Source organism: Fusobacterium necrogenes (genome assembly GCF_900450765.1).
Lineage (GTDB): Bacteria > Fusobacteriota > Fusobacteriia > Fusobacteriales > Fusobacteriaceae > Fusobacterium_A > Fusobacterium_A necrogenes.
The window spans coordinates 461373-692058 of the sequence record NZ_UGGU01000003.1 but is presented as its reverse complement, the minus strand read 5'-3'; the positions used below and the strand labels follow the sequence as shown (position 1 = coordinate 692058).

Sequence of the window (230686 nt, the reverse complement as noted above, 5' to 3'; positions counted from 1 at the left end):
ATAAAACTCTATATTCCTTAAAGAAAGTATAGCTTTTGCTAATTCTTTAGAACTATTTATATCTACTAAGATACCTGCTCCTCCTACTATTTGATTAAGTCCAGATACATCACTAGCTATTACTGGCTTTCCGCTTGCCATAGCTTCAACAGCTGTTATTCCAAATCCTTCAAAAAAAGAGTACTGTACAACTATATCAGCAGTTTTCAAAAGGCGAGAAATATCCTTTCTCATTCCTAAAAATTTCACTCTATTCATAAGATTATTTTTTTGACAATATTTTTTTACACTTTCTTCTAAAACGCCATCTCCTACAAATAACAATTTGTATTTCACTGGCAACCACATTAAAGCTTCAGCAACTCCTAATTGATTTTTAGATTGGTGAAACCTAGAAATCATCATTATCAAATAATCATCTTCTTTTACACCTAACTTAGTTTTATTGTAAGGTTTAGAATCTTGAAATTCCTTTATATCTATTCCATTATAAATTAATTTAAAAGTATCATCATCTCTTTCTAACCATTCCTTCAAACTTTTTTGTGTAGCCTCTGAAATACTAACTATTTTATCAAAACCTGCAAATACAAACTTATCTATAATTCTCATTAATTTTGATTCTCTTCTTCTATTTGATGTGCTATGTTCAGTAGTAATATATCTTCTTTTTTTTCTATCTAATATCTTAGCCAATCTTGTCCAATACTGTGCATGTACTAAGTGAGCATGTACTATATCATAATTTTCTTTTTTTACTTCATTTAAGATAGAAAAAATATTAAAAAAAGATTTTATAGAATTACTTTTACATACTAAAACTTCTACTCCTCTTTCTTCTAATTCCTTTTTAAATACAGCTTTTTTATCACTAAGTATCATCACTCTTACAAAATGCCCTTTTGATTTCTGTACTGGAGCTAGCTCTGTAATTAGCTTTTCCGCTCCACCTAACTCAAGTGATGTTATTATATGAAGTATCTTCAATATTTCCTCCTCTCAGCCATATAAATATAGAATTTAGCTTGTATATATCTCAGTAAAAATTTAATTTTATTTTTTAAAGGTAATGGATATGAAAGCATACTCATATAATAATCTCCAAAACCTCTAGGATTATTTTTTAATAATTTTTTAAAATTTTTAGTATAGCCATCTTCTAAATATTCAAAATAGTAGATCCCCTCATCTATGTACCTCATCTTGTACTTCTCACCAATTTTTATCCATATAATAGCTTCAGGAATAAACTTTTCTCCTTCATAGACAAAAAATGGATTTTCTTTTAATAACTTAGTTTTAAATACTTCTGCTTTATCTCCAACTATTCCATAATTATAGACAATTTCAATAGGAGAAGAATCAATAATATTTTTTGGATAAGGCTTCCCTGTAATTTTTTTATTTTTTATATCTATTTTCCTAAATACTAATCCTCCCATAGATTCAGGTAAGGTTTCAGCAAAAAATAAAATTTTTTCTACACATTCATTGCTTACATAGTCGTCACTATCTACTATTAGAAAAAACTCTCCATTAGCTAAGGTTACTCCCTCATTAATGGCTCTCATTTTTCCACCATTTTGCATATATTTATAAATAATTTCAAAAGGAGAACTTTTTTGAAAATTTTGAACTAACTCTCCACTTCCATCAGTAGACCCATCATCTACTACTATCCACTGAAACTCTTTAGAAGTTTGTCTAAGTAAACTTTCATATAATCTTTTCAAAGTATCTACTCTATTATATACTGGAGTAAAAATTGTCAACATAGTTATCTTCCTTTTCCAAATATTACAGTTTTAAAAGTCATGAACATTATCACCATATCCAAATATAAACTATGGTGCTTAATATAATATAAATCATACTCTAATTTCCTTTTAGCATCTTCTACACTGGCTCCATATGGATACATTACTTGAGCCCAACCAGTAAGGCCTGGTTTCACCATATGTCTCAAATTATAATATGGAATCTCCTTCTCTAGCTCTTTTATAAACACCATTCTTTCTGGTCTAGGCCCTATAAAACTCATTTCTCCCTTTAAAACATTTACAAGTTGAGGTAATTCATCTATTCTAGTTTTTCTCATAAAGTTACCAAATTTAGTAACTCTAGGATCATTTAACTGAGCCCATTTAGCTCCATCTTTTTCAGCATCATTTCTCATACTTCTAAATTTATGTACTTTAAATTCTTTTCCATTTTCTCCAACTCTATTTTGGCTATATATTACTGGTCCTGGGCTTTCAACTCTTACAATTATAGCTGCAATAAATATAACAGGAAGAGCTAATACCCCTATTAATATAGACATTACTACATCAAAAAATCTTTTAATATTATTTTGAATTTGACTAGATAAAATTTTAAATCCATAAGCCTGCAGTAACCATTCTTCTGTTATAAATTCAACTTCTATCTTCCCTTCGTTTTCTATCATATAGTCAAAATAGCTCTTAACTTCTATTCCACTGAGCTTCATAGATAATATTTCTCTTATTTCATTACTTACCAATTTTTCTTTACACAAAATTATCAAAGATACATTATTATCTTTGATAAATTTTGAAAACTCCTCTTTTTCAGAAGAAAAATCTATATATTTATAATCTTGAAATCTTTGTATGCTCTCTAGTACTCTATTTTTCATCTCTCCACTACCATATATAGTTACATATCTCAATTTAAATACCAATATGCTAATAAGAACTGTCAGCAACATTTGAGCTGCAACAAATATTAACATAAATATAATTAGAGATAAGTCCCAACTATAAAAAAACCACACCATAAAACAAATGAAATCTATTAGTATAACAAAGATATAACTTCTAATTTTATATTTATATCTTTGAAACTTCATATTATCGGTTACATAAGCTCCTAACATCATTATAAAAAAGCCTATCATCGATTGAAAAGAGAATAGGTTTTCATTTGAAATGAAGATATATTTTTCCAAATAAAATATGGCTCCTAATATTAAAATATATATTGTATTTAAAATTATTCCTTTTTCTTGCTCCATCTTACTCTCCTACTAAAAAAGCTCAATCCTTCTACCTGATAATATGTTATTTTCTTCGAAGCTATTTTTATCAAAATAAAGCCTCGCTTTAAATAACTCCTGTTTACTATCTATTCCTAATTCTGAAAAAACTCCACTTGGATATGCTAACTTATCACTAAATCCATAGACAGCTAATTGATTATTTTTTTTAGGAAGATACTGTATCTCTCTAAACAAAACACCATTTTTCCAATTCTCATTTTCTGCATAATATTCAGGTTCTCTTATGCTTAAAATCTTTCCCAGCATATCAAATGTAAATACAGCTTCATCATTAGCTACTATCCAATTTTTTTCTTCTTTTCCTACATATGCTTTATTCATAGTAGATGATATATCCAATACATATCTTACATTACCGTTTATATCAAATATAAATGGCATAGCTTTCTCTTTGGTATTAAATGATACCAAATTCATTCCTGGCTCCATCCTATTAGCAATTTTTTTTTCTATAACTATACTTGGCAAAATGTCATCTAATGTATTAGTAGTTATTATAAGATCTTTTTCTCTTCCATCTTCTAATTTGACTTTTATTTTATTTTTAGACTTTGAAAACAAACCAGCTACAATAAATTCCCCTAATGAATTTATCTCTGTCATATATGAATAGTCTTCACTACCAAACTCTCCTTTTATTAAAACTTTTACTTTTTTCCCTGCTAGATCATTATCTACTTTTACTAGAGCAGTTAATGGAGTTCTTCCATAAGGATTTAATTTTATAAAAGGTTCTTCAAAAGTATAATTTTTTTTCCTATACTCCTTTTCAAGATCTATATCATTATTTTTATCTGCCAAATAAAATTCACCATAAAGATATATTTTTTTAAATTCTATTTTATCCATATTTTCAGTTATAAATTTATCAAACCTCTCATCTAAATTTGATAATTCATCTACTCTTTTACTAAATGAGACAAGTTTCTCTAAGGTTTCAAGAGGTAAACCAGACGTCAAAAGTTTATTAACGTTTAACTTCACTTGCTCTATAAATTTTTTATTAAAATTTAATAATTCTATCATATCAGTATCATTTCCAATTATAGTATTAAGCTCATCTAACTGATTCTTGTCTAAGTGACTTATTATATCTTTTAATTCCTTATTGGATGTAAGCTTTAGAAACTTATTCTTCGCTGCTATTAATTCTGGAACTTTTCCATCATTATCTATAACTTTACTATAATTAAAATTAGGGTAACTATTCATTAAATAGTTTTTTATGTCTTCAGAAAGTAAGGCTAATTCTCTAAATCCTTTACTTGCATTATATAAGGTTATAGCTTCATCATAGTTAATATCCTCTAAAAGATAACGTTCTGAGCTATATTTCTCTTTATCTTTTTCATTTAGTAATTTTAATGTATCATCATTACTTAATATAGTACTTACAACTTCTAGCTTTTCAGTACTAAGTTCCTTTATCTTTTCTTTTAATATATAACTATTTAGTTTTCTCTCTATCTCTTTTTCAAGTTTTTTATCCCTACTTTTTCGATATGATTTAGATAAAAATTGACTATTTGCAAGTCTTTCAATTAAAATATCTCTCTTACTAAAAGTATACAAACTAAAACAAATAACAGTAAGTGAACACACAATTAAAATTTTTTCTTTTTTTGTTAGTTTCATTGTATCTCCTTTTCATATTCTAGATATCATCTACTTCAATTATTAGATATTCTATCATATTTTTCGAAATATTGCTCTATTTTTTTAAATTATTCTTTTATGAAAAAAAATTATCTTTTTTTGAATTTTATCAAATGCTTTTTACATCTATTTTACAATTATGTATAATTTCAATAAAAAAAGAGGATATATTATCCCCCTTAATAGCTTATGGTGCATGAGAAGAGACTTGAACTCTCACAGGAAAATACCTATAAGGACCTCAACCTTACGCGTCTACCATTCCGCCACCCATGCATATCTATCAATACCATAAATTATATGATACTCTTTTTTTCTTCTGATTTTTTTTAAAAATATTATCATAAAATCTTAATAAAAGTCCCACTATTAATAATGGAAATAAAAATAACTTCACAAGAGTATTTATAAAATATTGAAATTTTAACTCACTATTTTTTTTCATGAGTACCTCCAAAAGAGATATAAAAAAGGGGTACTTCACAGTACCCAAAAGTTGTTCTAAAAAACTAAGCTACTGTTACGTTAGAAGCTACTGGACCTTTTGCTCCTTCAGTTACATCAAAAGATACAGCTTGTCCTTCCTCTAAACTTCTAAATCCTTTTGCATTAATATTAGAGTAATGTACGAAATAATCACTTCCATCTTCTCCAGAAATAAATCCAAATCCTTTGTCTTTATTAAACCATTTTACTGTTCCTTTTAGCATTAAAATGCACCTCCAAAAATTTTAGATGAAACCAAATAGAAAAAACAAACCCTAAAATTTTTGAAACGTGATTTTTTTGTTTTTTAAACGTAAAAAAAGTTAGTGTTTTATTTATCAAATTGTTTTCTTCTCTGTTAGTATTATAGCATTAAATCATTATTTATACAAGTTATTTTTTATCTGTACTTTTTATTCAAGGCCTTTAAAATAGCAAAAGTTTCTAAATCCATATCTCCACTCAAACTCTTAGGGTTAAAATGAGCTTGGAAATTATACACTACTCTTTTACTTTCTTCATCCCACTCATCAGTATTATTTATTTTGTATCCATATTTTTTTAACTCTTCTTTTATTTTAAATATTGGTGTTACCTTATATAATTGTTCGTTCATAAAAAACTCTTTATCTTTTTCATCATACCATGCCCCTATACCATACTCTTTATACAATCTCTCCCAAGGAAATTTAGGTCCTGGATCTATTTTTCTAGTCGGAGCTATATCAGAATGCCCTAATATATCCTTAGGTTTTATATTATATTTTTTAATTATAGTCTCTAGTAGATAACCTAACTTTTTTATCTGTCCTTCTGAAAATTCTATATACTCTACTTCTGGAATAAAAAAACCATAGTTTTTTTCATTTTCGTTATAATCTTTTACACCTTTATTAACTATTTCTATTCCAATAGAAGAATCATTTAAATTTTTTCTATCTCCAAACTCGCTAACCCCAGCATGCCAAGCTCTTTTTTCTAAGGGCACTAAGTTATAAATTGCTTCGTCATCTCTTGTAGTTATTAAATAGTGTGAACTTACTTGTCCTTTTGTTAAAGCTCTCATTCCAACTTCATCATTAGTAGCTGTATAATGTAATATTATATATTTTATTCTCTCATTTTGTCCAACAGAAGAAAATGTATCACTATCAATAGTATAGTTAATTGATGAACAAGAAACCAATATAATTTCCAATACTAATATAATCAGGTATTTTTTCATAAATATCCCCCCTCTTTACTATATTATTTTACACTATTTTAAAAAATTTAGCAAAATTTTATAAAAAGTATTGAAATTATTTAAAATATATGATATAAAATAAAAACTTATGTGTTTTATATAGATTTTAGGAGGGTTCACAAAATGACGAAAAAAGATTTTACAAGAGTACTATTCGAAAAAGGAGTATTTTCATCTAAAGCTGAAGCAGAAAGAAAATTTGAAGCTATCTTAAATAGTATTGAGGAAATTTTAAAAACTGATAAAGACTTAAATATCATTGGTTGGGGAAAATTTGAAGTTGTAGAAAAAGCTGAAAGAGTAGGGAGAAATCCAAAAACTGGTGAAGAAATTATAATACCTGCTAAAAAAACTGTTAAGTTCAAAGCTGGAAAAACTTTAGTAGAAAAAATGAACTAATCTATAAATGATTATCTTAAATAGATAAATTATAAGAGGAAAATTACAGTTTTTTACTATATTTTTTCCTCTTTTTATGTTTATTTATAAAATAATTTGATCTAAAAAGAGCAGATTACTCTGCTCTTAAAAAATTATTTACTTCCTTTTTTATAAGCTCCTTCAGAACCAAATACATCAGTTATTTTAGTTTTATAATAAGCTTTCATTTCTTCTTTAGCAGCTCCTAAATATTTTCTAGGATCAAATTCTTTTGGAGTAGTTCCCAATACTCTTCTAATTGCTGCTGTAAAAGCTAGTCTTCCATCAGTATCTACATTTATCTTAGCTACTGCTGATTTAGCCGCTTTTCTTAATTCAGAATTTGGTATACCTATAGCATCCTTAACTTCTCCTCCAAACTCCTTTATCATAGCAGTATATTGTTGAGGTACAGCTGATGATCCATGTAATACAATAGGAAACCCTGGTATTCTTCTTTCAATCTCTTCTAATATATCTAGTCTTAATTTAGGATCTTCCCCTGGCTTAAATTTATGTGCTCCATGAGAAGTTCCAATAGCTATTGCTAATGAATCTACTCCTGTCTTTGTTACAAATTCCTCAACTTCATCAGGATTTGTATATGTATGAGTTTCAGCTTTTACATCATCTTCAATTCCTGCTAAAACTCCTAATTCAGCTTCTACAGTTACATTTTTAGAATGTGCAAATTCAACAACTTCTCTAGAAACTTCTATATTTTTAGCAAAATCATAGTGAGATCCATCTATCATTACAGATGAAAATCCTGCTTCAATACAAGTTTTTACAGTTTCTAAATCTGGTCCATGGTCAAGATGTAAAGCTACTGGAATATCAGACCCCATGCTTCTTGCTCTATCTACAGCTGCTTTAGCTAGTAATGGAGTTACCTCTGGTCCCATATAAGATAAAGCTCCTTTAGAGCATTGTAATATTACTGGTGATCCCATTTCAGCACAAGCTTCTATGATAGCTAAAGCCATCTCCATATTATTGAAATTAAAAGCAGGTACTGCATATCCATTGGCATTTGCTTTTGCAAACATCTCTTTTGTGTTTGAAAGACCTAAATCTTTGTAATTATATCCCATTTTTTTCCTCCTAAAAAATTATATATAATAATTCTAACAAATATTTTAAATAAAATCAATTAAAAGAATAATATATTCATGTTTAGGTTAGTTTTTTACTTTTATTTGTTTCAAAATATATCTAAAGAACCATTTTATCCTCATTCTTTTTCTTATAAGTAAAATAGCTTGAGGTACTAATTCTATCACTAATTCTATTATTTTTTGATATTTACTAAACTTATTTCCTATAAATTTTTGTTCAACAACTATCCAAGACAATAATAAAAGATTAAAAATTCTTAAAAAATTTAATAAGAAATTATATATTCCTTCTTTAGTTATATAAAATTTTAAAAATTTAAAAAGTACCTCTCCTTCTTGAGTATAGAATATTTGTAAGAGACAAGTTAGAAAGTAGAAAAAAAACAAAAATCTTACTCTTTGAATATTTTCCTTTAAATTTCTATTATATATTAGATTTAATATAAATAATATCAAAGTAGTTGTTCCTATATAGAGTAAATTATTTATGAAAATATTAAGTAATAGTAGTATAAGCAAACTACTTCTTAACAACTTCTATTCCTCCCATATATGGTATTAAAGCTTTGGGTATTAAAAATGAACCATCTTCTTGTTGATAATTCTCCATAATAGCAACTAATGTTCTTCCTACTGCTAATCCAGAACCATTTAATGTATGACAATATTCACTTTTAGAACTTCCATTCGGTCTATATTTAAGTCCCATTCTTCTAGCTTGGAATCCTTCACAGTTAGAGCATGAAGATATCTCTCTATATTTCCCTTGAGATGGTAACCATACTTCAATATCGTAAGTTTTAGCAGCTCCAAATCCTAAATCTCCAGTACATAACTGTATTACTCTATATGGTAATTCTAATCTTTTTAATACTTCTTCAGCATTGTTTACCATTTTTTCTAGTTCATCATAAGATGACTCCTGATTAGTTATTTTTACCATTTCCACTTTATTAAATTGATGAAGTCTTATAATCCCTTTTACATCCTTACCATATGATCCAGCTTCTCTTCTAAAGCATGGAGAGTAAGCAGTATAGTACTTAGGTAATTCCTTTTCATCTAAAATTTCTTTTCTATGAATATTTGTCATAGTTATTTCAGAAGTTGAAATTAAAAACATATCATCTGTTGTTCTATACATATCATCTTCAAACTTTGGAAGTTGTCCTGTTCCCTCACATACCTCTCTTTTTACCATAAATGGAGTAATATGTTCAGTATAGCCATGCTCTAAAGTATGTAAGTCTAACATAAAATTAATAAGTGCTCTCTCTACTCTAGCACCTAATCCTCTATATAATACAAATCTTGATCCCCCAAGTTTTGCTCCTCTTTCAAAATCTAATATTCCTAAATCTTCTCCTATATCCCAATGAGCTTTTGGTGCAAAGGAAAATTCTCTAGGAGTTCCCCATCTTCTAATTTCTACATTTGAATTTTCATCTTCTCCTACTGGAGTTCCTTCTTGATACATATTTGGAATAATCATTTGTATATAAGTTAATTTTTCTTCTATCTCAGCTAATTTATTATCTAGTTCCTTTATTTGAGTTGAAACCTTTCCCATTTCTTCAATAAGAAGGCTAGCATCTTGATTTTCTTTTTTTAATTTTGCTATTTCTGCTGATTCTTGATTTCTTTTTTGTTTTAAAGTCTCTACTTCTCCTAAGATCTCTCTTCTTTGATCATCTAGTTGAAAAAACTCATCAAGAGTTAAATTGCTATTTCTATTTTTTAGCATCTCCTCAACTTTCTCTTTGTTTTCACGTATGAATTTTAATTCTAACATACTAATTTCTCCTCTCGCAATATATTTTAATTGTTAACTTTGTAGCCTAATCTATTTATTTGAACATCTTGCTGCTCAATTCCTATCATCTCTAAATATGAATTTGGAGAAGTATTAATGATCTCCATCAAAATTTTATTTCCTTCTCTTGAAAAAAACTTTAATCTTTCCTTTAAATTTCTAGTGACAATTTTTCCTTTTTTTTCCTTTATTTCTAAAATATTTTCAGAATTTAATAATTTTTCAAGTTTATCCATATCTTCTTGACTTCCTTCAACTGTATAAAGCATATTTGTAAACTCTTCCATTATTGAAGACTTTTTAGCTACCTCTTCAACCTTATTGACTTTAAAGCCTAATACAGCGCTATCATTAAGTCTCTTTTTTACCTCTTCATTAGAAATCTCTGCATCAGTTTCAAAATCCATAATTTCATTGTAAGCCTCTGTGCCTAAAGATATAGGACTTCCAAAGGACATCTTAGGTCTAGGATGGAATCCCTGACTATACTTTACAGGAATTTCTGCCTTATTGAAAATTCTTTCAAAAAATCTTAATAAGTCAAGATGGGATATAAACTTCATCTCTCCATACTTATCAAAATAAACTCTCTTCTTCATTTCTACCTCATCTTATTTTCTTACTTGATTTTTATATTTTAACACTTTCTAATAAAATTTCAAACATCTTTTTATTTTTCTTGAATTTTTTTCTCTAATTCTCTCACTTTTCTGATTAACTCTGGAAGTTTTTTCATAGATATTTTTATTTTTAAGTCTTCTTTATGATCAATAAGTGGATATCCAGAAAGAATTTGATTATCTGCTACATTACCTGCTACTCCAGATTTAGCACCTATTACAACATTATTTCCTATCTTTAGATGTCCAGCTACCCCAACTTGACCAGCTAAAGTAGTATTATTTCCTACCTCTACACTTCCAGCTATACCTACTTGAGAAATTATCAAGCAATTTTCACCTATAATATCATTATGGGCTATCTGTACTAAATTATCAATTTTCGTATATTTTTTAATAATTGTATCTCCTATTGCTCCTCTATCAATTGTTGTATTAGCACCAATTTCAATATTATCCTCTACAATAACACTTCCTATTTGCTCTATTTTAGTATTATTTCCATTTATTTTTATAAACCCAAAGCCATCTGAACCAATTACTGCTCCAGGTTGTATGACACAATTCCTTCCTATTTTACAAAACTCTCTTATTGTGACATTAGAATAAATTATAGTTCCAGATCCTATCTCTACTCCCTCTTCTATTGTTACATTTGGATGTATAATTACATTATCTCCTATAACTACATCATGACCAACATAGACATTAGGACCTAACTTTACATTTCTCCCTATTTTGCTAGATTCTTCTATCATCTTTTCAAAAGGTTTTATTTCTCTTTTAAAAAAGTTTAAAAGTTTTGGCATAAGTGTTCTTGGATTTTCTTTTACAACCAAATACATTTTACCAATGTTTGGTAATGGAATATCTGGTACTAAAATCACTTTTGCTTTAGTTTCATTCAATTTTTTTAAAAATTTTTCATCTGAAGCGAATGTTATACTATCCTCTTGGGCTTGAAAAAAGGGAGCAAGTCCAGAAATATATTCTAGACTTAAATCTCCCTTTATTTCACATCCAAGGAGGTTTATTAAATCATTTATATGATATCTCATCATTTCCTCCTTAATTGATTATTTTTTAGCTTTCTCCATAGCTTTTAGCACATCTTCTGTAACATCAATTCCTCCAAATTTTATTGCTCCAGCTTCTAATATATAATCATATTTTCCTGCCTTAGCTACTGCTTGGATAGCTGTTGTCATTGCCTTATCTATTTCTTGCATTCTTGTATATTCTTCTTTACTTAATTTAGTTTGTGAATCTCTTACAAATTTTTGAAAAGCTTCAACTTGCTTTTGGAAATCTTGCTTTTCTTTTTCACTTATCTTATCTCCTTTTGACTGTAATTCTAATTGAGCTTTTTGAAGAACAACCTCTTTTTGCTTTATTTCATTTTCTAATCTACTCTTTTCTTTATTTAAATTTTCCTGAATAATTTTTGTTTGTGAATACTTTGTAAAAGCCTCTTGCGAATTTACAAACCCTATTTTTTCAGCTAATGCTGATATTGACATTGTCACTGCCATTAATGTTATTGCTACTTTTCTCATTTCATCAACCTCCATAAACACTTTTATATTTTATTAAAATGATTGCCCTATGTTGAAATAAAATTCCATTCCACTTGCATCATCATTTTTAATTGGCCAACCAAAATCAAATCTCAATGGTCCAATAGGGGTATTAACTCTTAATCCAACTCCTGCTGCCATAGCTATATCATTAGAAAACTTTTCATCACGTTGATATGATAAATCTCTTCCTCTATAATCCCAAGCTCTACCAGCATCAAAAAATACTACAAATCCCAACACATCATTTAATTGAGTTCTATTTTCTATAGTTCCTACTAATTTTTTAGTTCCTTTATAGAATCCACCATCATATCCTCTAAGTGTATTTCCACCACCTACCCAGAATCTTTGCCCTTCTTTTGTAGATTCACTCATTACTCCACCTACAATTCTGTAAGCAAATATATTCTTTTTAAATAATCCAGCATGGTATTTTCTTAATTCGAGAGTTACATTTCCAAATGCATCTCCAGCATATCCGCCAGCATAACCACCTTCTAACTGAAGTTTTGCATATTCCCCGGCTGTTGGATTCCAAAAATGATTTCTTGTATCATAAGTAATAGATGGGAATAAACTCCAAATGTAATATTTATCATCTAACCCTTTAGCCTCTTCTCCAGGTCTATAATTTATCCATTTACCATTTCTAAATTTAGAGTGATCCGCACTCTCTTCTACATATTCTAATTTTGTTCCAAGACTAAGTCTTATATTTTTAGTTATTCCCTTACCTACATTAAATTTAGCTCCAATAGTATCTATTTGATTAAAAATTGCACTTTCATCATCTTCATAACTATTTTTATAGATACTCCAACCCCAAGATATTCTATCAGTATCTTTTATCCATGGATCATAAAAGTTGATCGAAAAACTCGAGTAATCTCTATCTGATTTTTCAAAAGTAAATCCTAATTCTTGTCCTTTTCCTTTCCAGTTAGTATCTTTTATAGAAATAGTTCCTAAAAGACCAATCTCAGAACCATAAGAAATTGCTCCTTGTAATATCGCTGTTCTTTCTTCATCAAGTAATAAGATAATATTCTTTCCATCTGGATCTCCAGGTATATCTCTCACTTCATACTTTACATTTCTAAAATGTCCTAATCTCATAAGATTTTGTACTGTTTCATCATAAGATTTTGAATTAAAAATCTCATTTTCTTTGAGTTCTACCTCTCTAGCGATAACATAATCCGCTGTCTTTAATACATCATCAGTCGCTCTTCTTCTAGCTCCTTTTTGTTTAGTTACCATCTTTTTAAACTCTACATTTCTTACTACACCTTCACTTAGATAAATTTCTAATTCAAGATTTGCATTAAGTCCTATATCTACAACTTCAGCTAGGACATATCCTCCATCTTGATATTTTTGAATTATCCTATCTCTATCTCCTCTAATGGTATTAATATTAAATATTTTTCCCGGTTCTGTCTGTATAACTTGCATTAATTCATCAGTTGTATAAACAGTATTCCCTATAATATTTATTCCATTAATAATAGGATTTTCTAAAACACTATATACAATTTTTACCCCTTTACCTGTCTTAATAACATCAGGAATTACATCTCTAAAATATCCACTTTCTATAAGATTTTTATGTCCTTCTATGACTCTATTTCTAGAAAAATATCCACCAGTTTGAATAGGTATCATATCTCTTATTTCTTTGGTAGTTACATGAGTATTCCCTATAATTTCAATACTTGATACCACAATAGTTGTATCTACTTTTTCTCTCTCTGTAAGTGGAATTATTCCCTTTTCTTCAAGCAAAGCTTTTGCATCTTTTTTCTCAGTAATATCCACAGTCAATTTTATTCCATTATCATAGACAGTAGGATATATAGATACATCTGAAACATAATCTAAATCCTTTATAGCCTTATAATCAGCTATCATATTTTCAGTTGCATATTTTTGTCCCTCTTTTGATTTCATACTGTTAAGTATGACTTCATAAGGAACTTCTCTATTATTTATTATCTCTATTTTTCTAATATCATAACTAGAAATATTAGCTAATGAGATAACACTTAATAGAAAAACAAGTAAAACGGTTATCTGTTTTCTCATCTCTACCTCCACTATTTATTTATAAAGATATCTATTAAACTATCATATCTTTTCTCAAATTTAAAATCAATATGATAATTTAAATTTTCTTTAGATTCTTTATCTGATGATTTTTTTCTGTCCTCTGGGAGCTTACCTACACCTATTCCAATAGATTTTGTTGCATCAAATCTATACTCAAGAGAGAAATCATACTCTCTTAATGCTCCACTTTCATTATTCTTCTTTTCGTATTCTGTACTATCATCCTCCAACAGTGTCCCTTTTGCCACCCACCATATTTTATCTTTGTATATATTATCTTCTGCTTCCAAAACAGCTCCAAATCTCAATCTACTTTGAGCTTCTTCATTGGTATTAGCATTTTTGCTTTGATCATTCAGAAGATTTGAACTAATCCTAAACTTTGAAATATTCAAAGTGTTTTTTATTAAATTTGAAACTGGTTTTAATACTTGTGTCAACTGCCCTCCTATAACATTAGTTATAAGTGTTGTAGTAGCTTCATTATTTCCTTCATTCATATCTCCATCTACTAATAGTGAATTTAAATTACCACTACTACTTCCACTTTTAGAGCTTATATTAAATTTTAAATTATTTAAATTTCCATTCAAACTTAAACCTATTTCATCATCTTGTACATTTACTCTCGCATCTATTAATAAATTTGGATTAAGTTTCGGCAAATAAGTTTTTTCATCATTAAATATAACTACTGCTCTATCTAAAGTGAAAATATTATCGTTAACATTCAAGCTTCCTTTCATTACTTCTACATTTCCTAGAAAAGTATATTTGCCATCTTTTCCACTCAAAGTTCCATTTCCAACCACATTTCCAACTACATCACCTACAAAAGAGTTAAGATCTTTTATATCTAATTTTATTCCTTTAACAATCTTTATTCCAACATTGATTTCTGGAGAATTTTCAAATACTGTCTCAATTTTAAAATCAGACCCTAAATCTTCACTTTCATTAACTGTTTGTGAAGAAGATCTAAAAATAAATTCCTTTATCTTATCAAATATACTCTTAGAAGTATTTGGTATCTCTTCTACTGTTCCATCTATTATTTCAATATTCCCTAATACCTTATTATTGTCTACAACAATATCACTATTAAAATTAACCCCAAACATCTCTCCATATCTGTACTTTATCCCATTTAATTTTAAATTGAAATTGTATTTTAAATCCTCTTTAAAATATGGATTTTTTTCAATTTCTTCAATCACAGGAACAACAAAATTTCCTACTAAATTAATGTTTCCATCATTTAGTTTTCCTTGAAATTCTTCTACAGATAAATCTTTACCTTTTAATTTTATTGTACTGTTAAATTGCTCTAATTTCAAGAATAAATCTTTATTCTCTAGATTAAAGTTCTTTATCTTCAAAAAACCAGTATTTTCATTCTCTCTCAACTTAAAACTAAATGTAGAAGATCCCTTAATACCAGTTATCCCATAAGGTTCTAAAAAAATATTTAAGAAATCTAAATTAATATCTTTAGCATCTCCCTTATACATATATTTCTTTGATAAAATATCATAGTTTCCTTGTGAGTAAAAAAGATTATTTAAATATTTAAATGACAGTTCATCTAAATTAACATTTTTAAGATCACCACTTAAAATTAATTTAAAAGAATTCAAATATACATTTTTCATTCCTAATTCATTACTTTTTATACCTAAATTATAAGCCAACTTATCTAATTCTCCCTTAATTCTTCCTTCTACTATTAATTCTCCAGTTAAATCTTCAAGTCTAGTATATTCCTTTAGCTTAGTCAGAGGAAGAGATTGCTTGCTTATTTTAGTATCTAGATATTTTTTAGATACGTCATAAGCCCCATTAATTTTCAAAAGTGTTTCTAAATTTTGATTACTCAAAGTTAACTCATTCAATTTTAGTATTCCATCTGTTAAATTTTGAGCTCTATATTCAGCTTCTATATATGCATTTGGTAGTCTATTTCCTGATATATATATTTTATCAATTGTAGATTTTAAATCTACTGCTACAGTTTTATCTTTACCTTTTATTAAAGCCTTACCTATAATTCTATATTTAAAAGATTCATTTCCATAGTACCTTCCTATATTTTCTTCTAGTAAAAATATTGTAGAATTATACTCTCTATTTCTTAACGAGTATTCTCCTTCAAACAAATTATTATTTATTTTCAAATCTTTAGCTCGAATTTTATTGTTTTTATAATCTAATCCTCCTTTTATAACTATGCTTTCTTTGTTTTCAAGTATTATCTTTACATCATCTAAACTCAAATTACCAACTAAATTATCCAGCTTTCCATTTATTTTTGCATTCACTTCATCTAATCTAATCTCTGGATTTTCTATCCCAAATTTTTTTAATGAAAGTTTCCTTATATTCCCTGAAATATCTATATTTTTAGTATCCAAGTTTAAATTTCCAAAAATATCCAAAAATTGGTTGTTTAGACTTTTTATTTCAAATATATTATTTTTAAGTCTAGCAACTAAATACAATCCATTTAAATTATAATCATTATAACCTATTGAACCTATTTCTCCATCAAACTCCAAAGATAATACCTCATTTTTAGAAAAAAATAGTTTACCTTTTAAATCTTCTAATTTAGCACGATATTTCACTGATAAAGAATCAATTTTTATTTCACCATCAAATTTATCCCTTACACCTTGAATATATCCACTCATTTTAGCATTTAACTCCCCATCTTTAAGACCTAATAAATTCTTAAAATATAAACTCTCAGCTTCTAGTCTTAAATTATAAGAAAATGAATCTATATCTATATCTCCAAAAATTTCCAACTCTTTAGTTCCATTTACCATAAGTGCAAAACTTTTTAAATTTAACTTATTATTATAGACTGAATAATCTATCAAAAAGTTATTATCAAATAAAGAAAATTTTATTTTCCCTTTTCCATCTATAATTTTTTTCTGACTTAAGTCATAATTTAAAAAATACTCCTCGCTTTTTTCTAATAAAATCTTTTTCTCATCATTAAGATATTTTCCTTGAATGTCAACAATATTAGAGTTTAAATTAAAGTTCACACTTTTTTCAAAAATTTCAAAATTAAACTCTCCATTAAAATTTGGAATATATTCTTTTTTATCAAGATTTTTTAAACTGAACTTAAACTTTCCTTTTTCATTAAAATAATCAAAAACTCCATTTACCTCTTCTGATATTATACTAGTACCTTCTTCATTCAAAAGATTAAAAGTTGTTAAAATTTTGGGAAGATGTATTCCCTTACTATCATAACGAAATTTAATTTCAGTATTTCTTAATTCTGAACCTGCCATTTTAACTTCTTTTATAAATGTATTTATATTTATACTTAATTCTTCTTTAAGGTTTAAATTAAACTTTACATTATCCACTTTCAATTTTTCAAATGGTAAGTCTATATCTTTTAAATAAGATAATTTCTCTAAATTACTTTTTTGTACATCAACCAAGTCAAAGTCAACATTTAATTCTTCATCTTTATAACTAAGAGAAAATTTTTCTACTTTATCAAAAAGTATTCCAGTAGCATTTAAAAATATTCCTTCTTTTTTAAAATCAACTCTACCTTCTACATTCTTAATATCATCATTTAAATCAATATATCTTACATTTATATTTTTAAAATCTATCCATCCTAAAAGTCCACTAGACGCTATTATTAAATCCATATTTAATTTCCCATTCGAATATGAAAGTTCTTCCCCATCATACCCATATTGAACTAATTCATTTTTTACATCTATATCAGAAAGTTTTATTCTCATAGAATAAGGTTCTTTTTCAGTAGAGAAACTGAAATCGTAAATTTCATACTTATTATTAGCTATAAAATGTAGATTTATTCCCTTTATTTTACTAAAAGTTAGGTAACCTTTTGTATTATAAACTGTCTGTTCTATCGGTAATCTATATCCTAAGTCTCTATAAGTAGTAGTCATATTTTCAATTGTAATTTTATCTATAGGAATAGATACTCCAGGATCATAAGGTTGTTTTTGTTCAACTTTTTCCTCAACTTCTTCATTTTTTTCACTATTTCCAGTAAATGCTGCTACTATGTTGATATCACCATTTTTCCTTCTAGTAATATTAGCTATTCCATCTGCAACTATAATCTCTTCTATTCTAAAGTTCTTAAGTGATTCCTTTGAATAAAGTATCTCTACCTTTGGTACATCTATTATAACTTCATTATCATCAGCCAAAATAAAATCCTTTATTATAATTTTATTTTTTTGAAAATCTATACTACTACTTTTAAAAGTAGGACCTAAAAATAATCTTACTGCTACTTCCACTGTTTTTGGCAAATTGTATCTTATATTCCACCAACCACCAAAAAACAAGAAAAAGAGGAAAGTAACTAATATGATTTTTTTCCTATTTTTCTTATAAAAATCTGTCATTTCCTCTCTCCTTTTCTCCTATAGAGGTCTTTTTAAAGGTATCCCTGCTCTTCTTGGATACTTCCTATCTGTTACTAATTTTTTCTCTATCTTTATTATAACTCTAGGGTCTTTTGAAAAAGGTAACTCAAAATTAAATATACTAACAATCTCCGATTTTAAAATTTTCAAAGCATTTTCAGCCTCAACTTCCTCTCCAGTTCCTTCCATTTTTTGCGAAAGAAAAACGCCTCCTACTTTTAAAAATGGCACTATATATTCTAAAATTGTATTAAGTTTTGAAACGCCTCTACAAAACCCTATGTCATAACTTTCCCTTTTTTTGTCAGATATATAATCTTCAGCTCTTGAAGTAACTATTTCAACATTCTCAAGATTTAGTTCTTCTTTCACCATCTGTAAAAATTTTGTTTTTTTTCCTATTGAATCCATTAATGTAAAATTTATATCTTTATTAAAAATAGCCAAAACTATACCAGGAAATCCAGCTCCAGTTCCTATATCAATAGCGGTTTTTATATCTTGCTTTAAGAGATTTTGAAGAAGTAATGAGTCTATAAAGTGTTTCTCTATTATTGATTCTTTATCCCTCATAGCAGTCAAATTCGTATGTGTATTATACTCTAATAACATTGAAAGATATTTTAAAAGATCATCTAATTTCTTATCTGTATATTCTACACCTATAACATTTAAACCTGATGTTAAAAGCTCTCTCACTTTACTTCCCCCTTGCTCTTAAATATATTAATAATACTTGTATATCAGCAGGTGAAACCCCAGATATTCTTGAAGCTTGTCCTATATTAAGTGGCTTTGCAGCCTTTAACTTGTCTTTGGCTTCTTTAGGTATATTTTCCAGACTATCATAATCTAAATCAACTGGAATCTTTTTACTTTCTAAATTTTTATGCTTTTCTATCATTTTCATAGATCTTTCAATATATCCAGAATATTTTACCTGTACCTCTACCTGATATTCAGTATCCCTAGGATAATCTCTCAACTTCATCTCCCCAAGCTCAGAAATATATTTTATATCTTGAAAAGTAACTGTAGGTCTTCTAAGTAACTCAAAATATGTTACTCCATCTTTTAGTAAAGCTTCTCCTCTTTTTACTAACACTTCATTCACTCTAGAATTACTTGGTCCCACATAATAAGTTGCTAATTTAACTTTTATCTCTTCTACATCTTTTTCTTTTTGTTGTACCCTTTTATACTCATCTTCTGATAATAAGCCTATCTCATAGCCTATCTTAGAAAGTCTTAAATCTGCATTATCTTCTCTTAATAATAGCCTATACTCACTTCTAGCTGTAAACATTCTATAAGGTTCATTCGTTCCCTTTGTTACTAAATCATCTATTAAAGTTCCTATATATGAGTCTGCTCTATCTAATATTAAAGGATCCTTTCCTTGTAATTTCCTTACAGCATTAATTCCTGCTATAAGCCCCTGAGCTGCCGCTTCTTCATATCCAGAAGTTCCATTTATTTGTCCAGCTAAAAAAAGATTTTCTACTGTTCTACTCTCTAAAGAATATTTTATTTCTTGAGGTGGAATATAATCATATTCAATTGCATAAGCATATCTCATTATATGAGCATCTTCTAGTCCAGAAATATTTTTTAAGAGACCTTCTTGTACATCAGTAGGTAAAGACGAAGATAAGCCTCCTAAATATATCTCATTAGTTTCTTTTCCTTCTCTTTCTAAAAATAGATGATGCTGATTTTTATCCTCATATCTAAAAACTTTATCTTCTATTGATGGGCAATATCTAGGGCCTGTTCCTTGTATTATTCCATTAAACATAGGGGATCTATGCTTATTATTTTTTATAATATTATGAACAGCTTCATTAGTATATGCTATATAGCAAGAAATCTGTTCTCTATTCTTTATTTCTTCATCCTTTGTCCTATTAGAGAATTTTAGTAATTCTTTATCTCCAGGCTGTTCTTCTACTTTTGTAAAGTCTATACTTCTACCATCAACTCTAGCTGGAGTACCTGTTTTAAATCTTCCCAATTTAATTCCTGCTCTTTCTAAAGATAGTGGTAAATCATCAGAAGAGAGCTCCCCCATTCTTCCTCCACTAAAATGATTTTCTCCTATATGAATAAGTCCTCTCATAAAAGTACCTGTAGCTAGTATAACTATCTTTGATCTATACTCTACTCCCTCTCTAATTTTGATTCCATTCACTTTACCATTTTCTATTACAAGATCTGTTACCATTCCTTGGATGACATTTAAATTAGGACAATTTTCTAAAGTTTTTTTCATTTCTTTAGCATATTTTACTTTATCTGCTTGTGCTCTTAAAGCTCTTACAGCTGGTCCTTTTTTAGTATTTAAAACTCTAATTTGTACAAAAGTTTTATCTATATTTCTTCCCATCTCTCCGCCAAGTGCATCTATTTCTTTTACTAGATGGGACTTTGCAGGACCGCCTATAGATGGATTACAAGACATTACTCCTATATTATCTAAAGTAATAGTAAAAATAGCTGTTTTAGCTCCCATTCTAGCTGAACTGAGTGCTGCTTCACAGCCAGCATGGCCAGCTCCAACTACAATGACATCAAAATTATGCATTTTATCCTCCTAAAGTTATTTTAAATTTTCAAAAAAATCAGCCGTTTTACTATCTGTAATTACTAAAAGTACATCTCCTTTTTCTATCACAGTAGTTGGTAATGGATTAGGATTAAAACTCTGATCTTCTTTTTTTATCCCTACTACATTTGAATTATAGTTTTTTCTAATATCTAATTCAATTATACTTTTATTCCAAAAAACAGATGGTGCTTTTACCTCTAGTAATAAAAAATCTGCAGAAAATCTTAAGTGTTCTACTAGATTTGGCTCCATAGCTAATTGTGCTACTCTTCGTCCCATATATTCCTCAGGATAAATCACTTTATTTGCACCTATTTTTGCTAAAACTTTTCCGTGACTTTTACTTACTGCCTTAGCTATTATTTTTTTCACTCCTAATTCCTTTAAATTAAGAGTTATTAGTATACTAGGCTCTATATCCCCAACGCACACAAAGGCTATATCATAATTTCCTATACCCAATTCTTTTAAGCTTTTTAAATCAGTTGAGTCTAATCTTATAGCATTATCTACTATATTTTCATTGATACAATCTTGTACCTTTTCCTCATCTATATCAATAGCTAGTATTTCTTCATTTGATTCATAAAGGGTTTGAGCTACACTAGTTCCAAATCTTCCTAAACCTACAACCAAATATTGTTTCATTTTTTCTCTCCTCATTTTACACTTTATCCTACTAATATATTCTCCTTTGGATACTTTGAAATAACTTTTTTCTTAGTTTCACCAATCGCTAGTGCAAATGTCAATGGTCCTAATCTTCCTATAAACATAGTTATAATTATGAGAAGTTTCGATATTACACTCAATTGTGGAGTAATACCTAGGGTAAGTCCCACTGTACCAAATGCAGATATGACTTCGAAAACTACCTGCTCCATAGAAAAATCATCCAATACTAATATACACATAATTATAAAAGCTACATATGTAATTGCTATTACTAGAATAGCTAATGCTCTATTTAATATCTCCCAATCTATTCTTCTTTTAAATACCTCAATATTTTCTTTTTTCTTAGCAATTCCTATAACATAGAACATAATTACACCAAATGTGGTTGTCTTAATTCCACCACCTGTAGAACCTGGTGAAGCTCCAATAAACATCAAAATACAACTAATAAATATAGTAGCTTCTCTTAGATTTCCTAGAGGAACCGTATTAAATCCTGCTGTACGTAAAGTTACACTTTGAAAGTATGAAGCTAAAATCTTTTGAAAAAAATTCATGTTTCCTATTGTAGTAGGATTAGAAAATTCTAATATAAAAAATAGTAACATTCCAATAAATGTCAAAATTATAGATACTAAAATTGCCATTTTAGAAGTTAAATTAAATCTATCTATTCCATTTCTTACTACTACAATAAAAGAGGTAATTACAGCAAAGCCTATTCCACCTAAAGTTATCAAATAACCTATAGTCAAATTCACCACAATATTTGAAGCAAAATTTTCTAAATTATTAGAAAAAAGTGCAAATCCGGCATTACAAAAAGCTGATATTGAATGAAAAATTCCAAAGTATATAGATTTTCCTAAAGGCATTTTCTGCATAAATTGTGTAGTCAATATAATAGCTCCTATTGTTTCTATTGAAAGTACTATAAGCAATAATTTTTTTATAAATTCTGCAATTTCTCCACTATTGTCAGCATTTCTTTCTTCTTTAAGTAATTCTCTTTCATAAAAAGTCATTTTTTTTCCAGTAGCTAAAAATATTATTGATGAAAATGTCATTACTCCTAATCCACCTAACTGTATGAAAAATATTATTATAGTAGTTCCAATAGATGAAAATACAGTAGCTGTATCTACAACTGTAAGTCCTGTTACACATATGGCTGAAACAATTGTAAATAATGAAGATAAAAAGCTCAATTTTTCTCCTTCATTGAGAGAAAATGGCATCATAAGTAGAAACGTTCCTATCAATATCGCAACTAAAAATCCTAAAATCAATTTTCTTGATGGGGAAAGTTTCTTTATATATTCTTTCATTATATTTGATCTCCCTTTTTCTTAATACTCACTTATCCTAAACATTATACATTATTATCTTAAATTTTACAACTTTTAGTTTAATCATAATTTTTTAATACTTTTGTAAAAAAGAAAAGAGATCATTGCAATTCAAATTCTTGCAATAATCTCTTTTTCTATAATCACTCCACATTAAAATAAAAATTTATTTAGATACATAATAGCTAACTCTCTACTTTTTCTTGCAACTTTTTTAAATGTTTTAATTCTATCTTAATAAATATGAACGTTAATACCGTAGCTATAAAATCTGACGTAGGACCAGCATACCATACTCCTTTTACTCCGAATAATTTAGACATTATTAAAATACAAGGAATAAGAACTATTATTTGCCTTGTAAGACTAACAAAAAAACTCATTTTTGGCTTTCCTATAGCTTGAAAATAAATAGAAGAAATTATTTGAAATCCAACTATTGGCAGCATAAAAGTTTGTATTTTCAGTCCTATTGTAGCTATTTTTACTAGTTCTTTTTCTTGAGTAAATATATTAATAAAATACTTCGATAAAAATTGAATAGCTAAGAAATCTACAATACATAAGGCTGTAGCTGCAAAAATAGCTTTAAACAAAGCTTCTCTTACTCTTAAGTAAAGCTTAGCTCCATAATTATATCCTAATATTGGTTGCAATCCTTGATTTATACCAAAAATCGGCATAGCTATAAATGTTATTACTGCTTGAACTATCGCCATAGCTCCTATCCCAGAATCTCCACCATAAATTTTTAATGTACTATTATATGTATAATTTACTACACTAGCTCCTATTTGAATTGCAAAAGGAGCACTCCCTAATGAGATTATACTCTTAATTTTATTTAGATTTAATTTGAAATTTTTTCTATATAATTTCATTCCACTAAATTTTGAATAAAAATAATAAATGGCCCAAATTCCAGAAATATATTGAGAAATAATAGTTGCCCATGCTGCTCCTCTTACTCCCATTTTAAAATAAAATATAAATATTGGATCTAGTACTATATTTGTTATTGCTCCTATAAGTAAAGTAACCATGGCCATCTTAGGATTTCCATCTGAACGAATACAAGCATTAGCTACATACCCTACTACAGCAGCAGGAAATCCAAAAGCTAGGATTCTCAGATACTGAATAGCATATATACCTGTTCTTTCACTTCCACCTAGAATATTAACCAACCATTCAACCTTCCATAAAACTATTAACATCAATATTAAAGATATTATTAGCCCAAAAAAAATAGCTACACTCAAAAATTTCTCTGCTTCATCCTTTTTTTTCCTTCCTAAATTTAGAGAAACATTTGTTGCAGAACCAAGCCCTATTAATATAGAAAATCCAAATACAAAAATTACGATTGGAAAAGTTATCCCTACTCCAGCTATTGCTATATGACCTACTTTTTCAATATTTCCTATATAAATTCTATCTACGATGTTGTATAAAGCGTTTACTAACATTCCTATTATTGCTGGTAGTGAAAACTGTATCAATAGTTTAGTAATTTTTTCAGTTCCCATAAGTTGATGTTTTTGCTCCATTTGATCCTCTCCTTGAAAATACTAAAATATTCTAAAAATTCTTTACTAATTTTTCCATTATAAAAAATAAATTATCTATTTCTTCTTTCGTTAATATACTTTCTACCTTTCTTTGAAAAAGTCCAGCTACTTGAAAAACTGTTTCTATTATCTCTTCCGCTCTTTCTTCTAATTCAAGAAAAGTTATTCTTCTATCTTTTCTACAAACACTCTTTTTTACATATTTTAACTTTTCTAACTTTTTAACTAATGTAGTTACTGTAGACTTATCTTTACTTATCATTTCACTTATTTCTTTCATTGAAACCCTTTTATATACACTCAATATAATAATAATCCTTATATGTGAATGTCCTAAGTTTTTTATTCCTTTTTTCTTTAAAAGTATCTCTACATAAGCTCCTCCCATGTGATGAGCTCTACTAATATAACTTAAAAGTGTATTTCTTATTTTTATATCCTCCATTACATCACCCTATTTATAGTTTAGCACAAAAATAGTTTTATATCAAACTATTTTTGTGCTAGTTGAATTAACTTTATCTTCAAAAGTTAATTCATATATATTTTCAAAATCAAAATAAATGATAATAAAAGTATTTTATATTGATAATATATATTTTTATTTATTTTAAAATGATAGTATAATTGTTACAATTACAAATTCGAATAGAAAGGTGGGATTTTATGGAAAATTCAAAATCTAAAAAAGTTTTTATAGCAGAAAAAGGAACATCTAATTCTGACTGGTGGCCTAATTCATTAAACTTAAAAATATTAAGTCAACATTCAGAAAAAGTTTCTCCATTTGGAAAAGAATTCAATTATAAAAAAGAATTTCTTTCTCTAGACTTAGATGCTATAAAAGAAGATTTAAAAAAATTAATGACAGATTCTCAAGATTGGTGGCCTGCTGACTATGGACATTACGGACCTCTTTTTATCAGAATGGCTTGGCATAGTGCTGGAACTTATAGAATTGCTGATGGACGTGGTGGAGCAAACACAGGAAATCAAAGATTTGCTCCACTTAATAGCTGGCCAGATAACGCTAATTTAGATAAAGCTAGGAGATTGCTTTGGCCAATTAAACAAAAATATGGAAATAAAATTTCATGGGCTGACTTAATGATATTAGCTGGGAATTGTGCTCTTGAATCTATGGGCTTTGAAACTTACGGTTTTGCTGGTGGAAGAGAAGATATATGGGAGCCTGAAGAAGATACGTACTGGGGTAGTGAAAAAAAATGGCTTGATGAAAGTCGTTACGAAGATGGAAAACTTGAAAATCCTTTAGCTGCTGTACAAATGGGACTTATCTACGTTAACCCTGAAGGTCCAGCTGGGCAACCTTCTGCTGTTGGCTCTGGAAAAGATATAAGGGAAACCTTCAAAAATATGGGAATGGACGATGAAGAAACTGTAGCTTTAATAGCAGGTGGGCATACTTTTGGTAAATGTCATGGTGCTGGTCCAGCAACTGAAGTTGGTCCTGATCCAGAAGCAGCTCCTATAGAAGAAGTTGGACTTGGTTGGAAAAACTCATTTAAAAGTGGAAAGGCTGCAGATACAATTACTAGTGGAATAGAAGGAGCATGGACACCTACACCTACTAAATGGGATTACACTTACTTTGAAATGATGTTCAAATATGACTGGGATTTAACTAAAAGTCCTGCTGGTGCATGGCAATGGATACCTACAGATCCTGAAGCTCAAAACTTAGTTCCTTCTGCTTTTGATAAAGAGAAAAGATATGCACCTATAATGACTACTGCAGATTTAGCCCTTCGTATGGATTCAAAATTTGGAGTTATTTCTAAAAAATTTCATAACAATCCTACTTTATTTAAGGAAACTTTTGCTAAAGCATGGTTCAAACTTACTCATAGAGATATGGGACCAAAAAGCCGTTATTTAGGTAAAGAAGTGCCTAAAGAGGATTTTATATGGCAAGACCCTATTCCTAAAAGTAACTCTCCTATCATCAACGAAAAAGACATAGAACTTTTAAAAGAAATGATCTTAAAAGCAAATATTCCTGTAAGAGAACTTGTCAAAACAGCATGGGCTTCTGCCTCAACTTTCAGAAAAAGTGATTTTAGAGGGGGGGCTAATGGTGCAAGAATAAATCTTCTACCTCAAAAAAATTGGAATGTAAATGAGCCTTTAGTTCTTGCTAAAATTCTTAAAATTTATGAGAATATTAAAGAAGAATTCAATAAAACTTCTGAAAGAAAGGTTTCTCTTGCTGATTTAATAATTTTAGCTGGAAATCTTGGAGTAGAACAAGCTGCAAAAGCTAATGGTTTTGATATAAAAGTTGAATTCAAAGCTGGTAGAATGGATACAACTCAAGAGTTTACTGATATTTCTTCTTTTGAAGTTCTTGAACCTATATATGATCCTTTTAGAAATTATTTAAAACATAAATTTGATGTTCCAGCTGAAAAATTAATGCTAGATAAAGCTCAACTATTAGGACTAACAGCACCTGAAATGACTGTTTTAATAGGTGGATTAAGAAGTATCAATATTAATCATTCTAGTAGTCAAAATATTGGAATTTTGACAGATAAACCTGGAGTTTTATCTAATGATTTTTTTATAAATATCCTAGATATGAATACAGTATGGGAAAAAATTAATGATAATCTTTTTATAGGAAAAGATAGAAAAACGGGAATAGAAAAATGGACTTGTAGTAGAGTTGATTTAATTTATGCATCTAACTCACAACTTAGAGCTCTATCTGAAATTTACGCTTCATCAGATTCAAAAATTAAATTTATTACTGATTTTGTTTCTGCATGGAATAAGGTAATGAACTCTGACAGATTTGACTTAGATATTTAACTAAAAACTTTTGGCAATAAATATAGAGTATAACTTTCTATAGAACTACTAAGCTATCAAAACCATATCTCCTCTTTTTTAAGAAATTTGATAGCAAATCAATATTATAACTATAGATAGTTTATTTTTCTTAAATATTATAATAAAATCTGTTTAAGTTAAAATTTAGAAAATTTAAATAATTTAAGAGTAACTTTTATTCAAAGAACAAAAGCTACTCTTATTTTTTACTATATCAAAAATAAATTTATTGATTTAAAGTTAAGATAAAGTTGGATCAAATAAAAAATTTCCATTCTTCATGAGGATAATTTCCTTTCCATCAACATCTACCCCAATAATTTCCATATCACTTGTTCCTATCATAAAATCCTCATGAATAAGAGAATTATTAACTCCTCTAGCTTTTAACTCTTGTTCAGATTGCTCATTTGAGTTTTCTATACAAATTGGATAGGCAGATCCTAGTGCTAAATGGCAAGAAGCATTTTCATCAAAAAGAGTATTATAAAAAATCTTCTCTGATTTAGATATAGGAGAATCATATTCTACTAAAGCTACTTCCCCTAAATATCGAGCTCCTTCATCCATATCTAAGAGATTACCTAAGATCTCTTTTCCTATCTTAGCAGAATATTCCACTATCTTCCCATCTTTAAATATGAAAGAAAAATCATCAATTATATTTCCAGCATATATAAATGGTTTACTACTAACTACAGTTCCATTTACTTTTTCTCTATGTGGCATAGTAAAAATCTCTTCTGTTGGAATATTAGCTACAAAATCTATTCCAGCCTTAGATTTTTCTCCTCCACTTATCCATCTATGTCCCTCAGGTAAACCTATCTCAAGATTGGTTCCAAAAGAGTTTTTATAAATAAGTTTTTTAAATTTTTTATTATTTAAATAATCTATTCTTCTTTTTAACCTATTTAAATGTTTTTCCCATTCTAATATAGGGTTCTCTTTATCAGCTCTTACTATTTTTAAAATAAGTTTCCACATTTCTAAAATAGCAGCTTCTTCTTCTAACTCTGGAAAAATTTTTTTTGCCCAAGCCTTTGTTGGTACAGATATCACACACCACTGATTACTATTCCCCATCATTTCATTATAATGCTCTTTTAGTGCTAAACTTCTAACTTTTTGATATCTAGCAACTCTTTCTTTATCTACATCTTTTAATATATCTGGATCTGATGAATACACACTTATAAAAGCTGCTCCTTTCTTTCTATAATATTCAATAGATTCTCTTTGCCAATCTGGAAAAATATCAAATATCTCTTCTTTTCCATAAAGATATCTATATTTTGTACATACTTCATCACTCCAGTGAATTACCACTTCACTAGCTCCTAACTCGTATGCTTTTTCAGCTAATTTTCTACTAAAATCATAAGTTTCTACTGGAGAATTAATTATTAAAATCTGTCCTTTTTGAATATTAATTCCTTTTCTAATAGCAAGTTCTACATAATTTTCAATCTGTTTATCCATAGTTGTCCTCCTTACTCTATTCTAAATACACCTTTAGCAATAAAATTATTTATATATTTTGCTGTTCCCATTTTTTTATGAATCTCATTATGAACAAGTGGGATTTTAAGTATTTCTTTAGCTCCTTCATATATACATTCCCTAAAATTTACAACGCCATCACTCTCTTCTCCTAACCATCTAGAAAAAACTCCACATGGCTCTGTTCCTATTATTACTCCCACTTCAATGGATTCATCTAATTTAAAAGAGCTCTTTTTACTCAATATACGTAAAGGTTTAAAAATATTATCTAAAATAGGAAAAATTCTTTTTAATCTTCTATGAATCACTGAATCTTTGAGTGGAGCAGAAATAAGAATAATTTTATCTACTATTCCTTTTACCTCAACATCTCTTAAAGTTCTCTCTATAAGTTTTCCTCCTAATCCATATCCAATTAAAATTATCTCTTCCTTTTCATTGAGTCCACCATATTTTAAATCTAAAAGAAACTCTTTTAGCATATTTTCAGAAAACTTTATATCTGGAAAAGTCAAAGGAAAATTTAAATTTTCAACTCTATACCCAAGTAATTCAAGATTTTCCTGAAGAGGTTTCATATCTCTATAGCTTTTATTAAAACCATGTATTAAAACTATTCTAAAACTCATTTAATACCCCCTTCCTTTTTAATTTATCTATTTTTCTTGATTTAAATATCTTTTTAATGTACTAACTACCATGTCAATAGCTATCTTATTTTCTCCACCTCTAGGAATAATTATGTCAGCATAACGTTTACTAGATTCACAAAACTCTAAAAACATAGGTTTTACAGTAGTAAGATACTGATTTTTTATCGATGCAAAACTTCTCCCTCTTTCATTCATGTCTCTTTCTATTCTTCTAAGTATCATTTCATCAGCATCTGTATCAACAAATATTTTCATATCAAATAATTCTCTTATTTCTGGTACAGCAAAAATCAATATTCCTTCTACAATAACTATTTTAGATGGATTTATCTTTATTACTCCTTCTTTTCTTGAATGAGTTGTAAAATCGTATATAGGTCTATCAATAGCTCTTTTATTTTTCAAAGAAATTAAATGCTCTTTTAAAAGTTCAAACTCTATTGAATCAGGATGATCGAAATTGACCGTAGCTCTCTCCTCAAAGCTCATATTTACAAGTTCTCTATAATAAGCATCTTGTTCAACTAAAACAGCATCTTCAGCTCTAAATGTTTTTACTAAGTTGTTTGCAACAGTTGTCTTTCCACTTCCACTTCCACCTGCTACACCAACTAAAATACAATCTTTCATACTTTTATTTCCTCCCAATACCTATCTACTTTCTCTATTAAAATTATTATAACATATTATCTAAAAAAATAAAATAAACATGGTATTTTAGAAAAAAATATAGTAAAATAAACTAGATATTTTAAACTATACTAAAGGAGGTTAGAATGAAATTCCTAAAAAAAATGAAATTTTTGTTTTTACTTTTAATTTTCTCTGTTACCCTATTTGCTCAAAAATTACAAAATAGTGAAAATCTAATAAGTGGAAAATTACAAAATGGAATACACTACTATATCTATAAAAATAAAAAACCTGAAAACAAGGCTATACTCAATCTCGTAGTTAAAACTGGCTCTCTTATGGAAGATGATAAAGAGCAAGGAATAGCTCATTTTTTAGAACACATGGCTTTCAATGGAACCACTAAGTTTGAAAAAAATGAAATGATTAAATATCTTCAATCTATTGGTCTAAATTTTGGCGCAGATTTAAATGCCTATACATCTTTTGATAGAACTGTATATAAACTACTTGTACCTACTAGTCCAAAAGAGTTAGAAGATGGAATAGAAGTTTTAAGAGAATGGTCTACTGAAATCACACTAGATTCTGAAGAAATAGAAAGTGAGAAAAAAATTGTGATTGAAGAATGGAGACTTAGACAAGGTTTAACTCAAAGGCTTGGAGATGTTCAAAAAAAAGCTTTATTTGAAGGTTCAAGATACTATGATAGATTTCCTATAGGACTTCCAAAAATAATAAATGGAGCCGACCAAGACTTAGTAAAACGTTTTTATGAAAAATGGTATCAACCAGAAAATATATCTATTATAGCTGTTGGTGACTTTGATACTAATCAAGTAGAAGCTTATATCCATAAGTATTTTAACTATTCTACGACTAAAAAAGCTGAAGTACCAAAGGAATATGAGCTTAAAGATTTAAAAAATAAGTATATAACTTTTTCAGACGATGAAATAACATATAATATGTTTTCAATTACTAAAATTTTAGATAGAAATATTGTAAAAGATGAAAGTTCTATGAAAAAATATATAATAGATCAACTTCTTTTTAATATACTTAATACAAGACTTGCTAATCTACAAAAAAATGGAGATACTCCTTTTCTACAGTCACTTGTATATAAGTATGATATTAGTAATTCTAGAGATATTCTTACTTCTGCAACTATTATAAAACAAGATCGATTAGAAGAAGGAATAACTCTTTTTAACCAATTTTTTAATTCATCATTAAAAAATGGTATCAATAATTTTGAATTAGAACTTGAAAAAGAAAATTTAATCAATAGCTATAAGAACATGTTAGCAAATAAAGATAGTATCACTCATGATACTTATGCTGATTCTTTAGTAGAATATGTAATGTCTAAAGAAAGTTTTATGGATATTGAACAAGAATTCTCTATCTATTCAAAACTTATAAACAAAATCACTACAAAAGATTTAGAAAAAAGATTAAAAAAAATCTTTAAAAAAAATTCACTCTATTTTTTAACAACTAATACAAAACAGAATAAAATTAATGATGAAGAATTAGAAAAACTTATAAAAAATAGTAAAAAAATGGAAGAAAACTTTGATTTTTCTCTTAAACCTGTAGTGCTTCCACCACTTAAAGTAAATGAAGGAGAATTTATAAAAGAAAAAAATGATAATTATACTCTTTCTAATGGAATAAAAGTTTATACAAAAAAAACTGACTTTGATAATGATAAAATATACATTAAATTTTTTAAAAAAGAAGGAAATTCTAATGATGATTTTTCTTCATTCATAAACTCATCTGTAGCAACTTCAATAATTGAAGAATCTGGTGCTAGTATCTTAGAACCAAAAGATGTAGAAACTTTTATGAAAGGAAAGAACTTTTCTCTTTCTTCATATATCAATGACTATGAACAAGGATTTTTAATTACAACAGATAGAAAAAATTATGAAATAGCTCTAGAATATATGAATTATCTAATTTATGAACCAAAAGTTGACCCTACAATTCTTAATAATACTATTGCAGAGTTAAAAGAAAGTATAACTAATAGAAATAACTCTCCAAAAACTTTATACAATGATGAAATTAATAAAATTTATAGTGGAAATAATCCCAGAAGAGTTCCTCTTTCATTAAGAGATATCGAATTGATTACTTCTGAAAAAATCTTAACTGAATATAAAAATAAATTTAATAATTTTTCTAAATATAATTTAATAATAGTTGGATCTTTTGATCAAAATAACTTAGAAAAAAGCCTAAAAAAATACTTTGCATCTTTACCTGGGGCTGAGGATACAACAAAAGTAAAGTCATTAAATTTAAATATTCCAAAAGGAATTGTAAAAAAAGATGTAGTAAAAGGTATAGATAAAAAAGCTACAGTTACTCTTATTTTCCCTTATAACTCTCAATATGGATATGAAGAAAAAACTCTTTATAATGGTTTTTCTGAAATTTTAGATATTGCGCTTATAGAAGATATTAGAGAAAAGATTGGAGGTGTTTACTCTATCTCTTCTAGAATTTCACTTTCTCCTAATAATTATGGAGAGGATAAAATGGTAATTTACTATAGCTGTGATATCCCTAGAATTGATGAGATTAAAGAGGCTATCTTTCAAACATTAGAAAGATTACTTTATAAAAATATTGATATAGAAAAAATTAATAGTGTTATAAAAAATTATGAACTATCATATGAGACAGAGTTAAAGAAAAATAGCTTTTGGTTTAACTATTTATATCAAGATATAACTATTCCTAACTATAAATTAGCTACTCCTAGTGAATATAAAGAACTTATGACTGAAAAAAATCTACAAAAAGTAGCAAGAGATGCTATTAATCTTAAAAATTATATAGATGTTACACTAATACCTGAAAAAACAGAGTTATAATTAATTCATTTATAAAAAAACATAAGGAGGAATAATATGCCACATTTAAAAATTAGAGGAATACCTAAACAGCCAATTATTGAAAATAGTAAGGAACTTATAGATGGACTTACTGAAATCGTAAAATGTGACAGAACTTGGTTTACTATTGAGCATATTGATACTGAATATATTTTTGATGGAAGGATTGTAGAGGGGTATACTTTTGTTGAACTATTCTGGTTTGAAAGAACTCCAGAAGTTAAAAAACAAGTTGCTGACTTCATTACAAAATTTATTAAAAAAATCAATGGAAACAAAGATTGTTGTGTAATTTTCTTTCCACTTCAAGGAGAAAACTACTGCGACAATGGAAAGTTTTTCTAAGACTATACTTAAGGGGGAGCTTCTATAACTCCCCCTTTAATTATTTACTCTCTTCAATTTTCTCCTCTATCTTATCTAAGGTCGGAAGAGCAAAACCAATACGTCTAGCTGGTTTATCCTTATCTATCTTTTCTACTGAAGTAATTAAAAAATTAAGTTGGCTCATATGTTGGATAAGCTGAGCTGGTTGTCCATCTACAAAACCATAAAAATAAAGCATATCAGGATTTTGATATCCCATAGTAACTACATACATAATAACAGCTGATCCAAATGAAGCTAATTTTATAGCTACTTCATGATCATCATCTAAGTCTTCTTCAAAATCTTTGACCTGTTCTATTAACTTTTCAAATTTCCAATCCGCCATATTATAATCTCTTGGTAAATTTACTGGAAAATTTTCTATTTGCTCAAGTACTTCCTTTCTCAATTTTTTTCTTACTAACATTTTTGGTTTACCCATAACTATCACCTTACTTTGTATAATCCTAGTTTGTTAGTATGAGTATACCTCATAAAAAAGATTTTAGCAATTTTCTTAAAACATTTATTTTTTTCTAAATAACCCTATTCCATCTCCAAAAGGAAGAAGTACAAACTCTCCTCCATCTCTTGAATATAGATACTCAATAAACTCATTTAGCCTTCTTACTATTGTTTTAAATCTCTTCGGATACTCTTTATATAGATATCCTCTAAACATAATATTATCAATAAATATTATTCCATCTTTATTTAACAATTTATATGAATCTTCAAAAAATTCCATATAGTGTCCCTTAGAAGCATCAATAAAGACAAAATCAAATTTTTCATCTATTTTTTTAATCTCTTCTACTGCATCTCCTTTTATAGATACAATATTATTTAATCCAGACTTTTTAAAATTCTCTTGAGCTAAATTATATCTTGCTTCATCTATCTCTATTGTATAAAGCTTTCCATCATTTTTTTCTATCTCTTTAGCCATTAATATTCCTGAATAACCAATAGCTGTTCCTACTTCTAATATATTTTTTATCCCATTACTTTTTACTATAAATTTAAGATATTCAGCTACCTCTTTAGTAACTATTGGAACATTATACTCATTAGCATATTTTTCCATCTCAAGTATTAATTCATCATTCTCTTTTATCTTGCTTATTATATATTCATTTGCTTCTTTTAATTCTTCTAACATAACTATCCTTTCTCTTTATTTTTTTTAAGTTTTACTATATAAAATCCATCTAAAATATCCTCTTTATAATCCACAGTAAACCCACCTACATTATCATAGCTTCCATTTACATTTTCAGGAATATACAGCTCTACTGTTTTAAAGTTTGGATATTTTTCTAAAAACTTTTTAATATTTTCTCCATTCTCCTCTTTTAAAATAGTACAAGTACTATACACCAATTCTCCATTATCTTTTAAAACTTGAGAAGCTGATTCTAAAATTTCAAACTGAAGTTTAGCTAACTCCTCTACATTTTCAGAATTTTTATTGTAGATAGCCTCTGGTTTTTTTCTAAGTACACCATAACCACTACATGGAGCATCTACTAATATCTTATCAAATTTTTTTCCTTGCTCCTTTAATTTTCTAGCGTCCATCTTTACAGTTCTAACAATATCTACACCACATTTATGACAGTTTTCTTCTATTAATTTTAATTTATGTGGATATATGTCTAGAGCTAATAGTTCTCCTCTATTCTCCATAAGCTCTCCAAGTACAGCAGTCTTTCCACCTGGAGCACTACAAGTATCTAATACTGACTCATCAGGTTTTGGATTTAAATTTCTAGCTGATAGATATGATGAGGCATCTTGTACTATTATTTTTCCATCTCTAAATTCATCACTATACAATAATATTCCAGAATCTACATAGTATACACTATCCACTTTTTTTATTATGTCAATTTTTTTCTCCTGTAATAGTTTCTCAAACTCTTCACAGCTATATTTTAATTTATTAACTCTAAAACTGATATAGGGAGTTTTTTTTAGAGATTGTAAAAATAACTCTCCCTCCTCTTCCCCATACTCAGAAACAAGTTTATTATAAAACCATTCTGGATATGAAAGATATATATAATTTTTCCCACTTTCTTTTAGCTCTTTGACATCTTCTTGCCATTCTCTCTGATAGCTTCTTAATACTCCATTGATAAATTTCCCAACTGGAACACTAAATTTTTTCTTAGCAAGCTCTGTGGCTTCCCAGATAACTCCTTTATCATCACTATTCATAAAGCTTATTTGATACATAGATATTCTCAAAATATTTCTTATCCAATCTTTTTTTATAGTAGTAGTTCTTTTGTCTATCTCATAGTCAAGAAATATTTTATTTCTAATCACTCCATAAAAAAGCTCAGTTATAAAACCCCTTTCTTTTTTAGAGAGATTATTATCTCTAAAATATTCATTTAAGACTATATTAGAATATTTTCCATTTTCTACCTCTTTAATTAAGTTAATAACTCTAGCTTTTATATTCATCTTTAGCCTCCTAATCTTTCATACAAAAATATTATACAATATTTATCAAATCTTTTGTAGTAATATAGAATTTTTATTTGCCTTTTTCCAATTAAAATGGTAATCTATATAGAGAGAAATTTTATTATATGGAGGTTTTTTTTATATGGAGGTTCCATTGGAAGATATTTATCATTTATTAGAGAGCAATCAACTTAATAAGTTAAGAGAGATACTTGTTGATTTACAACCTGTTGATATAGCAGAATTATTTGAAGAGATGAGTAAAGAGCAAAGTCTAAAGCTTTTCAGAATTTTGCCTAAAAATTTATCAGCAGATGTCTTTTCCTATCTTTCCTCTGATAAACAGCAAGAGATCATTGAAAATATAACAGATGAAGAAATTCGTAATATTGTTAATGATATGTTTATTGATGATACTGTCGATTTTATTGAGGAGATGCCAGCAAATATCGTAGATAAAATCTTACAAAATACTCCTTCTGATATAAGAAACTTAATCAATCAATTTCTTAGATATCCAGAAAATAGCGCTGGTAGTGTTATGACTGTTGAATATCTTTCTTTAAAAAATGATATGAACATAGGACAGGCACTTCATTCTATCAAAAGATTCGGAATTGATAATGAAACTATAGATATTTGCTATATAATAGATAATCAAAGAAAACTTGTAGGATATATCTCTCTTAAAAAATTAATTTTTTTAGATGATGATGTGCCTCTCATAGAAGCTATGGAGACGAATTTTGTAAGTTCTCATACTACTGATGACCAAGAAAATATTGCTTCAAATTTTAGAAAATATGATTTAACATCCATGCCTGTTGTAGATAATGAAGACAGACTTGTTGGTATTATTACAATAGACGATGTAGTGGATGTAATCGACCAAGAAAATACTGAAGATATGCAAAAGATGGCTGCTATGGTTCCATCCGATGAAGAATATCTAAAAGAGTCTGTTTTTTCTTTAGTCAAACAAAGAATTACGTGGCTTCTAATTCTTATGATACTTGCTACCTTTACTGGTATAATAGTTAGGACTTACGAAGAAGTTTTAAGATCAACTATTGTTTTAATCTCTTTTATTCCTATGCTTATGTCAACTGGTGGAAATGCTGGCTCACAAGCGTCTATGTTAATAACTCGTGGAATAGCTTTAAAAGAAATAGAGTTATCAGATATTTGGGAAATTTTTTCAAAAGAATTAAGAGTTAGTATAATAATAGGGACAGTTCTTTCAATAGTTAATTTTTTAATTATTTACTATCTAAGTGATATTAATTTTTCTGTTTCATTTGCTATATCACTCAGTTTATTTATTACAATAATTATTGCTAAAGTTGTAGGTAGTACTCTTCCTATTATTGCTAAAGGACTTAAACTAGACCCTGCTATCATAGCAAGTCCATTTATTACTACTATAATTGATGCTTGTGCTCTAATAGTATTTTTCTTAGTATGTACTCACTATTTACATCTAGCATAAAATTATAATTTCAAATGAGATATTTACAAATAAAATATAAAAATTGAAAAGAATATTAGAGGCTGTTATAATTAATTAAAATAATTCAAGAATGACTTTCGTTCAAAGAATAAAGAGCAAGTATAGATTGGTTCACTAAAAACACAAAACTCGACTTCGTCTTAGACAGTTGTGTTTTTTAATGTTTACTTTCGCTAACTTGCTTTATTTATTCTTATCAATCTTTGCCGTTCTTGATTTTTATTGTATATCTATAAATTTCTTAAATTAAAATTATAATAAATAGAAATAGGAGATATTTATGGCAACACTTAAAGAGATAGCTGAGTTAAGCGATGTTTCAATAACAACTGTATCAAGAATTTTAAACAATGATACTACCTTAAATGTTTCTAATCAAACTAAAGAAAAAGTTATAGAGGTAGCTAATAAATTAAACTATAAAACAATAGGGCAGAGATACAAGGATAGAAAAGCTAAAAAATATAAAATTGGTATAGCTCAAATGTTTGAATTAGAAGAACAGAAAAAAGATATTTACTATATTATGATGAAAAATGTTCTAGAAGAAGTTTGTTTAGAAAAAGGAATAGAAGTTATCTCTCTTTTTAGAAATAAAGATAAAAACTTTATAAAAATCAACAAAAAGAAACTAGATGGAATATTTCCAATAGGAAGATTTACGTTAGAGGAGATAGCTGATTTTGAATCCTATACTAGAAATATTGTTTTTATAGACTCATCTCCTGATGAGTTGACTTATCATAGTATTATTCCTAACTATCAATTAGGGGTAAGAATTGCTTTAAAACATTTTTTAGATAAAGGTCATAAAGATATTGGATTTATTGGAAGTAAATACACCTTTGGAAATACAAAAGAATGGAAAATTGATTCTAGATATGTATATTTCAAAAGCTTTTTAGAAGAAATCAATCTATTTAATGAAAAATATGTTGTAGAGTGCGAGATGACTTCTAAATCTGGATACCATAATATTATGTATTTTTTAAAAAACTCTAAACTTCCAACAGCTTTTTTTATATCTTCAGATGCAATTGCTCCAGGTATATTAAAAGCTTTAGGAGAAAAAGAGATCAAAATTCCAGAAGATATCAGTATTATAACTTTTAACGATACTCCTCTTTCTGAATATACTACTCCTGCTCTTTCATCTATTAGAATTTTTATGCGAGAATATGCTAATGCTGCTTTAAATGTAATGGAAGAACTTTGGGAGGGAGAACATGGAGTAAAAAAAATTATTATGCCCTGTGATTTAATTGAAAGAGAGAGTGTAAAAGATTTAAGAATAGAAAAATAAAGTCAGCAAAAATAAATATTGGAAATACATTTTTTATTAAAAAACTGTATTTTTTAAAATTCTATTCCGCTGACTTTAATTAATTTCTCTTTATAAGTTATTAATTCTTTATATTTCCTTAATTTTAGATTTTCTTTCTAAGCATGTCTAACTCATCTAATCTTTCATTTAATTTTATTTTAACAAAAGAGTTAGGATTAGCAGCTTCTACCTCTCCTACTTCTCTATCTTTATTAATAAGTATCATTTTAGGTAAAACTATCTCTCTTACACTTATACCTGGACTAACTACTTCTAATTTCTCTCCTACTAATAATTTATTTCTAATAGCTAATATGTACTCATTATCTGATAATCTTTTCTCTACCTTAGCTACTAATTGATGTGTTTGGCTATAAGAATTTCTATCATTATAATTTTGTGATTCAACTCCTGCTTTTTCTAAATAAAAACCTTTTGTATAACCTCTATTAGAAGTTGATTCTAATTCCTCTAACCATTTAGGATTATATTTATAATTTCCTGAGTAATAACTATCAATAGCATCTCTATATACTTTTACAGCATTAGCTACATAATAAATTCCCTTCATTCTTCCTTCTATTTTAAGAGAATCTACACCTAAATCTAATATTTTATCTATAATTTCTATTGTACATAAATCTTTTGAATTAAAAATATATGTTCCATGTTCATCTTCATATACAGGCATGTACTCTCCAGGTCTTGTTTCTTCTACAAGATTGTATTTCCATCTACAAGCTTGAGAACAATCACCTCTGTTGGCATCTCTACTAGTCATATAATTACTTAATAAACATCTTCCAGATATAGCCATACACATAGCCCCATGTACAAATACTTCCAATTCTATGTCAGGAACCTTAGCTCTAATCTCTGCTATATTATCTAATGAAATCTCCCTAGCTAATACAACTCTTTTAGCTCCTAAATCTTTCCACATTTTTACAGAACGCCAGTTAGTATTGCTTGCCTGTGTACTTACACTAATAGGAATATTTGAGTTTTCTTTAATAATTTGAAAAACTCCAAGATCAGCTACTATTACTCCATCTATGCCTATTTTATCCAAAAATTTTATGTAATCAGGCAATAAATCTAATTCTTGATTATGAGGAATCACATTTAGTGTGAGGTAAACTTTTTTTCCTCTTTCATGTGCATAATTTACAGCATACTCTAGCTCTTCATCAGAAAGATTATTACTTCCAGCTCTTAAATTAAACATTTTTCCACCTAAAAATACTGCATCAGCCCCATAGTGAAGAGCCATTTTAAATTTCTCCATATTACCTACTGGAGCTAATAATTCAACTTTTTTCACTTATACCAATCCTTTCTACTCTATTCAACTCTCGACGTAAAATTTTCAAATTTTGTATATTCATGAAAAAATCTGAGTTTTATAGTTCCCACTGGTCCATTTCTTTGCTTTCCTATAATTACCTCGGTAAGACCTTTATCCTCAGAATCTTCATTATAATAGTCATCTCTATATAAAAACATTACCATATCAGCATCTTGTTCTATTGCTCCAGACTCTCTTAAATCTGATAACATAGGCCTTCTATCTGCTCTTTGTTCAGTTGCTCTTGATAATTGGGATAAAGCTATTATTGGAATATCTAACTCTCTTGCTATCCCTTTTAAAGCTCTTGATATCTCTGATATTTCCTGTTGTCTATTATCACTTTTTCCATTGTTCCCCTTTATTAATTGAAGATAATCTATAATGATCATATCCAATTTACCTGCAGCTTTTAACCTTCTAGCTATAGCTCTTATCTCTAATACATTTACATTAGGTAAATCTGCTATATTTATCTCAGAATTTGAAAGTTTCATACTAGCAAGTCCTAATTTTCCCCAATCGTCTGGATCTAAAAAACCATTTCTTATTTTTTGAAGCCCTATTCCTGCTTCTATTGAAAGAAGCCTTTGTAATAACTGTGAACTAGACATCTCTAAACTAAATAATAACACACCTTTTTTACTTTTCATAGCTGCATTTAAAGCCAAATTTAGGGCAAAAGCCGTCTTCCCCATAGCAGGTCTAGCTGCCAAAATAACTAAGTCAGATGGATGAAAGCCACTTGTCATTTGATCAAAATCTGAAAAGCCAGAAGATATTCCTGTAGCTACACCCTTATTTTGATAAACCTTTTCTAACCTCACAAATTCTTGTGCAATTACATCCTTTAAACTAACTAAATCTTTGGAGTCTACATTTTCTGATATTTTAAATATCATTCCTTCAGCTTTATCTAGAATATTATCTACCTCTTCGTATCCTTCATAGGCAAGTTCAACTATCTTTGTTCCTACTTCACCTAATCTTCTAAGTGTAGCTTTTTCTTTCACAATTTTGGCATATTCTATTATATTAGCTGCAGTTGGTACATCAGATATTATTTCAAAAAATAATTCTTCACCTACTAATTCATCAAATTTTTCACTTTTTTTTAACTTGTTTATTACAACAATAGGATCTATTGCCATCCCACTATTATATACATCTCTCATAGTCTCATATATAAGCTTATGCCCAGTTTTATAAAAGTCGCTAGAACTTAATATTTCAATTACATCTCCAAAAATATCAGGTTTTAAAAATATCCCTCCTAGTACTGATTTCTCTGCTTCTATACTGCTAGGAACCTTTCTTAAATTTTCTACATCTAACATTTTTTCTCCCTAAATAACTATTGAGCTTTAGCTATTATTTTTACCTCAGCTTTAACTTCGGTATGAAGTTTTATAATTGCTATATGCTCTCCTAAACTCTTTATATTACATTCTATTTTCTTTCTATCAATCTTTATTCCAAATGTTTGTTCTAAAGCTACCGCTACCTCTTTATTTGTAATAGTTCCAAATAATTTCCCATTTTCTCCTGTTTTTACTGAAATTTCAACTTTCTTAAGCTCCAATATTTTTTTTAACTCCTGAGCTTTAACTTTTTCTTCTTCATGCCTTTTCTCTTCTTTTTTCTTTTTATTTTCTATTTTTTTTAATTCTTCCGGAGTTGCAAGAATCCCTTTATTATTTTTTATTAAAAAATTATGAGCATATCCATCAGATACCGATACTATATCTCCTTTTCTTCCTTGTCCAGCCACATCTTGCGTAAGTATTACTTGTATTTTAGCCATTTCTTTATCCTCCAATTATTTTTTATCTATTTTAAATCCACCCAGAACTCCAACTAAAAAAGTTCCAAACGGAAACATAAATGCTACTATTATAGCTAATATATTCGAAATATTAATTTGCTTTATTAAACTCATAAAATATGAATATAAAGTCTTTATTCCAAAAAATAGAAAAATAGTTTCTCCTATCTGTAAGAAATTACTTATATAAAAATTATCTATCTTCAATAAATAAATGAAAAAGAAACTAATCACATATATAAGTAACCATTCAAATGATATTGTCCATTCATTATAGTCTTTAATATCTAATGAAACATATACTAAAAATACAGAAAGTATTGAATAGACAAAAATATAATAAAGAAAATTTTCCTTTATCATAGAAAATATCTCCATACTTTCTAATCTTGTAATTTGAAACTGTTGTTCATACACCTTCATCAAAAGTTCAATATTATTATTTATTTCTTCTCTTAATAAAAATAGTACAAAAGCCATAATAACAGTAGTAATAATTGATATAATTACTATTCTGTCAAACTTTTTTATATTATTTCTTATATTATTAAAATAATTATATAAAAATTCAATCACCATAAAAAAACCTACATAGAAAAAAAGTAACCATGGGTTTATAATAGCTATTAAAAAAATAATTATTATATTAATAATTACTTTTTCTTTTGTAGTAAATCTTTTCATTTTCTTTATCTTATAAATAGGAAGAGTGAAACTCAACACTGGTATAAGAAGCGAAAGGAAGAAAAGAAGAATGATTGATAAAACACTACTTATTAAAAACATCTACCCTCCATATTATACCATAATTTCTCCACCAAAGAAATCAACTATTTTTTTTGTAAAATCTCTACTATCTTTTTCTGTTTCTTTTTTCTTTCCAATAATGACATATTTTAATTTCAATTCAGAATCCAAAATTTTTTTCACAACATCTGTAAAGACATCATTATAAAGTTTATTCTCCATCTGTTCCTTACAAAAAACACTATCTGGATCAAAGCCTATATATAATGTATCTTCATCCAACTTATAAGGCTTAGCTGTAATTAAGAAAGCTCCTAATGTTATTTTTTCTCTTTTTGCCTCTTTTAATATATCACTCCATTTTCCAGATATATATTCTAAAGTAAGTGTCTTTATTTTTTCTTTCTTATTTTTAAAACTTTCAGATAAATCGAGAATAGTTTCATCTTTTGGATTTTTTTCTGTCATTATGAATTTTTCTTTCATAGTTCTTTTTAATAGAGTATCTACTATTACATACCCTACTAACCTTTTATCTTCTTCATATTTAAATTTTCCTAATGAATCAAATATACAACCTATAATTGTGAGGCCTAAATCTATTTCCAAATCCCCTTTACTTATAAGAGTTTTACAATATTTAGCAAAATCTTTAAAAAATAATTCTATTTCAGTAGAGTTATTCCAAAAATCATCTAAAATTTCTATAAGTTTACTGTAATTTCTTTTTTTTATTTCGTCAAGAAATAATTCCATTTTTGTAGCTGGAGTCATCCCCAATATTATTTCTATTTTCTCAAGAGTAATTTTTTCATTTAAATAAGTTATTGCTACTCTTTCTAAAATAGAAATAGCATCTCTTAAACTTCCACCAGAATTCTCATAAATTACTTCCAATGCATCATCAGATATTTCTATCTCCTCTTCTCTACTTATATAGTTCAATTGTTTTTTCATTTCATTTAGAGATAAAGCTTTAAAATCATATCTTTGACATCTTGAAATGATAGTAGGCAATATTTTATCTGCTTCTGTGGTTGCTAATATAAAAATAACATGTTCAGGTGGTTCTTCTAATGTTTTTAAAAGAGCATTAAAAGCTTCTTTTGTAAGCATATGAACTTCATCTATTATATATATTTTTTTTCTTCCTTTTGTAGGTTGGTAATTTATTTTTTCTTTTAATTGCCTAATTTCATCTATTCCTCTATTTGATGCAGCATCTATTTCCATCATGTCTAAAAATGTTCCATTATTTATAGCCATACAATTTTCGCATTTATTACAAGGTTCATCAGTAATCCCATTTTCTAAGCAATTCACTCCTTTGACCATTAATCTAGCCAAAGTAGTCTTTCCAACTCCTCTAGGTCCTGTAAAAAGATAAGCATGAGAAGTCCTTCCATTTCTCAAAGAATTTTTTAAAGTTTTTACTATCTCTTCTTGTCCAACCACATCTTTAAAATCTTTAGGTCTATATTTCCTATACAATGTTATATACATATTTTACTCCAAATTATAATTACTCATTTTAGTTCTTAAAGTATTTCTAGTTATTCCTAATATTTCTGCAGTTTCTACTTTTTTACCATTAGTCACTTCAAGAACTTGACGAATTAACTCTTTTTCCACTTTAGAAATTATATTTCCATAATAATCTCCTTGATTATTATTTTTATACTCAGCTATTTCAGCTTTTATCCATTCCTTTAAATCATAGCTTTGTCCTTCACCTTTTTTCTTAGTTATTTTTGTTCCTAAGACATTATTAGGTAGATCTTCTATTAGAATAGAGGTTCCTCTACACAAAGCTACAGCTGATTTTATAGCATTTTTTAGTTCATTTACATTTCCTGGCCAGTCATATCTTAGCATTTTTTTTAATGCTGGTTTACTTATACCTTTAACATTTTTATGAAGTTCGGTATTGCACTCTAAAAGATAGTGATCTACTATGAGTGGGATATCATCCTTTCTATCTCTAAGAGGTGGAATATTAACCTCTAAAACCCTTAATTTCCTATATAATTCATCTATAAATTTTCCTTGGTTAATAAGCTCCTCTAAATTTTCACAAGTAGTAGCAACAACTCTTACATCTATCTTTATAGGTTCTGCTCCTCCCATTCTGAAAAACTCTCCCTCTTCTAAGAAATACAATACTTTTGATTGTAAATCTAAACTTAAAGATTCAATATTTCCTAAATGCAATGTTCCCCCATTAGCTTTTTCTAGTTCTCCTATCTGTGGAAAAACAGCTCCTTTAAAAGCTCCTTTTTCATAACCAAACATTTTTCTTTCTAATAATTCATTTTGAAAAGAAGTACAATTAATGCTCAAAAGAGGCTTATTTGACCAATCACTAAATTGATGTATAGCTTTAGCAACACTTGTTTTTCCTGTTCCTTTCTCTCCAACGACTAAAACAGGAACTCTACTCGTTGCAACCTTCCCTATCATTTTATATAACTCAACTATCTCTTTAGTTTGACCAATTAATTTATCTCCTGAACTTTTATGTTTATCTATTCTTTCAGCTAAAAGCTTATAATCTTTTACAGATTTTTCAATAATTTTAATTATATTAGACATTTCTACTGGTTTTAAAATATAGTCATAAGCTCCAGCTTTTACACTTCCTGCCACAACTTTCAAATTAGAAGTTTCTCCTAAAACAATTATAACTCCTTTTTTTTGGTATTCTCCTACCTTTTTTATAAGATTAATTAGAGCTTCCTCTTGAAGATTTTTCTCTTCGATTATTATAGCCTCATATTTTTTATTTTTTAAGCAATCAATAAAATCAGTTATATTATCAGCAAAAGTCAACTCATTTTCATAGTTATTTTCTAACTCCTCTTTCAAACTTTTTTCTAGTCTAAATCCCAAAAGAACCAATTTTTTCACCTCTTTAATCAATTTACTTTTCCCTTCAATGTAAAATTATATTCCAATATTACACTTCCCCTTACACTCAATCCATTCTTGCTTAAATAAATTTTCCAAGTTCTAGCTACCTCTTCTATCGCATTATTTATCTCAGGGACACCACTTCCACGCTCTAATCTAACTTCTTTTATATTTCCATTTTCATCTACATTCATTCTTATTTTTACACTTCCATGTAACCCTTTTAATTGAGCTGTTTCAGGATATATTGGCTCTTTATTTGTATTATCCCATTTAGCTACTATATCTCCATCTTCTGTTCCTAATTTATAACCACTCGGTAAGCCTTCCACATCTCCAGAAATTTTTAAAATTCTATCAAACGAAGAATCATTTCCTATCTCAGAATTAAAAGTTATTCTTTCTTCATCCTTTAGATCCAAAACCTCATTTTCCCCTAATATAATTTCTTTAGTTAAAGATATATTTTCATTAATCTCTACATCAGAAAGCATTCCTGTTTTTATCTCTTTTTTAGGTACTTCTAAATTTTGTATCTGTCTGTATTCATTTTTAAAATATGGAGTTGTTAAAATTTCTGCTTGTGGTATAGATAGATTACTATTTATATTGTTTAAAGCTTCCATATCTATCTCATTTTTTATTTTTTTCCCAGTTAGTTTTTTCTCAATTAAATTTTTATTTTCAACAGGTTTCTCTTCTTTTTTCTCTTCCTTTGGTTTCTCTTGTTTAATTAGTTTTTTCTTCACTATTTCTTGAGTTGTTTTTTTCTGAAAAGTATTATTATTTTTCTCTCCATCTAATTTAGTTCTATTTTTATTTTCATAGGCTACTAATCCTACTTTTATTTTTTTATTTTCAACTACATTAGTTGAAAGAGCTGGTATTAAAAAAAGAATAATTACATTTATTACTATTGAAAGCAGTAAACTTATCCCATCATCTTTTTTCATAGGCTCCTCCTAGTTCTTGCTAGCTGTATCTATATCTAACGAAGTAGCTCCAGCCTCTTTAGATATACTCATTATTTCAACAATATAACCATAGTCCAGTTTTTTATCTGCACTTATGATTACATTTTTCTCTGGACTCTCTTTTAATCTCTTCTCTAATTCGTCTTTAAGATTTCCCTTATCCACAACTACTTGCTCATTTTTCCCTGCTACTTTATAATTAAGTAACATTTTTTTATCTTTATCCACTAATATTTGTATCTCTTTTACCTCAGATATCTCTCTTATAGCAGATTGAGGTAACTCTATTTTGATACCACCTTTTATATCTTCAAAAGTAGTAGCAACTAAAAAAAAGATCAATAAAAGAAATACTACGTCTACTAGTGGAGTAAGCTCTAGTAATCCCTCTCCTCTTTTTTTTCTTCTATCTAATTTCATAATTTTCTCCTACTTTCTAAATATATTGATAAGTTCTGTTGATGAAAATTCTATATCCGATATAATCATATCAATTTTTTTATTAAAATAATTATAAAATATCAGAGCTGGAATAGCAACAAATAGTCCTCCAGCTGTTGTAAATAAGGCCTCTGAAATACCTTTTGCTAAAACAGAAGCATCTCCTGTTCCATAAATAGCTACAGCTTGAAAAGCTTTTATCATTCCTGTAACTGTTCCTAAAAGTCCAATAAATGGAGTCAAATGAGCTACTAAGGAAATTAACCACATATTCTTTTCAAGTTGTGTTATCTCCAATAATGCTCTTTCTTTTCCTTTCTCTTCCAATTTTTCTACAGTTGAGTTAGGATTTTGGTAATAGTCAACAAGTATAGCAAATAATACTCTTGATACTGCTGATCTTTCCACCTTTAATTTTTTTAATACTTCTATTACCTCTCCACTTTCTATGACTTTTTTTAATTCTTTTCCTAAAGATTTTCTAGCTTCAACTTCTGTTTTTTTAAAAAAAATAAATCTCTCAATTACGGCTCCCAAACCTATTATAGACATGACAAGTATCACATACATAAGTATTCCACCATTTGTTAAATAGTACATTTGTCCTCCTAATTTTTCATAATTTTATTTTATAAAGCTATTATTAATGCTATTACTCCTATCCCACCTAATATATATTTCCAGATAGATTTTTCCTCTACTCCTTGAGATAATTCATCTTCTAAAGCTGATTTTTCTTGTACAACTTTAATTTTTTGAGTTTGATTTTGATAGTTATCATTAGTTACTTCAATAGCTCCTGAATTTATATTTTGTTCTTTTAATATAACTTCTTCTGTTGGTATCTCCCTAATTTCTAACTGTTCTTTATTTATTCCCTGTATCTCTTTATCAAGAGCTGTTACATCTTCACCAGCTCCTAATACACATATAGCTGACAATAAAAATAGCATAGTAAATAATTTTTTCATACTTTATTCCTCCTCATTAAAAAATTGATTATACTTTTCTGATGATTTTTTATCCAATGCTTTAAGCTCTTCATAATATTTTTTTGCTTCTATCTTATTACCATTTTTTAGTGTATAAAAGATCATTTTTTCCAACACAAAGTTTCTATATTCAAATTTTGGTATTGAATAAAGCTCTTTATAAAGATTATAAGCATCTTTATTTTTTTCTAATTTTTCATTAAGTTGTGCTGCTTTTAGTTTAGAAAGATTACTATATTCACCTTTATAAAGTACATATCCTCTAGTATAACCTCTCAATGCATCTTCATTTTTTCCTTCTAACTCATCTATATTAGAAATTTGATAAAGAACATAATCTTTATATGGAGTACTCTCTAAATTTTGTACACTAAAATAATATTCTCTAGATTTTTTATAATCTTTGCTATTAAAATAATAGTTTCCTAAATTAACTCCAGCAAAATCTTTATATTTAGTACCAGCAAAAAGAATCTCATACTCTTTCAAAGCTTCCTGTTTTTTCCCTTGCTTTTCATAAAGTTGCGAGTTATAATAACTCTTTATTTCTGGATTTTTTATTTCTGAAATATATTCAACAACTTTTTCCAATTTATTAGTAGCTATTTGAATATCTAATATTTTTCTAATTGTTTCCTCTTTAACTGCTTCATCCTTCGAAGTTTTATAAAGCTTTTCATAAGTTGTAAGCGAATTTTCTTTATCCCCTTTTCTTTCATATAATTGACCAGCTAGTAAATAGACATTTTCTTTCATTTCAGAATTTGGATATCTTTTTAAAAACTCTTCCTTTCCTATTTCAAATTCATCATATTTTTTTAAGCTAATAAGCGAGTTAAGATACCAATAGTAAGCATTCTCTCCATATTTACTTTTTGGGTATTTAGAGAATATATCCCTATATCTTAATAATGCCTCTTCATACTTCCCTTCTGTATAACACAAATCTGCTAACTGAAAACTTGCATATTCAGTATAATCGGGAAGTTTTTGAAGCTCAGTATAATACATTTTACTTTTCTCAAAATTATCTATCCTAAAATAACTAATTGCTGTTTTATCTAATACTTCTGCTCTATTTTCTCCACTCGGATATTGTATCAAATACTCTTCTCCTGCCTTTACAGCCTCATCATACTTTTGCCACAAAAAGAAATTTCTCAATTTATTAAACTTTATTTTTTCTAACATTATATTTTCAATAGTTTCATCTTTTTCCACACTTAAAAAATAAGAGTTAGCCTCCTCATACTTACCCATTCCCATAGCTGCTATTCCTCTTAAATATGTAGAATTAGATGAATTATCTGCTATATTTAGATAATTCATCATTTCACGATAATTTTGTTGTACTAATAATACAGTTATAAGATTATCTAAAATATCAAAATCTCTCCTACTATTTAAATATTCTTTGTATATTTTAACACTTTCATCTAACATTCCATTTTTATAATATATTTCTCCCATAGAAAGATAAATATTTTTTCTATATTTTTCATCTTGAGGAAATTTTTTATTATATTCATCAAATCCTAATTTAATACTTTCTAAATTGTTTAATTTATTATCTATTACAATTATTCTATATAAGTTTTCAAGGTTAATTTTTTCTTCATAATTCATCCTATAATATTGCTTAGAAAGTTCATATTCTCCTAATTCATAAGCTGAATTAGCTATAATTGTATTTATGCTTTCTATATCTTTAGAATTTATAGAATATTTTTTTACAATCTCTTTATTAGCTAAAATATTTTTATAGTCACCTAATTTATAATCAATAGCAAATAAATAATAAATAGCTTGACTATAGTAGGAACTACTTTTAAGACTTTCAAAATAAGTTTTAGCTTCCTTTAGTCTATCAAGTTTGTATAAAGAAAATCCATAACTATATAATAATTTAGGATTATTTAAATCACTAACTTGAGCATAACACTCAATAGCTTTTTCATACTCTCCTTTTGCTGCATAAGAGTCCCCAAGTATTCTAATTCCTTCATTATAATCTAAAGTATTTTTTAATTGCTCTAGTCTATATTTAGCCTTATCTATCTCACCTTTATTACTATATATTTCTATCAAATTAAGATTTGCTTTTCTTCCATAACTATTTCCTATATCTTGAGCGCTTTTTTCAAAGTATAATACAGCTAAATCTGATCTATCTAATTTATAATAAGATGAGCCTAATAAATAATTCATAAAGATGAGCTTTTTGGCTCCATTAAGTTTTGAATATTGATCAAGATAAGCTATACTTCTATTATAATCTCCCTTATTGTAGGATAACAAAGAAATATTTAAAATTGCATCATTATAATATTTTCCATTTAAAGATATTAAAGTTTGAAACTTTTCCTCTGCATACGTATAATTCTCTTTAGCTAAATATGTAGTACCTATATCATATATAGTTTTTTCATAATACTCATCTTTTTTAGATATTAGATTTAAATAATCTTCACTTGTCTTTTTATCTTCAATGCCTGCATAAGCCACTGCTAAATAATGTCTTACCTCATTTTTTTCTTTATCTTTCAACTCATTATTTATTGATAAAATTTTAAAATATTTTATTGCATTAGGATAATCTCCCATTAAAAAATAAACTTTAGCTATTCTATCCTGAACATTTTTAGTATATTTAGAAGTGGGATATTTATCTAAAAAACTTTTAGATTCTACTATTGCCATATCAAATTTTTTTTGTTTATATAACTCATCCACAAAGGCTAAATCTTCTTTTTCAGAAGCTAAAAGATTCATTCCTACTGTAAATATAAGAGCTATTAAAAAATATTTCTTTCTCAAGTTCTACCTCCTATCTATAAAATCAAAATACTTCTTTTAAAAACTCCCTTACTTTTTTTATTGATACAGTTGTATTTATACATGGTTCATCTTTAATTTCATTAAAAACTCCATAAACATTTACTGGATAAGAATCATGTATTCCAGCTATCAAATCTCTTTTACAAGCTATCGCCATTACTAAATCTGGTCTAATATCCTTTATATGTTTTCTAGCAAGAGTTCCTCCAGTAGCAACCTTTATATCCACAGGAAATTCTAACTGAATTTTTAAAAAATCACCTATTACACATTGCCCACATTTTTTACAATTCTCTATACTTGATGTAATTTTTAATGGACAACTATATTTTTGTAAACAGTGAGGTAAAAGTATTAGAACTTTCTCTATCTTCTTTTGTTTTATATCTTTGAAAACTCTTTTGTTATTATAATTTAAAAATTTAGTAGCTATGCTATTTTCTTCTTTTTGTTTTTTCTTTCTTTCAGATAATAAAAACATAAGATAATATGTTTCATAAATTATCTTTGTAAAAAAATTATCCTTCATTATTTTATCCCGTTGCCTTTTCTGTCATTTAAATAATTATATCATAACATACGATTAATTTTCTACCATAAAATGGTTTTTTTTTGTTATTTTATCTCTTCTAATATATACTGTGGTTCACTCTCAACTATTTTTATTTTTTTAAAATTTTTATCAGTTGAACTACAAGCTACAAATATGCTAAATAGTATAAAAATAAAAAATATTTTCTTCAATTTTACACCTCTTTAAAATATTACAAACATTACATTCTCAGTTGGTCTTTGCTCATTACTTTTATTATTTGGCTTATCTATTATCCAATTGAATAGAAAATTCGCATGTTCTTCTGTCGTTCTTACACATTTTCTTGTTCCAGTAAAAGTTCCTAATGTTTTTTCTTTTTGTTTCATAAAAAATTCTTTATTTATCTCCTCATCATAATTAATTGGTGTCCCATGTAAATAACCACCACCAGAAAACCTAATAGCATATCTTGCATATCCTTCTCTTTCTCCAACTTCACTATTATACGGCATAATATATTTTACCATAGGTACTACAAAAAAACCTCTTGGAGTTTCAAAACCTAACTTACTCTCTATACCTGTTTTACTATATACATATGATATTACTTCCCAAATTTTATCTGAATTTTTTTCAAAAACCATCATATTCTGATTTGAAATATCTATAGCTATTACTTTTGAAAATTCATCTTGTATTTTAGGATTTCTTGAGATGGAAGAATTAGAAAGAATAAGTTCTTCTGGAATACTAGCTACTTTGACTTTAGAAGTTGTTTTTCCTTTTTCGATTACAGAAAGTATTGATCTATCTGGAATATATATATCCTCTCCATTAATAGCAGACTTTCCAATACTACTTTGATCCAAACTAGTTCCATATTTGTCCTTTTCTCTTTTAAAATTTTGATTATCAGGATTTGGAATATATGAATTTGTACTTGCTAATTCTCTTCCTAGCCCCTTTTGTTGAACTAAAAATTCTTCCAACTCCATAATTTTATCTAAAGCCTTTTGAAATCTAAACATTCTTTTTCTAACCACATTAGCTGAAATATATCCTTTATTTCCATTTATATCCTCTACATAAAACCAAATATTTCCATAATTTGAAACTTTTTTTATGGCTTTTAATTTAGTATCATACGGATATTTTTTTATTACATTTCCTTCTATGCTAGGCAAATCTCTCATATTAGCTGTTCTTGCTCTAACAAAAACATAATCTACAACATCTGGCACTTCTAAATATTTTTTATTTATCACTATATTTTCTGGTATTTTATTATCATATATTGCCATAGTCGACCATTCTTGCTGTCCTGAGAAAGCTAAAACCACACTTCCTATAACTACTTGCATTGCTATCAATTTAAAAATCTTCATTTTCTCTCCTATCATAACTATATTCTTCTTTAGTATAATTGTAACATCAAATTTCTGAGTATTCAAGTAAAAATAATATAAAATAAAATAACCATATGAATTATAGTTATACATAAAAACTTAAAAAGCAGTATAAATTTCATAAGAAAAGGTGTATAATAAAATTAGTTAAGCGAAATACTTTTGAGGACGGAGGTTTAATAAAATGAAAAAATATGTATGTGAGATTTGTGGTTATGTTTATGACCCTACTATTGGTGATGTTGAACATGGTATCCCTGCTGGTACTCCTTTTGCTGAATTACCTGAAGATTGGATTTGCCCACCTTGTAAAGTTTCTAAAAACCATTTCTCTGAGTTAATAGAACACAATACAACTTGTAAAGATTTATATATTTGTGAAGTTTGTGGTTATGTTTACGATCCTACTATTGGTGATGTTGAACATGGTATCCCTGCTGGTACTCCTTTTGTTGAATTACCTGAAGATTGGGTTTGTCCACCTTGTAAAGTCTCTAAAAACCATTTTTCAAAAATAAAACTATAATTAATTCTATATAAAATATAAAAAAAGAGTCCCTACTTACTATTTTTAAGTAGGACTCTTTTTTATAATCTTCAAACTTAAAGTAAAAAATCTTCCCTGAATATTGCTTTTATCTTGCTCAACTTTTACAAATCTCTCTATTTAAAATATTCCTTTATTTTATATATTTTTTAAAAAAATATTGACATCTCTTCTAAAAAATGGTATTATTCAAGCAAATAAAAGATATATAAAATATATTATATTTAATGGAGTGATTTATTTTGTTAATAAAAAGAAAAAGTTTTATATATTTATCTTTTTTCTCTTTACTTGTTATTATATTATTTTTATTTTTTCATCTTAAAACTATCTATTTTCTAGAAATAAATGACCTAACCAATAAAAAAATATATAGTTATAAATTGGACAACGAATATTTTTCACTTGGCTATACACACTCTGTAATGAAAACCGAAATCGAAGAATTTTTCAAAGTAGAAAATGAAAACATAAAACTTGTAAAGACAGAATATAGTTCTTTTGGTGTTGGTTTACCATTTCTTCCTGAAGAAGGAAAGTTAGAGATAAAAAATGATAAAATGATTTTAAATATAAATAGAAATTTTAAAAATATCAATATGGCTATATTTCCTATTGCAAAACACTATCTTAGGTTAAATAATAAAAAATATAGATTATCTGAAGACATACTTGGAGATAAACCTACAAAAATATCAATAACTATTAAAAAAAAATATAGATTAAAAGGGGGAGAATTATGAAAAATACCGATGTTGTAAGAAATAATATCAATGATGTTGATGAGCTACTAGCAAAATATGATAAAGGTTCTAGATTCAGAATTTTATCAGGATTTCAAGGAAAAATAATCTGGATCCTATTATTTTGTTTCACATTATTCCAATTATACTATGCTATTAGAGGGGGAATTGATGCTCAAATTGCTCGTTCTATTCATTTAGCTTTTGGATTGAGTGCTGTATTCTTTCTTTACCCTACACACTCTAAAATGGATAAATATACTATCCATCCTTTAGACTGTATACTTGGACTTTTAGCTGGAGTTTGTTGCCTATATGTAGTAATATTTTTTAAAGATATTGTAATGAGACAAGGTCTCATAAACGCAATGGATATGATAGTTGGTGGAATTGCAATTCTTTTAGTCTTAGAAGCCGCTAGAAGAGTTATAGGTCTACCAATGGTTATAATCTCTATTGCTTTTATAATCTATGCTCTAATTGGTAGAAGTATTCCAGGAGCTTTAGGGCATAGAGGTGTAAGTCTTTCTGGATTAGTACAACATCTTTTTTATACAACAGAAGGAATTATGGGACTACCTATTCAAGTCTCTTCCACTTTTATCTTCATGTTCTTACTTTTTGGAGCATATTTAGAAAAAACAGGAATGGGAGAATTTTTTATAGATTTAGCTAATTCTATATCTGGAAGTTCTCCAGGTGGTCCAGCTAAAGTAGCTGTCATTTCTAGTGCTTGTATGGGAACACTTTCTGGAAGTTCAGTAGCAAATGTGGTTGGAACTGGAAGTTTCACTATTCCTATGATGAAAAGGTTAGGATATAAAGGCGAATTTGCTGGAGCCGTTGAAGCTACTGCTTCTACAGGTGGACAACTTATGCCCCCTATAATGGGAGCCGCTGCTTTTTTACTTGCTGAAATTACAGGAACACCTTATTCAAAAGTAATATTAGCTGCTGCTATTCCAGCTATTTTATATTATCTAGGTGTATTTATAGGGGTACATTTTGAAGCTAAAAAATTAGGACTTAGAGGTTTACCTAAAAAAGATATCCCAAAATTTAGTGATGTTATGAAAGCTAGAGGGCAGTTAATAATTCCTATTTTCGCTGTAATTGGATTATTAAGTAGTGGTTGGTCTCCTATCTATGCTGCACTCGGAGCTGTTGCTTCAACTATAATATGCGCAGCCATAAAAAAAGAAACTAGACTCTCTATAAAGGATTTATTAGAAGGAATGGTCCAAGGTGCTAAAAGTGCACTTACTGTTATTGCAGCATGTGCTTGTGCTGGAATTATAACAGGTGTAGTTACTAAAACTGGATTAGGCTTAAAAGTAGGATCTATTTTGGTTGGAGTTGCTAATGGAAACCTAATGTTAACTTTATTATTTACTATGATTACATCATTAGTTCTAGGTATTGGAGTTCCTACTACAGCTAATTATGTTATAACTTCTACCATTGCTGCTCCAGCTATACTACTTATTCATGACGCAACTGGGGCTTCAGTAGTACCTGTATTAGCTGCTCATCTATTCGTTTTCTACTTCGGTATAATAGCTGACGTTACTCCACCTGTTTGTCTTGCTGCTGTTGCTGCCGCTGGAGTTGCCAAATCAGAACCTATGAAAACTGGATTACAAGCAACTAGATTAGCTATCGGAGCTTTTTTAATACCATATATGTTTGTCCTAAGTCCAGAATTGATTATGATTAATCCAGGAATAACAGTTGTTCCTAAGATTATCACAGCTATTATTGGTATAACTTGTGTTTCTGTTGGATTGACTGGATATTTCAAAACTGAGATGAATATGTTAGAGAGAATTTTTTTAGTAATCGCTGGTATTCTAACTCTAGACCCTGGTTTTGTAACTGACATATTAGGAATTGTAATTATTGTAGTAGTCTTTGTTTATCAAACTAAAAAATCAAAAGTATATAGTGTGTGTAATTTATAGTAGGAGGGATTTATTATGAAAAAAGTATTAGCTTTATTAACATTAGCCATTGGATTAGGAGCTTGTAGTGGAGAGCAAACTACTTATATAAATATTGGTACTGGAGGAACTGCTGGAACTTATTATCCACTAGGAGGGGCTTTTGCTGAAATATGGAACTCTAATATTAAAGGTGTAAATGCTACTGCTGAATCTACTGGAGCTTCTGTTGCTAATGTAAATATGTTAGAAAAAGGTGATATAGACGTTGCTATTATTCAAAATGATGTTGCTTCTTATGCTGAAAATGGTGTAGAACTATTTGATAGAAAGATAGAGACAATAAGAGGAATGGCTACTCTTTATAGTGAACCTATCCAATGTATCACTACTGACAGTAGTATTAATTCAATAGAAGATCTAAAAGGTAAAAAAGTTGCTATTGGAGCTATTGGAAGTGGAGTCTACTGTAATGCTGTACAAATTTTAGAGGCTGCTGGAATAGGAGAAAAAGACTATAAACCTCAGTACCTATCTTTTGCTGAAGCAGCAACTGGTCTAAGAGATAGACAAATAGATGCAGCTTTTCTAGTTGCTGGAGTCCCTACATCAGCAATTGTTGATCTAGCTACTCAAAGAAATGTAAAAGTTGTTAATATTGATAAAGAATTAGCTACTAAACTAAAAAATAAATACTCTTACTATACTGATTATACAATTAAAGGTGGTACTTATAGCACTCAAAAAGAGGACGCTCAAACATTAACAGTTCAATCTATGTTAGTAGTAAGTTCAAAATTATCTGAAGATATGGTATACAATATGCTAAAATCAATGTATGCTAATACTGATAGAATAAAAACTGCTCATAAAGTTGGAGAATTTATTAAAGAAGATACAGGGTTAGAAGGAATGAGTATAAAATTGCATCCAGGAGCTGAAAAATATTTCTCTGAAAAAGGTATAAAATAATAATAAAAGGGGCTGTTGCAAATTAATGAGATTGAAAACCATTAATTTGCAACAGCTCCAACTTTTTACAGCCAACTATATTTTTTACGAGTTAGAAAAATACTAAATTCTGAGAGGTTAAATTTGAATTCTACTATCTATTAAAGAAAATTTAACATCAATCTATACTATCCTTAAAAATTATCTCAATAAAAGTCTTTCTAAGCTATCAAAGATATCTCTACCACTCTTTCTCAATATTTCTCTCATTTAAGTTCTCTCTCAAATACTCATGCTGATTAAATAAGTCTGAAATTAAAGATTTTTTTACTCCTCTAACTCTGCTACTGTATAGAGTAGATAATCTCTAATCTAAAACTTTTGCTAAAAAGAAAAAGGCTGGTATAGTTGCAGCTATACCAGCGATGAACATACTAAGTCTTCCATTCTTCTTAGTAATTAGATTATAACAAAACTAACTAGAAATTTCAAGAATTTTTTGTTATAATATCTCTAGCCCACTAAGAAAGGGTATCAACACCTTATATCCTACGAGGGTCTTTTTTATATATTTTATAGGGTTTTTAATTTTTTATGGCCAATTTGCGGCCAACTATATTTTTTTCAAGCTAGAAAAATACTTAACTCTGAGAGATTAAATTTTAATTCTAGTATCTATTTTTTTAGTCTACATATTTAAACTCTACTCTTTTTCCTTCAAAAACTATTGCAATTTTTACTATATCCTTTATTCCATTTTTTTCTAAATCTGCTTCATAATAAGTTTCTATCAGTTGCTTTTTAGCTTCCTCTAACTTTTTCTCTATGCTTTCTCCCTTTTTTACAGCTTTTAACTCCATAATGTATCCTGTCTTAGTCTTATTCAAAGGTCTTAATACAATATCAGGTCTACCATATCCACTCTCTTGGTTAGAATTTACTATGTAATCACTTCTCATACTTGTGAAAAATCCTAGTAAGAACATATGATAAGGATTCTCGTATGGAGAACTGATATCATAGGAGCTAAGATATTGAGCTATAAGTTTACTAAAAGCTTTTTCAAATCCTTTTAAATCCCTATCTATTAAAGAAAATTTAACATCATCAATATCTATACTATCCTTAAAAATTATCTCAATAAAGGTATTATGAAAGAAAGAGATAATCTCTTTATTAGGTATTCTAATTGTAAAAACATTATCAGCTATCTCTTTTTTTATTGTCAAATAACCAGAATACAACATTAACGAAAAAATCTCATTAGCATTTAAATTACTATGTACCTCTACATTTGGATTTATTCTTACTCTTATCTCCTCTTGATTAAATAATTTTTCTAAGCTATCAAAGATATCTCTACCACTCTTTCTCAATATCTCTCTAATCAGATAGTTAGATGAGGTGTTTACCCAAAATGGTTTTAATTCCTTTGTTCTTACAAAATGTAAAATACTCCAAGGATTATATACCTGTACTTTCCCAAAAGTATATCCATTATACCACTCTTTAACATTATCAATCTTATACTCTATTTCGTAGTACTTTAGCATATTTTCAACTTCAGCTTCTAAAAGTCCAAAATATTGACTATATTCATTTTCTAAAATTGTATTGGAATAAAAATTATTCAAGTCTGAAAATATCCCAGCTTGAGCCACTCTAATTATTCCAGTAAGTACTCCCATCTGTAAATTAACATTAGATTTTAAGGCTCCACCATAGAAAGTTTTAAAAAATTGTAGAGCCTCATTGTAGTACCCAAACTCATGGGCAGTAAGCAATGGTGTATCATACTCATCTATCAAAAGAATTACTTTTTGTTTGTAATAGTTATTTAAGCACTCTATTAAAAATTTTAGAGAGTTGCTATAATCTTCATCTTTTCTCTTCCATAGATTGTCAAAAATCTCAATATCTCTCTCATTTAAGTTCTCTCTTAAATACTCATACTGATTAAATAAGTCTGAAATTAAAGTTTTTATTTGAGTATACATGCTCTCAATATTATTTCCTTTAATCTCCTTGAGAGTGAGAAATATAACTGGATATTTTCCTTGTTCCTCTATCATTGGAGAATTTTCTATATATAGCCCATCAAAAAGTTTTCTATTCTCCTCTTTCTCTCTTATATCAAAAAAATATTTCATCATAGACATATTGAGAGTTTTTCCAAATCTTCTAGGACGACAAAAAAGCTTTACAATAGCTCCATCAGCTATAATATCCTCTATTAGTTTAGATTTATCTACAAAATAGTAATTTTTTTCAATTACACTTTTAAAATCATCTATTCCTATACCTATCTTCTTTTTGTCAAACATACTCTCACCTCTCAATCTGTCTTTGATTATATTATATCATTTAAAAGAAATATTATAAATAAAAGATTTTAATACAATTTAATTATATTTATCTATATACTCTTTTTTTTCTATTTCTTTTATTCTTTCTTTCAACCATTCTATTCTCTCTTCAAGATAGTTTCTATGTTTAATAAATTTTATTCCTCTTATATTTTTTATATTTTCCAATAATTTTTCATAAACACCTATATCTTCTTTTAATAGTGGAATTTCACTTCCACTCCATTCTCTCATTCTAGGTTCTATATCTAATGCTTTGAAATTTTCTACATTATTATTTTTATCAATAAAATATAATAGAGATTCTATTTTAGTTTCTATATCTAATTGACAAATACCTTCAAATAAAAATACCATTTTATCTTCATCCATACAGTTTTTATCTATAGTATGTTTAATCCAAATTTTTACCCTTTCATTATTACTCATAAATATTGAAGGAAATTTATATAAGAAGTTTCTATTTTTTAGACTATATTCAAATATAAAATCAAAAATTTCTAAATAATTCTCTTTACTCCAACATATTTTTAATTTCCTATTTTCAATATGATAATCTCTATTCTCTTTTAAAATTTCTAAATATCTTATTAAATAACTAAAATCTTTATCTAAAAATTCTTTAAAAAATCTTCCATCATAATCATCTTCTTCTAAAAGAAAATATATATTCTTTAATAATTCTAAATCTTCTTTATAGAAGTTTAGTAATTCTTGTGGAGAATTACAATGATGGTTAAATAAAATTCTTAGCCAATTTTTAATTATTTTTTTATCAGTTTTATTATACAACTCTCTTGTAACATGGACATATATATTATTATCAACTAAATAAAAATTTTTTAAGATATTTATATCTCTATAATATATAAATTCATTATCATCAAAAACCAATTTTAATAGTTGTTCTTGATAAAAAGCATTTATATTTTCTTTAGGTAATAGTTCAAAAAATATAAATCTCCAGTTATTCTTAATATTATCTATAGTTTTAGTATTTTCTATGATTCTATATGTCTCATCTATTCCAACTTTTTTAATAATCTCTAACAATAGACTTCTTGGATAAAAATTTATACTTCTATTCAACTCGTTACAATAAAAGAATATCTTCTTTAACTCTTCTATATCTGTATAAAAATTTTCAATAAAATACCCTAAACCTGCTATAATCTCTCCTTTTTCACTAATAGAAAAAGTAATTATATTATCAAATACTTCTTCTAAAGATACTTCTTTGGAAAACTCTTCTATTAACTTTTTTTCTTTTTCATTATCTACACCAAATTTAATATTTTCTTTTGAAAATATTCTAAAAATTTTTATTTTAACTTCTTTTAAGCTTTCATCTATTTTCTTACTATAAATTCCATATCTTTCATTTAAATTTAAATAAATTTTAACTGTCCTAATTTTATCAAACTCTTCTAATATTTCTAAAAGTTGTACTATATAGATTTTATCTATTTCTATAACTTCTGTATGCTCTTTTCCTTTAAAATAATAACCAAGACTTTCTAATACAGAAAAGCCATACTCTTTTTCTTCAAAATTAATATTTTTTAATAATAATTCCCATATCCTTCCTCTGTATATTCCCATATTAGGTATATTTAATAAAGATATGTTATATAAAGTTGCATATCCATTATTATCTTCTGCTTCTGAAAAATTTATCTTTAAAAAATACTCTGCTAATTTATAAAATAATATTCTGATTTCTTTTTTATCCATATATGTGGAAATTATATTAAATAAAGCTATTTGAGTATTATATTTCTCATCAAATGAATATCTAGTTATTCCATAATTTTTTTCTATAAGTTTATATCCTTCTTCTATTAAATCTTTTCTTTTTATAAGATATTCAAATAAAACTTCTAAAACTTCTTCTAAATTCTGAGTTTGTTTATTATCAGGAAATAATTGTAAAATATTATCATTAACCTCTCTATTAAATTTTAAATCTAGAGTGCCTAACTCTCTATTTTCACTTTTTTCTACTTTTTCATAAATATAAGTTAAAGCTTTGGTTTCATTTAAAGAATAAAAAACTTTTACAAAATCATCTAATAAATAATTACTATCTTCTTCATATTCATTCCAAACAATATTAACATTTTGCTTTATATATTCTAAAGTTTCTTTGCTTGAATATAAATTAGTAAACATATTTAACATTCTTATTAAATATCTTCTAAAATTTTCAAATCCATACTTTATTATTAAATTTAACTTTATAAACTTTTCTTTTATAAAAACTTTATATAAAAGATAATTAGCAAAACATTGGTCTAATACCCTCACTGCATTCTCATGTTTTATCTCAATATATTCAAATTCTTCCAATTTCCTTATATTTTCTAAAAATTCTTCCTTAGTTAAATTACAAATTTTCAATATTTCATCTAAAATTTTATTATCAACTTCTATTGCTCCAAAAATGGAAATTAAACTTCCTGTAATATATAATTTTTCATCTAAATTAATAGACATCAAACCATAGTAAGACTCATAAATATCTTCAATATTATAGATTACTTCTAAAGTATTCTTCTCTTTGGCAATTTTTCCTGCCATATAGGCTATTCTAACATTTCCTTTTGAAAGTTTTAATATTTGCTCAATATATTTAGGATTTAAGATTCCCATATTTTCCTTTAAAAATTCTGTAAGTTCCTTATCATCAAATCCTAAAATTTCTTTTTCATAAATTTCATTAGTGTATTTTTTTACATTTTTATTTACTTCATCTCTTACATAATTTCTTACTGTTATTACTATTTTTATATTGCTCTTATTTAATAATTCTAATATTAATTTTAGTTGCTTTAATTCATTTCCATCATCTATAAAAAGAATATATTTAATATCTTTCTGTATGTATTTTATTATATCTTCACTAATTTTTAAGTTTTTACTTCTTATACAAAATAATTCATAACCATACTTTTTTTTATATTCATTTACTACTTCAAGAGCCAATTTAGTTTTCCCTACTCCTGCTTGCCCTGATAGAATAACTACATCATTACTATTTATAGCTTCTATTATCTCATTTTTCTCAGACTCTCTAAAAAGAAATTTCATAAAAAGAGGAGCTAACATTTTATTTGAATCATATTCTTCAATAAAATCTTCACTCTTCATAATTTGTCCTGTATCTAGAGAAATTTCTAAATACTCTTTTGCTATTATTGGATAGTCAAAATAAATATCATGGGCTATTGTATTTATAGAGTATATTTCTAATTTAATATTTTCTCTACTACATATTTCTTTTAATTTTTCATATTCACCAACACTTAACCTTGAGGAATTATAACAATATAAAATTTCATCTATATTTTCTATACCTAATCCTGTTTTTTTAGAATCTAAACATTTTTCTATATCTTCTTTTATTTTATCAAATATTCTATCTTGTGCTGTAGTATACTGAACTAAGGCATATTTCCCATTTGGTTTTAAAAAATAAGTATCTGGTGTTCCTTTTGCTGTTTTCATTGTTCCAGCTTGCTTTCCATATTCAGTAAAATTTCCATATCCAGTTTTTCTAAAAAGATAAGTATCACATAATGCTTGAAAAGTCCCACCTTCTAATTTTAATATTTTTGCTTCTACATCTGCTAATATAGACATGTCCTTCCCCCTAGTTAAAAAGTAACTCCAATTTTCCTAATTTATAAATTTTTTAATAAGTTTTTATTTTTAGTTACTCTTATCTTTACAAATTGCTAATCTTACTTCCTCTAAACCTTCATCTAATTTTTTTAATTCCTCATCCCACATTTCAAAACTTTCAAGAATATTTTTAATTCTACCATAATATTCATTTTCCTTTATTTCAGTTGCAACAAATGCTGAATATTTTTCAGTATTTTGTCCTGTACTTAAAATTTCCTTTAATTTATTTAATTTTCTATTTTTTACTCTTACATCATTTCTAATTTCTGTATCTAATTCTTCCAAGTCAAAATATAAATCTTCCAATTGCCCCATAATTCCATTTACTAATTTAAATCTATATTCTACTAGTTTATTCGTATCATTTAATCCTAAAATTTCTATTGTTCTATTAACCTTTGATTCAAAAATTTTATTTTTACAATAATATCTAAAAGCTTTAATATAGAAATAATCCTTTGGTTCATCTTCAAAAGGATTAACAATTGGGGCTTCATAAGTATCGTGGTCAGATTTCTTACTATTACAATGACTACATGCTGGAAATAAATTTTCCCACCTTACAACTTCGTTTGGATATTTACTCTTACAATGATAATGATCTATTTCCATTTTAGAATTTTCTTCTCCTATTCTACTTTCACAATAAACACATTTATTATGACATTGTTCCAATAAAGCTCTCCTAATAAAAGATTTATTCCAAACATCTTTTTTATTATTTTTAAATTGTTCTATTAAACTCTTCTCTACTTCTTCAGTTAATTCTTGAGGTTTTTCATTTCTTTTTACTTTTATCATTATTCTTTCCACTCCGCTACTTGAATGTCTAATAATCTCCTTAATAAATTATCAGGATGTAACATTTCTTTTAAAATATTATAATTTTCTAATATTTTATCTTGCTTTCCTTCATTCATGGCTCTATCAAACTCAGTTAATATTTTTGAATAAAATTTAGACGAGGTATCTGTCATTCCCATCACATCTTTTAATATTTCCTCTACAGTCCATCCTTGTAGACCATATTTTCCTAAATTTAACTCTTTTTTTAAAATATTATTCTTTTCATCCATATATAATGCTATTATCTCTTGAGTCTCTAATGATTGTAATAAACTGGGACTATGAGTTGTCACTATAAATTGAGCTTTTGGAAAACACTTCTTTAAAACACTTACTAGTTCAGCTTGCCATATTGGATGTAAATGTAAATCTAGTTCATCAATTAAAATTACTCCATCAAAATCTATTACTCTTATTGGAGAACTAGAATATCTATACTCTATTTCTTTTATAATTCCTAAAAGAATATAAATACAACTTTTATATCCAGATGATAAGTATTCGAAGTAAATATCTCCCTTTGGAGTTGATAAAATTATATCATATGAATTTCCTTTAACTGTTTTAAATTTTATTGTATCATCTAATAAACTAAATATATTTTTACTAAATTCAAAGTTTCCTATTTGAATCCTATCTAAACTATCTTCTTTATCATGAAATGCATATCTATTAATAAACCAATTTTTTGCATCTGTAATTTTTATCCCACTATTTATTACTTCTCCTATTTGATAAGGTTCTATTTTTTTATCACTTTTAATAGAATCTAATTGGATATAAGGAATACTTCTATCAATTCCAAAAAATAAAATTTTATTTATAAATTCACCAAAGGTATATGAACATCTTTTTTCCCTTATTGGAGTAAATTCCTCTATTTTTTCTTCAAATTTTTTTATTATTCCATTTTCATTTATTGTCAATTTATATTTTCCAAAATCAGCTAATGAATTCCTTTTTAATCTTGATTTTTGACCATATGAAAATGCATCTACAATTATATCAAGAATAGTAGTTTTTCCTATTCCATTTGTTCCACATATAACATTCATTTTATCATTAAAACTTAAATTTAAATTCTTTATTCCACCTATATTTTCTATTTCTAATTCATCTATTTTCACTTTAATTCTCCTAATAAATTATTTTTCCTCTTTAAATCCAACCTGTCCATTCATAAGTAATGGTAATAAGAAATCTCTAAGAGATGTTAATTCTTGATTTTCTGAAAAATTCATATTATGCTTATATAAAATATTTTTTATTTTTGAAGAAAATAACTCTATAACCTCTTGCTTAGGAACTAACATTTCCATATTCTCTATTGTATTAATTCTTATACCACTAAAAATACTTCCTGTAGAACTTCTTTCTGCCTTTTTTATAAAATATTCACTCATAAAATACATATATAAAAATTCAGAAGAAACAATTTTATAATCTGGACGAATAGAAAAAACTGATTCATTTATATCCCATTTTTCTGGTTCTTCTTGTATAAGATAACATCTACCTAAAGGAGCAATACTAGCAAATAAAATATCTCCTTTTGAAATATCAGATCTATTATGTACAATCTCTTTAGCTTTATCATCTATAATATCACATTTTGAAAAATCAATACTTCCTGAAGTAGTTATATTTTTAACTGTAATATATTTGATATCTCCCATTCCTAATTTAAAATTATCACGAGGGTTTAATCCAGTTTTTATATGTGTAATACAATCTTTAATTTTCTTAACTTCCCAGCCCTCTGGTATCTCTCTCTTCAACTCATCATTCCAAACCATTTTTCCACCAGATGATTTATAAGGTTTTCCCTCTTCATTTGGAAACTCAAACTGTAAAAACCAATAATCATATATAGTTTTTGCCATAGCTTCTAATTCAGAATTTATTTTATTATTAAGTTCTATTTTATTATCTATCTTGGATAAAATTTCTCCTACTTTAATATAATCCTCTTTTTTAGGAGTTATTAACTCAAAATTTTCTAAAATATCTCTATTAATTGAATCATAAGTTGTACCCGAACTTTGTTTTAAAATATTTCTTACATTATATTTTAAACAGTAATATAGAAATTCATTATTACTATCAAAACTATTTATAGCACTTAATCCTCTCCCTATACATAAATCAACTGGAGCTATATTCAAATCTCCTACTGGAGCTCTTACACTTATTAAAATTTCTCCTTTTTTTGCCAATTTAGTTATTTGTTTTGTATATATATCTATTTCAGGATATTTTTCTCCAAATGTTCTATTACCTTGTAAAAAAGGTGTTCCTTCGTTATTACAATAATTTTCTGATTTAGGAGATTGTCCCATATTGATATTAGCTAATTTTGATAATTTTATTTTATTCATACTTCAACTCTCCTAATCCCTTTAATATTTCCTCTTCAAGAGATTTCCCCTCTTCAAAATATTTTTGAAGATTAGAAGTAAAAGTTGACATTTTTTCATTAAACTCTTCTTGAGTAAGCTCTACATACTCTATCTTTACTTCAAAATATTGACCAGCTGATAATGAATAGTTCTTTTCTTTTATCTCATCATAAGTTACAGCTACTGAAAAATCATCTTCAGCTACCTTATTTTTAAATGTATCTATAATCTTTGTTATCTCATCTTCTCTAAGTCTTATCTTTTTGTTCTTTCCATCTTGATACTCTTCTCCCAATTTAGAAGCATCTATCAATATTACTTTATCAGATTTTTTTGAATCATCAAAGAATAACACAGATACATTTGTACCAGTATTAGCAAATATATTTGACGGCATACTGATAGCCCCATAAATAATTTTCTCATCTACTATTTTCTTTAATATCTTATTCTCTACTCCACTTTTAGCAGTTAAAAATCCAGTAGGAACAACAATAGCTCCCTTTCCACTACCTTTTTTTAATGAGTTTATAACATGTTGAATAAAACATGTATAAATTGCCATTGACTTCTTTTTAGTTTTAGGCACATTTGGAACACCTGCCCAAAATCTAACTGGCATACTTGCTATTCTTTCTCTTGTATCTGAGAAATCCATTTTAAATGGTGGGTTTGAAACTATAAAGTCAAACTCTCTTAATTTAGTTCCATCATCACTTTTGTGATATGGGTTTACTAAAGTATCTCCTTGAATTGCATGGTCTAATGATAGAACTAATCCATTTATAATTAGATTTAGCTTTAACATCTTATTACTTTTCTGAGAGATATCTTGAGCATAGATAGTACACTTATTCTCTCCTATCTCATGTGATAGAGCCATTAATAATGTTCCTGTTCCCGCACTTGGGTCATATACCTCTATATTATGTAGATTTTTACTATCTCCTACTAAAAGTTTTGCCATTATTGCGGCTATTGCATGTGGAGTATAGTATTCAGCATATGTTCCCCCACCAGATGTATTATAATCTTTTATTAAATATTCAAAGATTGTAGCAAAGAAATCATAGTGCTTTTCAAAAGCCTCTTCAAAAGAGAATCCAACTAATTTATCTACTAAAGCTCTTGCAAAATTAGCTCTCTCATTTACATCAGTTACACATACAGTTAATGGCTCAAAAATAGGTATCTTTGTGTTTTGAGTTGTTTGAGTTGAAAATATATCTATATTTTTTAGTGCTATATCTTTCATTGTATTATCTAAAATTATGTCAAAATCCCCTTTTGCTTGTTGATTCCATAAATTAGATATAAGGTGTTCTGGATTTAAAATTAGAGTATCTGGGTCTAAAGTATCAAGTAAAAATCTTCTCTCCCCTTCACTCATCTCTGTATAAGCTATCTCCCATTTCTCAGCTTTTTTTATCTCATCTGATATTTTCTTTAACTCATAACCAAACTTATCATTTAAAAATTTATACATAAATATTTGAGTAATTATTTTATATTCATCTCCATTATTTCCCATTCCATAAGTTTGACAAGTTGATTTTAACTCATCTATTAATTTTAATGTTTTCTCTCTTATCGGCATTCTCTTTTCTCCTTCTTATTTTAAAACCTATATGTTTCATTATATTGGCTTAAATACTCTTTTACAATTCTATCTCTTATAAAAATACGGTCAGAATCATCCCCATACATTTTATAATTTTCTTTCGTTGCACTAGGGTCTGCTATTTCAAACATATTTCCTTCATGCTCTCTAAAATTATTCATAAGGTCAGCCATTACAGCTTTTCCAAAATAAGCATCATTTTTTAAAATACTTGCTCTATCATATATTTTTGTATCTATTTTCTCTTTTAAACTTTTAAGGAATTTAAAGATTTCATCATCATATGTAGAGATTATAACAGGTCTTTTCTTATTTTCCTTTTCAATCCTATTATTCTCTTCACGAATTCTTTTATGAACTCTTACAAATTTTTTATCCCCTTTATATTTATTTAATAAGGCTCTATTCTTTCTATTTAACTCATCTAGTTTTTTTATTACCTCTTCTATCTCTTTAGACTTTCTTTCAAACTCTTCCATAGTATCTATAACAAAACCTTTTTCCTTGAACTTTTCCATAAATGCTTCTTGTAATGTTATATACTCTGGATCATCTTTATCTATATTACTTACAAATTTACTAATTGCTCTCTTCCACTTCTCATTTAAATCTACTCCACCAGCTATTATTTTCAACTCTTCCTCAGATATCTTTTTAAAAGAAAAAGTTATCTCTTCCATAGCTTCATTAATCAACATCTTAGTTTCTTCATTTCCATTGAAAGCCTCTTTTTGATTAATCAATGTAATATGTCTTTGAAGTTCAGATAGCATTTGAGGTAATCTTGAAATCTCTATTTTTTTAAATACCTCTTTTAGTTCATCATCTCCAAAAGTTCTAACTATATTAAAACAATCTCTTGCTTCTGTTAAAACTCTTTTTATATTTAAAAGTACTTCTTTATCCTCTATTTCAGAGATTTCCTTACTAAACTCTTCTAAATTATCAGTAGTATAGTCAAATAGAATTTGTCTTGCTTCTTTTACCTTATTGATTAAAGTTTCTTTATCCTCTAATACATGAGAAAAGATATTAGGTAATCCCCCCTCAATCTCTACCTCATTAAATCTATTCAGCTCTTTTAAATAAGCTTCATTTGTTTCTTCAAAATTTCTCTTTATATCTGCAAAGTCTATAACATAACCATATCTATTATCTTTGTATGGTCTATTTACTCTTGTTATTGCTTGAAGTAAGTTATGGTCTTTTAGCTTTCTACCAAAATATAATCTCTTTAGTCTAGGAGCATCAAATCCAGTAAGTAACATATTGAATACAATTAAAATATCTATTGTCATATTCTTTTTAAAATCTTTGACTATATTTTTTCTTGTTTCTTTATCATCTGAATCATGTAAAATTAATCCAGCTTTTAACTTACTCTTTTTAGATGATTCTTCATTTAACTCTGCTTGTATCTCATCAAAATAAGCATATAATTTTCTAGCTTGCTCACTTGTTTCACAGATAATCATACCCCCAAGAGTATTATCTCCATGTAGTGTTCTAAACTTATTTAAATCCTTTATTATATATCTAAGTAACTCTTTTACATAGTTATCATGCTCTATAATTTGGCTCTTTTTAATATCTTTCTTTTGAACTAAGATATCCAATTTATCATAAATCTCAGCTAATCTCTCTCTATACGAAGTTTCTATATCCTCTCTTATTATCTTTAAAGTATATCCATCTTGAATTGATTTATCATAATAATATGTGTGGATATAATCTCCAAATACTTTCCAAGAAGCTCTTTCCTCTTTTAAAAGTGGTGTTCCTGTAAGAGCTATTTTTACAGCATTTTTATCTGCTTCTAATAGGTTAGCTAAGAATGAACCTTTGGGATTATATCCTCTGTGTGCTTCATCTATGATAAAAACTCTTTGTAAATTTGTAGCGTATGGTGGTAGCTCTACCTTTTCTCTATCCTCTTCAAATCTTTGGATATTTACTACTGTTATCTCATTTTGTCCAGATGACCCCTCTAAAGATTTATTTTCTCTAAACTGTTGCATAAGTTCAGCTCTTGTATTTGCTGTTTTTACACTCAATCCCCTAGCTTCAAACTCTTGACTTGATTGTTCTAACAAATCTAACCTATCCACTATAAAATAAAATTTTGCTACTTGATTTTTGCTTGAATAATAATCTTTAAGTATATTTGTTAAATGATAAGATAAAGCTGTTTTTCCACTTCCTTGAGTATGCCATATTATTCCTGACTTAATCCCAGCTTCTAATTTTTTTCTTAGTGCCAGAGAAGCAAATAGCTGTTGATATCTCATTATATGCTTTTCTTCAATAGATTCTATCTTACCATCAACTTCTTTTTCAAAATTTACATAAGCTATACCATATTTTAATAAATATAATAATCTTTCAGGACTACACATAGAAGTCAATATTCTATTAGTAGGTGTATTTACATCAAGATTAGTTAGATATTCAGGAGCTAAGTGTAATACTTGATTATTAAAATCTGTTAGGATTTTTCTCTCAATATCCCTGTCTATCTCCTTATATGGAAAACTTTGTAAAAACTCTGGTATCTCTTCATTTCCCTTTGTATCTTCTCTAAAACAGTTAAAAAAAGCTTTTTTCTTTGAAGCTGTACAGTAAAAAGCTCCCTGTATTGGAACTATTCCTCCCATAGCATCATATTCCATGTTATTAGAAAAAATCATAAGTTGAGTTATATTTATGAATCTTCTAAATTTTTTATTAGGAAATCTTTTCTCATTCATTCTATTACTTTCAGCAATAATTCCACCATCATTATTTGGTTTTTTTACCTCTACAAATACCAAAGGAAGTCCATTTACAAACAAAGTTATATCTGGTCTAAACTCCTCTTCTCCATTCTTACAAGTAAACTCTGCTGTACAACAAAAACTATTATTTTGGATATTCTCAAAGTCTATTAATTTAATAGGAGAAACTGAAACTAATCTTTTATAAAAACTCTTTCCTATGTCATCATTATCTAACTCTTGAACTATAGTTTTTAAAGTATCATCAAATTTATCTTTATGCTCAGGATTTAATTTTTCAAATTGTTTTTTAAATTCATCTATTAATATGTTAGTATCTGGCTGATAATCTATATCAGTCCTAACTTCTGAAATCTTTCCTATATATTCATAACCTATTCTAGTTAAATGAACTAAAGCAGGCATTTGTACCCTTGTTGCTTCATTAAACTCACTCTTTTTTGCCATAACCCACCCCATTTAAGTATCTATGATGTTTTCTCTTATTTATTTTACCATATTTTTTATGCTTTTTTAATCAAAATATGGTACTATTACTATTAAAGGGGGAATCTGATGAAACATTATGAAAAATTAACTAAAAAGAGAAAAGCTTTTATCGAACAATTATATAATCTAATCAATACTCAATTTGAAGAACAAGAGAAATTAGTAGAATTAGAATCTCTAAAAAAAGTTAAAAAACAAAAAGATAAAATTAAACTAATAATTGAAGAATTAGAAAATAATTCTGATCATATTCAAAGAATATTTATAGATGCCCCTTGGGGAATGGGGAAAAGCTTTTTTTCTAAAGCACTAAAGGAAAAGATAGAGAAAGAAAACGTAATTAGAGGAGAGGAAATTAAATTAATAAATATTAATGCTTGGGAAACTGACTATTTTTCTGACCCTATGAAATCTTTAATTGGAGAGATTGATGAAGCAATTGGATTAAGCAATACTATAAAAGAAGAAGCTAAAAATCTTTTTTCAAGAGGAATTCAAACATTAAAAAAAATAGGCTGGGATGAAGCAGTTAATTTTATAGGAGAAATTGGGCTAAATAAAATTTTAAATACAGTTGGAATAAGTGAAGAAAAAAGAAAAGAAATTATAGATACTTTTAATGAAACCAAAGATATTAATACTGATGAATTAAAAGAATATCAGAGATATAAAAAATTAGTGAGTAATTTTAAAATAGCTTTATCTAAAAATAAAAAGTTGAAAGTTATAGTGATAGATGAGTTAGATAGATGTAAGCCTACTTATGCTATTGAACTATTAGAAACAATAAAACATTTTTTTGGTGTGAAAAATATTATCTTTGTTTTCTTAGTAAATAAAAAGCAATTACAAAGTATTATTTCAACTTCTTATTTACAAGATGATGAGTGTTCAGAGTATTTTGAGAAATTTTTTGATATTCAATTTAATTTACCAGAGCTTGAATATGAGGATTTTATTCAAATAGAGTATGATAAATATAATCAGCCCCAAACCTATGAAGTGAATAATGAAGGAATTTCAGAGGACGATATTAGAATATATGAATCTATATTTTTAGATGCTTTCAGTTCAAACTGTGATAGTTCCGTTGTTTCTCCAAGAAATTTTATTAAGTCTTTTAAGAAATTTAGAATCCTACTTGCCTCTTTAGAAAAATGGGAAAAAGGTAGTTACCCTCTTATGATTATGTTGATTCTATATTTTATTAAAGAAGAGTTTTTCAATAAAATTAAAAATGATGGAAAGAATGTGGAAAATAAAAATGATAATAACGGAGATATTTCCATAGCTCTTCTCTGTTTTAAAACCTTTTTTGAATATTTAAATGGAGAAAAAATTGGAAAAGAACAGCTTAATTTAGGAAATATTATTTCTTCATATCAAGGTTATAAGATTAAAGATAAATATTTTGCAGATATATATTATAAAATACTTTTACAAGTATTATTTTTTGAAACAGGAGAAATAAGGAAGCGAAAAGATATTTCTCATCTGTTAAATTATCTAACTTTAGGAGAAAGTGTTAATATTTATAATGATTTAAGAATAGAAATTAAAATTGACAATAAACGAATAGTATTTAATGAAATATATTTAGGTATTTATCCCCAAGATTTTATGAGTAATGAGTTTAAAAATGTTGGATATATTAAAATTATCAAAAAGTCTTTCTCTGAAAAAGAGTTAAAAAAATATTATCTTACTGAAAGAGGAAATTCTTATTATTCTACTGCTCTTCTTGAAGCTTGGGCAGAGCAAAAATACAATTTCACTACGAATATAAAATAAAACTAAAGGCTGAGTAGTAATACCTACCTACCCAGTCTTTCTCATTATAATATTAAACCACTTTTCCCCTTCTCTCCCCTCTCTAACATCAGAAGTTTCAAATATTTCTACTATATTCTCTTTATATTGAGGGAAATATTGAAAAAATCTCTCTGGAGTGAAACAAGTAAACTCTCTTCCATCTTTGAGATAGTCCTTTTCTCCATACTTAAAAGATGAATAGAAGATACCACCATTTTTTAAACTCTCAAATACTTTTTCAAAAACAACTTTAACTTCTTCAATTGGTATATGTAAAATGGAAGCACAAGCCCACACTCCAACAAACTCATTATGAAAGTTAAGTTCTCTCATATCTTTAACAATAACCTCTTGACCTATATATTCTCCTGCTCTTTTAGCTAACTCTTCAGACATATCTAAGGCTACCACTTCAAATCCTAGATTTTTAAAGTATTTGCTATCCCTTCCACTTCCACAACCTAAATCTAATATTTTCCCATTATTTTGAGGTAATTTTTCTAAGAATTTACTATATAAATAGCTCATATCAGCTTTAACAGTCTGATTAAAAAAGCTTTCAACATTGTCATTATAAAATTTTACAGACATCAATCCTCCATATATTTTCTACTAAAATAATTTATAACTCTATACTCTATTCTTTCTCTTACTTCAGCTAACAAACTCTTATTCTCTCTAAACTCATTAAAAAGCTCCAAGTTAAGAGTAAACTTTTTATCTTCATAAACAAAAAACTCTATATTTTTTCCATTTTCAGTAAGATATTTAATAGGATTATCCTCAGCTAACTTTTCAAATTTCTTATTACTCCAATTTTCCCAATCTTGATGTTTCTTATTATTTAAATCTTTTCTATGCTCCTCACTTTGATAAAATTTTCTAAAGTATTCTCCTATCTCTGTAAGAGTTTTACTTTGACTTAAATCATCAAGAAGTGATAAAAAAAGTGGCATCTTATATGATTTTGTCATAGATGTAGTTTCTAAAAAATTTAAAAAATCTATAGCTTTATTAGAATATAAATTTTGTTCAGTAGTTAAAACTTCCATCTCCTTTTGAAAATTATACCAACTTTTAAAAACCTTTATATACATATGTACTGGTACTTCTCCAAAAGTATAAGTTTCCATAAGAGTAGGTATTTTTTCTAAGTTTTCTATAAGGGCTTTATAATCTTCCTTTACAAGCTCTTCTTGTCTTATATTTTTTCTTTTAAATGATTCAAAATGTTCAATTAATTTGAAACTAAACTCTGCTCTGCATCCCTCTGGAAGAATAAACTCTTTATCAGTAGTGTTGATTATTCCTTTTCCTCTTTTGTAGTTCCCAGTTAAAAATAGTGGTTTTAATTCAGCACCTTTATAGTTTCCTACAAAATCTAAAACTCTCAACTTATCCTTCCTTTCAAAAGTTCTAAGTCCTCTTCCAAGTTGTTGAATAAAGATAGTATACGAAGATGTAGGACGTAAAAATAATAGAGTATCTATACAAGGAATATCCACTCCCTCATTAAATATATCCACAGTAAAAATTACTTCTATCTCGCCATTTTTAAACTTTTCTATTATCTCTTGCCTTTTAGAAATTGGTGTTTCTCCTATTATTATCTCACTTTTTATTTTCTGCTTTTTAAAGTAATCATTCATTATTTGACAATGTCTTACTCCAGCACAAAATCCAACAGTGAAATTCTTTCTAAACTCCATATATTTCTTATAAACTAACTCTACTCTTTTCTCAACTATCAAAGCATTTTCTAGTTCAGTCAAATCATACTTTCCACTTCTCCAAGGAATAAGAGAATAATCAATATCATCATATATTCCAAAATATTCAAAGGGAACTAACCAACCATTATTAATTCCAACTCTAAAATCACACTCATAAGCTATATTATAGTCACATAACTTATATATATCTCCATTATCTGCTCTATCTGGTGTTGCAGTAAGTCCTAAAAGGAATTTAGGTTCAAAATACTCTAATACTTTTAAATAACTTTTTGAACTACTATGATGAAATTCATCTACTACTATATAGTCAAAGCTATCTCTTTTAAACCAACTATCTTTTAAATATTCATCCCTTGAAAGTGTTGATATACTAGCAAAAACAATATCTTTCTCACTATCTTTTTCAAGTCCATTAAAATATCCATAAGTTCTTTCATTTTTATATACACTTTCAAAAGATTTTCTTGCTCCTCTTAATATCTCATCTCTATGAGCTATAAATAGAACTCTTTTAAAATTCATAGAATCAAATACAGCTAGATAAGTTTTTCCAAGTCCTGTTCCTACTACTATCATAGCCTTTTTATACCCCTCTTCCCTTGTTTTAGACAATTCATAAAGGGCTGGTATTTGGAACTTTATAGGTTCAATTATCTCATTTTTTATCTTTTCTTTATCGTCAAATATCTCTCCATATTCACTTTTTCTATATCTTTTCTCATACTCTCTTAACCATTCAAGAGAAAGGTCAAAGCTATTATTCTCATAAAGCTCTGAAAATTCCTCTAAAATCTCTTTTACATCTTCATTCTCTCCACTTAAAAAGTGGTAATTCCACTCTACTCCACTTATAAGGGCTGAATAGGATATATTAGAAGACCCAACATATATTTCAAAATTATCTTTCTTTTTAAATATATATGTTTTAGGATGAAAAGATTTATTAAGAGGATTATCAAAAATCTTAACTCCACCAATCTCTAATAATCTATATAGAGCATTAGGTTCTGTTACTTTCATATAGTCACTTGTAAGAATTTTTATCTTTTTTCCTTGTTCCTTAGCTTCTTTTAAATCTTTTATTAGTAATCTCATTCCAGAATCTCTGATAAAAGAAACATTCATAATTATCTCATCAGATTCAACTATCGATTTTCGTAAAGAATCATACATGTTTATTCTATTATTTGATATTAGCCCATAATTTTTCACCCTAAATAAGTATTTTTCTATTTTTATTATAACATATGAAATTTATTTTGTATTTCATTAAATACAAAAAGTTGCATATAGAGGAATACTCTTTACTCCATTTTCAAAGCCAAAGTTTTTAGTTGAAATCTTAATACCATACTCTGGCTGATATTTTTTCATATAGTAATCCAAGCTTTTAGACCTAGTATTATCAGCAGATTTTACCTCTATTGGAATTATTTTTCCCTCTCTCATAATAATAAAATCTATCTCATGTGCTCCCTTTGGTGCTTTCCAATAGTATTGAGTGTATTCTTTTACATTGAGTTGAATATTTACATAGTTCTCAGTCATTCCACCTTTAAAGTCATTTAACTCATTTGAAAGATATAATATATCCTCTGGTACTATCTCCTTTTTAGCACATAGAAGTCCTACATCTGATACATAGATTTTAAAAGCCTCTGTATTCTTATAGTTCTCTAAAGGTTTCATAATATCTTCTAATCCATATATCCTAGAAGTTATCCCTGAAAGTATTAACCACTCAATAGCATTTTCAAATTCTGAAGCTCTTCCACCTGATTTTATTAGCTTATATTGAAATCTTGTATTCTCCTTAGAGAGCTGTACAGTAATATTATCATAAACTAACCTTGTCTTTTTTATCTCATTTGTAACATTGTACTTACTCATATCATTTAAATAACTTAGTAATATCATATCTTGAGTATGTCTAATCAAAGTATAATTTTGTGTTTCTCTAAATTTAATTACACACTCTGGCATTCCTCCAACTACTAAGTATTTTCTATAATATTCTAAAGCAACATCATGTAATACACTTGGCATAGGAGCATTCTCATCAAAGGATTTTTTAATAATTTTTATTAACTCCTCTTCTCCCATAGCTAATAAAAACTCCTCTAAATCCATTGGATATAGAGTTTTAATATCTACCTTCCCCACTGGAAATGAAAACTCTTGTCTATTTACAGCTATTCCAAGTAAACTACCTGCCACAATAATATGATATTCTGGAGCTTGTTCATAGAAATATTTTAATGATGTTAAAGCTTTTTCACAAAGTTGTATCTCATCAAAAAATATAAGGGTTTTCTCCTTTATTATAGTTTGATTTGATAATCTAGAAAGTATTGGAATTAAGTAATCTGGATTTATATTTTCTTCAAATGTTTCTTTCAATCTAATATCAGTTTCAAAATTAAAGTATGCAACATTTTCATATTCATTTTTTCCAAAAGTTAGAACAGAGTGAGTTTTCCCTACTTGTCTTGCCCCTTGCAATATAAGTGGTTTTCTATATGGACTTTCTTTCCATTCTTTTAAATATTGAAAAATCTTTCTATACATCTTTAACCTCTTTCTTAAATATATTTAGTGTTAATTTTATTATATCACATTTAGAAAAAAATGTTAATTTTTATATTTTTTTAACACTAAATATTTTACTTTTATATTTTTATTTTACACTTAATTCTTTTTCTATCTCAGCTATATTTTTTAAAATACTCTCTTTATACTTTCTAAAAGCTACTAAAAGCTCCTCTTTACTCCTTCTAAATATACAGATATTTCCATTGTAATAAGAATAGTCATCAGCTAAAAATCTCTTAGGAATCTTATTTAATGAACAACCTAAAGCTGTTACTAAACTATCCTCTGTTTCCATTCCTATTTCAACCTCTTGTAAAATAATTACATGTGAAAATTCTATATAGTATAATCTATTCATACTCTCTCCTTTTTTCTTTTTAAAAGTTTTGCTCTTTAAAATTAATTCTCAATTATTAAAATAACTTCCAATACAACTTTTCACACTTTATTTCAAAAATTTTTATCATAACTAGCATCATATGAAAGCCCTAATCTTGCTTTTTCATTTTCTATCATATCTTTCCTCTATTCTTTTATTAATTATACAAACATCTGTTGAAGTAATCCTTTTTTAAATTCTTTTCTAACTCTTGCTCTGACATTTTCCACATCTCTTTTTATATTTTTTACATTATATCATATTTAGAAAAAATAAAAACCCCTAGTTAAGTTACTAGGGGCAAATTTTTAAATTGTTATTTTACTATCTGAGCCTTTTTTAACCTAAACTAACGCAACAAACCCAATCTTAGATTAAAAACTATTCCCACTCGATAGTTGCAGGTGGTTTAGAAGAGATATCATAAGTTAATCTATTAATTCCTTTAACTTCATTTAAAATTCTATTAGATACTCTTTCTAAGAAATCAAATGGTAAATGAGACCAAGTAGCAGTCATAAAATCTATTGTATTAGCAGATCTTAAAACAGCTGTGTACTCATAAGTTCTCTCGTCTCCCATTACTCCTACTGATTTTACTGGTAATAGCACTACGAAAGCTTGGCTTACTTTATTATATAAATTAGCTTTTCTTAACTCTTCGATAAATATATCATCAGCTTCTCTTAAGATATCAGCTTTTTCTTTACTAACTTCTCCTAAAATTCTAATTCCAAGTCCAGGTCCTGGGAATGGATGTCTATCAACCATATGATCAGGAATTCCTAACTCTCTTCCAACTTTTCTTACTTCATCTTTGAAAAGTTCTCTCAATGGCTCAAGAAGTTTAAATTTCATATCTTCAGGAAGTCCACCTACATTGTGATGTGACTTAATTGTCATAGAAGGTCCTTTTACAGACATAGATTCAATAACATCTGGATAAATAGTTCCTTGAGCTAGGAATTCTACATCAGTAAGTTTTGCTGCTTCTTCATCAAATACTTCAATAAACTCTTTTCCTATTATTTTTCTCTTAGCTTCTGGATCAGATACCCCTGCTAATTTAGAAAGGAATCTCTCTTCAGCATCTACACATTTTATATTCATATGGAAGTTTTCTCCATATACCTCCATTACTTTTTTAGCTTCATCTTTTCTTAAAAGTCCAGTATCAACAAAGATACAAGTTAGTTGATCTCCTATCGCTTTATGAATTAAAGTAGCAGCTACTGATGAGTCAACTCCTCCAGAAAGTCCTAATAATACTTTCTTATCTCCTACTGTCTCTCTAATATTTTTTATAGTTTCTTCTATGTAGTTACCCATAGACCAGTTTTGTTCACAACCAGCTACATTAAATACAAAGTTTCTAAGGATTTGAGTTCCATATTCTGAGTGAGTAACCTCAGCATGGAATTGGATACAATAAGTATTGATATCCTTATTGTAAGTAGCAGCTACACATGAATCTGTATGTCCTATTTGAACAAATCCAGGTGCCATTTTTGTTACATGGTCATTATGACTCATCCAAACTTTAGAGTTATTTGGTACATTTTGGAATAATGGACTGTTTACATCATCAATTATCAATTCAGCTTTACCAAACTCTTGTTTATCGGCTCTAGCTACCTCTCCACCCATTAAATGAGTAGTAATTTGCATCCCATAACAAATGCCTAATACTGGAATTCCTTGTTGATATAACTCTTTACTTATTGTAGGAGCTCCTTCTAGATATACAGAAGCAGGTCCTCCTGATAAGATAATTCCCTTAGGCTTTCTAGCAAGTATTCTATCTAAAGGCTCAAAATAAGGAACAACTTCAGCATAAACCCCCATTTCTCTGACTCTTCTAGCAATCAATTGATTGTATTGAGAACCAAAGTCTAGTATAATAATACTATTTTCTTTCATTTTAACCTCCATATTTAATATAAACGGGCTGATACCCTGTTGAAAACTAAAAAAATTTACTTAATAATAAATACTAACTGTTTTAAATTTTATCATAATAAAAAAAATGTGTCAAAAATATTTTTTCAAGAATCTAGCTACTCCATCCTCATCATTTGTATCTGTAACATAATTTACTAATCTTTTCAACTCTAAACTAGCATTACCCATAGCAACCCCATATTTTACAACCTGTAACATTTCTATATCATTATCAGCATCTCCAAAAGCAACGCATTCATCAGTAGAGATTCCATGAGATTTCAAGACTTTTTCTAAAACAATCCCCTTATTTACCTCTTTATTTAAAACTTCAAAAAGAAAAGTTTGAGATTTTGCTGTATATACCTCTTTTCCAAATAATTTCTTTATTTCATAACAAAATTCATCGAACTCTTCTGAACTTCTCATATCCTGAATACTTATCTTAGTCATAAAATAATTATCAAAATCATCAAAAGATTTTTGTACTGGAGTAAGCCCTGTATGATTAGCATAATATTTAGTTTCTTCATTATCTATATCTTCTACATACCATTTATTATCTTGATACAAATTTATATGAAACCCTCTACTTTTTCCAAGCTTTATTACTCTTTTAGAATATTCTTCATTTAAAGGTAAATTAAAAAGTATTTTATTATTTTTATAATCTACTACCTTTGCCCCATTATAAGCTATTATAGAACTATCTATATCTAACTCTTCTGCATATGGTTTAGCTGATATGTAAGTTCTTCCTGTAACTATAAATACTTTTACTCCTCTTTTTTCAAATTCTTTCAAAACTTTTTTATTTATATCAGAAATTTTTTTATTTGAATTTAATAATGTTCCATCTAAGTCTACCGCAATTGCTTTTATTTTCATTTTCATTCCACCTATTATATATTTTTATTTAATTATATTATTTAAAAATTAAAATATCAACTATAAAATTTTTTAATTTTCTAAATTCAATTTATCTATTTATACAGTTTTTTATTCTATTACTATATATTTAGTCATTTTTTTGTCATAGTTATGTTGAAATACTATACATTTTTAAAAAATTATTATATAATATTTATAATATTAGAAGTTACATATTTTATAGGGGGAGAAAGATGTTTTTATCACCAGAAGAAAAATTATTAAAATTGAGAAAAAAATATAAAATAACCCAAGGAGAATTAGTAGGGGAAGATATTACCCGCGTTTTTTTAGGAATGATTGAAATTGGCAAGAGATCTTTAACTGAAAAAACTGCTAAATTACTTTGTAAAAATTTCCATAAAATTTTAAAAGAAAAAGGAATAAATGATAAAATTTCTTTAGAAGAACTTATGAAATCTAAGGAACAGCAAGCTATTGAATTTCTTAATAATATGTTAATCAGTGAAATTGATATTAGTAATGAAAATTTATGGATTATAGAAGAAGCTCTCTATGAACTCCAACCTAAAGAAAGAGAAATCTTTTGTGAAAACCTTTATCTTCGTTTTAAAAGAAGAAAAAGATATTTTCTTGCAATTGAATACCTTCTAAAATCTTTTCATGGAGTTAGAAAAATACAAAATCTTCATGAAAAGTTACAAGATATGTTCTATATGTGTGAACAAATAAAAGATCCATTAGGCTTTATCTATACATATAGAAGATTTTCATCTTGGTTGCCTAAAGAAAAACTAACTATTGATAACGAAAAATTAAAATACTCATATGCTAAAGCTCTTTTAGATGTAAAAGAGTATGATGAAGCTCTAGAAATAATAAATTTTTTATATAAAAAAAGTAAAAATGATGAAACCATATATATCGTTAGAAATCTTTTAGCTAGAGCTTTAAGAGAACAAAATAAAATTGCTGATTCTATAAAAGAATACTCCTCTCTTGCTAAAGGTAGAAATAGCAAAGAAAAATGTTTAGCTTATGCTGAAATTATCAAAATTGGACTCACTACTTCTGATAATGACTTAATAAAAAAATACTATGAAAAAGCTAAATCTATTATACATGAGGTAACTGGAAATACTTTAGAAACTCTTAATATTTTATATACTCTTGCTAAAGGTACTAAAAGACTAGGTAAAATCAAAGATACAAAATCCTATTATATGGAAGCTCTTGTAATAGGTAAAAATATAGAAGATTCCCTTAACCTTAGAGTAGAAATCATTGGAGAACTTTTTGAAGTTCTAGATAAAAGTGATTTTTATTCTGTTCAAAGTATTGAATTAGAATATTTAGAATTATTGAAAAATACTGCTAATTATGAGGTTTCTTTAAAAATTTTAAATTACTATAAAAAATTTCTACCTAATGAACTACCTAAAAAGATTGAATTATTTTTAAATACTAAAATATAAATTATTATACTTTTAATTTTTGTTTTGAATACAATATACTTCCCCTTTCTTAATAAATAAAAGTTTTTAACCTTTATAAAAAGTCAAGAAAATATATAAATAATATTTTCTTGACTTTATTTTAATATAATATTTATACTATTTTTCTCCAAAATAATTCTCTTGTCCTAATCTATAAATATTACTCTCATAAATAATAAGATTCCAATAAAGCTTATATATAAATAATCCTTTTTAGAAAAAATATATTCTCTCAATCTTGTTCTTTTCATCTCATTTCCATATCCTCTCACTTCCATAGCAGTAGCTATGTGAAAGGCTTTTTGTATTCCAGATACAACCACTGGAAAAAATAGATTAATTACACTTTTTACTCTTTCTCCTATACCCATCAATTCAAAATCTAGTCCTCTAGCCTTTTGAGCTAAGTATATTCTCTGCCCTTCCTCTTGAAGCAGAGGAATAAATTTTAATCCAAGAGCAGTGATTACAGCTATGGAATTTACTGGTATTTTAAAAATTTTAAGTGGAGATAAAAAACTCTCCATCACAAATCCTATCTCATCAATATCTATTGAAGAAACTAAAGTAACAGCTATAAAGATTATTCCTAAAAATCTAAATACACCTACAACTATATATTCTAAGTCTCTTCCAATTAAAAAATAATTGATAAAGATAATAGATAAGAAAAGTGTTATAGAGTATTTTAAAACTCTTTTTAGATTCTCTTTTTTTATTGAGAAAAGTAGAATATGTCCTATCAAAAATGGTAAAAGTGCTGCTATATCACTATATTTTCTCATCATTGCTAAAAGAAGTATATAGATAAATGTTGTAAAAAATAGTGTCCTTGGGTCATATTTACTCACTTAACATCACCTCACATAACTCCTCTATTGAGTTCATCTCACTTAAATCCATACCTTTTTCAGATAAGATTCTAAAGATATCTGTACTCTCACTTCTCTCCTCTAATAAAATCTTTTTAGGATTTCCATCTTTTATTACTCTTCCCTTTTCTAATTTTATTACTCTCTCTCCATATTTTAAGACATCTTCTAATGTATGAGAACTTTGAATTATCATTGTTCCAAATTTTTTTAATCTCTCTAAAACTGAATAAAATATTCTCTTATTTTCAATATCCAATCCAGCAGTAGGTTCATCTAGTATCAAAATCTTTGGCTCATTGATTAGTATTGAAGCAAGGGCAGTAAACCTCTTCTGTCCTCCACTTATTTCAAAAGGAGAGTTAGATAGTATCTCTCTAGGAAAACTTAAAAGCTCTAAAACCTTTTCTAATTTTTTCTCTATCTCTTCATCAGAAACCTTCTTTCTCTTAAGTGTATAGGTAATCTCCTCTTTTACACTATTACAGAAAAACTGTTTCTCTGTATATTGGAACATCACTCCAACCTTATCTCTAAACTCTCTTAAAGTACTTTTATCCTTTAGCTCTTTTCCATTGAAAGTAAGCTTTCCAGAGAATATTTTTGTCAAATAAGCTACTGTTTGAAGTAGTGTAGACTTTCCACTTCCTGTTTCCCCTATGAAAAAACACCACTCATTATTTGAAAAATATAACTCTATATCTTTTAGATATTCATTAGTAAATCCAGCTCCTACTTTTTCAAGCTTAATCTCCATAGATGCTCTGCCACCTCCTCACTACTAAAAAGATTTTTGCTAATATCTATCCCTTTTCTTCTAAAAATCTCTCTAGCTATATAGAAATTTGGTGGAAGTTCTAAACTCTCTCCAAGACTACCCGTAATAATCTCTTTTAAGAACTTATCTCTATCTCCTTGCCATAGTTCTCCATTTTTTAAATATATCACTTCATCTACATATTTTAGCTCATCTAAATGATGGCTAATTAAGAGAATCGTTACTCCTCTATCTCTCAATCTTTTCAGAAGCTCCATTATATTCTCTCTATTTTTTTCATCTAGCATAGCAGTTCCCTCATCTAATACTAAAACCTTTGGCTTTAACATCAGAGCTGAACCTATACATAATCTTTGTTTCTCTCCTCCAGATAGTTGAGATATTCTCAAATCCCTTTTTTCTAAAAGATTTATCTCTTGTAAAACCTCTTCTATTCTTTCTCTCATCTCCATAGAAGAGTATCCATAGTTTTCCATTGAAAAGGCTAACTCCTCATCTATCCTTTCAGAAACTATCTGTTCATCTGGATTCTGAAAAACCATTCCTATATTTTTTCTTACTTCATAGAGATTATCATTTATATTTTTCCCATCTACCAATATCTCTCCACTTTTTACCTTCACTATTCCCAATAGAAGTTTTACCAATGTGGATTTTCCAGAGCCATTTTTCCCTAAAAGAGTATAAAATTTTCCATCTTCCAATTTTAAAGAGAAATTTTTAAATACTTCTCTTTCATAATATGAAAAATCAATATTTTTAATCTCTATCAAGATTCTCCCTCCAATTATCAAAGTCAAAGAAATTTATTTTTACTCTCTTCTCCTCTAGTAACTCTTGAAAAATCTCCATAAGTATTCCTTTTTCTTCTACCATCTTAACTTTTGATTGAGCATCTTCTATACTTTTATAGGTATTGACCTCCCCTTGCCAATCTCCCACACATGTTAGACTTACTCCACAAGTAGGGCTTCCCTTTATTCCACATACTCCTAATACTTCATAGCTATTGGCTTTGTAATCCTCTAACTCTTCAATTATAGGATACAAAATATTTTTACATTGGTTTCTATATCCTGAATAATCTAATTGTGTCTTAAGGTGTCCCCATCTTTTAAGTCCTAACTGTCTTAGCTCTGGACAAGGAAGTTGTACAAGCCCTATATTATTTTCCATACAATATTTTACCATCTCTTGAAAGTCTTTCATCTCTCTTCCGTAAGGTAAAACAACTGAATTTTGGTTTAGAATACAGTGAGAAATAATTAAAATTTTTCTCCCTCTATTCATTTTCTTTCAACTCTCTTTTTATATTTTGAGGTAATTTTTGAATTATTAAAGCAACTATAATACATGAAACACTCTTATCAATAATATTTGACAATACTCTTGGAATAAAAGCTGCCGTAAATATCTTCTGTCCACTCTTAGCCAACCAACCTACAAAGATATCCAAAGTTCCTCCTGCTAGTCCACCAAATAAATATACAGTAATAGGTGTTCCAATAAGTGGAGCTAGTACTGATAAAATAAGTCCTGTTATTAGAGCAGTCTTAATATCAAAAGCAAATCTTTTAGCTACTAGTCCTACAAATATACCAATTACCATATTTACTATTGCATAAGGTAGCTCCACAGGATTATTTACAACTGAAGTTATAACATTGGTAATAAGTCCTGTTACTCCTCCAAAAAATGGTCCTAAGAGTACCCCAGCTAATATTGTTCCAATAGTATCAAAAAATAAAAATGGAATAGCAAAAGTTTTAGCTAATACGGCCAATACTATATTTAATCCTATTCCCATTGCTGATATTGTTAAAAATAATATTCTTTTATTCATAATCTCGCATCCTTTTCTATTTTATTCTTATTTTAATATTTTTCTTTCATAAATTATGCTGCCGAAATACCTTCATTTTATAAATCCCTCCAAAACTTTATTCTATAGTTGTTAAATCTTCTTAACATTATCAAATATTATATCATATTTTTTTAATTTTATCTCCTTAAAAAGAAAAAAGAGAGTTACAATTTATATTGCAACTCCCATTATAATTTATCTATATAATACTCCAATATCTTTTCTAAAGTATTTCTTCTCAAAGTTTACTTTCTTAGCATCAGAGTAAGCTTTTGCTCTAGCTTCTTCAAGGTTATCTCCAATAGCTACCACATTGATTACCCTTCCACCATTAGTAAGAAGTTTTCCATCTTCTAATTTAGCTCCAGCTACAAATAACATATTATCTACACTATCCATACCTGTTATTTCATAATCTTTGTTATATTTTTCTGGATATCCACCTGAAGCAAGAACTACACAACAAGCTGATTTATTACTCCATTTTACATCTATCTCAGAAAGCTTTCTATCTATTCCACTTTCTAATAGATTTATAAAATCTGATTCAAGTAATGGTAATACAACTTGAGTTTCTGGGTCTCCCAATCTCATATTGTACTCAAGAAGATAAACTCCCTTAGCAGTTATCATCAGTCCAAAGAATATAAATCCAGCAAAATCCATTCCCTCTGCTTTTATTCCCTCAAGAGTGGGATTCATTATCTCAGTTATAAATTTATCATATACCTCTTTAGTTACATAAGGGTTAGGGGCTATTGTTCCCATTCCTCCTGTATTTAATCCTGTTTCTTTCTCTCCAATTTTCTTATGGTCTTTAGCAGAGATAAAAGGTAGGATAATCTTTGAGTCAGTAACTGATAAGATTGAAGCCTCTACTCCATCTAAGAACTCCTCTACTACAATTTGTTCTCCAGCACTGCTGAATACTTTATCTATCATTATCTCATCTACTGCTTTTAGAGCCTCTTCAAGATTTTGGCAGATAAGTACCCCTTTACCAGCAGCAAGTCCACTAGCTTTTACCACTAGAGGAAACTCACAAGTTTTTATATATTCCTTAGCCTTTTCAGCTTCCTTAAATACTTCATAAGCAGCTGTTTTTACTCCATACTTTTTCATAAAATCTTTAGCAAAAGCTTTTGACCCTTCAAGTAGAGCAGCTTTCTTATCTGGTCCAAAGATTTTTAATCCTTCAGCTTGGAATTTCTCTACAATACCATCTACTAGAAGCTCCTCACTTCCAACGATAGTTAAATCTATTTTATTCTCTTTAGCAAAGGCAAGAATCTCATCTACTCCTTTTAGGTTTACATTCTCTCCTTTTTCAAGTAACTCTGTTCCACCATTTCCTGGAGCACAGTATACTTTTTCTACTTTCTCATTTTGACTTACTTTCCAGCAGATAGTATGCTCTCTTCCACCGCTTCCAACTACTAATATTTTCATTCTCTCTTCTCCTTTAAACTTCTAATTTCTAATCTCTCTTTCTTAAAAGAAAACTAAGAATTGCTCCGTATTTCAAGAAGTTGATTAACTATGGCTCAATTCACTAAAAACACAAAACTCGGCTATGCCTCAAACAGTTGTGTTTTTTAGCGTTCCTTTTCGCTAAGTTAATCTAACTTCTCTCCATAATCTCCACAATTCTTAAAGTTTTCTTAATCTAATTCATAGAAAATTAGTGTTTGAAATGTCTCATTCCACTGAATATCATAGCTATTCCATGCTCATTACAAGCTTCAATAGATTCCTTATCTCTAAGAGATCCACCAGGTTGAATGATGGCCTTGATTCCATGTTTTGCACAAGTGTCTACTACATCTCTAAATGGAAAGAAAGCGTCAGAAGCAAGAACAGCTCCCTCTATTCTCTCTCCAGCTCTTTCTATTGCTTGTTCAGTAGGCCAAATTCTGTTTGTTTCTCCATTTCCTATTCCAATAGCCATCTTCTCTTTAGCTACTACAATAGCATTAGATTTTACATGTTTTACTATCTTCATTCCAAAGTCTAAGTCACTCATCTCTTTTTCAGTAGGAACTTTTTCTGTAACAGTTTCATAGTGAGTAGAGAAACTCAAATCCTCATCTTGTACTAAGATTCCTCCATCTACTTTTACAAAATTTATTTTATCCATAGGTTTATGATGGCATTTTATTACTCTTAGATTTTTCTTAGTTCGCAACACTTCTAAAGCTTCCTCTGTAAAGCTTGGAGCTATTACTATCTCTAAGAATATTTTTACTAACTCCTCAGCAGTTGCCTTATCTACCTCTTTATTAAGAGCTACTATTCCTCCAAATATAGATACAGGATCACACTCATAAGCTTTTACATAAGCTTCATGTATATCCTTTCCAATAGCTGCCCCACATGGAGTAGAATGTTTTACTCCACAACAAGCTGGTTCTTCAAATTCACAAGCTACTTTCCAAGCTACGTCCATATCTCTTATATTATTAAATGAAAGCTCTTTTCCATTTAATTGTTCAAAATCTTTCATAGCTCCACTATCAGTAGTTGATACATAATAAGCAGCTTTTTGATGAGGATTCTCTCCATATCTTAAATCCATAACTTTTTCATATGAAGCATTTAGATAATGAGGCATCTCATCTCCAAGTAAGAAACTAGATATAGCTGCATCATAAGCAGATGTTAAGTTGAAAACTTTTCCAGCAAGTCTTTTTCTTGTTTCAAATGTTACCTCTCCAGCTTCCATCTCTCTCATAACAGTTTCATAGTCAGCTGTATCACTAATTACTACAACATCTTTAAAAGATTTCGCTGCTGATCTTAGCATTGTAGGTCCACCAATATCTATGAATTCAACTTTTTCTTCAAAAGTCAAATCCTCATTTACTTTCTTAAAGAATGGATATAGATTTACAACTACCATATCAATAGTTTCTATTCCTCTAGCTTTTATAGTAGCCATATGCTCCTCATTATCTCTTATAGCTAAAATTCCTCCATGAATTACAGGGTGTAGAGTTTTTACTCTTCCATCTAACATCTCTGGAGCTTTTGTTACTTCAGCTACCTCTATTACAGGTACTCCATTCTCTTTTAAATATCTATATGTTCCACCTGTTGAGATTATCTCCACATTGTGTTTTACTAAAAATTGTACAAACTCTAATATTCCATTTTTATCAAAAACTGATATTAATGCTCTTTTCATTATGAATAAACTCCTTTATTTTTTTCTGTTATAATTTTTGCAATAGATTCAGGTAAAAGTTTATGTTCCTCCATCAATATTCTCTTCTGTAATGTCTCTGGAGTATCGCCGACTAAAACTTTTACTCTCTTTTGAGCTATTATCTCTCCACTATCAACTCCTGTATCCACATAGTGTACTGTACAACCACTTTCTTGCTCTCCAGCTTTTAGTACAGCTTCATGTACTTTTATCCCATACATTCCAGGACCGCCAAACTTTGGGAGAAGTGAAGGATGAATATTAATTATTTTTCCTTTCCACTTGTTCACAAACTCCTCATCAATAATAGATAAAAATCCAGCTAAAACTACTAACTCTACTCCTTTTTCTGTTATGATTTTATCTATTTCTTTACATAGCTCTTTTTTTAAAATTTTTCTATCTAATACATGCCTATCTATTCCAGCTTCCTTAGCTCTCTCTACTCCATAACACTCTCTATCTCCAATTACAACTTCAACGTTACATTGTAATTCTCCACTTTTAGATTTATCTATTATGGATTGAAGATTACTTCCTCCACCAGAAACTAAAACTCCTATTTTAAACATAGTCCCTTTTCTCCCTTTTGAACATATCCTATTTCAAAAGCTTCTTCTCCATATTTAGCAAGCTCTTCTATTACTCCATCTTTATCTTTAGGGTCTACTACTAGTACAAAACCTACTCCCATATTGAATGTTCCATACATCTCATCTTCTGGGATATCCCCCTCTTTTTGAATATATTTAAATATGTCTAATACTCTTAATTTTTCTTTTAATACAACTGGTTGATGTCCTTCACTTATTGTTCTAGGTAAGTTCTCAGGTAATCCTCCTCCAGTTATATGAGCCATACCTTTTACATTATATTTTTCTAATACAGCAAGAACTGGTTTTACATATATTTTTGTAGGTGTAAGAAGAGTTTCACTAATTGGTTTTCCATTATACTCTTTATTATAGTCAGTTATTACCTTTCTTACTAATGAGAATCCATTACTATGTACTCCAGAAGATGGTATAGCTATTAAGATATCTCCTTCAGAAGTTGTACTTCCATTTACTATTTTAGATTTTTCTACTGCTCCCACACAGAAACCAGCTATATCATAATCTCCTACTTTGTAGAATCCTGGCATTTCTGCTGTTTCTCCACCTATAAGGGCAGCTCCAGCTTGATAACAACCTTCAGCTACTCCAGAAACTAATTCAGCTGCTACTTCAGCATCTAATTTTCCACAAGCTAGATAATCTAAAAAGAATATTGGTTTTGCTCCGTGACAAAGAACGTCATTTACACACATAGCAACAGCATCTATTCCTACTGTGTCATATTTTTTTGTAGTAAGAGCTATCTCTAATTTTGTTCCTACTCCATCAGTTCCAGAAACTAATACAGGATTTTCATATTTTCCTAACTCATACATAGCTCCAAAACTTCCAAGTCCATTTAATACGTTACTATTCATTGTTTTAGCAACAGCTTTCTTCATCAGCTCTACTGCTCTATATCCTTCCTCTTTATCTACTCCAGCTTCTTTATATGAAATTGCCATTTTTTCCTCCAAAATTTAAATTGTTTTTATATTTCTGTTGGTGTATCTACTGGATATTCTCCATTAAAGCATCCTACACAGTAGTCACATCCTTTTAAAGACTTTAACATATTTTCCATCGATAAGTAATCTAATGTATCTGCATTTATTTCTTTTCTTATCTCTTCTACTGATAATCTAGCTGCTATTAACTCCTCCCTATGAGCCGTATCTATCCCAAAATAGCAAGAGTGTTTTACAGCTGGAGAAGCTGAACGGAAGTGTACTTCCTTAGCTCCTGCTCTTCTGATTATCTCTATTAAAATCTTACTTGTTGTTCCTCTCACTAGTGAGTCATCAATTATTACTACTCTTTTTCCTTCAAGATTTACTTTTAATGGATTTAATTTTACCATTACAGCTTGCTCTCTTAGAGCTTGAGTAGGTTTTATAAATGTTCTTCCTATATATTTATTTTTTACTAGCCCTATTGCATAAGGTATTCCACTAGCTTCAGCAAAACCAATAGCTGCTGGTATTCCAGAATCTGGTACACCTATTACTACATCTGCATCTACTTTCATCTGTTTAGCAAGTAATCTTCCAGCCTCTACCCTAGACTCGTATACATTTAATCCATCTATTACACTATCAGGTCTAGCAAAGTATATGTGTTCAAATGAGCAAGGTGCTTTTTTATTATTTTCTGAATATTTTACAGATTTTACTCCATTCTCATCTATTATTACCATCTCTCCTGGTAATACATCTCTAATTAGAGTTCCTCCCACAGCATCAATGGCACAAGATTCAGAAGCTAAAATATAATCTCCATTTTCATTTATACCTAAGCAAAGTGGTCTTATTCCATATGGGTCTCTTACTCCTACCAATTTGTTTCCAGCTAAGATTACTAATGCATAAGCTCCTTTTATAGCTCCTACTGTACTTCTTATAGCATCTTCAACATTTCCATTAGCTTTTCTTGCTATCATCTTGATGATAACTTCTGAGTCTATTGAAGTATTAAAAGTAGAACCAGCATCTTCTAATAACTCTCTTATTATCTTTGCATTAGTTAAATTTCCATTGTGAGCTACTGCTATTTGCCCTAATTTATATCTACTCTCAAGAGGCTGAGCATTTTCTAATTTGCTCGCCCCTGTTGTAGAGTATCTCACATGTCCTATTGCAGCATTTCCAACAAGATTATTTAAAGTTTCTGGTGTAAATACATCTGCAGTAAGTCCCATTCCTTTATAAGTTACTATCTCTCCAAAATTAGAAACAGATATTCCCGCACTCTCTTGACCTCTATGTTGAAGAGCATATAATCCGTAGTAAGTTATTTGTGCTACTTCATTTACCTCTTTTGAATATATTCCAAATACTCCACACTCCTCTTCCATTTTATCTTTAGCCATTAGAATTTCTGTGCAGTTCATCATTAAGCCCCCAATCTCTTTAATACTTCTATATAAGCCTCTTCTATTCCACCAAGATCTCTTCTAAATCTATCTTTATCTAATTTCTTTCCAGTTTCTTTATCCCATAATCTACAAGTGTCTGGAGTTATTTCATCAGCTAGTAAGATTTCTCCTTTAAAATTTTTACCAAATTCTATTTTAAAGTCCACTAAAGTGATCCCTGTTTTATCAAAAGCATCTTTCAATAGATTATTGATCTGAGCAGTAATTCTATATATCTCTGCTAACTCTTCATAAGTACAAAGTCCTAAAGCAACTGCATGATGGTCATTGATTAATGGGTCTCCATAAGCGTCATTTTTATAGCAAATTTCGAATATTGTATTAGTTGGTTTAGTTCCCTCTGGAACTCCAACTCTTGCTGCCATTGAACCAGCTATTACGTTTCTTACTATTACTTCTAATGGAAATATTTTTACTTTTTGACAAAGTTGATCTCTATCATTTAATACATCTACTAAGTGAGTTTTTATTCCATTTTTCTCTAACATTCTGAATAACATAGCTGTTATTTTGTTGTTCATTACACCTTTATTTACTATTGTTCCTTTTTTAGTTCCATTTCCTGCTGTTGCATCATCTTTATAGTGAATTATTACTAAGTTCTCATCTGTTGTTGAATATACTTGTTTAGCTTTTCCTTCATAAATAAAATCTTTTTTTTCTACTGACATTTTAATTCCTCCTGAGATACTTTTAATATTTTTATACCTTATTTTTATTCTAATTCATTCTCTTGAAAACTAAGAGTTGCTCCATACTTCAAGAAGTTGATTAACTATGGCTTATCTCACTAAAAACGCAAAACTCACTTCGTTCAAACAGTTGCGTTTTTTAGCGTTCGATTTCGCTGAGTTAATTTAACTTCTTTACGTAATTTACGCAACTCTTTAAGTTTTCAATATTATAATTTATCTTATAGTTCTACTCCTGACTCATTATCAGCTATAAACTTAGCTTTCATATCTTTTCTGAAGTTTCTTAATTTCTCTTTTAGTTCTGGAGATTTTAATGAAAGCATTTGTACAGCTAACATTCCTGCATTATATGAGTTATTTACTCCAACAGTTGCTACTGGGATTGATTTTGGCATTTGTACTATTGATAGTAGTGCGTCCATTCCGTTAAAAGCTGCCTCAATAGGCACTCCTATTACTGGCAGTGTAGTTTTTGAAGCTATAACTCCAGGTAAATGAGCTGCAAGTCCAGCTCCAGCTATAATTACATCATAACCTTCTACTTCTAATTTTTCTAATGTTTCTTCTAATTTTTCAGGTACTCTATGAGCTGAAAGTACATGAGCTGAATACTCTATTCCAAACTCTTTTAAGCAGTTAGCTGCTCCTCTCATCTTCTCTGTATCTGATTTACTTCCGAAAATAATAGCTACTTTCATTTGTCCTCCTAAATTATTTGAAATATTTTACTCCATTTTCAAATATTTTTTGCTCTTTATTTCCAATTATATTTTTAAATACATTGTTTCCATATCTTTCTGTATGTCCCATCTTACCAAATACTCTTCCATCTGGAGAAGTAATTCCTTCAATAGCAAAGCTTGAACCATTAGGGTTAAATCTAAACTCATTAGTTGGCTCTCCCTCTAAGTTGACATATTGAGTTGCCACTTGTCCATTTTCAAATAGCTTTTTAATTACCTCATCACTAGCAAAGAATCTTCCCTCTCCATGTGACACAGCTATTTCAAACTCTAAACCTGTTTCTATTCCAGCAAGCCAAGGTGATTTATTAGAAGTTACTTTAGTTTTTACCATTTGAGATATATGTCTACCTATCTTATTGAATGTAAGAGTTGGTGAATCTTCAGTAACCTTACCTATCTCTCCATAAGGAAGTAATCCAGATTTGATAAGAGCTTGGAATCCATTACAAATTCCTAATATAAGTCCATCTCTCTCTAAGAACTTATGGATAGCTTCTGCTACTTTAGGGTTAGTAAGTACTGTTGCTATAAATTTACCAGAACCATCTGGCTCATCTCCAGCACTGAATCCTCCTGGGAACATTAGGATTTGAGAGTTATTTATCTCTTTTACCACCTTTTCTATTGAGTCATTGATATACTCTTGAGTTAGGTTTCTAAATACTAATATATTTGATTCTGCCCCAGCTTTTTCAAATACTCTAGCTGAATCATATTCACAGTTTGTTCCTGGGAAAGCTGGTACTAATACTCTTGGTTTAGCTATCTTATTTTTACAAACTACTATCTCTTTAGCATTGTAAGGAGTCCAGATATATTTTTCAACTTTCTCTACTGTTTTATGAGGGAAAACTGGGAATAGTTTATCTAACCATACCTTCTCTCCTGCAGTCATATCTATCTCAATATCTCCTACTACTACTTTGTATTCAGAGATTGTTTCTCCTAATAATTCTACATTTTTACCTGTAAGCTCTACATTTGACTCCACTATAAATGTTCCATATCCTAACTTGAATAACTCATCTCCAAGATTAGATATCTTAGCTCCTATTCTGTTTCCAAATGTCATTTTACTTACTGCTTCAGCTATACCACCAGTTTTTAATGTCATAGCTGATACTATATTTCCATTAACTATATTTTCATATACATATTCAAAGTTTGCTTTTAACTCTTCCACATTAGGCATATAGTTTTCTAACATATGGTGTTTTACTAAGTAGATTTTGTTTCCAGCCTTTTTAAACTCTGGAGATATTACTACACTAGCTTTTACTGGAGATACAGCAAAAGATATTAGTGTAGGTGGAACGTGAATATCATTAAATGTTCCACTCATAGAGTCCTTTCCTCCAATAGCTGGTATTTCAAAAGCTCTTTGCATCTCTATTGTTCCTAATAGAGCTGAGAAAGGTTTTCCCCAGTTTTTAGGATTTTGTCCAAGTTTTTGGAAGTACTCTTGGAATGAAAGTCTTACTCTCTTATAATCTACTCCCACACTTACTAATTTTGCTAATGATTCAACTACTGCATAAGCTCCACCATGGAATTGTGACCAAGATGATAATACTGGATTGTATCCCCAAGTGATAGCAGAAGCTGTATCTGTTTCCCCTTTAAGTAATGGTAATTTTTGTACGCTTACATCTGTTGGAGTCATTTGATATTTTCCACCAAATGGCATAAGTACTGTAGTAGCTCCTATTGTAGAGTCAAATATCTCCATAAGTCCCTTTTGAGAAGCTACATTTAAAGATGATAACATATTGTACCATTTAGCTTCTAAATTCTCTCCCTCATAAGCTACCTTTGTAAGTGGGCTTTCTTCATAAGAGATATTTTCTACCTCTACCTCTGTTTCTTGAGTAACTCCGTTAGTATCTAAAAACTCTCTTGAGATATCTACTATCTTCTTACCTTTCCAATTTAGCACAAGTCTATTTGTGTCAGTAACCACTGCTACAACTGTTGCTTGTAAGTTCTCTCTATTTGCTAATTCTATAAATTTATCTCTATCTTTAGCCTCTATTACTACTGCCATTCTCTCTTGTGATTCAGAGATAGCTAACTCTGTTCCACTAAGTCCTAAATATTTAGTAGGAACTACATCTAAGTTGATATCTAGTCCAGGAGCCAACTCTCCTATTGCTACTGATACCCCTCCAGCTCCAAAGTCATTACATTTTTTAACAAGTCTTGTAACCTCTGGATTTCTAAATAATCTTTGGATTTTTCTCTCTTCTGGAGCATTTCCTTTTTGTACCTCTGCTCCACAAAGTCTTAAGGAATCATCTGTATGCTCTTTAGAAGAACCAGTTGCTCCTCCACAACCATCTCTTCCTGTTTTTCCTCCAAGTAGTACAACTATATCTCCCTTAGAAGCATTCTCTCTTCTTACCCAATCAGCTGGCACAGCTCCAACTACTGCTCCTACTTCCATTCTCTTAGCCTTATATCCATCGTGATAGATTTCAGCTACATGTCCAGTAGTAAGTCCTATTTGGTTTCCATAAGATGAGTATCCTGCTGCTGCTCCTGTTGTTATTTTCTTTTGAGGTAATTTTCCTTGTAAAGTATCCTCTAATTTTTCCAATGGGTTACCAGAACCTGTTACCCTAATAGCTTGGTATACATAAGATCTTCCTGATAATGGGTCTCTTATTGCTCCTCCTAAACAAGTAGAAGCTCCTCCAAATGGCTCTATCTCAGTAGGGTGGTTATGAGTTTCGTTTTTAAACATAAGTAGCCACTTTTCTATTTTTCCATCTACATCTACATCTATGTATACTGAGCAAGCATTTATCTCATCAGATACCTCTAAGTCATCTAGCTTACCAGTTTTTCTCATCTCTTTTCCACAGATTGTTGCCATATCCATTAGAGATATATATTTTTTTTCGAGTCTTTCTTGATGTACAAATTTTCTTGCTCCTAAATAGTTTTCGAAAGCTTTTTGTAATGTTTCTCCAAAAGCTGATTTTGGGAAAACAATATTTTTTATTTTAGTTTCAAATGTTGTATGTCTACAATGGTCAGACCAATAAGTGTCTAATACCTTTATCTCTGTTTCAGTTGGATCTCTTTTTTCCGTATCTCTAAAATACTCTTGTACAAAGGCTATATCAGCAAATGTCATAGCTAATCCAAGCTCTTTTCTAAATTTTTCTAGCTTCTCAGCTCCATATGTAATAAATCCTTCAAATACAGGAACTTCTTGAGCTAATTCTCCCTCTTCTACCTCTAATTTCTTAAGAATTTTCTCTCTCATCTCCACAGGGTTGATATAGTAATTTTTTACTTTGTTTAGCTCCTCTTCTGATATATTTCCCTCTAAGATTATAACTTTTCCACTTGTTACTACTACATTTTGGTTTTTATCAGAGATTAGATTTAAACATTGCATAGCTGAGTCAGCTCTTTGGTCAAACTGCCCTGGTAAAAATTCTACAGCAAAGTATTTTGACCCTTTACTGTCTAACTCTTCAGTTACTCTATCTGTTACTACCTCTGAGAATATAAGTTTTTTAGCCTTTGCTAACTCTTCACTATCTATTCCAAAGACATCATAACAGTTTAATAATCTTACTTTTTCTAGCCCCTCTAATTGAAGACTCTCTCTTAATTCATTCTCAAGTCTTTTAGCATCTAAATCAAATCCTGATTTCTTTTCTACAAAAATACGGTAATTCATTTCTCCTCCTGAAAAATTTTAACATAGATTTTTTTATTAGAATAATCCTTCTATTCTTCCATTCTCATCTATATCTATCAACTCTGCTGCTGGTTTTTTAGGTAGTCCCGGCATATCTATTATATCTCCAGCCATAGCTACTATAAATCCTGCTCCTGCTGATATTCTTAGTTCATTTATTGTTACAGTGAATCCTGTTGGTCTACCTATTAGTGAAGCATTATCTGATAAAGATTTTTGAGTTTTAGACATACAAACTGGTAAGTTTCCATATCCTAGCTCATCTATTGTCTTTAACATCTTCTTAGCTCCAGAGCTAAACTCTACTCCATCAGCTCCATATATCTCTTTTGCTATTGTTTCTATCTTCTCTTTTATACTTAAATCTAATGAGTAAAGTGGTGTATAGTTATCAGTCTCTTTTTCTAATTGAGCCATTACCTCTTTAGCAAGAGCTATTCCTCCCTCTCCACCTTTTGCCCATACCTCACATAGAGCAACTGGTACATCTAACTCTTTACAGTGCTTTTCAATAAATTCAAGTTCTCTTTCAGTGTCGCTTACAAATCTATTGATTGCTACCACAACTGGTAAGTTATATTTTTTCATATTCTCTATATGTTTATCTAAGTTAGCTATTCCTTTTTCTAATGCTTCTAAGCTCTCTTCTGATAACTCCTTAGCTCCTCCGTGATGTTTTAAAGCTCTTACTGTTGCTACTATTACTACACAGTTAGGTCTTAGATTTCCTTTTCTACATTTTATATCTAAGAATTTTTCTGCCCCTAAGTCAGCAGCAAATCCAGCCTCTGTTATAGCATAATCAGAAAGTTTTAATGCTAATTTTGTAGCTAAGATTGAGTTACATCCATGAGCTATATTAGCAAATGGCCCCCCGTGGATAAATACTGGAGTATTTTCTAAAGTTTGAACAAGGTTGGGTTTTAAAGCCTCTTTTAATAGTGCAGTTACAGCCCCCTCTATTTTCAAATCTCCTACTGTAAGAGCTTTTCCATCTCTTGAGTATCCAAATACCATACTTCTAATTTTATCTTTTAAATCCATAAGTGAGTTTGCTAAACATAGAGCTGCCATTATCTCAGAAGCTACTGTTATTTGAAAAGATGATTCTCTAGGTATTCCATTAGCTTTTCCACCAAGTCCAATAACTATTTCTCTTAATGCTCTATCATTCATATCTACTACTCTTTTCCAAGAGATTTTTGTAACATCTATATTTAGTAAATTTCCTGAATTGATATGGTTATCAATACAAGCAGCTATTAAGTTGTGTGCTACTCCTATTGCATGTAAATCTCCAGTAAAATGTAAATTTATATCTTCCATAGGAATTACTTGTGCATATCCTCCACCAGTAGCTCCACCTTTCATTCCAAATACAGGTCCAAGAGATGGTTCTCTTAAAGCAGCTACTGAAGATTTGCCTAATTTATTCAAAGCTTGAGTAAGTCCTACTGTAACTGTTGATTTTCCCTCCCCAGCTGGAGTTGGTGTGATAGCTGTTACCAATACTAGTTTACCATCTTTTTTATTTTCTAATCTTTTTAACACATCAAGGTTAACTTTTGCTTTATATTTTCCATAATGCTCTATATCATCTTCAGTAAGTCCTACCTTTTTTACTATTTCTGAAATATTTACTATTTTTGCCTCTTGAGCTATCTGAATATCTGTTTTCACATTTTCCTCCTTAAAATCTCTTTTAAAGTAAAAGGTCTAAGCGCACACTCATGCTTTGCATCAGTACACACTTAGACCATTATTTATATCTACTCTTAGGTTTACAATTATGCCTTTGTTGATAAATACTTTTTTTAACCTATTTTTTAATTTTTTTCTTTTCTTATCAACAAACAGCATTTTCTCCTCCTTAGCATTTTTTTAATTCATATATACCAAAAAGGAAGGCATGACCAAACATCATTTCCTTTAACTCATAGCAGTTAATTTAAGGTTAACCGTAGAAACTCCTCTCCATATTAGAGGTATATATGAGATATATTTTTTATTATATACTAAAGAATATCATAAAAGTAAACTTTTGTCAAAATAAAAACTTTTTTTCCTATATTAATCATTTTTTAATTTATATTTAGTACTTTTCAAACATAAATAAATCTATTTGTTTGTATATTTTTTATATAAAAATTCTATTGCTAAGAGATATCCATCACTTCCTAATCCACAAATTTGTCCTATACAAGCTGGTGCTGTGAAAGATTTATGTCTAAATTCTTCTCTTTTATGAATATTTGTGAGATGTACTTCTATTGTTGGAATATCTACACTTTTTATAGCATCATATAGAGCTATCGAAGTATGAGTATATGCCCCTGGATTTATTACTATCCCATCATACTTTTCTAAATATGCTCTTTGTATAAAGTTTATAATCTCTCCCTCAATATTACTTTGATATATTGTTACATCAATATCTTTAGCTAAATTCTCCTTAATATATGCACACATCTCTTCATAAGTTTGTACACCATAAATATTTTTCTCTCTTATTCCCAGAAAATTTATATTAGGTCCATTTATTACCATTACTTTCACTATTTTTCATCTCCTCTAATCTCTCTATAACTCTTTTCTCTACTTCATCTCTTGTATCTCTATCTACCTCTATTCCCTCCCAAAGTTCATCACTTTTTATAGCTTGACCTACAAGCATAGATACTCCATCTACACATTTCAAACTACAATTTTTTGCTAATTGTAAAAATTTCGTAGTCTTAGGATTATATACAACATCAACAGCTATATCAAAACGCTTTAAAATTTCCTCATCTAGAGGAGAGCTATCTATATTAGGATACATCCCTAGTGGAGTAGTATTTACAACAATATCTCCACCTATTATATTTTCATAAGATACTACCTCTATATTTCTAAATCTATTTTTCAACTCTCTTCTCTTTGATTCCACATCTCTAGTTACTACAACTATCTCTTTAGCTCCTAAGTCATGTAGAGCTACTATCACAGATTTTGAAGCCCCACCACTTCCTAGAACATAGCATATTTTCCCTTTTACTTTGACACCATGTTTTTCTAGCATCTCTATGACCCCATAGTAATCACTATTATACCCGTAGCTTTTACCATTTTTTATTTTCACTAGATTTACAGCTCCAATTTTTTCTGCTTCCTCAGAGATAAAATCAAGTTGACTCATCACAATCTCTTTATAAGGAATAGTTATATTAAATCCCTTTATCCCTTTTTCTTTCATCAATTTTAAAATATCTTTTCCATCTTCAATCTCATACAATGAGTACTCTGCTTCTACTCCAAGCTTATCAAAAATATAATTATGTATCTCTGGAGATAGTGAGTGCCCCAATTTTTTCCCCACAAGACCATATTTATTCATATCTGCCTCCTGCTTCATATATCTTATCTAACAATGCTATTGCCATTATTGATTCTATTACCACTACTGCTCTTGGTACTATACAAGGGTCATGTCTTCCCTCTATTTCTAATTCACAATCTTTTTTATCTTTTATATTTATTGTATGTTGAAGCTTAGAAATAGATGGGGTAGGTTTTATGACAACTTTAAAATTTATAGGCATTCCATTGGATATTCCCCCTAATATTCCTCCGTTATTATTGGATTTAGTTTTCACTATACTATTTTTATAGTAGTATTCATCATTTACTTCACTACCATAATATTTTGCTATATCAAATCCTTTTCCAAACTCTATTCCTTTTACAGCTGGTACAGAAAAAGCTAAATGAGCTATACTACTCTCTAATGAATCAAAAAATGGCTCTCCTAAACCTGCTGGTACTCCTATGGCAAAACATTCTATAGTTCCACCAACGGAGTCTTGATTCATTCTAGCTCTCTCTATCTCCTCTTTTATCTTTACTATTTTCTTTTCATCTAAAATAGCCATCTCTTTTTTAGCCAGCTCATCAAAAAGCTCTTTAGATAATCTATCTTCAGTTGGCATTTCTACTTCTATATTTTTTATACTCTCTATCATAGCTCCTACATATATTCCCTTTTTAGCTAAGATACTCTTAGCCAAGCTTCCAGCAAAAACAAGTGGGGCAGTTATTCTTCCAGAAAAATGACCTCCACCTCTTACATCATTATATCCTCTATATTTTATATATGCTGGATAATCACTATGACTAGGTCTCATTACCTCTTTTAATTTTGAATAATCCTTAGATTTTTTATCTTCATTTCTAATAATTGCACAAAGAGGAGCTCCTGTAGTTTTTCCATCACAGATTCCACTTAAAATCTCAAAGCTATCGCTCTCTTTTCTTTGGGTAGAAAAACTATTTTTTCCTGGTGCTCTCCTTCCCATATCTCTCTCTATACTTTCAAAATCAATATCTATATCACTAGCTAATCCATCTATATTTATCCCTAGCGCTTTTCCATGAGATTCCCCAAAAATTGATAATCTCAAACTATGTCCCCAATTAGCTCCCATATTTATCTCCTTTTTAATAATTCTGATATAATTATAACACATTTCATTAATTTATTAATTAAGAAAAAATAATAATAGATTACTTTCTTTATACATTTTTATAATTTCATAAAATAAAAAACTACACTCTCCATCTTTATCTAAGATTTCAAGTGTAGAATATTTACCTATGTCTATTAATATTTATTATTATACCTATGGCTGAAAACACTGTAATAAGTGAACTTCCTCCTGAACTAAAAAATGGCATCGGTATTCCAAATACAGGAAGTATTCCTAAAGCAACTGAAAGATTTATTATAACTTGAATAATTACATACCCAGCTATTCCTACAGCTAAATACTTTCCAAAATACTCCTTTGTATCCATAGCTGTTCTTTGGACAATGTTAAACAATAATAAAAAAATTAAAAGTAAAAGTATCATTCCTATAAATCCAAACTCTTCTCCATATGTAGCCATTATAAAATCTGTTTTTATCTCAGGAAGATAACTATATTTTTGTACTCCATTACCATAACCTTTCCCTATTATTCCACCACTTCCAAAAGCAACAAGTGATTGTCCTACTTGATATCCTACACCAAAGTCATATTCATTTCTCAAAATCCCATCTAAATAACTACTAATTCTTTTTATTTTATAACTTTTTTCACTTAGATCACTCAATTGAGTTACATAATAAAAAAGTCCTCCTATCAAAGAAAATGAAAAGATAACTCCTATAGTTATCCACTTCATACTTATTCTACTCATAAAAAGCATAAAACAAAATATACCCAAGTAATGTATTGATGTCCCCATATCTTTTTGGAGATTAATTAATACTATAAATACTAAAAAAACTGGAAGCAAACTAAATATAATTTTTTTAGCATCATATCTCTCCTCTTCACATCTTTTTAGTATATGAGCTATTATTATTATAAATGGAAGCTTCATAAGTTCAGATGGTTGTATACTTATCCCCCCTATCCTTATCCAACCTATAGCTCCCTTTACTTTTGGAACTACCTCAGAAAGCATAGGAATTTTACTTCCTATTATTACCCCTAGCAAAGATAAAACAGAAAATAAAAAAATAAAGCCACAAACTTTATTTTTGTTGTAATACTTGTAATCTATTCTTGAAGTAATTATAAAACATATTACTCCTATAAAAATATAGATAAAATGCCTTCCTACAACCTTTATTCCCTTATAGTAAATATCATAAAAATTTGTACTGATCATATTTAAATTACTCAATATTATAAGTAAAAATAATAGCAATACTATTCCTCGATTTTTTGCTTTCTTTCTATTTTCTAATTCAAGCTTCTTAAGTACTTTATCTATTTTATTTCTTTTATGATAAGGATTATCTTTCATAATTTTTATTTTTTCCATTCATACCTCCAGATAAAAATTAAAATAATACCTTATAAAAAAAGTTTCTTTAAATAATTAGCTACCCCATTTTCAATATTCTTTCCAATTATTTCATTATTAGGAAGCTTATCCCTAAGTCTAGTAGCACAATTTCCCATAAGTAATCCTTTCCCTACTTCTTTTAACATTTCATAATCATTTAAACCATCTCCAAAAGCCATAGTATTCTCTAATGAGATATTTAATTTTTGCATAATATTTTTTATAGCTTCTCCTTTAGTAACATCTTTTGCCATAATTTCTAAACACTCCGGCCCAGATAGTGTTATCGACACTTTACTTCCTATGACTTTTATGAAGTACTCTTCTAACTTTAACAACTCATCTATATTCTTAGATACAAAAAATATTTTAATAAACTTTTCATTTTCTATCTTAGAAAACTCCTTTACTTCATGAAAAAATTTACTTTCTTGATGAAAAGAGAGATACTCCTCTTTATCTCTTTCTACATACCATTTTGTATCTGTATAAACATGTCTTTCTATTCCTTCTTTACACTTTACTGATAATATGAAATCAACTACTTCTTTATCAATATTTTTTTCATATACCTCTATATTATTTTCATCATGTATTCTAGCTCCATTAGAACTAATTAAATATGAGTCTAATCCAAGTTGCTCCTTTAATTTTAACGCATCTAAATGATGACGACCTGTAGCTATGAATATTTTTCTTCCTGTTTTTTTAACTTCTTTTATAGTTTCTTTTGTTTCTTCAGAAAACTTATGTTCTTCATTTAAAAGTGTTCCATCTAAATCACATACTATTGCTTTGTATTTCATAAATTTAACTCCTTATATTTTGTTATACTACAATATAATACCATTAAAAAATTTTTTTGGAAAGTTATTTTTTAATTGACATTTATTTTAAAATATGATATTATTATTTTTGTCAATGAAGCGGAATATAGCGCAGTCCGGTAGCGCATCTGCCTTGGGAGCAGGGGGCCGCAAGTTCGAATCTTGCTATTCCGACCATTTTTAATTGGGGTGTCGCCAAGCGGTAAGGCAACGGACTTTGACTCCGTCATGCGTTGGTTCGAATCCAGCCACCCCAGCCATTTGTAATTAACCACTCAAAATTTTGAGTGGCTTTTTTCATTCTGTGTAAAATAGTTTTTAATCTTTAACTTTTTTAAAATTTTCAATTTCATTTTTCTATCCCTTATCTATTCTATTTTTCATTATTCTATGCTATAATTGAAAAAAATATTATGAGGTGAATATTGTGGATAATAGAATATTAAAATTAGCAAAAAATCTTGTTTCTCACTCTTGTAGAGTACAAAAAGGAGAAAAAGTTTTAATAGAAGTTTTTGGAAATGCTCCTAAAAATCTAGCAAAAGCATTAGTAAAGGAAATACATCAAGTAGGAGGATTACCCTTTGTTACTTTAAAGGACCACTCTATTATAAGAGAAATTTTAAAAACCTCTACAACAGAACAACTAGAATTAATGGCAAAATATGAATTAGAGAGAATGAAGGATATGGATTGTTACATAGGTATCAGAGGTAGTGATAATACTGCTGAATTTTCTGACATTGAAGATGAAAAAATGAGGATGTATTCAGACATTTTTATGCAACCTATACATTTAAAAGAAAGAGTTAATAATACGAAATGGGTAATTTTGAGATATCCTAATAATTCAATGGCTCAACTTGCTAATACATCATTAGAAAATTTCGAGAATTTTTATTTTGATGTTTGTTGTCTTGATTATTCTAAAATGGAAAAAGCTATGGATAGCTTAAGTTCTCTTTTAAACAAATCAGATAAAGTTAGAATAGTAGGCCCTGGAACAGATATTAGTTTTTCTATTAAAGGAATTCCAAATGTCAAATGTTATGGACTTAGAAATATTCCAGATGGTGAACTTTATACTGCCCCTGTAAAAGATAGTGTTAATGGTATAATCTCTTACAATACTCCATCTGTTTATGAAGGATTTACTTTTGAAAATATAGTTTTTGAATTTAAAAACGGAAAAATTATAAAAGCTACCGCTAATAATTCAGAAAAGTTAAATGAAATTTTGAACTCCGATGAAGGTGCTAGATATATTGGAGAATTTGCTTTTGGAGTAAATCCATATATCCTAAAACCTATGAAAGATACATTATTTGACGAAAAAATATCTGGAAGTATACACTTTACTCCTGGTCAAGCTTATAAACAAGCTGATAATGGTAATAACTCTAATATTCACTGGGATCTAGTTCTTATTCAACGACCAGAATTTGGTGGTGGAGAAATTTGGATAGATGACATTTTAATCAGAAAAGATGGGATTTTTGTTTTAGATGAATTAAAAGTTTTAAATCCTGAAAACTTAAAATAATTTAAGGTGGTGTTTTATGCTTATAACTGTTGATATAGGAAATACTCATATTGTAACAGGAATTTTTGATGAAAAAGGAAATATTTTACTTACTTTTAGGATCGCAACAAATGAACGATTGACAGAAGATGAATATTTTTCATACTTTAGAAATATCTCAAAATTTAATGGAATAGAAATTGAAAAAGTCAGTGGAATCGTTCTATCTTCAGTAGTTCCTAATTTAATAACTATTTTTCAATTCTTTGGTAGGAAATATTTCGATATCGAACCTATGCTAGTTGATCTAAATCTAAAGTTAGACTTTACATTTGATGAAAAAGTTAATCCAACAGGTTTTGGTGCAGATAGAATAGCTAATATAGCCCAAGCTTTAAAAGAATATCCTCATAAAAACCTAATAACTTTAGATCTAGGAACTGCTACTACTTATGAAGTACTAAAAGAAAATGTCTATATAGGTGGAGGTATCCTTCCTGGAATAGAAATGAGTATCAATGCTCTATGTGGAAATACTGCAAAATTACCTAAAGTAAAATTCTCTAATCCCGAAAGTGTTCTAGGACACGATACTATCTCAGCTATACAAGCTGGTATTTTCTATGGATATGCTGGTCAAATAAAACATATCATAAAAAAGATAAAAGAAGAAGTTGGAGAAGAATATTTTGTAGTTGCCACTGGTGGTCTTGGTAAAATACTTTCAGCTGAAATAGATGAAATTGATGTATATCAATCTGATTTGAGTATCAAAGGCCTATACACTCTCTATCAAAATAATAAATAACTCTATTTAATTAAGTTAGTATTATAAAATTTAATAAGCTACATACTACATCTAAAGCTTTAGTTATCTAAAGTGAAGGATGTAGTTTTTTTATTGACAAAAACTCTCTATTTAAGCATTTAAAATTCAAAATTTCTAATTTTACTAACTTTCTGATTTTCTTTATAAATCACTCAATTTTTTAACTCTTATTCCTCTATTTATTTAACATTACAATCTTTATAAAAAAAGAAAAATTTACTCTATTAAAGCAAATTTTTCTTATATTTTAAATATTTATTTATAATGTTTTGTTTTGGCGGAAGCGTGTAGGAATCGAACCTACCAATGACCTAAGCCACCCTACAGTTTTGAAGACTGCTGAAAACACCAGTTTTCTCCCGCTTCCATTAAATTTTCTCTACTTTTTTCTTAAATCCCTCTTTTTCTACAAGATACTTACTTACTTCAACTTCATTATCTTTTAGAATTTTTTCAATTATCTCTTTGTCAGAAAGCTCTGCTCTAATAGAAAGACCACACCCAACACTTATCTCTTTAGGCAACGGTATTATTCTACAACATATTTTAAAATTTTGCAAGAGTTTTTCTAATTTCATCACATAATGAGTGGAGTTTGAAACTAATAATAGAAACTTTTCAACTTTCATTATGGTTTAATCACCCTTGTAGCTTTCATCTGCCTTTCAAGAATAGTATACATATTAGTAACACTTCCTACTCTTAATTTTTCAGCTATTCCATAAAAATTCAAACAAGTTCCACAAGATAAAATCTCTACTCCTCTCTCTTCTAAAGATTTTAAATCTTGTAAACTCTCTGCTCCCTCTATTGCAAGTTTAACTCCTTCATTATAGAAAAGAATTGTTTTAGGTAACTCTTCCATCTCTGAAAGTGTATAAATAAATCCTTTCATAAGTATTCTTCCTAACTCTATATCTCCTTTACCCATATGTAAGGAATCTATAACTACAATTGTATTTTCTTCACACTCTCTTACCTCTACGCTCTCTCTCATTTTATTGATTATAATTTTAAAAATATCTCCACTCTCTTCTACTGTGTAGTCATATCCCATCTCTTTTGACATTTTCTGTAAATTTTCTAATGAAATTCTATTATCAACAGATACTTCTACTTGTCCTTCTTCTATATCCTTTAAAGCATTTTTTGTCATTATAATTGGTACTGGACACACTTGTCCAATAGCATCTACTTTTATCACAGCTACCTCCTATTCTCTCAACATTCTGATTCCATCTATATTTTTAGTCACTTTTAGAGCATCTAATTTCCTTAAGATAAGTATACTACTATCTCTACTATTATTCAATACCTCTTTTGCCTCTTTCACTTGTATTTTCCCATTTTTTTCAAGAAAATTTTTAATAAGCTTTGTACTCTCTTTTAAATATCCATTTAATATGTAGTACTCCTCTTCTAAATATTGAATAAATCCCTCTTCAACCATATATCTATGCACTTGTTCAAATAAATTTTTATCTTTAGTAACTTTCAAGTAGTAGGAATAAGGTTTCAAATTAAATTTTTGCTCTTTATAATAGGAAAAAATCTCCTCTTTCATATCTTTTTCCTCTTTATTTAATCTTATTTTAAACTCTTTTAAAGCCACTAGCTCATTTACTACTATTATCTTCTCTTTTACTAAATCTAAATCAAAAAATTTATTATAATCTTTTAAAGAATAATCTTTAAAATACCTCTCTTTTATTTGAGATTTTAAAATTCCTCTCATTAATCTATTCTCACTATAAAATTTTTCTAACTCATCTACTATTATAGAAATTTTTTCTAAGAGTATATCTCTATGAATATATTTTTTATCCAAAAGGAAAATCTTCTTAGCTTCAATGAGATTTTTTAACGAAATTTTCTCCCCAAAAAGAGAAAAAATATCCTCTAACTCTCTATCAGTTTTTATTAACTCTTCTACTTTTTTTTCATTGTCCTCTTGAGATAACACCTTAAGTAATTCTATCTGTTTTATATCTTTTCTATTAAACTCTTTTTTAGAAAAATCCAAAAGCTCTATTCCACCAATTGTAGATATTGGAGAGTAATTTCTAACTATTCCTCTCTCTTTTAATACTCCCCCTAATACCTCTTCTAAATCTATTTGTACAAAAGCTGATTCTCCAGCTAAAATATAATTTTTTTCATAAATTTTTACTCTTCCTATTATCTCATCAGTTCCAATATTTAATCTTATTCTATGATTATTTTTTATCTTAGGAGAGTTCTCTAAAAGAGTTAATTTACACTCTATTCTATCTCCTGTTAAAATAGATTTTCCTATAATATCTCCTCTTTTTATCTCACTACTTTCGATTCCAGCTAGATTTATAGCACATCTATTTCCTGTTCCTATACTATCCTTTTTTTCTCCGTGAGATTCTAACCCTTTTACCTTTACCATTTTATTTTGAGGATAGATTGTAAGAGTATCACCTATACTTATCTTTCCACTTTTTACTGTTCCCGTTACTACACAACCAAAACCTTTTACAGAGAATACTCTATCTATATCCATTCGAAAGTATCTCTCTTTCTCTTCTAAATCTATTTTTTTTAACTCATCTTTCAATAAATTTTTAAGAGTGTTATAACTTTCAATATCGATTATTGAAAGAGGGAGAAGAGGAGAGTTTTCTAAAAAACTCCCTTTAAAATACTCCCTACACTGTTTTTTTACCTCTTCATATCTCTTCTCATCTACTAAATCTCTCTTTGTAAGAAGTATCATTCCTTTTTTTACACCAAAGAGTTTTAATATCTGGAAATGTTCTTCTGTCTGTGGCATAATTCCATCATCACAAGCTATCACCATAAGCAGATAATCCACACCTGAAACCCCTGCACTCATATTTTTTATAAATTTTTCATGCCCAGGTACATCTATAAGTCCAACTCTACTTCCATCGTCAAACTTTATCTGAGTAAAACCTAAATTTATTGTCATTCCTCTAGATTTTTCCTCTGGTAATGTATCAGTATCCACTCCTGTAAGATATTTTACTACTGTTGTTTTTCCGTGATCTATATGTCCTGCCATTCCCACTACTATATCTCTCACTCTTCTCACCCCCTTCTCATTATCTCAATTTTTTTACATATTAATAGCTTTTTCTACTATTATTTCCATATCCTCATCTCTTATAGTTTTCATATCTAAGATAAATGAGTCATCAGCTACTCTTCCAATTATATTTATATCTCCAGTACGGAAATACTTTTCTAATTTTACAGCATCTCCTGTAAATACTAAAGCATAACTAGGTACAGTTTCTTCTGGCATAGAGCCTCCACCTATTTTTGCTCTAGTTTCTATTATACTTGTAGATATATTTTTTTCTATCAGCATTTTTTGAAGTTTCTCTGCTCTTTTTAATACCTCTTTTTTATCCTCGGTTATCATTCTAAGAGTAGGTATCTCTCTTACAGCTTCTCTCTCATCAAGGTAGTATCTTAGTGTTCCTTCCAAAGCAGATAAAACTAGTTTATCCACTCTAAAAGCTCTCAGATACTGATTTTTCTTAAGTCTTGCTATATACTCTTGTTTAGCTAAAATAATACCACACTGTGGTCCACCTAAGAGTTTATCTCCACTTATTGTAATTATATCTATTCCAGAAGAGATGCTCTCCTGTACAGTAGGCTCTTTCACTACTCCATATTTTGAAAAATCTACAAGAACTCCACTTCCTAAATCTTCCATAGTAAGTATTCCATTCTCTTTTCCAAGGTTTGCTATATCTCTATTTCCTACCTCATCAGTAAATCCTGTTATTTTAAAATTTGACCTATGAACCTTTAAAATAAGTGCAGTTTCCTCATCAATAGCTCTTTCATAATCTGAAATATTAGTCTTATTTGTAGTCCCTACCTCTTTTAGTTTTGAACCAGATAGTTCCATTATATCTGGTATTCTAAAAGAACCACCAATCTCTACTAATTCCCCTCTTGATACAATAGAGTTTTTTCCTCTAGCAAATTCATTTAAACAGATGATTACAGCAGCAGCATTATTATTAACTACTAGAGCTCCCTCTGCTCCTGTTATCTTACATATCAATTCCTCAACATGTGAGTTTCTATGTCCTCTTTTTCCTGTTTCCAAATCATACTCAAGGTTATTATAATTACTTACTACCTCTCCCATCTTCTCTGCTATTTTTTTATTAAGTACAGAACGTCCAAGGTTTGTGTGGATAATTACACCACTTCCATTAATTACTTTTTTTAGCTTATTATTCCCAGCAAATTTTGATCTATCTAGGATATTTTTTATTATGTCTTCTACTTCAAAATCCTCTATCTCTCTATTTTTTATTTTCTCTCTAAAACTATCTATCTCATTTTTTACTAGAGTGTATAAAGTGTTATAATTTAACTTCTCTCTACACTCATCTAATTTTTCATCTTTCATAAGTATATCTAGTTTAGGAAGTTTACGAAAAAGATTATTCATCTTCTACCTCACAATTAAATATTTCTCTTTTTTCTCTTCAACGGAACCTATTATATAGGCATCTATATTCTTTTCTTGAAACTCTTTCATAAGAACTCCTACTTGCTCTTTTTTTACAGAGAATAAAAGTCCACCTGAAGTTTGTGGGTCAAACATTATCTCTTGTAACCAAAGAGGAGTTTTTCCAAAATCTATATCTCTACCTATAAAATTTCTATTTTGTTGTCCTCCAGTAGTTATTAAAAACTCTTTAGCATACTCTTTAGCATCTGCTATATATGGAATAAAATCTCCTTCAAACACCAATGTTTTATCAGAACCTTTTGCCATCTCATATGCATGTCCTAAAAAACCAAATCCTGTTATATCTGTACAAGCTGTAATAGGATAATTTACAATTATCTCAGCAGCGTATTTATTCAAAGTAGTCATCTGTTTTACAGACTCATCTATTGCCTCTTTACTTGCAAGATTTACCTTTGATGCAGTTGTAACTATACCTGTTCCAAGCTTTTTAGTACATATTAAGATATCTCCATTTTCACAACCATGATTTTTTAAAATCTTATCTGGGTGTGCTATTCCTGTTACTGAAAGCCCATACTTTACCTCTGGATCATGTATAGAGTGTCCACCACTTAGAACAGCTCCAGCTTCCATTACCTTTTCAGCTCCACCTCTCAATATCTTTCCCAATATTTTTATATCCATCTTTTGTGGAAAACATACTATATTCATAGCTGTCTTAGGCTGTCCTCCCATAGCATACACATCACTTAGTGAATTTGCCGCAGCTATCTGTCCAAAAATATATGGGTCATCTGTCATAGGAGTAAAAAAATCCAACGTCTGTATAATTGCTAAATCTTCAGTTAGTTTATATACAGCAGCATCATCTGATTTTTCAAATCCTACTATTAAATTTTTATCTTCCACACTCGGAAGACCATGTAATATTTCTGAAAGAACCTCTGGTCCTATTTTACTTGCTCAACCACCAATTGAGCATCTATCTAAATGCAATTTATCCAACTCACTCACCTCATCTGTATAACTTTACATCATTTTTACTATATCTACAAGTACACCCACTAAAAAATCTCTTTTTTCTTTCTCTTCCTCTTTGTAGATTATCTCTGCCATACCTTTGATATCCTCTTTTATATCTTCCTTTGTAGCAGAGTTATATATCATCTCTATTTCTCCTCTGAACTCTTGCATAAAGTAGTCATAAAGATTTCCAGCTACTAGTCTCTTTCTTGTTGTACTATTAAAACTATCATAAGCATCTAATATTTTTGCTAATCTAGGTGTCATATTTCCTCCAATATTTTTAAACTTTGTTTATTAACTAATACATTTTACTATATTTTTCCAAACAATTCTATAAGAATATTTTATACCTCTTTAATTATCATTGCTCCATTTAAATTATCCGACTCTGATACAAGCATACTATCTACACCTAATTCCTCCATAATAGTTATCAAGATTATAGTTCCAGCTATTATCACATCAGCTCTTTTTGCTTCTAAACCTACAATCTCCTTTCTTTTTTCACCATCACAAGATAAAAATAATTGTAGGTTTTGTCTAAGTTCATCTAAATTTATTTTTGAAAGATGTACCTCTGAGCTATCATAAATCTCCATCTGCTTCTGTACAGAAATTTGAGTAGTAGCTGTTCCTGCTACCCCCACTAATGTAAAATTATTATCTTTTAAAAATTTCACCCCAGATATCATCTCTTTTATCCAATTTCTACACTCTTCTATATTCTCTTCTGTATAGTTTTGCTCTGGAAAAAATCTCTCTGTTCCTCTTACAGCTCCAATATTTATACTTTTAGTAAACTCTATATTTCCATTTTCTCCCAGAGTAAACTCTGTACTTCCACCACCAATATCTAAAACCAAAATTCTATCTTTGAAGACTATTGAGTTTCCTAAAAAATTAAGTTGAGCCTCTCTTTCTCCAGTTATACATCTAATATCTATTCCTATATCTCTCACTTGTGATAAAAATTCCTCTCTATTTTGAGAATCTCTAGTAGCAGATGTAGCAAAAGCTATTACTTTACTAGCCCCAAACTTATCAGCCTTCTCCTTATATTTTTTCAAACAATCTATGGTTCTTTTAATAGCTTCTTTTTTTAGATATCCATTTTTATTTACATCTTCTCCTAATTTTACTATCTCTACATCTTTAGAAATCTCTTTTTCTATCTTTATCTCTCTATCTTCATATACCTGTGCTAAAAATAATCTGCAAGAATTAGTTCCAATATCAATAATTCCCTTTATATATCTAGAAGAAAATAGATTATTTACTTCTAAAATATTTTTTACCTCAACACTATCTTTATACACTTTTTTATTTTTATCAAAAAGAATAAAGTTTATTTTATCAAAAGAGTTTTTCTTATCTTTTTTCATAACATCCAACAATATTTTCTCAGGATAATAGATCGGATTTGAATTTAAACCATAACTTCTAAAAATATCTTTTATCTCACTGATAAACTCATCTTCTATTCCATTTAAAACCTTAGATAGCTCCAATTCAAAAACTATTCCCTTAGCTACTGCCTCCCCATGAGTTATATTTTCAAAATTAAAAAGTTTTTCTAAAGAGTGTCCATAGGTATGTCCTAAATTTAATAAAGCTCTCTCTCCTAACTCAAACTCATCTTTTTCTACAATTTCTCTCTTTATCTCACAAGATTTTTTTATCATTTCTATTAATGAGCTACTTTCCAAAGATAAAATTTTCTCTCTTCTCTCCATTAAAAATTTAAAATAATCTCTATTCTCCAATAGAAGAGAGTGTTTAATTACCTCAGCCATTCCAGAAAAAAACTGCTCTTTAGGAAGAGTTTTTAAAAATTCTACATCTATTATTACAGCTTTAGGTTGTTTAAATACTCCTATAAGATTTTTTCCTCTGGGATGGTCTACTGCTGTCTTCCCACCTATACTTGCATCAACCTGAGCAAGAAGCGAAGTTGGCACCTGTATAAAATCTATCCCTCTCATATAGGTAGCCCCTACAAATCCTCCCATATCACAGACTACTCCTCCACCTAGAGAGATAATCAAAGATTTTCTTGAAAAATTTTCTTTTGCCATAAAATCATAAATAGTTGAAATTGTTTCTAAATTTTTAAATTTTTCACCCTCTGGTATTGTAAAAGTTTTTATTCTCTCATCATTTAGTTCCCTTAGTAGCTTTCTAAAATATATATATCCAATATCTTCATTTGATAAGATCAATATTTTATCATAAGATATTGTATATTTTTTTAATTCTGATATTACATTACATCCTAAAATTATAGGATAATCTGTATTTAAAGTATTTATATTTATTATATTCATCTATTTTCTCCTAATTTATTTTTTATTAAATTATACTCAAAATTCACTTTTTCTTCAATATATAAAAATTTATCATACTCTTGACACAATTATATGAAAAGATAAATATGTTGAAGAAATTTAAAAATAATGTATAATATAACTATAATTAATAAAGGAGGATGATTGACATTTAGTATTTTAAACCAAAGAATTATAAAATTAATTTTACGTTATATAAAGTATTAAGAAATATTTCAAGGAGTGAATTAATAATGAATACACTAAAAACATTTATACTTATGGGAGTATTAACATTTATTCTCCTACTTATAGGTAATGCAATTGGAGGACAAAATGGAATCATAATCGCTTTAATTATAGCTGGAGTTATGAATTTCATTTCCTATTGGTTTAGTGATAAAATAGTTTTATCTATGTATAGAGCTCAACCTGTAGAAGATAAAAATACTCATCTTTATCAATTAGTTGAAAAATTAGCTAGAAACTCTGACCTTCCTATGCCTAAGGTATATATTATAAATGAAGCTCAACCTAATGCCTTTGCTACTGGTAGAAATCCACAAAATGCAGCTATAGCAGTAACTAGAGGCCTTATGGATTTAGTTGATGATTATGAATTAGCTGGAGTAATTGGACATGAATTAGGACATGTACACAATAGAGATATACTTATTAGTACAATTGCTGCTACTATGGCTGGAGCCATATCTTTTCTTGCTAATATGGCTCAATGGGCAGCCATATTTGGTGGTAGTAGGAGTAATGATGAAGAAGGTAGAAGCAATCCATTTGCTTTAATAGCTATAGCTATTTTTGCTCCTATGGCAGCAATGTTAGTACAGATGGCTATCTCTAGAACAAGAGAATACAAGGCTGATAGATTTGGAGCTCAAGTTAGTGGAAATCCACAATATCTAGCTAATGCTTTGAGAAAATTAGATATGTATAGTAAAAGAATACCAATGCCTAATGCTGCTCCAGCGACTGAAAATATGTTTATTGTAAGTCCTTTATCTGGAAATAAAATGGCTAACCTTTTTAGTACACACCCATCTACTGAAGATAGAATAAGAAAATTAGAAGAGATGAGATACGAGTAGGAGGATTCATGAAAAAAATTTTTATTGGAGTTTTTAGTCTTTTAACTCTTTTTACTATTAAAACTCAGGGAACAGAAATTATTCCTGAATATTTTCTTATGGAAAGATTAATTATGCTTATGGAGGTATCTCCAACATATATATCAAATGATAATGAAAAAGAATTAAAAGCTATGCAGATAGATGATAATGTGATGACCCTTATTGGAAACACAGAAACTCCTTTCTATATTTATGATTCAAATGGACAAAAAAAATTAGTGAGAGTTGGGGATTATTTTTATTCCCCTCCTACTCTTTCTAGTATATATGCATTAGACAAAAAAAATTTTGAAGCTAACTTTAAAAATAAAAATTTACCTCAAGAAAAACCTAAGAATACTCAAGATATTCTTCAAAATAATTTAAATACTCCTAATATGAATGAAAATATATCCAATAATTTATTGGATGTTAATAATTTAAATTAGGAGGATATCTATGAAATTAAAATCAATTATTGATTCATATAAAGAAATAGTATCCCAAGGAAAATTAAATAATATAATTAGCGTTAGTAAGAAAGCATTAGAAAGTTATAAGAGAGCTAATTCAGGACTTTGGGTTACCTCTCTTTGTTTCTATACAATTTTATCACTTGTTCCTATCTTTGCTATTCTTTTTAGTTTAGGAACTTGGTTTGGAGTTGCTGATTACCTACTTATAAAATTGAGAGAATATTCTCCATTAAATGAAGAGTCAATAAATCTTTTAATTACCTTTGCTCAAAATTTTTTAGAGAATACCAGGACAGGAATCTTAGCTGGAATAGGATTTTTATTCTTAGGTTGGACATTAATATCAATGTTTGCTATCATAGAAAAAGCCTTTAATGACATTTGGAGAGTAGAAAAATCTAGAATGCTTTTAAGAAAAATAACTGATTATATTTCATTTTTTATATTATTTCCTACCTTAATGGTTATTTCTAGTGGAATTATTAAAATAATTGGAAACAGACTTGGAATGGAAAATTTAATTCTTAATATCTTTATTAAATTTGTTCCTTTTTTAACTTTGTTATTCTTTTTTACAATTATGTATATGCTTATTCCAAATACAAGAGTGAGATTTATTCCTGCCCTCATCTCTGCTGTTTTTATAGCTATGTTTTTTTCTGGTTTTCAATCTTTATTTATCCTATTACAAGATATGGTTAACACATACAACAAAATTTATGGAAGTTTTTCTGTAATATTTATTTTTCTTTTCTGGTTAAAATTAATGTGGTTTTTTATCATATTAGGCTCTCATCTCTGCTATTTTTTACAAAATAGGGAGTTACATCTTTTTACAAAGGGAATAGATGATATAAATTTTAAAATAAAAGAATATACTGCTGTAATTGTCATGAAAGAATTAATAGAAAGATATCATAACAGCCTTTCTCCTCTTAATATTAACGAAGTTGTTAAAAAATATGATATTCCTTATGAAATTATAAAACATATTCTGGAAATATTTATCTCTGATGAACTAGTTGGTGAGATAGGAGATAAAGATGAAAAAAATTATGTCATCATAAAAAATATTGATACTATTTCATTCAAAACAATTTTTAAATCTCTTGAAAATTTTGGAGAAAAAATTAATTTCAAAAATAGTGATGAATTAGAAAGTCTTTTAGATTGTGTTAGAGAGAAGAACTTCAACTTTTCTTTTAAAGAGTATATTGAAAAAAACTGAGAAAATTCTCAGTTTTTTTAATAATCTCCCATACCAACTCCAAAACTTGCTCCTTTACTTTTGGTTTTAGTAGTAGTTTCTGTCACTGTATGTGTATTTAAATTTCCAGAAGCATCTATTCCAGTAGTAGTAACACTATCACTTTTACTTACAGATTTAGTTTTTATAATTTCCCTACCAAATGCTATCTCATTATATGCATTAGCAATAGCACTATCTATGAGAACTTCTGTTATAAAAGCAACTTTTCCTCCATTTTTCTTTTGTGCTGATGTCTCTTGCGTTTCAGTATTGCTGCATCCAGTTAGTGCTACAACCATTAATATAACAAATAATTTTACTATTTTTTCCATAGCCCACTCCTTGTATATTATTTCTTTTAATTATACAACACAATATACAATCAGTCAATTATTTTTATTTTATATTTTTAAGAAAATATATTTTTATTCTACCAAGCCATACTCCCATGTCATAATTCCACCAAATTCATAAATATTTTTATATCCCAATACAGCCAACTTAGCAGATGCTTCTTTACTTCTATGTCCACTTCTACAATATACTAAAATAGGTTGATTTTTATCAGGAAGAGCTTCTATTTCTCTATACCCTATTTCCTCATTAGGAATATTTATAGCTCCCTCTATATGTCCCATTCTATATTCCCAATCTGTTCTTACATCCAAAATAATATAGTTATTATTTTCTTCCATCATTTCTTTAGCTTTATCTTGTGATATTATCTGATAAGCTAACTTTTTACTATAAGTATTTGCAAATATATTCATTATTAATAACACTCCTATAAAAATAAATTTCATTATCTTCCCCTTTTATTCCTTATTATTTTACTCAATTATTATATCATTTTCTTTTTTATTTTTCAATAAAAATAGGAGAGATATCTTTTTTCTTCTCTCCTACTTATACTATTTATTAGTAAAATATTTCTACTGTTGCTCTTCTTTTATACTCTAATTCTAGTTCTTCCTTATGGTATATAAAATTATTATCATCAAAATACTTAGCTCCTTGAGGACATTTTTTTATACATCCACAACATTTCATACATATTCCACTTACTATATCAACTTTTTCTTTTTCTATAGAGCCAAGCGGACAAAGTACCACACATAAACCACATTTATCACATAAATTCATATCTGTCTTAGGTTTTACTTTTCTGATATCTATTGGATTTCCTTTAGAATCCCTTGGCTGATAATACCATCTATATGGACTCTCGCCTCTTACATATAGTTTTTCTGAAAGATATTTTTTATTCTCTATATTTTTAATTATTTTTTCAACCAAAATATCTGCTATTTCTAAATCTTCTTTATCTGGTCTACCCCTTCCTAATTCTCTAGAAAATGAATGTTCTCCTACAAAAGCTCCAGCTCCCACTACAAAAAAACCATCTTTTAATAAGATATCTCTTAACTCAATTAAAGCATCATCATAGTTTCTATTTCCAAATAGTACTATTGGTACTGCTAAAGCTCCTTCACCTCTTATTGTATCTAAAAAATTTAGTAAAAGATTAGGAACTCTACCTGCTATAACTGGAACACCTAAAACTACTATCTCCTCTTTTGAAAAGGTATACTCTTTCTCTCTTGAAGCTTTAGGAGTAAAGTTAATGTTTCCTCTCTCTACTCCTAATTTTTCTCCTAAAGTATTACCTATCCTCTTTACTACTTTTTCTGTAGTTCCTGTTCCGCTAAAATACATACTCCACACTTTTTTCATATTTTATCACCTCTTAAATATTTTATATTATTATAACATCCTTAAAAAAATTTTGTAAATAAAAAAGCGAATATTATAAATTATAATCCATATTTTACTTTTGCTTAAATTATTAAAATTTAAAATAAAATACTCTTTAAATTATAATATTCACTTAATTAACTATTTTACATCTATTAATCATTCATAAGCTTTTAATATATTTTTTCTTTTTTTAACTTTTTGCTCAGAACTTGGGAACTCTCCTCCATATATAGCACTTTCAAATGCTCCATACATAGGATTAGGGAAGATTATAAATCTATCTCCAAACTCCTTTGCTAATTCTTCTACTTTATTATTTCTTTCCTCTATTGATTTAGAAGAAAATACATCAAAATCTGATAAATTATCTCCAAAAAGCATAATTAATTGAGTATGTTTTTTAACATATTCACGACGATTAACTTTTCCACTTTTATCTTCTTTATTTTTTAATAATACACTATCTTCTCCTTGTACAGGAATCCCTTCAGCTTTTAAATTCTCAATAGTAGCTTCTAATTGACTTTCTACTCTATCCGAAATATAATATATTTTCACTCCATTTTTATCTGCAAATTGTAAAAATTCCTTTGCTCCTGGAACAGCTTTTGCTTTTTTCATTTGTACCCATTCATCCCAAGACTCTATATCATATGCCCTCCCTCTTAAAATATTTTCAGCTTGATATGGACTATTATCTACTACCGTTTCATCTAAATCCAATACTATTGAATATGGTTTATTGTGTGGAAGTTTTAAATACTCTTTTAATTTTTGAGTAGCTACATTATATCCTTGTAAATATAAAGCTTTAGCTTCTCCTGAAGTTTGATACCAATTTGTTCCCATAGTATTCTCTTTAGCCGATAATTCATCATAGGTAAGAACTACCTTATCTTCAACTCTATTAGCTAGATTATTACTACAAGCTGTTGTAGTTAGTATTATTACACAAATACCTAATAACGATAAAAGTTTTCTATTTCTCATCACAGTCCTCCTAATTTTTTGAGTTATCTAGATTATACAATACTTGTATAAAAAAATCAACATTTTTACTAATTTATATAAATTTATATATTGTTTCGGTATAATTTTATAAATACTTATTTGATTGCTAAAAATGTTGTCTTTTTATTAATTTTTGTCAAAACAATATATTTTTTAGTTGTAAAATCTAATTATTTCCTATATAATGTATTTGATATTTTAATGGAGGTGAATTACTTGAAAAACGAGCTCACTAAAATAAAATTGTTCCAAAATCTGGATAAAGAAGCTCTAAAAGAGTTACTTACCATGGTAAAAATAAAAGAATATAAAAAAGGAGATTTACTTTATTCAAATAAAGAAAAAATTCATACTATCTATTTTATTCTTGAAGGAGTCGCCTCGCTATATAAACCAAATCCAGATAATACCAAAAAAGTTGTATTCCTATTTGGAAATGGTGATGTTTTAAATGAGGTTATTTTATATGACAACATCACTCTTTTAAGTTGTGAACTTTTAACTACAACTAAACTTCTAGAAATTGATAGAAAGGATTTTGTAAAAATATTAGAAAAAAGCTATCCACTCGCAAAAGCAGTTATAGAGTCTCTCATCTCTAAAAATAGAGTTATGTCACATCAAATAAAAAATACCTCTAATTCTATAACAGTTGATAGACAAATAGCTTTTACTTTATATAAATTAGCTTGTGATTTTGGAATAAATGTGGATTTTGGTACTGAAATAAACTTTGATCTATCTATTACATATTTAAGTGAAATACTAGGTGCTAAAAGAGAAACAGTTTCTAGGCAAACAAAAGTATTATCTAATTTAGGACTTATCTCTGTAAAAAGAAAAAGATTTACTATTCCTAATTTAGAAAATCTTTTAAAATATTTTAATGGTACCTTTGAAACTAGTTTATAATTATATTATATAAAAAAACCAAGAGTTAGTTTTTTAACATTTCTTGGTTTTTTATAACTTTATACTTTTTCCCACTCTAAAAGTTTACTTAAAAATCTTTTTAATTCCATACTTGAAGGATTTGTGAAAACCTTTGAACTCTCCCCATACTCTAGTATTTTCCCTCCATATAAAAAACAAATTTTTTCACATGCATATCTTGCAAAACCCATTTCATGAGTTACTATTATGAAATTCACTCCATCTTCTTTTAACTCATTTATAATATCCAAAACCTCAACTGTATACTCAGGATCTAAAGCTGAAGTTGGTTCATCAAACAATAAAAATCTTGGTTTAAATGAAATAGCTCTTGCTATACTAACACGTTGCTTTTGTCCTCCTGATAACTCATATGGGAATTTATTTATCTCTTTCTCAAGCCCAAATCTTTTAAGATATGATAATGCAGCTTCTTTGGCTTCACTCAATTTATAACCATGTACTTGAACTAAAGGATTAACTATATTTTCTAAAACAGTCATATGTTTAAACAATCCATCATGTTGAAATATAAAGCCTATAGATTTTCTATATTTTACTAATTCATTTTCATCAAAATTTATAAGGGTACCATCTACTTCAACACTTCCTGAAGTTGGCGATAACAAGCCGGCTATAATCTTTAAAAGTGTAGATTTTCCACCACCAGATGGCCCTATTATTGCTAATGATTTAATCTCTTCATCAAAATTTATATTATCAAGTATTTTTCTTTCATCAGAAAAAGTTTTTGAAAGATTTTTTAATTTAATTCTCATATTTAAACCTCCTCTCTAATCTCTCACTGATATAAGATAGAGGTAATGTCAAAATTAAATATAAAATTCCTAATACTATATAAGTTTCAAATAGTTTAAAATTTGTAGCAGAAATTTCTCTCATTGTTTGAGTAAGTTCTATAATAGCTATTATTGATAAGAGCGAAGAATCCTTTATAATAGAAGCAAACTGTCCAGTTAATGCTGGAATAGTTTGAGCTATAAGTTGAGGGAAAATAACAAATCTAATTATCTGTCTTCTTGTATATCCTACAGACCTTGCAACTTCTAATTGATTTTTATCAAGAGATTCAAAACTTCCACGTAAAATTTCTGATATATAAGCCCCTTCAAATATAGAAAGTATTATTACTCCAGATATAAAGCGATTCTCTATTCCCCATGCAGTTCCAACTATATAAAAAAAGAGATATATCTGCATAATTAGAGGAGTTCCACGAATAAATTTTACATATAATAGACTAAAATATCTTAATATTATGAAATTACTCTTTTGAAAAACAGCAATTATTATTCCAATTGTTGAACTTAATAAGAAACTTGCACAACTTATATAAACTGTTAAGAAAAAGCCATCCAAAACTCGTCCTTTAAATAGTTTTAAAAAAGAAAAATCTAAATTCAACCCTATTTTTCTCAATGAAAAATAAAATAACATAAAAATAATTATTAGCAAAATTAAGGAGTTAAAAGCTATCTTATAAATAGATATTTTTTTATTATCAGTGATATAAAAAATAGATTTTATTTTAAACACCTCCTGCTAATTTAAATCAAAAAACCATTTAAATCCCAATTGATCAAAGCTTTTTTTCTCTTCTGATAGATACTTTTCTGTTAATTTATCAAAACCACCCTCTGCTGTAAATTTTTTTATAAACTCATTCATTTTTGAAACCATTTCTGTATTTCCACTAGCAAAGGCAACCCCCCATTTTTCTGGCTCTTGAAATGGGATGAATACAGCTCTTGTTGAATCTTCATTTTTTTTCCAATTTCTATAAATAGTTAATTGATCATATAAAAATACATCCGCTTTTCCTTGAACTACTTCTGTTACACAAGCACTTTCATCATTAAAAGATCTAATTTGTGCTTTATTCAAATATTTTTGTGCATATAAAAATCCAGTAGATCCATTTTTTACAGCTACAACTGTACCCACTTGATCTAAATCATCAATACTAAATACTTTTGAGTTTTTATTTATAAGCATTCCTAATAATGAATTAGCATAGGGAATAGAAAAATCTACAACTTTTTCTCTTTCTTCAGTTATCGTCATAGATGAAACAACTAAATCAACTTTCTTAGTTTGAATTGATGGAATAAGTCCATCCCAGGCTATATTTTTTATTTTTACATCCTTACCTATATATTTTCCAAACTCTTTAACAAAATCTACACTCACACCACTTGGTTCTCCATTTTCATCTTTAGTTTCAAATGGAGGATATGCAAGTTCCATTCCGACATTTAACACATCTTTCTCACCTTTACTTTTACTAAAGCAACCTAATAACAAAGTTGTTGAAAACAAAATAATCAATAATATTAAAATTTTTTTCTTCATAAGAATCTTCCTCCAACGCTTTTAATTCTTGACTAATTTAGTCATTTTTTATATTATATAGAATTTTATTAAAAAAATCAACATCTCTTGCTTAAATTTTTATATTATTGTACTAATTAATGGTGCTAAAATAATTGTAAGTATACCTGCTATCACTATTGATAAGGCACTCATAGCTCCCTCTACTTTTCCCATCTCAATGGCTCTACTTGTTCCTACTGCATGACTTGATATTCCAAGTCCTAATCCCTTAGCAATAGGATTTTTTATTCTAAAAATAGAATATATAAAAGGAGCTGTTACATTTCCTGTAATTCCTGTTATAACTATTGCAAAAACAGTTATTGAAGGAATTCCTCCTAACATTTTTGAAAGTTCTATTCCTATTGGAGTAGTTATAGATTTAGGCATAAAAGAGAGTAAAAGTTGATTATCTATTCCCAATAATTTTCCCAATATTATTACAGAGAGTATCGCTACTACTGCTCCTACAATTCCTCCACCTATAATAGGAATGAAATGTTTCTTCAATAAGTCTATCTGCTGAAATAGTGGAATAGCTAAAACCACAGTAGCTGGAGCTAAAAAGAAAACTATCAAATTCCCTCCCAACATATAATCTGCTACAGTAATATGAAAAAAGTTTAAAAATCCCATAACAATTATCGTAGCAATAAGTAGTGGATTAAATAATGCTAATTTTGTCTTATTAAATATAAATTTCCCTATTTCAAAAGCTATTAAACTTATTATTACGCCAAAAAGTGGATTATTTGTTATTCCTTCCATTATTTTCTCTCTCCTCTTTCAATTAAATATTGTACAGTTAAAGCTGTAATTACCATTGTTATCAATGTTGAAAAAATTACTAAGAACAGTATTTTAAATAAACCTGTTTTCAATAGATACATACTTTCTAATAAACTTACTGATGGTGGAAGAAAGAATATTGTCATATTTAAAAGTAAAAAATTTCCTGCATTTTCTATATAAGAAAGTTTTAAAATTTTAAAATATAATAAAGCAAATAGTAATAACATTCCACTAATTGTCCCAGGAATTGGTAAGTGAAAAACCTCTGTTAATATTATCCCTATATAGTTTATAACAAATATTAGTAAGAATTCTCTAATCATTTTTGCTCCTTGAATAATAATTCAAGAATGGTTCTCGTTCAAAGAATAAAGAGCAAGTATGGCTCAACTCACTAAAAACACAAAACTCGTTTCACTCAAACAGTTGTGTTTTTTAGCATTCGTTTTTGCCGACTTGCTCTATTTATTCTTTTCAATCTTCACCATTCTTGATTTTTATAGTTAGTTAATTAATCTCTTGGTTTCATTTGTGGGAAGTATAATACATCTCTAATAGATTCAGAGTTAGTTAATAACATAATAAGTCTGTCTATTCCTATTCCCATTCCTCCTGTAGGTGGAAGTCCATACTCTAATGCCTCTACGAAATCATCATCTATTACAGGAGTAGCCTCATCATTTCCTCTTTCAGCTTCTTCAACTTGAGCTTCAAATCTTCCTCTTTGGTCAGCTGGGTCTTGTAACTCAGAGAAAGCGTTAGCATACTCTCTAGCATCTATAAATAGCTCAAATCTATCTGTAAATCTTGAATCTTCTTCATTTCTTTTAGATAATGGAGAGATCTCTACTGGATGTCCATATACAAATGTTGGTTGAACTATTGTCTCTTCACATTTTTCTTCAAAGAATTGATTAATGATATGTCCAACAGTATTCATATGCTCAGGTACTTCTACATGATGTTCTTTTGCTAAAGCTTTTGCTTCTTCAAAAGTGATATCTTTATTCCAGAAGTCAACACCAGTAACTTCTTTTATTAAGTCTACCATATGTATTCTCTTGAAGTTCTCTAATACTATCTCTTTTCCATTATAAGTAATAGTTGATGTTCCTAATACATCTTTAGCTAGAGTAGTGATTATCTCTTCAGCTAAGTCCATCATATCTGTATAATCAGCATATGCTTGGTACATCTCTATCATAGTAAACTCTGGGTTATGTCTAGTACTCATTCCTTCATTTCTGAAGTTTCTTCCTAGTTCATATACTTTTTCCATTCCACCTATAATTAATCTCTTTAAGTATAACTCTGGAGCTATTCTTAGATATAAATCTATATCAAGAGTATTGTGGTGAGTAATAAATGGTCTTGCTGCTGCTCCTCCTAAAATTGGATGCATTAATGGAGTTTCAACCTCTAAGAATCCTTTTCCATCTAATATTCTTCTAATTGCTGATATAATTTTAGTTCTTTTTACAAATGTATCTCTTACATCTTTATTCATTATAAGATCTACATATCTTTTTCTATATCTAGTTTCTACATCAGTAAGTCCGTGGAATTTTTCAGGTAACGATCTGATGTTTTTACAAAGTAAAGTAACTACTGAAGCTCTTATAGTTAGTTCCCCTGTTGAAGTAAGGAAAAGTGTTCCCTCTACTCCTATTATATCTCCTACACCTATCTTTTTAACTAAAGCATAGTTCTCTTCTCCAAGCTCATCTTGTCTTAAATATATTTGAACTCTTCCACTGATATCTTCAATATGAACAAAAGCAGTTTTTCCTTTTCCTCTATATGCCATTATTCTTCCAGCAGTTTTAAATGTTAATTCCTCTTCTGGAGTATGAGACAATATATCTCCTATCATATTTTTCTTATCAAATCTTTCTCCAAATGGTTTTATTCCCATCTCTTTTAGCTCTTCTACTCTTTTCCATTTTTCCATAACAAGAGCATCATTAGCTATCCTGTCGAAATATCTTTCCATAGATTTTTTCTTCTCCTTTTATTCTTATTTTTTATTTTTTGGATTTTGTTGCATCTGCTGTAAGAGGTATAGGCTGCTTTTTACACTCCAAGGTGAATTAGCATAGTTTTGTCTCACATACGTCAAATAATTTACAGCTTGCTCTTTATCTCCAAGTTTATCGTATGCCATTCCTATATTATAATATATTTCTGCTTTTTTTTCATCATTTTTTTCTAAATTTAAAGAATTTTTATAATCTTTTATAGCTTCCGAATAATTTCCAGTCTTAAAATAACTCTCTCCTAAATAAAAATATATCTCTTTTTGTTCTACATAATTTTTATTGAGTTCTAAAGCTTTTTCAAAATATATTCCTGCTTCTACATAATTCTCCTTTTCAAATCTTTTCTTTCCTTCTTCAAAAAAAGTTAGATACTGTGTGTAATTTTGAGCTTCTAAATCTTCTGGAGTAACTACTTGATCCATGTTTATAGATTGATTGGGTATTATTGGAGTAGTCAAAGGTAAATTTCCACCATTTCCATCGTTAGCATTTAAATACATAGCTCCTTTCATAGCGTCTCCATTTTTTATATACCAGTTTCCTATAAAATTTCCAAGATTTGAGTCAAGCATTGGAGTTACTCTATATAGATTCTCCATAAAAATTATTTCATCTTGAGTTGGATTTTCTTTAATCATTATTAGTTTTGCTATTTCTTGATTTAAATTCATATATGAAGGATTAAATTCAAGCAAAGCTGAACTTATCTCAAAATTTTTATCCTGTATAAGTTTTAAAGAATTAACAATATTTAATTTATCATATTCATCTAACTTTGTATATTTTTGTAAAAAATCAATCTCTTCTTTTATGATTTTAGCATTTCCATCTCTTCCAGCTAAATCTATAAGTAAAAAAGATATTTCCTTATCTCTAAAACTATTTGGAAAAGCTATTCTATGGACAGCTACACTATCAGATAAAGCTTTCATATTAGAATTTTTATAGCTTTCTACTATTACTTCATAATTATTTTGTTCTGTAAATTCATATTTTAATTTATTTTTAATAAGTATCTTTCTACTAAATGATCCTGAAGAATATAACATTATTTCATAGTTTCCTTGATATATTCCTCTAAAAAATAATTTTCCCTCTCTTATTTCAATTTCATATGAAGTACCTAAGGGTGCAAAAAATACATTATAACTATCTTCTCCTAAAGCTAAAGGAATAGATAAAGTATCTCCTACATATACTTCATAATCACTTCTATAACTACTATTATACTCTCTTACATACCCTCTTTTTAAACTATTTGATATATCTGTAAGTATTCCTGCTGGAGCTGAACTATTTAAAATAATTTGTTGAGTTTCTAATTCATTATATGTATTTAGACTCTTTTCTGATTCATTTTCTTTTTTCTTTCCATTTAAATTAAAATTAGATTTAAAGCTTTCTAAACTTGTACAACTACTCAATAGTAGAACTAAACATAAATATATAAATTTTTTCATATCTCCTCCACTAATAACTTCTTATAGCTACAGTTATCTTATTTAACTCCTCTATTCCTTCATAAATCTTATATGAAACCTTTGATATCTTTTTTTCTCTATCTATACTAATCTCTTCTCCCACTACTTCAAAATACTTTTTTATCTCTTTAGTTACATAACAAAATTCTGTTTTTTTATCCAAATCTATATCTATCTTTGTAAATACTTCTCCTTGCCTTAATATACTTACCTTTCTTTTAGAAAAAATCAATTTACACTTACCAAGTTTACTTGTATACTTATAGATAAGTTGATCATTTTGATCTTGTAATTCGCCACTCACTATTTCAAAATTTTTCTCTCCATAATTATCAGTGCTTTTAATTATAAATTTTTTCATCAATAATAGTCCTCTTCTTCTTCTTCATAGTAATCTTCATTATCATATCTATCATCGTACTCTCTATCTTCCCTATCATAATACTCATCATCTTCATAATCTCCTATATCTTTTCCAGACATGTACTCATCTTGCCAATATTCAATTATTTCCATAGCATCTGAATCTTCTAGTAAGTATATTTCCTCTTCATCCTCATCATAAACAAATACACGTAATTCTCCATCATAATCTTCAGCTATAATATATTCCCTATCTTTCATACTAATGTTCTCTACTACACTTAACTCAAGTTCTTTATCATCTACGCTATGATAAAAAGTTTCTCCTTGTGAATACATATAATTTCCTCCTTACAAATTCCTTCTACTTTACTTATGATATTTCCCATTATTTATTATACTAAACCATCTATATATCTGTTCAATCAAAATTAATCTCATCAATTGATGTGGAAATGTCATTTTTGAAAAACTAAGTCTCAAATGACTACTATCTCTTACTTTTTGTGAAACACCATAAGAGCCCCCTATTATGAAATTTATTGTACTAGCTCCTTTTACAATTATCTTTTCCACTTCATTAGCCATCTCTTCAGAAGAATAACTCCTTCCTTGTATATCCAAAAGAATATTGTATCCTCCTAATTTTTCAAGAGTTTTTAATATATCTTCAGACTCCTTTTCAATGGAAATATTTCTATTATTATCATTTCCATCTTCTTTTAACTCTACTACTTTCATTTTAGCAAAAGATTGCATTCTTTTCAAGAATTCATTTATTCCTTCGATAATATACTTATCCTTCACTTTCCCTATACATACTATGTTTATATTCAAATTTTTCTCCTTATTTTCTTTTAAAAAGTTTTTCTAAATCATCTTTTGTTATTTTTACTATAATAGGTCTACCATGTGGACATGTATATTCTCCTATTTGATGTAACTCTTTTATAATTTTCTCCATCTCATCCTGACTTAATTTTTCTTTTGCTTTTATAGCTCCCTTACAAGACATAGATATTAGAATATTCTCTCTTATATCAATATTTTTATTTTCCTTAATATTCTTCAAAATATTTCTAAAAATATTTTCTATACTCTCTTTAAACTCTAGCATAGGAATAGCTCTTATAAGTATTTCGTTATCTGAAAATCTATCAATTTCAAATCCTGCTTTTAATAATTCATATTCTTTTTCAAAAATAAGCTCCCTTTCTCTTGGGTCAATAGTTATTCTAATAGGTACAAGAAGTTGCTGCATGCTAACTTCAGTTCCATAGTATTTAGCTTTTAATTTTTCATATAGAATTCTTTCGTGAATTATATGTTGATCATAAACTTCAAATACTCCATCTCTCTCAACCAAAATGAATGTATCGAACACTTGACCTATCACTCTAAAATTTACTTCTAATTCTTTATCTTTTAACTCTTCCTTTATCTCAAAAGACTCTAAATTAACTTTCTCTTTTATTTCTTTTTCGTTATTTATAAAACGATCATAATTTCTCTCTTCTTTAGAATAATTTATTTCTTCCTCAGCTATATTTTGATCAACTATTTTTTTCGAAATTATTCCTAATTCTTCTTTATCATAATCAGATGACTTTACCTCTTTTTCAGTAGTTTTCTCTTTTTCACTATCTTTTTTTAACAGCTCTTGTAGTTGCTGCGGTTCTGATTTTACAGGTATAAATTTTTCAAATTCTGAGAAATCTAAAAATTTACTCTCAGCCTTTTCTACTTTTTCTTGAAATGTAGGAGAAACAAAATTATCATCTCTAGCTAATGATTTTTCAATTTCTTTTAAAACATAATTATAGATAGCTTCTTCATCAGCAAACTTCACAACCTTTTTAGATGGATGTACATTTACATCTACATTTCTTGGTTCTATCTCTAAAAATATTATTGCAAATGGATACTTTCCTTTCATAAGCTTTGTATAATAACCATCTATCACAGCACTTTCAACTATTTTAGATTTTACTATTCTTCCATTTACAAAGATAAAAATAGAATCCTTACTACTTCTATATATAGCACCATTTCCCAAATATCCCAATTTAAATTTTTTCATATTTTTTAATATATTTTTTCCAAATATTTCAATTATTGTATTATCTATTCCATTTCCACTTGTCTTTATACTCACTTTTCCATCTAGTACTAAAACTATAGCAACCTCTGGATTAGATAAAGCCTCTTGTATAACTATATCTTTTATATTCATATACTCCGTAGTTACTTTTCTTAAAAATTTCAATCTAGCTGGAGTATTAAAAAACAATTCACTTATCTCAATAGTAGTCCCTCTATTTCTTTGTATATCTTTTAAACTTGTTACCTTTCCTCCTAAAACTGTAATACGTGATCCTACTTCACAGTCAGCCGTTCTAGATGAAATACTTAGTTTTGCTACTGCACTTATAGAAGAAAGAGCCTCTCCTCTAAATCCATAAGTATACAAATTATACAAGTCATCTTTTTTTGAAATTTTACTTGTTGCATGTCTCTCTATAGAAAGTAGTAAATCATCTTGTAACATTCCTATCCCATCATCTGATATAATTACATCTCTTCCACCATTTTTTACCTCTATTCTAATATTTTTACTCTCTGCATCTAATGAGTTTTCTAAGAGTTCTTTTATCATACTAGCTGGATTTTCTACAACTTCACCAGCAGCAATAATATTTGAAACAGACTCATCTAATATTTTTATTTTTCCCAAAAGCTCACCTCCTATAAAAATCTATTGTTCCCCTTAATTATCTAACACTTTGCAGATAATTTCAAGATATTTTTTATAAAATCCATTGCCATTTTTCAATAATTTTGAGATAATTATACATATATCATGGACGAGGTGCTCAATTATGAAAAAATTTATTTTAATTTTTCTTATTTTTATATACTTTGATAAAAGTTTTAGTTATGTCAACCAGGATTATACCCTTTTTTTAACTGGAAAGAAGGCTTATTATAAAAAAGATTATGCTGTAGCACAATTAAATTTTGAAACACTTTTGAAAACTTTCCCTTCTTCAGCAATATTATCTAATAATTATGCTTATTTTTTTATTGGAATGAATTATTACAAATTAGGAGATTATAAAAATGCTGCTTACTATTTAGAGAAAGCTGTTTATATTTCATCATCTCTATTAAACGATAACTATGAAACTGAAAAATTGCATATCTTTGCTGAAAGGGATTTTTCTCTTGGTGATTCGTTTTTAAAAATAGGGGATAAAAATAAAGCTATGATTTATCTAAATAGAGTAAGTTCTGATGTATATTATCCTTTTGTAGCTCGCTATGAAAAAAAAGCATTAGAAATATTAAAAGATTTTTCTTCTACCTATAAAGCTAAATTAGAACTAAAATTTGAATATAACTTTGATATGATTGATGAATTTTATACTACAGACCTATTAAAAATAGCTAAATTTTATGTTTCTAAAAAAGAATATATTAAAGCTGATGAATTCTACTCTTTGCTTTTAAGTAAAAAAAATCTTTCTATAGAAGAAAAAGAATTAATATATAAAGATTATTTTGAACTCCTAATTGAAAAAAAAGATTATAAAAAGGTTTTAGATTTAACTCAAAATTACAATAAAGAGTTTAAAGATATGTTCAAGTACTATAGAGGTATCGCTTTCTACAAAAAAAGAGATTTTTCAAGAGCTTTATTTCTTTTTAACTCTGTTAAAGATGGTGAATTTTACTCAAAGGCTAATTATTATTCTGCAGGTATCTATTTTGCCATTGAAGATTACAAAAGTTCTTTAGATAATCTAAAAAATGTAAAAGAAAAAAATATTATTGTAGATTCTATGATGGCATTTTGTTATATTTATATTGGCGATCAAAAAGCTTCATTTTCAGCTGCCAAAAATATAGTACAAAAATATCCCAATACATATTCAAGTCTCTATTTTAAAAAATATCTTGAAAGTGGAAAAATATCTATCAACAATTTAAATTCTTTGGAAAACTTAATGAATTTTTCAGATTTAATCTTAAAAGATCAAAAATTTTTACCTAGAGATTTTATTCCAAAAGCTGATAGTCTAGAGATAAAACAACTCTCTGACATAGCTAATTTAAAAGATAGAGATATCTTAAGAGTAGCCTTTATTAAAAGTAGTTTTGCTAAAAAAAATACGACTGAAGCAACTCTAGCTACAACTTTAGTTCTAGAAAACGGAAATTTTTATGAGTTAGCATTTAAAAACTCATTTAAATCTTTGAATAATTTTTCTGAATATAATAATCTTATAGGTTATAATTTTCCTCTATATTATAAAGATATTATTCAAGAATGCTCTAAAACTTATGATGTTCCACAAGAGTTAATTTATACAATTATACATACTATATCAGAATTTAATCCTTATTATATATCTAAAGATTCAAAATTTGGTATTATGAATATTTCATATAACGAAAATAGTTCCTTAGATTTCTTTGAATTATTTGATGTAAAGAATAATATTCAAGAAGGTACTAAAATTTTAAAAGATCTTCTCACTAAATATGAAGGAAGTAAAATAAAGACATTAATAGCTTATGTGTATGGAGAGGAGTACGTAAATCTTCTATTTTTTGGAGATAATAATGATATCAATCTTTCATCGATTGTTATTCCTGAAGAAAGATTCTTTTTACAAAATATGTTTATAACCTATATATTTTATTTAAAACTCTATAGTTTTTAAAAGGAGATAAAATGAGAAATACAAGGTGGATATATAAAAATATTCCTAATTTACTATCTAATCTTAACATTGATAGAGATATTTTAAATCTACTATACAATAGAGATATTAGAGATGAAGAGAAAATATATAAATTTATAAATACCTCTTTAGATAATATACACTCCCCACTTTTATTAAAAGATATGGATATAGCAATAGAAAGAATACTGCAAGCTAAAAAAAATAAAGAAGAGGTATGGATATATGGAGATTATGATGTAGATGGAATTACCTCTACCTCTTTGTGTTATCTTGCTCTATCAGAGATAGGAATTACCCCTAGATACTATATTCCTCTAAGAGATGAAGGATATGGACTCAACAAAGAAGCTATGGACTATATAAAATCTCAAGGGGGAAAGGTAATTATTACTGTAGACTGTGGTATCTCTGCTCATCCTGAGATAGAGTATGCCAACTCTTTAGGTTTAGAGATTATAGTTACTGATCACCACGAGATTAATAATGGCAATCCCCCAGCTTATGCTGTAATCAATCCCAAAAGAGAGGACAATCAGTTTCCTTTTAAATATATGGCTGGAGTAGGAACGGCTTTTATGCTTATCTATGCTCTCTTTGATAGACTAGAAAAAAAAGAGGAGTTATATAAATATTTAGATATTGTTGCAATAGGAACAGTAGCTGATATAGTGCCTCTTTTAGAAGAGAATAGAATCTTCACAAAATTTGGAATGGAGCAGCTTAATAAAAGTCATTGGCTTGGAATAAGTATGCTTATAAAAAAAATATTTGAAGATTATAAGACAAAAAAATTTAATACCTATGATATTGGATTTATTATAGCTCCAATATTTAATGCTGCTGGAAGATTAGAAGATGCTAAAAGAGCTGTAGAGTTATTTATAGAAAAAGACCATAGAGTATGTAGTGAGATAATAAATGAGCTTTTAAATAATAATGCTGAAAGAAAAGAGATACAGGAGATGATTTTAGAAAGAGCTCTTTTTAAAATCGAAAATGAAAAACTTTTTGAAGATAGTGTCTTAGTAGTAGCAGAGGAAGGATTTCATCACGGAGTAATTGGAATAGTCGCCTCTAAAATTTTAGATAGATACTATAAGCCTACTATCATCATGGAGATAAAACCAGATGAGGGTATAGCCACTGCCTCATGTAGAAGTATAGAGGGATTTAATATGATAGAAGCTCTCAATACCATGAAAGAACTTTTTGTGAAATATGGTGGACATGCTGGAGCAGCTGGATTTTCAATCAATATAGAAAATATAGATGAATTCTCTAAGAGAATAAATGAGTATGCTAAAGAAAATATTCCAGAGTCATCCTTAATAAAACCTGTAAAATTAGATATAACTATACCAGCCTATAAAATCTCCTACGACTTTATAGATAAAATTTCTCTTTTAGAACCTTTTGGTTTTGGTAACCCATCTCCACTTTTTGCTTTAAATAATTGTGAAATATCTGGAGTCCGTCCTATTGGTAAAGAGAAAAACCATACTATGTTTAATGTGAGAAAGGATAATCTTGAGATAAGAAATTGTGTTTGGTTTAGTAGTGATGATGTTTTTAATGAGATAGCTTCAATCTCTCATGCTGACATAGCCTTTAAATTAAAATTAGAAACTTTCAAAGATAGATATATGTATAAAATGTATGTGGAAGATATGCAGCTTCCTAGAAAAGAGGAGAATATCTATGAGAGATATAACTCTCTATATAATACAGTTTTTCCTATTGAAACAGTAATATATACTAGAAAAAAATTAGAAAACTCTGATTTAAAGTTAGTCTATCATGGCTATGAAGTAGATGTTACTCTCAATAGAAACTATCTGACTACACTCGATAATCAAACTGCTTATCTTCTACTGGAGATGAGAAAAAACTATGGATATAATTTTAAAGTTAGTATTAAAGATATCATTCTTAAAGAGGAAAATTACAATGTACACCTTGTAATAGATAGAGATTATGAGTTTGTATCCTATTCATTAAAGCAGGGAGAACTTTTTAGAGATATAAAAAATTTCCTACTTGGAGATTTTAACTATAACTCTGTACAGAAAAATATTCTTATTTCTGTATTCAAAGAGAAAAAAAATACTTTAGCTATTATAGAAAAAGGTAGAGGAATCAATACAGTTATACAAACTATTGGTTTGTACTATAAGAGTTTAGAAGAAAAGGTTCTCCTTATAACTGATGAAGTCCCTTCTAAAAAAACTTTAAGCTGTGTGGATATAGCTGATGATTTTCAAGAGGGATACTCTTTCTATATAGTTGGTAAAAAAATTGACTTTTCAATACTAAAAAATAAAAAATCTCTTATTTTCTCCTCTGAAAATATTGAAGTAGAGGGATTTAGCAAGATAGAAGATAGTTATACTATTCCTGAGAATATTATTTTTATGGAAGAAGGGTTGATCTCTAAGAAAAATATTTTCTCTAATATACTTCCTATAACTACTAGAAAAAATATTCTCGCTTCTTTGAATAAATACTCTGTGCTTTATTGTAGTAAAGATATATTGTTGTATTTATAAAATAAAATTTTAATAACTTATAAAAGCTAAAATTAAAGGTTTAAAAAAAAGAGCTGTTGTAAAAATTTTACAACGCTCCTTATTTTTATGGTAGTATATCTCTAACTACTAAATATAGCTATACTATCTCTTTTAAAAAGATTTTATTATATCCATAGTTAACTCTTCTATTATTCCTTTTGCTAAATCAATAGCTGATATCAAATCATCTATTGATGCATAAGAATAGTGAGTATGTATATATCTAGTTGGTATTCCTAGAACTAAAACTGGAATTCCTGTTTCAGATATATGATATTTACCACCATTAGTAGCCCCTTTTTCTCTAGCTATCACTTGATATTTTATTCCTCTTTTCTTAGCTATTTCTTTAGCAAACCTTAAAACTCTCGGATTAGATATCATTGCCCCATCTACAACTCTCAGTTGAACTCCTTTTTTTAAAGCCCCATGAGCTGATGAAGAATCTTTAAAACTGTCATCCGCTGGAGATCCTTCAAATACAATAGCAAAATCTGGTTTGACCCTATAAGCTGCTACTTGTGCTCCTCTTAGTCCTACTTCCTCTTGAGAAGCAAAAGCTCCTACTACATTTACATTACTTTTTCTATCTTTTAATGATGATAAAACTTCAATAGCAGCTACACAACCAAGCCTATTATCAAAAGCTTTTGCTCTCATAACCCCTATCTTCTCATCATAAGTAAATTTTACATCTGGAACTATTGGATTCCCTATCTCTATTCCATATAATTCAGTAGTTTCTTCATAACTACTAGTTCCTATATCTATTGTCAATTCTGACATCTTAGGAAGTCTTCCCTTTTCCTCCTCATTCATAAAATGAGGTGGCTTAGAGGTTACTGTTCCTAAATATTTTTCTCCTTTTTCATTTTTTATTACAACACTACTAGCTGGTATATTTCCTATATACCAACCTCCAAGTTGCAAAAAATTTATAGAGCCATTTCTATTGATATTCTCCACTATAAATCCTACCTCATCAGTATGACAATCAAGTGCTACTGTTGGTTTACTCGTATCTCTTTGAGCTAGCCCTGCATATAAGTTGTTCATTGAGTCTCTTTCAAAATCTAAAAATTCCAAATGAGATTTTATTTTTTCTATTACCTCATCTTCAAAACCTGGTGCACCAAAAGTATTAGTCAACTCTTCAGCTAAATTTATAAGTCTTTTTTTCATTTATATCCTCCAATTTTATTTATCTGATACTTTAAATTTTAGTTCATTGAAAAGAATATATGAAGTAGGTTTCATCCCCTCTACATATTTAGTAGAAGCCACTGTATTATTTGCATAATACATAGGAATAACTGGTACATCTGTATAGATTATATTAGCTACTTGTTTATATAATTCCTTTCTTTTTTCTACATCTATCTCTTTTTTAGCAGCATCTAATAATTTATCCATTTCTGGATTTACATATTGAGAACGGTTACCAGCTGATCCCAATTGTGAACTATGAAAATTAGGATAATATCCATAATCCCCATCATAAGTAGATGGACCCCAAGCTAAACTGAACATATCCAAGTCCCCTCTTCCTGTAGCTGTTAAAAAAGCCCCCCACTCTAAAGACTCTACTGTGACATCTAATCCTATCTCTTTTAACTGAGCTTGAATTATTTCTGACATTTGCATTCTAATAGGACTGTTACTTACTCCAATAGTTAATTTTGAACCAACTAAACCTTTTTCTTTTATTATTTTCTTAGCTTCTTCTGGATTATACTCCAAAGTTTTAGCTTCTGGAGTATAACCAAAAGTTCCTGGAGCTATAAAACTATTAGCTTTTTCTACCGAATCTAAAAGTATACTTTTTATTATTGCATCTCTATTTATTCCCATAGCTATTGCTCTTCTCACATCTTTATCCTTTAAGATTCCCTTAGCAGTATTTAATCCAACATAATTCACACTTATCCCACTATTTTCTTTATATAATAATTCTGAATTGTTCAATACAAGTCTTCTTGACTCTGCACTTAAATCTGCAGTCATATCTATTTCTCCAGTTTCTAATCCTATTACACTACTATTTTCTTCTGGAATAGCTCTTATCACAATATATTTAATAGATGGCTTATGTCCAAAATAATTATTGTTTGCTTCTAGTGTTATTCTATCTCCAACTTTCCAATCCTTATATTTATATGGTCCAGTCCCAACTGGATTATAAAAACCATCGTCTCCCTTCTCTTCATAATATTTTTTACTTATTATAGAGGCTGTCTTATGACTCAAATGAGCAAGTAATGGAGCAAATGGCTCACTTGTGTGAATTTTTATAGTATTTTCATCTACCACTTCTATATTGTCTATAAGAGTATATAGATGAGCTACTTTTGGTAATTTCTTAGCTCTTTCCAATGTAAACTTTACATCTTCAGCTGTAAATTTCTCTCCATTGTGAAATAGTACTCCTTCATTTAAATGAAATAATATAGTTCTATCATCTAATTGTTCCCAACTTTTTGCAAGACCTGGAACTATTTTTCCAGTCATCTCATCTATCTCTACTAATCTATCATAAATTACAGTAATAACCCTTTGTGAATATTGTTCAGTAGTATCTTGTGGATCTAATGTCTTTCCCTCAGATATTTGTGAAAACACTAACGTATCTTTCTCTGCTTGCTTTTCAGTTTTACTCGCTCCACCACAACCTGCAAGTAATCCCAACATTGCAAAAGATAACAAAATCATCATTTTTTTCTTCATACATCTCCTCCTTAAAAAGTTTATCAGTAAATTTTAATTATTTGTCTATTTATATCATACTTTCCTAAAAAAGTATAGTTTTTTTATTTTTATTTCATTTGAAAATTTTTTTTAAAGCTATAATAAACTTTAAATAAATATAATTTGACTGTTAATGAAAAATAATGTATAATATTTAAAAGTAATTTGCTTAATTTATATCTTAACTTTCAGATATAAAGCGGGGGACCCATAATTCTGGGGCGAATTTCCTTAGGGAATAGGATACTTTTCAATCCGAGTCCGACAGCTAACCTCGTCAGCATTGAAAAGAGTTCAGGCTTTTTTATTTGTACTAAAAAATTTAGTAGTTTAAAACACCCTAACTCTGTTAGGGTGTTTTTATACTATGCTTTAGGAGGTATATATGGATTTTTTTACTTATCTTATACAGGAACAAAATCAAATTCTATCTCTTTTGATAGACCATATAAATCTTACTGTGACATCTGTAACTTTAGCTATATTTATTGGAATTCCTATTGGAATACTAATAAGTCATTTTAAGACGATGAATAAGGCTGTGATGGGAATTGCTAACACTATTCAAGCTATTCCAAGTATGGCACTTTTAGGTTTTCTTATACCATTTCTTGGAATTGGAGTTATGCCATCAATATTTATGGTCGTTCTTTATTCACTACTTCCTATTATAAAAAATACATATACAAGTATTGAAGGAATAAACCCACAGATGATAGAAGCAGCAGAAGGAATAGGACTTACAAAATTGCAAGTTCTCTTTAAAATACAGATTCCTATGGCACTTCCTGTTATCATGGCTGGTGTACGTATATCAGCTGTAACTGCCGTTGGACTTATGACTATTGCAGCATTTGTAGGAGCAGGTGGACTTGGATATTTAGTCTTTTCAGGTATCAGGACTGCTAACAGCTATCAAATATTAGCTGGAGCTATCCCTGCTTGTCTTTTAGCTCTTTTTATAGATTGGAGTGCCTCTATAATTGAAAGGCTAGTTGTCCCTAAAGGAATTATAAAAGAAGATTCTGAAAACAAAACTGTTTCATTATTTGAAAAGATTATATTTTCTTTTTGTATAATAGCTATACTTTTTTCTACTGGAAAAACTCTTTTCGAAAAATTTTCTGAAAGCAAGATTAAGAGTATAACAGTAGCAAGTAAAGATTTTACAGAACAGATTATACTTGGAAATATGATTTCAGAATTGATAGAAAATAAAACTGATATAAAAGTCAATAGAAAACTTGCTCTTGGAGGAACTCAAATTATATTTGGAGCTATAAACTCTGGAGAAGTAGATATGTATCTTGATTATACTGGTACTATTTTAATAGATGTCTTAAAACATGACCCTATATCTGAGAATATAAAATCTAATGATGTGTATGATATAACTAAAAAAGAGATTGAGGATAAATATAAACTCTATGTTGGAGCTGAATATGCATTTAACAACACATTTGCGCTAGCATTAAGAAAAGATACTATTACAAAATATAATCTTAAAACTATAAGTGATTTATCAAAAGTAAGTTCTCAACTTGTTCTTACTCCTACATTTGAATTCACAAATAGAGATGATGGTTATCCAGGACTTGCTAAAAACTATAAATCTTTAATTTTTAAAGATATTATATCTATGGACGGAGCACTTCGTTACCAAGCAATAGATAGTGGAAAAAGTGATGTAATTAATGCATTTTCTACTGATGGACTGATTGATACTTATGATTTGGTACTTTTAGAAGATGATAAAAATTTCTTTCCTCCATATCATGCTGTTCCATTAGTTAGAAGAGAAATTATTGAAAAATATCCAGAATTAAAAGAGATTGTTAATTCTCTATCTGAAATACTTACTAATGAAGTTATGAGAAAATTAAACAATGAGGTAGATACCGAGAAAAAAGATCCTCAAGTTGTAGCACATGAATTTTTACTTGAAAATAACTTGATATTAGAAAAATAATTGCTTAGGAGGTATATTATGATAGAGTTTATAGGAGTTAATAAAATATTTAAAAATAATATTGTTTTACATGATGTAAATTTAAAAATTGATGATAAAAGTATCACTGTTTTCATAGGTCCATCTGGATGTGGAAAAACAACTACACTTAAGATGATAAATGGTCTCATTAAACCTACTTCTGGAAAAATTTTAATAGATGGAGAAGATATCTCTAAAAAAAATATAATTCAACTGAGAAGGGGTATAGGATATGTTATACAACAAACTGGCCTTTTTCCTCACATGACAATAAAAGAAAACATTGAACTTGTAGCTAAACTTGAAAAAGTTCCAGAAGAAAAAAGAGTTGAAAAAGTTAAGGAACTTATGGAAATGGTAGGTTTATCTTACGATAAATTTGCTAATAGATACCCTAGGCAACTAAGTGGTGGACAACAACAAAGAGTTGGTATAGCTAGAGCTTTTATGACAAATCCAGATATAATACTTATGGATGAGCCATTTTCTGCACTTGATCCAATTACTCGTTCACAACTACAAGATGAACTAATAAATATACAAACACAGTATAAAAAGACTATCATTTTTGTTAGTCATGATATGGATGAAGCTATTAAGATTGCCGATAAAATTTGTATCATGGGTACTGGAAAAGTAGTTCAACATGATGATCCAGAAACAGTTTTAAAAAATCCAGTAAATGATTTTGTAAGTAATTTTGTAGGAAAAAATAGAATCTGGTCATCTCCAGAATATATCAAAGTAAAAGATATCATGCTAGATACCCCTATTACTTGCTCTACTGAAATTACATTATTCAAATGTATGAGAAAAATGAGACATGAAAGAGTAGATTCACTTTTAGCTATTGATAGAAAAGGAAAATTTGAAGGAATAATTAGTGGTGAACTTATACAAAAAGAAAAGGATCACTATAAACCTGTAAAAGAGATATTAGAATTTCCAAAATTCACAACTGGGCCAGAAAATTCCATAATAGATGTACTAAAGATTGTCAATGAAAATAGTCTTTCAAGCCTTCCAGTTGTAGATGAAAATGGAATTTTAAAAGGTATCATTACTAAAACAAGTTTAGTAACTACATTAAGTCAACAATTTGACATCACTGTCAATTAAATTATATTTATAAGGAGGAATTTTAAAATGGACACGGATCCCCAATTTAATCTTTTTTTAAATCTTTTATTTTTAGTCTTTTTAACTATGACAAACGCTTTCTTTGCTTGTACAGAGATAGCTATGGTTTCCATCAACAAAAACAAAATCAATCTACTTGCAGAAAATGGAAACAAAACAGCTAAGCTTATACAAAAAGTTTTAGAAGAACCTACAAATTTCTTATCAACTATTCAAGTTGCTATAACTTTGTCTGGATTCTTTGCCAGTGCATCAGCTGCTACTGGATTTGCTGAGGTCTTAAGTAAAAGACTAGTTATCTTTAATCTTCCATACACAAAGGAGATTTCCATTATTATTGTAACTATAATTTTATCTTATTTTACACTTGTATTTGGAGAACTAGTTCCAAAAAGAATAGCTCTACATAAAGCTGAAGCTATAAGTATGTTTGCTATAAGGCCTATATATGTAATAGCAAAAATTACCTTTCCTTTTATAAAGTTGCTATCTTTTTCAACTAATACTATACTTCGTCTACTTGGGTTTAAGATAGATAATATTGAAGAGCAAGTATCTGAAGAAGAGATAAAATCACTTCTTGAAGTTGGACAATTACATGGAGTTTTTAATAAAACAGAAAAAGATATGATTACTTCTGTTCTTTCATTTGATAATAAATCTGCAAAAGAGATTATGACTCCAAGAATTGATACCTATATGATAGATATCAATGCTCCACTAGATGAGTACCTAGATGAACTTTTAAATAAAAAATATTCGAGAGTTCCAGTATTTGACAAAGAGATTGATAATATAGTTGGTATTTTGTTCATAAAGGATTTTATTTTAGAAGCCAGAAAAAAAGGGTTTGATAATGTAGATATTCGCTCTATAATAAGAGAACCTTATTTTATCCCAAAAACTAAAAAAATAGATGTGCTTTTTAAAGAGATGCAGACCTCTAAAATATTTATGGCTATTATTATAGACGAATATGGTGGTTTTTCTGGAATAGTTACTATGGAAGATTTGATAGAAGAGATTGTAGGTTCAATTGAAGAAGATTATGAGGATAAGGAGCCTAAAATGACTCTTTTAGAAGAAAATACTTATCTTGTAGATGGACTTTTCTCGCTTGATACTCTTAACTATGAACTAGGATTAAATCTTCATTCTGATAACTATGATACACTATCTGGATTTATAATAGGAGAACTTGAGAAAATACCAAATGAAGAGGAAAATATTATCCTTGAATATAATAACGTAACATTAGAGGTACTCAAGGTAAAAGATAAAAGAATTACCCAGGTAAAATTGATACTCTCTCATAAGGAGTTAGATACTGAAACAACTGAAGAGAGTATCTCAGATTTTTAAAAAATAATATATTTAAAAAATAATATATTTAAAAAATAATATATTTAAAAAATAATATATTTAAAAAATAATATATTTAAAAAATAATATATTTAAAAAATAAAGAGCAAGTTGGCTAAGCCACTTGCTCTTTTATTTTCTAAAATTTGTATCCTAATCCTGCTCCTATTCTCCATTCTCCTTTATTTGTACGTTTTGTATCTCCTATATTTATATCTTTTTCAAAACCATAGTCTACACTAAAATCAAATGAGAGTCCATTTCCTGCTTCTATTCCATATTTAGCTTTCACTCCAATTCTATCTCCACCTTTTCCAGCTACTAGAAGATTAAAATCAGAACCTCCATTAAATCTAGCAGTTATTTTTTCATTTTCATTTCCACTTGACATTTTTTCATAGTAAGTACCTAAACTTAGGCTTTGTTTAACACTAGTAAAATGAAAATCCTTTCTTAAATCTACTCCAAATCTTAAAGTTGTATAGTCAAAATCTTTTGAATCAGTTTGTATAGAAAGAGCTCCACTTTCGTTTACACCATCTTGTGAAATATTGATATAATTTAATCTAATACTTGGTTCTATATAAAGATTTTTTGTAAGCATATAAGAATATTTAACATCTGTATAAAGATTCAATGTCTTATCATTGTAATCAGCTGCATAAGTTCTTATCTTGTCAACTCCTGAGATACTTCTATCTGCTGTATAATCTCCATATTGATAACCTATTCCAGCTAATAATCTAAAGTTTCCTACATATTTTTTCATAAATCCACTCAAATATACCCCTGTTCCATCAACTTTGGAGTAATTAGCTAGTTTACTTTCTAAGTTATTAGCACCAAAAAGTAATCCTAATGAGAATGTATCACTAACGCCATATTCCCCAATTGCATACAATCCAGTTAATGTATTTTCTACATCATTTATTCTCTCTTTAGTATCCCATGTATATTTATTTTGTCCAAAATAGCTATTTTCTATATCTCCAGCTAAATGTGAAAATCCTCCAAATACGCTCCATTTTTTATTATTAGGTCTTAAATCTTTATCCATTATAATATTACTAAAGTTTTCTACAGATTTCCTTGAAAGTTCTGAGGATAGTGAGTACGGTGTTGCAGTATATACTTCAGCCAAGAAATTAAGTAAATTTGCTTCTTGTTCAGTCGCCATTGCCCTCATTCTTGCATTACTTCCTATTAATTTTTTTAGTTCTGTGACATTTTCAGGATTTGCTACAATACTCATATATATGTCGTTTAAACTATTATAATTAATAGCTTCAGGTAAATTTGGGTCTATCGGCGGATCTGTTGGATCTGGATTAGGGTCTGGATCTGGATCAGGCTCTGGGTCTGGATCAGGTTCTGGGTCTGGATCAGGCTCTGGATCTGGATCAGGTTCTGGGTCTGGATCAGGTTCTGGATCTGGGTTTGGATCTGTAGCATTTACAATTACATCTTCCAAATTTTTACCTATTTCTATTTCTATATCACCATCAAATGTTACTTCTACTTTATCAAGAATACTACTTGTTCCGAAAGCTACGTTACTAACATCTATCCCCTTCATATCAATTATAGTATTTTCTCCTACTTCTGAAGAGATAAGATTTATTTTCCCTGTACTTTCCTTAGTTCCTAATCCAGAGATTTTAAGACCTGTATTTCCTGTAAGAGAATGTGTGAAATTTCCATTTTCATTCTTTAGTTTAAGTCCTAGCTCTTTTCCCTCTCCAATTTCTATATTTTTTGCACCAGTTACTTTTGCTGTTTCAAATAAGGTTACATCCTCATTTATATTAATATTTTCTACTCCAGAAATATCATCAAAAATAGTCATAGTAGAAGTATTTTCAGTGCTAGCATTTGCAGCATAACTTTTTTCTGCTTGAACTTTTTCTCCAAAATTTATAGTGTCTTCTCCTTCTGACAGATCTATTTTTCCATTTAACTTAGTATCTCCCATTACTGTTAAAGTATCAGCGCCTTTTCCTCCTTTTATAATTGCAGAAGAGGATAAAAGTACTCCTGTATTATCATATTTTCTATCTATTCCTCCATTTACTGTACTGTTATTTAAAGTTAAATTTCCTCCACTCTCTCCAAAAACTATAGCACTTGTATAGGCATTTACAGTTACATTATCAAGACTAGCATTTTCTCCAGTTACCTTAACTGTATCTGTTATCCCATTATAAATTGTATTACTTACTTCTCCAGTTACTTCTATACTATTTGTTCCAATAGTTTTTTCACTTTCTTTTTTCTCTGAAGCATTTTTTACAGTAAAAGTTGTTCCATCTATATTGACAGTTGAATTATTATTTCCAGTTTTTAATATCGTATAATCATTTTCACCATTAACTTTTACTTTTAATCCATTATCAGTCATATCTGATGCTTTACTTTCTGTCTCTTGTAACAATAATCCATAATTTTTTCCACTTCCTAATACAGCTTGCCTTTTTCCATAAATAATTCCCCTATTAATAAATTCGCTTGGTGATTTAGATAAAAGTACACCATACATTACTGGATAGTTTTTTGTATCATTTGTACCACTATAAATAATTCCATTATTTCTTAATTTTTTTGTATTACTTCCTGAATATGTTTCTATACCTATATAATAAGAATTCCCTGGAATATATACAAACCCTTCTATTATTCCATTATTTTCTATACTATCTATGCTCCCATTTGAATATATACCTGTTATAATAATAGAATTTCCTATTGGTCCTTCAGCTATTATATTAGTAGTAAGTCTTCCATTATTTGTTATATTTCCTATTTTTTTTCCTTCACCATTATGTATAATATCTGCCCTAGTTACTTTCTTTTGCTCCTTATTTAAGCTCATCATCATTATTCCATTATTTTCTATATTTCCTATTTTAGAATCATCTTCTGGTAATCCAGCATTAGATATTAACTTACCTTCATCCCTTTGATATAATTCCATAAGCATCTTATTGTTATTTACAATACTATCAATGTTTGAGCTATTATTAATTAAATATCTAGCTTCAGACTTTAAAACTCCATTATTTTCTATTTTCTTTATACTGCCATCATTCATTATTCCATAATTTATGAAACTCTTTCCAGTTTCAAAATTTCCATTTATTGTTATATTTCCTACAGTTCCACGATTGTCAATCAAATAGTTCATCCATTCTGTTGCATCAGTTTTTATGTCACCATTAATTACTATATCAATATTTGAATTTGTAACTGTATTCTCTATTCTTAATCCTTTTAAAATACTTCCTGTATCATTAAGATGAATATCTTTATTAATTTCCAAAATATTATCTATTATTTCAGTTTTATCATTACCACTATTATAATAATATTTTCCATCTGTATACTCTATCTTTCCTCCAATAATTGTTTCAATTGTACTCCCATATGATACACTCCCAAGTAATATCATTACTATAGTGGACAATTTCAAATTCATTCCCTTATTTTTATAGTACCTTTTCAAATTTTTTATAAATCTTTCTTTCATCTTCTCATCCCCTATATTTTTAAATAACTCTCCAATCTTTTTATTACTCCTTATTCTTTAGTTTGTCAAGCACTTTTTTCCTAAAAAAGACGAACTTCTCATAAATTGTTATTCTCAACAAATTATTTTTTATAAATTCAAAAAATAAAAAAGGACATTCCTTAAAATCAAAGAATATCCAAAAATTACAAAATAATTCTATTCAATTTAAAGTGTATAATAAAAATATAAGACTATTTTCCTAAAGCGTTGTTTAATGCTTCTTTAAATCCTTTTGAAGTTCTACTTGCTCCAGCTACATTATCTATATCAGCACTTTGTTTTACAAGAGCTTGCTCAATCAATTTTGGTAGTGCTTTCCCTCCTATATTAGCACTCTCTTTGCATTCAAGTACTTTAATATCAACTATTTTATCTCCTTCTACTTCTACTCCTAATTTTATATCTCCCTTGTATCCTTTTCCTACTCCTTCTTTTACTTCTGCAGAAATAGCTACTACTGATAGAACTGCCATCATAAATAATATTTTTTTCATTTGCACCACCCTCATATAATATATTTGTAGAATTTTCTACTTCTAAATTTCAAATTTAATTAAAGATAAAAAAGCTACTTGTATCATTGCCAATTTATATTTTATCAAACTTAAAATTTATTTGGTATTATTATAGCACATAACCTGATTAAAATCAATATAACTTTACTATTTAAGTATAAAAATAACAAATAAAATTATTAATTAAAATCACGTTATTAATTTTTAATTTTAAAAAAACTTCTCATTCTAAAATTTTAAAATATTATTCATGTAAATACTATTTCCGAACTTCCATCTCAGTACTTAATTTAAAAAAGTTAAAAATTCTAATGCTACTTTATTAAAATATCTAAAATTATCAATATTACACATATGACCTGAGTTATTTATCACTAATAATTCCTTATTTTTCTTTCCTTTAATATATTCTTTTGTTTTCTTTATAAAAAGATAATCTTCATCTCCATAAATATATAAACTAGGAATTTCACTATTTGAATTAAAAGTATTATAAAAATTTTTATGATCTACTATCAATTGAAACCATCTAAAGAAATTTTCTCTTTTCATTTTTTTGGCTTCTGCAATAAAAATTAATCTAGATTTTTTTTGAGTAGGTATAATTATATAAGCAAAGAGGGTATATAGAAAAGAGTGACTAGAAAATTTCTTTATAACTTTCCCTACATTCAATAAAAATGTATGAAAATAATTTAATTTTGTAACAGCAGCACCATATACAACACCTTTTATCTTTATCCTATTCTCTTTTATAAGTAAATCTACTATTACATTTCCTAGACATACTCCTAATAAATAAGTACTTTCAATATTTTCCTTTTTTAATACCTCATAAATTTCTTTAGTGACTGTATCTATATTTAAAGCTAATATATCCATATCTTGACTACGTCCATGACCAGGTAAATCAAGAGTCAATAAGTTAAAATATTTTTGAAATTCCTTAATTTGTCTATAAAAAGCTTTCGAACTTCCTCCTAGAGGATGAATTAAAATTAACCACTCTTTTTCAGGACTTTTCCCATAAACTTTGTAATAAAGCACTATTTTCTCCTTCTATCTCTAAATAAATTCAAGTAAAATAAAAGGGAACACTCTTTTTTTAAGGCTGTTCCCATTGGTAACTAATATTATGTAATTATCATATTTAGAATAATTTATAACCAAAAACCAAAGAAATTTGTTCTAAATTATCTTTACCTCTATTATCTCCATTGATTTTTGTATTGGAATAAAGTGCTTCAACTTGTAAAGAAGTAAAATTAGCTCCTATTCCTATTCCATAATACCCTTTTCCCTCTGGATTTGAATTTCCAACACTTTCATCTGTAATTAATGTTGTTCCATATTTTAAAGTTAGATATGGTTCAAATATAATTGGGATAGGAGTAATTCTTGCTACTAAATATACAGGAATCGTTCCTATATCACTACCACCAGTTTTTCCATTAAAAGCAATTCCAGCACCTACATCTGCAAACAAGAGTCCTTGTGTTACCTCAGCCCCAAGCACAGGTGCATAATGAGAGAAAGCCTTCTCTTCTTTATTATATGAAGCCACTCCACTGATAGCTCCAACTCTTATATAACTATCTATAGCAAAAGTCATTGATCCCATAACAATTACCAATATTAAAGTTAATATTTTTTTCATAGAAAAACCTCTTTTCTTCTAAATTTAAAAACTATTTTCCTAAAGCATTAGCTAATGCTTCTCTAAATCCTCTTGAAGTATTACTTGCTCCAGCTACAGTATCTACCTCTACAGTTTGTTTTGCAATAGCTTGCTCAATTAATTTAGGTAGTGCCTTTCCACCTATTCTAGGAGTTTCTTTAGACTCAAGCACTTTGATATCAACTATCTTATCTCCTTCTACCTCTACAGATAATTTTATATCTCCTTTATATCCTCTTCCTACTCCTTCTTTTACTTCAGCTGAAATAGCTACTACTGATAAAACTGCCATTAATAATAATATTTTTTTCATTTGCACCATCCTTAAAATATATTTATAAGATTTCAAAATTCTATTTGAAGTTATTGTAACATACTGGGGAATTAAAGTCAAATGATTCTTTACTTATTTGGTATAGTAAATTTTTTAATAATTAAAATCTCCACTAAGATTTTAAAATTTATCTTAAATTTAATTCTTTATTAAAAAATCCTTTTATCTCAAGAATTCTAATATTCCATTACTATTAAAAAGCATACTCATTCATTAGCTATCTCTATTAAATATTTTCCATAATCTGTTTTTAATAATGGAGCCGCTAACTTAAATAACCTTTCTTTGCTTATCCATCCATTCCTATATGCTATCTCTTCTATACAAGCTACATAATTTCCTTGTCTCTCTTGCACTGTTTCTATAAAATTGGATGCTTGTAATAGATTCTTATGTGTTCCTGTATCTAACCAAGCAAATCCTCTTCCCAATAGATTTACTTTCAGAGTTTTCTCTTCTAAATATAATCTATTTAAATCAGTTATCTCTAATTCACCTCTTTTACTTGGCTTTATACTTTTAGCTTTCTCTACTACACGATTATCATAAAAATAAAGTCCTGGCACTGCATATTTAGATTTTGGATTCTCTGGTTTTTCTTCTAATGAAATTACATTTCTATCTTTATCAAATTCTACCACACCATAAGATCTAGGATCTTTTACTAAATAACCAAAAATCTCTGCTCCTTTTTCTAATTTAGCTGCTTTTCTTAAGATAGGTGAAAAAGCTTGTCCAAAAAAGATATTATCTCCTAGAACTAAAGCTACACTTTCATCTCCTATAAACTCTTCTCCTATTATAAATGCCTCTGCTAAACCATTTGGCTTTTCTTGTACTTTATACTCTATTTTCATTCCAAGTTCACTACCATCTTGTAGTAATTCTTTAAAACATCTTAGATCTCTAGGAGTAGAAATTATTAATACCTCTCTTATCTCTGCCAGCATAAGTACAGAAAGAGGATAATATATCATTGGTTTATCATATATTGGTAATATTTGTTTTGATACGCTTCTTGTTAATGGATATAATCTTGTTCCACTTCCTCCTGCTAATATTATTCCTTTCATTTTATCCCAACCTTCTCAAATAATAATAGTTTTTATCATCTTCCTTTATTCTAATGAATTTATTTTTTTCATAAATATGTATCGCTTTATAATTTTCCTTTCTAACATCTAGATAAACTTTTTCTAATTTTAACTCCTTCGAAATAAAATTTAAAGAAAGATCTATTACTTCATTAGAAGCTCCTTCTGGTCTTATCTTATCTAATATAAAACTTCCCCAAGTAGTTTCCTTACTCTTATAATTGATATTATAAATTCTTACTGTTCCACAAGAAAGTCCATTTTTATTTTCAACTATAAAATAAAACTCTTCTTTTTTCTCTTCACGAAGTTTATAATTTTTAATCCATTGTATTTGCTCGTTAATATTTACACTCGTTAGTGATATAAATCTTGAGATATTTTCGTTTGTTCTCAAATTCATAATAAATTTAGCATCACTTTCTTTGACTAACCTTAAATCAATTAAATTTCCTTCTAATTTAATTTTTTTCATAAATATATTCATCCTTTATATATTCTGAATCAGATAAAACTAACAGTACACAATCTTCAGAAAAATTATACATATCTTTCCAGATCATTCTATCGAGATATAAGCCTTTAGTTGCAGAGTCAAGTTTAAAATTTTCCTCTATTTTTTCTTTCATATCATAAACTTTAACTTCACAACTCCCCATTAAACATATTAATATAAATCTTGAAATTCTATTTGCATGTTGCCCTCTTACAACTCCATTTTTTGTTCCATAAATATAAAATATTCTTCTAATATCAAAAGGAATATTTTTATTATTTTCTATGGCAACTAGTTTTCCGTTTTCATCTCCAAATTCATCAAAATTAATTAATTTATATTTTTCCTTCATTCATTTACCTCTATTTTTTTTACTATTTTAGCTGGATTTCCTTGAATAATTACATTCTCTGGAAAAATTCCCTTCACAACACTATTAGCTCCAACTATTGAATTTTTTCCTATTAGCGTCCCAGGTAGTATAACAACATTATTTCCTAACCAAACATTCTCTTTTATTTCTATTCCTCTTGCTGTTCCTGGTAAACTTCTTTCATCGACTTTAATCCCATGTCCATTATGATCCATTATTACAACATCTCTACCGATTAAAGTTTTATCTCCTATTTTTATAAATTTCCTACTACATAAAAAAATATTATTATTAGTAGCTACATTATTTCCTATTTCTATTTTTGCTTCCTTACTTCTTGTTTGTATTTCTATTTCTCCATTTTTAAATCTTCCACCATATCTAAAACCAAAGGAACAATTTTCTCCAATTATTACCGTCCCCCCCCCCCCCCCATTTTTCAACTTTAATGGTTGATAAAATTTTGTTTTTTTACCTATTTTTATTATTCCATCAAACCATATTTTATTAATTATATTTTTCCTCCAAATAATTTCAAAATATATTCTTCTCAATATCTTTTTTAATATCTTCATTACTATCCCTCGTAGCTATTAATCTTTTCTATTACATAATCCAATTCCTCTTTAGTCATTCCATTATAAAGAGGTAAACTTAAAACTGTTTCTGCATACTTTTCTGTTATTGGAAAATCTCCTTTTTTATGCCCTAAATATCTATAAGCTTCTGACAAATGAGGTGGTATTGGATAATGTATAACACTTCCTATCCCATTCTTCTCTAAATATTTCTGAAATTTATCTCTACTATTAACTCTAACTACAAATAAATGCCAAACATGTGTACAATTTTCTCTTACTCTAGGTAAAGTTATTAATGGATTTTTTATCTCCTTCAAGTATCTTTCAGCTATTTGTTTTCTTTCTTCCTCTAGTTCAAAAATATGACTTAGTTTCACTCTTAATAGCCCTGCTTGTAATTCATCTAATCTTGAGTTATAACCAACCACTTCATTATAATATCTTTTTTCACTTCCATAGTTTCTTAAAACTCTAAAATCTCCCTCTAATTTTTCATCTCCAGTAGAGATAGCTCCTCCATCCCCGAAACATCCTAAATTTTTGCTTGGATAAAAACTAAAACATCCAATACCAAAAGTTCCTACCATTTTATTCATATACTTAGCTCCATGAGCTTGAGCACAATCTTCAATTAATTTTATATTATATTTTTCACAAAGCTCTAATATTTTTTCCATATTAGAAGCTTGTCCATATAAATGAACTACTAATATTGCTTTTGTTTTATCTGTTATTTTTTCTTCTATTTTGTCTATATCAATGTTATAATATTCATCTGGTTCTACAAAAATAGGAGTTGCACCATTCATAGTTATTCCCATTACTGAAGCTATATAGGTATTTGCCTGAACTATTACTTCATCTCCTTCTTTTATACCTAGAGCTCTAACTGTCATGACAATAGCATTCAAACCATTATCTACCCCTATTGTTGTTGGAATATTTAAATATTTAGCAAACTCTTCTTCAAAAGACTTTACTTCTGGACCTAATACATACCAACCTTTTCTTAAAATTTCTAAAGCTTTTTTCTCGTATTCTTCTTGGTATAGATAAAATTGTCTATCAAGTGTATTAAATGGTACTTTCAACTTTATTTCCTCCTAATTAATAATTTTTTTAAATCTTTTAAATAAAATAAAAGTATAGTTATTAAAGTAATTCCATAAATTAACTTATAAGATATATATTCCTTAAGAAAAAAATCTAAATATATTCCAACTGTAGCTAATATACTTACCAATAAAAATCTTTTAGATATTATAAATAACTTATACCTATAACAAATTAAACACATTATAATTACAGATACTATATAACTATTTAAAGTTGAAAAAGCTGCTCCTTTTATTCCATGACTTTTTATAAAAATAAAATTCAGTAATATATTTAATATTGCTCCTAAAAGTAAAGCTAAAGTCACTAAATAACTTTTTTTTATTACTATTACTTGATTTCCTACTGTTTGATATAACATAAGTATTAGGGGTGATAAAAATAAAAAAGCAAACACTTCCTCTCCTCTTACATACTCTCCTTTTAGAAAAAAATTAAAAACTGGAGATATAAAAGGCTGAGAACATATATAAATAAAAATACTTATTATTCCTAAATATTCAAATACTTTTGAATTAGTTTCTACTTGCTTTTCATCTTTCATTGTAGAAAAAGAAAAATAACTCCATCCACCTGCAAAAGCTGAATATATTAATTGACTTACAGAAGATACTTTTGAACCAACTGTATATATTCCTAGTTCTGAAGCGCCTAATAATCTATTTATCATTATTCTATCCATGGAAGAAAATATCCAATAAATTAAAAATGTTGGAACTAATGGTAAACCTATTTTTAATAACTCTTTAGCTATTTTTTTATCAAATATTTTTATAGAAAAATCTCTTCTATTTAAATAATAAAAACTCATAACTGAGATTAAAGACATTCCTATCGTTCCATAAATTAAAGCTTCATAAGTATAACCTAATCTTATTGACACTATTGTTATTAGAAATCCCAACACTGGAAATGTTATACCTCTTATTAAATATATTCTTCTCTGATTCCTCATTCTTGTTGGAGCTGCTACAATTCCATTTATAGCTGATAAATATATCCCTATTGCTGATAATATAACCAAATTTGAGTATTCTAAACTTCCAAATATTTGTTTCCCTACAAAATTTTTAAAAATAACTACTCCAACCATTATTATAAATCCAGAAAATAATACTATATTCATTCCTGTTGCTGTTACTCTCTTTTGATATTCTTTATTATTCTTATCCTCAAAATATTCTCTAAATATAGCATCATACATTCCTAAAATAGCTAAAGCACTCCCAAAAGAAATTATTAGATTAAACATATCTGCAATTCCATAAGCACTAGGATCTACCAATAATCTTGTGATGATAGGTAATGTTATAAATGGCAAAGCTTTTTCTAACATAGAAAGTCCACCATAGAATATGAAATTTTCTAAAAATAGTTTTAATTTATTATTTTTCATCTTTCAAAATCCAATTCTTTAATTTCTTTTTTAAATAATATAAATCAAAACTTTTTAAAAAACACATAAAAGCTCTTGATGGAATATTTAATCTATTATTAAATATTTTTATAGATAAATCATAAATAAAAAATTCATACCTATAATGCATTTTTAGAAAAAATGATATATTTTGTTCTATATAATATTTGTATACAAGCTTTTGTGAATTATAAAATTTTAAATTTCTTATATTTATTTGAGTATTTGAAACACTTTCTCCAACTCTATATTTAACAGTTTTCTTAGGCATATAATAAATTGGTATTCCTAATTTAGTTACTTTTAAAAAAAAAGGATAATCTTCTATCATTGGTATTCTTTCATCAAAAAAATCTATCTTTTTCAAAAATTCTTTTTTTATAAAAGAAGTTACACTACATATATAAAATTTCTTTAAAAGTTCATTATATTGCTCTTTAGCATTATAATTAAACTTTTTAATATCTCTTTTTGATGGTGAAACTTTATTTAAAATTCCTTTATCTGAAAAATACTGTGCAATTGAAGTCAATACTAAAATATCCTTATTTTTTTTTATCCACTCTACATTATCATTTAAACAATTCTTTAGCAATATATCATCTGCTGCTATTATCTTTATCCATTCTCCTTTTGCTCTTATCAACCCTTTATTTATATTTTTAACTATTCCCTCATTTGAGAGAGCACTTATTACCATTATATTTTCAGAAAGTATACTGGTTTTATTTTGCCATTCTTTTATTATTTTCAATGTATTATCATTAGAAGCATCATCCACAATTATTACCTCAAAATTTTTATAAGTTTGAGCTTCTACACTCTTTAATGTTTCTAATATTGTTTTTTCAGAATTATAACTACAGATAATTATACTTATATAATACATTTTTTTACAAATCCTTTCTTTCTCAATTTATTTTTCAGAAATCTACTTCCTTGTATAAATACAAATTTTATCTTCAAAGTATTTTTTGAACTTTTTACATAATTTTTATCTTTTAAAAATTCATAATTTTTATCTAAAAATTTATTATTATTTACTATAGTCCAGTAATACCACATTAATCTCCCTAATATTCCTCTTTTATGTGCACCCCCAGTAGCTATATTTCTTGGATAATTAATACCAATAGCTCTAGAATCAAACATGATTTTTCTTCCTTTCTTATTCAGTTGTAAAATAAAATCAGTTTCTTCTCTATAACAATTATTAGTGTACCTTTTGTCAAATCTAATATCATCCGTTAATATATTTTTTCTTACTAGTATATAAGCTTGTGTTACAGGCACACAAATTGGTTTTTCAAAATATTGTCTAAAATTAAATATATCCTTTTCAAAGTTCACAACTTCACTCTTTAGATATTCAATATTACTCTTCATTATAAATTTTTCATAATTTTCTATATTCTCCTCTATTTCTGCATATAATGATCTTGCTCCTACAACATCAGCTTTATATTTTTCTAGTGTTTCTACCAAATAATTAATTGAATTAGGTATTAATATTGCATCATCATCTCCAAAATACACATAATCTATTTCCTTACCTAAAAGTTCAATTCCTTTATTTTTAGCTACTTGCTGTTTACTATTTTTTTCTAGTTTATAATACTTAATTATAGGATAACTTTCTTTTAGTTTTTCAACAACATTTGTAGTATTATCAACTGAAAAATCATCAACTATAATAATTTCTTTTATCCAAAAATTTTCTCCTATTTGTTCTGCATACGATGGAATAGTCTTTTCTAACAAATGACCTCTATTGTATGTAGGAATTATTATTGCTACCTTTTTCATTATTTATCCTTTCATTATTTTCTTAATATCCTGTGTTCTATCTTTTCTTGTTATTAATAATTTATCTTTCTTTTTTACTATTACTAAATCATTTATTCCAAGTAGTGATATCTCTACATCATCAGATATTACTATATTATCTTTTGAATCTAAGTTTCTTATTTTTTGTCCTCTTACTACATTTCCATTTTCATCTTTTGGAAATATTTCATCAAAAGCATTAAAGCTTCCAATATCGTTCCAATCTATATCTACAGGTATTACTCTAATATTTTTAGAGTATTCCATTATTCCAAAATCTACTGATATTTTTTCAAATTTTTCAAAGTATGATTTTACTATTTGACTTAACTCTTCTCCATACAAATTTTCTTTCAACTGTTTTCTTATCTCATTAAAAACTTCTGTGTGCTCTTCCATAAGTACTTCAAAGTTTTTAAATATAGTTTCAGTTGTAAAGATAAACATTCCACTATTCCATAAGTATTTCCCACTAGCTAGATAACTTTCTGCTACTTCAAGACTTGGTTTCTCTCTAAATCTTTTTACTTTACATATAGAGTTAAGTTCCATAGTTTCATCTTTTACCTCTATATATCCATATCCTGTTTCTGGTTTAGATGGTTTTATTCCAAGTGTTACTATTACTCCATTATTTCTTGCTTCCTCTGCGCCTTTTAATATCGCATATCTAAATTCATCTTCTTTTTTAATAAGATGGTCTGATGCAAGAACTATCGTTTCTATCTTCTCTCCAATTTCTAATTTATCTTTAAATCTATTTTCTATTATCAAAGAAGTATAGCCAATAGCTGCTGCTGTATCTTTAAAAGCTGGTTCTATCACTATATTTTCCTTTGGTATATCTGATAGCTCTTTTTCTATTTCTTTAGCTTGAATAATATTAGTAGCTACAAATATATTTTCTGGTTTTATGATAGGAAGAATTCTATCAACTGTTTCTCTTATCATAGTTTTATCTGAAAATATTTTTAATAGTTGTTTTGGTCTTTCTGGTGTAGATAGTGGCCAAAATCTCTCTCCACTTCCACCAGCCATGATAATTGCTGTCAGCATAGCTTCCTCCTAATCTAACAATGATTGCATATACTCTTTTAGTTTTTCTAATAAATCTTGTAACTTTTTATCAGCTTTTTCTTTAGAAATATCTTTAGTATAAATATAGTATTTTATCTTTGGTTCTGTTCCAGATGGTCTAATAGTTATATAGCTTCCATCTTCTAATATATATTGAATTACATTTGATTTTGGTAAACCCAATTCATCATATTTATAGTCATATCTAGTAACTACTTTTTTTCCTAAAAACTCTTTAAAATCTTGTTTTCTTAACTCTGACATCATTTTTGATATCTCTTCTTGTCCTTTTTCTCCTATTCTAGTTACTGGATAAGTTATCTCACTATACCAACCATACTTATCATATAGCTTATTTAATTCTTTTAATGGAGTAGTACCTACACTTTCAAAGTAAGAACACATCTCTACTATTAACATTACTCCAAGTATTCCATCTTTATCTCTTACATAATCTCCTTTAAGATATCCTATTGATTCTTCCATTCCAAATAGGAAAGTATTATTATATTTTCTTTCTTCAAATTCTCTAATTTTTTCTCCTATATATTTAAATCCTGTAAGAGTTCTGAAAACTTTTAAATTATAGTCTTTAGCTAATAAATCTAACATTGGAGTAGTAACAATAGTTGAAACTATTGCGCTATTTTTTTTAATATTTTTACTATTTTTTAGAATATATGATAATAAAAGAGCTCCTATTTGATTTCCATTAAAATATATCCATTCTCTATCTTCTTTTACCATCATTCCTGTTCTATCAGCATCTGGATCATTTGCTATACAGATATTTGCTCTCTTTTTCTCAGCTAACTTAATAGCTAAATCAAATACTGATTTCTCTTCTGGATTCGCATAATGACAAGTAGGAAACTCTCCATTAGGTTCAAATTGCTGATCTACTACATAGATATTTGTATATCCTAATTCTTCTAATAATCTCTTTACTGGTCTACCACCTGTTCCATGAAGTGGAGAATATACTATTTTAATATCTTTGGGTAAATTATTTAGAACAGATTCTTTTTTTATACTTTCTAAGTATTTAGCATCTAACTCATTTGATAATATTGTAAGTAATCCATTTGCTAAAGCTTCATCTTTAGTAATTATCCTTACATCATCAAATTCACCGGTATTATTTACCTCTTTTATTATTCCACTAGCTTGTGGTTCTACTAGTTGTCCCCCATCTTTCCAATATACTTTATATCCATTGTATTCTTTAGGATTATGAGAAGCTGTAATCATTACTCCAGCTTGACATTTTAATTCTCTTACAGCAAAAGATAGTTCTGGAGTACTTTTGATACTATCAAATAGATAAGTCTTTATTTTATTAGCACATAGAACTAAGGCTGTTCTTTCAGCAAATTCTACTGAATTTACTCTACTATCGTATCCTATTACTATACCCTTGGATTTTCCTGACTCTCCACTAGTTTTAATAAGGTAGTTAGCTAAACCTTGAGTAGCTTTTCCAATCATATATTCATTCATACGATTAGTACCAATACCCATTATTCCTCTCATACCACCTGTACCAAACTCTAGGTATTTAGAGAAATTATCTTCATTTTGTTGAATAGAAATATTTAATTCATCTTGCCACTTTAAAAGATTTTTCTTCATCATTTACTCCAATTTATTATTTTTAAATATCATTTCTAATTCTTGCTATTATCTCATCTATAATTTCTGAATCTACTTTTTCATCAAACTTTCTTGCAAATAAATAATTACTTTCAAACAAATCATCAACATCACTTTTTCTCCAAATATATGGAGTTCCAGTATTCCAATCTATATATCTTTGATTAGCTGAACATTTATCATTATACTTATCATTAAATAAAGTCTCTTTAAATTTTGAATTATATACTAAAGTTTGAACAAACATTTCATCTCCACAAATAGTATATGCAAAACATTTTTCTATATCTTTTTCATTCTTAACTATATACTCAGCAAATTCTCTTGTTATACTAAAATAAGCTGATCCACTCTTAAATTGAACATTTTTATATTTTTTATTTCTATCTATTCCAAATATTTTTTGTAATAAACAAAAAATTCTTTCTTGGAAAATTGAGATAATTATTTTCCCTAAAAAGGTTCTTTTAGAAACTATATCTTGAAATGGTCTATAATATCTTATTCTTTTATATCTATCCAAACTTTTTATTTCTCTATCAAAATGTATAAAATTTTTTTCTTGATATTTTTTAAAAAAATCTAGTACTTTATCAATTCTTTTTAATATCAAATCTTGTCCTGTTATTAAATGAAAATATTTTAATTTATTATTTTTTAAAGCTAATTTTAACAACTTTAATTCACAATTAATTTGCGAGTATCCTCCCCAATTAATTTTCATTCTTTCTAATAAATTTATCTTTGAGTATATCAACTTAGGTGGGGTATATTCTTCACTTTTTTTATCTATATGTAAAAATATTTCTACATCTGGGTGATCTAATAAATATAGTAGTTTTGTTAGTTGATTATAATTATTATGAGCCATTATCATAAATGCATGTTTCATTATCTTTTAGTTCTCCTTTTCTAACTTTTCGAAAATTTCTTTAAATTTTTTCAATGAAGATTCATAACTATATTTTTCTTTAAAAATTTGATAAGAATACTCATTAAAAACAGGCTTATTATTATTTTCCCACCATTTCATATATTCAGTTATTGACTTTATAAATTCTTCTGCTGTATTACATAATCCACCAACTTTTTTATAATCTACTTCATACCCTTCAAAAGCTTCTTTTGTTCCAAAAATAGTTTTTCCATAAGATAACGCTTCTGCTGTCTTTACCTTCATTCCACCACCCATAAAAATTGGAGCTATTACAACATCAGCATCATTATAATATTCATCTAACGAATCTACAGTTCCTCTAACTTTAACTTTTGAATTTAAACTCTCCCATTTTTCTTTATTTATTTCCGTTCCTTTTCCTACTATTTCTAATTCAACATTTATATATGGTAATACTTTCTTTATAAAAAATTCTATTCCTTGAATATTTGGTAAAAATGTTCCTACTCCAACAAATAATAATTTCAACTTTTCTTTTTCAACTTTTTTATCAAACCTTGATATTTTTCTCATTGGAAAAGTAACTCCTATTTCTTTATCTGAACTAACTTTATATAATTCTTTCAATAAAATACTATCTCTACTATTCAAAGTAATTATCTTATCACTTATTTCACACACCTTCTTTTCATTTACTATTGAATTTTTCATAAACTTTTTCAATTTTATAGTATTTAATAAATTTTTTTTATTTTTTTTAGTTTCTAAATATAGAGGCTTCCATAGACTATGGTTAATATCATGGAAAAAAGTAATAATTTTTATTTTTGGATATTTTTTCTTTATTTTTTCAGCACAATATCCAAATGAACTACTTTCAAAAAAAACATAGTTAAACTCATTTGTAGATAATATACTTATAATTTCATCTTCCATTTTTATTGAGATACCTTCTAAACGTTTAAAAATAAAAGTATCTATAATTTTACTTACTATTGATTTTTTCTTTATTAAATATATTTCTATTTTTCTATTAAATATTTCTTTCAAATGTTCATAGTTTCGTTGAGCTACTTGGTATGCTCCATTTTTATTCTGAGAATTACTTCTATTACTAATATATAATATTTTCATCTTACACCTCTATTTAAAATAATTCCAATATTCTAATTCCAACTTTAAAGTAAAGTTAACATAATATAATAATATTAAAAATAAAAGTAAAACTATTCTTAACATAAATCTACTTTTAAATATATTTAATAACTTATCTTGAAGTACGAATTCAACATTAAAAAATGAACTTAATCTTCCTGCTATATCTCCATAATGATATAAAATAGCTCCAATTAAACAACTAAAGATATATACTTTTTTTAGAAAAATATATCTAGAAAAAAATAATAATTTTAATTTTCTATCAAATATGATTAATACTATTAAAAAAAATAATGAATAAAAATAAACAATATTAGTAGTTTTCTCTGAATAGTATCCTGTTAAATATACTTGATGTATTCCTAATTTTAATAAAATAATATTTAAGTAACCTTTTATATTAAAAAATGGAAATCCTAGTATAAAAATATAAATTATTTTCTCTTTTATTTCTAAATTTTTATTTAACAGTTTTAAAAATATGGGAAAAAACACAGCAAAAAAAATAGCCTTATGAAATAACCCTCCTACTAAAACCCAAAAATAATATTTTTTTTCTTTTTTTTTATACAATTCAATCAAAGCTAAATATAGAAATGAACAAGCCAAACCACTTCTTATCTGTGTAAACTCTTTTAAAAATATCCAACGACAATAATAAAAAGATAGAGAATAAAAAAATGATACTGAAAAAAAACTAATAAATTTATATAAATTATATAAATTTATCCCAGCAATAACTAAAAATAATACATTATAATCATCAATAACAAACTTTACTATTCCATTTAAAAAAAGATAAAATATTTCAAAACGTGATTCTTTTATGAAAGTAAGAGAATATTCAAATTCATTTAATAAACTAATATACATTTGATCATCTCTTGCTATATTTCCTCTGCAGCCAATTAAAAATAATAAAATTAATAGCATAAAAATTTTTAAAAAACCATATATTTTCTTATTTTTTTTTAAATAATCTTCAATGACAAACAATAAAAGTAATACTATTAAAATAATTCTATATATATTCATCTCTTACCTTTTTAGAATATATCTCCATATATTCTCTACTCATCCTTTTTGCTGAAATTATATTTTTTACTTTTTTTATTTCACTTTTTATTGACTGCTTTTCTAATATTTTCCCAATCTTATTCTCCAAATCCTGTTTATCATTATGATTAAAAATAGTACCTATATTTCCTAAACATATAATTTCTTCATGTGGTTTTATATTAGATAGAATAACTGGTAACTCAAATTGTAAAGCTTCTAATACAGAGTTTGGCATTCCTTCACTTTTAGATGCAGAAATATAAAAATCACTAGCTTTTAAATAATACTGAATTTCGTCTAATTTTTTTTTACCATAATAATATATATTATTACTCCCTTTTATTAAATTTTCTAATCTTTTTCTTTTATCTCCATCACCAAGTATTATAAGAATATAATCTTTTAATTTCTCCTTAAATACTTTAGTTAAAAATAAAATATTTTTTCTTTCATCTATTGAACTTATACTTATAAAAACTTTTTTCTTTAGGGATATCCCCAATTTTTTTCTTATTTCTTCTTTACTTTCTAATACATTTTGTAAATTTATTTTTTCTTCATCTATTCCATTCATAATTGAAATACTTTTTATTCCAGAATGTAGTCGGTTTAATTTAGAAACTCCTTCTCCACAACTTATATTTAAATTCATTTTTTTTAATGCTTTAATATAAATCTTTTTAAAAATGTATCCTTTTATTATTCCAAATTTATATATCAAATCTGTTGAAAAATCCCAATGAAGTGTATTTATTTTTTTTATATTTTTTATTCTTAAATTAGCTAATAAGACTGCGCTTGGTAAACAATGAGCATGTAAAATTTCTATCCTTAATTCTTTAATTTTTTTTTCTAAAAATTTATCTCTTTTAAAAACTATATTAAAATTTGAAGTAATATTTTCTATTATTTTAACTTCAAAATCTTCAAATTCTTTTTTTCTTGTATTCTCTTTCTCACTTTTTAAAGTTATTATATAAGGTTCAAATCTAGTCCTATCCAAATATTTTATAATTCCATATAATATATTTACAGGACCAGAATTTTCTAAATGTGATATCATATATCCAATTTTTATTTTTTTCATTTTTAATATCCCTCTTTTAGTTTTTTAAAAATTTTTCAATCCCCTCTCTCCAATGAGGTATCTTCTTATTTAGTAATTTCTCTATCTTACTACTATCTAATTTTGAATATTTAGCTCTTTTTGCCTTTAATGGAAAATCATTTGTCTTTGCTCTTTCCAATTTTCCTCTCCAGCCTATCTTATTTAATATATATTCTGCTTGTTCGTACTTAGAAGCTTCTCCTGCATTTGAAAAATGATATAATCCATACTTATTTGTTTGTATTAAAGCCCAAGAAAATTCTGCTAAATCCCTTGAATATGTTGGGCTAGATACTTGATCATCTACTATCTTTAATATATCTTTATCTTTTGACCAATTTATTACTTGTTTACAAAAATTATTGTTTCCCATTCCAAATACCCAAGATGTCCTAATTAAAAAAGCCTTCTCATATTTTAAAGAGTATTTCTCGCCTTCTAACTTAGATTTAGAATATACTGATAAAGGATTAGGAATATCTTCTTCTACATATGGTATCTCTTTTTCTCCATCAAATACAAAATCTGTCGAATAAGTTACAAAAATAATATCTTTTTCTTTACAGATCTCCGCTAAATTTTTAGGTGCATAAGTATTTAAAGAATAACACTTTTCAACTTCATCTTCTGCCTTATCTACATCATTATATGCAGCGCAATTAATAACTACTGTAAAATTATTACTATTCATATACATTTTTATTTTTTCTTTGTCTGTTATATCAAGATCTTGATAATCAGTAGCTATATATCTAACTCCTAATTTATCAAATAACTTTTGAAAATCCTGTCCTAATTGGCCATTAGCACCAGTAAGCAATACATAGTCTCCTTGGTAATTTTCTGTATATTCTTTAAAAGTTTGATGCTTTTTATCCTTTTCTGATAGAGTAAGTTCTGTTATTCCGTATTCTTCTAATTTCCAATCTATATTTAAATCTTTATCATTGTACATTATTCCACTATCATATTGTGGCGCATATATATCTGTACATTTATATTGAAACTCTGTATCATCTTCTAAAGTTAAAAATCCATGAGCAAATCCAGCTGGTATATAGAACATCTTTTTATTTTCTGCACTTAGTTCTATTCCATACCACTGTCCATATGTTTTACTTCTTTTTCTAATATCTACTGCTACATCATATACTGAGCCTTTTACTACTCTTACTAATTTTCCTTGAGAATGTTTAGTTTGAAAATGTAATCCTCTCAATACTCCTTTTCTAGATTTAGAATGATTATCTTGTACAAATTCTGCTGTTATTTCTAACTCTTCAAATTCTTTCTTATTATATGTTTCTAAAAAAAATCCTCTATTATCTCCAAATACAGTAGGCTCTATTATACATAGTCCTTCTATTCCTGTTTCCATTTTTTTAAACTTACTCATCTGCTCCACCTATTTCACTAAATTTACTAAATATTCTTCGTATTTTGATTCCATTAATGGTTTACTAACTCTAATACTTTTTCTTTACTTAACCATTTATTTATCTACAAACTTTTTTCCCATAATAAAAGTTTCTGTCAATCCTTTTGCTTTTTCTTATATTACACATTCCGATTTCACTCTAAATCTTTCTCCATTTCTAAGTAGAGCTTTAAATAAAGGTAAATCTCTAGGAGTAGAGATTACTAATATCTCTTTTATTCCTGCTAACATAAGAATAAAAAGGGGGTAATAGATCGTTGGTTTATCATATATTGGATTTATTTGTTTTGATATCGCTTTTGTTATAGGATAAAGTCTTGTTCCACTTCCTTCTGCCAATATTATTCCTTTCATTTTAATCCTCCATTTTATATCCTATCCATCTAGCTCCTATATCAAAAGGAAGATAGATTAATTCTTTTATATTTTTTCTTTTTAATAACTCTTTTATTAAAAAAAGTAATACTTTATTTCCTTCACTTTGTGTTTTAGAAAAATCAATTTCATTTTTATATAATTTCTCAAATTTTCCTATATCTTTATATCTTTTATAAGTATCTTTTAAAGATAGTTGGTGTGAATGCCAAATTCTACTTTGAGAAGCGTACAAGAAACTATATCCATTTTCTACTATCTTATTAGCTAAATATACATCTTCATTTGTAGGAACTTCAAAATTATATCCACCTAATTCAAAAAATTTTTCTTTTATAATAGCTGATGAGGCATCACTATAGAAAATATTTTTTCTTCCATTTTTTTCTTTCATTTCTTTATTACAAATTCTATCTTTATTAGGATAGTTAAATTCTCTAATTATTTTTTCAATATTAGAATGTTCTTCATATGCTATCTGTCTTGAAAAAGAAGCTATTATCTTTTCATTTAATGGTTCAATCAAATTTTTTAACCATTGATTATCATAAGGTAATATATCTTGAGTTATAAAGACTAAAATGCCCCCTGATGACTTTAATGCTCCCTCATGTCTTGTTTTAGCATGATTAAATTTTTCTATCTCTAAAACAATATCAAATAGCTCTTTAGCTTTTTTTAGACTAGTATCTTTTGATTTTGTTACCAAAGCTATCAATTCTATTTTTTTATTAATCTCTTGTTCTTTTATCTTTGAAACTAATTTTTCTAAATACTTCTCTCCATTATAAATTGGTACTATTATAGAAATTTTTTCCATCAATACGCACCCTTTCTATATATAACATTCTTTATTGTCTTAATTGTTATTATCACATCTAGCCATAGTGACCAGTTACGTATGTAATATAAATCTAAACCTATTCTTGAATCATAGTCCTCTACATCTGACCTTCCATTAGCTTGCCACATTCCTGTTATCCCTGGTTTTACCATAAATATCTTTCTAGCATTTTCTTTCCCATAGTACATATCTACTTCCTTTTGTACTACTGGTCTAGGTCCTACAAAGGACATCTCTCCTTTTATTACATTCAAAAACTGTGGAAACTCATCTAATGAAGTTTTTCTTAAAAACTCTCCTACCTTTGTAATTCTTGGGTCATCTTTCAATTTAAAGGTTCTATAGAACTCTTCTCTTATCTTCTCATCTTTTTCTAATAGTTCTTGTAATCTCTCCTCTGCATCTACATACATACTTCTAAATTTATACATCTTAAATGTTTTTACATCTTTACCAATTCTATTTTGGGTAAATATTGCTTTCCCACCATCTTTTTTTATCTTAGGGGCAAAGATTAAATAAAGTAGGCCTAATACTACACAACCTATACTACCAGCAATGATATCAAAACATCTTTTTAGTATTTTGTATCTTTTCTTATTCATTCCGTTATAAGTAGATAGCACCATCATTCCATCATAGTCCTCTACTGTTGAGTTAAGTGTATATGTGCCATTTAGTCTTGGAATAAACTTAATCTTATCTACCCTACCATCTAGCTTATTAATTATCTCTTCCATCTGCTCGTTATTTGCTAGTGGTAAGGCTATAAGTACCTCATTTACTTTATTCTTATCTAGGATTTTATCCAAATCCTCATAAGTACCTATTACTTTGTCTTTTTCCACATGAACCTCTTGATTTACCCCTTCTATATTATTAGCTGAGATATATCCCAATAGTTTATACATAGTAAAGGTATTATTATCTTTTATTATCCTTGTTATCTGATTAGCAGTATTTCCTATCCCGATTATTAATAAACTCTTCTCAAGTTTTTTTCTAAACACTTTCCTTATAAAGCTAATTATAAAAATATTAAAAAACGTAAAAGTAAGTCCTACAAAAAGATGAACAGGGATATACTTTACTCCCCAAAAAGCCAAGTCATTGATTAGCATAATTATTAAATATTCTATATGAACTAATAAAAGCTTTCTCAACTCTTCCCATATTAGAATAGTTTTAAAGGAATACATATTTTTAGTCAAATTTAAAGCCAGATAAATGAAAAATGTATTGTACATTATCCTATCTGGCACTTTAAATAATTCATTAACTACAAAGTAGAAAATGAACTGCATTATTATCATTACAACTTTTGCTACTTGTCTTTTCATAAAAATTCTCTCCAATTTATTTTTTTAATATTATTTAACAAATGAAAAGTACTGACACTTCTTACTCCTCACTACTCAAGAATTTCCATTCCTCTCTAAAGAGTGATAGCCCAATCTCTTTCATTTGAAGTTTTCACTATTACTAGTTAGGTTCGCATCAAAACCTATTTTTTAGTTTTCTATTTAAAATTTCAACCAACATTCTAGGAGCTCTATTTCCTCTTTTCCCACTCCTAGTTATCTTTACTCTTTTTTCTTTACCCTTAGAGTAAATTTCTTCTTGTACACTCTCTAACTCTTCTATCTCTACCTTATCCCCAAGTTTTAATATCTCGTTACTTAAGCACTCATGTTGGTACTTTCTCACCTCACTTTGCTTTCTATATATCTCCTTTAATTCCTCTACTAGCTTTCTATGTCTTACACTGAGTGTTGATAATCCCTCTTTTTTTCTTCTATTTATCTTCTCTATTAGCTCTTTTCTTCTAAGCTCTAGTAGATATATCTTATCTGCTAATTCAACCTCTTTTACTTTTCCATCTTTTTCATAGATGAGATATTCTTTCCCTATCTTTAATCTAATCTCACCACTTCCAACTCTATTTCTATACTCTCCAGTTTTCTTATCTATCTCTCTAGGTGGAATACCTTTAAAAACTAACTGTGTATAGTATTTGAGTTTCCCTCGAATATTTTTTCTCATAATACGACAATAAGCTATCTCACTCTTAAGCGCTTCTTTTTCATAGTAGTTTTCCTTATCAATTAGAACTTTTAACTTAAGACCTTTCCAATCAATGTATCCATCTATATATCTAATCCCTGTTCCATTAGATTTTCCCTCTAAGGATTTGAAATCATCTTCCTGTTTAAAATGAACCTTCTGTCCACTTCCATACATCATTTTTTCAAAAGCTCTCCACACTTGTGAAGCTATCTTTTGAGCAGTAAATGAATCTATATTCTTTTTAAAAAATTTCTGCATATTCTTTACTTCTTTGTGAAAAGAATACTCATTAAAGCCATTTTCTTTCCTAATCTCTTCTAATTTCTTGTAAAGGACTTTCTTTCCTTCGCTATTAGCTATTTCATATAGTAGTTCTCTGTACTCTTTTCTTTTTATCATCTCACCATATTTTTTTAACATTTTTCCTAAAAGTGAATTATATATATCTCTACCTATCCTAAATCTTTTCTCTAAGATATCCTCTTGATATTTTTCCACTTTCAAAGGAAATTGGACTATATAGTTAGACACTTTTAAAATTCCTCCTCATTCGAGTTCTTCTTTTGATGAAAAGGCGTATTTTTCATCAAAAAATAACTCTAAAATTAGTACTTTTTTAAAAAAAATTCTAATTAATAAACTTAATCTCCTTGACATATGCTTAAAAAAAGGGTAAAATAGGTTATTCACGAGTAAAAGAAAGTACGCTTTTTCATCAAAAGGCGTACTTTTCCAAAAAATAAAAAAAGGTAGTCAGTCTCTCAAAACCAAAACTACCTTTTCCCAAGCTATTCAATTATATAATTGAGTAGCTTTTTCTATTTAATCAAATTTGTGTAATATATAGTAATTTTATATTAATATACTTGTATTATTCTATTCACAATTTACATTGATAGGGTCTCAATGTTTTCGTTAAGGGGGTCTCAACATTTTTAGTGACCTACAAATTTTTCTAAAAAAATAGAGAGCCAAAGCTCTCTATTAAAATTCATCTATAATAACTTAGCAGCTATCTCTGCTATATCTGATCTTTCACCTTTTTTTAAAGTTATATGCCCTACAATTTTTTCAAATTTTAATCTATCGGCCATATAAGTCAGACCATTTGTATTCGCATCTAAATATGGATTATCTATTTGCTGAGGATCGCCAGTAAATATTATTTTAGTCTCTTGACCAGCTCTTGTCACAATTGTTTTTATCTCCAAAGGGCTAAGATTTTGAGCTTCATCTATGATAATAAGACCTTTAGGAATACTTCTTCCTCTTATGTATGTAAGTGGTTCTATTTTCATCATTCCCATAGCTTCTAATCCTTCTACCACTTTTTCACCTGTCTTATCATCTTTAGCTTCACTTAAAAATTCTATATTATCAAAAATAGGTTGCATCCAAGGTCTTAGTTTTTCTTTTTCAGTACCTGGAAGATATCCTAAGTCTTTTCCCATTGGAATAATAGGTCTAGCAATTAAAATCTTTTTATATCTTTTTCTTTCTACTACAAGTTCAAGAGCAGTAGCAATAGCTAAAAGCGTTTTTCCAGTTCCAGCTCCACCTACTAATGTAACTACTTTGACACTCTCATCCATAAGTAACTCCATAGCAAATCTCTGCTCATCATTTCTAGCTCTAAGTCCCCAGGCTTGCACATCACCAAGTAAAAACTTTTTAATTTTTCCCTCTATATATCTACCACACATGATATTATCTTTATATTTTAATTTAAAAAAACAATTTGGAGTTGGTAAAATATCATCTCTTTTTAGAGCAGTAAACTCAATTTTTCCATCCTTATCAAATTTATTATAAAGTCTTTTATCCACATCAACTTCAAAAAATCCATCATGTAAATCACTGTATTCAACCCTGTCTGTATTATAGTCCTCTACCTCTAGACCAAGTGAATCAGCTTTTACTCTCATATTAATATCCTTACTTACTATTATTACTCTTTTATCAGGATTATCTTTTTTTATTCCTAAAGTTGCAGAGATAATATTATTATCTACTATATCCCTATCTAAATTCTCTGGAAGTAAACTCCTATCATTTTTTATTTCTACTTTGAAAAAAATATCATTTGGGAGTTCAACCCCTTTAGATAAGCTTCCCTTACTTCTTATCTCATCTAATACTCTTGAAGCCATCCTAGCTTGAATAGCAGTACTTTGACTTCTTTTTAATTTATCAATCTCTTCTACCACATAGATAGGAAGTATTACATCATTTCCTCTAAAATTATATATACATTTAGGATCATGAATAAGGATATTAGTATCTAATACAAAAATTTTTCTCATAATTAATCAACTCCTTTGAGTAGCAAAATCAAAATGTAATATATTTATATTTACGAGAAAAAATATCTATTTCCTTTTTTATTTTTACTTCTTCAATGCTCTTTTTATAACTTCTAAAGCAGCTATTGTCCCATCAGCAACTGATACAGTCACTTGTTTTACAGCCCCACTTCTAATATCTCCAGCTGCATACATTCCTTCTACATTCATTTTCAAATCTGCAGAAGTTATTATATTTCCATTTTTATCTAATTTTGCAAATTCACCATACATCTCAGCATTACTTTTCGTTCCAAGATATAAGAATACAAAATCAGACTTATAAACTTTTTCTTCTTCTTTTTCCATTACAACTAATTCTTCAACATACTCTTTACCTTTTATCTCTAAAAGCTTTACACCTGTAATTATTTCTACCTTCTCAGAAGAAGCAAGAGCTTCATAACTCTCTTTACTACATTTAAATTCATCCTCAGTTACCATAACTCTTATAAGTTTAGAAAACTTTGTTAAAAACAATGCCTCTTCAGCTAACTCTTCTCCTTGCCCTACTAAAGATACAGTCATAGACTTAGTAAAAGCTCCATCACAAGTTGCACAGTAAGATACTCCTTTACCTAAGAACTCTTTCTCTCCTTTGAGCTTTTTACCAAAATTCTTTCCTGATCCAGTAGCTACTATTATATTTTTAGTTTTAAAGTTCCCAGCATCAGTTTTTACTATCTTTATCTCCTCATATGGATCAAATCCTAGAAGTGTCCCCTCTACAAATTCGGCTCCAAATCTCTTAGCTTGCTCTTTCATACGTAAATTTAACTCGTCCCCTGTTATTCCTTCTGGAAATCCTGGGTAATTATCTACCTTATGAGCCATGTATAGGCTTCCCATACCAGCTCTTTCTACTACCAATGTAGATAGCCTTGATCTCCCTGTATATAAAGCAGCACTTAATCCTGCTGGTCCTCCTCCTACAATTATTACATCATATATTTTTTCCATATTATCACCTTCCTATATCATTCCTTGCATTGTTAAAAATGCTCTTTCTTCCCCTATAGTAGTTGGCTCACTGTGTCCGCTATACACTTTTGTATCCTCTGGTAAAGTACACAATTTTCTCAAACTATTAAACAGCATCTCTCCATCACTCGTAGGTAAATCATATCTTCCAAAACTTCTTTTAAACATAGTATCTCCAGAAATTAACATCTTTTCTTTGACATTATAAAAGCATTTTGAACCTATAGTATGTCCTGGTGTATCTAAAACTTCAAACTCTCCTACCATATCTCCCTCTTTTATAGTTATATAGTCTCCGTCATAGATAAAATCTTTTCCATTCATATACCTCATAAGGTTTAATTCTGGCTCAGTCAAAAACTTTTCTTCCTCTTTTCCTATATACACAGTTACATCTGGAAAGATCTCTTTGATTCTATTTAATCCCCCTATGTGATCTCCATGTCCATGTGTAAGTACCATATACTTAAGTGTAAGCTCATGAGTTTTTAAAAAAGTTTCAACTCTTCCTATATTCTCACCTCCACAGTCAAAAAGATAAGCCTCTCTATTCTCATTCCATACTAGATAACAATGCGTCATTAAACTTCCCAAATAAAAAGTTTGTATGTTCATTCGTTCCTCCTAATGTCTCTCTTTTACATCAACATTTATATTATACTTTACCTATCCCAAGTTGTCAAAATATTACTGATAATTTTTTAAATCTGTGCTATAATTGTATGTATAAATTTTTAAGGAGGAATCACTTTGAATATAGTCTTATTAAATCCTGAAATACCTTATAATACAGGAAATATTGGCAGAACATCAGTTCTTACAAATACAAGATTACATCTTATTAAACCACTTGGATTTTCTTTAGACGAAAAGCAACTGAAAAGAGCTGGACTAGATTATTGGCATTTAGTAGATTTAGTGATATGGGAATCATATGAGGAATTTATAGAAGCTAACAAAGGGGCAAGAATCTTCTATGCTACTACAAAGACAAAACAAAAATATTCTGATATAGAGTTTAAAGAAGATGACTTTGTAATGTTTGGACCTGAATCTAGAGGAATCCCAGAAGAGATTTTAAATGCTCATCAAGAAAGTTGTATCACTATCCCTATGATAGATATGGGACGTTCATTAAACCTTTCAAACTCTGCTGCTATAATTTTATATGAAGCACTCAGACAAACAAATTTTAATTTTAAAAAATAACTTTATAACTGAGGAGTAGAAAATATGAGAATATTAGGTATTGATCCTGGAACTGCTATTGTAGGTTTTTCTATTTTAGATTTTGAAAATAATAAATTTAATGTTATAGATTATGGTTGTATCTATACTGATAAAAATATACCTATGGAGGATAGACTTTGTAAAATTTATTCAGAACTTACCGAGATAATAAAAAAATATTCTCCTAATGAAATGGCAATCGAAGAGTTATTCTATTTTAAAAATAATAAAACTGTAATATCAGTAGGACAAGCTAGAGGTGTTATAGTATTATGTGGAAGACAACATAATCTTGCAATAAATCATTATACTCCTCTCCAAGTAAAAACAGGAATTACAGGCTATGGAAAAGCTGAGAAAAAACAGATTCAACTTATGGTTCAAAGAATTTTAGGACTTCCTGAAATTCCTAAACCAGATGATGCTGCTGATGCTTTGGCTATTGCCATAACCCATATAAACTCAAAAAACTCTAGAATATTTGGAAGAGAATTAGCTGGAAAATTAAGTAGTAAAAATCTTCCTAAAACCAAGCTTTCAGTTAAGGAATATAGAGACTTAATCTTAAATGGAGGTAATTAATTATGATGATTGACATTTTAAAAAAAATTCGTTCACACAGAAGCTTTACTAAAAAGAAAATATCTATGGAAGAATTAGAAAAAATGTTAGAAGCAACAAGATATGCTGCATCTACTAAGAATTCACAAAAGCTTAGATATGTTTTAATTAATAGTAACGAGCTTTGTGAAAAAATATTTCCAATGGTTAAATTTGCAGGGGCAATATCTTGGAATCCAACTATTGAAGAAGCTCCTACTGCCTACATTCTAATTTGTAGTGAAAATCCATTGACTGATATTTCAGAGAAAAATCTTTATTTTGATATGGGAATTGCTTCTCAAAATATTTTACTCATAGCCAATGAGCTTGGATATGGTGGATGTATAATTGGTTCTTATAATAAACCTGAAATAGAAAAATTAATAGAACTTCCTAAAAATTATATCTCCCATATGCTTATTTCACTTGGAGAATCTAAAGACACTGTAAGTATTATAGAGGCTATAGATAATAATCTAATCTATTCAAGAGATAGTAATAATCATCATTTTGTTCCTAAATTACCACTGAGTAAAATTTCTTTATTAAAAAAGTAAAAAATATTCTTGACTTTTTTAATAAATTAATATATAATTCAAGTATCCTTTCTTTTAAAAAGTTTAATTTACTTAATTTAATATAAAAGCTGTCAGAGAATTTTGACAGCTTTTGTACTTTTTAAATATAAAATAAATTTTATTGGTAATCTTGAATATAATTCTTCTTCAATATAAAAATAGATTTCTCTTTTATCTTTTTTATTACCTCTCTATTTTTTACTTCTAATTTTTCAAGAAAAATTAATTCATCTATACTCAATTGACCAAACACTAATGAAGATAAATCTCCTATATCAATTTTAATATCCCAATCTCCTATTCCACTATAAGTTAATTCTCCTTCCTGACTAAACTTATAAATCCCGTTATTTTCCATTATAATACTATCAGTTACTAATATTCTCATATCAATATCATAAATATTAAGCATCTTAAAAACTTCCATGGGGTTCAAAATTCTGCCCATAGCAAATGGAAATTTTTTCTTTATAAAAGATTTTTGATTTATAAAGCAATACTCTAAAGATCTTTCATCAATATTCTTTATTTCCACTTCTGAATAATACTCTTTGAAACTTCTAACCAAAGCCAATAAATTTTCTAATGCTCTTCTATCTTTAGTAAAAATCTCTCTAATCTCTATTTTTTCTCTTCTGTAAAAAGCAATATATCCTTTTATCTCTTTATCTAAATAAATAGAAAAAATATCTCCTCCATCACTTTTTATCTCTTTCACCCAATCTCTATAATATTTTTCATCTCTTTGTATATATAAAGATAAATCTTTCATTTTATCTTCATATACCTCTATTAAATCTTCATAAATTTCATCTTCACTATTTAACTCTATTCTTCTTATATCATAAGCTCTTTCCACTTTATTATATGGTATACTCTCTATTCTCATAGAATAGCTACTTAATCTAGTCACATACTCAAACCCATACTTTCTATATATCTCTGGATTTATTGGAGATAAAAATATAAATGGTATCTCTCTTTTTTTGTTTTCAATAAGAGATTCCTTTATTAAATCATCCATATATCCTTTTCCTCTATACTCAGGTGAAACCGCTACACCTACTATATAAATAGAATCAAAAATAGTTCCATTAAAATTGATTCTATATGGATTTTCATGGAGTGAAGCTTTTATCTCATCATCCTCTTCTAAAAGTAAATACTTATGCCTATCATATAAATTATCGAAATAAAATTTTACCTCTTTTTCGGAATCTAAAAAACATTCCTGCCATATTTTTCTAGCTTTTTCAAAATCTCTTTCCATTCCATACCTTATCATAACCTCACTCCCTATCTTATAATTTTTCCTTTTATTTTCATTCTAATTATATTATAATTTAATTATTAAAAAAAATCTATGAAATTTAGGAGGAATAATGTTTGTATTCAATTATAGAATTCAAAAAGATGATATTAACTATGGCGGACATGTAGGAAATGAAAGAGCTTTACTTTTTTTTCAAATGGTTAGAATGCGTTTCTTCGAGTTTTTAGGAGTAAGTGAAATGGATTTAGGAGATGGAAATGGAGTTATCCAAAAAAATGCTTTTGTAGAATATAATAGAGAACTTTTTTTAAATGACACTATTAGTATTAAGATAGTTAATATAGAGTTTAGTAAGTTAAGTTTTAATATAAAGTATGAAATTTATAACGAATCTAATGAAAAAGTCATAAATGGCTCAACACTTTTAGTTTGTTTTGATTATTCTAATCGTAAAGTAAAAAAACTTCCTGACTCTTTTAAAGAAAAAGTTCTAAAGTTAGCATAAAATAATAAAAAATAAAAAGGAGTGTGCTAGTTTTATCAATAGGTACACTCCTTTATATTATTTTAATTAAATAATTTATAAATAACAATTTTTTTAATCATCATGATAAGTTTCTTCAGCTAACTCTTTAAAATTACGAGATTCTAGAGCCCTTATAAATTCTCTTTGAATTCCATTAAATGCTCTATGTACAGCGCAATCTCCCTTTCTTAAGTTACAAGCCTCAAGATTACCTAAGCAATCTTTTATACAAATAACTGGTTCTATTGTTTCTACAGCATCTCTTAGAGTTATCTCTTCACTAGGCTTAGTTAATTGATACCCCCCTCTAGCTCCCTTATATATCTTTACAAGTCCAGCCTTTTCCAATTTTTTCAAAATTCTAAGACTAAATAGATGTGGAATATTTTCCGCATCAGAAATTTCATTTGATGAAACTATCCTATTTTCTCCATACTTAGTCAAATAAAGTAGTATTCTAATTACATACTCAATCTCATTTTTAATCCTCATAGTAATCTCCCTAATCTTTTAATATATATGACTCATTATATCATAATTGATCAAAACTTGCAATTTTTATTTATAACTTTACCTTATCCTTGAATTTCTCTTGCATTTTCAACTTTTTCTCCCAGTGCAGCTTTAATTGCTACAATAGCCACTTCCAACTGCTTTAAATCCGGTTCCTTAGTTGTTATCTTTTGTAAAGATAATCCTGGAAAAGCCAATGCTTTTATACACAAATTATCTAAATGCTTAGAACTATATCTTTGTATCTCATAAGATATTCCCGCTATAAGTGGCATAAGTAAAACTCTAAGTCCAACTTTCATCACAATTCGTCCTACCACAGTAATTGGTGTTGGAAAAATAAGATCTATTATTGAAAAAACTATAATAGCTATTAACATAACAATAAGTAAAAAACTTGTCCCACATCTAGGATGTAAAGTTGTAAATTTTTTAGCATTTTCTGGTGTCAAATCCATACTATTTTCATATGCATATATAGACTTATGCTCTGCTCCATGATATTCATATACTCTTTTTACATCCTTTGAAAAAGATATAATCCATATATAAAAAATAAAAAATATTAACCTCAAGGCAGCTTCTAAAAGATTAGAATATATTTTATTGTCTAAAAATAAAAAACTTGCAATTAATGAAGGTAATACTATAAATAACCCTATTCCTAATCCTAATGAAATTACTGTCGTGAGAATAGCTTCCTTTTGAGTAATTTGCTTTTCTTCTTTTTCTTCAGCTTCATTAGCTGAAAAAGTTAACTCCTTTATTCCCATTACAAGTGCGTCAAAAAGCATTACAGCACCTCTTATAAATGGAATTTCTGTTAATCTACTTCTCTTTTTTGATATTAATGTTTTTTTATAAACTATTTCTCCTGAAGGCTTTCTTACTGCTGTAGCTACACAACTTGGACTTCTCATCATAACTCCTTCTATTACAGCTTGACCTCCTATACTTACTCTATCCATTTTTTCTCCTTTCTACTAAACATTACTCTTTAGTATTACAAATGTTAAATCATCCGTTTGCTCATAATCTTTCCTAAATTTATTTATAGCTTCAAGAATTACCTCTCTCAATTCCTTTGGCGATTTATTTTTATTTTCATAAATTACCTTTTGTAATCTTTGTAAACCGAACATTTCTTTATGCTTATTCTCCGCTTCAGTAATCCCATCTGTATAGAATATAACTATATCTCCCTTTTCTAGTTGAATCTCTCCTTGCTTATATTTATATTCCTTTAAAAATCCAATAGCCACACCTTTTACAGTATGTAACTCTATCTTATCTGTTGCTGCTCTATATACAACAAGTGGATTATGACCTGCATTTGAATAATAAAGTCTCCTCATTTTTTTATCATATTTACTATGTATCATAGTTATAAACATATCTTCCGTTATATCTGAGTATATTATCTTATTTAATTCATTCAAATTTTCGTTAGGAGCAAATTCTCCTGTTAATGTCAACGTTTTTAAAACTGATCTTCCTAAAGCCATCAAAAAGGCTGCTGGTACTCCCTTACCACTTACATCTGCTATCGTAATAGAAAAAATATCATTATCTAAAATAGTATAGTCATAGTAATCTCCACCAATTTCTTTAGCTGATTCGAAATATTGTGCTATCTCTAATCCAAATATTTCATCTATATCAGCCGGAAGTATTTTCTTTTGAATTCTGGAAGCTACATCTAATTCATTTGATATTCTCTCTTTTACAAGGAGCTCTGAATATATTTTAGCATTATTAATAGCAATAGATACCTGTATTACTAATGCTGACATTGTTTCTTCATCGAGATCTATCATTTTATTTTTATCTTCTATAACAAATATAACTCCTAACTCTTTTTCTTTTACGACAAGTGGTGATATAACTATCATTTCATCTTCAGCTAAATTAAATTTTTTGGATAATTTTTTATATATTTCTTGATACTCTTTTTTAGAAAATTCTCTCATCTCATCTTCAGAAAATAGAAGATTTTCCCTAAAATTACATTCTCCTTTTGTTTTTTTATTAATTAGACCACTTTCTTCCCAAAGGTATAGTGACAATCTCTTAGCTCCAGTCAAAACAAAATAGGCATCTAATATTATGTTTATAATACTATCTAAGTCTAAAACTGAAAGTACAGCTCTAGAAAGAGAGTTTAAATTTGAGAGATTTTCTACCCTTCTTTCTAATATTTGATTACTATATTCTAGCTGTGTAGATTTTTGTACCAAAGAGTTATATGTTTCCTCTAACTCTTTTCTATATTCTCTCAATTCTCCAATAGAATTTTCTAATTCTAAATCTTGTTTAATAACATTTTTTATCGTATCTTCATACTCTTCCTTTAGTACCTCTGGAACATCCTCAATTTGTTTTTTATTTCTAATACTTGTTAAAATAGTCATCATTGCTTCTGTTATCTCTTCTTCTTTTTTTCTCGAATGGTATAGCATCAATCCTATAACAAGTATAAAAATAAGATATATCATTAATCTATCCTCCACTTAGTCTCTACAGTACCAAAATTAACTGTTTCTCTTTTTGTGTCCTCTTTTTTCAAAGTAGCTTTTTTTAAAACACTGTTAGGTACATGTTTTACATCAAATTTTTGAATATCTTTTAATTTTAAACTTTTATTGTCTTCAAGTTTAGGTATTAAGTTTAAAGGCCCAATAACATCTATAATTTCAGTAGATATCTCATAGTCTTTTACATTTTTTACATTTAAGTTATTAATCAAAAGTATTTTTCCAGGAATAACCATATCCTCTATGCGTCCATCTATTATTATAATTTTAGACTTAAATTCAGCCATTTTTGTTTGAGATAAAATATCAGTTTCTATATATAATGGATAGATTAAATCCTTAGCTTTTTCTAATTGATCTAATCCTACTTCTATCACTAAATCATCCATTAATGTTAAAGCCGTATTAGAAAAAAACTTTCTATTCTTAAATATCTCATCTACAATTTTGTCTTTATCTAGTTCAGTATAATACTGATCAGGATTATATAAATATTCTCTTTCTAAATAACTATACCAATAAAACACTTGCTTATTCAAATATTTTTGAACACTACCTGAATTATTAGGAGTCTTTATAACTATATTTTTATCTAAAAATTCTTTTTCTTCATCTGTTAGTAAATAAGCTTGCTTAAAGTAAATTTTTTCACTCTCTCGCACTTCTCTTTTTTGTAAATTTAATAAGTCCTTATATAATTCAAGAGGAATAATTAAGTTTATATCTTTTTTATAAACCAGCATCTTAGAAGTCAAAATATCAAATTCCTTATAAAATAAATCTTTTTCTTGAGGCGACTCAGGATAATTAATTTTATAAAAAATTATCTTATATTTATCTGGTACTATTTTGGTATTTTCAAACTTTACTATCTGACTTCTATCTTTTCTAGCAACTATACTTCCACAAGATGTAATAAATAACGCTAAAATTACTAGAACTAATATTTTTTTATTCATTCCTTCCTCCTAATTATGATTCTTTCCTTTCAAAGTAATAAGTATATTTTCTGCTACTTTTTTAGGAACAAATCTAGATAAAGAATCTATATCCTCCTGTAAAATTTTTTTTACAGAACCAAATTCCTTTATAAGTAGTTCTTTTCTTTTTTTCCCAATTCCCTCTACTCTATCTAATTCTGAAGAAATAACCCTCTTACTTCTTAATTTTCTATGATAAGTTATTCCAAATCTATGTGCCTCATCTCTTACTCTTTGAAAAATCTTAAGTGCTTCCCACTCCTTGGGAAATGAATAGGGTGTTAATTCTCCATATTTGTATATCTCTTCATCTCTTTTAGCTAAACTTAGTAATTCAGCAATACCTTCTTTTCCTATTTCACGAAACACTGCTCCTGCAGCATTTATTTGTCCTAAACCTCCATCTATTAAAACTATATCTGGAAATTCATGTTCTGGAAGCTTACTATATCTTCTAGTTATTACCTCTCTCATCATTGCAAAGTCATCTGGTGTATCCTTACAAGTTATTTTAAATTTTCTATAATTTTTTTTAGACGCCTTTCCTTCTATAGCTACGCTCATAGAGGCTACTGCATCCTTTCCTTGTATATTAGAGATATCAAAACATTCTATTTTTCGTGGATATCTCTTAAGAGATAACTCTGAATATATTTTATACAAACCTTCTTCTAATACAGACTTCTTTTTAAAATAATTATCTATATCTTTTAGTAAATTTAACTCCCCCATTTCTAATAACTCTTTTCTTCTACTTTTTATTTTTGGGAAATAAAATTCTATCTTCTGACCTTTTTGTATTTGTAAAACTTCTTTTACCAAATTCAACTTTTGTTCCATATTTTCCTGAAAAACAATACTTTTAGGAATTGGATGAGTAGAATAAAAAGCTCTTACGATATCTTCTTCTAAATTTCCTTCTATTTTATTTCTTAAATCTATATTTGTAGATATCTTTCCTATTATCTTTCCATCTCTCACATTAAGAACAAAAAGAAATACCCTTTCTGCTTCTTTTTTTAATAAAAATATATCTTCGTCTAAATCTCTACCATACTCTATTATTTGATTAGCTACTGCATTTTCAACTTCTTTTATTTGCTCTCTTAAAATAATTGCATCTTCAAATCTCATATTTTCAGCAGCTGTCTTCATATCCAACTTAAGATAATCTACTATCTCTTTTCCTTTTCCTTTCAATAAAGCTTTAGCTCTTTCTACTTGTTCATTATATTCTAAATAACCTTCTTTATAAGTACAAGGTCCTGGACATGTTTTCATAAAATATTTAAGACAAGGTCGTGGATAAACTTTAGTCATATCTCTTTCACAATCACGTATCTTAAATATTTTTACTAAAGTTTTCTTTAAATTCCAAGCACCAAAAGGATATGGTCCAAAATAAATCCCAGCTTTTGTATCTAATGTCTTCGTTGTTCTAATTATCTTTATATTAGGAAATTTCTCTTTACTTATCCTAATATAAGGATAAGTCTTTTCATCTTTTAAAAGGATATTATATTTTGGTATATATTTCTTTATAAGATTATTTTCTAATACCAGTGCATCTAATTCAGTATTACAAATAATAAATTCTATATCTTCTATATTTTTTACAAGCTCTTTTGTTTTCTCATTACCATGCTCTCTATTAAAATATGACAGAACTCTATTTTTTAAATTTTTAGCCTTTCCAACATAGATAATTTTACTATTTTTCTTCATTAAATACACTCCAGGATTTTCTGGAATATCTATCTTTTTTATATCAAAACTTTTTACCAATTTCCTCTCTCTTTCTCTCTATGACTTACATATACATTAAGATTTTCTATTTCAGATAATTCTTTAGCTATTAACTCTGCAAAAGTTACAGAGCGATGTTTTCCTCCACTACAACCTATACCTATTGTAAGATGCTTTTTTCCTTCTTTTATATAATGAGGAATTAAAAAATCAAACATGTCCATTAATTTTTTAAAAAATTCCTGTGATATATTAAAGCTCATAACATAATCAGCTACCTCTTTATTTAATCCACTCTTTGATTTTAACTCTTCTATATAATATGGATTTGGTAAAAATCTCACATCATAAACTAAATCTACATCAATAGGTATCCCATATTTGAATCCAAAAGATTGAACATGGATATTAATATCTTTTATATCCATATCTAGACATAAAAGGATTTTCAATTTTTCAGTTAGTTCTTTTGGCTTATCAAAACTTGTGTCTACTATCCCTGTAGATATCTCTTTTATTCCAGCCATTATCTCTCTTTCTCTTCTTATACTTTGTAATAATGTCTTTTCCTCTACTGGATGTTTTCTTCTTGTAAGATTATACCTATTTAAAATCACTTCCTTAGATGCTTGTAAAAATATAATTGAAGATAGTACATCTGGAGTAGTTTTCAACTTATTTAAAAAATCTTTGAATTCATCTATTTTTTTAAAAGAACGAATATCCATTCCCAATGCTATTTTCTCTATAGATGAGCTAAAAAAAAGAGGCCCTATCTCACAAGGAAGATTATCTACAGTATAATATCCCATATCTTCGAGCATATTTAAAGCTGTTGTTTTTCCACTTCCACTTAATCCTGTTACAATTACTATCTTTTTTTTCATTTTTTCACCTAGCTTTTAGTTTATATTTTCTCACCTATTATATCATATTTTTTTACTCTTCAAAATTACTAAATTTTTATATAATTTAGTAATTTTATCCTCAAAATACTTAAATAACAACCATTACTGATTTAACCTACAATATGTGTTAATGGCATCAATACTATTCCTAAAAAAATAAATACAAGAGATGTTTTCATGTAACCATATTGTCTTGAACTAGGAATCAGCTCCTCAATGGCAATATATAACATTATTCCAGAAATTATTGCAAATATTGCCCCTAATGTTATGTCATTTATAAATGGTCTTAATATTAAAAATGCAAGTAACGCACCTACTGGTTCAGCTATACCAGATAAAAAGGTATATTTAAATGCTTTTTTTACATCTCCAGTAGAATAATATATTGGGATTGCTACAGATATCCCTTCTGGTATATTATGCATAGCTATAGCTACAGTAATTGATAATCCTAATGCTATATCACTATATCCAGCCATAAAAGTTGCTATTCCTTCTGGAAAATTATGTAGTCCTATTGCTAAAGTAGAAACAAAGCCTACTCTAAAGAGATTCTGATGCTTATATTGCTCTCCACTTATCTCTTCTGCATGTGGAACAAATCTATCTAATCCTGCAGCAATTAAAACTCCTATTAAAAGAAAAAAAGTTCCTAATATTAATCCAAATTTTTCTCCAGCATAATTTTGTAAAAGTTCATTTCCTGTAGGTAATAAATCGCTAAATGAAACACTTATCATTATACCTCCAGCAAATCCTAATGCTCCACTTACTAGTCTTTCACTTCTTTTTTTTACTGTAAACACTATAAAAGCACCTAATAGTGTCGACATTCCAGCTATAAAAGAAAGCAAAAGTGCTCTTAAACTATTATCATCTAAAAACATAGTATTCCCTCCTTATATAATTTTTCCCCCATTCTTCTAAAATCTTTTACTTTAACATTTCATAATTTGTAGCTATCATTGGTACTCTTAAAACATCTAACATTTTCTCTAAGAGTACACCTTCTTTATCAGGATACTTAAAGCCATAACTAGCCATAATACACTGAGTTATAAATTGAACTCCTCTTTCTATTCCCATAGGTAAGCTATCACCTTGTAATAAACTTCCTATAAGAACACTTGTATAAGCATCTCCAGTTCCAGGATATGAAGCTGGTATATATTTACAACTCACTTTCCAAAATACATCATTTTCTCTATCATAAGCTACAACACTTGTTTTTTTATCTAAATCAGTACTTTGAATATCAGGAACACTTGTAACTACAACAATCCTAGGTCCCATATCAGACAGTTCCCTTAAATACTTTTTTACATCCTCTATCTTTATATTTTCATTGTACTCTTTTCCTAAAAGATACATCATCTCTGTAAAGTTAGGTGTAATTATATCAGATTTTCCTATAAGCTTTCTCATTCCTATGACCATTTCATTATTCATAGTACTATATAGTTTCCCATTATCTCCAATAACAGGATCAACAACAGTAAATTTTGCTTTTTTTCCAAAATAATCAATAAAATCTGCTACTATTTCTATCTGTTTTGCAGATCCTAAAAAACCCGAATATATACAATCAAATCTTAAATTTAGTTTTTTCCAGTGTGCTATATGCTCTTGCATATAGTCAGTTAAATCTATAAAACTATAACCTTCATATCCTCCAGTATGTGTTGATAAAATGGCTGTTGGTACTGGACACACTTGAAATTTCATATTTGATAAAATAGGAATTATAGTTGTTAGAGATGCTCTTCCATAACCTGATAAATCATGAATAGCAGCAACTTTTTTTACTAAATTTTCCATCATTTCCTCCAATTATATCTTATATTACTTAAACATACTTTACCATATTTCTCCTCTTTAAGCAATACAATATTTATTTGTTTCAATATAAATCATATAATAACTATAAAAAATAAAGAGTAAATAGAAATCAAAGTAATAAAATATTAAGCTTGAACTTAATTTAAAGTTTCAACCTTATAAAGATTTTACTACCTCACTCTATTTACTCTTTCTAAATTTATATTCCTTAGCTTTCTTTAATATAGCATATCAATAAGCATATTCAAGAGTAGAAAATTTAAGACTCAGTTTTTCATAATTATCCCTTAAATATTTCATCTCTTCCATTAAATTACAAGAAACATTTGATATAGATATAAGTTTTCTCAGCTCTTTAGCACTTTTTCCACAGTCTTTAGCTACATTACTAAAAACTATATACATAAATGCAAGTGTAACACCCTGTATTCCATAAAAATCAATATTTATAGGCTTATTTAATTTTATTCTTTTTGCAATTATTTTATACAATTGATATGCTTTCTTTGGAGAAACAAGTACAGATGTATTTAATATTTTACTTAATACTAGCTTCATTTGAAGCCCCCCCTTATAAAAAGTTAAAAAAATCTTTCACAAAATATAAATAGAACTAATCTTCTGCATAAACAGCTTTTCCTATTAATTTCCCACTGTTATTATAATATTTCCAAGTCCCTTTAGGTATTCCATTTTTAAATTTTCCTTGAACTTGTAACTTTCCATTATCATGAAAAAGAAAATATTGTCCATCATCTTTTCCATTAAAATATGTAGTCTCAAAAATTTTTTTACCATTTTCCTGATAAAGAACATATTTCCCAAAAAGTCTTCCTTCTTTCCAGTTTTCAATTGTCTTTAATCGTCCACTAGGATAGAAACTTAGACATTTTCCATGACGTTTACCATTAAGATAGTAATTTCTATCTTTATTTTCCATTACCTTTCCAGTAAATGGTATTTCTTCATGTTTTAAATAAATAACTCCATTTCTATCGACAATTTGATACTCATAAACAGCTTTAGAAAAACTTATAAAATTCATAAAACTCATCATAAATAATAATATGAGCAATCTTAATTTCATAGTATCACCTGAGATATAAAAAAACTATTTAATAAAAAAAATATTTATGCTATAATAAAAATAATGCTTTTATCCTTTTGACTTAAAATTAATAAAAAAAGTTTAAATAAAAATTAAAATTATAAGGGGGAAAAAGGTGGAAAATCATTCATTACAAATGTTATTAATTATAACACTTATGATGGCTTACAAACTTTTGATATTACGTTAATTGAGGAAGCATAAAATTGCTTCCTTATTTTCTAAGGAGGAAATTTTGAGAGAAATAACTTGTCCACTAGAAGCAATTTTTTATATCTTAAGGGGAAAATGGTCCCCTATGATAGTGTGGAGAGCTAGACTAGGAAATCAACGACTTACAGATCTAAAAAAAGATATACTAAATTGCAATGAGAAAATGTTAATACAGCACATCAATGAACTTTTAGACTATGGAGTGCTTGAAAAAATAGAATTTGACGTTTATCCCAAACACACTGAATATAGACTTACAAAATTTGGTTGGAGTCTTATTCCTGTATTAGCAAAGTTTCAAGAAATTGGAATTGGATACTTACAAAATAGTCAGTTATTAACAAAAGAAAAATAATATGATATCCTATAAAAAAAACATAGGAGGTAATTATTTATGAAAAAAAATTTAATAGCAGGAGCTCTTCTTTTAGGAGCATCAGCTTTTGGTTTTGAACTTACTAGTTCTGGTATAGAAAATGGTTTCATCAATGAAAAATATGGAAGATATGGTTCAGAAAATATAAATGGTATGCCATCTCTTTCACTTCCATTAGAGTGGAAAGAAGCACCTAAAGGAACAAAAAGCTTTGCTTTAGTAATGGAAGATTATGATGCTGTTCCTGTAACAGGATTTTCATGGATACACTGGATTGCAATTATTCCAGGTAACTATAATAAGCTTGAAGAAAATGCTAGTTTAACAAATAAAGATATAATTCAAGGAGTTAATAGTTGGGTATCATCAATGGGTGGACTATCTAAAGCAGATGCTTCTCACTTTGGAGGACCAGCACCTCCTGATAAAGATCATACTTACAAATTTGTTCTTTATGCACTTGATAAAGAAATAAAATTAGAAAGTGGTTTTTATTTAAATGAATTGTATAAAGAAATGGAAGGGCATATACTAAATAGTACTGAATTAGAAGGAATTTACAAAGTTAAATAAATAATAAAAATTGGAGGAGATATTTTCCTCCAATTTTTATTATTTTACTTAAAATTTTCATCACTCTTTTATTATATATCTAAAAACTTCTTCATCCTTTATTTTATCTAATTTTTTTTCTAGATAAAGATAATCTAAATGAGAAAGAGTTTCTCCCGTAGCAAACCACTTTTGATTATCTGGAAATTCACTCCAAGGTTTTCCTCTCATATTCCACTTCATTTTAGAAGCAATTTCATACGCTGTAAGCTTTGGTGTTTTTTTAATAATTTCTTTTATCTCATCTAGTCTAATAAAATGATGTTCAGTAATAGTATCTACTCTTTCATTTAATGATTTACTATTTTCTCTATGAGCAGGAAAAACTATTACTGCCTCTATATTTTTTATTTTCTTTAAACTTTCCATATAATTTTTTAATGAATTCTCTACCTTTAACCAAGCAGTTATATTTGGAGTTATATCAAATAATACATGGTCACCAGAGAATAAAATCTTTTTATCAGCAATATATAAACACATATGCCCAGGTGTATGTCCTGGAGTAAGTATTGCTGTAAATTCTATATTACCTAGCTTAAACTTAGCCCCATCTTCTAATAAATTAGCTTTAAATAATTTATCTGGAGCATACCTTCTAGCTTGATTTGTATCATTCAATCTAATAACTATCTCTTGAGGAAATCCTTCTTGAATAAATCTCCTATTCATATTATCCCAATTATCCCCTTCTAAGTTTCCTCTAAGATATTCATAATCTATCTTTCCCATATATATTTTTATATTTTCACCAGATAATTTATTTGCTAATCCGCAATGATCTGAATGTAAATGTGTAAAAAATATTACCATCTTATCTCTATTTACACCTATCTCATCTAATCCCTCTTCTAGTCCTTTTAAACACTCTTCTCTATTAAATCCTGTGTCTATCACTAAGTCTCCTTCTTCAGTTCTCACTACATAAGAATTTAAACTTTTCAAAGGATTTTGTGGAAGAGGCACAAATATTCTATATATTTTTGGATCTTCATTAATTAATTCTATCACAGCTACCCCACCTTCCTATATTGATCAATTTAGTTAAGATTATAATACAGTATTTTTTTATTTAAATCAAGAATATTTTATAATCTATAATTTATCAATATCCATTTGTATTTTATCACTTTATTTGTTAAGATATTATTATCTTTATAATTCAAATTTAAAAATTTATTTAGGAGGAGTTATGATATTTGATATTTATGATTATCCGCTATATAGACCTCCAAGTGAAGCTAATAGCCTTATTATTCAAGTTACACTAGGATGTTCTCATAACAAATGTACTTTTTGTAATATGTATAATGAAAAAAAATTCAAAATAAAAAGTATTGAACAGATTAAAAAAGAGATAGATTTTTTTAGACATCAAAGACAATTTGTTCGTAGAATCTTTCTTGCTGATGGAGATGCCCTTATAATTAAAACTTCAACTCTATTAGAAATCGCAAATTATTTAAATGAAAAATTTCCTGAAAATGAGAGAATCTCTATATATGCAAGCCCTAAATCCCTAATATTAAAAACACCTGAAGAGTTAAAAAAACTTAAAGAGATTGGAATAAAATTAATTTATATTGGTCTTGAAAGTGGTGATAATGAAATTCTTACTAAAGTAAACAAAGGTAATACAGCCGAGGAATTCATGATAGGAATAAAAAAAGCTAAAGAGGCAGGGTTTCAGACTTCAGTCACAATAATTGCTGGATTAGCTGGAAAAGATAAAATTGCTAGTAAAAATCATGCTCTTAAAACAGCTTATGTCATTCAAGAAACTTCACCTACATATTTAGGTATACTCTGTTTAAGTCTACTTCCAAATACTATTTTAGGCAAACAAGCTGAAAGAAAAGAATTTATTGAAGCTAATGGTCTTGAAATAATTGAAGAAATAAAAGTTATAATAGAAAATCTTAGCATAAATATAGACTCTCCTATTATTATAAGAGCAAATCATATTTCAAATTATTTAAATCTTCAAGGAACATTACCTCAAGATAAAAATCTTATTTTAAATGAAATTAATCATGCTCTTAATAATGGAAATCCTATAAAAAGAGCTAGTCATAATTCTTTATAATTTTCTTAATTCCTAAAATCTTACTACAAATAGCAGCTATATATAACAATAATGAAAAGACTGACACGTTAGTGTCAGTCTTTTTTAGATTTTTAAATAAATTTCTATTGTTTTTCAGCAGAAAAATCCATAGCAGCAAGTCTTTGATATTGTCTCCATCTTCTTTGAGCTTCTGTTTTATTCTTTTCATAAAGTTCCTTAGCTTCACTTGGATTAGCTTTAGAAAGAGTAGCAAATCTTACTTCTCCTAATAAAAACTCTTCATATTTATCCCAGTTAGGCTCTTTACAATCAATTTGAAGTGGATTTTTACCTTCTGCTTCTAATGTAGGATTATATCTGAATATTGGCCAATATCCACATTCAGTAGCTACCTTCATCTCATTTTGAACCTTAGACATTCCTTTCTTCAATCCATGGTTAATACATGGAGAGTAAGCGATGATTATAGATGGTCCATTATAAGCTTCAGCCTCTTTTATAGCTTTTAAGAATTGTTGTTGATTTGCACCCATACTTACTTGTGCTACATAAATATGTCCATATGACATAGCTATTGCAGCAAGGTCCTTCTTCTTAACTGATTTTCCTGCAGCTGCAAATTTTGCTATTGCTCCTGTAGGAGTTGCTTTAGAAGCTTGTCCTCCAGTATTAGAATAAACTTCTGTATCTAAAACAACTATATTAACATCTTCTTTAGAAGCCATAACGTGGTCAAGTCCACCATAACCAATATCATATGCCCATCCGTCTCCTCCTAATATCCATTGAGATTTCTTAGCAAGATATTGTTTCAAGCTTAAAATTTCTTTACATACTTCACAATCTTTTCCTTCTAAAGCAGCAATTATCTTATCTGATACTTCTCTTGATTTAGCAGCAAATGATCTATTTTCAATCCATTCTTTAAATAACTCAGCAATATCAGCTGAAACTTTATCCATATTTTCTTCCATTATATTTTGAAGTCTATCTCTTAATGTTTCAACTGCAACATGCATTCCCATTCCATACTCTGCATTATCTTCAAATAAAGAAGATCCCCATGATGGTCCATGTCCATTTTTATTAGTTGTATATGGAGTAGATGGTGCAGATCCACTATATATTGATGAACATCCAGTAGCATTAGCTATCATCATTCTTTCTCCAAATAATTGAGTTATTGCTTTTAAATATGGAGTTTCTCCACATCCTGGACATGCTCCGTGAAATTCAAATAATGGTTGAGCAAATTGAGATCCTTTTACAGTATCTTTAGACATTAAATCACTTCTATACTCTACATTATTAAATAGGTAATCAGCTTTTTTATCTTCATGTTGCTCTAAAGAAGTTCCTATTGGTACCATTACTAATGCTTTCTCTTTAGCTGGACATACATAAGCACATGATCCACATCCTGTACAATCTAAAGTCGAAACTTGCATTCTATATTGTAATCCTTCTAATCCTTTTCCAACTGGTTTAATAGTTGTTAACTCAACTAGAGAGGCAGCTTTTTCTTCCTCAGTCATTAAGAATGGTCTAATTACTGCATGTGGACATACGTATGAACATTGGTTACATTGAATACAGTTTTCTGCTTTCCATTCAGGAACATGAACTGCAATTCCTCTTTTTTCAAAAGCAGAAGTTCCATTTTCAAAAGTTCCATCTTCATAACCATTAAATGCAGAAACTGGTAAATCATATCCTTTAATTGCATTAATAGGTTTTGCAATTTTTTCCACAAATAACTCAACTTTTGATTTTTCATGTCCGCATCCACAAGAACAACACTCTTCAGCTACTGTTAATTCTTCAACTGGTAAATCAGCCCAAGCTGGATCTACTGGTACTTCAATTAATCCTTCTGCTCCTTTATCAATAGCATTATAGTTCATTTGAACTATATCGTCACCTTTTTTAGCATAAGATTTTTTAGCATAATCTTTCATATGTTGTTGAGCTTCTTCAAATGGAATAATATCAGCTAACTTAAAGAAAGCAGCTTGCATTATTGTATTTGTTCTTTGACCTAATCCAATTTCTTCAGCTAATTTAGTAGCATTGATTATGAATAATTTAGCTCCATTTTTTGCTAAATCTCTTTTAACTTTATTAGGTATTTGTTTTACAGCTTCTTCTTTATCCCAAATACAGTTAACTAATAATGATCCACCTTTTCTAATTCCTGATGTCATATCATATTGATTTAGGTAAGCTGGTACTGAACAAGCTACAAAATGAGGATTAGAAATTAGATAGCTTGCTTTTATAGGAGATTTTCCAAATCTTAAATGCGATCTAGTAACTCCTCCTGATTTTTTAGAGTCATATGCAAAATATCCTTGTGCATATAAATCAGTTTTATCTCCTATAATTTTTATTGAGTTTTTATTAGCTCCAACTGTTCCATCAGCTCCTAATCCAAAGAATAGACACTCTTTTACATCATCACCAGTTACAGTTACAGGTGCTCCTACTTCTAATGAAGTAAATGTAACATCATCTACTATTCCTACTGTGAATCTGTCTTTAGGTTGGTCTAATTTTAAATTATCGAACACAGCTATTACTTGAGCTGGAGTTGTATCTTTTGAAGATAATCCGTATCTTCCTCCAACTATTACTGGAGCATTTTCTCTTCCATAAAATAAAGATTGAATATCAAGTAATAATGGTTCTCCTTGTGATCCAGGCTCTTTTGTTCTATCAAGAACTGCAATTTTCTTAACTGTTGTTGGGAAAACATCAAAGAAATATTTAGCAGAGAATGGTCTGTATAGGTGTACAGATAAGATTCCTACTTTTTCCCCTTTAGCATTTAAGTAATCTATTGTTTCTTCAGATATAGGACAAATTGATCCCATAGCTATGATTATTCTATCAGCATCTGGTGCTCCATAGTAGTTGAAAGGTTTATAATCTCTTCCAGTTACTTTAGAGATTTCTGCCATGTAGTGAGCTACTACATCTGGTACTGCATCGTAGAATTTGTTTTGAGCTTCTCTTGTTTGGAAGTAAACGTCATCGTTTTCTGCAGTTCCTCTTGTTACTGGGTGCTCTGGATTAAGAGCTCTTTCTCTAAAAGCTTGAACAGCATCCATATCAATTAAATTTTTGAATACTTCATAATCCATTACTTCTACTTTTTGAATTTCATGAGAAGTTCTAAATCCATCAAAAAAGTGTAAGAATGGTATTCTTGTTTTTATAGCTGCTAAGTGAGCTACTCCTGCAAGATCCATGACTTCTTGAACTGAATTAGTTGCTAACATAGCAAATCCAGTTTGTCTAGCTGCATAAACGTCTTGATGGTCTCCAAAGATAGATAAAGCTTGAGCTGATAGTGCTCTAGCTGATACATGTATTACTCCTGGTAACAATTCTCCTGCTATTTTATACATATTAGGAATTTTTAATAATAATCCTTGTGAAGCAGTATAAGTTGTTGTCAATGCTCCAGCTTGTAAAGAACCGTGTACAGTCCCAGCTGCTCCAGCCTCTGACTGCATTTCTACAACTTTAACTGGTACTCCAAATATATTTTTCATTCCTTTTGAAGCCCACTCATCTGTGTACTCAGCCATTGGTGATGATGGAGTAATAGGATAAATTCCAGCTACCTCAGTAAATGCATATGAAGCATATGCTGCAGCTTGACATCCATCCATTGTCTGCATTTTTTTAACCATTACAATTCCTCCTATAAATCTTTTATGAAAGTATTTTTTATTTACTTCTACTATTCTATTTTAATTGATATTTAAAATTTGTCAATAATTATTTAATATTTTTTAATTTAAAGTTTATTTTCCTGTAACTATTCTATAAGTATCTCTTGCAATTACTAACTCTTCATTTGTAGGAATTTTATAAATTAAAACTTTAGAATCTTCTGTTGATAATTTTACATTTCCTTTCTTTCTTACTGAATTTACAGCTTTGTCTAGTTTGGCTCCTAAAAATTCTAATCCTTCAATTACACCCTCTCTAATTCCAGCTGCATTTTCTCCTATTCCTCCAGCAAAACAGATAGCGTCTACTCCACCCATAGCTGCTGCATAAGCTCCTACATATGATTTTATTCTATAAATAAACATTTCTTCAGCTAGCTTAGCTCTTTCATCTCCCTCAGCTACTCCATTTTCCATATCTCTACAATCAGAAGATTTTCCAAAGATTCCAAGAATTCCAGATTGCTTATTTAATCTATTATCCATTTCTTTATCAGATAATCCTCTTTTATTTTTTATAAATAAAACAGCTGCTGGATCAATATCTCCACATCTAGTTCCCATCATTAATCCTTGTAATGGAGTTAATCCCATTGAAGTATCTACAGATTTTCCATCTAATACTGCTGATACAGAAGCTCCATTTCCTAAGTGACATACGATTATTTTTGAATGCTTAGGATTTCCCATTATTTCTCTCATAGTCTCAGAAACATATAAATGAGATGTTCCATGGAATCCATATTTTCTTACTTTTAATTCAGTATAGTCCTCATAAGGTAATGCATACATAAATGCTTTAGCTGGCATAGTTTGGTGAAAAGCAGTATCAAAAACTCCTACATTAGGCTTACCAGGCATCAATGCCATACAAGTTCTAACTCCCATTAAATTAGCTGGATTATGTAAAGGTGCTAATTCATTATTAGCTTCTACTGCTGCCATCGCTTCTTCAGTTAATAATACTGAACTAGCAAAAGTTTCTCCTCCATGAACCATTCTATGACCAATAGCTTCTACTTCATCGACTGAAGTTATTACACCATGCTCTCTATCAGTTATTGCATTTATAACTAACTCTAAAGCTTCTTTATGAGTAGGCATTGGTTTTTCTACCTTTATTTCATAATCTTTAGCTGGTACTTCATACTCCATTCTAGAACCATCTATTCCAATTCTTTCACAAAGTCCTTTTGCAAAGACTTCTCTTGTTTCTGGATTCATTAATTGATATTTTAATGATGAACTTCCACAATTTATTACTAAAACTTTCATTCCTATTCTCCTCTAAAATAATTTTATTATTCTGCTGCTTGAACTGCTGTTATTGCTACTAGGTTTACAATATCATCTACTGAGCATCCTCTTGATAAGTCATTAATAGGTGCTGCTAAACCTTGAATTAATGGACCATATGCATTGGCCCCAGCCAATCTTTGTACTAGTTTATATCCAATATTTCCAGCTGCTAGATTTGGGAATATTAATATATTTGCATTTCCCGCAACCTTTGATTCTGGACATTTTTTCATAGCTATTGACTTAACTATTGCAGCATCTGCTTGTACTTCAGCAGTATATTGAAACTTTACATTTCTCTCTTCTAGTATTTTTCCAGCTTCAATCACTACATCGACATCTGGGTGATGAGCTGATCCTTTTGTAGAAAAAGTCATTAGCGCTACTTTTCCTTGCATTCCTACTACATTATGAGCAGTTACTACTGATGCCTCAGCTATGTCAGCTAATTGCTCTGCTGTAGGTACTGGTATAACTGAACAATCTCCAAATAATAGGACATCTCCATAACTTTCCTGTCTTTCTGTTAATTCCATTACAAATACTGATGATACAGTTTTTATTCCTGGTCTTGTTCCTATAACTTGTAATCCTGCTCTTAATACATCAGCTGTAGGTGAATTTGATCCAGATACCATAGCATCAGCATCTTTAAGTTTTACCATCATAGCTCCATAAAAGTTTGGATCAGTTAATAAAATTTCTCTTGCTTTTTCTAAAGTCATTCCTTTTTTTTCTCTTAATTCTACTAATTTTTGAGCATAAGTTTCTAATTTTGGTGGATTCTTAGCCTCAATAATCTCTACACCTCTTAAACTAATTCCCAAATCATTAGCAACCCTTTCCATATCCTCCCTATGCCCTAAAACGATAGGTTTAGCTACTCCTAACTCTACAATTTTTGCTGCTGCAGTAACGACCCTTTCATCTGTTCCTTCTGGTAGTACAACAGACTTCTGTACTTCTCTTGCTTTTTCTCTGATTTTCACTAAAAAACTCAAAATACTCACTTCCTTAATAATATTTTTATCTTAAAATTTTATATACATTTTTAATAACAACTTAACAGTTGTTAAGTATATACTAACAAATTTTAATTTTAATTACAATATGTTTTTTATTTCATTTACAAATTATATTATTTATCTTAATCAAATATAGCTTGTATATATTCTTTTGTATCAAATTCTCTCAAGTCTTCTATTTTTTCTCCTACTCCTATAAATTTAATAGGTTTCCTTATTTCCTCAGATATGCTAAAAACAATTCCACCTTTAGCAGTTCCATCTAATTTAGTTATAATAAATCCTGTTAATTCAGTAACTTCATTAAAAACCTTAGCCTGAGTGAGAGCATTTTGCCCAGTTGTTCCATCTATAACCAAAATAGATTCATATTTATGATCTCCAAGCTTTCTCTTAATTATATTATGAATCTTCTCTAATTCTTTCATTAAATTATTCTTATTATGTAATCTTCCTGCAGTATCTATTATCGCTATATCAGCTTTTCTTGATTCAGCAGCAACTAGAGTATCAAATACTACAGCTCCTGGATCTGATCCTTGAGTACTTTTTACTATATCTGCTCCTGATCTCTTTGCCCATTCTTCTAATTGTTCTATAGCTGCTGCTCTAAAAGTATCTCCAGCTCCAAGAATAACCTTTTTACCCTCTTTTACATACTTTGAAGCTAATTTTCCTATTGTAGTTGTCTTTCCAACTCCATTTACTCCAACTACCAAAATAACATTTAATCTTCCCTCTTCTATATAAATTTTATTATTTTCAGTTATCAAAAATCCTGTCATTACTTCTTTAAGTACTGTATAAACTTCCTTTGCTTCCTTTACCCCTCTTTTTTTCACCTCTTTTTCAAGCTCTTTCACAATCTTAATAGTCATATCCATTCCAATATCTGACTGTATCAATATGTCTTCTAATTCTTCATACATCTCATCATCTATAATATTTTTTCCTAGAATAAATGATTTTAATGTTCCAAAAAGCCCCTCTCTAGATTTGAAAAGTTTCTCTTTTAAAGAATTAAAAAAGCCTTTTTTCTCTTCTTTTTCATCAACAATATTCTCTTTATTTTCAACTCTTTGATCATCATCTTTTTCATTTTTATGCTTAACAACAATAGATTTTGGATCTATTTGTACTTCACTTTTATCTTCTTCTACAATCTCATCCTGTTTTTTTAATGTCTCTTCTATTTCTATTGATTCTAAATTTTCACTCTTTTCTCCCACTTTTTTTTTCCCAAAAAGTTTGTTAAAAAAACCCATTCCCTTCCTCCTGTAAATGTCATTTTATATAATTCTAGCATAAAAAATATTTTTTTTCAATTCAAAGCTATAAAAAATGGTGCTTTTTTTTCCAAAAAACGAAAAATAAAGCACCATTTTTTTAACTATTAATAATATATCTAACAGCAAGTATTCCCATCACTGCTGCAATATTAAGTCCACTTCCATAACCAGAGCTGTCTCCTACTGCATATAATCCCTTCATAGATGTTTCCATATTTTGATTTATTTCCAATCTTGTACTTCTAAATTTTATCTCCGGAAAATATAAAAGTAAATCTCCAGATGCAAATCCAGGAGTTATTTTATCCAATACTTCAATAAATTCCATTATATTATCTAAAAGTCTCTGAGGACAAGCTAGAGCAATATCTCCAGCAACATAATCTTCAGTTGTTGGAACAATGTTTAATCTCTCTAATCTTTCATCAGTTGATCTTCTTCCTTCTTTTAAATCAGCATATGATTGAACTAATAATTTCCCACCAGTAAGCATAGATGACATCTTAGCTATTGCTGTAGCATATTCAAATGGTTGATTAAAAGGCTCAGTAAATTTTTTTGTACAAAGTAAAGCTAGATTTGTATTAGTTGATTTTCTGTCCTTATACGCATGTCCATTAGCTAATATAAAATCATCATACTTTTCTGCTGCAATAAATCCACTAGGATTACTACAGAATGTTCTCATCTTATCTCTATAGTTTCTTGAGTAATAAATCATTTTAGCTTCATAAAAGTTTTCATTTATCTCTTTCATTATTATATCTGGAATTTCAGCTCTTACTCCTATGTCAATAGCTCCATTTTCATATTTTATACTATGCTTTTGACAAAGCTCTTTCATCTTTTTAGCTCCACTTCTTCCCATTCCAGCTACAACATTATCAGAATAGTATCTTTCTTCTTTTCCCTTATGTGTAACTATAATCCCTTTTACATGATTATCTTCTACTATTAAACTTTCTATTTCCCTTTCAGTTATAAACTCTACCCCTTTTTCTAATAGAAAATCTATCAGTTGACCATAAAGTTTTCTTGAGCCATCAGTTCCTAAATGCATAGTCGGAGTATCAACCAATTGTATTCTATTTTCTATACACCCTTTTTTTATCTTCTCCATAGCTGGATTATATTTTAATCCAGTAGGCTCTTCATTGAATCCAAATTTTCTATATACATCTACAACATCTTTTATAGTATCATTTACTATTTTTTTACCTGTTACAACATGTAGATCTCCTCCAACTCTATAATCCATGTTAAATTTAGAATCAGAAAAAGCTCCAGCTCCACTTACCCCATATATTATTGCACAAGTTGGACAATTAACACATCTTCCTAATTTTTCTTTTGGGCATACTCTTTGTTTTAACATTTTTCCCTTGTCAACTACTAAAATCTTTAAATCTGGTCTCTTTTCTATTGCCTCATATGCACCAAAAATCCCAGCTTGTCCTCCACCTAAAAATATAATATCATATTTCATTTTTTATTCCTCTCTCACTATATATTTTAATATTCATACCAATTAATACCTTGTGAATAAGTATTTTTAGGAAGATTAGCATGAATCTCTCCTGTATTTCCTGAGAAATTAAAATTCCATCCTCCACTTTCAGTCCCTTTAGAGAAATCAGAAATGTCATAAACTTCATTACTCTCTAATAAATTTTCGGTTCCTACTGTTTTAGCTATTGAAGTATGTCCATAAATCTCAGCAAAAGAAATTAAGTTTCCATTTTCATCTGTATAATCCAATAATTTAAGATTATCTTTTACTCCCATTTTTGTCAAATTAGGATAATGATTAGTCAATTTATAATATTTTTCTAAAGCACTCCTCAACTCTATCAAATTCTTTAAAGTTTCTTCTGCTTTTCTTGCTTCCTTTAAATCTTTTACATTATAAGTACCTAAAATAATAACTCCAATTATTACAATTACAAATAAAATACTACTGATAAAAGCTCTTAAATTTATCTTTATTTTATCTCTTAGGTTTAATAAAAGCATCTCTTATAATCACTCCTGCTTTTCTAGGAGCTGTAATTTCAATATTTAGTGGCCCTCTTTTTACAGATATCCACCCCAATCCTTTAAATACAAGCTCTTCTCCTGTTTTAACTATAACTTTATGTTTTGTTTTTTCTAATTTACGATAATCATGTATACAATCTTCACAAGGTGGTGTCAATAGATCTCCTCTATCTGTTTTTAACAACTCTTCTAATCGCTCTTCATTTGTCTCATGGAAAGTTACATCTTTAGCTGCATATAGTGAAAATATTGGCTTTATATCATCTTCATTCAAAACTTTGAACCATAGCAATTCTCCTATTATTAAAGCCCTTCCTTTTGAAACTTTAAATGTTTTTCTTGAAATTTCATTGGCTGGAACCATTTTTAAATTACAATTTTCACATACCAAATCTGATATTCTTCCCTCTGGAATAAGTCCTGGAGTATCTACTAAAGTAATTTTAGTATGTGGAATTTGATTTCTTACACTTTTTAAAGTTGTTCCTGGATATTTAGAAACTGTTACTTTTTTTAGTCCAAGAAGTCTATTCACTATACTCGATTTCCCAACATTTGTAACTCCTAAAACTAATGCCTCTACTCCATTTGGATAAAAATGTTTTATTTTCTTAAATATTCCATTAATTCCATAACCATTTTTACTACTTACAATAGCTATATCTAAAGGAGCTATTCCCTCCTCAGCAAGTCTTATTTTTACCCAATTAGCAACTTCTGAAGGATGTTTTTCATCTGGAATAAGATCTAGTTTATTAATTACAACTATAGAATCCTTTTCTCTTAAAACATCCAATATTTCATCATCAAAAGATCCTTCAAAGTCTATTATATCAAAAACAGCTATTGCCAATTGAGAATTTGCCATTTCTTCTTGTACAACTTTTCTATAATCATCTCTTGTTAATCTTACTGGCATATATTTACCATAATTTTTTATTTTAAAACATCTTTGACAATAATGCTCTCCTTTTTCTTCTAATTTTGTGACTGGTAGATATCCATTTTTTTCTGGGTAATCACTTTGTAATTCAATTCCACAACCTATACAAATTTTCTTACTCATATTTTTCTCCTCACTACTTTATTACATCATAGGTAATATTCGAATTAGTATATATACACATTTCTCCAGCTATTGCTATAGCCTCAATAGCTATTTGCTCTACTGTTAACTCATTTCCATGTAAAAGTAATGCTCTTGCTGCAGCATAGGCATAATTTCCACCACTTCCTATCGCCGCTATATCACCATCCGGTTCTATCACATCTCCATTTCCTGAAAGAATAAGTATGATATCTTTATTCGCTACTATTAACATAGCATCCAATACTCTTAGAGCTTTATCATTTCTCCAATCTTTAGCTAATTCCACAGCTGATTTTTTTAAGTTTCCTCCAAATTCTTCTAATTTAGTTTCAAACTTATCCATTAGAGCAAATGCATCAGCAGCAGCACCAGCAAATCCAGCCATTATATCATATTTTTCAATCCTTCTAATTTTTTTGGCATTACTCTTAAATACAACCTCTCCGAAAGTTACTTGCCCATCTCCAGCCATTGCAACTTGACCATCTTTTTTTACTGCAACTATAGTAGTAGCTTTTATCATCTCTCCTCCTTATTGCTTTATATTTTTACTAAGTCTTGATATATTCTTGTACTCTCAAGTGTCACATGTCCCATAAGCTCTTTTAAATATAGTATATCCATCCCATGTGAAAGCATGTGTACAGCAAAAGTATGCCTAAAACTATATGGACTAATCTCCCTTTTTATTCCAGCTTTCATAGCATATCTATCTATTATCCTTCGTAAAGATCTATCACTTAATCTTGTAGCAGATCCATTTACAAATAATATATCAGGATTATATTTCTCTTTATACTTCTTTTTTTTTGCTTCAACATATTTTTTTATAAGCTCTCTTGTTCTTTCACTAAAAAATACTACTCTTCTATTTCTTCCATTAGCTACATAAAGCTCCCTTTTATCTAGATCAAAAACACTCTCTCCTACTCCTAACATTTCAATAGATGTAATTCCACTTGAATATAAAAGTTCAAGTATTAATCGATCTCTTAATCCATTAGTATTCTTTAATGAAATTACACTTCTCAATTTATTTATCTCATCAAGTGATAAAATATCAGGTTTTTGTGAATGAAATATTGGTGAAGCTATTAACTCTATAGGACTTTGATTGATTCTTTTTTCTCTCACCAAATATTTAAAAAAAGAACGCATTGATGAAAGCTTTCTATTAATAGTTCTCTTAGTAATCCCATTCTCCTGAAGCTTTATTATAAAACCTCTAAGCATAATAGAATCTATTTCTATACTTTTGTCTATTTTTTCAATTTCTTTTAAATAATCAGACAATTGAAATAAATCTTTTTTCATAGATTTTATAGTATTTTGACTTTTATTCTCACCAAATTCTGCAAAATAGAGAAAATCTTTTATATCCTTTCTAATTTCTTCGTTCTCCATTTTCTATATCACTCCATACCATAATAATTTCTAATAAGGATACACTATCTAAATTTCAGCTAATTTTATATCTAAATACTCTAAAGCTATACTAGAAATTTTATTATATCTTTCTTTTTTATCTCTTATTCTTTCATCTAAGCTTCTAATTATTCCAAAATTTGGTCCCATAGGTTGAAAATTTTTCTTCTCCTCAGTAATATATTTTACCATTGCTCCTATTGAACTTCTATCATCTAATATAAATGAAGATTTTTCTTCCAATCTATGAGCTATATTTATAGCTGCCATCATTCCCGTTGCCACTGAAGAAACATAGCCTTCACTACCTGTAATCTGTCCAGCAAAATAAATATTATCTCTTGTTTTTAATTTTAATGTTTCATCTAATAGTTGAGTAGAATTTATGAAGGTATTTCTATGCATAACACCATATCTTATAAATTCAGCATTTTCAAGTCCTGGTATCATAGAAAATACTCTTTTTTGCTCTCCCCATTTTAAGTTTGTTTGAAATCCTACTATATTATATAGTTTTCCCTCTTTATCATCTTGTCTAAGTTGAACTACAGCATAGTCCATCTTATCAGTTTTAGGATTTATAAGTCCTTTAGGTTTTAATGGACCAAATACTAAAGTTTTTTCTCCTGTCATAGCTATTCTTTCAACTGGCATACAAGCATCAAAAATTTTCTCCTCTTCAAAGGCTTTAAGTGGAGCTCTCTCTGCTGTGATAAGTGCATTATAAAAAGTATAGTATTGCTCCTTATTCATAGGACAGTTGATATACTCTCCTTCTCCTTTTCCATAACGAGATTGACGATAAGCTATATCCATATTAATAGACTCTAATGTAACTATTGGTGCTGCTGCATCATAAAAATATAGATAGTCACTATGAGTAAGCTCCCCTATTTTTTTAGAAAGAGCCTCAGATGTAAGAGGTCCAGAAGCTATAAGTACTATTTTATCCTCTGGTATCTCTATCAATTCTTCTTCTATTATCTCTATATTTTCCATTTCTCTTAGTATAAATGTTATCTCTTGAGAAAAACCATCTCTATCTACAGCAAGTGCTTGTCCAGCTGGAACTCTATTATTATCAGCACTCTTTATTACTAAAGAATCTAATCTCCTAAGCTCTTCTTTCATAAGTCCAGAAGCATTAGCTAAATTATTAGCTCCTAGCGAATTACTACAAACCAATTCTGCAAAATTATCACTTTTATGAGCTTCTGTTTTTTTTACTTTTTTCATCTCATAAAGCTTTACTTTTATACCTCTTTTTGCTAATTGATAAGCTGCCTCACTTCCAGCTAATCCAGCTCCAACTACTACTACCTCTTTGTTATATGTCATTAATTGCTCCTTATTTTTTTTCTATTTTTCTAATATTCTTACACTCTGGATATCCTGTACAAGCTAAAAATTTTCCCCATCTACCTCTACCAATTTTAAATGGTCTTCCACACTTTTCACAAACTCCAGCTTCTTTCAGTATTTTTTCATCTTCAGCTAGCAATTTAGATAGGTCAGCATTAATTAATACTACTCCATCTTTTTCTGTAACTTGATTATTAGCTAAAGCTTTTCTTATCTCTGGCGGTAATGGCATTCTTAGATTATCTTCAAAATATTTCTCACTCTCTAAATAACTTCCAAATCTTCCTGTCTTTAGAAGATATCTATCACCATTTACTGTTTTTACATCTGTTGGTTTTCCTTGCTTAGCTTTCACCAATTCTTCTACTTTATTTTTCACGAAAATTTTTCCATTTTTTATATCTTCAGCAGGTATCTCTATTCCTTTTAAAGATATTTTCTCTTGACATCCTGTTTTATCATCTACACATGGACAAGCTAAATATCTTCCAAATCTTCCTGTTTTCAAAATCATATTCCCTTTTCCACAAGAGCAAGGAACATCTGATTCAATAATACGATTAGACTCCTCTTCTACTTTTTTGGCAAATTTATCTATATACTCTTTCAACTCTTTATAAAAATCTGAAAGAAGTTTTATCCAATCTTTTTCTCCATCAGCTATCTCATCTAATTCATTTTCCATTTCAGCTGTAAATTTTACATTCATTATATTAGGAAAGTTTTTATCTAAAGATTCTTCGATTTCAAATCCTAATTCTGTTGGTATAAAACTTTTTCCCTCTATCTTTACATACTCTCTTTTTTTCAATGTTTCTATTATAGTAGCATAAGTAGATGGTCTTCCTATTCCTTCAGCTTCTAATTTTTTTACAAGAGATGACTCTGTAAATCTTGAAGGTGGTTTTGTAAAATCCTCTTTTATATGAAATTTTTCCAACTTAGTTTTATCTCCTACTTTTATCTCTGGAAAATCTCCAAGTGGTAAATCTTCTTCCTCTTTAAAAATTTTATAATATCCATCAAAAATTATCTTATTAATTGTTCCTCTAAAATCAAACTCGTTATAAGTAGCTACTAGTTCAAACTGCTCATATTTCATTGGTGCTAATTGAGAGATTAAAAATCTATCCCATATTAATTTATATAGTTTTAATTGATCTTTATCTAATGAGCTATTTAACCTATCTGGAGTAAGATTAATATCTGTTGGACGAATTGCTTCATGGGCATCTTGAATTTTTTGTCTGCTCTTACTCTCTTTTTTTACACCTAAATATTCTTTCCCAAAGTTTTCAAGTATATAATTTTTTGCCATCTCTTGTGCATCTTCAGAAATTCTTGTTGAATCAGTTCTCATATAAGTAATAAGCCCTTTATGAGTTCCATTTACATCTATTCCTTCATATAGCCCTTGAGCTATTCTCATTGTTTTTGAAGCTGAGAAACCTAAATATGATGAAGCTAATTGCTGTAGTGTACTAGTCTTTAACGGAAGTGGAGAATTCTTAGTTCTTTTAGTAATCTTTGCTTCTGTAATATTAAACTCTTTCTTTTCTGTTTTTTTTATCTCTTTTACAACATTTTCATCAGTAAGTTTATCTATTTTTTTATTCTCTATCTTATAAAGTGAAAGTTTTAAACTGCTACTAAACTCTCCCTTTACCTCCCAAAATTTTACTGGAACAAATCTCTTTATCTCCTGCTCTAAATCACAAATAAGTTTTAGTGCAACTGATTGTACTCTACCAGCACTCGTATTAGAAGCAACACTCTTCCATAACAGTGAACTTATCCCATATCCCACTAATCTATCTAAAATACGTCTAGCTTGTTGAGCATTTACTTTATTCATATCTATTTTTCTAGGATGAGTAATAGAATCTTTTATTGCATGTTCAGTTATCTCATTGAACTCTATTCTATTAGTATTATCCTCATCTAATTTTAGTGCATGAGCTATATGCCAGGCAATAGCCTCTCCCTCTCTATCAGGGTCAGAAGCAAGGTATACTTTATCTGATTTTTTAGCCAAAGCTTTTAAATTCTTGATTACCTCTCCCTTTCCTTTAATCGTAGAATATGATGGGGTAAAATTATTCTCAATATCAACTCCTAATTTACTTTTTGGTAAATCTCTTACATGCCCAAAAGACGCTACTACCTGAAATGCCTTCCCCAAAATCTTTTCAATTGTTTTAGCCTTTGCTGGTGATTCAACTATTACTAAGTTCTTTTTTTTTATCGCCTTCGCCAATTTTCTCACCCCTATCACTCTTTCTTCTTTCCCGTTTTATTCTACTAAATTCTATTAAAAAAATCAACAATTAAAATTTTCTCCTATATTTTCCTCCAGCTACACTTGTAATTAATTTTCTCACTTCCAAATCCATTAAAATTGAAAGTACTTCTCCAGCTTTCATCGAGGTTTCTTCTATAATTTCATCTAAATTTTTTTCTCTTACAAGTGTATTGTATATTTTTTTTTCATAATCTGTCAATTTTAATTTTTCTTTTTTACTTTCTTCTATTTTATTCCATCCAAACTCTTCCAATATATCATCAGTTGAAGTCACAAGTTTTGCAGAAGCATTCTTGATTAAAAAATTTGTCCCTTCAGATGCTGGTGAAAATATTTCTCCAGGTATAGCAAAAACTTCTCGTCCCTCTTCTAATGCTAGCTCTGCTGTAATTAAACTTCCCCCTTTTGCCTTACTTTCTACTACTACTACACCTTGAGAAACACCTACTATTATTCTATTTCTCATAGGAAAATTATAAGCAAATGGTTCTGTTCCTACTGGATATTCACTTATAAGAAGTCCAGTTTTAGATATCTCTTCCCATAATTTTTTATTTTCTTGTGGATAAATCACATCTAACCCACTTCCAACAATTGCTATAGTTTTTCCGCCAAACTCTAAAGTTTTTTTATGACAAATACTGTCTATTCCACTAGCTAATCCACTTACTGTAGTTATTCCATTTTCAACTAACTCTCTTACTATTTTTTCACAAGCTATTTTTCCATAAGACGTAGCTCGTCTTGTTCCAACTACAGCTATTCTTTTTTTAGATAAAAGAGAAATATCTCCACGATAATACAAAAATATTGGTGGTTTAGCTATATTTCTTAATTCTTCTGGATACTCTCTATCATTTATAAAAAGTATAGAAATATCCATTTTTTTTAACTTTTTTAATTCACCATCTAAATCAACATCTAAAGATAAGTAAATCTTCTCAACATCTTCATTACTAAGATTACAACATTTTTTAAGATATACTTTATCTAGATTAAAAATATCTTCATATTTATTAAATCTTTCCAAAACTCTCCTCAAACTACTATCTTTAAGTTTTACTAACTCTAATCTATACCATTCCAAAATCTTCACCCCACTGCTAATTAATTATTTTTTAACTCAGCATATGTCCTAATCAACATATCTTTTATAATTTTTGAATTAGGATATCTATTTCTAGCTACTTCCAATAATTTTTTAGCCTCTTCATAATTCTTAGTTACCATGTATAAATCTGCAAGACCTGTATATGAACTTTCACTTTTTACATACTCCATATATTTTTTAAAATCATTTATTGCTTCTGGATAATTACCTATATTTCTATTTACTATTCCCCTTCCTAAATATGACTCATAAAAATTTGGTACCATATCTATTGCTTGGGTATAAAACTTTAAAGAACTGTCATACTCATTTAAAAATCTTGCTGTAGTAGCTGCTCCAAAAACATTTTTTAAGTTTGTACTATCTTGAGAAAAAACTTCATAAGCCTTTTCATATCTTCCATCTCTAAAATAATAGTCTCCTACTTTGAATAACTCTTCACTATCTTGTTTTAGGTATTCCATATAAATATCAAATTCTTTTTTATACTCTTTGTAGTTTTTCTCTAAATTTTCCTTATCTTTATCAAAAGCTATCTTTTTATCTAACTCTTTTATTTTTTCCCACCTTAGTGCCATCTCTTGTTTTTGAATTTCTAATTTTTCTCTCTCTTTTGAATTATTTCCAAAAAATAAAAATCCTTCTCCATAAGCTAAACTTGTAAGTAATATAAATACTCCTATTATTTTTTTCATCAAACACTCCTATATTAAATTTTTATAATTTTTTAAACTAAAAATTTATTAAATTATTTTTTTTACTTCACTTATAATATTTCCATCATTTACTCTAATATTTATCTCATCTCCTACTGTTAACTGAGAAATGTTCTTTACAGCAACTCCATTTTTAGTTACTACACTATAACCTCTCTCTAAAGTCTTTAATGGATTGAGAGTTATAAGCCTATGCACTCTATTTTCAAGTTGATTTTTTTTGTTTTCTATATAATATTCAATTACTCTTCTTAACCTATTTTCTCTCTCTATTAATAAATTATTTTTCTCCTCTATTACTTTAGAAAAGTTTTTCAAATAATAGTTTTCTTTTCTACTTTCTAACTCTTTTCTTTTAGAAACTAAAATATTTTTCATAAGAGTTTTCAAATATCTCTCTCTATCCTCTAAACTTTCTATACTTTTTCTTCTCTCTGGCACTGAAAGCTCTACAGCTTGAGTTGGTGTAGCTGCTCTCACATCTGCTACTAAGTCTGTAAGAAGATTATCTATCTCGTGTCCTACTGCTGAGATAATAGGTTTTTTAGAATTGAAGAAAGCCATAGCAGTTTTCTCTTCATTAAATGACCATAAATCTTCTATACTTCCTCCACCTCTTCCTGCAATTATCATATCTATCTCTGGAATTTTATTCAATACCTCTATCCCTCTTACTATCTCATCACTAGCTCCTACTCCCTGTACTTTAGCTGGATAGACATATATATCTATAGTATTATCTCTCTTTTTTACAGTTTTTATTATATCTTGTACAGCTGCCCCTGTTATAGCTGTAACTACTCCTATGGTTCTTGGGTATCTTGGTAAAGGCTTTTTATAAATTGAAGAAAAATATCCCTTTCTCTCCATTGTTTTTTTTAGCTCTTCTAACTTAGCAAACATATCTCCCAACATATTTTTCTTTTCAATATGTCTCACTAAGATCTGAAAATCTCCTCTATTTTCATAAAATCCTACATCCCCAAAAAGTTTTACTGAATCTCCATCTTTTAAATCTTCAGCTATTCTTTTAAACTTATATTTAAAAGCTACACACTTTATCTGAGCATCTCTATCTTTTAAATTAAAATATAGATGCCCACTTTTATAATAAGTTACCCCTGAAAGTTCCCCTTCTAAAAAAAACTCTCTCAAGTTAGGATTTTCCTCTATATATCCTTTTACCATTCTATTAAATTCACTTACTGTGTAAGTTCTCTCGTCAAACATAAATCTCCTTATCTAAAACTCTAGCAGTAATTTTTTTAATTTTATCATCTCATCTCTTTTTACAATAGCCTTTTCAAAATCCAACTCCTTAGATAATTTAGTAATCTCTTTTTGAAGTTTAGCTATCTCTTTCTCTATATCTGCCTTAGATGAGAATACCTTTTTATCTTTTTCTTTTACAACTTCATCTGGTAATCCATAATCAAGATTTATTATATCTTCACTTATCTCTCTAATTACAGTCTTAGGGTCTATTCCATTTTCAATATTATATTGATTTTGTATCTTTCTTCTTCTATTAGTTTCATCAATAGCCTCTTTCATAGAGTCAGTAATAATATCTCCATAAAGGATAACCCTTCCTTCTATATTTCTTGCTGCTCTTCCTATTGTTTGTACAAGAGAACGCCTACTTCTTAAAAATCCCTCTTTATCAGCTTCAAGAATTGCTACTAATGATACCTCAGGTATATCTAATCCCTCTCTAAGAAGGTTAATTCCCACCAGTACATCAAATTCTCCTTTACGAAGTCCTTTGATTATATCTATTCTTTCTAGAGTGTCTATATCTGAATGCATATATTTTACTCTAAGTCCAAAACCTAAATAATACTCTGTTAACTCTTCTGCCATTTTTTTAGTAAGAGTTGTAACAAGTACTCTTTGTTTTTTTTCTACTCTTATTCTTATCTCTTCCATTAAATCATCAACCTGATTTTTAGTAGGCTTCACCTCTATTTCTGGATCTAGTATTCCCGTAGGACGAATAAGTTGTTCTGCTATATTTCCATTTGACTCTTGTAGCTCAAAATCTCCAGGTGTAGCTGATACAAAAACTGTTTGTCCAGTTATCTTCCTAAATTCTTCAAACTTAAGTGGTCTATTATCCAATGCTGCCTTAAGTCTAAATCCATTATCTACAAGAGATTCCTTTCTAGCTCTATCTCCATTATACATCCCTCTTATTTGTGGGATAGATATATGAGATTCATCTATATATGTTACGAAATCCTTTGGAAAATATTCGAGTAAAGTATCTGGAGTTTCTCCAGGTTTCTTTCCTGAAAGATATCTAGAATAATTTTCTATTCCCTTACAATATCCTATCTCTCTTATCATCTCTATATCATATTCTGTTCTTTGCTTTAATCTTTGAGCTTCCAAAAGTTTTCCCTTATCTTCAAAGGCTTTTACTTCTTCTAATTTATCTTTTTGTATCTCTGTTATTATTCTTTCAACATCTCCATCTTCTGTTAAGTATTGAGTTGCTGGATATATTGTTATTCTCTCTAAACTCTTTTTTATTTTTTGTCCCGTCAATGTATTTATTTCAGATATTTCTTCTAAATTTTCATCCCAAAACTCAAATCTATATCCAGTTTCCATATATGAAGGATAGATATCGATTACATCCCCTTTTATTCTAAACTTCCCTCTTTCAAAAGCTAAATCATTTCTTTCATATCTTATATTTATAAGTTTTTGAATTAACTCTTTTCTCCCTATTCCCGTTTGTCTATCTATTGGAATAGTCATCTTTTTATAAGTTTCTGCTGATCCTAATCCATAGATAGCTGAAACAGAAGCTACTATTATTACATCTCTTCTATTTATAAGAGCTGCTGTTGCTGCTTGTCTTAATTTTTCTATCTCATCATTTATAGAGGAATCCTTTTCTATATATGTATCTGTTACTGCTATATAAGCCTCTGGTTGATAATAATCATAATAAGATACGAAATACTCTACAGCATTTTCAGGGAAAAAACTCTTATATTCACTATATAACTGAGCTGCTAATGTTTTATTAGGAGCTAAGATAAGTGCTGGCCTATTTGTTTCCTTTATAATATTAGCAATAGTAAAAGTTTTTCCAGAACCTGTCACTCCTAATAATACTTGATCAGCTATACCATCATTTATATTTTCAACAATTTTTTTTATAGCTTCTGGCTGATCTCCCATGGGAGTATATTTCGAATATAGTTTAAACATTTTATCACCTGTATCTTCCATTATTCTCTTTCATTATAACATACTTTTTTGAGATATTATATTTTCTTTTAGCAAAAACAATCTAAATTTTTTATTGACATAAAATTTTTATAATTATATAATTTATTAAATTTTCTATAAATTAGGAGGAAAAATGAATTTTAGAAAAGCTAGAAAAGAAGATATAGAGAATATTTTAAAAATCATTTCACATGCAAAAGAGTATATAAAAAAAAATAACTCCACTCAGTGGAATGAAAATTATCCCAATAAAGAAACTATTATTAATGATATAGAAAAGAATATAGGCTATGTTCTTATTGTTGAAAATTTGATTAGAGGTTATATGGTAGTGGACTTTTCTGATGATGAAATATATAAAAATATAAAAGGAAAATGGAAAACTTCTGATAGTTATGCTTCTATTCATAGATGTGCTATACATAAAGAGTTAAGAGGTCAAGGTTATGGAACTGAGCTTTTTAAATTTGCTGAAAAGTTAGCTCTTAGTAAAAATGTTAGAAGTGTTAGAGTAGATACTGCTCCAGAAAATGAAACGATGAAACATCTTTTTAATAAAAATGGTTATGAGTACTGTGGTACTGTTTTTATTACTGGAGAAAAGGTTGCTTACGAAAAATTACTTACTTCTAACTTAGAATATAAATAAAAAGAGGAGGGATAATTCCCTCCTAAAAATCCTCTAATCTTCTGTGGTGATTGATTTTTTCAAATCCAGCTCCTAAGGCATCATAGTCCGCTCCACTATTTTCAATAACTTTTAACACACTAGTAGCTTTTGAAGCTATTGCTAAATTTACAGCTGTTCTTTGATGATTGTTTTTTATCTCTAAATCTCCACCAAACTCTAATAATAACTCCATTATTTTCCCATAATTTTTTTGTCCTGCTATATGTAATGGTGTATTTCCCTCTCTATTTTTTACATTAGGGTCAGCTCCATTGTAAAGTAAAGCATCTACGAAGTCGTATTTATCCATCTCCACACAGTGATGAAGTATAGTATTTTTATTATTATCTACTTCTTCAATAGAATCCATATCCAAATTATTTTTAAATTCTTCTAAGTTATTTTGTTCAACAAATTTTAAAAGTTCCATTTTTGCTCGTGTAAATTTTCTCCTTCTATTTTTATAATTGTTTTTGTTGTTATCTAAAACTAATATCTTACCTTTTAATAACCACTCTCCTCAAGAAAAAGTGGTGGTTCAATCTCTAATTGACATTTTTTTCCTTTCCATGCCTCAATAAGAACAAGATTTGAATTTTTATCTTTAGAAAAATAAACAAATCTTACTCTTTTTATAGAAAAACCACTCTCTTCTAATAGTTTTGAAATTTCAATAAATCTATAGCTTCTATGGACTAAACTAAAACTTCCCGTTGGTTTTAAAAGTCTTTTTGTATTTTTTACTAAATCATACAAATTTAATTTTATTTCATGTCTCGCTATAGCTTTACTGCTTAAATCATTTTGTTTTTTTCCATCTACTTTCATATAAGGTGGATTTGAAACTATATAATCAAAAGAGTTTCCCAAAGGATATTCTTTGATATCACAATTTACTATCTCTATATAATTTTCTAACTTATTTAACTCTATATTCCTAATAGCTAGTGAGCTATTTTCCTTTTGTATATCTATACCTACTATATTTCTAGATTTATTTTTAGCGTAAAGTAAAATGGGAATTATTCCATTACCTGTTCCTATATCCAAAACTTTTCCATTTTTATGAGGATTAAAAAAATCTGAAAGTATTACAGCATCTACTGAAAATCTAAATCCATTTGTCTTTTGAATAAGCTTAAAATTGTCTCTGAGTATTGTCATATCCTCATTCTTATATAACATGGCTATTCCTTTTCAAGCTCTTTATGTGCTAATTCTTCAGCTGTTTTTTCATTTTTTAATTTATTTGCTTCTTTTTTATTAAATCTAACCTCTTCAACATTAAATTTCATTAATCCTTTATTTTCTACATCAACAAATAAATATCCATTAAGTGGACTTATACTTGAAACTTTTCCATCCCCTTTTGGAGTTCTTACTTGTTGATTTACAGCAGGATAATTTCTAAGTGCTTCTTCATATTGATAATATTCATAGTTTATACAACACAAAAGTCTACCACATACTCCTGATATCTTAGCTGGATTAATTACTAATCCTTGATCTCTTGCCATTTTTATAGAAACAGAATCAAATTTATTAATAAAAGTTCTACAACATAATTCTTTTCCACATAAACCAACTGTTCCTAATATTCTGGCTTCATCTCTTACTCCTATTTGTCTTAGTTCTATTCTTACTCTAAAAATATTAGCTAAATCCTTTACTAGATCTCTAAAATCTATTCTTCCTTCAGCAGTAAAATAAAATATAAGCTTAGTTTTATCAAATGTATACTCAGTCTCTACTAATTTCATTGGTAATTTATGGTAACTTATTCTCTCTTTACAAATATTTTTAGCCTCTAATGAATCTATTTTAATCTGACTATATCTTTGCTCTTCTTCCCTACTGGCTTTTTTTAATACAGGTTTTAACGGCAAAACTAACTCAGCTTCAGGTATCATCCTTGCTTCTCCATAAACTACTCCTATTTCCTTTCCTCTAACTGTATCTACAATTACCTTATCTCCTTTTTTATATTCTACATTATCTATTACTTCAAAATAATATCTCTTCTTTGTTACCTCAAACATAACTCCTAAAACTTTATATAATTTTGGCACTTGAGCTCCATCTATTTCTTCCTTATTTATATCTTCCATTAATTCCTCCATTATTTTTACATAGCTTCTTACACAAGATAAGTTTTAGATTAAACCTTCTTGTAAAAAGCTAAAATGTCCATCTTTTGTAATTATTATATGTTCAAGTAATTTTACATCTACCATATCTAGAACCTCTTGCATATGTTCCGTTAACTGTATATCCTGTTTTGAAGGACGTAAATTACCTGAAGGATGATTATGAGCAAATATAACTCCTTTTGCTTTATATTGTATTACCTTTTCTAATATTTCTCTAGGATAAACGGCACTTTTATCTATTGTTCCTACAAAAAGTGTTTCACTTCCTAAAAGTATATTATAATTATTTAGAAATATAACTTTAAATTCCTCTCTACTAGAAAAGCCTATATCACTTCTCAAATATTTTAAAAGTGATTCTTTGTCTTTTAATTGTACTCCTTCTCTTTTCATATCCCCCTTATAAAGATGTTTAGATATATCTCCTAAAAGCTTTAAAAATATAGCTGTATTTTGTTTTATCCCAGTAACATTCATTAATTCTTCTAAATTTGCCATTACTACTCCATCTAAGTTTCCAAACTTTCCTATCAATTCTTTTGCTAATGGCTTAGTATCTCTAACAGGTATAGCATAGGTGAGAAGCAGCTCCAAAACTTCATATTCCAAAAAACCAGATAATCCACCTTTTAAATATTTTTGTCTAATTCTCTCTCTATGACCCAGATAAATTTTATCCATCTAACATTCCCCCAAAATCAGATTATTTAAACATTTCATATACTTCTTCAATTGTTTTCATTCCATTTACAATATCTAAGGCACAATCTATAAGTGGATAAGCTAAAACTGCTCCAGTTCCTTCTCCTAGCCTCATATTTAAATTAAATAAAGCACTTTCTCCTATTTCATCTAATATTACCTGCATACCTGGTTCCTCACTCATATGAGTAAAAAGTGAAAAATCTTTTACCTTTGGCTCTATCCTATAAGCAGATAAAAAAGCTACAGCTGAAATAAAACCATCTACTAACATAAGTTTTCTATATTTTACGCTTCCTAAATACAGCCCCACCATATAAGCTATATCAAGACCTCCAACGTGAGCTAATATATCTATAGGTGACATCTCAAAAGTATTGTATCTCTCACAAGATTTTTTTATTATACTTTTTTTCTTAGATAGTCCAATATCAGAAAGTCCTCCTCCTCTTCCTACTATTTTATCTATATCTTTTTTTGTTAATGAATAAAGCACAGCTGAACTAGTAGTGGTATTCCCTATTCCCATTTCACCATTAGAAAAGACTGTAATACCTTGAGCTTTCTCTTTTATCATATTCATTCCTTCGTGAATAGCACTCAAACATTCTTTTCTACTCATAGCCGGTTCTTTATAAAAATTATTTGTACCTTTTTTTATATTTTTATTATATAAATTTGAGTAATCTCTTGATATAGATTCTTTCATCCCTATATCTACAAGATTAAAGTCTATTCCTAATCTTTCACAAAATAGACCTATACAAGCTACTTTATTCAACATAGCTTCTGAAACTATTGTAGTATATTCACGAGGGCAAGAAGAAATTCCTTCAGCTACTATTCCATTATCAGCTGAAGCCACAATATGGCATCTCTTTTCTACTCTTTCTAGAGGATATCCATATATCCCTGCCATTTTTACAGCTATTTTTTCCAAAGCTCCTAAACTTCCTTGAGGTTTCATCTTACTATCTAAAATTTTTTGAATAAGCTGCATACTTTTAACATCTAATCCATCTAATTTCCCTATAATGTCTTCTTTCCTCTTTACATCAATCATCTTATATTCAATCCTTTTAGTATTGGAAAACCATCTATAAACTCTATCACACAAATTCCACCGTTTTCAACAGAATATTTCCAATAACTATCTAGCTCTTTTGAAAAATACCAACTTAATATACAATTGATAACTCCCCAATGAGTTATCACTAAGTTATCTTTTTTTAAATCTAAACTCTCGATAAAATTTATAGCTCTTCTTTGTAATTTCATTGGACTTTCTCCAATTTCAAAATCATACGTTTTCCATTCCTTAGAACTTAGCTCATATTGAGATGGATATTTAAGTAATATCTCTTCATAAGTCATTCCCTCAAAAACTCCAAAATTCAATTCTCTAATTCTTTTATCATATACTATATCTTTTTGAAGATAATTTATTATTTGAGCTGTTTTTTTAGCTCTTTTCAAATCACTAGAATAAATATGATCATAAGAAAATTCCTTTAATATTTTTTTTACATTTTTAGCTTGTTTTATCCCAATTTGATTGAGTTCAGGATCTAACCAACCAAAATAAATTTTATTTAAATTCATATCCGTCTGACCATGACGCACCATTAAAAGTTTTCCCATATTTTACCTACACAAACAATACAGCAAAAATATATATGAGCAATATGACTAATATTTCTGAAAGCTCAACTACAGCTCCTAAAGTATCTCCAGTCACTCCACCAATTTTTCTAGTCATAAGTTTCGCAAAAATAAATCCAAATAACATAACAATAGGAATAATTATTAACATGACAACTGGTAAAAGAAACAAATAACCTATTACAATTGTATATAATAAAACTAACACTGTAGCTACTATCACTCCAAAGCCATTAGTATTATCTACAAATGTCTTTCCTAATCCAGTAGCTCTAGCGTATGGAGCACTAGCACAATTTATAACACTATTAAGTCTTGCTATAGCTGGTGTCAATAAAAATACTATTCCACTTGGCAATCCAATTGTCATCTCTAATTCATAAATAAGAACTATCTTTAAAATAAAATAAAGAATAAGTACTAGTCCTCCATTAGTTCCAAGACTTGAATCTTTCATTATATCTAACATCTTCTGCTTACTTCTATAGCTAAATATTCCATCAAAAGTATCCGCAAGTCCATCTAAATGTAATCCTCCTGTTAATATAACTTCTATTATAACTAGCAATACAATCATTAACATAGGTGTATAAATTATACCACTAAATCCCCAGAAAAAAGCAAAGAGTATGAGTCCTATTACCATTCCAACTATTGGAAAAAATTTCATACTTTTTCCAATAGAGTCAGAGTCAAATTTTGGTTCAACTCCTATGGGTAACCTTGTCATAAATTTTAAAAGTAATATAATTCCCTTCATATATCTCCTCCATCTTTATTTCAATTTTAATTTTAATCCAGAAATGATTAAATATGCCTCATCTGAATATTTTCCTACCAGCTGATTAGCTTTTCCACAAATATCCCTAAAATATCTTCCTAATGGATAAGCTGGTACTATTCCCATTCCTACTTCATTAGAAACAACTACCAAATCCATGGAAGAGCTTTTAAAAAATATTAAAAAACTTTCTAACTCTCTTATTATCTCAGCTTCAACTTCATCTAAATCAGCTGTAGAAATATTATCCCAATTTATATTTTTATCTACTATCATCAAATTACTTACCATATTTGTAAGACAATCTAGTAAAACAACACCTTGAGTTTTCATATACAGAGACAATTTAACTTGTAAATTTTTATATCCTTCAACTACCAGCCAATTCTCTTCTCTCTGTTTTTTATGTTTTTCTATTCTTGACTCCATTTCCTTATCAAAAGCTATAGCAGTAGCTATATATATCTTTTCTGAAAAATACCTATTAGATATATATTGTTCAGCTTGAAAACTTTTTCCACTCCTAGCTCCACCAGTAAAATATATTATTTTTCCCATCTTTCACTTCCTGACTTTTTTCATTACAGTGATTATATCACAAATAAAGAAGGGTTGCAAATTCTTAAATTAAAATTAAAATATAAGATAATTTGATAACAGAAAAGGAGAAATCTTACTTTACAATTGCTCATCTAGTTGCAATACTCTTTTAGTAAAATTTTCTCCTTAATTATTTTAAAATTTAACTAGTTTTTGTCTTCATAGAATTATAAATTAAATATACTATATTTAATTTAATTCTTAAAATTAAAATAACCTCTTTTACTAAAAAGCCATGGTTATTTAATTTCAACGTCTAAAAACATCTTTTCACTAGAGCTATCAACTACCTCAACTACCTTCAACTCTTTTACTTTTTCTAGCTCTAACTTATATGGAATAAACACTTTTATCCCTTTAACTTTATAACTTTTGCAGCTAAATTTATTCTCAATTACTTGTGAATACTCTTTTACAAATTCAACTAGAATTACTTTTTTACAACCTGCTCAACCAAAAGATTGGTTACGACTCTTTAAAAGGAGCCCTTCATAATTTTTTTTAAAAATATATTTTAATACAGCATTTTCTATTACAATATTCATTCTATTCCTCAACTAACCATTTTTTTATCTTACCCTTAGTCTTTTCTACTATTTCTTCAATAGTTAAATTTCCAGGTTCCACTTTATCAAAAAATTTGATATCAATAGGAGAAGATTTTGGAAAACTACTTCCATAAGGCATACATTCATAAGCTCCTTTTATAGCAAATGGTACTATTGGAATATTTAACTCTTTAGAAAGTATTGCAAATGTCCTTTTAAACTCTTGCAATTCTCCATCTCTTGTTCTTGCTCCTTCTGGAAATATAACTAAATTTTTACCTTCTTTTAATATTTTCGCTGAAATTTGTAATGTTTCTTTCAAATTTTTATTTATATCTATTATTACTATATTTCCTCTATCCGCTAAATATCTTCTAAACGGTGTATTAAAATGAGTAACTATCGCTATAAAGTAAGTATCTTTTAACTTATTCAAAGGAATAGCCTGACTAAATATAAGAGCATCTAAGAAACTTTGATGATTTCCTATATATAAAGCTGGATTCTTAATAATTTTATTTGTATCTATTTTATGTAAATGAAAATATAAACTAAATATAGGCTTCAAAATGATATTTATGATTTTTAATACAAAACTAGACTTTGGAAGAGGAGTATCTATATTTTGATTTAAGATACTTTTCCAATCCATATCTTCTTCATGATATTCTCCTCCCTTTTCTTTGATAAACCTAGCTATATCAAGTATATTTTTCAAATTACTAAACTCATCTTCATTTATATTCACTCCAAAATTTAGCTCTATAAAGGATAAAATTTCAACTATATCTACAGAATCTAATCCTAAATCTAACTCTAAGTGTGAATCTGGTTCTAAATTAACATTAAAATTAGAATCTATATATTTTTTCAATTGACTATACTGCGAAATTAGATCTGATGGTATAACTACGACCTCTTTTTTCTCTATATTTTCCTCTCCATTCTCTATAGATTTTCTTAAAAAATCTTTAAGCATAAATCTTCTAATTTTTCCAAGTTTAGTTTTTGGTAACTCATCTTTTACAATTTTCACTTCTAATATCTTTCTATATTTAGGAGCAGTCACATTATATTTATCTATAATTTCCCATTTTAAAGTTTCTTTGATATTAGCTATCTTTCTTCTCTTTATCAAATCAAAATCTGGATAAACTACAGCCATCAAATGATTATTGTACTCCATAACTGCTATCTCTTTTATTAAGTCAGTTTCTTTTAAAATAGCTGATTCAATATCCCCAGGATTTATATTTTTACCATTAGATAAAACTATCATCTCTTTTTTTCTTCCAATTATAAATAGAGAATCCCCTTCAAATTTTCCTAGATCTCCAGTGTGGAACCAACCATCACTATCAATAGCTTCAGAGGTAGCTTGAGGATTTTTATAATACCCTTTCATTACATTGGCTCCTCTTACTAATATCTCCTCATCTTCAGCTATCTTTACTTCAATATTTGGAATAAGTTGTCCAGCAGAACCTATAACATTATTATTTGGACGATTGAAGGCTATAATTGGAGATGTCTCTGTAAGACCATATCCCTCTATAATAGGAAGTCCTAAAATTTTAAAATTAGTAGAAACCTCTAGATCAAGTTTTGCTCCCCCAGAAACAAGAACTCTCATATTTCCACCTAGTTCATTAGCTACTTTTTTAAATACTTTCTTGCTAAGAGCTAAACTATTTACTTTTTTACAAAGATTAAAAAGTTTTTTAGCTACAAAATTACTATTAATTTTTCCCATTATAGCCTTATGTAGCATCTCCCATACTCTTGGCACCCCAATTATTACACTTATTTGATGTTTTTTTAAAGCTGATTTTAATGCTTCTGATGATAATTCCTCTAAGATTACTAAAAATGTTCCAAAATACATTGGCATAAGTAAAGTTAAGTTCAATGGTAAGATATGATGATAAGGTAGTATAGCTAAAACTCTATCTTGGTCATTTACTAACTCTATTTCTCTTACAGCTCTGATATTTGATTCTAAATTGTTAAAAGTTAATACTACTCCCTTAGGATTTCCTGTTGTTCCTGATGTATAGAGTAATAATGCTACCCTTTCCATATCATCTATCACTACTTCATAATTTTCTGAAGTAAAATCCTCTGGCACATCAATCTCATCTACTATAATTATATCTATATTCTGTTTAGATAACTCCACTCCTTCTTTTACTCTCTCATATACTTTTTTAGAGGTAAAAATATATCTTGGCTCTGAATCTGAAAATGCATAGGCAAATTGCTCTCCTGTATATCCAGAGTCCAAAACTACTGCTGGTTCTTTTTTATCCCAAATAGAAAATATAGAACATATCATTTCAGGTCTATTTTCCATAGTTACTACTACTTTTCCACTCTCTTTTAAAAGTGTAGAGTAATATTTTACTCCCTTTATTATCTCCTTGTAACTATACTCTCTATCCCCAAAAATTACTGCTGTCTTATTCCTATCATATATAAATCTCATTTTTCCTCCCATTTATAGATTATCAATTAACTCTTCTAGTTCTTTTTTATCCTGAGCTGATAAGTCTACTCCTGATTTTAATTTTTTTAGTATTTCACTATCTTGAGCTGTCATACTCTTTTCTAAAATCTTTATTAACATCTTTTCATAAAAATTCATATTACTACTACCTTTCTATCATTTTAAAATATAACCTGCTCCTCTTATGGTATAAAAAAATTTTCTTTCAAAATTTTTATCTATCTTATCTCTAAGATATTTTACATATACATCAACAATATTAGTATCAGATATAAAGTCTATCCCCCAAATTTGCTCTTTTAAAATAGTACGTGTAAGAACTATATTTCTATTTCTCATAAAATACTCTAAAAGAGTAAACTCTTTAGAGGTCAATTCAATTTTTCTCTCTGCCCTATATACTTCTCTAGTAAGATAGTCAAGACTCAAATCTCTTATGACAAGTTTATTTTCGGTATATTTTCTTGTTTGTAATTTTATTCTTCTAATTATAGCTCTTATTCTAGCTAATAACTCCAAAAAAGTAAAAGGTTTTAAAATATAATCATCCCCTCCACAATCAAAAGCTTTTATTTTCAGATTGATATCAGCTTCATAAGTTAAAAACACTATCCCTGTTGCTTCACTTATTTCTTTTACACTTTTACAAAAATCTAATCCTGATCTTCCAGAAATAATAGTATCTATTATAACTAAATCATAAGAAATAGAATCTAAAAAATGATATCCTTCATCAAAATTATCAGTAAAATTAACCATATACCCTGATTCTTTCAGTCCATTAGCTATATATTCAGCTTGTTTTTTTTCTCTTTGTATAACAAGAATGTTCATCCTGCCACCCTATCTAATTTTATTTTTTTAATTTTAAATATCTTTATGCAATAATTATATCATTTTTTCATTATTTATCCAATATTAATCCAACATCTCTTTTATACTGTTGAAAACAACACTTCTAACATCTTTATTTTCCTGTGCTAACTCTCTTATAAGATTTTTTACTCTCAATCTTTTTGAGTTCTCACTTGTTTCATATGGACAATCTGAAGCTACCACTGGAAGCTCTTGTTTCTTTACATATCTTATGATATCTGCCTCTTCTACATAGGCAAGAGGTCTTATCACTCTTACTCCATACTCTTCAGATATATAACTAGGTTTCATCATCTTCATATTTCCTTGATAAAATACATTCATAAGAAAAGTTTCTATTATATCATCTTTATGATGTCCTAAAGCAAGCTTATTTATATTTTGCTCCTTCATCATTCTATAGAGAATCCCTCTTCTTATTCTTCCACATAGAAAGCAAGGATTTTTTACCTCTTTTTCTCCAAATAACATATCACTTAGATTAGTAGGCTCTACCTGTAATTTTAAACCTAACTCTTCACAATATTTTTCAATCTTTTCATAAGAAGCTTTATCAGTATTAGAGTGTATATGAATAGGGATAATCTCAAAATCTATCTGAGCTATTTTTTTTACTCTAACTAGAGCATTTAAAGTAGTCATACTATCCTTTCCACCAGACACTCCCACTGCTATTCTATCTCCAGCTTCTACCATATTATATCTGTGCATAGCTCTTCCAATTGGACTCCAGATAGTTTTTCCAAATCCTTTTCCCTCAATATTTTTTAAGATAGAGTTATTTTTCTCTTTCTCCATTACATATCTCCTTTATTTTTATTTCCTCTAGTATATCCCATTACATAATCTATATTTATATTTTTCATAGAATTAAATATACTTTGCTTTACATTGGGATTAGTTTTTTCTATCTCAGCTAAAAGATTTTTTATCTCTTTTCTTTTAGAGTCTACTTTTCCAGATTCAATAGGACACCCACAACTCATAGCCTTTATCTCATTTCTTTGTGTATAAGCTACAATATCTTTTTCCTTAACATATACAAGAGGTCTAATTATTGACATTTTACCGCTTGTCGAACTCACTTTTGGTATCATTGTCTTCACAGTTCCTGCATAAAACATATTTATCATAGTAGTTTCTACTACATCATCAAAATGGTGCCCTAGAGCAAGTTTGTTATATCCTAACTCTTCTACTTTGTTATATAATACTCCTCTTCTCATTTTTGCACATAAAAAACATGGTCCATCTGGATCTTCTCTAAAAGCTACTTCCCAAACATTAGCATCAAATATTTCACAAGGGATATCTAGCTCCTCAAGATTCTTTTTAAACTGTTCTATATCTATAGCTTCAAATCCTGGATTCATAGAGATAAAAGTTACCTCAAAGTTTTTACTTTTATCTTTTTTTAACTCTTGAAAAAGCTTACAGAGAAGTAAACTATCCTTTCCTCCAGATACTCCTACTGCTATTCTATCTCCATCTTCTATCAAATTAAAATCTTTTATTGCTTTTATAAATTTATTCCATATTTTCTTTCTATACGTAGTTCTAATACTTTCTAAAACTAATTCTGCTTTATTCATCTGTCCTCCTTATAACTATAATAAATACAATATATTATAATATGTTTTACTAATTATGTCTACAAAATTAATTTTATAAAAGAATATCCTTCATTTCTATATATTTAATTCTTTTTAATACAATTTTATATTAAAATATTTATAAAAAGCTACTCAATGTTCGACAAATTTAGAGATTAGGAGAGAGATAAGGGAAATGTAAATTTTAGATAATAAAGTACAAGATAGTGTAATTGAAATTTTTATTCATACAAAATTATTTACCTTATCAAGTTTTAAATTAGAATTTACTTTTTTTCTAATATATAAAAATAACTCAAGAATTCTCTTCATAAAAAGTATTCTTGAGTTATTTTAATTATTTATCTAAAGACTCTCCATTAGTTGCTATAACCTCTTGATACCAATAAAAGCTATCTTTTTTATATCTGTCTAAGCTTCCAGACTCCTCATTTCTATCTACATAGACAAATCCATATCTCTTTTGATATCCATTTAACCAACTTAGTAAGTCAGTAAAAGACCAAGTACAGTAAGCTAGTACCTCACAACCTTCGTCAATAGCCACAGCTAAAGCTTTTAGATGCTCTTTTATATACTCTATTCTATAAGCATCGTGTATAGAGTTGTCCTCTTCTAACTTATCAAAAGCCCCTAATCCATTTTCAGATATCATTATTGGAAGTCTATATCTACTTGTTATCTCTTTACATAGGAATGTCAATCCCATAGGATCAATAGTCCAGTCCCAATCTGTTGTCTTTAAAAATTGGTTAGCTGGATTTTTATATACTCCAGGGATTCCCACCACTTGTCCAGAACCTTTCTTTCCAGTAGTATTCATCACACCATATGGAGTAACTCCATCTAATGGATTATATTCACACACACAGCTTTGATAGTAGTTTACTCCCATAAAATCAATCTCTTGAGCAGCTAGTTTTAATACTCTCTTCTCCTCTTCTGTTACCATAGGAGCTACACCTTTTTTCTCTAGATATCTCATAGCAGCTCTTGGATACTCTCCATATGCATACACATCAAGCCACCAATAATTTTTTAAATCATCATAGTTCATCTTTGACATAGCATTTATAGGATTACAGTCTAGTGCATAGCTAGGAGTATAAGCAAAACTTGCCCCTATCTTACCTGTAAATCCTAATTCACGATAAGCTAATACAGTCTTTGCATGAGCTAAAAAAGCGTGATGATTTACTTGATAGAATGTTTTTTGGTCATCAAATTTTCCAGGTGGGTGCTGAGCTGTAAGCCAACCTAGTGATGTAAATATATTTTGCTCATTTAGAGTTATCCAATATTTTACACTTTTACCAAATACCTTAAATAGAGTTGTAGCATAATTTACAAAATCATCTACTATTTGAATATTTTCAAATCCTCCATACTCATTTACTAGAGCTTGTGGTAAATCCCAGTGGAAGATTGTTACCATTGGTTCAATACCATATTTTAAACACTCATCAATTATGTTTTGATAAAACTCTATTCCCTTTTGATTTATCTCTCCCTTTCCATTTGGGAATATTCTTGTCCAAGCTATTGAAAATCTATATGTTTTAAGCCCTTGCTCAGCCATTAGAGCAATATCCTCTTTGTAACGATGGTAGTGGTCAACAGCTACATCTCCAGTTGTCCCTTTAAATGTTTTTCCAGGAATCTTTACAAACTCATCCCAGTTAGAAACTCCCTTTCCATCTACATCGTGTGCTCCCTCTATTTGATAGGCAGCAGAAGCACTTCCCCATAAAAAATCCTTTGGAAATTTATACATATTTACACCTCTTCCTATAAACTCTCTTTATCTAATGTTTCAGCACGCTCTAAAATTCTCTCTTCTTCATCTTCATATACAATATCTTCAAATCCTATTGCATATGTAACTATGAAAGAAACTATTACAGCTATTAGCATAGTCAATAGAGCTATAAAGATACTAAAACTTCTACCTGGCTCTACATATTGAACTACTGTTACAAAAGATGGTGTAGCTATACCAAAACATTTCATTTGCATAAATCCACCAAAAAGTCCTCCAGCTATTGCTCCACAACAAGCTCCTATCATAGGTCTTTTTAGTCTAACATTTACTCCATATAGTGCAGGCTCTGTAATACCAGCTACTATTGCTGAAAAAGCAGAAGAACCAGCTATCTGTTTGAAATCTCTATTTTTACTCTTTACAGCTACAGCTAGAGCGGCTCCACCTTGAGCTAGGTTAGAAGCTAACTCTCCTATACAGATGAAAGCCTCATATCCAACTGTTGCTAGTATTCCCAATTTAATTGGTGTAAATGCATGGTGCATTCCAGCCATAACTATAAATGGATAAACTCCACCTATTATTCCCACAGCTACAAATCCAAAGATATCATAGAATTTGTAGATTACCTTAGATAATAAATCTCCTAAAATTGCCCCTAGTGGTCCTAAAACAACTATTGTAATAGGCATGATTACTAGCATAACTAATAGTGGTTTTAAGAAGTTTTTAGTGATAGCAGGAGTTACTTTATCTACTATCGGCTCTACATAAGATAATGCCCACACTCCTAAAATAATAGGGATTACTGAGTATGAATAGTTACTTGTAACAACTGGAATTATATTTAGGAAATGGATATTCTCTCCACTAGCTTTTGCCATATCCATAATCTTTATAAACCCAGGGTGTAATAAAACTAAAGCAATACTCACAGCATAATAAGGGTTTGTATTAAACTTATTAGCTGCTGACATAGCTATAAGAACAGGCATGAAGAAGAAAGCTCCATCTCCTATTACATTTAATATAGCATAAGTTTCCCCTGTTGTATCTATAAGATTAGCCATTGTTAAAAGTGTAAGTAATACCTTTAACATAGCTGCCCCTATTATTGCTGGGATTACAGGAGCCATTATAGATGAGATTGTGTCCATAAGAGTTGGGATTATCCCTTGATTTTTCTTAGTTCTTATTTTAGTATCTTTTTTTACAGTAAAATTTCCTAATTTGCAAAGTTCTTTGTATACATAAGCTACCTCATTACCTATGATAACTTGGTATTGTCCTGATTTTTGAACAGTTCCCACTACTCCTCTTGTCTTTTGTAATCCCTCATCATCAAGAAGTGAGAAATCCTTTAAATCAAAACGTAATCTTGTCATACAGTGGACAACATCATTTACATTCTCTGCTCCACCAACTTTTTCTAAAATTTTACTTGCTAATTCAGTATAGCTCATATATTTACCTCCAAAAAATTTATTTTTTAAAGGTTTTGCCTATATATGTGTGGCCATTCACAATATAGTTACAATCCAAATATATTTAATATGACTTTCGTCTATACTACTAATTTATCTATACTATTTGTTTTTAATTGCTTCTTTGTATAATCTTTGAATATATATTATCAGATACATCTGCTCTGCATTTGTTAAAATATAGTTGTACTCTTTTTCAAAATATTTATAAATTACAGTTACACACTTGTAAGCTTGAGGATATTTTTTTGTAAAAATCTCAAATAGCTCCTCATCTTCATCATTTACTGTATTGTTTAACACTCTCAATGAAAGAAACTTTAAGTGTGTTACAACTCTATCATAAGATATGCTATCCTCATTTATATCTATTAGCATATTAAACTCTATAATATTTAAAATCTTCTGTACGATTTTTGTTATCTCAGTGGTATTATTCATTCCCCCATCAAGTTGGGCATTGATTATATGACTTGTAATATATCCAGCCTCATCTTTTTGGAATTTTATACCTAGTTTTTCATCTATTATCTTCAATCCCTCAAGAGCTACATCATACTCCTCTCTATAAAGGTGCTTTATCTCATTTAAAAGAGGGTTTTCTATCTCTATTCCATTTCTATATCTCTCCACTGCCCCATGTATATGCTCAGTCAAAGAAACATAGATTATATTGTGCAACTCCTTGTTGTATCTATCCTTTAATAATTCTACAATTCTTTCTGTTATTTCTAAATATTTTTCAGGGATATTTAAAATTGTATTTTTTAACTTTTCATTTATTTGATTTTCATCACTTGAGAAAACTTTAACATTCTCTGGAAGCTCTACATCTTCATTTGCTTTCTTTTGAAATGCTATTCCCTTTCCCATAACAATAATCTCTTTATTATTCTCATCTTTAGATATAAAGGCATTATTATTTAAAATCTTTACAACACGTAACTTCATCTTATCCCTTTCTATTTGCAATTTTTTAGAACATAATTCTATTAAAAAAAATATATTATCTGAATATTAATCACTTCTTAAAAATGATACCACACAATATTTCAGTTGTAAAGAAGATATAAAAATATTTTACTAAAAATTATACTAAAATTTTATTTTCTTAATTGGAGATAATCAATATAATTTTTTCTAATATTTCTTTTATTAATTTAAAAAGTTATTACAAGTAGATAAACAAAATCATTCGCTACAGTTAGTATATTTATTAGATTAAAGCTAAAATTTATAACCTATACCTATTCCTAAATTACAATTATCATTATCCTCTGTTCTTATATAACTTCCCTTAGCATTGTAGAATACTCCATTTGTTTTCTCATACTCTACTCCTAAGCTAACCTTCCCTCTAAAGTTTTCCTCTTTCTCTGATATTATATCAAAAGTTTTGCTTGAACCATTGACTTTAGCTGTTAGATTTTCTCTCCCATATCCATCTAACATAATCTCTGCTCCAACTCCAGCTATTAGATTTACCTTTCCATCTTTTACTACTGTAGATTTTACTAAGTCTACTCCTATCTCACTATCTAATGTAGTGAAACCTTTTCCATCTACTGAGATAGATAAATCTCCGTTATCTGCCTCATTTATAGAATGTTGCATAACCTGTGCTAAACTTACTCTTGCATATGGTTCAAACGTTAAATCATCAGTTAAATTATGGATATATTTTACTCCAGAATAAGCTGTTAATGTGTCATCAGTGTATTTTTTCCAAATTGTCATTAATTGATACTTATTTGACACTCTTCTATCTGCTTTATAATAGTTGTGTTGGTAACCTAATCCAGCTATCAATCTAAGGTTTCCTGCGCTGTACTTAGTATAAGCACCTAAGTAATATCCACTTCCTTTTAAGTCGCTCTCTCCTATATCTGTATTGCTATTATTTCCAGCTATTACATATCCAAGAGCTAATTTATCTGTTTTTCCATACTCTCCCATATAGTAAGCTGAATAGATATCTGACTCTATATCTACCTCTGCTATTCCTAAATCAACAGAGTTGTAATATCCTCTACCATAGTAAGAGTTGTCATCATCATAACCCTGTCCAGCTATTGCTCCATAGTGTAGCCAACTTCCTTCATCTGCTTTAAATCTGCTGTCCATTATACTATCATTTACCATATTAGCTGTTTCCCTTGAGATATCATTTGAGTAAGCATATGGTGTTGAATTATAGATTTTTCCATAGAATTCTAATTGAGCTTTGATAGCCTCATCTTCTGTTTTATCTGTAAGAGTAGAACTTGGTGCCATTAATCCAATCTTATTAGCATCAACTATACTTTGGTAAATTCTGTCAAGATGAGCATACTTCACAGCCTCATTTTCTCCTATTATATGTTCTTTAATAGTTACATTTATTTCGTTGTTATCTCTATCATAAGTTACATTGTGGTTAGCTGAACCTGAAAGGAAGATATTTTCTCCATTTTCAATAACAGAAGCATTCTCTTTTCCCATTGAGATAATAGAGTTTTTACTTGCTGTAGAAGCTTCAACTATTAAATTTCCATCATTATTATTAACTGTTATTCCATTATCATATAAAGCATGTCCTATTACTTTTCCATCTTCATCTTTTTTCTCATAGTCAATTCCTAGTATTAAATCATTTTTATTTAAGTTTATTTTTTTATCACTTCCATTCATAGAGAGTTTTAATCCTGAATCTAATTTCGTATTTTGATAAAGATTGAACTCTGAGAAATTTTTAATCTCTCCAGCTAAAGTAATTGTATCTTTTGAAGTATCTGATTTTTCTTGAGCTATTTTTCCTATATTTAAAATATTATTTCCAGTATTTCCATCTAATGTAGCAGAAATATCTGAAAGTATATTTAATATATCATCTGATTTTCCAAGAGTAATATTCATATTATTTTTAGAAATCTCTCCTCCACCTAAGGTTAAATTGATTTTTCCCTCTGATTGAGAAGCATCTATTCCTTTACCTAAAGTCACATTTCCTAAAATAGAGATACTATTCTCAGTTCCTTTATCAACATTAACTATAAAGTCATCAGTTGTAGCAAAATCATTGAATACTATATCATTATTCTTATCTGCTACACTTTCATCAGAAGTAGTTTCTATATATATTTTACTTAGAGATAGTTTTGTATCTACCTCTCCTTTAAATGAATAGAAGTGTTGCTCCTCTGTTATCATATTTTCAACCTTATTTTTTATATCCTCAGCACTTCCATCATTAAATATACCTGTGATTACTCCATTCTCATCTTTATCACGATTGTAGTAATTAGTTACTAAGTATTCATAATTTCCTTGATATAGTGTTCCTATTCCCAACTCTCCAGCTTTTTTTATTGAAAGTGTACCATTGTTATTTGTTAAGAAATCTGAAACCATAAGATTATCTGACATTATGTTTGTATCTAAAGTTATTGTTTCATTAATATTATCAAATATAACACTACTATCTAGTGTAAATTTCAAATTGTCTATTTTTGCAGTAGTACCATTTTGGAAAGGATTATAACTACTTATCTGTCCATCTTTTCCGATCTCCATTTTTACATATCCCTCTCCTGTAAATATATTTACATTTGAATTAGATAGGATACTACTTCCATCTGCAAAAGACCAAACTCCATTATTTCCTAGATTGATAGTATCAGCACCTACTACCTTGTAAGTAAGTCTATCTCCTGTATTAACTGTTAAAATATCTCCACTTCCCTCTCCAAATGTAAGAGTTCCATCTATATCTCCACCATTTACAGTAACTTGGTTACTATTTCCATTGAATTTGATGTTATCGGCTTTTAATACTCCATTTTCTTCCAATGTGATACTGTTATTTGAAGTTAAATTTATATCTCTATCATAATTATATTGAGAATTAACTACAAATTTACTTTCAGAAGTTAGATTGATACTTCCGATAGAGTTTTGAGTTTGATTTAATAGATTTAATAATTTTTCACTCTCTTCTTTTTGGATAGCATTAGAGATTGTTATTTTATTTGAATTAGTTTTATCTCCAGAAGTAGAGCTAATCTCTCCAACAGAAGTAATATTAGATAATTTATCTATCACTAAGTTATTATCTCCACTACCAAAGGCAATATCTCCAACTGTGATATTATTTCCTTTTAAATTGATAGTATTGTTATTGCTGTTTTTCATAGAGATACTAGATATATTATTATTTTTCTCTCCAGAGATATTTAATGTTAATGCTACCTTTGAGTTATCAGCATTTATTCCCTCTGTTCCTACATTTATAGAACTCTCCTCTGTACCACCAAGAGTAAGCGTATTATTACCATTTTCAACAGCTACATCAATACCTGTAACAACTATATCATTAAATGTTAAATTGCTATCTCCACCATTGATTAAGATAGTTTCTCCATCTTTAAACACCCTAGTATCATAAGTTTTATTTTCAGAGGTATATGTAAGTTTTGAACCTAACTCATTGTCATCTGTGATATAATCAACTATACTATCCTTTGAAAAATTATTAAAGGCTGTTGTTAAATTTAAATATCCCTCTTGGTTGTACTTAGTGATAGCTGTGTTGTATCTATCTGTATAAATATCTAAGCTTGAATTACCTACAAGCTCATTCCATTTTTTTACCGATAGAGTATAATCATTTGAGTTATTTTTTTGACTGCTTAAGAAAGCTGGTATATATAACTTAGAGCTATCTCCTAGAGATAATTTTCCAAAAGATAGAGTATGAGTATTATCAATACTATCAAAAGTTATTCCTTTCACTCCATCAAAAGAGATTTTTACCTCTCCATTTAATATGGCATTACTGTTGTCAGTAATAAAACTATCATTTACTTTTATAACTCCATCATAGGTAATACCTAAATTAACCCCAGAGCTAGAGTTGATATTTACATCTTTTCCACCTATGATATTGCTTCCCTCAAAGCTCCACTCCTTATCTCCTTGTAGATTTATTGTGTTTGCTCCACTTATATGGTTACTCAATCTATAATCACTATCAGTTAAATTTACAACATTGTTACCAGAGGTTGCAAAGCTGATAGAGGTATCTACATCAGTTAATGAGATAGTGTTGTCTGTTGAATCTTTTCCAAAGGAAATATTATCAAATTTATCATTCTCTCCATTAAAAATTAAATTATTATTTGAAGCTGTTAGAGTTAGATTTTCTATGTTGCTTACATTGGTAAATATATTTGAGTTATCAGCAGTAAATCCCAATTGAAGATTATCTTCCCCATTTCCACCATCTAGTGTCATATTTATAAATTTATCTTTATCATTTCCTATAAAGGTATCTATTCCATCATTTCCTACAACTTTATTAAAGTCTATAAATTTATCTATATTTACCTTGTTGTTGGCATTAGCTAGTTTTAATTCCTCTACCCCTGTTACACTTGTAAATGGATTACTTGTTGTATTATCAAATGCACCTGATGTTATTTCTAAAACATCATTACCCTCTCCACCTACTAGTGCTTTACCACTAAGTGCATCAATAGTAGTTTTGAAATTGTCTGCTCCATCATTTCCTACAACTTTGTTAAATCCTGTTAATTTGTCTATGTCTACCTTGTTGTTGGCATTAGCTAGTTTTAATTCCTCTACTTCTGTTACATTCTCAAGAATATTATTTTCTGTATTATCAAATACACCTGATATTATTTCTAAAACATCACTACCTGCCCCACCTACTATTGTTTTATCATTAAGCTTATCAATAGAAGTTTGGAAAGTATCTACTCCACTTCCACCTAAAATATTTTTGATATGGGAATTAGAAATATCAAAGGTATTTCCACCATCAGCTAGTTGTAAATTTTCTATGCTCTTTGTCCTAAAAAAACTAATACTTCCTTGATTTTCTGTTGTAATATTATCAAGTAGGGTTAAGGTATCACTACCCTCTCCACCATATACTGCTTTTCCAACAAGTCCAGTAATATAAATTTTGAAATTGTCATCTCCATTTCCACCTCTGATAATTGGAAAAGAGGAATTAGAAATATTAAGGGTATTTCCACCATCAGCTAATTGTAAATTTTCTACATTTTTTATATTTGAAAAATCGATAGTGTTCCCTGTTGTAATATTATCAAGTAGAGTCAAGGTATCATTACCTACACCTACTATTGTTTTTCCAACAAGTCCCGCAATAGTAGTTTTAAAATTATCTGCTCCATTTCCACCTGTGATAGAATTTATATTTAAATCTGTTAAGGTAACAGTATTTTCACCATCTTTTAATTTTACATCAAAACTAGTGAATTTATCAGTTTGATTTTTTAAAGATGTCATATCTTCATCTGTATTTATATTATAATTAACTCCTAAAAATTTCTCTGTAACACTCTCATCAATAGTAATCTTCCCATTGATAGCTTGATTTTTATCTAACCAAACAGTTGTAGTAGTTCCATCTAAAGTAATATTTCCATTAATTATTGAGCCATCTTTTACATATATCTCTCCATTCTCAATAGTGATATTACCATTGATTGTACTAGCCCCTACGTTAAAGAGATTATTACTTCCTGTTATATTTATCTTTCCACCATTAGCAATAATATTTCCATTTAAAGTTGTGCTAGTCAATGTCATTTCACTATCAGTTAGAGTTGAGTTACCATTGATATCTGATTTATCCATAGTGATATTATCATCAGTAGCTATAACTCCACCATTAAGTGTAGATGATGTTAAACTAATTGTGTCAGCCCCACTTCCCATATCAATGTTACCATTAATAATTGAATTATTTGTTAAAGTTAGATTATCTGTGTTGGCATTCCCTTTAATAGTAGCGCTTGTTTCATCTATTCCGCCATTGATAATTATATTATTCCCTGTAAAATTTCCACTCTCTATATTTATAGCTGTTGTGTAACTATTTATAATGGAGTTAGAAAGAGTTAAATCTTTATTAACTTTTAAACCTTTTTTATATCCATTAATTATTAATTTTTCACTATCAGTTGATAGAGTGATATCAGTTTCAGTTATTGAAGTTAAGTTTTGATATTGATTATTTGTATCTACAAAAGTATTTTTTACTGTATATCCTTTATACTCTCCCTCTTCTGTTATCTCTCCACCAGCTCCAGCATTAACTGTTACATTATCTGTTCCAGCCCCATCTATCAATAGTCCATAGTTATTTTGAGTAGTTATAGTTCCTTGATTATTAATAGCCTTATTACTTCCTGCTATTATTCCATAGTTTGTTAGACTTCCTATTGTTCCATATCTCTCATTATATATTCCATTTCCATTACTAGTCCCTGAATAACTATTTCCTGTTATTGTTCCATTGTTTGTTAGAGTTTCTATTGTTCCATA

198 protein-coding genes, 4 tRNA genes, 1 pseudogene and 2 riboswitches (2 of these 205 only partly in view) are annotated in these 230686 nt (G+C 28.4%); of the genes and pseudogenes, 33 read left to right on the top strand and 170 right to left on the bottom strand.

Annotation, left to right across the window (positions count from 1 at the left end):
* From DYA59_RS03555 to DYA59_RS03525, 8 genes are all read right to left on the bottom strand, one after another.
* A protein-coding gene (locus DYA59_RS03555; RefSeq protein WP_115269454.1) for a glycosyltransferase crosses the window boundary here: on the bottom strand, nt 1–987 show its 5' portion. Its footprint begins 96 nt before the window's first position; 987 of the gene's 1083 nt are visible here — the first part of the coding sequence; the start codon lies at nt 985–987; its stop codon lies off the left edge, out of view.
* On the bottom strand, nt 984–1775 hold the full coding sequence (locus DYA59_RS03550) for a glycosyltransferase family 2 protein (RefSeq protein WP_115269452.1): 792 nt from the start codon (nt 1773–1775) through the stop codon (nt 984–986). The genes DYA59_RS03555 and DYA59_RS03550 overlap by 4 nt, the downstream gene beginning before the upstream one ends.
* A 2-nt stretch (nt 1776–1777) precedes the next feature.
* Nucleotides 1778–3037 carry an exopolysaccharide biosynthesis polyprenyl glycosylphosphotransferase gene (locus DYA59_RS03545; RefSeq protein WP_115269450.1) on the bottom strand — a complete coding sequence of 420 codons (1260 nt, stop codon included), beginning with the start codon at nt 3035–3037 and terminating at the stop codon, nt 1778–1780.
* A gap of 12 nt (nt 3038–3049) precedes the next feature.
* Nucleotides 3050–4717, bottom strand: coding sequence for an aryl-sulfate sulfotransferase N-terminal domain-containing protein (locus DYA59_RS03540; RefSeq protein ID WP_115269448.1), 1668 nt, complete (start codon nt 4715–4717; stop codon nt 3050–3052).
* A 211-nt stretch (nt 4718–4928) separates the two neighbouring features.
* Nucleotides 4929–5014 (bottom strand) — tRNA-Leu (locus tag DYA59_RS03535).
* Between the two features lie 7 nt (nt 5015–5021).
* Complete coding sequence (locus DYA59_RS09480) at nt 5022–5183, bottom strand: hypothetical protein (RefSeq protein ID WP_172606946.1); 162 nt, start codon at nt 5181–5183, stop codon at nt 5022–5024.
* Between the two features lie 64 nt (nt 5184–5247).
* Nucleotides 5248–5448: a cold-shock protein gene (locus DYA59_RS03530; protein WP_115269446.1), complete on the bottom strand. Its 201-nt coding sequence runs from the start codon at nt 5446–5448 to the stop codon at nt 5248–5250.
* 176 nt (nt 5449–5624) lie between these two features.
* Nucleotides 5625–6449: an N-acetylmuramoyl-L-alanine amidase gene (locus DYA59_RS03525; protein ID WP_115269444.1), complete on the bottom strand. Its 825-nt coding sequence runs from the start codon at nt 6447–6449 to the stop codon at nt 5625–5627.
* 144 nt (nt 6450–6593) lie between these two features.
* On the opposite strand from DYA59_RS03525, the gene DYA59_RS03520 reads away from it, so the two are divergent.
* On the top strand, nt 6594–6869 hold the full coding sequence (locus tag DYA59_RS03520) for an HU family DNA-binding protein (RefSeq protein ID WP_115269442.1): 276 nt from the start codon (nt 6594–6596) through the stop codon (nt 6867–6869).
* A gap of 134 nt (nt 6870–7003) precedes the next feature.
* Here DYA59_RS03520 and fba read toward each other — a convergent pair whose 3' ends face one another.
* The 14 genes from fba to DYA59_RS03450 form a co-directional block, all read right to left on the bottom strand.
* On the bottom strand, nt 7004–7984 hold the full coding sequence (gene fba / locus DYA59_RS03515) for a class II fructose-1,6-bisphosphate aldolase (RefSeq protein WP_115269440.1): 981 nt from the start codon (nt 7982–7984) through the stop codon (nt 7004–7006).
* An 87-nt stretch (nt 7985–8071) separates the two neighbouring features.
* Nucleotides 8072–8542, bottom strand: coding sequence for a CbiQ family ECF transporter T component (locus DYA59_RS03510; protein ID WP_115271464.1), 471 nt, complete (start codon nt 8540–8542; stop codon nt 8072–8074).
* Complete coding sequence (gene serS, locus DYA59_RS03505) at nt 8529–9800, bottom strand: serine--tRNA ligase (protein WP_115269438.1); 1272 nt, start codon at nt 9798–9800, stop codon at nt 8529–8531. The genes DYA59_RS03510 and serS overlap by 14 nt, the downstream gene beginning before the upstream one ends.
* Nucleotides 9801–9826: 26 nt before the next feature.
* A complete protein-coding gene (locus tag DYA59_RS03500) occupies nt 9827–10420 on the bottom strand; it encodes a TIGR03936 family radical SAM-associated protein (protein ID WP_115269436.1) in 594 nt (197 codons plus the stop codon).
* Nucleotides 10421–10491: 71 nt separating this feature from the next.
* Entirely contained in the window at nt 10492–11499 is a 1008-nt protein-coding gene (gene lpxD, locus DYA59_RS03495) for a UDP-3-O-(3-hydroxymyristoyl)glucosamine N-acyltransferase (protein WP_115269434.1), read from the bottom strand.
* An 18-nt stretch (nt 11500–11517) separates the two neighbouring features.
* On the bottom strand, nt 11518–11997 hold the full coding sequence (locus DYA59_RS03490; protein WP_115269432.1) for an OmpH family outer membrane protein: 480 nt from the start codon (nt 11995–11997) through the stop codon (nt 11518–11520).
* Nucleotides 11998–12030: 33 nt separating this feature from the next.
* The gene (locus tag DYA59_RS03485; protein WP_115269430.1) at nt 12031–14106 is read right to left on the bottom strand and encodes a BamA/OMP85 family outer membrane protein; all 2076 of its coding nucleotides are present in this window, start codon (nt 14104–14106) and stop codon (nt 12031–12033) included.
* 11 nt (nt 14107–14117) lie between these two features.
* Nucleotides 14118–18554, bottom strand: a complete 4437-nt coding sequence (locus DYA59_RS03480) for a translocation/assembly module TamB domain-containing protein (RefSeq protein WP_115269428.1) — start codon at nt 18552–18554, stop codon at nt 14118–14120.
* Nucleotides 18555–18572: 18 nt separating this feature from the next.
* Nucleotides 18573–19274 carry a 16S rRNA (guanine(527)-N(7))-methyltransferase RsmG gene (gene rsmG, locus DYA59_RS03475; RefSeq protein WP_115269426.1) on the bottom strand — a complete coding sequence of 234 codons (702 nt, stop codon included), beginning with the start codon at nt 19272–19274 and terminating at the stop codon, nt 18573–18575.
* Nucleotide 19275: 1 nt separating this feature from the next.
* Nucleotides 19276–21159 carry a tRNA uridine-5-carboxymethylaminomethyl(34) synthesis enzyme MnmG gene (mnmG, locus tag DYA59_RS03470; RefSeq protein ID WP_115269412.1) on the bottom strand — a complete coding sequence of 628 codons (1884 nt, stop codon included), beginning with the start codon at nt 21157–21159 and terminating at the stop codon, nt 19276–19278.
* A gap of 15 nt (nt 21160–21174) precedes the next feature.
* Complete coding sequence (locus tag DYA59_RS03465; RefSeq protein ID WP_115269410.1) at nt 21175–21831, bottom strand: potassium channel family protein; 657 nt, start codon at nt 21829–21831, stop codon at nt 21175–21177.
* Between the two features lie 23 nt (nt 21832–21854).
* Nucleotides 21855–23189: a TrkH family potassium uptake protein gene (locus tag DYA59_RS03460; RefSeq protein WP_115269408.1), complete on the bottom strand. Its 1335-nt coding sequence runs from the start codon at nt 23187–23189 to the stop codon at nt 21855–21857.
* Nucleotides 23190–23395: 206 nt separating this feature from the next.
* Nucleotides 23396–24760, bottom strand: coding sequence for an MATE family efflux transporter (locus tag DYA59_RS03455; RefSeq protein ID WP_115269406.1), 1365 nt, complete (start codon nt 24758–24760; stop codon nt 23396–23398).
* Nucleotides 24761–24791: 31 nt separating this feature from the next.
* Nucleotides 24792–25226, bottom strand: coding sequence for a MarR family winged helix-turn-helix transcriptional regulator (locus tag DYA59_RS03450; RefSeq protein WP_115269404.1), 435 nt, complete (start codon nt 25224–25226; stop codon nt 24792–24794).
* A gap of 221 nt (nt 25227–25447) precedes the next feature.
* On the opposite strand from DYA59_RS03450, the gene katG reads away from it, so the two are divergent.
* Nucleotides 25448–27616 (top strand): catalase/peroxidase HPI, encoded by a 2169-nt coding sequence (gene katG / locus DYA59_RS03445; protein WP_115269402.1) that lies wholly within the window; start codon nt 25448–25450, stop codon nt 27614–27616.
* 261 nt (nt 27617–27877) lie between these two features.
* Here the strand turns inward: katG and DYA59_RS03440 are convergent, their stop codons facing one another.
* From DYA59_RS03440 to udk, 3 genes are read right to left on the bottom strand one after another with little or no spacing between them, the layout of a single operon-like run.
* Nucleotides 27878–29119 carry an aminopeptidase gene (locus DYA59_RS03440; protein WP_115269400.1) on the bottom strand — a complete coding sequence of 414 codons (1242 nt, stop codon included), beginning with the start codon at nt 29117–29119 and terminating at the stop codon, nt 27878–27880.
* An 11-nt stretch (nt 29120–29130) separates the two neighbouring features.
* A complete protein-coding gene (locus DYA59_RS03435; RefSeq protein ID WP_115269398.1) occupies nt 29131–29772 on the bottom strand; it encodes an esterase/lipase family protein in 642 nt (213 codons plus the stop codon).
* 27 nt (nt 29773–29799) lie between these two features.
* On the bottom strand, nt 29800–30426 hold the full coding sequence (gene udk, locus DYA59_RS03430) for a uridine kinase (protein ID WP_115269396.1): 627 nt from the start codon (nt 30424–30426) through the stop codon (nt 29800–29802).
* Nucleotides 30427–30572: 146 nt separating this feature from the next.
* On the opposite strand from udk, the gene DYA59_RS03425 reads away from it, so the two are divergent.
* Entirely contained in the window at nt 30573–33323 is a 2751-nt protein-coding gene (locus tag DYA59_RS03425) for a M16 family metallopeptidase (protein WP_115269394.1), read from the top strand.
* A 36-nt stretch (nt 33324–33359) separates the two neighbouring features.
* Complete coding sequence (locus DYA59_RS03420) at nt 33360–33689, top strand: DUF1904 domain-containing protein (protein WP_115269392.1); 330 nt, start codon at nt 33360–33362, stop codon at nt 33687–33689.
* A 40-nt stretch (nt 33690–33729) separates the two neighbouring features.
* Here DYA59_RS03420 and DYA59_RS03415 read toward each other — a convergent pair whose 3' ends face one another.
* From DYA59_RS03415 to rsmB, 3 genes are all read right to left on the bottom strand, one after another.
* Nucleotides 33730–34155, bottom strand: coding sequence for a DUF6173 family protein (locus DYA59_RS03415; protein WP_172606945.1), 426 nt, complete (start codon nt 34153–34155; stop codon nt 33730–33732).
* Between the two features lie 84 nt (nt 34156–34239).
* A complete protein-coding gene (locus DYA59_RS03410; protein ID WP_115269390.1) occupies nt 34240–34875 on the bottom strand; it encodes an O-methyltransferase in 636 nt (211 codons plus the stop codon).
* A gap of 2 nt (nt 34876–34877) precedes the next feature.
* Entirely contained in the window at nt 34878–36188 is a 1311-nt protein-coding gene (gene rsmB / locus DYA59_RS03405; protein WP_115269388.1) for a 16S rRNA (cytosine(967)-C(5))-methyltransferase RsmB, read from the bottom strand.
* A 157-nt stretch (nt 36189–36345) separates the two neighbouring features.
* On the opposite strand from rsmB, the gene mgtE reads away from it, so the two are divergent.
* Nucleotides 36346–37680 (top strand): magnesium transporter, encoded by a 1335-nt coding sequence (gene mgtE, locus DYA59_RS03400; RefSeq protein WP_147368831.1) that lies wholly within the window; start codon nt 36346–36348, stop codon nt 37678–37680.
* A gap of 301 nt (nt 37681–37981) precedes the next feature.
* Nucleotides 37982–39004 carry a LacI family DNA-binding transcriptional regulator gene (locus DYA59_RS03395; protein WP_115269383.1) on the top strand — a complete coding sequence of 341 codons (1023 nt, stop codon included), beginning with the start codon at nt 37982–37984 and terminating at the stop codon, nt 39002–39004.
* Between the two features lie 124 nt (nt 39005–39128).
* On the opposite strand, the gene DYA59_RS03390 is transcribed toward DYA59_RS03395, so the two are convergent.
* The 14 genes from DYA59_RS03390 to DYA59_RS03330 all read right to left on the bottom strand — a co-directional run bounded on the left by DYA59_RS03390 (nt 39129) and on the right by DYA59_RS03330 (nt 53020).
* The gene (locus DYA59_RS03390) at nt 39129–40349 is read right to left on the bottom strand and encodes a peptidase U32 family protein (protein ID WP_115269381.1); all 1221 of its coding nucleotides are present in this window, start codon (nt 40347–40349) and stop codon (nt 39129–39131) included.
* A gap of 20 nt (nt 40350–40369) precedes the next feature.
* Nucleotides 40370–41710 carry a replicative DNA helicase gene (gene dnaB, locus DYA59_RS03385; protein ID WP_115269379.1) on the bottom strand — a complete coding sequence of 447 codons (1341 nt, stop codon included), beginning with the start codon at nt 41708–41710 and terminating at the stop codon, nt 40370–40372.
* Nucleotides 41711–41727: 17 nt separating this feature from the next.
* A complete protein-coding gene (rplI, locus tag DYA59_RS03380) occupies nt 41728–42177 on the bottom strand; it encodes a 50S ribosomal protein L9 (RefSeq protein WP_115269378.1) in 450 nt (149 codons plus the stop codon).
* Between the two features lie 15 nt (nt 42178–42192).
* Nucleotides 42193–42984, bottom strand: a complete 792-nt coding sequence (locus tag DYA59_RS03375; protein ID WP_115269371.1) for a hypothetical protein — start codon at nt 42982–42984, stop codon at nt 42193–42195.
* Nucleotides 42985–42996: 12 nt separating this feature from the next.
* The gene (gene dnaX, locus DYA59_RS03370; RefSeq protein ID WP_115269369.1) at nt 42997–44448 is read right to left on the bottom strand and encodes a DNA polymerase III subunit gamma/tau; all 1452 of its coding nucleotides are present in this window, start codon (nt 44446–44448) and stop codon (nt 42997–42999) included.
* Between the two features lie 3 nt (nt 44449–44451).
* A complete protein-coding gene (locus DYA59_RS03365) occupies nt 44452–45843 on the bottom strand; it encodes a sigma-54-dependent transcriptional regulator (protein ID WP_115271460.1) in 1392 nt (463 codons plus the stop codon).
* 17 nt (nt 45844–45860) lie between these two features.
* Nucleotides 45861–46808 carry an energy transducer TonB gene (locus DYA59_RS03360; RefSeq protein ID WP_115269367.1) on the bottom strand — a complete coding sequence of 316 codons (948 nt, stop codon included), beginning with the start codon at nt 46806–46808 and terminating at the stop codon, nt 45861–45863.
* 9 nt (nt 46809–46817) lie between these two features.
* Nucleotides 46818–47249: an ExbD/TolR family protein gene (locus tag DYA59_RS03355; RefSeq protein WP_115269365.1), complete on the bottom strand. Its 432-nt coding sequence runs from the start codon at nt 47247–47249 to the stop codon at nt 46818–46820.
* Nucleotides 47250–47258: 9 nt separating this feature from the next.
* Complete coding sequence (locus DYA59_RS03350; RefSeq protein WP_115269362.1) at nt 47259–47870, bottom strand: MotA/TolQ/ExbB proton channel family protein; 612 nt, start codon at nt 47868–47870, stop codon at nt 47259–47261.
* A 29-nt stretch (nt 47871–47899) separates the two neighbouring features.
* A complete protein-coding gene (locus DYA59_RS03345) occupies nt 47900–48241 on the bottom strand; it encodes a hypothetical protein (protein WP_115269360.1) in 342 nt (113 codons plus the stop codon).
* A gap of 3 nt (nt 48242–48244) precedes the next feature.
* A complete protein-coding gene (locus DYA59_RS03340; protein WP_115269358.1) occupies nt 48245–51079 on the bottom strand; it encodes a tetratricopeptide repeat protein in 2835 nt (944 codons plus the stop codon).
* Nucleotides 51080–51101: 22 nt separating this feature from the next.
* On the bottom strand, nt 51102–51629 hold the full coding sequence (locus DYA59_RS03335; RefSeq protein WP_115269356.1) for a DUF116 domain-containing protein: 528 nt from the start codon (nt 51627–51629) through the stop codon (nt 51102–51104).
* A gap of 86 nt (nt 51630–51715) precedes the next feature.
* Nucleotides 51716–51844 (bottom strand): hypothetical protein, encoded by a 129-nt coding sequence (locus tag DYA59_RS09595; protein WP_281268936.1) that lies wholly within the window; start codon nt 51842–51844, stop codon nt 51716–51718.
* 12 nt (nt 51845–51856) lie between these two features.
* The gene (locus tag DYA59_RS03330) at nt 51857–53020 is read right to left on the bottom strand and encodes a L,D-transpeptidase family protein (RefSeq protein WP_115269354.1); all 1164 of its coding nucleotides are present in this window, start codon (nt 53018–53020) and stop codon (nt 51857–51859) included.
* A 205-nt stretch (nt 53021–53225) separates the two neighbouring features.
* Between DYA59_RS03330 and DYA59_RS09660 the strand changes: the two genes are divergently transcribed.
* The 4 genes from DYA59_RS09660 to DYA59_RS03310 all read left to right on the top strand — a co-directional run bounded on the left by DYA59_RS09660 (nt 53226) and on the right by DYA59_RS03310 (nt 57243).
* Nucleotides 53226–53567: a rubredoxin gene (locus DYA59_RS09660; RefSeq protein WP_115269352.1), complete on the top strand. Its 342-nt coding sequence runs from the start codon at nt 53226–53228 to the stop codon at nt 53565–53567.
* 263 nt (nt 53568–53830) lie between these two features.
* Entirely contained in the window at nt 53831–54331 is a 501-nt protein-coding gene (locus DYA59_RS09475) for a DUF1850 domain-containing protein (RefSeq protein WP_115269350.1), read from the top strand.
* The gene (locus DYA59_RS03315) at nt 54328–56292 is read left to right on the top strand and encodes a TRAP transporter permease (RefSeq protein WP_115269348.1); all 1965 of its coding nucleotides are present in this window, start codon (nt 54328–54330) and stop codon (nt 56290–56292) included. The genes DYA59_RS09475 and DYA59_RS03315 overlap by 4 nt, the downstream gene beginning before the upstream one ends.
* Before the next feature lie 15 nt (nt 56293–56307).
* On the top strand, nt 56308–57243 hold the full coding sequence (locus tag DYA59_RS03310) for a TAXI family TRAP transporter solute-binding subunit (protein ID WP_115269346.1): 936 nt from the start codon (nt 56308–56310) through the stop codon (nt 57241–57243).
* A 662-nt stretch (nt 57244–57905) separates the two neighbouring features.
* Here the strand turns inward: DYA59_RS03310 and DYA59_RS03305 are convergent.
* The 7 genes from DYA59_RS03305 to DYA59_RS03275 form a co-directional block, all read right to left on the bottom strand.
* The gene (locus DYA59_RS03305; RefSeq protein WP_115269344.1) at nt 57906–59546 is read right to left on the bottom strand and encodes an AAA family ATPase; all 1641 of its coding nucleotides are present in this window, start codon (nt 59544–59546) and stop codon (nt 57906–57908) included.
* A 78-nt stretch (nt 59547–59624) separates the two neighbouring features.
* On the bottom strand, nt 59625–63230 hold the full coding sequence (locus DYA59_RS03300) for an nSTAND3 domain-containing NTPase (RefSeq protein ID WP_115269342.1): 3606 nt from the start codon (nt 63228–63230) through the stop codon (nt 59625–59627).
* Nucleotides 63231–63299: 69 nt separating this feature from the next.
* A complete protein-coding gene (locus tag DYA59_RS03295; RefSeq protein ID WP_147280955.1) occupies nt 63300–64076 on the bottom strand; it encodes an HNH endonuclease in 777 nt (258 codons plus the stop codon).
* Nucleotides 64076–65248, bottom strand: a complete 1173-nt coding sequence (locus tag DYA59_RS03290; protein ID WP_172606943.1) for an AAA family ATPase — start codon at nt 65246–65248, stop codon at nt 64076–64078. The genes DYA59_RS03295 and DYA59_RS03290 overlap by 1 nt, the downstream gene beginning before the upstream one ends.
* Nucleotides 65249–65266: 18 nt before the next feature.
* Nucleotides 65267–66499, bottom strand: a complete 1233-nt coding sequence (locus tag DYA59_RS03285; protein WP_115269336.1) for a restriction endonuclease subunit S — start codon at nt 66497–66499, stop codon at nt 65267–65269.
* Nucleotides 66492–68117, bottom strand: coding sequence for an N-6 DNA methylase (locus tag DYA59_RS03280; RefSeq protein WP_115269333.1), 1626 nt, complete (start codon nt 68115–68117; stop codon nt 66492–66494). Before DYA59_RS03280 ends, DYA59_RS03285 begins: the two co-directional genes overlap by 8 nt.
* A 20-nt stretch (nt 68118–68137) precedes the next feature.
* Nucleotides 68138–71362 carry a type I restriction endonuclease subunit R gene (locus DYA59_RS03275; RefSeq protein WP_115269331.1) on the bottom strand — a complete coding sequence of 1075 codons (3225 nt, stop codon included), beginning with the start codon at nt 71360–71362 and terminating at the stop codon, nt 68138–68140.
* A gap of 108 nt (nt 71363–71470) precedes the next feature.
* On the opposite strand from DYA59_RS03275, the gene DYA59_RS03270 reads away from it, so the two are divergent.
* Entirely contained in the window at nt 71471–73195 is a 1725-nt protein-coding gene (locus DYA59_RS03270; RefSeq protein ID WP_115269329.1) for a KAP family P-loop NTPase fold protein, read from the top strand.
* Between the two features lie 27 nt (nt 73196–73222).
* On the opposite strand, the gene DYA59_RS03265 is transcribed toward DYA59_RS03270, so the two are convergent.
* The 6 genes from DYA59_RS03265 to DYA59_RS03240 all read right to left on the bottom strand — a co-directional run bounded on the left by DYA59_RS03265 (nt 73223) and on the right by DYA59_RS03240 (nt 80752).
* Nucleotides 73223–73807, bottom strand: a complete 585-nt coding sequence (locus DYA59_RS03265; RefSeq protein WP_115269327.1) for a class I SAM-dependent methyltransferase — start codon at nt 73805–73807, stop codon at nt 73223–73225.
* Nucleotides 73807–76077 (bottom strand): DEAD/DEAH box helicase family protein, encoded by a 2271-nt coding sequence (locus DYA59_RS03260; protein WP_172606942.1) that lies wholly within the window; start codon nt 76075–76077, stop codon nt 73807–73809. Before DYA59_RS03260 ends, DYA59_RS03265 begins: the two co-directional genes overlap by 1 nt.
* 144 nt (nt 76078–76221) lie before the next feature.
* Nucleotides 76222–77520 (bottom strand): ATP-binding protein, encoded by a 1299-nt coding sequence (locus tag DYA59_RS03255; RefSeq protein WP_115269323.1) that lies wholly within the window; start codon nt 77518–77520, stop codon nt 76222–76224.
* 109 nt (nt 77521–77629) lie between these two features.
* Nucleotides 77630–77902 carry a hypothetical protein gene (locus DYA59_RS03250; RefSeq protein WP_115269321.1) on the bottom strand — a complete coding sequence of 91 codons (273 nt, stop codon included), beginning with the start codon at nt 77900–77902 and terminating at the stop codon, nt 77630–77632.
* Between the two features lie 402 nt (nt 77903–78304).
* Nucleotides 78305–79843: a glutamine-hydrolyzing GMP synthase gene (gene guaA / locus DYA59_RS03245; RefSeq protein WP_115269319.1), complete on the bottom strand. Its 1539-nt coding sequence runs from the start codon at nt 79841–79843 to the stop codon at nt 78305–78307.
* A gap of 111 nt (nt 79844–79954) precedes the next feature.
* Complete coding sequence (locus DYA59_RS03240; RefSeq protein ID WP_115269317.1) at nt 79955–80752, bottom strand: Cof-type HAD-IIB family hydrolase; 798 nt, start codon at nt 80750–80752, stop codon at nt 79955–79957.
* A gap of 236 nt (nt 80753–80988) precedes the next feature.
* On the opposite strand from DYA59_RS03240, the gene DYA59_RS03235 reads away from it, so the two are divergent.
* The gene (locus tag DYA59_RS03235) at nt 80989–82230 is read left to right on the top strand and encodes a tetratricopeptide repeat protein (RefSeq protein ID WP_115269315.1); all 1242 of its coding nucleotides are present in this window, start codon (nt 80989–80991) and stop codon (nt 82228–82230) included.
* 167 nt (nt 82231–82397) lie between these two features.
* Here DYA59_RS03235 and DYA59_RS03230 read toward each other — a convergent pair whose 3' ends face one another.
* The 19 genes from DYA59_RS03230 to DYA59_RS03140 all read right to left on the bottom strand — a co-directional run bounded on the left by DYA59_RS03230 (nt 82398) and on the right by DYA59_RS03140 (nt 103839).
* A complete protein-coding gene (locus tag DYA59_RS03230; RefSeq protein ID WP_115269313.1) occupies nt 82398–83102 on the bottom strand; it encodes an energy-coupling factor transporter transmembrane component T in 705 nt (234 codons plus the stop codon).
* Nucleotides 83095–83880: an ATP-binding cassette domain-containing protein gene (locus DYA59_RS03225; RefSeq protein ID WP_115269311.1), complete on the bottom strand. Its 786-nt coding sequence runs from the start codon at nt 83878–83880 to the stop codon at nt 83095–83097. Before DYA59_RS03225 ends, DYA59_RS03230 begins: the two co-directional genes overlap by 8 nt.
* Nucleotides 83856–84674, bottom strand: a complete 819-nt coding sequence (locus DYA59_RS03220) for an energy-coupling factor ABC transporter ATP-binding protein (protein WP_172606941.1) — start codon at nt 84672–84674, stop codon at nt 83856–83858. Before DYA59_RS03220 ends, DYA59_RS03225 begins: the two co-directional genes overlap by 25 nt.
* Nucleotides 84661–85191 (bottom strand): CD3072 family TudS-related putative desulfidase, encoded by a 531-nt coding sequence (locus DYA59_RS03215; protein WP_115269307.1) that lies wholly within the window; start codon nt 85189–85191, stop codon nt 84661–84663. The genes DYA59_RS03220 and DYA59_RS03215 overlap by 14 nt, the downstream gene beginning before the upstream one ends.
* The gene (locus DYA59_RS03210) at nt 85184–85744 is read right to left on the bottom strand and encodes a CD3073 family putative ECF transporter S component (protein ID WP_115269305.1); all 561 of its coding nucleotides are present in this window, start codon (nt 85742–85744) and stop codon (nt 85184–85186) included. The genes DYA59_RS03215 and DYA59_RS03210 overlap by 8 nt, the downstream gene beginning before the upstream one ends.
* A gap of 216 nt (nt 85745–85960) precedes the next feature.
* Nucleotides 85961–87214 carry a phosphoribosylamine--glycine ligase gene (gene purD / locus DYA59_RS03205; protein WP_115269303.1) on the bottom strand — a complete coding sequence of 418 codons (1254 nt, stop codon included), beginning with the start codon at nt 87212–87214 and terminating at the stop codon, nt 85961–85963.
* Nucleotides 87215–87446: 232 nt separating this feature from the next.
* A complete protein-coding gene (gene purH, locus DYA59_RS03200) occupies nt 87447–88952 on the bottom strand; it encodes a bifunctional phosphoribosylaminoimidazolecarboxamide formyltransferase/IMP cyclohydrolase (RefSeq protein ID WP_172606979.1) in 1506 nt (501 codons plus the stop codon).
* Nucleotides 88949–89542, bottom strand: coding sequence for a phosphoribosylglycinamide formyltransferase (gene purN, locus DYA59_RS03195; protein WP_115269299.1), 594 nt, complete (start codon nt 89540–89542; stop codon nt 88949–88951). The genes purH and purN overlap by 4 nt, the downstream gene beginning before the upstream one ends.
* Nucleotides 89530–90531 carry a phosphoribosylformylglycinamidine cyclo-ligase gene (gene purM / locus DYA59_RS03190; protein WP_005887049.1) on the bottom strand — a complete coding sequence of 334 codons (1002 nt, stop codon included), beginning with the start codon at nt 90529–90531 and terminating at the stop codon, nt 89530–89532. The genes purN and purM overlap by 13 nt, the downstream gene beginning before the upstream one ends.
* Before the next feature lie 26 nt (nt 90532–90557).
* Nucleotides 90558–91955, bottom strand: a complete 1398-nt coding sequence (gene purF / locus DYA59_RS03185) for an amidophosphoribosyltransferase (protein WP_115271458.1) — start codon at nt 91953–91955, stop codon at nt 90558–90560.
* A 2-nt stretch (nt 91956–91957) separates the two neighbouring features.
* Nucleotides 91958–92671, bottom strand: a complete 714-nt coding sequence (gene purC / locus DYA59_RS03180; RefSeq protein WP_115269296.1) for a phosphoribosylaminoimidazolesuccinocarboxamide synthase — start codon at nt 92669–92671, stop codon at nt 91958–91960.
* A 242-nt stretch (nt 92672–92913) separates the two neighbouring features.
* Nucleotides 92914–93393, bottom strand: coding sequence for a 5-(carboxyamino)imidazole ribonucleotide mutase (gene purE / locus DYA59_RS03175; RefSeq protein ID WP_005887045.1), 480 nt, complete (start codon nt 93391–93393; stop codon nt 92914–92916).
* Between the two features lie 13 nt (nt 93394–93406).
* Nucleotides 93407–97135, bottom strand: a complete 3729-nt coding sequence (locus tag DYA59_RS03170; RefSeq protein ID WP_115269294.1) for a phosphoribosylformylglycinamidine synthase — start codon at nt 97133–97135, stop codon at nt 93407–93409.
* A gap of 36 nt (nt 97136–97171) precedes the next feature.
* Nucleotides 97172–98836 carry a formate--tetrahydrofolate ligase gene (locus tag DYA59_RS03165; protein WP_115269292.1) on the bottom strand — a complete coding sequence of 555 codons (1665 nt, stop codon included), beginning with the start codon at nt 98834–98836 and terminating at the stop codon, nt 97172–97174.
* Between the two features lie 237 nt (nt 98837–99073).
* A riboswitch (purine riboswitch) is annotated at nt 99074–99171 on the bottom strand.
* Nucleotides 99172–99274: 103 nt separating this feature from the next.
* Nucleotides 99275–99712 (bottom strand): type II 3-dehydroquinate dehydratase, encoded by a 438-nt coding sequence (gene aroQ, locus DYA59_RS03160; protein ID WP_115269290.1) that lies wholly within the window; start codon nt 99710–99712, stop codon nt 99275–99277.
* A complete protein-coding gene (gene aroE, locus DYA59_RS03155) occupies nt 99684–100532 on the bottom strand; it encodes a shikimate dehydrogenase (protein WP_115269288.1) in 849 nt (282 codons plus the stop codon). Before aroE ends, aroQ begins: the two co-directional genes overlap by 29 nt.
* Entirely contained in the window at nt 100525–101619 is a 1095-nt protein-coding gene (aroC, locus tag DYA59_RS03150; RefSeq protein ID WP_115269286.1) for a chorismate synthase, read from the bottom strand. Before aroC ends, aroE begins: the two co-directional genes overlap by 8 nt.
* A 163-nt stretch (nt 101620–101782) precedes the next feature.
* Entirely contained in the window at nt 101783–103009 is a 1227-nt protein-coding gene (locus DYA59_RS03145) for an FtsW/RodA/SpoVE family cell cycle protein (protein WP_115269284.1), read from the bottom strand.
* A gap of 32 nt (nt 103010–103041) precedes the next feature.
* Entirely contained in the window at nt 103042–103839 is a 798-nt protein-coding gene (locus tag DYA59_RS03140; RefSeq protein WP_115269282.1) for a Cof-type HAD-IIB family hydrolase, read from the bottom strand.
* A 121-nt stretch (nt 103840–103960) separates the two neighbouring features.
* On the opposite strand from DYA59_RS03140, the gene DYA59_RS03135 reads away from it, so the two are divergent.
* The 4 genes from DYA59_RS03135 to DYA59_RS03120 all read left to right on the top strand — a co-directional run bounded on the left by DYA59_RS03135 (nt 103961) and on the right by DYA59_RS03120 (nt 106190).
* A tRNA-Pro gene (locus DYA59_RS03135) sits at nt 103961–104037 on the top strand.
* Nucleotides 104038–104045: 8 nt separating this feature from the next.
* Nucleotides 104046–104120 (top strand) — tRNA-Gln (locus DYA59_RS03130).
* 167 nt (nt 104121–104287) lie between these two features.
* A complete protein-coding gene (locus DYA59_RS03125) occupies nt 104288–105403 on the top strand; it encodes an aminopeptidase (RefSeq protein WP_115269280.1) in 1116 nt (371 codons plus the stop codon).
* Between the two features lie 16 nt (nt 105404–105419).
* On the top strand, nt 105420–106190 hold the full coding sequence (locus DYA59_RS03120; RefSeq protein WP_115269278.1) for a type III pantothenate kinase: 771 nt from the start codon (nt 105420–105422) through the stop codon (nt 106188–106190).
* Between the two features lie 296 nt (nt 106191–106486).
* On the opposite strand, the gene DYA59_RS03115 is transcribed toward DYA59_RS03120, so the two are convergent.
* The 8 genes from DYA59_RS03115 to aroB form a co-directional block, all read right to left on the bottom strand.
* Nucleotides 106487–106578, bottom strand: a tRNA-Sec gene (locus tag DYA59_RS03115).
* 1 nt (nt 106579) lies between these two features.
* A complete protein-coding gene (locus tag DYA59_RS03110; protein ID WP_172606940.1) occupies nt 106580–106840 on the bottom strand; it encodes a DUF3343 domain-containing protein in 261 nt (86 codons plus the stop codon).
* Nucleotides 106840–107415: a sulfurtransferase-like selenium metabolism protein YedF gene (gene yedF / locus DYA59_RS03105; protein WP_115269274.1), complete on the bottom strand. Its 576-nt coding sequence runs from the start codon at nt 107413–107415 to the stop codon at nt 106840–106842. The genes DYA59_RS03110 and yedF overlap by 1 nt, the downstream gene beginning before the upstream one ends.
* 9 nt (nt 107416–107424) lie before the next feature.
* A complete protein-coding gene (gene selB / locus DYA59_RS03100) occupies nt 107425–109284 on the bottom strand; it encodes a selenocysteine-specific translation elongation factor (RefSeq protein ID WP_115269271.1) in 1860 nt (619 codons plus the stop codon).
* 33 nt (nt 109285–109317) lie between these two features.
* Nucleotides 109318–110679, bottom strand: coding sequence for an L-seryl-tRNA(Sec) selenium transferase (selA, locus tag DYA59_RS03095; RefSeq protein WP_115269269.1), 1362 nt, complete (start codon nt 110677–110679; stop codon nt 109318–109320).
* A gap of 3 nt (nt 110680–110682) precedes the next feature.
* Nucleotides 110683–111660 (bottom strand): selenide, water dikinase SelD, encoded by a 978-nt coding sequence (gene selD, locus DYA59_RS03090; protein WP_218564221.1) that lies wholly within the window; start codon nt 111658–111660, stop codon nt 110683–110685.
* Nucleotides 111661–111735: 75 nt separating this feature from the next.
* The gene (locus DYA59_RS09450; protein WP_147368821.1) at nt 111736–111996 is read right to left on the bottom strand and encodes a hypothetical protein; all 261 of its coding nucleotides are present in this window, start codon (nt 111994–111996) and stop codon (nt 111736–111738) included.
* Nucleotides 111997–112076: 80 nt separating this feature from the next.
* A complete protein-coding gene (aroB, locus tag DYA59_RS03085) occupies nt 112077–114056 on the bottom strand; it encodes a 3-dehydroquinate synthase (RefSeq protein ID WP_147368820.1) in 1980 nt (659 codons plus the stop codon).
* A gap of 254 nt (nt 114057–114310) precedes the next feature.
* Here aroB and htpX point away from each other — a divergent pair, with 254 nt between their 5' ends.
* Genes htpX through DYA59_RS03070 form a run of 3 tightly spaced genes read left to right on the top strand, consistent with a single transcriptional unit; the run spans nt 114311 to nt 116884 of the window.
* Nucleotides 114311–115159 (top strand): zinc metalloprotease HtpX, encoded by an 849-nt coding sequence (gene htpX / locus DYA59_RS03080; protein ID WP_115269265.1) that lies wholly within the window; start codon nt 114311–114313, stop codon nt 115157–115159.
* 8 nt (nt 115160–115167) lie between these two features.
* The gene (locus DYA59_RS03075; RefSeq protein WP_115269263.1) at nt 115168–115629 is read left to right on the top strand and encodes a hypothetical protein; all 462 of its coding nucleotides are present in this window, start codon (nt 115168–115170) and stop codon (nt 115627–115629) included.
* 10 nt (nt 115630–115639) lie between these two features.
* On the top strand, nt 115640–116884 hold the full coding sequence (locus tag DYA59_RS03070) for a YihY/virulence factor BrkB family protein (protein ID WP_115269261.1): 1245 nt from the start codon (nt 115640–115642) through the stop codon (nt 116882–116884).
* Between the two features lie 17 nt (nt 116885–116901).
* On the opposite strand, the gene DYA59_RS03065 is transcribed toward DYA59_RS03070, so the two are convergent.
* From DYA59_RS03065 to DYA59_RS03050, 4 genes are all read right to left on the bottom strand, one after another.
* Nucleotides 116902–117237, bottom strand: a complete 336-nt coding sequence (locus tag DYA59_RS03065; protein WP_115269259.1) for a hypothetical protein — start codon at nt 117235–117237, stop codon at nt 116902–116904.
* Between the two features lie 93 nt (nt 117238–117330).
* The gene (locus DYA59_RS03060) at nt 117331–117708 is read right to left on the bottom strand and encodes a rhodanese-like domain-containing protein (protein WP_115269257.1); all 378 of its coding nucleotides are present in this window, start codon (nt 117706–117708) and stop codon (nt 117331–117333) included.
* 115 nt (nt 117709–117823) lie between these two features.
* Complete coding sequence (locus tag DYA59_RS03055; protein ID WP_115269255.1) at nt 117824–118639, bottom strand: EFR1 family ferrodoxin; 816 nt, start codon at nt 118637–118639, stop codon at nt 117824–117826.
* 180 nt (nt 118640–118819) lie between these two features.
* Nucleotides 118820–119653, bottom strand: coding sequence for a 5'-nucleotidase, lipoprotein e(P4) family (locus DYA59_RS03050; protein WP_115269253.1), 834 nt, complete (start codon nt 119651–119653; stop codon nt 118820–118822).
* 237 nt (nt 119654–119890) lie between these two features.
* Here DYA59_RS03050 and DYA59_RS03045 point away from each other — a divergent pair, with 237 nt between their 5' ends.
* Complete coding sequence (locus tag DYA59_RS03045; protein ID WP_115269251.1) at nt 119891–120586, top strand: Crp/Fnr family transcriptional regulator; 696 nt, start codon at nt 119891–119893, stop codon at nt 120584–120586.
* A gap of 59 nt (nt 120587–120645) precedes the next feature.
* Here the strand turns inward: DYA59_RS03045 and DYA59_RS03040 are convergent, their stop codons facing one another.
* The 11 genes from DYA59_RS03040 to mutL all read right to left on the bottom strand — a co-directional run bounded on the left by DYA59_RS03040 (nt 120646) and on the right by mutL (nt 130410).
* Nucleotides 120646–121386 (bottom strand): amino acid ABC transporter ATP-binding protein, encoded by a 741-nt coding sequence (locus DYA59_RS03040; RefSeq protein ID WP_115269249.1) that lies wholly within the window; start codon nt 121384–121386, stop codon nt 120646–120648.
* A complete protein-coding gene (locus tag DYA59_RS03035) occupies nt 121376–121987 on the bottom strand; it encodes an amino acid ABC transporter permease (RefSeq protein ID WP_218564211.1) in 612 nt (203 codons plus the stop codon). The genes DYA59_RS03040 and DYA59_RS03035 overlap by 11 nt, the downstream gene beginning before the upstream one ends.
* A gap of 183 nt (nt 121988–122170) precedes the next feature.
* The gene (locus tag DYA59_RS03030; protein ID WP_115269247.1) at nt 122171–122980 is read right to left on the bottom strand and encodes a transporter substrate-binding domain-containing protein; all 810 of its coding nucleotides are present in this window, start codon (nt 122978–122980) and stop codon (nt 122171–122173) included.
* Nucleotides 122981–123079: 99 nt separating this feature from the next.
* Nucleotides 123080–123772, bottom strand: a complete 693-nt coding sequence (locus DYA59_RS03025) for an LrgB family protein (RefSeq protein ID WP_115269245.1) — start codon at nt 123770–123772, stop codon at nt 123080–123082.
* On the bottom strand, nt 123769–124116 hold the full coding sequence (locus tag DYA59_RS03020; RefSeq protein WP_115269243.1) for a CidA/LrgA family protein: 348 nt from the start codon (nt 124114–124116) through the stop codon (nt 123769–123771). Before DYA59_RS03020 ends, DYA59_RS03025 begins: the two co-directional genes overlap by 4 nt.
* Nucleotides 124117–124304: 188 nt before the next feature.
* Nucleotides 124305–125786, bottom strand: coding sequence for a lysine--tRNA ligase (gene lysS, locus DYA59_RS03015; protein ID WP_115269241.1), 1482 nt, complete (start codon nt 125784–125786; stop codon nt 124305–124307).
* A 24-nt stretch (nt 125787–125810) separates the two neighbouring features.
* Nucleotides 125811–127292 carry a tetratricopeptide repeat protein gene (locus DYA59_RS03010; RefSeq protein WP_115269239.1) on the bottom strand — a complete coding sequence of 494 codons (1482 nt, stop codon included), beginning with the start codon at nt 127290–127292 and terminating at the stop codon, nt 125811–125813.
* A gap of 10 nt (nt 127293–127302) precedes the next feature.
* Nucleotides 127303–127674 carry a DUF1934 family protein gene (locus DYA59_RS03005; protein WP_115269237.1) on the bottom strand — a complete coding sequence of 124 codons (372 nt, stop codon included), beginning with the start codon at nt 127672–127674 and terminating at the stop codon, nt 127303–127305.
* Complete coding sequence (locus tag DYA59_RS03000) at nt 127674–128015, bottom strand: hypothetical protein (RefSeq protein ID WP_115269235.1); 342 nt, start codon at nt 128013–128015, stop codon at nt 127674–127676. The genes DYA59_RS03005 and DYA59_RS03000 overlap by 1 nt, the downstream gene beginning before the upstream one ends.
* A gap of 30 nt (nt 128016–128045) precedes the next feature.
* Complete coding sequence (rlmH, locus tag DYA59_RS02995; RefSeq protein WP_115269233.1) at nt 128046–128513, bottom strand: 23S rRNA (pseudouridine(1915)-N(3))-methyltransferase RlmH; 468 nt, start codon at nt 128511–128513, stop codon at nt 128046–128048.
* A gap of 10 nt (nt 128514–128523) precedes the next feature.
* A complete protein-coding gene (mutL, locus tag DYA59_RS02990; protein ID WP_115269231.1) occupies nt 128524–130410 on the bottom strand; it encodes a DNA mismatch repair endonuclease MutL in 1887 nt (628 codons plus the stop codon).
* 145 nt (nt 130411–130555) lie between these two features.
* Between mutL and DYA59_RS02985 the strand changes: the two genes are divergently transcribed.
* Together DYA59_RS02985 and recJ are read left to right on the top strand one after the other, a co-directional pair.
* Entirely contained in the window at nt 130556–132403 is a 1848-nt protein-coding gene (locus tag DYA59_RS02985) for a transglycosylase SLT domain-containing protein (protein WP_115269229.1), read from the top strand.
* Nucleotides 132404–132414: 11 nt separating this feature from the next.
* Nucleotides 132415–134973: a single-stranded-DNA-specific exonuclease RecJ gene (gene recJ, locus DYA59_RS02980; RefSeq protein ID WP_115269227.1), complete on the top strand. Its 2559-nt coding sequence runs from the start codon at nt 132415–132417 to the stop codon at nt 134971–134973.
* 132 nt (nt 134974–135105) lie between these two features.
* Here recJ and DYA59_RS02975 read toward each other — a convergent pair whose 3' ends face one another.
* Nucleotides 135106–136176, bottom strand: a complete 1071-nt coding sequence (locus DYA59_RS02975) for a M42 family metallopeptidase (RefSeq protein ID WP_115269225.1) — start codon at nt 136174–136176, stop codon at nt 135106–135108.
* Nucleotides 136177–136191: 15 nt separating this feature from the next.
* Complete coding sequence (locus tag DYA59_RS02970; RefSeq protein ID WP_115269223.1) at nt 136192–137718, bottom strand: ABC transporter substrate-binding protein; 1527 nt, start codon at nt 137716–137718, stop codon at nt 136192–136194.
* Nucleotides 137719–137895: 177 nt separating this feature from the next.
* Nucleotides 137896–138037, top strand: a riboswitch (cyclic di-AMP (ydaO/yuaA leader).
* An 87-nt stretch (nt 138038–138124) separates the two neighbouring features.
* On the opposite strand from DYA59_RS02970, the gene DYA59_RS02965 reads away from it, so the two are divergent.
* From DYA59_RS02965 to DYA59_RS02955, 3 genes are read left to right on the top strand one after another with little or no spacing between them, the layout of a single operon-like run.
* The gene (locus DYA59_RS02965; RefSeq protein ID WP_115269221.1) at nt 138125–139708 is read left to right on the top strand and encodes an ABC transporter permease/substrate-binding protein; all 1584 of its coding nucleotides are present in this window, start codon (nt 138125–138127) and stop codon (nt 139706–139708) included.
* An 18-nt stretch (nt 139709–139726) separates the two neighbouring features.
* Nucleotides 139727–140848, top strand: coding sequence for an ABC transporter ATP-binding protein (locus DYA59_RS02960; protein ID WP_115269219.1), 1122 nt, complete (start codon nt 139727–139729; stop codon nt 140846–140848).
* A gap of 27 nt (nt 140849–140875) precedes the next feature.
* The gene (locus DYA59_RS02955) at nt 140876–142231 is read left to right on the top strand and encodes a hemolysin family protein (RefSeq protein WP_115269217.1); all 1356 of its coding nucleotides are present in this window, start codon (nt 140876–140878) and stop codon (nt 142229–142231) included.
* 139 nt (nt 142232–142370) lie between these two features.
* Here the strand turns inward: DYA59_RS02955 and DYA59_RS02950 are convergent, their stop codons facing one another.
* From DYA59_RS02950 to DYA59_RS02820, 27 genes and pseudogenes are all read right to left on the bottom strand, one after another.
* A complete protein-coding gene (locus DYA59_RS02950; RefSeq protein ID WP_115269215.1) occupies nt 142371–145754 on the bottom strand; it encodes an autotransporter family protein in 3384 nt (1127 codons plus the stop codon).
* 233 nt (nt 145755–145987) lie between these two features.
* Complete coding sequence (locus DYA59_RS02945) at nt 145988–146290, bottom strand: FMN-binding protein (RefSeq protein ID WP_115269213.1); 303 nt, start codon at nt 146288–146290, stop codon at nt 145988–145990.
* A 306-nt stretch (nt 146291–146596) separates the two neighbouring features.
* On the bottom strand, nt 146597–147358 hold the full coding sequence (locus DYA59_RS02940; protein WP_172606938.1) for an alpha/beta fold hydrolase: 762 nt from the start codon (nt 147356–147358) through the stop codon (nt 146597–146599).
* A gap of 103 nt (nt 147359–147461) precedes the next feature.
* Nucleotides 147462–147968 (bottom strand): hypothetical protein, encoded by a 507-nt coding sequence (locus DYA59_RS02935; RefSeq protein WP_115269209.1) that lies wholly within the window; start codon nt 147966–147968, stop codon nt 147462–147464.
* A 31-nt stretch (nt 147969–147999) separates the two neighbouring features.
* The gene (locus DYA59_RS02930) at nt 148000–148302 is read right to left on the bottom strand and encodes an FMN-binding protein (protein ID WP_115269207.1); all 303 of its coding nucleotides are present in this window, start codon (nt 148300–148302) and stop codon (nt 148000–148002) included.
* Between the two features lie 227 nt (nt 148303–148529).
* On the bottom strand, nt 148530–149396 hold the full coding sequence (gene rfbA, locus DYA59_RS02925; protein ID WP_115269205.1) for a glucose-1-phosphate thymidylyltransferase RfbA: 867 nt from the start codon (nt 149394–149396) through the stop codon (nt 148530–148532).
* Between the two features lies 1 nt (nt 149397).
* A complete protein-coding gene (locus tag DYA59_RS02920) occupies nt 149398–149892 on the bottom strand; it encodes a GNAT family N-acetyltransferase (RefSeq protein ID WP_172606937.1) in 495 nt (164 codons plus the stop codon).
* On the bottom strand, nt 149879–150265 hold the full coding sequence (locus DYA59_RS02915) for a sugar 3,4-ketoisomerase (RefSeq protein WP_115269201.1): 387 nt from the start codon (nt 150263–150265) through the stop codon (nt 149879–149881). The genes DYA59_RS02920 and DYA59_RS02915 overlap by 14 nt, the downstream gene beginning before the upstream one ends.
* Entirely contained in the window at nt 150262–150861 is a 600-nt protein-coding gene (locus tag DYA59_RS09590; RefSeq protein WP_115269199.1) for an acyltransferase, read from the bottom strand. The genes DYA59_RS02915 and DYA59_RS09590 overlap by 4 nt, the downstream gene beginning before the upstream one ends.
* A gap of 2 nt (nt 150862–150863) precedes the next feature.
* Complete coding sequence (locus DYA59_RS02905) at nt 150864–151958, bottom strand: DegT/DnrJ/EryC1/StrS family aminotransferase (RefSeq protein ID WP_115269197.1); 1095 nt, start codon at nt 151956–151958, stop codon at nt 150864–150866.
* A 2-nt stretch (nt 151959–151960) separates the two neighbouring features.
* Complete coding sequence (locus tag DYA59_RS02900; RefSeq protein WP_115269195.1) at nt 151961–153379, bottom strand: oligosaccharide flippase family protein; 1419 nt, start codon at nt 153377–153379, stop codon at nt 151961–151963.
* Nucleotides 153369–154289: a glycosyltransferase gene (locus DYA59_RS02895; RefSeq protein ID WP_115269193.1), complete on the bottom strand. Its 921-nt coding sequence runs from the start codon at nt 154287–154289 to the stop codon at nt 153369–153371. Before DYA59_RS02895 ends, DYA59_RS02900 begins: the two co-directional genes overlap by 11 nt.
* Nucleotides 154277–155206, bottom strand: a complete 930-nt coding sequence (locus DYA59_RS02890) for a glycosyltransferase family 2 protein (RefSeq protein WP_115269191.1) — start codon at nt 155204–155206, stop codon at nt 154277–154279. The genes DYA59_RS02895 and DYA59_RS02890 overlap by 13 nt, the downstream gene beginning before the upstream one ends.
* Nucleotides 155207–155209: 3 nt before the next feature.
* On the bottom strand, nt 155210–156283 hold the full coding sequence (locus DYA59_RS02885; RefSeq protein WP_115269189.1) for a mannose-1-phosphate guanylyltransferase: 1074 nt from the start codon (nt 156281–156283) through the stop codon (nt 155210–155212).
* A 9-nt stretch (nt 156284–156292) separates the two neighbouring features.
* Complete coding sequence (locus DYA59_RS02880; RefSeq protein WP_245943711.1) at nt 156293–157936, bottom strand: phospho-sugar mutase; 1644 nt, start codon at nt 157934–157936, stop codon at nt 156293–156295.
* 22 nt (nt 157937–157958) lie between these two features.
* Complete coding sequence (locus tag DYA59_RS02875; protein ID WP_115269185.1) at nt 157959–158849, bottom strand: beta-1,6-N-acetylglucosaminyltransferase; 891 nt, start codon at nt 158847–158849, stop codon at nt 157959–157961.
* 6 nt (nt 158850–158855) lie between these two features.
* Nucleotides 158856–159989: a glycosyltransferase gene (locus tag DYA59_RS02870; protein WP_115269183.1), complete on the bottom strand. Its 1134-nt coding sequence runs from the start codon at nt 159987–159989 to the stop codon at nt 158856–158858.
* Nucleotides 159990–159998: 9 nt separating this feature from the next.
* Nucleotides 159999–161048 carry an EpsG family protein gene (locus DYA59_RS02865; protein WP_115269181.1) on the bottom strand — a complete coding sequence of 350 codons (1050 nt, stop codon included), beginning with the start codon at nt 161046–161048 and terminating at the stop codon, nt 159999–160001.
* Complete coding sequence (locus DYA59_RS02860; RefSeq protein WP_115269179.1) at nt 161035–162159, bottom strand: glycosyltransferase family 4 protein; 1125 nt, start codon at nt 162157–162159, stop codon at nt 161035–161037. The genes DYA59_RS02865 and DYA59_RS02860 overlap by 14 nt, the downstream gene beginning before the upstream one ends.
* A gap of 16 nt (nt 162160–162175) precedes the next feature.
* Nucleotides 162176–163576 carry a dTDP-4-dehydrorhamnose reductase gene (gene rfbD / locus DYA59_RS02855; RefSeq protein ID WP_115269177.1) on the bottom strand — a complete coding sequence of 467 codons (1401 nt, stop codon included), beginning with the start codon at nt 163574–163576 and terminating at the stop codon, nt 162176–162178.
* A 159-nt stretch (nt 163577–163735) separates the two neighbouring features.
* Nucleotides 163736–163972, bottom strand: a pseudogene (locus DYA59_RS02850) (sugar phosphate nucleotidyltransferase); the annotation flags it as partial.
* Nucleotide 163973: 1 nt separating this feature from the next.
* Nucleotides 163974–164813 carry a glycosyltransferase gene (locus tag DYA59_RS02845; protein ID WP_115269172.1) on the bottom strand — a complete coding sequence of 280 codons (840 nt, stop codon included), beginning with the start codon at nt 164811–164813 and terminating at the stop codon, nt 163974–163976.
* Nucleotides 164813–166177, bottom strand: a complete 1365-nt coding sequence (locus tag DYA59_RS02840) for a sugar transferase (protein WP_115269170.1) — start codon at nt 166175–166177, stop codon at nt 164813–164815. Before DYA59_RS02840 ends, DYA59_RS02845 begins: the two co-directional genes overlap by 1 nt.
* A gap of 157 nt (nt 166178–166334) precedes the next feature.
* Nucleotides 166335–167435: a transposase gene (locus DYA59_RS02835; RefSeq protein WP_115269168.1), complete on the bottom strand. Its 1101-nt coding sequence runs from the start codon at nt 167433–167435 to the stop codon at nt 166335–166337.
* Nucleotides 167436–167899: 464 nt separating this feature from the next.
* Nucleotides 167900–169207 carry a PhoH family protein gene (locus DYA59_RS02830; RefSeq protein WP_115269166.1) on the bottom strand — a complete coding sequence of 436 codons (1308 nt, stop codon included), beginning with the start codon at nt 169205–169207 and terminating at the stop codon, nt 167900–167902.
* A gap of 84 nt (nt 169208–169291) precedes the next feature.
* The gene (locus tag DYA59_RS02825) at nt 169292–170206 is read right to left on the bottom strand and encodes an NAD(P)/FAD-dependent oxidoreductase (protein ID WP_115269164.1); all 915 of its coding nucleotides are present in this window, start codon (nt 170204–170206) and stop codon (nt 169292–169294) included.
* A 12-nt stretch (nt 170207–170218) separates the two neighbouring features.
* Entirely contained in the window at nt 170219–170842 is a 624-nt protein-coding gene (locus DYA59_RS02820; protein WP_115269162.1) for an MBL fold metallo-hydrolase, read from the bottom strand.
* 135 nt (nt 170843–170977) lie between these two features.
* Here DYA59_RS02820 and DYA59_RS02815 point away from each other — a divergent pair, with 135 nt between their 5' ends.
* From DYA59_RS02815 to DYA59_RS02805, 3 genes are read left to right on the top strand one after another with little or no spacing between them, the layout of a single operon-like run.
* Entirely contained in the window at nt 170978–171436 is a 459-nt protein-coding gene (locus DYA59_RS02815; protein ID WP_115269160.1) for a tRNA (cytidine(34)-2'-O)-methyltransferase, read from the top strand.
* Between the two features lie 24 nt (nt 171437–171460).
* Nucleotides 171461–172039 (top strand): crossover junction endodeoxyribonuclease RuvC, encoded by a 579-nt coding sequence (gene ruvC, locus DYA59_RS02810; protein ID WP_115269158.1) that lies wholly within the window; start codon nt 171461–171463, stop codon nt 172037–172039.
* 2 nt (nt 172040–172041) lie between these two features.
* The gene (locus tag DYA59_RS02805; RefSeq protein ID WP_115269156.1) at nt 172042–172617 is read left to right on the top strand and encodes a nitroreductase family protein; all 576 of its coding nucleotides are present in this window, start codon (nt 172042–172044) and stop codon (nt 172615–172617) included.
* Nucleotides 172618–172756: 139 nt separating this feature from the next.
* Here the strand turns inward: DYA59_RS02805 and DYA59_RS02800 are convergent, their stop codons facing one another.
* Nucleotides 172757–173923 (bottom strand): GNAT family N-acetyltransferase, encoded by a 1167-nt coding sequence (locus DYA59_RS02800; protein WP_115269154.1) that lies wholly within the window; start codon nt 173921–173923, stop codon nt 172757–172759.
* A gap of 97 nt (nt 173924–174020) precedes the next feature.
* Between DYA59_RS02800 and DYA59_RS02795 the strand changes: the two genes are divergently transcribed.
* Nucleotides 174021–174416 (top strand): acyl-CoA thioesterase, encoded by a 396-nt coding sequence (locus tag DYA59_RS02795; RefSeq protein WP_115269152.1) that lies wholly within the window; start codon nt 174021–174023, stop codon nt 174414–174416.
* Between the two features lie 93 nt (nt 174417–174509).
* Here DYA59_RS02795 and DYA59_RS02790 read toward each other — a convergent pair whose 3' ends face one another.
* The 10 genes from DYA59_RS02790 to DYA59_RS02745 form a co-directional block, all read right to left on the bottom strand.
* Entirely contained in the window at nt 174510–174929 is a 420-nt protein-coding gene (locus DYA59_RS02790) for an RrF2 family transcriptional regulator (RefSeq protein WP_115269150.1), read from the bottom strand.
* 83 nt (nt 174930–175012) lie between these two features.
* Nucleotides 175013–175918, bottom strand: coding sequence for a DUF1385 domain-containing protein (locus DYA59_RS02785; RefSeq protein WP_115269148.1), 906 nt, complete (start codon nt 175916–175918; stop codon nt 175013–175015).
* A 15-nt stretch (nt 175919–175933) separates the two neighbouring features.
* Nucleotides 175934–177445 carry a PP2C family protein-serine/threonine phosphatase gene (locus tag DYA59_RS02780; RefSeq protein ID WP_115269146.1) on the bottom strand — a complete coding sequence of 504 codons (1512 nt, stop codon included), beginning with the start codon at nt 177443–177445 and terminating at the stop codon, nt 175934–175936.
* Nucleotides 177445–178443 (bottom strand): hypothetical protein, encoded by a 999-nt coding sequence (locus DYA59_RS02775; RefSeq protein ID WP_115269144.1) that lies wholly within the window; start codon nt 178441–178443, stop codon nt 177445–177447. Before DYA59_RS02775 ends, DYA59_RS02780 begins: the two co-directional genes overlap by 1 nt.
* A gap of 9 nt (nt 178444–178452) precedes the next feature.
* Nucleotides 178453–180249, bottom strand: a complete 1797-nt coding sequence (gene uvrC / locus DYA59_RS02770; RefSeq protein ID WP_115269142.1) for an excinuclease ABC subunit UvrC — start codon at nt 180247–180249, stop codon at nt 178453–178455.
* Complete coding sequence (gene rapZ / locus DYA59_RS02765; RefSeq protein WP_115269140.1) at nt 180243–181097, bottom strand: RNase adapter RapZ; 855 nt, start codon at nt 181095–181097, stop codon at nt 180243–180245. The genes uvrC and rapZ overlap by 7 nt, the downstream gene beginning before the upstream one ends.
* 131 nt (nt 181098–181228) lie before the next feature.
* A complete protein-coding gene (gene zupT / locus DYA59_RS02760; protein ID WP_115269138.1) occupies nt 181229–182008 on the bottom strand; it encodes a zinc transporter ZupT in 780 nt (259 codons plus the stop codon).
* A gap of 46 nt (nt 182009–182054) precedes the next feature.
* Nucleotides 182055–182939 (bottom strand): pyridoxamine kinase, encoded by an 885-nt coding sequence (locus tag DYA59_RS02755; protein WP_115269136.1) that lies wholly within the window; start codon nt 182937–182939, stop codon nt 182055–182057.
* Between the two features lie 252 nt (nt 182940–183191).
* Nucleotides 183192–183518, bottom strand: a complete 327-nt coding sequence (locus tag DYA59_RS02750; RefSeq protein WP_115269134.1) for an STAS-like domain-containing protein — start codon at nt 183516–183518, stop codon at nt 183192–183194.
* A gap of 55 nt (nt 183519–183573) precedes the next feature.
* Complete coding sequence (locus DYA59_RS02745; RefSeq protein WP_115269132.1) at nt 183574–184047, bottom strand: toxin-antitoxin system YwqK family antitoxin; 474 nt, start codon at nt 184045–184047, stop codon at nt 183574–183576.
* A 256-nt stretch (nt 184048–184303) separates the two neighbouring features.
* Between DYA59_RS02745 and DYA59_RS02740 the strand changes: the two genes are divergently transcribed.
* Complete coding sequence (locus tag DYA59_RS02740) at nt 184304–184636, top strand: winged helix-turn-helix transcriptional regulator (RefSeq protein ID WP_115269130.1); 333 nt, start codon at nt 184304–184306, stop codon at nt 184634–184636.
* Nucleotides 184637–184675: 39 nt separating this feature from the next.
* Nucleotides 184676–185230, top strand: a complete 555-nt coding sequence (locus DYA59_RS02735; protein WP_115269128.1) for a YbhB/YbcL family Raf kinase inhibitor-like protein — start codon at nt 184676–184678, stop codon at nt 185228–185230.
* 60 nt (nt 185231–185290) lie between these two features.
* On the opposite strand, the gene DYA59_RS02730 is transcribed toward DYA59_RS02735, so the two are convergent.
* Nucleotides 185291–186280 (bottom strand): MBL fold metallo-hydrolase, encoded by a 990-nt coding sequence (locus DYA59_RS02730; RefSeq protein ID WP_115269126.1) that lies wholly within the window; start codon nt 186278–186280, stop codon nt 185291–185293.
* Nucleotides 186281–186461: 181 nt separating this feature from the next.
* On the opposite strand from DYA59_RS02730, the gene DYA59_RS02725 reads away from it, so the two are divergent.
* Nucleotides 186462–187355 carry a B12-binding domain-containing radical SAM protein gene (locus DYA59_RS02725; protein ID WP_172606936.1) on the top strand — a complete coding sequence of 298 codons (894 nt, stop codon included), beginning with the start codon at nt 186462–186464 and terminating at the stop codon, nt 187353–187355.
* Nucleotides 187356–187459: 104 nt separating this feature from the next.
* Here DYA59_RS02725 and nifJ read toward each other — a convergent pair whose 3' ends face one another.
* The 15 genes from nifJ to uvrB all read right to left on the bottom strand — a co-directional run bounded on the left by nifJ (nt 187460) and on the right by uvrB (nt 207958).
* Entirely contained in the window at nt 187460–191035 is a 3576-nt protein-coding gene (gene nifJ, locus DYA59_RS02720; RefSeq protein ID WP_115269124.1) for a pyruvate:ferredoxin (flavodoxin) oxidoreductase, read from the bottom strand.
* 114 nt (nt 191036–191149) lie between these two features.
* Complete coding sequence (locus DYA59_RS02715) at nt 191150–192352, bottom strand: acetate/propionate family kinase (protein WP_115269121.1); 1203 nt, start codon at nt 192350–192352, stop codon at nt 191150–191152.
* A gap of 26 nt (nt 192353–192378) precedes the next feature.
* A complete protein-coding gene (gene pta, locus DYA59_RS02710) occupies nt 192379–193377 on the bottom strand; it encodes a phosphate acetyltransferase (protein WP_115269119.1) in 999 nt (332 codons plus the stop codon).
* A 146-nt stretch (nt 193378–193523) separates the two neighbouring features.
* Nucleotides 193524–194666: a signal recognition particle-docking protein FtsY gene (gene ftsY, locus DYA59_RS02705; protein WP_115269117.1), complete on the bottom strand. Its 1143-nt coding sequence runs from the start codon at nt 194664–194666 to the stop codon at nt 193524–193526.
* A gap of 121 nt (nt 194667–194787) precedes the next feature.
* A complete protein-coding gene (locus DYA59_RS02700; RefSeq protein ID WP_115269115.1) occupies nt 194788–196176 on the bottom strand; it encodes an NAD(P)/FAD-dependent oxidoreductase in 1389 nt (462 codons plus the stop codon).
* Nucleotides 196177–196202: 26 nt separating this feature from the next.
* On the bottom strand, nt 196203–196703 hold the full coding sequence (locus tag DYA59_RS02695; RefSeq protein WP_245943709.1) for a hypothetical protein: 501 nt from the start codon (nt 196701–196703) through the stop codon (nt 196203–196205).
* Nucleotides 196678–197793: a ribosome biogenesis GTPase YqeH gene (gene yqeH / locus DYA59_RS02690; RefSeq protein WP_115269113.1), complete on the bottom strand. Its 1116-nt coding sequence runs from the start codon at nt 197791–197793 to the stop codon at nt 196678–196680. Before yqeH ends, DYA59_RS02695 begins: the two co-directional genes overlap by 26 nt.
* Nucleotides 197794–197806: 13 nt before the next feature.
* A complete protein-coding gene (gene hslV, locus DYA59_RS02685; protein WP_115269111.1) occupies nt 197807–198340 on the bottom strand; it encodes an ATP-dependent protease subunit HslV in 534 nt (177 codons plus the stop codon).
* A gap of 17 nt (nt 198341–198357) precedes the next feature.
* Nucleotides 198358–199221, bottom strand: a complete 864-nt coding sequence (locus tag DYA59_RS02680; RefSeq protein ID WP_115269109.1) for a tyrosine-type recombinase/integrase — start codon at nt 199219–199221, stop codon at nt 198358–198360.
* A gap of 48 nt (nt 199222–199269) precedes the next feature.
* Nucleotides 199270–200580, bottom strand: coding sequence for a methylenetetrahydrofolate--tRNA-(uracil(54)-C(5))-methyltransferase (FADH(2)-oxidizing) TrmFO (gene trmFO, locus DYA59_RS02675; protein ID WP_115269107.1), 1311 nt, complete (start codon nt 200578–200580; stop codon nt 199270–199272).
* Nucleotides 200581–200590: 10 nt separating this feature from the next.
* Nucleotides 200591–202870, bottom strand: a complete 2280-nt coding sequence (gene topA, locus DYA59_RS02670) for a type I DNA topoisomerase (protein ID WP_172606935.1) — start codon at nt 202868–202870, stop codon at nt 200591–200593.
* Between the two features lie 61 nt (nt 202871–202931).
* Entirely contained in the window at nt 202932–203993 is a 1062-nt protein-coding gene (dprA, locus tag DYA59_RS02665) for a DNA-processing protein DprA (protein ID WP_115269104.1), read from the bottom strand.
* 20 nt (nt 203994–204013) lie between these two features.
* Nucleotides 204014–204712: a tetratricopeptide repeat protein gene (locus tag DYA59_RS02660; RefSeq protein WP_115269102.1), complete on the bottom strand. Its 699-nt coding sequence runs from the start codon at nt 204710–204712 to the stop codon at nt 204014–204016.
* Nucleotides 204713–204760: 48 nt separating this feature from the next.
* Nucleotides 204761–205963 carry an exodeoxyribonuclease VII large subunit gene (xseA, locus tag DYA59_RS02655; RefSeq protein WP_115269100.1) on the bottom strand — a complete coding sequence of 401 codons (1203 nt, stop codon included), beginning with the start codon at nt 205961–205963 and terminating at the stop codon, nt 204761–204763.
* 12 nt (nt 205964–205975) lie between these two features.
* A complete protein-coding gene (uvrB, locus tag DYA59_RS02650; protein ID WP_115271448.1) occupies nt 205976–207958 on the bottom strand; it encodes an excinuclease ABC subunit UvrB in 1983 nt (660 codons plus the stop codon).
* A gap of 154 nt (nt 207959–208112) precedes the next feature.
* Here uvrB and DYA59_RS02645 point away from each other — a divergent pair, with 154 nt between their 5' ends.
* On the top strand, nt 208113–208628 hold the full coding sequence (locus DYA59_RS02645) for a GNAT family N-acetyltransferase (protein ID WP_115269098.1): 516 nt from the start codon (nt 208113–208115) through the stop codon (nt 208626–208628).
* 22 nt (nt 208629–208650) lie between these two features.
* On the opposite strand, the gene DYA59_RS02640 is transcribed toward DYA59_RS02645, so the two are convergent.
* The 17 genes from DYA59_RS02640 to DYA59_RS02565 form a co-directional block, all read right to left on the bottom strand.
* A complete protein-coding gene (locus DYA59_RS02640; protein ID WP_115269096.1) occupies nt 208651–209079 on the bottom strand; it encodes an ankyrin repeat domain-containing protein in 429 nt (142 codons plus the stop codon).
* Nucleotides 209080–209153: 74 nt separating this feature from the next.
* Nucleotides 209154–209834, bottom strand: a complete 681-nt coding sequence (locus tag DYA59_RS02635; RefSeq protein ID WP_115269094.1) for a tRNA1(Val) (adenine(37)-N6)-methyltransferase — start codon at nt 209832–209834, stop codon at nt 209154–209156.
* Between the two features lie 2 nt (nt 209835–209836).
* Nucleotides 209837–210769, bottom strand: a complete 933-nt coding sequence (locus tag DYA59_RS02630) for a PSP1 domain-containing protein (RefSeq protein WP_147368819.1) — start codon at nt 210767–210769, stop codon at nt 209837–209839.
* Nucleotides 210770–210802: 33 nt separating this feature from the next.
* A complete protein-coding gene (gene radC, locus DYA59_RS02625) occupies nt 210803–211480 on the bottom strand; it encodes a RadC family protein (protein WP_115269090.1) in 678 nt (225 codons plus the stop codon).
* Between the two features lie 22 nt (nt 211481–211502).
* Nucleotides 211503–212564, bottom strand: a complete 1062-nt coding sequence (gene cobT / locus DYA59_RS02620; RefSeq protein WP_115269088.1) for a nicotinate-nucleotide--dimethylbenzimidazole phosphoribosyltransferase — start codon at nt 212562–212564, stop codon at nt 211503–211505.
* Nucleotides 212561–213142, bottom strand: coding sequence for a histidine phosphatase family protein (locus DYA59_RS02615; RefSeq protein ID WP_115269086.1), 582 nt, complete (start codon nt 213140–213142; stop codon nt 212561–212563). The genes cobT and DYA59_RS02615 overlap by 4 nt, the downstream gene beginning before the upstream one ends.
* A 7-nt stretch (nt 213143–213149) precedes the next feature.
* On the bottom strand, nt 213150–213923 hold the full coding sequence (gene cobS, locus DYA59_RS02610) for an adenosylcobinamide-GDP ribazoletransferase (protein ID WP_115269084.1): 774 nt from the start codon (nt 213921–213923) through the stop codon (nt 213150–213152).
* 15 nt (nt 213924–213938) lie between these two features.
* Entirely contained in the window at nt 213939–214502 is a 564-nt protein-coding gene (gene cobU / locus DYA59_RS02605) for a bifunctional adenosylcobinamide kinase/adenosylcobinamide-phosphate guanylyltransferase (RefSeq protein ID WP_115269082.1), read from the bottom strand.
* 588 nt (nt 214503–215090) lie between these two features.
* Nucleotides 215091–217577 (bottom strand): AMP-binding protein, encoded by a 2487-nt coding sequence (locus DYA59_RS02600; protein ID WP_115269080.1) that lies wholly within the window; start codon nt 217575–217577, stop codon nt 215091–215093.
* Nucleotides 217578–217589: 12 nt separating this feature from the next.
* Nucleotides 217590–217736, bottom strand: a complete 147-nt coding sequence (locus tag DYA59_RS09470; protein WP_172606934.1) for a hypothetical protein — start codon at nt 217734–217736, stop codon at nt 217590–217592.
* Between the two features lie 18 nt (nt 217737–217754).
* Nucleotides 217755–218432, bottom strand: coding sequence for a winged helix-turn-helix domain-containing protein (locus DYA59_RS02595; RefSeq protein ID WP_115269078.1), 678 nt, complete (start codon nt 218430–218432; stop codon nt 217755–217757).
* 84 nt (nt 218433–218516) lie between these two features.
* Nucleotides 218517–219272: a tRNA lysidine(34) synthetase gene (locus tag DYA59_RS02590; protein ID WP_115269076.1), complete on the bottom strand. Its 756-nt coding sequence runs from the start codon at nt 219270–219272 to the stop codon at nt 218517–218519.
* Complete coding sequence (locus tag DYA59_RS02585) at nt 219272–220066, bottom strand: tRNA lysidine(34) synthetase (RefSeq protein WP_115269074.1); 795 nt, start codon at nt 220064–220066, stop codon at nt 219272–219274. The genes DYA59_RS02590 and DYA59_RS02585 overlap by 1 nt, the downstream gene beginning before the upstream one ends.
* A gap of 358 nt (nt 220067–220424) precedes the next feature.
* Nucleotides 220425–221861 carry a glycoside hydrolase family 1 protein gene (locus DYA59_RS02580; RefSeq protein ID WP_115269072.1) on the bottom strand — a complete coding sequence of 479 codons (1437 nt, stop codon included), beginning with the start codon at nt 221859–221861 and terminating at the stop codon, nt 220425–220427.
* 14 nt (nt 221862–221875) lie between these two features.
* Entirely contained in the window at nt 221876–223312 is a 1437-nt protein-coding gene (locus tag DYA59_RS02575) for a PTS transporter subunit EIIC (RefSeq protein ID WP_115269070.1), read from the bottom strand.
* 123 nt (nt 223313–223435) lie between these two features.
* Nucleotides 223436–224284 (bottom strand): BglG family transcription antiterminator LicT, encoded by an 849-nt coding sequence (licT, locus tag DYA59_RS02570; protein ID WP_115269068.1) that lies wholly within the window; start codon nt 224282–224284, stop codon nt 223436–223438.
* A gap of 276 nt (nt 224285–224560) precedes the next feature.
* Nucleotides 224561–230686, bottom strand: the 3' portion of a protein-coding gene (locus DYA59_RS02565; protein WP_115269066.1) for an autotransporter outer membrane beta-barrel domain-containing protein. 1224 nt of this gene lie beyond the right edge of the window; 6126 of the gene's 7350 nt are visible here — the last part of the coding sequence; the start codon falls outside the window, past its right edge; the stop codon is at nt 224561–224563.

Excerpts from the sequence above, each read along its gene's own strand:
- DYA59_RS03550 (WP_115269452.1), bottom strand. The coding sequence starts at position 1,775 with ATGTTGACAATTTTTACTCCAGTATATAATAGAGTAGATACTTTGAAA.
- DYA59_RS03545 (WP_115269450.1), bottom strand. The coding sequence starts at position 3,037 with ATGGAGCAAGAAAAAGGAATAATTTTAAATACAATATATATTTTAATA.
- DYA59_RS03540 (WP_115269448.1), bottom strand. The coding sequence starts at position 4,717 with ATGAAACTAACAAAAAAAGAAAAAATTTTAATTGTGTGTTCACTTACT.
- DYA59_RS09480 (WP_172606946.1), bottom strand. The coding sequence starts at position 5,183 with ATGAAAAAAAATAGTGAGTTAAAATTTCAATATTTTATAAATACTCTT.
- DYA59_RS03530 (WP_115269446.1), bottom strand. The coding sequence starts at position 5,448 with ATGCTAAAAGGAACAGTAAAATGGTTTAATAAAGACAAAGGATTTGGA.
- DYA59_RS03525 (WP_115269444.1), bottom strand. The coding sequence starts at position 6,449 with ATGAAAAAATACCTGATTATATTAGTATTGGAAATTATATTGGTTTCT.
- DYA59_RS03520 (WP_115269442.1), top strand. The coding sequence starts at position 6,594 with ATGACGAAAAAAGATTTTACAAGAGTACTATTCGAAAAAGGAGTATTT.
- fba (WP_115269440.1), bottom strand. The coding sequence starts at position 7,984 with ATGGGATATAATTACAAAGATTTAGGTCTTTCAAACACAAAAGAGATG.
- serS (WP_115269438.1), bottom strand. The coding sequence starts at position 9,800 with ATGTTAGAATTAAAATTCATACGTGAAAACAAAGAGAAAGTTGAGGAG.
- DYA59_RS03500 (WP_115269436.1), bottom strand. The coding sequence starts at position 10,420 with ATGAAGAAGAGAGTTTATTTTGATAAGTATGGAGAGATGAAGTTTATA.
- lpxD (WP_115269434.1), bottom strand. The coding sequence starts at position 11,499 with ATGAGATATCATATAAATGATTTAATAAACCTCCTTGGATGTGAAATA.
- DYA59_RS03490 (WP_115269432.1), bottom strand. The coding sequence starts at position 11,997 with ATGAGAAAAGTAGCAATAACATTAATGGCAGTGACAATGTCAATATCA.
- DYA59_RS03485 (WP_115269430.1), bottom strand. The coding sequence starts at position 14,106 with ATGAGAAAACAGATAACCGTTTTACTTGTTTTTCTATTAAGTGTTATC.
- DYA59_RS03480 (WP_115269428.1), bottom strand. The coding sequence starts at position 18,554 with ATGACAGATTTTTATAAGAAAAATAGGAAAAAAATCATATTAGTTACT.
- mnmG (WP_115269412.1), bottom strand. The coding sequence starts at position 21,159 with ATGCATAATTTTGATGTCATTGTAGTTGGAGCTGGCCATGCTGGCTGT.
- DYA59_RS03465 (WP_115269410.1), bottom strand. The coding sequence starts at position 21,831 with ATGAAACAATATTTGGTTGTAGGTTTAGGAAGATTTGGAACTAGTGTA.
- DYA59_RS03460 (WP_115269408.1), bottom strand. The coding sequence starts at position 23,189 with ATGAAAGAATATATAAAGAAACTTTCCCCATCAAGAAAATTGATTTTA.
- DYA59_RS03455 (WP_115269406.1), bottom strand. The coding sequence starts at position 24,760 with ATGGAGCAAAAACATCAACTTATGGGAACTGAAAAAATTACTAAACTA.
- DYA59_RS03450 (WP_115269404.1), bottom strand. The coding sequence starts at position 25,226 with ATGGAGGATATAAAAATAAGAAATACACTTTTAAGTTATATTAGTAGA.
- katG (WP_115269402.1), top strand. The coding sequence starts at position 25,448 with ATGGAAAATTCAAAATCTAAAAAAGTTTTTATAGCAGAAAAAGGAACA.
- DYA59_RS03440 (WP_115269400.1), bottom strand. The coding sequence starts at position 29,119 with ATGGATAAACAGATTGAAAATTATGTAGAACTTGCTATTAGAAAAGGA.
- DYA59_RS03435 (WP_115269398.1), bottom strand. The coding sequence starts at position 29,772 with ATGAGTTTTAGAATAGTTTTAATACATGGTTTTAATAAAAGCTATAGA.
- udk (WP_115269396.1), bottom strand. The coding sequence starts at position 30,426 with ATGAAAGATTGTATTTTAGTTGGTGTAGCAGGTGGAAGTGGAAGTGGA.
- DYA59_RS03425 (WP_115269394.1), top strand. The coding sequence starts at position 30,573 with ATGAAATTCCTAAAAAAAATGAAATTTTTGTTTTTACTTTTAATTTTC.
- DYA59_RS03420 (WP_115269392.1), top strand. The coding sequence starts at position 33,360 with ATGCCACATTTAAAAATTAGAGGAATACCTAAACAGCCAATTATTGAA.
- DYA59_RS03415 (WP_172606945.1), bottom strand. The coding sequence starts at position 34,155 with ATGGGTAAACCAAAAATGTTAGTAAGAAAAAAATTGAGAAAGGAAGTA.
- DYA59_RS03410 (WP_115269390.1), bottom strand. The coding sequence starts at position 34,875 with ATGTTAGAAGAATTAAAAGAAGCAAATGAATATATAATAAGCAAGATA.
- rsmB (WP_115269388.1), bottom strand. The coding sequence starts at position 36,188 with ATGAATATAAAAGCTAGAGTTATTAACTTAATTAAAGAGGTAGAAAAT.
- DYA59_RS03395 (WP_115269383.1), top strand. The coding sequence starts at position 37,982 with ATGGCAACACTTAAAGAGATAGCTGAGTTAAGCGATGTTTCAATAACA.
- dnaB (WP_115269379.1), bottom strand. The coding sequence starts at position 41,710 with ATGTTAGATGTAGAAAATTTAAGAAAGGTTCCTAGCAGTATAGAAGCA.
- rplI (WP_115269378.1), bottom strand. The coding sequence starts at position 42,177 with ATGGCTAAAATACAAGTAATACTTACGCAAGATGTGGCTGGACAAGGA.
- DYA59_RS03375 (WP_115269371.1), bottom strand. The coding sequence starts at position 42,984 with ATGTTTTTAATAAGTAGTGTTTTATCAATCATTCTTCTTTTCTTCCTT.
- dnaX (WP_115269369.1), bottom strand. The coding sequence starts at position 44,448 with ATGTATATAACATTGTATAGGAAATATAGACCTAAAGATTTTAAAGAT.
- DYA59_RS03360 (WP_115269367.1), bottom strand. The coding sequence starts at position 46,808 with ATGAAAAAAGATGATGGGATAAGTTTACTGCTTTCAATAGTAATAAAT.
- DYA59_RS03355 (WP_115269365.1), bottom strand. The coding sequence starts at position 47,249 with ATGAAATTAGATAGAAGAAAAAAAAGAGGAGAGGGATTACTAGAGCTT.
- DYA59_RS03350 (WP_115269362.1), bottom strand. The coding sequence starts at position 47,870 with ATGTACTATTTAACAAATGGTGGAATACTTATGTATGTGATACTTGTC.
- DYA59_RS03345 (WP_115269360.1), bottom strand. The coding sequence starts at position 48,241 with ATGAAAAAATTATTTACTATGCTATTTTTATTGTCAGCTATATGTGTA.
- DYA59_RS03335 (WP_115269356.1), bottom strand. The coding sequence starts at position 51,629 with ATGAAGGATAATTTTTTTACAAAGATAATTTATGAAACATATTATCTT.
- DYA59_RS03330 (WP_115269354.1), bottom strand. The coding sequence starts at position 53,020 with ATGAAGATTTTTAAATTGATAGCAATGCAAGTAGTTATAGGAAGTGTG.
- DYA59_RS09660 (WP_115269352.1), top strand. The coding sequence starts at position 53,226 with ATGAAAAAATATGTATGTGAGATTTGTGGTTATGTTTATGACCCTACT.
- DYA59_RS03315 (WP_115269348.1), top strand. The coding sequence starts at position 54,328 with ATGAAAAATACCGATGTTGTAAGAAATAATATCAATGATGTTGATGAG.
- DYA59_RS03310 (WP_115269346.1), top strand. The coding sequence starts at position 56,308 with ATGAAAAAAGTATTAGCTTTATTAACATTAGCCATTGGATTAGGAGCT.
- DYA59_RS03305 (WP_115269344.1), bottom strand. The coding sequence starts at position 59,546 with ATGTTTGACAAAAAGAAGATAGGTATAGGAATAGATGATTTTAAAAGT.
- DYA59_RS03300 (WP_115269342.1), bottom strand. The coding sequence starts at position 63,230 with ATGTCTATATTAGCAGATGTAGAAGCAAAAATATTAAAATTAGAAGGT.
- DYA59_RS03295 (WP_147280955.1), bottom strand. The coding sequence starts at position 64,076 with ATGATAAAAGTAAAAAGAAATGAAAAACCTCAAGAATTAACTGAAGAA.
- DYA59_RS03285 (WP_115269336.1), bottom strand. The coding sequence starts at position 66,499 with ATGAATAAAATAAAATTATCAAAATTAGCTAATATCAATATGGGACAA.
- DYA59_RS03280 (WP_115269333.1), bottom strand. The coding sequence starts at position 68,117 with ATGCCGATAAGAGAGAAAACATTAAAATTAATAGATGAGTTAAAATCA.
- DYA59_RS03275 (WP_115269331.1), bottom strand. The coding sequence starts at position 71,362 with ATGGCAAAAAAGAGTGAGTTTAATGAAGCAACAAGGGTACAAATGCCT.
- DYA59_RS03270 (WP_115269329.1), top strand. The coding sequence starts at position 71,471 with ATGAAACATTATGAAAAATTAACTAAAAAGAGAAAAGCTTTTATCGAA.
- DYA59_RS03265 (WP_115269327.1), bottom strand. The coding sequence starts at position 73,807 with ATGTCTGTAAAATTTTATAATGACAATGTTGAAAGCTTTTTTAATCAG.
- DYA59_RS03260 (WP_172606942.1), bottom strand. The coding sequence starts at position 76,077 with ATGAATGTTTCTTTTATCAGAGATTCTGGAATGAGATTACTAATAAAA.
- DYA59_RS03255 (WP_115269323.1), bottom strand. The coding sequence starts at position 77,520 with ATGTATAGAAAGATTTTTCAATATTTAAAAGAATGGAAAGAAAGTCCA.
- DYA59_RS03250 (WP_115269321.1), bottom strand. The coding sequence starts at position 77,902 with ATGAATAGATTATACTATATAGAATTTTCACATGTAATTATTTTACAA.
- guaA (WP_115269319.1), bottom strand. The coding sequence starts at position 79,843 with ATGAAAGAAAATAGTATTATTATACTAGACTTTGGTTCTCAATACAAT.
- DYA59_RS03240 (WP_115269317.1), bottom strand. The coding sequence starts at position 80,752 with ATGAAAATAAAAGCAATTGCGGTAGACTTAGATGGAACATTATTAAAT.
- DYA59_RS03235 (WP_115269315.1), top strand. The coding sequence starts at position 80,989 with ATGTTTTTATCACCAGAAGAAAAATTATTAAAATTGAGAAAAAAATAT.
- DYA59_RS03225 (WP_115269311.1), bottom strand. The coding sequence starts at position 83,880 with ATGGAGATTAAGCTTGAAAAAGTAGGAGCTGGATTTACTAATGAATAT.
- DYA59_RS03215 (WP_115269307.1), bottom strand. The coding sequence starts at position 85,191 with ATGAATAGAGGGAGAAAAATTTTAATTATTTCTCACTGTATTCTAAAC.
- DYA59_RS03210 (WP_115269305.1), bottom strand. The coding sequence starts at position 85,744 with ATGAATAAAAGAATATTATTTTTAACAATATCAGCAATGGGAATAGGA.
- purD (WP_115269303.1), bottom strand. The coding sequence starts at position 87,214 with ATGAAAATATTAGTAGTTGGAAGCGGTGGAAGAGAGCATACTATCTGC.
- purN (WP_115269299.1), bottom strand. The coding sequence starts at position 89,542 with ATGTTTAAAATAGGAGTTTTAGTTTCTGGTGGAGGAAGTAATCTTCAA.
- purM (WP_005887049.1), bottom strand. The coding sequence starts at position 90,531 with ATGGCAATTTCATATAAAGAAGCTGGAGTAGATAAAGAGGAAGGATAT.
- purF (WP_115271458.1), bottom strand. The coding sequence starts at position 91,955 with ATGAACTGCACAGAAATTCTAATGGCTAAAGATAAAATGGAAGAGGAG.
- purC (WP_115269296.1), bottom strand. The coding sequence starts at position 92,671 with ATGTCAGTAGAAAAAAAAGATTTTATTTATGAAGGAAAAGCTAAACAA.
- purE (WP_005887045.1), bottom strand. The coding sequence starts at position 93,393 with ATGAAAGTAGCTATTATTTTCGGAAGTAAATCAGATACAGAGAAGATG.
- DYA59_RS03170 (WP_115269294.1), bottom strand. The coding sequence starts at position 97,135 with ATGAATTACCGTATTTTTGTAGAAAAGAAATCAGGATTTGATTTAGAT.
- aroE (WP_115269288.1), bottom strand. The coding sequence starts at position 100,532 with ATGAATAAATATGGTCTTGTGGGGAAAAAATTGGGGCACTCACTATCT.
- aroC (WP_115269286.1), bottom strand. The coding sequence starts at position 101,619 with ATGGGAGCTAATTGGGGACATAGTTTGAGATTATCAATTTTTGGGGAA.
- DYA59_RS03145 (WP_115269284.1), bottom strand. The coding sequence starts at position 103,009 with ATGGAAAAAATAAAAATTATGAAAGATAATCCTTATCATAAAAGAAAT.
- DYA59_RS03140 (WP_115269282.1), bottom strand. The coding sequence starts at position 103,839 with ATGAAATACAAAGCAATAGTATGTGATTTAGATGGAACACTTTTAAAT.
- DYA59_RS03120 (WP_115269278.1), top strand. The coding sequence starts at position 105,420 with ATGCTTATAACTGTTGATATAGGAAATACTCATATTGTAACAGGAATT.
- DYA59_RS03110 (WP_172606940.1), bottom strand. The coding sequence starts at position 106,840 with ATGAAAGTTGAAAAGTTTCTATTATTAGTTTCAAACTCCACTCATTAT.
- selA (WP_115269269.1), bottom strand. The coding sequence starts at position 110,679 with ATGAATAATCTTTTTCGTAAACTTCCTAAACTAGATATACTTATGAAA.
- DYA59_RS09450 (WP_147368821.1), bottom strand. The coding sequence starts at position 111,996 with ATGACACCTAGATTAGCAAAAATATTAGATGCTTATGATAGTTTTAAT.
- aroB (WP_147368820.1), bottom strand. The coding sequence starts at position 114,056 with ATGAATATAATAAATATAAATACTTTAAATACAGATTATCCTATAATT.
- htpX (WP_115269265.1), top strand. The coding sequence starts at position 114,311 with ATGAATACACTAAAAACATTTATACTTATGGGAGTATTAACATTTATT.
- DYA59_RS03075 (WP_115269263.1), top strand. The coding sequence starts at position 115,168 with ATGAAAAAAATTTTTATTGGAGTTTTTAGTCTTTTAACTCTTTTTACT.
- DYA59_RS03070 (WP_115269261.1), top strand. The coding sequence starts at position 115,640 with ATGAAATTAAAATCAATTATTGATTCATATAAAGAAATAGTATCCCAA.
- DYA59_RS03065 (WP_115269259.1), bottom strand. The coding sequence starts at position 117,237 with ATGGAAAAAATAGTAAAATTATTTGTTATATTAATGGTTGTAGCACTA.
- DYA59_RS03060 (WP_115269257.1), bottom strand. The coding sequence starts at position 117,708 with ATGAAATTTATTTTTATAGGAGTGTTATTAATAATGAATATATTTGCA.
- DYA59_RS03055 (WP_115269255.1), bottom strand. The coding sequence starts at position 118,639 with ATGAAAAAAGTGTGGAGTATGTATTTTAGCGGAACAGGAACTACAGAA.
- DYA59_RS03050 (WP_115269253.1), bottom strand. The coding sequence starts at position 119,653 with ATGAGAAATAGAAAACTTTTATCGTTATTAGGTATTTGTGTAATAATA.
- DYA59_RS03040 (WP_115269249.1), bottom strand. The coding sequence starts at position 121,386 with ATGAGAATTAAATTAAAAAATCTTTCAAAAACTTTTTCTGATGAAAGA.
- DYA59_RS03030 (WP_115269247.1), bottom strand. The coding sequence starts at position 122,980 with ATGAAGAAAAAAATTTTAATATTATTGATTATTTTGTTTTCAACAACT.
- DYA59_RS03020 (WP_115269243.1), bottom strand. The coding sequence starts at position 124,116 with ATGATTAGAGAATTCTTACTAATATTTGTTATAAACTATATAGGGATA.
- lysS (WP_115269241.1), bottom strand. The coding sequence starts at position 125,786 with ATGGAAAGATATTTCGACAGGATAGCTAATGATGCTCTTGTTATGGAA.
- DYA59_RS03010 (WP_115269239.1), bottom strand. The coding sequence starts at position 127,292 with ATGAAAAAATTTATATATTTATGTTTAGTTCTACTATTGAGTAGTTGT.
- DYA59_RS03005 (WP_115269237.1), bottom strand. The coding sequence starts at position 127,674 with ATGAAAAAATTTATAATTAAAAGCACTGATAATTATGGAGAGAAAAAT.
- DYA59_RS03000 (WP_115269235.1), bottom strand. The coding sequence starts at position 128,015 with ATGTATTCACAAGGAGAAACTTTTTATCATAGCGTAGATGATAAAGAA.
- DYA59_RS02985 (WP_115269229.1), top strand. The coding sequence starts at position 130,556 with ATGAAAAAATTTATTTTAATTTTTCTTATTTTTATATACTTTGATAAA.
- recJ (WP_115269227.1), top strand. The coding sequence starts at position 132,415 with ATGAGAAATACAAGGTGGATATATAAAAATATTCCTAATTTACTATCT.
- DYA59_RS02975 (WP_115269225.1), bottom strand. The coding sequence starts at position 136,176 with ATGAAAAAAAGACTTATAAATTTAGCTGAAGAGTTGACTAATACTTTT.
- DYA59_RS02970 (WP_115269223.1), bottom strand. The coding sequence starts at position 137,718 with ATGAAGAAAAAAATGATGATTTTGTTATCTTTTGCAATGTTGGGATTA.
- DYA59_RS02965 (WP_115269221.1), top strand. The coding sequence starts at position 138,125 with ATGGATTTTTTTACTTATCTTATACAGGAACAAAATCAAATTCTATCT.
- DYA59_RS02960 (WP_115269219.1), top strand. The coding sequence starts at position 139,727 with ATGATAGAGTTTATAGGAGTTAATAAAATATTTAAAAATAATATTGTT.
- DYA59_RS02955 (WP_115269217.1), top strand. The coding sequence starts at position 140,876 with ATGGACACGGATCCCCAATTTAATCTTTTTTTAAATCTTTTATTTTTA.
- DYA59_RS02950 (WP_115269215.1), bottom strand. The coding sequence starts at position 145,754 with ATGAAAGAAAGATTTATAAAAAATTTGAAAAGGTACTATAAAAATAAG.
- DYA59_RS02945 (WP_115269213.1), bottom strand. The coding sequence starts at position 146,290 with ATGAAAAAAATATTATTTATGATGGCAGTTCTATCAGTAGTAGCTATT.
- DYA59_RS02935 (WP_115269209.1), bottom strand. The coding sequence starts at position 147,968 with ATGAAAAAAATATTAACTTTAATATTGGTAATTGTTATGGGATCAATG.
- DYA59_RS02930 (WP_115269207.1), bottom strand. The coding sequence starts at position 148,302 with ATGAAAAAAATATTATTATTAATGGCAGTTTTATCAGTAGTAGCTATT.
- rfbA (WP_115269205.1), bottom strand. The coding sequence starts at position 149,396 with ATGAAAGGAATAATATTAGCAGGAGGAAGTGGAACAAGATTATATCCA.
- DYA59_RS02920 (WP_172606937.1), bottom strand. The coding sequence starts at position 149,892 with ATGAAAAAAATTAAATTAGAAGGAAATTTAATTGATTTAAGGTTAGTC.
- DYA59_RS02915 (WP_115269201.1), bottom strand. The coding sequence starts at position 150,265 with ATGAAGGAAAAATATAAATTAATTAATTTTGATGAATTTGGAGATGAA.
- DYA59_RS09590 (WP_115269199.1), bottom strand. The coding sequence starts at position 150,861 with ATGAAGATATTAAAAAAGATATTGAGAAGAATATATTTTGAAATTATT.
- DYA59_RS02900 (WP_115269195.1), bottom strand. The coding sequence starts at position 153,379 with ATGAAAAATAATAAATTAAAACTATTTTTAGAAAATTTCATATTCTAT.
- DYA59_RS02895 (WP_115269193.1), bottom strand. The coding sequence starts at position 154,289 with ATGTATTATATAAGTATAATTATCTGTAGTTATAATTCTGAAAAAACA.
- DYA59_RS02890 (WP_115269191.1), bottom strand. The coding sequence starts at position 155,206 with ATGAAAAAGGTAGCAATAATAATTCCTACATACAATAGAGGTCATTTG.
- DYA59_RS02885 (WP_115269189.1), bottom strand. The coding sequence starts at position 156,283 with ATGCTGACAGCAATTATCATGGCTGGTGGAAGTGGAGAGAGATTTTGG.
- DYA59_RS02880 (WP_245943711.1), bottom strand. The coding sequence starts at position 157,936 with ATGAAGAAAAATCTTTTAAAGTGGCAAGATGAATTAAATATTTCTATT.
- DYA59_RS02875 (WP_115269185.1), bottom strand. The coding sequence starts at position 158,849 with ATGAAACATGCATTTATGATAATGGCTCATAATAATTATAATCAACTA.
- DYA59_RS02870 (WP_115269183.1), bottom strand. The coding sequence starts at position 159,989 with ATGAAAATATTATATATTAGTAATAGAAGTAATTCTCAGAATAAAAAT.
- DYA59_RS02865 (WP_115269181.1), bottom strand. The coding sequence starts at position 161,048 with ATGAATATATATAGAATTATTTTAATAGTATTACTTTTATTGTTTGTC.
- DYA59_RS02860 (WP_115269179.1), bottom strand. The coding sequence starts at position 162,159 with ATGAAAAAAATAAAAATTGGATATATGATATCACATTTAGAAAATTCT.
- rfbD (WP_115269177.1), bottom strand. The coding sequence starts at position 163,576 with ATGAGTAAGTTTAAAAAAATGGAAACAGGAATAGAAGGACTATGTATA.
- DYA59_RS02845 (WP_115269172.1), bottom strand. The coding sequence starts at position 164,813 with ATGGAAAAAATTTCTATAATAGTACCAATTTATAATGGAGAGAAGTAT.
- DYA59_RS02840 (WP_115269170.1), bottom strand. The coding sequence starts at position 166,177 with ATGAAAAGACAAGTAGCAAAAGTTGTAATGATAATAATGCAGTTCATT.
- DYA59_RS02830 (WP_115269166.1), bottom strand. The coding sequence starts at position 169,207 with ATGAGAAAAATTTTTGTATTAGATACTAATATCCTTATTCATGATCCT.
- DYA59_RS02825 (WP_115269164.1), bottom strand. The coding sequence starts at position 170,206 with ATGGAAAAAATATATGATGTAATAATTGTAGGAGGAGGACCAGCAGGA.
- DYA59_RS02820 (WP_115269162.1), bottom strand. The coding sequence starts at position 170,842 with ATGAACATACAAACTTTTTATTTGGGAAGTTTAATGACGCATTGTTAT.
- ruvC (WP_115269158.1), top strand. The coding sequence starts at position 171,461 with ATGAGAATATTAGGTATTGATCCTGGAACTGCTATTGTAGGTTTTTCT.
- DYA59_RS02805 (WP_115269156.1), top strand. The coding sequence starts at position 172,042 with ATGATGATTGACATTTTAAAAAAAATTCGTTCACACAGAAGCTTTACT.
- DYA59_RS02800 (WP_115269154.1), bottom strand. The coding sequence starts at position 173,923 with ATGATAAGGTATGGAATGGAAAGAGATTTTGAAAAAGCTAGAAAAATA.
- DYA59_RS02795 (WP_115269152.1), top strand. The coding sequence starts at position 174,021 with ATGTTTGTATTCAATTATAGAATTCAAAAAGATGATATTAACTATGGC.
- DYA59_RS02790 (WP_115269150.1), bottom strand. The coding sequence starts at position 174,929 with ATGAGGATTAAAAATGAGATTGAGTATGTAATTAGAATACTACTTTAT.
- DYA59_RS02785 (WP_115269148.1), bottom strand. The coding sequence starts at position 175,918 with ATGGATAGAGTAAGTATAGGAGGTCAAGCTGTAATAGAAGGAGTTATG.
- DYA59_RS02780 (WP_115269146.1), bottom strand. The coding sequence starts at position 177,445 with ATGATATATCTTATTTTTATACTTGTTATAGGATTGATGCTATACCAT.
- DYA59_RS02775 (WP_115269144.1), bottom strand. The coding sequence starts at position 178,443 with ATGAATAAAAAAATATTAGTTCTAGTAATTTTAGCGTTATTTATTACA.
- rapZ (WP_115269140.1), bottom strand. The coding sequence starts at position 181,097 with ATGAAAAAAAAGATAGTAATTGTAACAGGATTAAGTGGAAGTGGAAAA.
- zupT (WP_115269138.1), bottom strand. The coding sequence starts at position 182,008 with ATGTTTTTAGATGATAATAGTTTAAGAGCACTTTTGCTTTCTTTTATA.
- DYA59_RS02755 (WP_115269136.1), bottom strand. The coding sequence starts at position 182,939 with ATGGAAAATTTAGTAAAAAAAGTTGCTGCTATTCATGATTTATCAGGT.
- DYA59_RS02750 (WP_115269134.1), bottom strand. The coding sequence starts at position 183,518 with ATGAAGCTAGTATTAAGTAAAATATTAAATACATCTGTACTTGTTTCT.
- DYA59_RS02745 (WP_115269132.1), bottom strand. The coding sequence starts at position 184,047 with ATGAAATTAAGATTGCTCATATTATTATTTATGATGAGTTTTATGAAT.
- DYA59_RS02735 (WP_115269128.1), top strand. The coding sequence starts at position 184,676 with ATGAAAAAAAATTTAATAGCAGGAGCTCTTCTTTTAGGAGCATCAGCT.
- DYA59_RS02725 (WP_172606936.1), top strand. The coding sequence starts at position 186,462 with ATGATATTTGATATTTATGATTATCCGCTATATAGACCTCCAAGTGAA.
- nifJ (WP_115269124.1), bottom strand. The coding sequence starts at position 191,035 with ATGGTTAAAAAAATGCAGACAATGGATGGATGTCAAGCTGCAGCATAT.
- DYA59_RS02715 (WP_115269121.1), bottom strand. The coding sequence starts at position 192,352 with ATGAAAGTTTTAGTAATAAATTGTGGAAGTTCATCATTAAAATATCAA.
- ftsY (WP_115269117.1), bottom strand. The coding sequence starts at position 194,666 with ATGGGTTTTTTTAACAAACTTTTTGGGAAAAAAAAAGTGGGAGAAAAG.
- DYA59_RS02700 (WP_115269115.1), bottom strand. The coding sequence starts at position 196,176 with ATGAAATATGATATTATATTTTTAGGTGGAGGACAAGCTGGGATTTTT.
- DYA59_RS02695 (WP_245943709.1), bottom strand. The coding sequence starts at position 196,703 with ATGCTTTTATTAAACCTAAGAGATAAAATAAAGATAAATTTAAGAGCT.
- yqeH (WP_115269113.1), bottom strand. The coding sequence starts at position 197,793 with ATGAGTAAGAAAATTTGTATAGGTTGTGGAATTGAATTACAAAGTGAT.
- hslV (WP_115269111.1), bottom strand. The coding sequence starts at position 198,340 with ATGATAAAAGCTACTACTATAGTTGCAGTAAAAAAAGATGGTCAAGTT.
- DYA59_RS02680 (WP_115269109.1), bottom strand. The coding sequence starts at position 199,221 with ATGGAGAACGAAGAAATTAGAAAGGATATAAAAGATTTTCTCTATTTT.
- trmFO (WP_115269107.1), bottom strand. The coding sequence starts at position 200,580 with ATGACATATAACAAAGAGGTAGTAGTAGTTGGAGCTGGATTAGCTGGA.
- DYA59_RS02660 (WP_115269102.1), bottom strand. The coding sequence starts at position 204,712 with ATGAAAAAAATAATAGGAGTATTTATATTACTTACAAGTTTAGCTTAT.
- xseA (WP_115269100.1), bottom strand. The coding sequence starts at position 205,963 with ATGTTTGACGAGAGAACTTACACAGTAAGTGAATTTAATAGAATGGTA.
- uvrB (WP_115271448.1), bottom strand. The coding sequence starts at position 207,958 with ATGTTTAAACTATATTCGAAATATACTCCCATGGGAGATCAGCCAGAA.
- DYA59_RS02645 (WP_115269098.1), top strand. The coding sequence starts at position 208,113 with ATGAATTTTAGAAAAGCTAGAAAAGAAGATATAGAGAATATTTTAAAA.
- DYA59_RS02640 (WP_115269096.1), bottom strand. The coding sequence starts at position 209,079 with ATGGAACTTTTAAAATTTGTTGAACAAAATAACTTAGAAGAATTTAAA.
- DYA59_RS02635 (WP_115269094.1), bottom strand. The coding sequence starts at position 209,834 with ATGTTATATAAGAATGAGGATATGACAATACTCAGAGACAATTTTAAG.
- DYA59_RS02630 (WP_147368819.1), bottom strand. The coding sequence starts at position 210,769 with ATGGAGGAATTAATGGAAGATATAAATAAGGAAGAAATAGATGGAGCT.
- radC (WP_115269090.1), bottom strand. The coding sequence starts at position 211,480 with ATGGATAAAATTTATCTGGGTCATAGAGAGAGAATTAGACAAAAATAT.
- cobT (WP_115269088.1), bottom strand. The coding sequence starts at position 212,564 with ATGATTGATGTAAAGAGGAAAGAAGACATTATAGGGAAATTAGATGGA.
- DYA59_RS02615 (WP_115269086.1), bottom strand. The coding sequence starts at position 213,142 with ATGGGAAAACTTTTAATGGTGCGTCATGGTCAGACGGATATGAATTTA.
- cobS (WP_115269084.1), bottom strand. The coding sequence starts at position 213,923 with ATGAAGGGAATTATATTACTTTTAAAATTTATGACAAGGTTACCCATA.
- cobU (WP_115269082.1), bottom strand. The coding sequence starts at position 214,502 with ATGGGAAAAATAATATATTTTACTGGTGGAGCTAGGAGTGGAAAAAGT.
- DYA59_RS02600 (WP_115269080.1), bottom strand. The coding sequence starts at position 217,577 with ATGAGATTTATATATGATAGGAATAAGACAGCAGTAATTTTTGGGGAT.
- DYA59_RS09470 (WP_172606934.1), bottom strand. The coding sequence starts at position 217,736 with ATGAATTTTTATGAAAAGATGTTAATAAAGATTTTAGAAAAGAGTATG.
- DYA59_RS02595 (WP_115269078.1), bottom strand. The coding sequence starts at position 218,432 with ATGAACATTCTTGTTATACAAAGAGAAAAAAAACAAGCTGAATATATA.
- DYA59_RS02590 (WP_115269076.1), bottom strand. The coding sequence starts at position 219,272 with ATGGAGAAAGAGAAAAATAACTCTATCTTAAAAAATATTGAGGGAAAA.
- DYA59_RS02585 (WP_115269074.1), bottom strand. The coding sequence starts at position 220,066 with ATGAATAAAGCAGAATTAGTTTTAGAAAGTATTAGAACTACGTATAGA.
- DYA59_RS02580 (WP_115269072.1), bottom strand. The coding sequence starts at position 221,861 with ATGTATAAATTTCCAAAGGATTTTTTATGGGGAAGTGCTTCTGCTGCC.
- DYA59_RS02575 (WP_115269070.1), bottom strand. The coding sequence starts at position 223,312 with ATGAGCTATACTGAATTAGCAAGTAAAATTTTAGAAAAAGTTGGTGGA.
- licT (WP_115269068.1), bottom strand. The coding sequence starts at position 224,284 with ATGAAGTTACGTGTTGTAAAGATTTTAAATAATAATGCCTTTATATCT.